Annotated in this window: 137 protein-coding genes, 1 tRNA gene and 4 pseudogenes; 73 read left to right on the top strand and 69 right to left on the bottom strand. The window is 70.4% G+C overall.

Going from position 1 to position 193,804, the window contains the following annotated elements; translation table 11 throughout:
• From K8638_RS27880 to mgtA, 9 genes are all read left to right on the top strand, one after another.
• Positions 1-875: discoidin domain-containing protein (locus tag K8638_RS27880; protein WP_223757678.1), on the top strand; the 875-nt coding region annotated here is incomplete at its 5' end.
• 108 nt (positions 876-983) lie between these two features.
• Positions 984-1,922 carry a ribose-phosphate pyrophosphokinase gene (locus K8638_RS27875; RefSeq protein WP_223757677.1) on the top strand — a complete coding sequence of 313 codons (939 nt, stop codon included), beginning with the start codon at positions 984-986 and terminating at the stop codon, positions 1,920-1,922.
• Positions 1,923-2,076: 154 nt separating this feature from the next.
• On the top strand, positions 2,077-2,661 hold the full coding sequence (locus K8638_RS27870; RefSeq protein WP_223757676.1) for a hypothetical protein: 585 nt from the start codon (positions 2,077-2,079) through the stop codon (positions 2,659-2,661).
• Between the two features lie 138 nt (positions 2,662-2,799).
• Positions 2,800-4,554: an acetate--CoA ligase gene (gene acsA / locus K8638_RS27865; RefSeq protein WP_223757675.1), complete on the top strand. Its 1,755-nt coding sequence runs from the start codon at positions 2,800-2,802 to the stop codon at positions 4,552-4,554.
• On the top strand, positions 4,551-6,581 hold the full coding sequence (gene pdhA / locus K8638_RS45320; protein WP_223757674.1) for a pyruvate dehydrogenase (acetyl-transferring) E1 component subunit alpha: 2,031 nt from the start codon (positions 4,551-4,553) through the stop codon (positions 6,579-6,581). Before acsA ends, pdhA begins: the two co-directional genes overlap by 4 nt.
• On the top strand, positions 6,574-7,779 hold the full coding sequence (locus tag K8638_RS27855) for a dihydrolipoamide acetyltransferase family protein (RefSeq protein ID WP_223757673.1): 1,206 nt from the start codon (positions 6,574-6,576) through the stop codon (positions 7,777-7,779). The genes pdhA and K8638_RS27855 overlap by 8 nt, the downstream gene beginning before the upstream one ends.
• The gene (locus K8638_RS27850; RefSeq protein WP_223757672.1) at positions 7,776-8,066 is read left to right on the top strand and encodes an acyl carrier protein; all 291 of its coding nucleotides are present in this window, start codon (positions 7,776-7,778) and stop codon (positions 8,064-8,066) included. Before K8638_RS27855 ends, K8638_RS27850 begins: the two co-directional genes overlap by 4 nt.
• The gene (locus tag K8638_RS27845; protein WP_223757671.1) at positions 8,063-9,184 is read left to right on the top strand and encodes a Glu/Leu/Phe/Val dehydrogenase; all 1,122 of its coding nucleotides are present in this window, start codon (positions 8,063-8,065) and stop codon (positions 9,182-9,184) included. Before K8638_RS27850 ends, K8638_RS27845 begins: the two co-directional genes overlap by 4 nt.
• Positions 9,168-12,734: a magnesium-translocating P-type ATPase gene (gene mgtA, locus K8638_RS27840; RefSeq protein ID WP_223757670.1), complete on the top strand. Its 3,567-nt coding sequence runs from the start codon at positions 9,168-9,170 to the stop codon at positions 12,732-12,734. Before K8638_RS27845 ends, mgtA begins: the two co-directional genes overlap by 17 nt.
• Before the next feature lie 9 nt (positions 12,735-12,743).
• Here mgtA and K8638_RS27835 read toward each other — a convergent pair whose 3' ends face one another.
• Positions 12,744-15,152, bottom strand: coding sequence for a PAS domain S-box protein (locus K8638_RS27835; RefSeq protein ID WP_223757669.1), 2,409 nt, complete (start codon positions 15,150-15,152; stop codon positions 12,744-12,746).
• 264 nt (positions 15,153-15,416) lie between these two features.
• On the opposite strand from K8638_RS27835, the gene K8638_RS27830 reads away from it, so the two are divergent.
• The 5 genes from K8638_RS27830 to K8638_RS27810 all read left to right on the top strand — a co-directional run bounded on the left by K8638_RS27830 (position 15,417) and on the right by K8638_RS27810 (position 19,818).
• The gene (locus K8638_RS27830; RefSeq protein WP_223757668.1) at positions 15,417-16,472 is read left to right on the top strand and encodes an alcohol dehydrogenase catalytic domain-containing protein; all 1,056 of its coding nucleotides are present in this window, start codon (positions 15,417-15,419) and stop codon (positions 16,470-16,472) included.
• Between the two features lie 68 nt (positions 16,473-16,540).
• The gene (locus K8638_RS27825) at positions 16,541-17,227 is read left to right on the top strand and encodes a hypothetical protein (RefSeq protein ID WP_223757667.1); all 687 of its coding nucleotides are present in this window, start codon (positions 16,541-16,543) and stop codon (positions 17,225-17,227) included.
• Between the two features lie 133 nt (positions 17,228-17,360).
• Positions 17,361-17,855 carry an Hsp20/alpha crystallin family protein gene (locus tag K8638_RS27820; RefSeq protein ID WP_223757666.1) on the top strand — a complete coding sequence of 165 codons (495 nt, stop codon included), beginning with the start codon at positions 17,361-17,363 and terminating at the stop codon, positions 17,853-17,855.
• Between the two features lie 96 nt (positions 17,856-17,951).
• A complete protein-coding gene (locus tag K8638_RS27815) occupies positions 17,952-18,128 on the top strand; it encodes an FmdB family zinc ribbon protein (RefSeq protein ID WP_223757665.1) in 177 nt (58 codons plus the stop codon).
• A gap of 244 nt (positions 18,129-18,372) precedes the next feature.
• Entirely contained in the window at positions 18,373-19,818 is a 1,446-nt protein-coding gene (locus K8638_RS27810) for an ELWxxDGT repeat protein (RefSeq protein WP_223757664.1), read from the top strand.
• Between the two features lie 23 nt (positions 19,819-19,841).
• On the opposite strand, the gene K8638_RS27805 is transcribed toward K8638_RS27810, so the two are convergent.
• On the bottom strand, positions 19,842-20,582 hold the full coding sequence (locus K8638_RS27805) for a LiaI-LiaF-like domain-containing protein (RefSeq protein WP_223757663.1): 741 nt from the start codon (positions 20,580-20,582) through the stop codon (positions 19,842-19,844).
• A 166-nt stretch (positions 20,583-20,748) separates the two neighbouring features.
• Here K8638_RS27805 and K8638_RS27800 point away from each other — a divergent pair, with 166 nt between their 5' ends.
• From K8638_RS27800 to K8638_RS27790, 3 genes are read left to right on the top strand one after another with little or no spacing between them, the layout of a single operon-like run.
• Entirely contained in the window at positions 20,749-21,480 is a 732-nt protein-coding gene (locus tag K8638_RS27800) for an ABC transporter ATP-binding protein (RefSeq protein ID WP_223757662.1), read from the top strand.
• Positions 21,477-23,840: an ABC transporter permease gene (locus K8638_RS27795; protein ID WP_223757661.1), complete on the top strand. Its 2,364-nt coding sequence runs from the start codon at positions 21,477-21,479 to the stop codon at positions 23,838-23,840. The genes K8638_RS27800 and K8638_RS27795 overlap by 4 nt, the downstream gene beginning before the upstream one ends.
• 2 nt (positions 23,841-23,842) lie before the next feature.
• On the top strand, positions 23,843-25,033 hold the full coding sequence (locus K8638_RS27790; protein WP_223757660.1) for an efflux RND transporter periplasmic adaptor subunit: 1,191 nt from the start codon (positions 23,843-23,845) through the stop codon (positions 25,031-25,033).
• Between the two features lie 12 nt (positions 25,034-25,045).
• On the opposite strand, the gene polX is transcribed toward K8638_RS27790, so the two are convergent.
• Positions 25,046-26,818 carry a DNA polymerase/3'-5' exonuclease PolX gene (gene polX / locus K8638_RS27785; RefSeq protein WP_223757659.1) on the bottom strand — a complete coding sequence of 591 codons (1,773 nt, stop codon included), beginning with the start codon at positions 26,816-26,818 and terminating at the stop codon, positions 25,046-25,048.
• A 113-nt stretch (positions 26,819-26,931) separates the two neighbouring features.
• On the bottom strand, positions 26,932-28,443 hold the full coding sequence (locus K8638_RS27780) for an ELWxxDGT repeat protein (RefSeq protein ID WP_255662938.1): 1,512 nt from the start codon (positions 28,441-28,443) through the stop codon (positions 26,932-26,934).
• 207 nt (positions 28,444-28,650) lie between these two features.
• Between K8638_RS27780 and K8638_RS27775 the strand changes: the two genes are divergently transcribed.
• The 3 genes from K8638_RS27775 to K8638_RS27765 are packed head-to-tail and all read left to right on the top strand — an operon-like array spanning position 28,651 to position 31,364.
• Positions 28,651-29,493: a hypothetical protein gene (locus tag K8638_RS27775; RefSeq protein WP_223757658.1), complete on the top strand. Its 843-nt coding sequence runs from the start codon at positions 28,651-28,653 to the stop codon at positions 29,491-29,493.
• Between the two features lie 13 nt (positions 29,494-29,506).
• Positions 29,507-30,196 carry a phosphoribosyltransferase gene (locus tag K8638_RS27770; RefSeq protein ID WP_223757657.1) on the top strand — a complete coding sequence of 230 codons (690 nt, stop codon included), beginning with the start codon at positions 29,507-29,509 and terminating at the stop codon, positions 30,194-30,196.
• Positions 30,197-30,206: 10 nt separating this feature from the next.
• Positions 30,207-31,364 (top strand): CapA family protein, encoded by a 1,158-nt coding sequence (locus tag K8638_RS27765; protein ID WP_223757656.1) that lies wholly within the window; start codon positions 30,207-30,209, stop codon positions 31,362-31,364.
• Here the strand turns inward: K8638_RS27765 and K8638_RS27760 are convergent.
• From K8638_RS27760 to K8638_RS27725, 8 genes are all read right to left on the bottom strand, one after another.
• Entirely contained in the window at positions 31,354-32,817 is a 1,464-nt protein-coding gene (locus K8638_RS27760; protein ID WP_223757655.1) for an RtcB family protein, read from the bottom strand. The genes K8638_RS27765 and K8638_RS27760 overlap by 11 nt on opposite strands.
• 9 nt (positions 32,818-32,826) lie before the next feature.
• Positions 32,827-33,246: an archease gene (locus K8638_RS27755; RefSeq protein WP_223757654.1), complete on the bottom strand. Its 420-nt coding sequence runs from the start codon at positions 33,244-33,246 to the stop codon at positions 32,827-32,829.
• Between the two features lie 57 nt (positions 33,247-33,303).
• Positions 33,304-34,740: a rhodanese-like domain-containing protein gene (locus tag K8638_RS27750; protein WP_223757653.1), complete on the bottom strand. Its 1,437-nt coding sequence runs from the start codon at positions 34,738-34,740 to the stop codon at positions 33,304-33,306.
• A gap of 191 nt (positions 34,741-34,931) precedes the next feature.
• The gene (locus K8638_RS27745) at positions 34,932-37,739 is read right to left on the bottom strand and encodes a hypothetical protein (protein WP_223757652.1); all 2,808 of its coding nucleotides are present in this window, start codon (positions 37,737-37,739) and stop codon (positions 34,932-34,934) included.
• A gap of 6 nt (positions 37,740-37,745) precedes the next feature.
• Complete coding sequence (locus K8638_RS27740; RefSeq protein WP_223757651.1) at positions 37,746-40,535, bottom strand: hypothetical protein; 2,790 nt, start codon at positions 40,533-40,535, stop codon at positions 37,746-37,748.
• Positions 40,536-40,688: 153 nt separating this feature from the next.
• Positions 40,689-41,147 (bottom strand): hypothetical protein, encoded by a 459-nt coding sequence (locus K8638_RS27735; RefSeq protein ID WP_223757650.1) that lies wholly within the window; start codon positions 41,145-41,147, stop codon positions 40,689-40,691.
• A 9-nt stretch (positions 41,148-41,156) separates the two neighbouring features.
• Positions 41,157-41,912 carry a hypothetical protein gene (locus tag K8638_RS27730; protein WP_223757649.1) on the bottom strand — a complete coding sequence of 252 codons (756 nt, stop codon included), beginning with the start codon at positions 41,910-41,912 and terminating at the stop codon, positions 41,157-41,159.
• Between the two features lie 34 nt (positions 41,913-41,946).
• Positions 41,947-42,462 (bottom strand): hypothetical protein, encoded by a 516-nt coding sequence (locus tag K8638_RS27725; protein ID WP_223757648.1) that lies wholly within the window; start codon positions 42,460-42,462, stop codon positions 41,947-41,949.
• A gap of 225 nt (positions 42,463-42,687) precedes the next feature.
• Between K8638_RS27725 and K8638_RS27720 the strand changes: the two genes are divergently transcribed.
• Complete coding sequence (locus tag K8638_RS27720; protein ID WP_223757647.1) at positions 42,688-43,857, top strand: glutaredoxin domain-containing protein; 1,170 nt, start codon at positions 42,688-42,690, stop codon at positions 43,855-43,857.
• Here K8638_RS27720 and K8638_RS27715 read toward each other — a convergent pair.
• The 7 genes from K8638_RS27715 to K8638_RS27685 all read right to left on the bottom strand — a co-directional run bounded on the left by K8638_RS27715 (position 43,790) and on the right by K8638_RS27685 (position 53,784).
• Positions 43,790-46,576, bottom strand: a complete 2,787-nt coding sequence (locus K8638_RS27715; protein WP_223757646.1) for a cation-transporting P-type ATPase — start codon at positions 46,574-46,576, stop codon at positions 43,790-43,792. The two genes, K8638_RS27720 and K8638_RS27715, sit on opposite strands and share 68 nt — an antisense overlap.
• A 158-nt stretch (positions 46,577-46,734) precedes the next feature.
• Positions 46,735-48,615 (bottom strand): bifunctional acetyl-CoA hydrolase/transferase family protein/GNAT family N-acetyltransferase, encoded by a 1,881-nt coding sequence (locus K8638_RS27710; RefSeq protein WP_223757645.1) that lies wholly within the window; start codon positions 48,613-48,615, stop codon positions 46,735-46,737.
• Positions 48,616-48,751: 136 nt separating this feature from the next.
• Positions 48,752-51,301: a cation-transporting P-type ATPase gene (locus K8638_RS27705; RefSeq protein ID WP_223757644.1), complete on the bottom strand. Its 2,550-nt coding sequence runs from the start codon at positions 51,299-51,301 to the stop codon at positions 48,752-48,754.
• Positions 51,302-51,422: 121 nt separating this feature from the next.
• A complete protein-coding gene (locus K8638_RS27700; RefSeq protein ID WP_223757643.1) occupies positions 51,423-52,466 on the bottom strand; it encodes a YeiH family protein in 1,044 nt (347 codons plus the stop codon).
• 20 nt (positions 52,467-52,486) lie between these two features.
• The gene (locus tag K8638_RS27695) at positions 52,487-52,825 is read right to left on the bottom strand and encodes a rhodanese-like domain-containing protein (RefSeq protein WP_223757642.1); all 339 of its coding nucleotides are present in this window, start codon (positions 52,823-52,825) and stop codon (positions 52,487-52,489) included.
• 60 nt (positions 52,826-52,885) lie between these two features.
• Entirely contained in the window at positions 52,886-53,347 is a 462-nt protein-coding gene (locus tag K8638_RS27690; protein ID WP_223757641.1) for a DUF6691 family protein, read from the bottom strand.
• Between the two features lie 11 nt (positions 53,348-53,358).
• Positions 53,359-53,784, bottom strand: a complete 426-nt coding sequence (locus K8638_RS27685; RefSeq protein ID WP_223757640.1) for a YeeE/YedE family protein — start codon at positions 53,782-53,784, stop codon at positions 53,359-53,361.
• A 165-nt stretch (positions 53,785-53,949) separates the two neighbouring features.
• Between K8638_RS27685 and K8638_RS27680 the strand changes: the two genes are divergently transcribed.
• From K8638_RS27680 to K8638_RS27670, 3 genes are read left to right on the top strand one after another with little or no spacing between them, the layout of a single operon-like run.
• Entirely contained in the window at positions 53,950-54,651 is a 702-nt protein-coding gene (locus K8638_RS27680) for an MBL fold metallo-hydrolase (protein WP_223757639.1), read from the top strand.
• A 30-nt stretch (positions 54,652-54,681) separates the two neighbouring features.
• Positions 54,682-55,008, top strand: a complete 327-nt coding sequence (locus K8638_RS27675; protein WP_223757638.1) for a rhodanese-like domain-containing protein — start codon at positions 54,682-54,684, stop codon at positions 55,006-55,008.
• A gap of 30 nt (positions 55,009-55,038) precedes the next feature.
• Complete coding sequence (locus K8638_RS27670; protein ID WP_223757637.1) at positions 55,039-55,869, top strand: sulfite exporter TauE/SafE family protein; 831 nt, start codon at positions 55,039-55,041, stop codon at positions 55,867-55,869.
• 21 nt (positions 55,870-55,890) lie between these two features.
• Here K8638_RS27670 and K8638_RS27665 read toward each other — a convergent pair whose 3' ends face one another.
• Positions 55,891-57,714, bottom strand: coding sequence for a long-chain fatty acid--CoA ligase (locus K8638_RS27665; protein WP_223757636.1), 1,824 nt, complete (start codon positions 57,712-57,714; stop codon positions 55,891-55,893).
• Between the two features lie 128 nt (positions 57,715-57,842).
• Complete coding sequence (locus K8638_RS27660) at positions 57,843-60,035, bottom strand: site-specific recombinase (protein ID WP_223757635.1); 2,193 nt, start codon at positions 60,033-60,035, stop codon at positions 57,843-57,845.
• 264 nt (positions 60,036-60,299) lie between these two features.
• On the opposite strand from K8638_RS27660, the gene K8638_RS27655 reads away from it, so the two are divergent.
• A complete protein-coding gene (locus K8638_RS27655; protein WP_223757634.1) occupies positions 60,300-61,268 on the top strand; it encodes a deoxyhypusine synthase family protein in 969 nt (322 codons plus the stop codon).
• A 55-nt stretch (positions 61,269-61,323) separates the two neighbouring features.
• Here the strand turns inward: K8638_RS27655 and K8638_RS27650 are convergent, their stop codons facing one another.
• The 3 genes from K8638_RS27650 to K8638_RS27640 form a co-directional block, all read right to left on the bottom strand.
• On the bottom strand, positions 61,324-61,473 hold the full coding sequence (locus tag K8638_RS27650; RefSeq protein WP_223757633.1) for a hypothetical protein: 150 nt from the start codon (positions 61,471-61,473) through the stop codon (positions 61,324-61,326).
• A 70-nt stretch (positions 61,474-61,543) separates the two neighbouring features.
• Positions 61,544-63,013, bottom strand: coding sequence for a multicopper oxidase family protein (locus K8638_RS27645; protein WP_223757632.1), 1,470 nt, complete (start codon positions 63,011-63,013; stop codon positions 61,544-61,546).
• Between the two features lie 203 nt (positions 63,014-63,216).
• Positions 63,217-63,618 (bottom strand): hypothetical protein, encoded by a 402-nt coding sequence (locus K8638_RS27640; RefSeq protein ID WP_223757631.1) that lies wholly within the window; start codon positions 63,616-63,618, stop codon positions 63,217-63,219.
• A 178-nt stretch (positions 63,619-63,796) separates the two neighbouring features.
• On the opposite strand from K8638_RS27640, the gene K8638_RS27635 reads away from it, so the two are divergent.
• The 4 genes from K8638_RS27635 to K8638_RS27620 are packed head-to-tail and all read left to right on the top strand — an operon-like array spanning position 63,797 to position 66,530.
• Positions 63,797-64,723: a protoglobin domain-containing protein gene (locus K8638_RS27635; protein ID WP_223757630.1), complete on the top strand. Its 927-nt coding sequence runs from the start codon at positions 63,797-63,799 to the stop codon at positions 64,721-64,723.
• 2 nt (positions 64,724-64,725) lie between these two features.
• On the top strand, positions 64,726-65,103 hold the full coding sequence (locus tag K8638_RS27630; RefSeq protein WP_223757629.1) for an STAS domain-containing protein: 378 nt from the start codon (positions 64,726-64,728) through the stop codon (positions 65,101-65,103).
• A gap of 9 nt (positions 65,104-65,112) precedes the next feature.
• Positions 65,113-65,529 carry an anti-sigma regulatory factor gene (locus K8638_RS27625; RefSeq protein WP_223757628.1) on the top strand — a complete coding sequence of 139 codons (417 nt, stop codon included), beginning with the start codon at positions 65,113-65,115 and terminating at the stop codon, positions 65,527-65,529.
• A complete protein-coding gene (locus K8638_RS27620) occupies positions 65,514-66,530 on the top strand; it encodes an ATP-binding protein (RefSeq protein WP_223757627.1) in 1,017 nt (338 codons plus the stop codon). The genes K8638_RS27625 and K8638_RS27620 overlap by 16 nt, the downstream gene beginning before the upstream one ends.
• A 15-nt stretch (positions 66,531-66,545) precedes the next feature.
• On the opposite strand, the gene K8638_RS27615 is transcribed toward K8638_RS27620, so the two are convergent.
• Positions 66,546-68,621: a PAS domain S-box protein gene (locus tag K8638_RS27615; protein WP_223757626.1), complete on the bottom strand. Its 2,076-nt coding sequence runs from the start codon at positions 68,619-68,621 to the stop codon at positions 66,546-66,548.
• Positions 68,622-68,842: 221 nt separating this feature from the next.
• On the opposite strand from K8638_RS27615, the gene K8638_RS27610 reads away from it, so the two are divergent.
• Positions 68,843-69,811 (top strand): class I SAM-dependent methyltransferase, encoded by a 969-nt coding sequence (locus tag K8638_RS27610; protein ID WP_223757625.1) that lies wholly within the window; start codon positions 68,843-68,845, stop codon positions 69,809-69,811.
• Positions 69,812-69,819: 8 nt separating this feature from the next.
• Here K8638_RS27610 and K8638_RS27605 read toward each other — a convergent pair whose 3' ends face one another.
• Both K8638_RS27605 and K8638_RS27600 read right to left on the bottom strand, forming a co-directional pair.
• Positions 69,820-80,121: a non-ribosomal peptide synthetase gene (locus K8638_RS27605; RefSeq protein WP_223757624.1), complete on the bottom strand. Its 10,302-nt coding sequence runs from the start codon at positions 80,119-80,121 to the stop codon at positions 69,820-69,822.
• Between the two features lie 165 nt (positions 80,122-80,286).
• Entirely contained in the window at positions 80,287-81,366 is a 1,080-nt protein-coding gene (locus K8638_RS27600) for an ornithine cyclodeaminase family protein (protein WP_223757623.1), read from the bottom strand.
• A gap of 147 nt (positions 81,367-81,513) precedes the next feature.
• Here K8638_RS27600 and K8638_RS27595 point away from each other — a divergent pair, with 147 nt between their 5' ends.
• Positions 81,514-82,548 carry a hypothetical protein gene (locus K8638_RS27595; protein WP_223757622.1) on the top strand — a complete coding sequence of 345 codons (1,035 nt, stop codon included), beginning with the start codon at positions 81,514-81,516 and terminating at the stop codon, positions 82,546-82,548.
• A gap of 7 nt (positions 82,549-82,555) precedes the next feature.
• On the opposite strand, the gene K8638_RS27590 is transcribed toward K8638_RS27595, so the two are convergent.
• Positions 82,556-83,818, bottom strand: a complete 1,263-nt coding sequence (locus K8638_RS27590) for an FAD/NAD(P)-binding oxidoreductase (RefSeq protein ID WP_223757621.1) — start codon at positions 83,816-83,818, stop codon at positions 82,556-82,558.
• Between the two features lie 241 nt (positions 83,819-84,059).
• Between K8638_RS27590 and K8638_RS27585 the strand changes: the two genes are divergently transcribed.
• Together K8638_RS27585 and K8638_RS27580 are read left to right on the top strand one after the other, a co-directional pair.
• The gene (locus tag K8638_RS27585) at positions 84,060-84,776 is read left to right on the top strand and encodes an outer membrane beta-barrel protein (protein ID WP_223757620.1); all 717 of its coding nucleotides are present in this window, start codon (positions 84,060-84,062) and stop codon (positions 84,774-84,776) included.
• A gap of 154 nt (positions 84,777-84,930) precedes the next feature.
• Complete coding sequence (locus K8638_RS27580; RefSeq protein ID WP_223757619.1) at positions 84,931-85,509, top strand: DUF4136 domain-containing protein; 579 nt, start codon at positions 84,931-84,933, stop codon at positions 85,507-85,509.
• A 19-nt stretch (positions 85,510-85,528) separates the two neighbouring features.
• Here the strand turns inward: K8638_RS27580 and K8638_RS27575 are convergent, their stop codons facing one another.
• The 3 genes from K8638_RS27575 to K8638_RS27565 are packed head-to-tail and all read right to left on the bottom strand — an operon-like array spanning position 85,529 to position 91,130.
• Positions 85,529-88,705 carry an efflux RND transporter permease subunit gene (locus tag K8638_RS27575; RefSeq protein ID WP_370644127.1) on the bottom strand — a complete coding sequence of 1,059 codons (3,177 nt, stop codon included), beginning with the start codon at positions 88,703-88,705 and terminating at the stop codon, positions 85,529-85,531.
• A gap of 44 nt (positions 88,706-88,749) precedes the next feature.
• On the bottom strand, positions 88,750-89,895 hold the full coding sequence (locus K8638_RS27570; protein WP_223757617.1) for an efflux RND transporter periplasmic adaptor subunit: 1,146 nt from the start codon (positions 89,893-89,895) through the stop codon (positions 88,750-88,752).
• A complete protein-coding gene (locus K8638_RS27565; RefSeq protein WP_223757616.1) occupies positions 89,892-91,130 on the bottom strand; it encodes a TolC family protein in 1,239 nt (412 codons plus the stop codon). Before K8638_RS27565 ends, K8638_RS27570 begins: the two co-directional genes overlap by 4 nt.
• Before the next feature lie 364 nt (positions 91,131-91,494).
• Here K8638_RS27565 and K8638_RS27560 point away from each other — a divergent pair, with 364 nt between their 5' ends.
• The gene (locus K8638_RS27560; RefSeq protein WP_223757615.1) at positions 91,495-91,641 is read left to right on the top strand and encodes a hypothetical protein; all 147 of its coding nucleotides are present in this window, start codon (positions 91,495-91,497) and stop codon (positions 91,639-91,641) included.
• A gap of 55 nt (positions 91,642-91,696) precedes the next feature.
• A complete protein-coding gene (locus K8638_RS27555; RefSeq protein WP_223757614.1) occupies positions 91,697-95,599 on the top strand; it encodes a hypothetical protein in 3,903 nt (1,300 codons plus the stop codon).
• Between the two features lie 78 nt (positions 95,600-95,677).
• Here the strand turns inward: K8638_RS27555 and K8638_RS27550 are convergent, their stop codons facing one another.
• Together K8638_RS27550 and K8638_RS27545 are read right to left on the bottom strand one after the other, a co-directional pair.
• Positions 95,678-96,949 (bottom strand): DUF2254 domain-containing protein, encoded by a 1,272-nt coding sequence (locus K8638_RS27550; RefSeq protein WP_370644122.1) that lies wholly within the window; start codon positions 96,947-96,949, stop codon positions 95,678-95,680.
• Between the two features lie 389 nt (positions 96,950-97,338).
• On the bottom strand, positions 97,339-98,577 hold the full coding sequence (locus K8638_RS27545; RefSeq protein WP_223757613.1) for a clostripain-related cysteine peptidase: 1,239 nt from the start codon (positions 98,575-98,577) through the stop codon (positions 97,339-97,341).
• Between the two features lie 192 nt (positions 98,578-98,769).
• Between K8638_RS27545 and K8638_RS27540 the strand changes: the two genes are divergently transcribed.
• The 15 genes and pseudogenes from K8638_RS27540 (at position 98,770) to K8638_RS27470 (ending at position 117,095) form a co-directional block, all read left to right on the top strand.
• A complete protein-coding gene (locus tag K8638_RS27540; protein WP_223757612.1) occupies positions 98,770-99,144 on the top strand; it encodes a DUF202 domain-containing protein in 375 nt (124 codons plus the stop codon).
• Between the two features lie 232 nt (positions 99,145-99,376).
• Complete coding sequence (locus K8638_RS27535) at positions 99,377-100,399, top strand: 2-hydroxyacid dehydrogenase (protein WP_223757611.1); 1,023 nt, start codon at positions 99,377-99,379, stop codon at positions 100,397-100,399.
• Positions 100,400-100,446: 47 nt separating this feature from the next.
• Entirely contained in the window at positions 100,447-101,907 is a 1,461-nt protein-coding gene (pyk, locus tag K8638_RS27530; protein WP_223757610.1) for a pyruvate kinase, read from the top strand.
• Between the two features lie 86 nt (positions 101,908-101,993).
• Positions 101,994-103,073 (top strand): zinc-binding dehydrogenase, encoded by a 1,080-nt coding sequence (locus K8638_RS27525; RefSeq protein ID WP_223757609.1) that lies wholly within the window; start codon positions 101,994-101,996, stop codon positions 103,071-103,073.
• Positions 103,074-103,094: 21 nt separating this feature from the next.
• Positions 103,095-104,072, top strand: a complete 978-nt coding sequence (locus K8638_RS27520; protein ID WP_223757608.1) for a glucokinase — start codon at positions 103,095-103,097, stop codon at positions 104,070-104,072.
• 81 nt (positions 104,073-104,153) lie between these two features.
• A complete protein-coding gene (locus K8638_RS27515) occupies positions 104,154-105,251 on the top strand; it encodes a 6-phosphofructokinase (RefSeq protein ID WP_223757607.1) in 1,098 nt (365 codons plus the stop codon).
• A gap of 59 nt (positions 105,252-105,310) precedes the next feature.
• Positions 105,311-105,622 (top strand): annotated as a pseudogene (locus K8638_RS44640) (hypothetical protein); the annotation flags it as partial.
• Positions 105,623-105,707: 85 nt separating this feature from the next.
• The gene (locus tag K8638_RS27505) at positions 105,708-107,606 is read left to right on the top strand and encodes an amylo-alpha-1,6-glucosidase (protein ID WP_255662942.1); all 1,899 of its coding nucleotides are present in this window, start codon (positions 105,708-105,710) and stop codon (positions 107,604-107,606) included.
• A gap of 179 nt (positions 107,607-107,785) precedes the next feature.
• A complete protein-coding gene (locus K8638_RS27500) occupies positions 107,786-109,378 on the top strand; it encodes an efflux transporter outer membrane subunit (protein WP_223757606.1) in 1,593 nt (530 codons plus the stop codon).
• A 10-nt stretch (positions 109,379-109,388) separates the two neighbouring features.
• Positions 109,389-110,390, top strand: coding sequence for an HlyD family secretion protein (locus K8638_RS27495; protein WP_223757605.1), 1,002 nt, complete (start codon positions 109,389-109,391; stop codon positions 110,388-110,390).
• Between the two features lie 25 nt (positions 110,391-110,415).
• Complete coding sequence (gene rbbA / locus K8638_RS27490) at positions 110,416-113,214, top strand: ribosome-associated ATPase/putative transporter RbbA (RefSeq protein ID WP_223757604.1); 2,799 nt, start codon at positions 110,416-110,418, stop codon at positions 113,212-113,214.
• Positions 113,215-113,216: 2 nt separating this feature from the next.
• On the top strand, positions 113,217-114,341 hold the full coding sequence (locus K8638_RS27485; protein ID WP_223757603.1) for an ABC transporter permease: 1,125 nt from the start codon (positions 113,217-113,219) through the stop codon (positions 114,339-114,341).
• 74 nt (positions 114,342-114,415) lie between these two features.
• A complete protein-coding gene (locus tag K8638_RS27480) occupies positions 114,416-115,324 on the top strand; it encodes a LysR family transcriptional regulator (protein WP_223757602.1) in 909 nt (302 codons plus the stop codon).
• Positions 115,325-115,457: 133 nt separating this feature from the next.
• The gene (locus K8638_RS27475) at positions 115,458-116,153 is read left to right on the top strand and encodes a pirin family protein (RefSeq protein WP_223757601.1); all 696 of its coding nucleotides are present in this window, start codon (positions 115,458-115,460) and stop codon (positions 116,151-116,153) included.
• 21 nt (positions 116,154-116,174) lie between these two features.
• Positions 116,175-117,095, top strand: a complete 921-nt coding sequence (locus K8638_RS27470) for a pirin family protein (protein WP_223757600.1) — start codon at positions 116,175-116,177, stop codon at positions 117,093-117,095.
• A 558-nt stretch (positions 117,096-117,653) separates the two neighbouring features.
• Here K8638_RS27470 and K8638_RS27465 read toward each other — a convergent pair.
• The 18 genes from K8638_RS27465 to K8638_RS27380 form a co-directional block, all read right to left on the bottom strand.
• On the bottom strand, positions 117,654-120,503 hold the full coding sequence (locus K8638_RS27465; protein WP_223757599.1) for a DUF6519 domain-containing protein: 2,850 nt from the start codon (positions 120,501-120,503) through the stop codon (positions 117,654-117,656).
• Positions 120,503-122,749, bottom strand: coding sequence for a hypothetical protein (locus K8638_RS27460; RefSeq protein WP_223757598.1), 2,247 nt, complete (start codon positions 122,747-122,749; stop codon positions 120,503-120,505). The genes K8638_RS27465 and K8638_RS27460 overlap by 1 nt, the downstream gene beginning before the upstream one ends.
• Positions 122,742-125,048 carry a hypothetical protein gene (locus tag K8638_RS27455; RefSeq protein ID WP_223757597.1) on the bottom strand — a complete coding sequence of 769 codons (2,307 nt, stop codon included), beginning with the start codon at positions 125,046-125,048 and terminating at the stop codon, positions 122,742-122,744. Before K8638_RS27455 ends, K8638_RS27460 begins: the two co-directional genes overlap by 8 nt.
• Positions 125,045-127,480 (bottom strand): hypothetical protein, encoded by a 2,436-nt coding sequence (locus K8638_RS27450; protein ID WP_223757596.1) that lies wholly within the window; start codon positions 127,478-127,480, stop codon positions 125,045-125,047. The genes K8638_RS27455 and K8638_RS27450 overlap by 4 nt, the downstream gene beginning before the upstream one ends.
• Positions 127,480-127,857 carry a GPW/gp25 family protein gene (locus K8638_RS27445; RefSeq protein WP_223757595.1) on the bottom strand — a complete coding sequence of 126 codons (378 nt, stop codon included), beginning with the start codon at positions 127,855-127,857 and terminating at the stop codon, positions 127,480-127,482. The genes K8638_RS27450 and K8638_RS27445 overlap by 1 nt, the downstream gene beginning before the upstream one ends.
• A gap of 13 nt (positions 127,858-127,870) precedes the next feature.
• The gene (locus tag K8638_RS27440; protein WP_223757594.1) at positions 127,871-128,203 is read right to left on the bottom strand and encodes a hypothetical protein; all 333 of its coding nucleotides are present in this window, start codon (positions 128,201-128,203) and stop codon (positions 127,871-127,873) included.
• Entirely contained in the window at positions 128,203-128,757 is a 555-nt protein-coding gene (locus tag K8638_RS27435; RefSeq protein WP_223757593.1) for a phage baseplate assembly protein V, read from the bottom strand. The genes K8638_RS27440 and K8638_RS27435 overlap by 1 nt, the downstream gene beginning before the upstream one ends.
• Position 128,758: 1 nt before the next feature.
• Complete coding sequence (locus tag K8638_RS44960) at positions 128,759-129,817, bottom strand: phage late control D family protein (protein WP_305071197.1); 1,059 nt, start codon at positions 129,815-129,817, stop codon at positions 128,759-128,761.
• Positions 129,817-130,092: a hypothetical protein gene (locus tag K8638_RS27425; protein ID WP_223757592.1), complete on the bottom strand. Its 276-nt coding sequence runs from the start codon at positions 130,090-130,092 to the stop codon at positions 129,817-129,819. The genes K8638_RS44960 and K8638_RS27425 overlap by 1 nt, the downstream gene beginning before the upstream one ends.
• A gap of 9 nt (positions 130,093-130,101) precedes the next feature.
• Positions 130,102-130,848 (bottom strand): hypothetical protein, encoded by a 747-nt coding sequence (locus tag K8638_RS27420; RefSeq protein ID WP_223757591.1) that lies wholly within the window; start codon positions 130,846-130,848, stop codon positions 130,102-130,104.
• 3 nt (positions 130,849-130,851) lie between these two features.
• Entirely contained in the window at positions 130,852-131,883 is a 1,032-nt protein-coding gene (locus K8638_RS27415) for a hypothetical protein (protein WP_223757590.1), read from the bottom strand.
• 28 nt (positions 131,884-131,911) lie between these two features.
• Complete coding sequence (locus K8638_RS27410; RefSeq protein WP_223757589.1) at positions 131,912-135,805, bottom strand: hypothetical protein; 3,894 nt, start codon at positions 135,803-135,805, stop codon at positions 131,912-131,914.
• Positions 135,802-136,041 (bottom strand): hypothetical protein, encoded by a 240-nt coding sequence (locus K8638_RS27405; protein ID WP_223757588.1) that lies wholly within the window; start codon positions 136,039-136,041, stop codon positions 135,802-135,804. Before K8638_RS27405 ends, K8638_RS27410 begins: the two co-directional genes overlap by 4 nt.
• On the bottom strand, positions 136,031-138,127 hold the full coding sequence (locus K8638_RS27400; RefSeq protein ID WP_223757587.1) for an ATP-binding protein: 2,097 nt from the start codon (positions 138,125-138,127) through the stop codon (positions 136,031-136,033). Before K8638_RS27400 ends, K8638_RS27405 begins: the two co-directional genes overlap by 11 nt.
• Positions 138,124-139,401 carry a Pvc16 family protein gene (locus tag K8638_RS27395; RefSeq protein ID WP_223757586.1) on the bottom strand — a complete coding sequence of 426 codons (1,278 nt, stop codon included), beginning with the start codon at positions 139,399-139,401 and terminating at the stop codon, positions 138,124-138,126. Before K8638_RS27395 ends, K8638_RS27400 begins: the two co-directional genes overlap by 4 nt.
• A 991-nt stretch (positions 139,402-140,392) precedes the next feature.
• Positions 140,393-141,217 carry a hypothetical protein gene (locus K8638_RS27390; protein ID WP_223757585.1) on the bottom strand — a complete coding sequence of 275 codons (825 nt, stop codon included), beginning with the start codon at positions 141,215-141,217 and terminating at the stop codon, positions 140,393-140,395.
• Positions 141,218-141,234: 17 nt separating this feature from the next.
• A complete protein-coding gene (locus tag K8638_RS27385; protein WP_223757584.1) occupies positions 141,235-141,735 on the bottom strand; it encodes a phage tail protein in 501 nt (166 codons plus the stop codon).
• Positions 141,736-141,745: 10 nt separating this feature from the next.
• Positions 141,746-144,106, bottom strand: a complete 2,361-nt coding sequence (locus K8638_RS27380; protein WP_223757583.1) for a phage tail sheath C-terminal domain-containing protein — start codon at positions 144,104-144,106, stop codon at positions 141,746-141,748.
• 477 nt (positions 144,107-144,583) lie between these two features.
• Here K8638_RS27380 and K8638_RS27375 point away from each other — a divergent pair, with 477 nt between their 5' ends.
• A complete protein-coding gene (locus K8638_RS27375) occupies positions 144,584-144,913 on the top strand; it encodes a hypothetical protein (protein ID WP_223757582.1) in 330 nt (109 codons plus the stop codon).
• On the opposite strand, the pseudogene K8638_RS27370 reads toward K8638_RS27375, so the two are convergent.
• From K8638_RS27370 to K8638_RS27355, 4 genes and pseudogenes are all read right to left on the bottom strand, one after another.
• A pseudogene (locus K8638_RS27370) lies at positions 144,873-145,211 on the bottom strand (transposase); the annotation flags it as partial. The gene K8638_RS27375 and the pseudogene K8638_RS27370 sit on opposite strands and share 41 nt — an antisense overlap.
• 59 nt (positions 145,212-145,270) lie before the next feature.
• Positions 145,271-145,363, bottom strand: a pseudogene (locus K8638_RS45315) (hypothetical protein); the annotation flags it as partial.
• A gap of 125 nt (positions 145,364-145,488) precedes the next feature.
• Positions 145,489-145,674, bottom strand: a complete 186-nt coding sequence (locus K8638_RS27360) for a hypothetical protein (RefSeq protein WP_223757581.1) — start codon at positions 145,672-145,674, stop codon at positions 145,489-145,491.
• Between the two features lie 216 nt (positions 145,675-145,890).
• Positions 145,891-146,313 carry a hypothetical protein gene (locus tag K8638_RS27355; protein WP_223757580.1) on the bottom strand — a complete coding sequence of 141 codons (423 nt, stop codon included), beginning with the start codon at positions 146,311-146,313 and terminating at the stop codon, positions 145,891-145,893.
• 242 nt (positions 146,314-146,555) lie between these two features.
• Between K8638_RS27355 and K8638_RS27350 the strand changes: the two genes are divergently transcribed.
• Complete coding sequence (locus K8638_RS27350) at positions 146,556-147,548, top strand: hypothetical protein (protein WP_223757579.1); 993 nt, start codon at positions 146,556-146,558, stop codon at positions 147,546-147,548.
• 354 nt (positions 147,549-147,902) lie between these two features.
• Here the strand turns inward: K8638_RS27350 and K8638_RS27345 are convergent.
• Together K8638_RS27345 and K8638_RS27340 are read right to left on the bottom strand one after the other, a co-directional pair.
• Positions 147,903-149,003, bottom strand: a pseudogene (locus K8638_RS27345) (AHH domain-containing protein); the annotation flags it as partial.
• A 135-nt stretch (positions 149,004-149,138) separates the two neighbouring features.
• A tRNA-Thr gene (locus K8638_RS27340) sits at positions 149,139-149,214 on the bottom strand.
• Positions 149,215-149,539: 325 nt separating this feature from the next.
• Here K8638_RS27340 and K8638_RS27335 point away from each other — a divergent pair.
• Complete coding sequence (locus K8638_RS27335; RefSeq protein ID WP_370644121.1) at positions 149,540-151,090, top strand: Glu/Leu/Phe/Val dehydrogenase; 1,551 nt, start codon at positions 149,540-149,542, stop codon at positions 151,088-151,090.
• A gap of 153 nt (positions 151,091-151,243) precedes the next feature.
• On the opposite strand, the gene K8638_RS27330 is transcribed toward K8638_RS27335, so the two are convergent.
• Positions 151,244-151,603 (bottom strand): PilZ domain-containing protein, encoded by a 360-nt coding sequence (locus K8638_RS27330; RefSeq protein WP_223757577.1) that lies wholly within the window; start codon positions 151,601-151,603, stop codon positions 151,244-151,246.
• A gap of 180 nt (positions 151,604-151,783) precedes the next feature.
• Between K8638_RS27330 and K8638_RS27325 the strand changes: the two genes are divergently transcribed.
• On the top strand, positions 151,784-152,419 hold the full coding sequence (locus K8638_RS27325) for a DUF6066 family protein (RefSeq protein ID WP_223757576.1): 636 nt from the start codon (positions 151,784-151,786) through the stop codon (positions 152,417-152,419).
• A gap of 9 nt (positions 152,420-152,428) precedes the next feature.
• Here the strand turns inward: K8638_RS27325 and K8638_RS27320 are convergent, their stop codons facing one another.
• From K8638_RS27320 to K8638_RS27295, 6 genes are all read right to left on the bottom strand, one after another.
• A complete protein-coding gene (locus K8638_RS27320) occupies positions 152,429-153,889 on the bottom strand; it encodes a trypsin-like peptidase domain-containing protein (RefSeq protein WP_223757575.1) in 1,461 nt (486 codons plus the stop codon).
• A gap of 61 nt (positions 153,890-153,950) precedes the next feature.
• A complete protein-coding gene (locus K8638_RS27315) occupies positions 153,951-154,577 on the bottom strand; it encodes a nucleotide exchange factor GrpE (protein ID WP_223757574.1) in 627 nt (208 codons plus the stop codon).
• A 97-nt stretch (positions 154,578-154,674) separates the two neighbouring features.
• A complete protein-coding gene (locus tag K8638_RS27310) occupies positions 154,675-154,920 on the bottom strand; it encodes an RNA polymerase sigma factor region1.1 domain-containing protein (RefSeq protein WP_223757573.1) in 246 nt (81 codons plus the stop codon).
• Positions 154,921-155,028: 108 nt separating this feature from the next.
• Positions 155,029-157,089, bottom strand: a complete 2,061-nt coding sequence (ftsH, locus tag K8638_RS27305) for an ATP-dependent zinc metalloprotease FtsH (protein WP_370644126.1) — start codon at positions 157,087-157,089, stop codon at positions 155,029-155,031.
• A gap of 147 nt (positions 157,090-157,236) precedes the next feature.
• Positions 157,237-158,178: a hypothetical protein gene (locus K8638_RS27300; RefSeq protein WP_223757572.1), complete on the bottom strand. Its 942-nt coding sequence runs from the start codon at positions 158,176-158,178 to the stop codon at positions 157,237-157,239.
• Position 158,179: 1 nt separating this feature from the next.
• On the bottom strand, positions 158,180-158,587 hold the full coding sequence (locus K8638_RS27295; protein ID WP_223757571.1) for a (deoxy)nucleoside triphosphate pyrophosphohydrolase: 408 nt from the start codon (positions 158,585-158,587) through the stop codon (positions 158,180-158,182).
• A 272-nt stretch (positions 158,588-158,859) separates the two neighbouring features.
• Here K8638_RS27295 and K8638_RS27290 point away from each other — a divergent pair, with 272 nt between their 5' ends.
• From K8638_RS27290 to K8638_RS27280, 3 genes are all read left to right on the top strand, one after another.
• Positions 158,860-159,096, top strand: coding sequence for a helix-turn-helix domain-containing protein (locus tag K8638_RS27290; protein WP_169343734.1), 237 nt, complete (start codon positions 158,860-158,862; stop codon positions 159,094-159,096).
• Positions 159,097-159,241: 145 nt separating this feature from the next.
• Positions 159,242-163,120, top strand: a complete 3,879-nt coding sequence (locus K8638_RS27285) for a serine/threonine-protein kinase (RefSeq protein ID WP_225937637.1) — start codon at positions 159,242-159,244, stop codon at positions 163,118-163,120.
• 21 nt (positions 163,121-163,141) lie between these two features.
• Complete coding sequence (locus K8638_RS27280) at positions 163,142-164,488, top strand: serine/threonine-protein kinase (protein ID WP_223757569.1); 1,347 nt, start codon at positions 163,142-163,144, stop codon at positions 164,486-164,488.
• A gap of 13 nt (positions 164,489-164,501) precedes the next feature.
• Here the strand turns inward: K8638_RS27280 and K8638_RS27275 are convergent, their stop codons facing one another.
• Positions 164,502-165,395: a LysR substrate-binding domain-containing protein gene (locus K8638_RS27275; RefSeq protein ID WP_223757568.1), complete on the bottom strand. Its 894-nt coding sequence runs from the start codon at positions 165,393-165,395 to the stop codon at positions 164,502-164,504.
• A gap of 107 nt (positions 165,396-165,502) precedes the next feature.
• Between K8638_RS27275 and K8638_RS27270 the strand changes: the two genes are divergently transcribed.
• The 6 genes from K8638_RS27270 to K8638_RS27245 all read left to right on the top strand — a co-directional run bounded on the left by K8638_RS27270 (position 165,503) and on the right by K8638_RS27245 (position 171,546).
• A complete protein-coding gene (locus K8638_RS27270) occupies positions 165,503-166,513 on the top strand; it encodes a zinc-binding alcohol dehydrogenase family protein (RefSeq protein ID WP_223757567.1) in 1,011 nt (336 codons plus the stop codon).
• 231 nt (positions 166,514-166,744) lie between these two features.
• Complete coding sequence (locus K8638_RS27265; protein WP_223757566.1) at positions 166,745-167,494, top strand: TenA family transcriptional regulator; 750 nt, start codon at positions 166,745-166,747, stop codon at positions 167,492-167,494.
• Positions 167,491-168,075, top strand: coding sequence for a GNAT family N-acetyltransferase (locus K8638_RS27260; protein WP_223757565.1), 585 nt, complete (start codon positions 167,491-167,493; stop codon positions 168,073-168,075). The genes K8638_RS27265 and K8638_RS27260 overlap by 4 nt, the downstream gene beginning before the upstream one ends.
• A 33-nt stretch (positions 168,076-168,108) precedes the next feature.
• Complete coding sequence (locus K8638_RS27255) at positions 168,109-169,092, top strand: PLP-dependent cysteine synthase family protein (RefSeq protein ID WP_223757564.1); 984 nt, start codon at positions 168,109-168,111, stop codon at positions 169,090-169,092.
• Positions 169,093-169,234: 142 nt separating this feature from the next.
• Positions 169,235-170,800, top strand: coding sequence for a CotH kinase family protein (locus tag K8638_RS27250; protein WP_223757563.1), 1,566 nt, complete (start codon positions 169,235-169,237; stop codon positions 170,798-170,800).
• A 29-nt stretch (positions 170,801-170,829) separates the two neighbouring features.
• A complete protein-coding gene (locus K8638_RS27245) occupies positions 170,830-171,546 on the top strand; it encodes a VTC domain-containing protein (RefSeq protein WP_223757562.1) in 717 nt (238 codons plus the stop codon).
• A 12-nt stretch (positions 171,547-171,558) separates the two neighbouring features.
• Here the strand turns inward: K8638_RS27245 and K8638_RS27240 are convergent, their stop codons facing one another.
• Positions 171,559-172,938 carry a sigma 54-interacting transcriptional regulator gene (locus K8638_RS27240; protein WP_223757561.1) on the bottom strand — a complete coding sequence of 460 codons (1,380 nt, stop codon included), beginning with the start codon at positions 172,936-172,938 and terminating at the stop codon, positions 171,559-171,561.
• A gap of 35 nt (positions 172,939-172,973) precedes the next feature.
• On the opposite strand from K8638_RS27240, the gene K8638_RS27235 reads away from it, so the two are divergent.
• The 3 genes from K8638_RS27235 (at position 172,974) to K8638_RS27225 (ending at position 179,134) form a co-directional block, all read left to right on the top strand.
• Entirely contained in the window at positions 172,974-174,359 is a 1,386-nt protein-coding gene (locus K8638_RS27235; RefSeq protein ID WP_223757560.1) for an MBL fold metallo-hydrolase RNA specificity domain-containing protein, read from the top strand.
• A gap of 36 nt (positions 174,360-174,395) precedes the next feature.
• Positions 174,396-178,130: an isoleucine--tRNA ligase gene (ileS, locus tag K8638_RS27230; protein ID WP_223757559.1), complete on the top strand. Its 3,735-nt coding sequence runs from the start codon at positions 174,396-174,398 to the stop codon at positions 178,128-178,130.
• 95 nt (positions 178,131-178,225) lie between these two features.
• On the top strand, positions 178,226-179,134 hold the full coding sequence (locus K8638_RS27225) for a peptidoglycan-binding protein (RefSeq protein ID WP_223757558.1): 909 nt from the start codon (positions 178,226-178,228) through the stop codon (positions 179,132-179,134).
• A gap of 6 nt (positions 179,135-179,140) precedes the next feature.
• On the opposite strand, the gene K8638_RS27220 is transcribed toward K8638_RS27225, so the two are convergent.
• The 3 genes from K8638_RS27220 to K8638_RS27210 all read right to left on the bottom strand — a co-directional run bounded on the left by K8638_RS27220 (position 179,141) and on the right by K8638_RS27210 (position 184,665).
• A complete protein-coding gene (locus tag K8638_RS27220) occupies positions 179,141-179,761 on the bottom strand; it encodes a polymorphic toxin type 30 domain-containing protein (RefSeq protein WP_223757557.1) in 621 nt (206 codons plus the stop codon).
• A gap of 92 nt (positions 179,762-179,853) precedes the next feature.
• Positions 179,854-182,280, bottom strand: coding sequence for a hypothetical protein (locus K8638_RS27215; RefSeq protein WP_223757556.1), 2,427 nt, complete (start codon positions 182,278-182,280; stop codon positions 179,854-179,856).
• Between the two features lie 6 nt (positions 182,281-182,286).
• Positions 182,287-184,665: an FdhF/YdeP family oxidoreductase gene (locus K8638_RS27210; RefSeq protein WP_223757555.1), complete on the bottom strand. Its 2,379-nt coding sequence runs from the start codon at positions 184,663-184,665 to the stop codon at positions 182,287-182,289.
• Positions 184,666-185,026: 361 nt separating this feature from the next.
• On the opposite strand from K8638_RS27210, the gene K8638_RS27205 reads away from it, so the two are divergent.
• From K8638_RS27205 to K8638_RS27175, 7 genes are all read left to right on the top strand, one after another.
• Complete coding sequence (locus K8638_RS27205) at positions 185,027-186,385, top strand: BON domain-containing protein (RefSeq protein ID WP_223757554.1); 1,359 nt, start codon at positions 185,027-185,029, stop codon at positions 186,383-186,385.
• A gap of 18 nt (positions 186,386-186,403) precedes the next feature.
• Positions 186,404-186,928: a BON domain-containing protein gene (locus tag K8638_RS27200; RefSeq protein ID WP_223757553.1), complete on the top strand. Its 525-nt coding sequence runs from the start codon at positions 186,404-186,406 to the stop codon at positions 186,926-186,928.
• Positions 186,929-187,111: 183 nt separating this feature from the next.
• Positions 187,112-188,767 carry a urocanate hydratase gene (hutU, locus tag K8638_RS27195; protein WP_223757552.1) on the top strand — a complete coding sequence of 552 codons (1,656 nt, stop codon included), beginning with the start codon at positions 187,112-187,114 and terminating at the stop codon, positions 188,765-188,767.
• 14 nt (positions 188,768-188,781) lie between these two features.
• The gene (locus K8638_RS27190) at positions 188,782-189,519 is read left to right on the top strand and encodes a hypothetical protein (RefSeq protein WP_223757551.1); all 738 of its coding nucleotides are present in this window, start codon (positions 188,782-188,784) and stop codon (positions 189,517-189,519) included.
• A 3-nt stretch (positions 189,520-189,522) separates the two neighbouring features.
• Positions 189,523-190,788: an imidazolonepropionase gene (hutI, locus tag K8638_RS27185; protein ID WP_223757550.1), complete on the top strand. Its 1,266-nt coding sequence runs from the start codon at positions 189,523-189,525 to the stop codon at positions 190,786-190,788.
• Between the two features lie 87 nt (positions 190,789-190,875).
• Positions 190,876-191,745, top strand: coding sequence for a class II glutamine amidotransferase (locus K8638_RS27180; RefSeq protein ID WP_223757549.1), 870 nt, complete (start codon positions 190,876-190,878; stop codon positions 191,743-191,745).
• A 101-nt stretch (positions 191,746-191,846) separates the two neighbouring features.
• Positions 191,847-193,025: a pentapeptide repeat-containing protein gene (locus tag K8638_RS27175; RefSeq protein ID WP_223757679.1), complete on the top strand. Its 1,179-nt coding sequence runs from the start codon at positions 191,847-191,849 to the stop codon at positions 193,023-193,025.
• Positions 193,026-193,804 lie beyond the last annotated feature (779 nt).

Raw genomic sequence — 193,804 nt, 5'->3', positions numbered from 1 at the left:
ACGGCCCGCCTGCTCCTGACGGATGCCCATCAACCAGCCGGCTTGCTCGCCCATCAGCAGACGTGCGCGTCAACAGCTACAACGCCGCCAACAGCACCCTCGTCAACCTGGCTGGTGTCACCGCGACGTATTCGGACCTGCGCACCAGTAGCACCCGCTCGCTGAAGTGGGGCACGCAGGTCCGCATCACCAACCGCCATCCAGGCCACGCGGGCTACGGCCGCAGCGTGCTCGCCACGCTCCAGGACTCCGGGCCCGCGGACAGCATCCTCAGTGACGCCGCGCTCGGAGGCCGCGCGGCCTCCCCCTACAAGCCGCTGGGCTGCTGGATTGACGTCACCCCCGGCGTGAAGCAGGCGCTGGGCAGCACGAAGCCGGAGACGGAGAACCTCATCGTCGACTTCGAAATCGTGAACGACTTGAGCAGCTCGCTCGACCTGGACTCCAACCCCAACCTCGCCTTCGGCAAGGAGGCCAACGCGAGCGACTCGGAGAACACCGGCATCAGCGCGCCCGCCGCCGCGGTGGATGGCAATGGCGCCTACCACCTGGAGGACTATCGCAGCGCCTGGCGCTCGGCGTACCACACCAGCACCGCGGACACGGTGTGGCTCAACGTCAACCTGGGCCAGGCGGAGGCCGTTCGCCGCGTCGTCGTGAAGTGGGGCAGCTACGTGCCCTCCAGTTACACGCTGATGGGGTGGACGCCCGGCATGAGCTCCTGGGTGGCGCTCTCCTCCCGCACGGGGGCCGGTGGCGGCACACACGTCCACTCCTTCACGTCGGACCAGACGTACCAGTACTTCGGCCTGAGCATGAGCGGAGCGAACCGCTACGACGTGAAGGAACTGGAGGTGTACCGCTGGGACTACTGACGGCCAGGCCCGCTCGCTCCCAGGGCGGAGCGCCCGTGGCCGGTAGCGTGAGCCGTCCCCAGCTTCATGGGGACGCGCGAACCGCGCGCCGTGGCCCAGGAGGGGACCATGGACATCGCCCTGGTGGTGGGAACCGCCTGTCCGGCGCTCGGCCGCGCGGTGGCCGATGCACTCGGCGTGACGCCGGCCTCGTGCTCGGTACGGCCCTTCCCGGACGGAGAGCTCGAAGTGGAGCTGCGCTCATCCGTGCGAGGCGCCAACGCCTACGTGGTGCAGTCCACCTGCGCGCCCGTGGGCGAGCGCCTGCTCGAACTGCTCCTGCTCTGTGATGCCTGCTGGCGGGCCGGCGCCCGGGCCGTCTCGGCCGTCGTGCCGTACTTCGGCTACGCGCGGCAGGACCGGCGCCAGCGCGAGGGACAGCCCCTGGGCGCCCGCGTCGTCGCCGAGGCGCTGGGCACCGGCCGGCTCACGCGCATGCTCGCGGTGGACCTGCACAGCCGGGCCATCGAGGGCAGCTTCGCGGCGCCGCTGGAGCACCTCACGGCCGTGTCCCTCCTGACGGAGGCGGTGCGTCCCCGGGTGCGGCCGGAGTCCATCCTCATCGCCCCGGACCTCGGCGCGGTGAAGCTCGCGGAGGCGTTCGGCACCCGTCTCGGGTTGTCGATGGCCGTGGTGCACAAGAGCCGGCTGAGCGGCTCGGAGGTGGCGGTGCGCGCGGTGATTGGCGACGTGCGCGGGCGCAGTCCCATCGTGGTGGACGACATGATTTCCACGGGCGGCACGGTGGTGGCCGCCGTGCGCGCGCTCCGCGAGGCGGGCAGCGGACCGGAGGTGACGGTGGTGGCGTCACACGGGCTGCTCGTCGGCGAGGCACTCCCACGGCTCGCGGAGATCGGGGTACGGATGCTTGTCACCACCGATAGCGTGCCTCCCCCCGCGCAGGTGCCCTTCTCCCACCAGGTGGTGAGCCTCGCACCGCTGCTGGCGGATGCCATCCGGCGGCTGGAGGAGCACCGTCCCCTCGCCGAGCTGCTCGCGAGCCGCTGACGCGGGCGGCGGCAGGCGCGCTCGCTCGAGGAATGCCCCGCATCGGACCGCCTCCTTCCGGGCCATGCCACGCGACCTGGACGTGGGCCTGAGGGCTCCCCACCTTGAAGGTCGCGGGGGCGTCATGCGTGAAGCCCCCGGGAGGTGCGGACCGATGATGGACGACCAGATTGACCAGCGTGCGAAGCGCGCGTGGGAGTTCTTCCAATCGAACGCCGGAGGGCTGCTGCTCGGCGGCCTGCTCGTGGTCGTCGGAGGCGCCCTCGTCATTCCCGGGCCCTGGTTCGCGCTCAACCTGCTCCAGGAGACGCTGGAGTGCGCGCGCACGGGCCGGACGGTGCGCTGGCAGGCGACCTATGACCGGCCGGGCAACTTCGCGAGGAGCTGGGGGCTGGCCCTGGCCATGGGGATTCCCATCCTCATCGGCTACGCGCTGCTCATCATCCCCGGGGTGCTCCTGTCGCTCTACTGGTTCCATGCGCCGATGCTCGCGGCCGATGGACGCAAGGTGAGCGACGCGCTGGAGCAGAGCGGCCGCCTCTTCCGGCAGCGGCATGATTGGGTGGCCTACCTCCTCAACTGGCTCGTCATCGTGCTGCTCGCTTCCGTGGGCGGCGTGACGGCCGTGCTGCTCGTCCTCACCGTCCCCTTCGCGCTCGTCTACCTCGTGCTCTGCTACACGGATGAGACGGGACCGGTGCGCATCGAGGCGCCGGACAGGGCCCGGCTGCCCGCATGAGGTGCGCGCGTCCCAGTCCAGGGAGTCCGCCTTGAGGGCAGGAATCTGGCCCCGGGTGAACGCCGCCCCTGCCTTCCCGGCCGGGGTGCCCGCCCAACCCCCGCGCGCTACCTCAGTTCGCTACCCGGAGGTTGCACCGTGGACGCACAGGTACTCGTGAAATCCCCCGCGGCGTGGCGCGTCGCGCCCAACCTCCGGGACTACGAGGATGCACGTGCCCGCTTCTCCTGGGAAGCCGCCGAGCGCGAGCTGGCGGGCCTGCCGGGCGGACGCGGCCTCAACATCGCCCACGAAGCGGTGGACCGGCACGTGCTGGAAGGCCGGGGCGCGAAGACGGCGCTGCGCTGGCGGGGCAAGCGGGGCGAGCGCAAGGACCTCACCTACGCCGAGCTCTCCGCCGCCACCCATCGCTTCGCCCACGCGCTCGCGGGCCTGGGCGTCCACGCGGGCGAGCGCGTCTTCTCCCTGCTCGGACGCATCCCCGAGCTGTACGTCACCGCGCTCGGCACGCTGAAGCACCGCGCCGTCTACTGCCCGCTCTTCTCCGCCTTCGGCCCCGAGCCCATCCGCGCCCGCCTCCAGCTCGGCGATGCCCGGGTGCTGGTGACGACGTCGGCCCTCTACCGCAAGAAGGTGGCCCCGCTGCGCGCCTCGCTGCCGGGCCTGACCTTCGTGCTGCTGGTGGACGGCGGCGGCGAGTCCGACACGCTGGACTTCCACGCCCTGCTGGCGCGCGCCAGCGAGCGCTACGAGATTCAGACCACGTCCCCCGAGGACATGGCGTTGCTGCACTTCACCAGCGGCACCACCGGCAGACCCAAGGGCGCCATCCACGTCCACCGCGCGGTGCTGGCCCACCACGTCACCGGAGCGCTCGCGCTGGATTTGCACCCGGAGGACATCTTCTGGTGCACGGCGGACCCCGGCTGGGTGACGGGCACCTCCTACGGCATCATCTCCCCACTGACGCACGGCCTCTCCAGCGTGGTGGACGAGGCAGACTTCGATGCCGAGCGCTGGTACGGACTGCTCGCGGAGGAGCGCGTCACCGTCTGGTACACCGCGCCCACCGCGGTGCGGATGCTGATGAAGGCGGGCGACGCCCTGCCCCGCCGCTTCGACCTGTCCGCGCTGCGCTTCATCGCCAGCGTGGGCGAACCCCTCAACCCCGAGGCCGTCCTCTGGGGGCAGCGCGCACTGGGCCTGCCCATCCATGACAACTGGTGGCAGACGGAGACGGGCGGCATCATGGTCTCCAACTACGCCGCCATGGACGTGAAGCCGGGCTCCATGGGACGGCCCCTGCCGGGCGTGGAGGCGGCCATCGTCCGGCGCCTGCCCGACGGTGGCGTGGAGGAAGTCTCCCGGCCCGGCGTCGAGGGAGAGCTGGCGCTGCGGCCCGGCTGGCCCTCCATGTTCCGCGGCTACCTCCACGAGGACGAGCGCTACCGCAAGTGCTTCGCCTCTGGCTGGTACCTCAGCGGAGACCTGGCGCGCCGGGATGCGGACGGCTACTTCTGGTTCGTCGGCCGCGCGGACGACGTCATCAAGTCCATGGGCCACCTCATCGGCCCCTTCGAGGTGGAGAGCGTGCTGCTGGAGCACCCCGCCGTGGCCGAGGCGGGCGTCATCGGCCGGCCCGAGCCCACCATCGGTGAGGTGGTGAAGGCCTTCGTCTCCCTCAAGGACGGCTTCACCCCTGGCGAGGCGCTGCGCCGCGAGCTGCTCGCCCATGCGCGCACCCGGCTGGGCGCCGTGGTGGCCCCCAAGGAGCTGGACTTCCTTCCCACGCTGCCGCGCACGCGCTCGGGGAAGATCATGCGCCGGCTCCTCAAGGCCCGCGAGCTGGGTCTGCCCGAGGGTGACACCTCCACGCTGGAGGCCCCGGCGTGAGCACCGCCGTTCCCGCTTCGTCCTTCCCGCTCGCCCGCGAGGAGGCGCTCTCCTGGTTGCGGCAGATGCAGCTCATCCGCCGCTTCGAGGAGGCGAGCGCCCAGGCCTACAGCGCGGGGAAGATTCGCGGCTTCCTGCACCTCTACATCGGCGAGGAGGCGTGCGCGGTGGGAGCGCTGCGCGCGCTGGAGCCGGACGACTCCATCGTCTCGCACTACCGCGAGCACGGGCACGCGCTCGCACGTGGCGTTCCGGCGCGCGCCATCATGGCGGAGATGTACGGGCGGCGGGAGGGCTGCAGCGGAGGGCGCGGCGGCTCCATGCACCTCTTCGACGCGTCCCGGCGCTTCTTCGGCGGCAACGCGATTGTCGCCGGAGGGCTGCCGCTCGCGGTGGGGCTCGCGCTCGCGGAGCAGCTCCAGCACAGCTCCCGGGTGACGGCCGCCATCTTCGGGGACGGCGCGGTGGCGGAGGGCGAGTTCCACGAGTCGCTCAACCTGGCCACCTTGTGGAAGCTGCCGGTGCTCTTCGTCTGCGAGAACAACCTCTACGCCATGGGCACCGCGCTGTCCCGGCACGAGGCGCAGCCGGACCTCTCGGCGAAGGCGGCGGCCTACGGGTTGCCCTCCGAGGCCGTGGACGGCATGAACGCGCTGGCGGTGGCGGACGCGGTGCGGCGCGCGGCCCGGCGGGCGCGCGAAGGGAAAGGCCCTTCCTTCATCGAGCTGCGCACGTACCGCTTCCGCGCCCACTCCATGTACGACGCGGAGCTGTACCGCGACCGGCGCGAGGTGGAGCAGTGGAAGCAGCGCGACCCCATCCTCGGCTTCATCTCGCGCATGCGGGATGCGGGGCTGCTGCTCCCGGGAGACCTCGAGCGCCTGGAGCGCGAAGTGGAGGCCGAGGTGGAAGACGCGCTCGCCTTCGCCGAGGCCGGCACGCTGGAGCCGCTGGAGTCCCTCACGCGTGACGTGTACACCGCCCCGCCCGGGACGCCCCGGCCCGTGCCTCCCTCGCCCGCGCCGGGCGAGCGCGGGGGCCGGGTGAAGCTGACGTACCGGGAGGCCGCCCGCGCCGCCGTGCGCGAGGCGCTCCAGCACGATGCGCGCGCCTTCCTCATGGGCGAGGACGTGGGCGCCTACGGCGGGTGCTACGCGGTGAGCAAGGGCTGCCTCGCCGAGTTCGGCCCCGAGCGCGTGCGCGACACGCCCCTGTCCGAGTCCGCCTTCGTGGGCGCGGGCATCGGCGCGGCGCTCGGAGGGATGAAGCCCATCGTCGAAATCATGACGGTGAACTTCGGGCTGCTCGCGCTGGACCAGTTGGTGAACAACGCGGCCACGCTGCGGCACATGTCCGGCGGGCAGCTCAGCGTGCCGCTCGTCGTGCGGTTGGCCACGGGCGCGGGGCGGCAGGTGGCCGCACAGCACTCACACAGCTTCGAGGGCTGGTTCGCGCACATTCCGGGCCTGCGCATCCTCGCCCCGGCCACGCTGGAGGACGTGCGCGGCATGTTGTGGAGCGCGCTCCAGGAACCGGACCCGGTCCTCATCTTCGAGCACGCGCTCCTGTACGCCATGGAGGGCGAGCTGCCCGGGGACGCGGGCCCGGTGGACATCGAGCACGCGGCCATCCGGCGGCCGGGCCGGGACGTGTCGCTCATCACCTATGGGGGCAGCCTCTTCAAGACGCTCGCGGCGGCCGAGGCGCTGGCGCGCGAGGGCGTGGAGGCGGAGGTGGTGGACCTGCGCTCGCTGCGGCCGCTGGACGACGACACGGTGCTGGGCTCGGTGGCGCGCACCCGGCACGCCGTCATCGTCGACGAGGGCTGGCGCACCGGCAGCCTGTCCGCCGAAATCTCCGCCCGGATTACCGAGAACGTCTTCTACGAGCTGGACGCGCCCGTGCTGCGCGTGTGCACGGAGGAGGTGCCCATTCCCTACCCCAAGCACCTGGAGGACGCGGCGCTGCCTCAGCCGGACCGCATCATCGAGGCGGTGCGGCGCGTCCTGGGAGGCGGCCGTGGGTGAGTTCCGCATGCCCTCGCTGGGGGCGGACATGGAGGACGGGACGCTGGTGGAGTGGAAGGTGAAGCCCGGCGACGTGGTGAAGCGGGGCGACATCGTCGCGGTGGTGGAGACGCAGAAGGGCACCATCGAGGTGGAGATCTTCGAGGACGGCACCGTCGAGGCGCTGCTCGTGGAGCCCGGACGGAAGGTGCCGGTGGGCGCGGTGCTCGCGCGCGTGCGGGGCGTGGGCCAGGCTCCGGCGCCCTCCGTGGCAGCCCCCACGGCCGCGACCGTCCAGCCTCCCACCGCCGCTCCTCTGACGGCCGGCGCACCCGCGAGGCGCGTGGAAGCCCCCCCGCCAGGAGCGCACCGGCCCCGTGCCTCGCCCGCCGCGAGGGCCGCGGCAACCCGGCTCGGTGTAGACCTGTCGGTCCTCACCGGTACGGGCCCCGGGGGCGCGCTCACCTTGGCGGACGTGGAGCGCGCCGCCCAGGCACGGGCTCCACGAGCACCCGAAGCTCCCACGCCCCCGCCCGCCCCCACGCCCGAGGCCCGCCAGCAGGCGATGCGGCAGGCCATCGCCGCGGCCATGTCCCGCTCGAAGCGGGAGATTCCCCACTACTACCTGGACACGCGCGTGGACGTGGGCCGGGCCATGGACTGGCTGCGCGAGCAGAACGCGGCCCGTCCGGTCACGGAGCGGCTGCTGCCCGCGGTGCTCTACCTCAAGGCGGTGGGGCTCTCGGCGCGGGAGTTCCCCGAGCTCAACGGCACCTGGGTGGACGGCGCCTTCCGGCCCGCGAAGGCGGTGCACGTGGGAATGGTGGTATCGCTACGCCAGGGTGGCATCGTGGTGCCGGCGCTGCACGACGTGCCGGACAAGCCCCTGGGCACGCTGATGCGCGAGCTGGGCGACCTCATCCAGCGCGCGCGGCGCGGCACGCTGCGCAGCTCGGAGCTGGCGGACTCGACGCTCACCGTCACCAGCCTGGGCGACCCGGGCGCGGACCGCGTGCTGGGCGTCATCTTCCCGCCGCAGGTGGCAATCGTGGGCTTCGGCTCGGTGCGCGAGGCCCCGTGGGTGGTGGAGGGCCGGTGCGTGCCGCGCCCCCTCGTCACCGTCAGCCTCGCGGCGGACCACCGCGCGAGCGATGGCCACCGGGGCGCCGCCTTCCTCTCGCACGTGGAGCGCCTCTTGCTGGAGCCGGAGAAGCTATGAACCGCGACGCGCTGAAGAAGACCGTGCTGGACGCGCTGTCCACCGTGGCCCCCGAGCTGGCCCCCTCCACCCTCCGTCCGGATGAGCCGCTGCGCGAGCAGCTCGACATCGACTCATTCGACTTCCTCCAGTGCATCGTCGAGGTGGACCGCGTCCTCGGCGTCTCCATCCCCGAGGAGGACTACGGGCGGCTCGCCACGCTCGACGGCTTCGTGGACTACCTCGCGCGGCGGCTCGCCGCGCCGGGGACACAGTCCTCCCTTCCGACGCAGGAGTCAGGCCGATGATGGAAATCACCCGCTTCGCCGATGAGCTCGGGCCGTACCAGATTCTCCACCTGCACCAACCCTCGGTGGGGCTGAAGGCCACGGTGGTGGTGGACAACGTGGCGTGCGGCCCGGCGGTGGGCGGAGTGCGGATGGCGCCGGACGTCAGCACCGAGGAGTGCTTCCGGCTGGCTCGCGCGATGACCTTCAAGAACTCCGCCGCCGGGCTGCCGCATGGGGGCGGCAAGGCGGTCATCGCCGCGGACCCGGGGATGCCTCCCGCTCAGAAGGAGCAGCTCCTCCGCGCCTTCGCCACCGCCATCCGAGGGCTGACCGACTACATCCCCGGTCCGGACATGGGCACGGACGAGCAGTGCATGGGCTGGATTCACGACGAAATCGGGCGCGTGGTGGGGCTGCCCGAGGTGCTTGGCGGAATCCCCCTCGACACGCTGGGCGCCACGGGCTTCGGGCTGGCCTCGGCCATCGACGTGGCGCGCACCTTCATCGGCCTGGAGCTGAAGGGCGCCCGGGTGGTGGTGCAAGGGTTCGGCGCGGTGGGTAGACACGCGGCGCGGGTGCTGGCGGAGAAGGGCGCGGTGCTGGTGGGGGCCTGCGACCTGGGCGGCACGGTGGTGGACCCGGAGGGACTGGACGTGGCCACACTGCTCGCGCTCAAGGAGGAGGGCCGGAGCGTGTCGGAGTACCCTCGCGGGCGGAAGCTGGACCGGGACGCGGTGGTGGACGTGGAGTGCGACGTCTGGATTCCGGCGGCCCGGCCGGACGTGCTCCGCGCGGACAACGTGGGACGGCTGAAGGCGAAGCTGGTGGCCCCGGGCGCCAACATCCCCTGCACGCCCGAGGCGGAGAAGGCCCTGCACCAGCGCGGCGTGCTGCTCCTGCCGGACTTCATCGCCAACGCCGGCGGCGTCATCTGCGCCGTCACCGAGTACCACGGCGGCTCCCGCCGCGCGGCCTTCGAGGCCATCGACGAGAAGATCCGCCACAACACCCGTGTGGTGGTGGAGGAGTCGCGGCGCACCGGCACCCTCCCCCGGCAGGCCGCGGTGGCAATCGCCGAGCGGCGCGTGCGCGAGGCCATGCGCTCGCGGCGCTGGAGCCGTGCCGCTGGCCGTTGACGACCGCGCCCGGCACCTGCCGGGCAGCGCTCCGGAAGGAGGTGCGAAAGCGGTGGGCTTGCCCGGCGTGCCGGCTCGGCTGAACTGGCGGAGGTGGGGCTTCGGACTGGCCCTGCTGGCGGCGGTCATCCTGGTCGCGGCGCGCTGGTCGGAACAACGTGAGTTCGCGCTCCTGCTGAAGCGCTCGGAACCCGCCTGGCTGTTGCTCGCCGCGCTGCTCCAGGCGGCCACCTACCTGTCCCAGTCCGCGGTGTGGCACTCCGTGCTGACGAGGGCCCGCGTCCACGTCCCCCTGGGCGCCCTCTACTCGCTGAGCGTCGCGAAGCTCTTCATCGACCAGGCACTCCCTACCGCCGGCATCAGTGGCGCGGCGCTCATCGTCCACGGCCTGGAACGGCGCGGCGTCGGCAGGGGCCCGACGATGGCCTGCGTCGTCGTGGAGACCATGACCAACTACACCGCGCAGATCCTCGCGCTCCTGCTCGCCCTCGGCTTGGCGAGCTGGCTCGGGGATGCGCGGGTGCTGGTGTGGCTCGCCACGGCGGTGCTCATCGTGCTCAGCGCCGCGCTCATCGCCTTCCTCCTGCGCCTGTCCCGGGGAGACGGGCCCGGCCATCCGCCGCGAGCCTTCACCCGGGTTCCCGGCGCGAGGACGCTCCTCAAGGCCCTCTCCGAGGCCCCGCCCGGGCTCGCGCACCACCCGCGCGTGCTGACCGAGGCGACGGGCTTCAACTTCATCATCCACCTGCTCGACGCGGGGACGCTCTGGGCCCTCCTGCGCTCGGTGGGCGTGGACGCGCCGCCCACGGGAGTCTTCACCGCCTTCATGCTGTCCACCCTGGCCCGGACGCTGGGCGTCATCCCCGGAGGGCTCGGGACATTCGAGGCCGCCTCCATCGGCCTGCTGAATCTCATGGGCGTCTCCCTGGAAGCGGCGCTCTCGTCGACCATCCTGTTCCGGGGCTTCAGCTTCTATCTCCCCCTCGTGCCGGGCCTGCTGCTCTCCCGGAACGAGCTCCGGGAGCAACGGGCGGCGGCCCGGACTCCGGTCCTCGAAGCGTACTGGGCCCTTCCTCCCCAGGCCCTTCTCGACGCCCTGCACACGACGCCTGACGGGCTCTCGGAGGAAGAAGCCGCACAGCGGCTGGAGCGGTACGGCTCGAACGAGCTGGAGGAGTCCCGGCGGCTGTCCCGCCTCGGTGTCATCTGGCAGCAGATGAAGAGCCCCCTGGTCCTCCTCCTGCTCGTCGCGGCGGTCATCTCCGCGTTCACCGGGGACTGGACCGATGCGGTCATCGTCGTGGCCATCGTCCTTGGCAGCGTGGTGCTCGGCTATTCACGCGAGTACAAGGCCCAGGCCGCTGTCGCGAAGCTGCGGGAGCGCATCACCACCATGGTGAGGGTCCTCCGGGGCGGGCGGGAATGCTCCATGCCGCTGCCGGACATCGTCCCGGGTGATGTCGTGCTGCTGTCGGCCGGGAGCGTGGTGCCCGCGGACGCGCGGGTGCTGGAGGCGACGGACCTGTTCGTCAGCCAGGCGGTGCTGACGGGCGAGAGCTTCCCCGTGGAGAAGCGGCCGGGGAGCGCCACGCCCGAGGCGGCGCTGGCCCAGCGCGGCAACTGTGTCTTCCGCGGCACCCACGTGCGCAGCGGCACCGGCAGGTGTCTCGTTGCCACGACCGGGCGCGACACGGCCTTCGGCGCCATCGCCGGGCGGCTGTCCCTGCGCGCACCCGAGACGGAGTTCGACCGGGGCATCCGGCGATTCGGCTACGTCCTCCTCACCACGATGGTGGTGATGGTGCTGGTCGTCGTCGCCGCCAACGTCCTGCTGGAGCGGCCTCCCGTGGAGACGCTCCTCTTCTCCCTGGCCCTCGCGGTGGGGCTCAGCCCGGAGCTGCTGCCGGCCATCCTCAACGTGAATCTCGCCGTCGGCTCGCAGACCATGGCCGCGCGGGGCGTCCTCGTGCGCAGGCTCAGCGCCATCGAGAACCTGGGCAGCATGGACGTGTTGTGCACCGACAAGACAGGGACGCTGACGGAGGGCGTCGTCAACCTCGAAGGCGCCCATGACGCCGAGGGCCGGCGGTCCGAGGACGTGCTCGCGCTGGCGGCCCTCAACGCCGCGCTCCAGTCCGGCCTGTCGAATCCGCTGGACGAGGCCATCCTCCGGGCACGGCGGCCCGCGCCGGAGTCCGCCGAGAAGCTCGGTGAGATTCCCTACGACTTCGTCCGCAAGCGCCTGTCGGTCATCGCCCGCCAGGGCGAGGACGTCCGGCTCATCACCAAGGGGGCCTTCGCGCAGGTGCTGGAGTCCTGTACCCGGGTCGCCGGTGGGGCTCCCCTGGATGCGCCGCTCCGGGAAGGGCTCCAGCGCCGCTTCGAGGCGTGGAGCCGGGAGGGCATCCGCGTCCTGGCCCTCGCCACCCGCTCCATCGAGCCCCGGGAGCGCTACGCGCGCGAGGAGGAGCGTGAGCTCACCTTCATGGGGTTCCTGGCCTTCACGGACCGGCCCAAGGAGGGCGTGCGCGAGGCCATCCTCGAGCTGTCCCGGATGGGGGTGGACATCAAGCTCATCACCGGCGACAGCCGGCAGGTGGCGGAGCACGTGGCCCGCCAGGTGGGCCTGGGCACCTCACGGGTGCTCACGGGCGCGCAGCTCCACCAACTGACGGACGAGGCGCTGTGGCACCAGGCCGAGCTGGCGGAGCTCTTCGTCGAGGTGGACCCCACCCAGAAGGAGCGCATCATCCTCGCCCTGAAGAAGAAGGGGCACGTGGTGGGCTTCCTGGGGGACGGGGTGAACGACGCCCCGGCCATGCACGCGGCCGATGCGAGCATCTCCGTCGACCAGGCCGCGGACGTGGCCCGGGAGGCCGCGGACTTCGTCCTCCTCCATCGCCACCTGGACGTCGTCCGGCGCGGCATCGACGCGGGGCGCAGGACGTTCGCCAACACGCTCAAGTACATCCTCACCACGATGAGCGCCAACCTCGGCAACATGGTCAGCATGGCGGTCGCCTCGCTGTTCCTGCCCTTCCTCCCGCTCCTCGCGGGGCAGATCCTCCTCAACAACTTCCTCTCCGACATCCCCGCCGTGGGGCTGGCCGGCGACAGCGTCGACCCCGAGCTGATGGACAGGCCCCGGCGCTGGAACATGCGCTTCATCGGGAAGTTCATGGTGGCCTTCGGCCTGCTCAGCTCCGTCTTCGACTTCCTCACCTTCGGCGCGCTCCTGAAGCTCTTCCAGGCCGGCCCCGAGCTGTTCCGCACGGGCTGGTTCATCGAGTCGCTGCTGACGGAGCTGGTCATCGCGCTGGTGGTGCGCACGCGCCGGCCCCTCCATCGCAGCCGCCCTGGCACCTTCCTGCTCGTCTCCACCGTCGCCGTCGCCGTGCTCACGTTCCTCGTGCCCTTCCTCCCGCTCTCGGGCGCGCTCGGCTTCGTCCATCCTCCCGGCACGCTGCTCCTGGTGGTCCTCGCCATCACCGGCCTCTACGTCGTGGCCGCGGAGCAGGCGAAGAAGCGCTTCTTCCGGGAACAGGCGTGAGGAGGCGGCCTACCACGTGTCGCCCACCCCGGCCTCGGCCGGGCGCGCGGCCGGTATCGTGAAGAAGAACGTCGAGCCGACCCCGACCTGGCTCTCGACCCAGACACGCCCCCCATGTGACTCGACGATGCCCTTGACGATGGCGAGCCCGAGCCCCGCTCCACGCTTGTCCGTCCGGCTGGCCTGCCAGAACCGGTCGAAGAGGCGGGGAAGGTGCTCGGCCGGAATGCCAGGGCCGTCGTCGGCCACCCAGAAGAGGACCTCGCCGGCCCTGGCCGCGGCACCGACCCGGATGTGTCCTCCCGGCCGGCTGAACTTGACCGCGTTGCCGATGAGGTTCTCCAGCACCTGGACGAGCCGCTCCCTGTCGCCCCACGGCTCCGGCGGCTCTCCCCGGATGTCGAGCTGAAGGTCCACGGCTTCCGCCGAGGCGATGGCCTGCTGGCTCTCGCAGACCTCGGAGACGAGCTGCTTCGTGGCGACACGCTCCCGCTGGATGGAGAACGCCCCCGCCTCCAGCCGCGCGATGTCCAGCAGGTCCTGGATGAGCCGGCTCATCCGCTTCGCGTTGCGTTCGACGGCCTCGACGGCCTGCTGCCGCCGGGGCTCGAGCGGCCCGCCCATCCGGAGAAGGAACTGGATGTGCAGGAGGATTGCGTTCAGCGGGTTCCGGAGGTCGTGGGCGACGATGCCCAGGATGTCGTCCCGTAGGCGCACGGCGCGGATCAGCGCCTCCTCGGCCTCCTTCAGCTTCGTGATGTCCGCATCGAGCTCACCCAGCAGCCGCTCCCGCTCCGTCTCCACCGCCTTGCGGTGGGAGATGTCGCGGATGAACATGCTCGCCCACTCCGCCCCCTGCTCGTCGCGGAAGAGCGCCGACGAGACCTCCACCGGGAAGCGAGTGCCGTCCTTGCGCTTCATCGTGAGCTCACCACGGAACCGCCCGCTCCGGCAGCGCTCCTCGATGGCCGCCTGGAGCCGCGGGTCGGAAGGGTCGGTCAGGTCCTCCCGCGCCAATCCCCGCAGCTCCTCCTCGGTGTAGCCCAGCATCTCCGTGCAGGCGCGGTTCGCCTTGACGATGCGCCCATCCGGTGCCGTCAGGAGGATGCCATCCATGCTGTTGTCGAAGAGGGCCCGGTAGCGGCGCTCGCTCTCGCGGAGCTTCCGCTCGGACGCTTCCGCCTGGGTGCGCGCGGCCTCCTCACGGGCGAGGCGGAGCGCGGTCGCCTCGGCTGCCTTGCGCTCGGTCATGTCGCGCTGCACGGCGGCCCAGTGCGCCAGCGAGCCCTCCGCGTCCATCACGGGGACGATGCTGACATCCACCCAGAAGGGGGTTCCGTCCTTCTTGTAGTTGAGGAGCTCGACCCGGACAGGCTCCCAGCGCTCCAGCGCGGCGCGGATCCGGGCCGTCGCCGTGCGGTCCGTGTCCGGCCCCTGCATCGTGCGCGGTGTCCGGCCGAGGATCTCCTCCGCCGTGTACCCCGTCATCCGGGTGAAGCCCTCGTTGACATAGACGACTCGCGGGCCCGGCTCATCCAGCGGGCCCGGCTCGGTGATGACGATGGCATCGTTGGCGGTGGTCACCACCGACTCGAGCGTCCGCAGCCGCCTCTCGGCGCGCCGTCTCTCCGTCACGTCCCGGAAGAAGATGGAGAGCCCGTCCGGCGAAGGGTAGGCGTGGACCGCGAACCAGGCATCGGTGGGTGGATAGCGCTCCTCGAAGTGGACGGCCTGTTGCTCCAGCCGGGCCCGGAGGTATTCGTGCTCGAAGCGCGTGCCCTTCAGCGCCGGGAGCACATCCCAGATGGACCTGCCGAGCACGGGCCCCTTGCTTCCCTGCGAGGAGATGAGCCGCATCGCGCCCGCATTCACGTAGGTGAAGCGCCAGTCCGTGTCCAGGGAGCAGAACGCGTCGGTGATGCGCTCGAGGATCCGGGTGACACGCTCCTCGGCGACCTCGGCCCGGGCGCGCAGCTCGTCCCGCTCCCGCTGCTGGAGGCGGACGAGCCGCGTCACGTCCTCGGTGCAGTGGATGATGCAGGTGACCTCACCGTGTGGCCCCAGCACCGGTGCATTCACCGGGCTCCAGTAACGCTCCTCGAACCCGCCCTCCGCGCTGGGAATGTCGTACTTCTGCGTGTCCAGGGCATCCGGCGCGCGGTCGCGAAGCACCCGTTCGAGCGAGGCCCGGAGGTTGCGCACGCCGGTGGCTCCCGGCTCGGTGGGATTGTCCGGGAAGACCTCGAACAGCCCGCGGCCCATGATTTCGTGACGGCGCGTCATCGTCACCCGGAGGTACGCATCGTTCACCGCGATGATGGTGAAGCGCGGCGGGTCGGGAGCGAGGACGAGGAAGGGCTCCGGGGCGGACTCGAAGATGGCCCCAAAGTCGGGATTGCGGCCACCAGGCTCGGACATCGCGGAGTTCCCCCGACGGTTCCTTCAAATCATGTGTGCTCCGCGTTTTTTGTGGAGGGGGCGTTCGGGCCTCCGGATGGCATGCGAAGCGCGGGGCCCGGGCATCCCTGCCCGGCGACCCGAAGCTCACGCCATGACGCGAGCGGGCAGCCGGAGGCTCCGAGGCAGGGCCGTACTCGCACCGGGGCCTCCGGGACCCACGGCCACGGGTCTGGTTGCACGCGGCGGCGGGCCACCCGAGCTTGAGATGTTGGGAGGAAGCCCATGCGAGCGACGGTGTTCCGCGGCGTCAACCAGTTCGGGCTCGAGGACGTCGAGCAGCCCCACGCGGGTGCGGGGGAGGCGGTCGTCCGCGTCACCCTGACGACCATCTGCGGGACGGACCTGCACATCGTCCGCGGGGAATATCCCGTGAAGCCGGGGCTCATCATCGGCCACGAGATGGTGGGCGTCATCGAGGAGCTCGGCCCCGGTGTCACCGGCTACCGGAAGGGCGAGCGTGTGCTGGTGGGCGCCATCACCCCGTGCGGCCAATGCCAGGCGTGCCTCTCCGGCCACCTGTCCCAGTGCGGGCATGGCGGCGGGTACGAGGCCCTGGGCGGATGGCGGCTGGGCAACACCCTGCACGGCGCGCAGGCCGAGTACGTGCGCATCCCGGATGCGCAGGCCAACCTGGCGCTCATTCCCGACGGCCTCACCGACGAACAGACGGTGCTGCTGGCGGACATCGCCTCCACGGGCTTCAGCGGCGCGGAGTCGGGCGGTGTGCGCATCGGCGACACGGTGGTCGTCTTCGCCCAGGGCCCCATCGGACTGTGCGCGTCCATTGGCGCCAGGCTGATGGGCGCCGCGCGTGTCATCGGCGTCGACGGAGACGACGCACGGCTGGCCATGGCGCGCAGGATGGGAGTGGACGTGGCGCTCGACTTCCGGGGCCGGGACGTGGTGGCCGAGGTGAAGCGGCTCACCGGAGGCGGCGCCGACGTGGCCATCGAGGCGCTGGGGACGCAGCAGACCTTCGAGAGCGCGCTCCGGTGCCTGCGGCCCGGGGGCACGCTCTCCAGCCTGGGCGTGTACTCCGGCAAGCTGCAGCTCCCCTATGACGCCTTCGCGGCGGGGCTGGGGGACCAGCGCATCGTCACCACCCTGTGCCCGGGTGGCAAGGAGCGCATGCGGCGGCTCATGGCCATGGTCCAGACCGGACGCGTGGACCTCACACCCCTGCTGACCCACCGCTTCGCGCTGAAGGACATCCGCGAGGCGTACGAGCTCTTCGGCCAGCGCCGGGACGGCGTCATCAAGGTCGCCATCCATCCGTGAGGACTCCGGGGCCCCTTGCGCCCCTCCGGCGCGCGCCCAACCTCCACACCCATGCGGAGGAGCACGACATGAGACGCACCCGCGGCATCGGCGCACTCGCCCCCCTGGCCACCCTGGGGACCGGGGCACTGGCGGGCTACTACCTCGTCGCGAAGCCCTGGCACATGCGGTGGGGCGCGAGCGACGAGGAGCTCGCCCGCCCCATGCCCGGCGACGAGCTGGTAGCGCGGCCCACCTACGTCTCCAACCGCGCCATCACCATCCACGCCCGGCCCGACGCCATCTGGCCCTGGCTGGTGCAGCTCGGCATGGGGCGCGGCGGCTTCTACAGCTACGAGTGGTTCGAGCGGCTCACCGGGCTGAGCACCACCACGGTGGAGCACCTGCTGCCCGAGTTCCAGGGCCTGGAGGCCGGGGAGTCCATCCCCGCGGGCCGGGGCCGCCACCTGCCGGTGCGCGCGGTAGAGCCCTTCGCCTCGCTCGTCATCGGCGAGCGTCCGGAGGCGCCCGTGGGCGAGGCCCAGGTGAGCTGGTCTCTCGGGCTCTACCCCACCAACGGGTCCACCCGCCTCGTCTCCCGCGTCCGTTCGTCGTTCCGTTGGAGGCCGGGCAGTCCGCTCCTCGCCTTCTTCCTGGGGCCCGCGCACTTCGTCCTGGAGCGGAAGATGCTGCTCGGCATCAAGGGCCGCGCGGAGTCCTTCGCCGCCCGGAGCGCTCAACGGCCGGGGCTTCGCGCTCCGAGCGCCACCGTGTGAGCAGCCCGGGAGCCGGGCCCCGGGCCCCGCGCCTGGGCTTGCCTTGCTCCCGGGACCCGCCTCCCCATCCTTCCTCGTGCCGGTGTCATGCCGTACATGCCGTGCGGCAACCGGGCCGGCAAGGAGACGAATCATGGCTCGCTTTCCCATCCAACGTTCGCGTGACCTGTCGCGGGGTGAAGTGACGTGGGACCCCTTCGAGCGGATGCGTGAGTGGATGCAGATGGAGCCGCTGGCACGCCTTCGTGCCATGGCGCCCGGAGGCGAGGAGTGGACGCTCGCCCCGGACTTCGACGTCAAGGAGACGAAGGACGGCTACATCTTCAAGGCTGACGTGCCGGGGGTGAAGGAGGAGGACGTGGAAATCTCCCTCACCGGCAACCAGCTCACGGTGAGCGGCAAGCGCGAGGAGGAGAAGCGCGAGGAGGGCGAGCGCTACTACACCTATGAGCGCAGGCACGGCAGCTTCAGCCGCTCCTTCTCCCTGCCCGAGGGCGTGGACAGCGACCACATCCAGGCGGAGCTGAAGGACGGTGTCCTCTCCCTGATGCTCCCCAAACGGCCCGAGGTGCAGGCGAAGCGCATCACCCTGGGCGGCGAGAAGAAACAGGGCAAGGTCAAGGCTTGAGCGAGGGGACGGGCCCGGCCGCCAGCGGCCTGGCATGTGCCGCCGGCGAGCCGCACCGTATTCCAGGAAGATCACTCGAGCTTCAGGGGGAACGTCATGCCCGTCTACGAATACTTCTGCCGCAAGTGCAAGGAGCCCTTCACCGAAATCATGAGCGTCAAGCAGCATGACGAGCAGGTACCGAAGTGCCCGCGCTGCCAGCAGGCGAAGGAAGTGGAGAAGCGCATCGCCGCCGTGCACACCGTCACGACCAAGAAGTGGCTGACCTACTGAGACACCGTGCGAGGGAGCCGTAGCGCTCCGGCTTCTCCGAGGCCGTGAGCGCCATCTCGCCGGCATCGCCAACGCTCCCGCTTTCGCGTCTCGAGGACGTGCCCGCGAGGATGGCCCGAACGTCCTCCCGCGCCCGCGCCGCTGCGACCCGAGCGCATCTGTTCGCGGGCGGCGCGCTTCCCAGATTGCGTCTCCACCGGGTGGAAAGGGCATCCGTCGCGTCCGCCCGCCAAGGAGCAACGCAATGCGTACCTGGAAGCGGCTTCCCTTGTCGCTGGCACTCCTCGCCGGCTGTGGTCCCATGTCCACCGAGCTGGAGATGCCACCGGGTGACGGTACGGCGGGCACCGTGTCCGAGCAGCGAGAGTCCCCCCTGCGCCCCTGCGGCGCCCGTTCGTATCTGCTGAGAGACATCTGGCGCGGGCCGACGGGTTCGGACCCGATGGAGCTGACGCGGGGGGACCGGCTCCTCTTCTTCACCGCGGATGACGGAATCCGCGGCCGCGAGCTGTGGGCGAGCACCGGCACCGGCGGCGAGGGCACCTACCGGGTCCGCGACATCTTCCCGGGCGCGGCCAGCTCGGCGCCCTCGGACCTCACCCGGCTGCACGACGAGGTTTTCTTCGCGGCGGATGACGGCAGGTTCGGGCGCGAGCTCTGGAAGAGCGACGGCACCCGCGACGGCACCCGTCGCGTGAAGGACATCCGCCCGGGCGCCGAGGGCTCCGGCCCCAGGGCCCTGCTCGCCTTCGACGGCCGCCTCTACTTCGCCGCCAATGACGGGGTACACGGGGACGAGCTGTGGCGCAGTGATGGGACGACGGGCGGCACCCGGCTGCTGGTGGACCTCACTCCAGGCACGCACTCCTCGGGCGAGCCCATCGACACCAACCCTCGCAACCTGACGGCTCTGAGCGACGACCTGTTCTTCTTCACCGCCGACGAGGACGAGGACGACTTCATCGCGCTGTGGCGGAGCGACGGCACGCCGGGAGGCACCTTCAGCCTGGACAGCGGCCCCGACAACATCCGGGAGCTGACGCCCGTGGGAGATGACGTGCTCTTCTACATCGGCAGCGACGAGGGCGAGGACTCGCTGCGCAGGACGGACGGAACGCGCGAGGGCACCGTCACCCTCACGGAGGAGTCCACGCGGGACCTCGCCGAGCTGACGGCGGTGGGGCGCGGCATCTTCTTTCGCTACCGCTCGGGGACCGAGCTGCTGAAGAGCGATGGAACGGTGGCGGGGACGGTGCTGGTGAAGGACCTCGGCTCGCAGCCCCTGGAGCTGACGGCCTTCAAGGGCCGCCTCTTCTTCACGGCGGAGGACGCCACACACGGGCGCGAGCTGTGGGTGAGCGACGGCACGGACGCGGGCACCGTCCTCTTCAAGGACCTGGCACCCGGCGTGCTCAGCTCCGCGCCGGAGGCGCTGACCGTCGTCGACGGCTACCTCTTCTTCAGCGCGGAGACGCGGGGGCGCGGCCGAGAGCCCTGGGTGAGTGACGGCACACCCGAGGGCACCGTGCCGCTGCGCGAAATCGCGCCGGGCACCCTCTCCTCTTCCCCCCGGGGCTTCATCCAGTCCGGCTGGGATGTCTTCTTCACCGCGGACGACGGCAGCCGCGGCCGCGAGCTGTACGCCCTGCCCTTCCGGCCCTCGGACGAATGCGACGAGGACCTCCACTGAGATGCCCCTGGAAGCGGCGGCGCTCACTCGTCCTTGATTTCGATGCCGCCCAGGACGGCCGTCGCGTCGATGGTGAGCCTGGGACGCGGCTGGCCGGCCTGGGGCACTTCCGGGTGGCGGCTGTCCTCGATGCCGCCGAGCAGCGGCGTGCCATGGAGGGCGACCTCCCAGTGGCGCGGCACGAAGATGTCGATGCCGCCCAGGACGGCGGTGGCCCGGAGGTGGGCCCCCTCCTCCACGGGGGCCGCGTCGGACAGGTGGAGCTCCGCGGCCCCCATGACGGCGGTGACCTCACCGCCGGTCCAGGACTTCGACACGACGCGCTCGTCGCGGCCCGCCATGACACTGGCGAGCGAGAGCCGATCCCCCGCCACGGTGGACCTCGCGAGGGATGACACGTGGACGCTCGTCGGTCTCGGGCGCCCGCGCGGCTCGGCGAGCAGGCGGATTCCGATGACGAGGATGAGGAGCGGCCAGGCGAGCGACCAGACGTCCACGCCGAACCAGTCGAGCTGGTCGACCTGCAGCGCCACGCCGATGACGAGCAGGATGAGTGCGCCGAAGCTCCTGCCGCCGCTCGACACGAGGTTGCCGATGGCGATGACGACGAGGACCATGGGCCACCAGGTGCCGATGAGCCAGCCCAGGTCGCCGATGCCGAGCTGGGAGAGCAGGAACAGCACCCCGAGCGCGATGAAGCCGAGTCCGACGACGACACGGCCACCGAAGTGGTGTGGCGCGGGAGAGGGAGCGGCGGTGGTCATGGTGGGCTCCTCCTGAGACCGAGGCCCTACCGGAGAACCTGTGCACGGGCCCCCTGGCCTCCATCTCCCGGATGCCCGCCACCGCCGGGCACGGGAGCCCCCGCCTGCCACCCTGGCGACACCGGCCTGCCCTGGAGGGAGGACGCGGGTGCCTGCCCGAGTGGACATGTTTCCCCGCATGGGCTCCGGCTCCGACAAGGCCGTGCTCGTGGCGCGTGGCCTCACCAAGGTCTACCGCACGGGCGAGGTGGAGGTGCACGCACTGCGGGGCGTGGACCTGGACCTCGCCGACGGCGAGCTTGTCGTGCTGCTGGGCCCTTCGGGCAGCGGCAAGTCCACGCTGGTCAACATCCTGGGCGGGCTGGACGTGCCCACGTCGGGGGAGCTCACCTACCGCGACCATGACCTGGGCCGCGCCGACGAGCGCGAGCTGACGCGCTACCGCCGCGAGCACGTGGGCTTCGTCTTCCAGTTCTACAACCTCATCCCCAGCCTCACCGCGCGCGAGAACGTGGCGCTGGTGACGGAAATCTCCGAGCACCCCCTCACCCCGGAGGAGGCGCTGGCGCGGGTGGGGCTGGAGCAGCGGATGGACCACTTCCCCTCGCAGCTCTCGGGCGGAGAGCAGCAACGGGTGGCCATTGCCCGCGCGGTGGCGAAGCGGCCGGACCTGCTCCTGTGTGACGAGCCCACCGGCGCCCTCGACTACACCACGGGCAAGCGGGTGCTGGAGACGCTCTCACGCGTCAACACGGAGCTGGGCACCACCACCGTCATCATCACCCACAACGCAGCCATTGGCGGCATGGCGGACCGGGTGCTCCGCATGGCGGACGGACGGCTGGTGTCCGAGGAGCGGCCGGCGCGGCGGCTCGGCCCGGAGGAGCTGAGCTGGTGAGGGCCCTGGAGCGGAAGCTGCTGAGGGACCTCGACCGCCTGCGGGGGCAGGCCCTCAGCATCGGGCTGGTGGTGGCGAGCGGGGTGGCCATCTTCGTCGCCGCCCTCAGCACCCACGACTCGCTGTCGGAGAACCGCCACGCGTACTATGCGCGCCTGCGCTTCGCGGACGTGTTCGCCTCGCTGACGCGCGCCCCCGAACCGCTGGTGGAGCGGCTGGCGCGAATCCCCGGCGTGGCCGCGGTGGAGGCGCGCATCGTCGAGGACGTCTCGCTGGACGTGGAGGGAGCGCGTGAGCCGGCCGAGGGGCGCTTCGTGTCGCTGCCCCGCGAAGGCGCACCGGGCCTCAACGGCCTCTCGCTCCGCCAGGGACGGCTTCCCGCCCCGGGCCGCTCCGACGAGGTGGTGGTGGGCGAGCCCTTCGCCACCGCGCACCGGCTCGTGCTCGGGGACACGCTCGTCGCGCTGCTCAACGGCAGGCGCCAGCGGCTGCGGGTGGTGGGGCTGGGCATGTCCCCCGAATACATCGCCGCCATGCGCCCGGGGGCCGTCCTCCCCGACGACCTGCACTTCGGCGTGCTGTGGATGGAACGTGACGCCCTGGCCGCCGCGCTGGACATGAAGGGCGGCTTCAACGACGTGGCGGTGGCGCTCGCGCCAGGGGCCTCGCGAGCGGCGGTGCTGGAGCGGCTGGACGTACTGCTGGCGCCCTACGGCGGACGGGGCGCGTACGGGCGCGACGAGCAGCCCTCGCACCGCTTCGTCAGCGACGAATTGGAGGAACTTCGCACCGAGGCCACCCTGCTGCCCGCCATCTTCCTGGGCGTCGCCGCCTTCCTCCTCAACGTGGTGGTGAGCCGGCTCGTGCAGACGGAGCGCACGCGCATCGGCACGCTGAAGGCGCTTGGCTACGGCGACACGCGGCTGGCGCTGCACTACCTGGAGTGGGTGGGCGCCACCACCCTCGCGGGCGTGCTCCTGGGCATCGCCCTCGGCGCGTGGCTGGGGAAGGCCTGGGCGGAGATGTACGCGGGCTTCTTCCGCTTCCCGGAGACGCTCTACCGGCTGCGGCCCTGGATTCCCCTCGCGGCGGCGGCCGTGGCGCTGGTGGCGGCGGCGCTGGGGACACTCACCTCGGTGCGGCGGGTGGCGCGGCTGGCCCCCGCCGAGGCCATGCGGCCCGAGGCGCCTCCCTCCTTCCGTCCCTCGGCGCTCGAGCACGCGGCCGTCAGCCGGCTGGCCTCGGCGCAGGCGCGCATGGTGGCGCGAAGCCTGGCGCGGCGGCCGCTGCGCTCGGCGCTCTCCGTGGTGGGCGTGGCGGCGGCCACCGGCATCGTCCTGGCCGGCGCTTTCTGGCGGGACGCGCTGGGCCACCTCGTGGACGTGCAGTTCTCCGAAGTGCAGCGGGAGGACGCCACCGTCACCTTCAACCGGCCCGTCTCGGAGCGCGCCGCGAGGGAGCTGCGGCACCTGCCAGGAGTGCGCACCGTGGAGGGCATGCGCGCGGTGCCCGTCGCGCTGCGCGCCGGGAGCCGCTCCCGCCGGGTGGAGTTGCTCGGGCTGCCGCGCGACTCGCGGCTGCACCCGCTGTTGGACGCCCGACTGCGCCGCGTGCCGCTGCCTTCCGAAGGCGTGCTGTTGTCGGAGCGGCTGGCCACACGGCTCGGCGCACGCGCGGGGGACGTGCTGCGGGTGGAGGTGCTGGAGGGCAACCGCCGCGAGCGCTCCGTACGGGTGGCCGGTGTAGTGGACGAGCCGCTGGGGTTCGCGGCGTACATGGACACGGGTGCCCTGCACCGGCTGCTGGGTGAGGGCCCCGCCCTCTCCGTGGCGCTGCTCACGGTGGATCCGCGCCACGAGCGGACGTTGTACGCCCGGCTGGAGGAGCTGCCCACCGTGGCGGGGGTGACGCTCAAGCGCGCGTTGGTGGACACCCTTCACGAGACGTTCTTCCGCGTGCTGCTCGTCTTCAGCGGCATCCTCACCGCCTTCGGCTCGGTCATCGTCGTGGGTGTCGTCTACAACGGAGCGCGCCTGCTGGTGGCGGAGAAGGAGCGGGAGTTGGCCAGCCTGCGAGTGCTCGGCTTCACTCGGCGGGAAATCTCGACGGTGCTGCTGGGCGAGCTGGCGGTGGTGCTCGTAGCCGGAATCCCCCTGGGACTCGCCTTCGGCTACGGGCTGGCCGCCCTCGCCCTCACCGTCATGGGGCCGGAGACAATGCGTATCCCCCTGGTCATCGCTCCGGGCACCTACGCCTTCACCGGGGTGGCGGTGGCGGTGGCGGGCGGGCTGAGCGCGCTGCTCGTACGGCGGCGGCTGGACCGGCTGGACCTGGTCGCGGTGCTCAAGACGCGGGAGTGAACATGCGGCCCTGGAATCGACGCGTGGGGTTCGGGCTGCTGGCACTGGGCGTACTGGCGCTGGCGCTGCTGCTGCGCCCGTCCCCGGCGCGAGTGGAGGTGGCCGAGGTGACGCGGGGGGAGTTCGTGCGGGCGGTGGAAGAGGATGGCAGGACGCGCGTGCGTGAGCGCTACGCCGTCAACGCGCCCCTCACGGGCATGCTGGACCGCAGCCGGGTGAAGGCGGGTGACGCGGTGGAGCCGGGCACGCTGCTGGCCATCATCCATCCCCTCGTCCCTCCCTTGCAGGACGTGCGCACGCGGACGGCGCTGGAGGCCCGCGTGGGCGCGGCGGAAGCGGCTCGGGAGCAGGCACGGGCCGCGCTGTCCCGGGCGGAGGCGGGGCATCGCTTCGCGCTGTCGGAGGTGAGTCGCGCGCGGGTGCTGGAGCGCCAGGGGGCGGTGACTGCCCGCGAGTTGGAGCGCGCGGAGCTGAAGCTGCGGGAGGCGGCGCGGGAGCTGGAAGCGGCACGGGCCGGGGAGCACCAGGCGGCACACGAGCTGGAGCAGGCTCGCGCGATGCTCGGCGGAGGCCCGGGGGTGGGGGGCAGCGGGAGTGGAGGCTGGGAGCTGCGCTCGCCCATCCGGGGCGCGGTGCTGCGGGTCTTCAAGGAGAGCGCGGGCTTCGTCGCCTCGGGCGAGCCCCTCTTCGAGCTGGGCAACCCGGAGGCGCTGGAGGTGGTGGTGGACCTGCTCACCACGGAGGCGGTGCACGTGCGGCCGGGGCAGGAGGTGGAGCTGCTTGACTGGGGGGGCCGGACGGAGCTTCGGGGCCGGGTGCGGCGGGTAGAGCCCTCGGCCGTGACGAAGGTGTCCGCGCTGGGCGTGGAGGAGCAGCGCGTGGACGTGCTCATCGACTTCACCTCTCCGCCGGAAACCTGGCGCACGCTGGGAGACGGCTACCGCGTGGAGGCGCGCATCGGAGTCCAGCGCACCGCGGACGTGGTGAAGGTTCCCGAGGGCGCCCTCTTCCGCCAGGGGGACACCTGGGCCGTGTTCGTCGTGGAGGACGGCCGCGCCCGCGCGCGCACCGTGCGCGTGGGAGAGGACAATGGCCTGGAGGTCATCGTGGAGGAAGGGCTGCGCCCCGGCGAGCGCGTCATCCTCCACCCAGGGGACACCGTGCGAGAGGGCGCTCGTGTCGCCCCGAGGTAGGTCCTCCGCGCGTCACGGGTGGGCGTCCGTGGGCGGATAGGAAATCGGTGCGGCCGCCCGGCCCACACCGCGCGGATGGAGCCACGCGTGGCGGAGCTGCTGGAGCGTCCGGGTGTTGAGGACCTCCGAGGCCTCCAGCCAGCCTCGCCGCGCCGTCCACACGCCATAGCGGAGGTTGGACAGGTGGCTGACGTGGTGGCTGTCCGAGGAGATGACGACGGGCACGCCCGCGGCCTTCGCCACCCGGCACGCCCGGTCCGTCAAATCCAGCCGGTCCGGCATCGCGTTCACCTCCAGCGCCACGCCGTGCTCACGGGCGGCCTCCAGCACCCGCTCCAGGTCGAAGTCATACGCATCCCGCGTCCCCAGCAGCCTGCCGCTCGGGTGGCCCAGGACGTGGACCACTCCCGAGCGGAGCGCCCGGCAGATGCGCTCCGTCATCTCCTCGCGGCCCTGGTGGAAGGCCGAGTGGACGCTGGCCACGACACAGTCGAGCGCGGCGAGCAGCTCCAGCGGCAGGTCCAGCGTGCCGTCGGGGAGGATGTCCACCTCCACGCCGGCGAGCAGGTGCGGGCGCCCGCGCAGCGTCTTGTCCTTGCGGCGCAGCTCCGCGGCGTGGAGCGCCAGCGGACCCGCGGCGAGCCCGCGCGGCCGCGAGCGGGAGTGGTCGGTGATGGCCAGGTAGCGGCGTCCCAGCCGGCGGGCCTCGTGGACCAGCGCGTCCACGTCCGAGCGCGCGTCCGTGGACGCATCGCTGTGTACGTGCAGGTCCCCGAGGAGGTCCTCCACCGTCACCAGGTCCGGAAGCGTGCCCGCCTCCGCGGCCTCCAGCTCCCCCTCCCCCTCGCGCAGCTCGGGAGGAATCCACGGCAGTCCCACGGCGCGGAAGACCTCTTCCTCCGTCGCCCCGCCCAGCCGCCGGCCCTTGCGGTCGAAGACACCGTACTCGTTCAGCTTGAGGCCCCGGTGCACCGCGCGCGTGCGCAGCGCGATGTTGTGGGCCTTGCCACCAGTGAAGTAGTGGAGCGCCGCGCCAAATGACACCGGGGCCACCACGCGCAGGTCCGCCTGCAGGCCTCCGTGGAGCCGCACGGTGCACTTCGTGGGACCCGACGCGAGCACCTGCCCCACCTCCGGCGCCCCCGTGAAGGCGCGGCTCACCGGACCGGGCTCCAGCGTCGCGACCAGCAGGTCGATGTCCCCCACGGTGTCCCTGCGGCGGCGGAGGCTGCCGGCCACCTCCACCCGCGCCACCTTCGGAACGCGGCGCAGCCGCTCCACCAGCGCCTCCGCCTGTGGCAGGGCATGGTGGAGCGGTGTGCGCCCCCGCCGCGCCTCGTACCGCTGGATGGCATGGAGGATGCCCTCCGCCCGGCGGCGCCCCAGGTGCGGCAGCGCGGCGAGCCGCCCGTCGTGGCAGGCCGCCTCCAGGCCCGCGACGTCCTGGATGCCCAGCTCCTTCCAGGCGAGCGCCACCGTCTTCGGGCCCACTCCCTCCAGCCGGAGCATCTCCAGGACACCGGGGGGCACGCGCTCCGCGAGCTGGTCATGCTCCGCATAGTGCCCCGTGACGAGCATCTCCTGGATGTGGTCCGCCAGGCGGGCGCCCACGGAGGGCAGCTCCGTCAGCCGGCCCTGCCTCCACAGCTCGGACAGGGGCTCGGGCAACATCTCGATGAACTGTGCCGCCTGCCGGTACGCGCGGACCTTGAACGGGTTGCCCCCGGTCAGCTCCAGCAGGTCCGCCATCTCGGCGAAGACCCGTGCGACGTCCGCGTTCTCCACGGCCTGCCTCCGAGGGGCCCGTGCGCCCCGCCTGCCCACTCACGAACATGGGCAGGCGCGCACGCCGGAGCAACGGCCGGCCCCCCCGGCGAGCGTACCGGTGGGCCCCCGGCTCAGTGGTCGTCCCCGTTGCACTCCCCTTCGGGCCGGAAGGGCAGCGCGTACAGCTCGCGGCCCTTGCGCGCGTTCTCCGCGGAGAAGAAGACGTCCCAGCCGGAGCGCACGAAGTCCCGCGGGTTGGACGAGGCGGCGCCGGGGGCAATCTCCTCGAGCGGCACCGTGCCCGCCGTCGTGCCGTTGCTCACCCAGGGCTCCCGCCCGTGGCCGGACGTCTCCGCGCTGAAGAAGAGCCAGCCGTAGATGGCCGTCAGCTCCTCCGGCGAGGAGCCCGTGGCACCGGGCTCGACGTCCTTCAGCAGCACCGTGCCCGCCGTCGTGCCGTCGCTGCGCCACGGCTCCCGGCCGTGCACGCCGTCATCCGCGGAGAAGTAGAGGTAGCCATTCGACGCCACCAGCCCGCGCGGCGACGAGTCTTCCGCGCCCGGACGGATGTCCTTCACCATCACCGTGCCCGCGAGGGTGCCGTCGCTCTTCCACAGCTCATCCCCCCGGTAGTCGGGGGGCGCGGTGTCGAAGTCGTGCCCGGACGCGAAGTAGAGCTTCCCCTTGAACTCGGTCAGGCCGTTCAGCGGCCCCGGGAACCGCCGGATGGAGACCGTGCCCGCGGCCGTGCCGTCCGACACGTAGAGGTACTCGTCCGGCTCGTCGATGTTGCGGCTGAAGAACAGCCGGCCGCCCACCTCCGTCATCTCGTCGATGGTGTTGTCCTCCCCCGTGCGAATCAGCTCCTCGAAGCCCGCGGCGGTGCCGTCGGTGCTCCAGAACACCAGGTCGGCGATGGACAGGTCCGGGGTCGCCACGTAGTACTGGATGTAGAGGTAGTCGCCCGCGACGGCCATCTCGAACGACCGGTTCTCGGCACCCGGCTCGGTGGTGAGGTCCCGGACCATGAACGTGCCGCCGGGAGTGCCGTCGCTGCGCCATACCTCCCGGCCGTGCACGCCATCATCCGCGGCGAAGTAGAGCAGCCCGTTGAACTCAATCAGGCTCTCCGGCTCCGAGCCGGCCGGGCCCGGGTAGATGTCCTTCACCCGCTTCGTGCCGGAGCGCGTGCCGTCCGTCTTCCACAGCTCGCGGCCCGTCGTTCCGTCGTCCGCGGTGAAGAAGACGGTGTCCCCCACGCGGGTCAACAGCTCCGGGTCCGAGCCGGCCGGGCCCGGGCGGATGTCCTTCACCTTCTTCGTGCCGGGCCCCTGCGTGCCGCTGCTCTTCCACAGCTCGCGGCCGTGCGCCCCGTCATCCGCGGCGAACAGGAGCGTGCCGTCGGCGTGGGTCAGCTCCGTCGGGTTGCTGCTCGCCGCCCCCCGGTAGATGTCCTTCACGCGCTCGGGCTCCAGGGAGCAGGGCTCCCACCGCCGCTCCTCCGCCGCCTCGGTCTCACCGGCCTCCGTGTCGGCCAACCCCTCCCCCTCCGACGCCACCTCCAGGCCTCCTCCGCAGCCGGCGAGCGCCATCGCCGACACCGTGGACACCAGAATGGAGACCGTCCCCCCACGCCTCTTCATATCCCGACCCCCTCGTAACTCGCCGGCTCCCATGAGCGCGGACCGGGCAGCAACCTGCGGAGCGCCCGCCTGGGAACCCATCGTTCGCGGGTCGCACGCGAGCGTTCGCGGACGTCGCGCCGGAGCGCCCCTACCTTGAAGAAGGCACGAGGCACAGCGCCTGTCGTGGCGAGGCCCGGGCCGTGGAAGGAAGAGAGGTGCCGGAACATGGAGACGACGACGCAGTCTCGCGAAGTGCCTCGGACACCCCGCCCTCCGCTGGAGCGGCCGACCTCCTTCCTGGGGCCGGCGCTTGGCATGGGGGTGACCCTGGGCCCCTCGCTGGTGCTCGACCTGATGTGGGCTTCGGCGGTGACCGCGACGCTCCTCGGTGGGCGTCCGAGGAGCCGGGCGTTCCGGGTGGCCACCTCCGTGGCGTCGCTCATGCCGTGGGGCTGGCTGCTCCTCCGCCCGCGAATGTTGTACTGGGGAGCGAACCCGGCGGAAGTCACCCGCGCCCTCCCCGGAGACGGAATCGTTCCCAACCCGGTGGGAGGGAGCACGCGTGCCATCACCATCGACGCACGTCCCGAGGACGTCTGGCCGTGGCTGGTGCAGATCGGCTTCCGCCGTGCGGGCTGGTACAGCTACGACCTGCTGGAGCAGGCAGCGGGTGCCGGGCAGTTCGTCGAGGGGCACTCCGCGGAGCACATCCTTCCGCGGTTCCAGGACCTGAAGGTCGGGGACATCATCCCCATGAGCCGCTGGACGGGGATGCAGGTGGCGGAGTTGGTGCCGGCGCGCGCGCTCGTCCTCCGGTCGGTGATTGAGGAAGAGGCTCCGCCCTGGGGCGTGTCGAGCTGGGCGTTCGTGCTCGAACCCATCGGAGGGAGGAAGACGCGCCTGCTGGTGCGCGGCCGGTCGGGGGGAGATCCGCGAAGGTGGGGGATGCGGGCACTGGGCCAGCTCATCGAGTTCCCTCACTTCGTCATGGAGCGGAAGATGATGCTGGGTCTGAAGAAACGGGCCGAGAAGGCGGCGCACGCGCTGGGTGCCGCCACCTGGGCCTGAAGAGGGGGCCGACATGTACTTCGAGGACCGAATCGATGCGGGCCGCAGGCTCGCGGAGCTGCTGCTGGAGCGGGGCTATACGGGTGAGAACACCATCGTCCTGGGGTTGCCCCGGGGCGGCGTCCCGGTGGCCTACGAGGTGGCGGCGGCGCTGGGCGCGCCCCTGGACGTGTGCGTGGTGCGGAAGGTGGGCGCGCCGGGCTTCGAGGAGCTGGGGATGGGCGCGGTGGCGGAAGGCGGCATCGCCTTCCTCAACCCGCGGCTGATGGAGGAGGTGGGCGTCACGGAGGACGAGCTGAAGGAGACCATCCGGCGAAAGAGCGCCGAGGTGGAGGAGCGCGTGGCGCGCTTCCGCGGGGGCGCCGAGCCGCCCGCGCTCGAGGGGAAGACGGTCATCCTCGTCGATGACGGAATCGCGACGGGAGGCACCGTGCGGGCGGCCATCCAGGCGCTCCAGGTGCGGCGGCCGGGACGCCTCGTCCTCGCCGTCCCCGTGGCGGCGACCCAGACGTTGGAGGAGCTCCAGCCCCGGGTGGACGACGTGGTGTGCGTGTTCCCGACACCGGAGCTGTATGCCATTGGCCAGTGGTACTCCGACTTCCGCCAGGTGCCGGATGAGGACGTGGTGGAACTGCTGGAGCGGGCCCGGAGCACCCTGCCCCGGGGACGGCCCTCCCCGTCCACCGAGCCCGCCCACGTCTAGGAGCCGGGAGATGACTCCGTCCCAGGGGGCACTCACCCTCTTCCTGTGCGGCGACGTGATGACCGGGCGAGGCGTCGACCAGGTGCTGCCCCACCCCGTCCCTCCGAACCTCTACGAGTCCTACGTGCGGGATGCCCGGGTCTACGTCGAGCTGGCGGAGGCACGGAACGGCCCCATCCGCGCGCCCCTCGGCTTCGACGCCATCTGGGGCGACGCGCTCGCCGCGCTGAAGCAGGCCGCGCCGGACGTGCGGTTGATCAACCTGGAGACGAGCATCACCACCAGCGAGGCCTGGTGGCGGGCCAAGGGCATCCACTACCGGATGCACCCGGCGAACGCCCCGTGCCTCACGGCGGCCCGCATCAACTGCTGCGCGCTGGCGAACAACCACGTGCTGGACTGGGGATACGCGGGGCTGCGCGAGACGCTGGCCACCCTCCGCCGCCTGGGCATCGCCACCGCCGGAGCGGGCGAGGACGTGGATACAGCGCTGCGGCCCGCCGTGCTGGACCTGGGCTCCAGGGGCCGCGTCATCGTGTTCTCCTTCGGAGAGGACGGCAGCGGCGTTCCACCGGACTGGGCCGCGACGGCGGACACGCCCGGTGTGGACTACCTGCCGGACCTGTCCCCCTCCACCGCGCGGCGCATCGGCGAGCGGGTGGCGTCCGTCAAGCGCGCCGGGGACGTCGTCATCGCCTCCATCCACTGGGGGGGCAACTGGGGCTACAGGGCGCTCCCCGAGCATCGGGCCTTCGCCCATGCCCTCATCGAGAAGGCCGGAGTGGACCTCATCCACGGCCACTCCTCCCACCACCCCCGCGGCATCGAGGTGCACCAGGGCCACCTCATCCTCTACGGCTGCGGTGACTTCCTGAACGACTACGAGGGCATCTCCGGCTACGAGGACTTCCGCGGCGACCTGACGTTGATGTACTTCGCGTCGGTGGACCCGGCGACGGGCCGGCTCGTCGGCCTGCGCATGCTCCCCATGCAACTGCGCCAGCTCAAGCTCCATCGGGCCTCGAGCGCCGACGCCGGGTGGCTGTGCGGCGTGCTGGACCGGGAGGGGCGCTTCCTGGGGACCGGGACACGCCTGGACGAAACCGGCGCGCTCGTCCTCCAATGGGAGCAGGCCTCGTGGCCGGCGGCGCCCCCGCTCAGCCCTTGAGCACCGCCAGCGGCACCAACCGCGCCACCTTCCGGGCGATGCCCGCCGTCTCCACCGCGTCCACCACCCGGTCCACGTCCTTGTAGGCCGTGGGGGCTTCCTCCGCGAGCTCCGCGTTCGACGGGCACTCCACGATGATGCCCCGCGCGTTCAGCGCCTTGCGCAGCTCCGCGCCCACCACCTGCCGCTTCGCGGCGGCCCGGCTGAGCTGCCGCCCCGCCCCGTGGCAGGCACTGCCGAGCGAGATGGACCGGGACTCGCCCTGCCCCGCCAGCACGAAGGACGCCGTGCCCATGCTGCCGGGGATGAATACCGGCTGGCCGGCCTCCGCGTAGGCCGAGGGCAGCTCCGGGTCCCCCGGGCCGAACGCCCGCGTCGCGCCCTTGCGGTGCACGCACAGCTGCTGCCCGCCGTACGTCTCCACCTTGGCGATGTTGTGGGCCACGTCATAGACGACTCGCGGCCACGCCTCGGCGCGCTCACCGAGCCTTCGGCCGAACACCTCGCGCACGCGGTGCGTGAGCACCTGCCGGTTGGACCACGCGAAGTTGGCCGCGGCGCACATGGCCGCGAAGTAGTCCTGGCCCTCGGGCGAGGAGAATGGCGCGCAGGCGAGCTGCCGGTCCACCAGCCGGATGCCCTCCCGCGCCAGGACCTGGTCCATCTTCCGCACGGCATCCGTGCAGACCTGATGTCCCAGCCCGCGCGAGCCCGTGTGGATGAGGACGGTGAGCTGCCCCTCGAACAGTCCGAAGGCCGTGGCGGCCTCCGCGTCGTGGATGTGCTCCACGCGCTGCACCTCGATGAAGTGATTGCCGCCGCCCAGGGTGCCGAGCTGGTCATGCCCCCGCTCCCGGGCCCGCACGGTGACCCGCCCCGCATCCGCGCCGGGCAGGTGCCCCCCCGCCTCGATGTGCGCGAGGTCCTCCCGGCTCCCCAGCCCCAGCACCTCCACCACGTACGGAACGCCTTCGTCGAGGACCCGGTCCAGCTCCGCCGCGCTCAGCGACAGCCGCCCGTGGCGGCCGAAGCCCGTGGGAATACTCCGGGCCAGGTCATGGGCCAGGGCCGGCAGGACCTCCTTCAGGTCCTCGTGGCGCAGCCCGGTGGAGAGCAGCCGCACGCCGCAGTTGATGTCGAAGCCGATTCCCCCGGGAGAGATGACGCCGTCGGGCAGCAACGTGCCCGCCACGCCGCCCACGGGGAAGCCATAGCCCTCGTGCATGTCCGGCATGCCGATGGCGAAGCCCTGGATGCCCGGCAGCGTCGTCACGTTGACCAGCTGGACGATGCTGCGGTCCTGGGTCATCCGTTGAAGCAGCTCCTCGTCGGCGACGATGCGGGCCGGCACGCGCATGTCCGCGCGGAAGCTCATGTCCAGCTCATGGAGCGCCGGGCCAATCTGGCGAAGAAGCGGCGTGGGCTGCTGTGGGACTTCGACGGTGGGTTCCATGCTCGCCTCTCACACGTCGAGCACGACGGTGGCGTTGAAGCCTTCTTCGTGCTCGCGAATCTCCAGCCCATGGAAGGTGGCGGCCTTCACCGCGGTCTTCAGCACCTCGGGCGTGAAGCCGCGGATGCGCGCGCGAAGCTTCCGCTCGGAGACGTCGTCCACCACGATGTGCGTGTAGACCCGCTTCTTCGTGTCCGCGCGGGAGATGAGCTCGTTGAGCCAGTCGACGAGCAGCGCCTCGGTGTCCGCCGACTCGAGCGTGACCTGCTCTTCCTCCGCGTCGCGCGGCGGCTCCGGCGGCGACTCACCGAGCATGAGCTCGGCCAGCGCATACCCCGACTCCTCGAAGAGCTCCGGCAGGCTGGTGCCCTCGACGCGGAACTGGACCTCGGCGGTGTGAGGTTCGAACTGGTAGGTCCCCGGCTGCACGGCCACCTCCCCGGTTGGTGGGCTCACTGCTCAAGGTGGAGGCCCCCACGCTCCGGTTCAGTACGGCGGCGAGGAAGCGGTGCGGGCCTCCTCCGCGGAGGAGGGAGCCGGCTGGGCCCTCCTCACGCCCTCCTCCACGGGCAGGTCCTGCATCTTCCACGCGGTCATCCCGCCGAGCACGTTGGCCACCCGCCGGAACCCGTTGCGCAGGAGCAGGCTGGTGGCCAGCCCCGCGCGGTGGCCCACGCTGCACACCACCGCGACCGGGTCCTCCGTCCTCAGCCCCAGCTCCGGCAGCCGTGCTTCCAGCCCGCCCACGTAGGCATGGCGCGCGCCCCGGATGTGGCCCTCCTCGAACTCGCCCACCTCCCGCACGTCGAGCACCTGGTAGCTCGCGGCATTCACATGAAGCTCGAGAGGGGTGAGCGTCCCGCTCCGCTCGATGGGCTGCCCCGCCCTGCGCCAGGCGCCGAAGCCACCGGAGAGGAGGCCTTCCACCCGGTCCAGGCCGATGCGCGCCAGCGCCAGCACCGCCTCGGCCGGGTCCGCCGCTTCCGGCAGCACCAGGAAGAGAGGCATGTCCTCGCGGGCCACCCAGCCGCCGAACAGGGGCAGGCCCCCCAGCCAGACGCTCACCGAGCCGGGAATGTGGCCACCGGCGAACGCCTCGGGCTCGCGCGTGTCGATGACGAGCCCGCCCAGCGCGGACCTCGCGAAGTCTCGCGGGGACAGCATCGGGACGTCGTGTGGGTTCCAGGCCAGCGGGTGGCCTCCCGTCAGATTGAGCTCCTCCATGCGCGTGAAGTAGGGCGGCCGCGGCAGGCGCTCGTGCAGCTTGTGCTGGATGAAGTCCTCGCGCCCCAGGACGAACACGGGATTCTTGTGGCGCTCGACGCCCAGCGTCGTCAGGTCGCGGTCGGCGATGGCGCTCCCGCACACCGAGCCCGCCCCGTGCGCGGGGAAGACGAGCGCCTGGTCTCCCAGGGGCAGCACCTTGCGGTGGAGCGAGTCGTAGAGGTGCCCGGCGTTCTCCCCGGTGTGCTCGACGCCGGGCAGGTCCGTGCGTCCTGTCTCCCCGGCGAAGAGCGCGTCACCGGTGAAGACACCCCAGGCCACCGAGCGGTGGGGGTCCAGGTAGACGGACCAGCTCGTGCTCTCCGGGGTGTGGCCGGGCGTGTGGAGGGCCTCCAGGGTGAGGCTCCCGAGGTGGAGCCGCTCGTGCTCGCCGAGCCGCATGTCGGCATACCCGGTGATGGGGTGCTTGCCCGCGACCACCGGGGCACCGGTGCGCCGGGCCAGCTCGGCCGTGCCCATCACGAAGTCCTCCTGGCGGTGCGTCTGGAGGATGTAGCGGAGGCGCAGGCCCTGGGCCTGGAGCACCTCGAGGTACACGTCGACGTCGCGCCGCGGGTCGACCACGAGCGCGTCGCCGTCGCTGCCGAGCAGGTAGGCCACATGGGCGATGCCGGGCGTCTTCAGGGCCTGGAAGAACATGGCTGGAGTCCCCCCCTTCTGAACGAGGCTGTGCGCGGCGGGCCCGGATGGCCAACCCGCCGAATCCCGTCTCCATGGAGGGCGGCCGGGCAGGCCGGCAGCGGGCGCCGCGGCCGGCCCCCGGGTAGGGGTGGACTGTTGTCCAGTCACCCACTCCCCGGACCCGGTCCCCTGACCTCGGGGCGGCCGGGTCAGTTACTCGGATGAAGGGGCCTCCCCGGTGACCGCCGGGGGCGCCTGGAGTCCGGGAGCAGGAGGTAGCGTTCGAGCTCGCGCAGCAGGGCGTCCGCCCGCTTCCGGGCCGTCGGCAGCCAGGCCACGGTAAAGCGGGCATCCATGCCCATCTTCTGGATGTTCTCCAGCCACGAGTGCACCACCCGCTCCGGATAGCCCGCGGTGAGGGCCGCCTCGAACAGCAGCGAGTATTCGTGCAGCAGCCAGGTGCTGAACGTCATCGGGTCGTCCGAGCCCACCGCGATGGGCACCGGCGGAGGTTCCTTCTCCTGACGCTCCGGTGGGAAGAGCCGCAGGATGGGATGGTTGCGCAGGTCCAGCATGTCTCCCGTCAACAGGTTGCTGGACGGGTTCACCTCGACGACGATGTTGCGCAGGCCCACTCCCCGGCGCAGCGCGTTCTGCGCGGCGTAGAGCGCGGCTATCTCCGAGGCATCCAGGGTGATGTCCACCAACTCCTGCCCACGCTTGAAGGTCTGTTCATCCTCCCGGTAGGCCCGGATGATTTCACGGACCTCCATCGGGTAGCGCACGTGGCGCGGATCCAGGGTGTGCAGCGCGCGGGTGAGGGACTCCAGCCCTCCCTCCTGGCTGCCAATCCTCGACTCGGGCCGGCTCAGGAGCCGGTGCAGGATGTGGTGGGCCTCGGCCATCACCTGTGGTTCGTAGCACCTGCCGAAGATGTTGCTCGAGAGCTCGCGGATGAGGTTCTCCACGTGCTCCGGGCGCCCGGGGGGCGCCTCCGCCAGGAAGTGGGGCGCGATGCGGTAGCCGCTGTACAGCCGCCACTCGAAGACGAGGTCCCACATCCGCTCCTCGGCGGGCGTCATCACCGAGCCCGCCGACTCCGCCCACAGGCGCGGCTCCACGCCCAGCGCCGTGGCGTGCCCCAGCCGCCCCCCGAAGCGCTCCAGCAGGTACTGGATGCACTCGAAGACGCGCCGCAGTCCCTCCATGAGGTGGCGGTAGTCCTCACCTACGTGCGCCGTCAGCCGCAGCGGCGGGGCTCCGTCCGCCGCGGGTGACATGGAGGCCAGGGTCGCCTGCCGGTGGATGTAGCGGTAGAGGGGCACCAGCACCCACGTGGGCACGCTCAGCTCGTCCGCCGCCACGTCCAGCCCCCGCACCAGCCAGAGCGCCTGCGGCACGGCACCCAGCAGCGCCGCGATGGACCGGGCCCTGACGGACTGGTCCGAGAAGAAGCTCGCGAACCGGCCTCCCAGCCGCAGTCCCCGCTGGGCGCGGGGCTCGGCATGCGTGCCCAGCTCGGCCGCCGGCGGAGCTCCGGTGGCCCAGCGCTGCTCCGGGTCTCTCTCCTTGACGAAGTGGAGGATGACCCCGAACTCGGGAGCCCGCGCGCCATACCGCGGGCCGTGGCTCTTCTCCAGCACCCGCGTCCACGAGCGGGTGAGCTCATGGAGGTCCTCGGCCAGCGAGAAGGAGTTGGCGTGGGGCGTGATGCGAACCTCCAGCGAGGAGAGCGGCCTGCCCCGTCCCGCCACCTGGTAGGACACCTCGGCGCGCGCGGCGCGCAGGGGCTCGCGGGCCCACCAGAGCCGGTCATAGAAGCGGACGAACCACTGCAGGCCGGACGTCAGCGGACGCTGCACCACGGTGCGGTAGTAGATGCACCGCACCCGCTGCACCTGCCAGAAGAGCTGGTTGAAGTAGTGGTAGCTCGGGTCATTCCGGGCGCGCGCCCGCTCGCGCTCCAGCCACTCCAGTCCGTGGCGTATCAGCCAGCGCTCGCCGCCATTGGGGTTGCTCAGGCCCAGGCGCACGGCGATGGGGTCGCACCTGCGCCACACCTCGTCCACCGTCTCGGGCCGCTTCGAGGCGAGCCAGGACGCCGCCGGGTGGAGGCTCCCGTAGAGGTCCTGCAGCGCGTAGTACTCGGGCAGCTCCGAGACCTGTCCCCGCGAGAGGGCCTGGAGCGTCTCGTTCAACAGCCGGGCACGGGCCTGGGGCCAGGAGGGTGAGCGGTAGAGGCGCTCGAGGAAGTCCTTCAACCCGGCGCCGGTACCGGAGCATTGGAGGAGGAACTCGGCGAGCACACAGCGGGCCACGGCGGCGGCCACCAGCCAGCGCAACAGCCGCTCCCCCAGGTCGAAGGGAAGGTCCGGGCTGTTCGCCGCGCGGGGGGAGAGCGTCGAGTCCGTCAGCTTCGCCAGGAGCGAGGCCCACAGCAGCGGGAAGTCCATGCCCGCGCCCACGTGGTGGTGCACCTCCGGCGCCCCGCGGTCCACCAGGTGTTGCAGCAGCAGGGGGTACTCCACGTTCACCTGCGTGGGAGGCACCTCCGTGGGCGCGGCCGCGAGCAGCAGGTCCTCCGGCAGGGCGAAGGTGAGCCAGCGGTAGTGGATGTACGCGTCGAAGGCATTGGCGTCGTGCCGCTGGCTGAGCACGGTGATGCCCGGGTAGGCGTCGAGGAAGTCGCGCGACAGGTCGCGCAGGTAGCGGGTCATGGAGACGGGGCCGGTGGCCACGTTGCGAGGGGCGTTCGGCCCGCAGCCGAACCAGAAGAAGTCCCGCGTCATGATGAGCCGGTCCAGGGACCAGCCGCCGGCATGCTGCGCGAGTTCCTTCTCGCAGGCGCTCCACAGGTCGCGGGTCTTCCCCTCGAGCGTGGGGTCCAGCTCCACCATGGAACTGCGGAAGGCCTCGACGCGGCCCAAGGGAAAGCTGGCGATCTCCGCCCGGAGATAGGCCTCGGGGACGCGCCGGGGCGCCAGGGGGATGCCCGGAGGCGTGACGACGTCACCCATGGCCGCTCACTCCCAGGTGTCGCGCCAGGTCTTCCAGGCGCCGTCGGCCCATGCCGGCTTGGAGAGCTCCCCGGCCGTGTCAGGGCTGTAGGCCGCCTGCGCTGCCGCGCGGACCATGGCGTACCGGCGCTGGGTAAGCAGCGTCGCGTTGTGCTTCCAGGCGGCCGACAAGGGGTGGACGGCCTGGGAGGCGCTGAGGGCCTGCTCCAGCCCCAGGGCGTTACGGAAGGAGTTGCCGCTGTCACCGGGCATGAGCTCGGGTTCCACCATCAGGGGCAGGAACAGCTCGAGCCAGTCGCGCGCAATCCGGGGCCTGCCGTAGCGAACTCGCTTCGACTGGGTCTCTGCGTGGAGCGTTTGGACACCTTGGACAACCGCTTTCTCGTAGCCGTCCGTTGTCTCCAGCAGCTTCTTTTCATCGAGAGGAGGCGATTTCCCAGCCTGGTCGCAAAGTTCGTGGAGCCTGCTCCAGTTCCATTCACCGCGGCCGCTGCCCGCCACCGCGCGGACGTTGTCCACCCATGCGGCCAGGATGAGCCGGAAGAGACAGCGCTCCACACTGTCGGACCAGCTCTTCGAGTTCTGGAGGAGACAGTCGATGCGCTGGGTGAACGCCTTCCACTGCATGGTGAAGATGAAGGAGTCGAAGTAGGTATCCCATTGGGGAAGCAACCACTGGAAGTTGAGCTCGACGATCGAGTCGGCATGCAACAGCGCCTCGTGCCTCGTCACGACGAGCTCGGGCGTCACGTCGAGTGGCGCCAGCTTGCGGTTGAGCACCCGCGACTGATTGGAAATCACCAGCAGGTCGTGCAACAGCATGAACCAGCCAGACACCTGCGGGGGAATGGGGACGCTGCGGTTGGGATGCTCCAGGTCGTGCAGTTCGAGGATGATGTCCTTGAAGTAGCGCAGGTGCAGCTCGCTGCGGAGCATCACGTCGCCGTGCTTCTCCCGCTTGCTGTTCACTCCCAGCTTGCCGCGCCACTCCAGTGCATCGGACAGCGCAGACAGTTTGATGCGTTGTATGGGCTCGCCGGTCAGGTCCAGCGTGACGCGTCCCGCCGGATCGCGACGAATGACTCGATGGAGGAGTTGCTCGCTGCCCCAGCTCGGCAGGTCACTCTCATCAATGGCCATCAGCAGCATCCGATGGGCGATATCAATGGCCAGCGTCTCGAAACCGCGCTGGGCTCTGCCTGCCGCCGTGTCGCGCTGATCACATGCATCTTGAAGCTGGCACGCATGGCGAGCCTCCTGCCAGAGATCCAGCGCGGTTCGCGCGGACATGGACAGGGCGAGCTTCGCCGCGTACGTGAAGACGGGGAGTCTATCCGGCTCCTTCCGCGCGTGCGCCTCCTGCTGCTTGCGGAACTCCTCCAGGGGCTGCTGGCCGCCGTCCGAATCGACGTAGAGTGCACCCTGCTCATCGACGCTCAGGAGGTGTTTCCGCTTCTCTCTGGGGCCACCCAACTCCTCCTCTTTCTCCTCCTTTTCCCTCTCCATGGCATCGAGGAGGTGCTTCAGCAGCAGCCCATTGTCCGCCTCGACGAGAAGCCGCTCACGGACGTCGAAGAGGTCGGCGAAGCGGTACGGATCCTGGTCGCGGGCCCCGGACTCTTCCTGGTGGGGGGCCTTCAGGCGGAGCGCCTCCAGATACTCCCAGAGTGGCTTTCTTCCCGAGGCCGTACCTGCGATGGAGGCAGGAGCGTAGAAATCCCAGACCGCCTGTGGAGACAGGGGCTCGATTTCGATGCGGTGCACCAGGGGCAGCACCCTGCGCATCGCGGCGGCGGCCTGCCGCCGGGCAATGGACCGTGTCTCGTCCTGCTCCTTCGGGCTGGGGGCGGCCTTGCCGGACTCGGCCAGTTCCGCCTGGAAGGTCCGCTCGAGGAAGAGTTGGAACTCCTGGCGCCCGGAGGCGAGGACGAACCAGAGCCTCCGGCTGGCCACCATCCGCGTCAGCTTCAGGATGAGGTGGAGGTGCTGGATGCTCCGGTCCACGTTGTCGATGGGCAGGACGAGGATGACTCCCTCGCTCGATTCACTTCCGTACCTGCGCCGCGCGAGGTGTCTGGACACAGCGTCAATGGCCCCGAAGAGACGGCTCCGGAAGTCGGCGTAGATTTCGGCTGCCTTGAGCTGGTACTCGGCGCGCTGGCGGGCGTCCTGCCCCTGCACCGGCTTGTCGTCCCACATGAACGTGGCATCCCGGACAAGCGTGTCGACCTTCCCCCACGGGTCGTCGGCCCCCTCTTCGGGAAGGACGGCGGGGATGAGCTTCTGGCTCTTGTTCCCGGAGAGGTCGAGCTCCAGCGCGTCGCGCACACGCACCAGCAGGGTGGCCAGCAGGTTGGCCTCCGCCGGCAGGGGCTCCATGTCCAGGGGCTCCAACCAGACCATGTGCCGCGTGAACTCCTTGAGCTGGCTGCGCAACTCACGCGCCTGGGTGGACGTTTCGATTTCCGGGAGGAAGTCATCGGGCTGCCGGAAGGCGTAGGCGGCGGACAGCAGGACCGTCGTCTTCCCAAAGCCCCTGTCGCCAGCGACGAGCACGCTGGTCGCGAGCTGCTCCCGGGTGGCCCGGGAGGTATCCGAGGCGTCTGGCTCTCTCGACGCCCCGGCGTCTCTCGTGGGGAGTGAGCGGACGGCCGAACACAGCCATTGGATGAGGTCCCTGGTGGCCTTCTGGGTCGTCGGCAGGAGCTCGTTCCACTTGAGCGGCAGTGCCTCCGGCCTGGGACTGCGGTCGGAGCTGGAGCGTGGAGTCGAGGCACTTCCCGCGTCGTTGGCCATGTCGTCCCCTCCTCCGGGCCGATAGTCGGCCTCGTGTAGGTGGGACATATGGAGCCCGGTGGTCATGCACGACAACGGCCGGAGGGAGGGACGACCGTCAATAATTGCCACGCTGTGCGCGTGTGGATGTTCCCCCTGCCCCGGGGGGCGTGCTCACCGGCGAGAAGCGCCTCCCATGTGCTCGATGGCCCGGCGCACCGCCTCCTCCAGCGAGTCGCAGCGCTCCAGGTGTGGATGGTGGTACTTCACCGCCGCCCAGATGTAGTTGCGGCCCTGCACGTCGGGTTCGACGTGGACGAAGGCCTTCACGCCCCGGCCGGCGAGCACGCCCAGCTCGAAACGAGCCGCCAGCGAGGGCCTGCTGCCCGCGAAGTGGACGACGGCGCATCCCGCCCTGAGCAAGGCGTCCTGCTCCTCTGTCACCAGTTGGTCGATGAGCGCCTGGTGCGCGTCTCCGTTCTCGTGGGTGATGCCCTCCCAGCGCGCATCGCTGGGGTCGTGCCAGGGGACGTTCGCCGCGTCGAGCAGCACCTTGGCGCGGCGGCGCCACTCCGCGCCGTGACTGCCGTAGAGCGCGACATATGTGCCGCGCGGATGGATGGGAGGCGTCATGGTTTCCTACTACTTGTCCTGGGAGGTGAGCGTTGGATCCTCATCCGGCCGGAGGAGCCGGCGCGTGATCCGCGCTGTCGGCATGGCCAGGAAGTTCACATAGAGCCGCAGGGCCCGGGCCCGATATTGGGAAAGGGCCGCCTCCCTCCCCCACCAGTAGAACAAGACGGCCAGCAACAACAGGGGCGCGACCCACGTGCCGAGCTCCTCGAAGTAGACCAGGACATGGCCCAATAACACCAGGATGACCGAGACGCAGACAATCCCTGTCGCCTTCGCCGCGTCGACGAAGCGGTACGTGTCCGTTGGATCGATGCCTCCGAGGATTTCGTAGAGCACGTAGTCCGAGGCCTCCTGAAGGTTCCTCAGGTCCCCGACCGCCTCTTCCTCGACGAGCCGCTGCTTCACCTTGGCACGGAGCTCCGTGAGGGCCCGAGCCTCGCTCACCACGGAGCGGCTGAAGCGGGTGGTGGGGTCGAAGTTCCGCTTCAGCATGTCGTCGAAGAGGAGCTGCTGGATGGCGCCGAGTGCGTAGCTGAGCCCGATGGCCAGCAGGATGAAGAGGGTGATGAAGACCGACGGCTTGCCCTCCCCCTCCAGATAGCCGCGGAAGTCCTTGAACCAGGCCCCCGCAGGTTCCCCGGTCAGCGCGGCCCGGATGAACTCCCCCAGGACCACGATGGCGAAGAACGTCATGGAGGGCGCGAACTGTCTGCGGATCAGCCCCTCGAAGGTCTGGAAGATGCTCTGGATGGTCTGCTCCATTACGTGCGTGGCTCCTCTGCCTGAGGGGGAAGGCTCACGGAGCCTGGGTTCCCGCGTCGGCGCCCGCGTCCTTCGGAGGCGGAGCTCTCTCTGCCCATGTCTTGTCCTCGGTCCTGGCTGGCTCCTTGGGCGGGTTCAGCAGGCGGGCCGCGTTTCGAGGGGCGAGGAGGACGACCAGTGCGGCGATGACAACGAGAATCAGTCCCACGGTCCCGGGACCGAGCGCGGGCTGCTCATCAGTGACCCACGTGACGCGCGTGGAAGCGGACGCCGCGGAGTACAGGAGAATCCCCAGCCCGGCGGATGCGCAGACGAGGGCGAAGGCGAGGGCTGCATGACTCGACCGTGTCGCCTCCCGTGTGGTCATCACCTGCTGGAGCCGTACGCACTCGTCGGGGGACAACGGCTTCACCGCGCCCGTCGTGTTCGGACTGTCTCCCTGGATGCCACGCTCGGGTCCGCCGGTGCAGGCACTGCTCAGGCCAAAAGCCAGGGCCAGGACCGCGGCCACGGCCCCGGAGTAGAGGGCTATCTTCGCGCCTTCTGGCATCACCGGGCTCCCCGCCTCGTTGGTCCGATTATCCCTGTCACGGCTCTCGCCGGCTCACGCCCTGGAACGCCACGGAAGGTACGCCAGCCGACAGAACGCCCGTGGGCGTCCGGGCCCATGGAAGGGGCCGCGTGAAGGGCGCCACAGGCGGGCCGCCACGGGCTCCCCTGCTCGACCGGGAGCATCCCTGCGCCCCTGCCCATCTTGGACGGTGGGAGCGCTGTCATGAGACTCCTCCACCTCCTCGCCCTGGCGCTCCTGTTCTTCTCCACCGCGGAAGCCGCGGCGCCCTCCCCCGTCGAGCTCGAGGTCTTCGTCCGGGAGAGCTGCCCCCGGTGCGAGGACGCCAAGGCCTTCCTCGCGGAGCTGCGAGTCACGCACCCGGAGGTCCAGGTGCGCTACCTCGACGTGGGAAGGGACACCGCCGCAAGGGAACGGCTCGCGGCGCTGGCGGCGGAGCACTCGCTCCCCGTCGTGGGCGTTCCAGCCTTCCATGCGCGGGGGCAGCTCCTCGTCGGCTTCAGCGGAAGGGAGACCTCCGGGCGCCAGCTCCTGACGCTCCTGGAGGGCGGTGGTGGCCCGGGCGGCGCGGAAGGAGTGTGCCCCCTCGAGGACACGAGCTGCCCTCCTCCGGCCTCCACACTCCCCCGTGACACCGTCGAGCTTCCCTGGGTGGGACGGGTGAGCGTGGGCGAGCTGGGGCTGCCCGCCTTCACGGTGGTCCTCGGACTCATCGACGGCTTCAACCCGTGCGCGATGTGGGTCCTGCTGTTCCTGCTGTCACTGCTCATCCGCCTGGGGGACCGCCGGAAGATGTTCGTGGTCGGCGGCACCTTCGTGCTCACCAGCGGCCTCGTCTACTTCGCCTTCATGGCGGCCTGGCTCAACGTCTTCCTGCTCGTGGGCTTCTCGCGCCTGACGCAGGTGCTCCTGGGCGTCGTCGCGCTCGGCATCGGCCTGCTCAACGTGAAGGACTTCTTCGCCTTCCACCGCGGCCCGACGCTGTCCATCCCCGAGCGGGCGAAGCCGGGGCTGTATGCCCGGACGCGGCGGCTGCTCGAACAACAACCACTGCTGTCGGCGATGGGCGGCGTGGTGGTGCTCGCCCTGCTCGTCAACCTCGTCGAGCTGGCCTGCACGGCGGGGCTCCCCGCGGTCTACACACAGGTGCTCGCCCTGCGGCGGCTGCCGGGCTGGCAGTACTACGCGTACCTGGCGCTCTACAACGCGGCCTACATCCTCGACGACTCGGTGATGCTGGTCATCGCCGTGGTGACGCTCAGCCAGCGCAAGCTCCAGCAGAAGGCGGGCCGGTGGCTCAAGCTGCTCAGCGGCGCGGTGATGCTCCTCCTCGGACTGCTGCTGCTCGTCTGGCCTCGCGCGCTCCTGTTCTGAACGGGCGCGCTCGCTGGGGGATGCGAGCACGGAGCGTCTCCTCGTGCCCGGCCACGCGGCGGACCCACGCCTTGCGAGCCTCCTCCAGCGCCAGCATCCCGGCGGCGAACGGAAGCACGAAGAGCCACAGCGCCGCCGGCGGGGGTGCCGTGGTGAAGATTCGATTGCCCCACGGCGTGTAGAGGATGAACGCGAGGAGCAACAACTCCACGGCCACGCCCAGCAGCAGCAGCGGGTTGTCACGCAGCCGCGCGGAGAAGGTGGGGGCGCGCTCCGTCCGGCACAGGAGGACGTTCACCACCTGCATCACGACGATGGCGCCCAGGCAGGCGCCCATCGCCTGGAGGTGCAGCGGGGCGTTCCACGGCAGCGCGTCGCCGTAGCGCCAGCCACCGCGCTCCAGCACGAAGAAGAAGGCGGCCATGGCGGCGGTGGCCTCCATCACCCCGAGGAAGAGGTAGGCGCGCAGGAGGAGCCGCGCGTCCAGCAGCCTCCGCCGGAAGTCCGAGGGCGGCTGATGCATCACCCGGGCGTGGGGCGGCTCGGCGCCCAGCGCCAGCGCCGGGAGGATGTCCGTGCCCAGGTCCACCGCGAGAATCTGCAGGATGCTCAGCGGCAGCGGGATTCGCAGCAGCACGCAGGCCAGGTAGGGGACGATTTCCGGGACGTTGGACGTGAGGATGTACGTGAGGAACTTGCGGATGTTGGAGTAGACGGCGCGCCCCTCCTCCACCGCCGCGACGATGCTGGCGAAGTTGTCGTCCGCGAGCACCACATCCGCGGCCTCGCGTGCCACGTCCGTGCCCGCCAGCCCCATGGCCACGCCGATGTGCGCCTCCTTCAACGCGGGCGCGTCATTCACTCCGTCACCGGTGACGGCCACCACCTCCCGCTTGCGCTTGAGGGCCATCACCACGCGCCGCTTGTCCACCGGCGCCACACGGGCGAACAGCACCTCCGGTGCATCCAGGGCAATCTGGAGCTGGGCATCCGACAGCCGCCGCACCTCCGCGCTGGTGAACACCACCGGCCGCTCCGTGCGCACCAGGCCCGCCTGCCGCGCCACCGCTTCCGCCGTACGGGGGTGGTCCCCGGTGACGAGGATGACGCGGATGCCCGCCTCGCGGCAGCGCTGGATGGCCGCCGGCACCTCCGGGCGGATGGGGTCCTCCAGGCCCACCAGCCCCGCGAGCACCAGTCCCTCCTCCCACTGGGAGCGCTCCACGCCATCCGGGAGCCGCCGGTACGCGAAGGCGAGCACCCGCAGCCCCTCGCGCGCCAGTGCCTCGCCCTCGCGCTGGAAGCGCTCGGCCACCCCGGGCGTCAGTGGGCGCACGCCCTCCTCCGCCTCCACCTCCCGGCACAGGGGCAGCACCGCCTCCAGCGCGCCCTTGGTGTGCAGGACGCGGCTTCCGGCGATGCGGTGGAGGGTGGAGAGGCGCTTGCGCTCGGGGTCGAAGGGCAGCTCGTCCTCGCGCGGCGCCTCCAGCGGCCCTGGCAGCGCGCGGGTGCCCAGGTGCAGGAGCGCCACCTCCATCGGCTCGCCGGCCAGCGACAGCTCGCCATTCCTGCGCACCTCCTGGAGGGTGTTGCACAGCCGCGCTCCTTCGAAGAGGCGCCGGTGGGGACCGGCCAGCCCGCGCAGCGCCTCGGACGAGGCGGTGTGGCGGCCGCTGGCGACGAAGAGGACGCGCGCCTCCATCCGGTTCTCGGTGAGGGTGCCCGTCTTGTCGGTACAGATGACGGTGGCGGAGCCCAGCGTCTCCACGGAGATGAGGTTGCGCACCACCACGTTGCGCCGGGCCATGCGCTGCGAGGCCAGGGCCAGGGCCAGCGTGACAGTGGGCAGCAGCCCCTCGGGTACGTTGGCCACGATGATGCCGATGGCGAACAGGAGGTTCGCCCAGAGCGGCAGCCCCAGCGACTGGCCGATGAGGAAGAAGGCCACACCGAGCGCGGTGGCCAGCACCGCCACGATGCGGCCCAGCCGGACGATTTCCAGCTGGAGCGGTGACAGCCCCGCCCGTGTCGCCTGCGTGAGGTGGGCAATCCGCCCGAACTCCGACTGCATGCCGGTGGCGAAGACGAGCGCCCGCAGCCGGCCGGTGGTGAGAAAGGTGCCCGCCAGCACCACGTTGGGGCTGTGCACCAGGTCCTCTTCCTGGACGGGCCCGGCCTCACGAGGCTCCGGCGTGGACTCGCCGGTGATGGTGGCGTTGTTCACCCGCGCGGCATGCGCCTCCAGTACGCGCGCGTCCGCGGGCACGGAGTCGCCCTCCTCCAGGAGGAGCACGTCCCCGGGCACCAGTGTCTCGGCGGGCAGCAGGGAGACCTCTCCGTCGCGCAGCACCTTCACCTCGCCCGGCAGCAGCCGCCGCAGCGACGCGAGCGCCCGCTCCGCGCGGTACTCCTGGACGAAGGAGAACAGCCCGTTGACGAGGATGACGCCCAGGATGGCGAAGCCCAGCGTCTCCATGCCCTGCCCGGGCTCCCGCCACGCCGACACGAAGGCCAGGGCCGCCGCCGCCCAGAGCACGAGCGCGAAGAAGTGGGTGAACTGCCGCGACAGCCGGTGCGCCAGCGACTCCCGCCGGGCATGGGAGACCTGGTTGGGGCCGAACTCTTGCAGGCGGCGCTCCGCCTCGGCGCTGGTGAGCCCGTCGGCCCGGCTGCCCAGGCTGCGCAGGCTCTCCTCCACCGTGAGGTGATGAATCTTCATGGCTCCGCCTTCCGGGGAACCTGCTCAGTGCCGGGCGGAGGGCGGGAGGCCCGGGGAAGGAAGCGCCGGAGCCCCCCATCCCGGGCAGCGGGACGGCCGTGCCTCCGTTGGTCCGGACGCCCGTCTCCCTTCCGCCGTGGCACGCCGCCCGGCGGGGCTCAGCCCGGGGGATGCGGCTCCGCCGGCGGGCCCGCCGGGAAGTGAAGCTCCAGGTGGTACACGCCACCCTCGCGGTGCGTGCGGATGGGCAGGCCGCTCTCCTGGAAGACGTCGAGCATGGGCTTGTTCGTCACCAGCACGTCCGCCTGGAAGCCGGGGATGCCCCGCGCGGCGGCCGCCTCGCGGATGCGCCGCATCAGCACCGTGCCCACACCCCGGCCCTGCCAGTCGTCGCGCACCACGAAGGCCACGTCCGCCAGCCGCGTGGCCGGGTCCACGTCGTAGCGCACCACGCCCACCACCTCGTCCGTCCCCGGCGGGCAGGCCACCAGCGCCATGTTGTGCTCGTAATCGAGGTCCACGAGCTGCTGCATCTCCTCGTGCGGGTGCACCTTCTTGTACTCGAGGAAGCGCCGGTAGCAGCTGTCGCCGCTGAGCCGGTACATCAGCTCCTGCAACGCGCGTTCGTCGGTGATGCGCGCCGGGCGGATGATGAGCTCGTCCCCGGACAGCGTGCGCTCCAGCCGCGCCTCGGTCCACGGGTAGCGCGCGCGGGGCACCACCTGGTCCGGCAGCACCCACTTGCGCCCCTTGGCCGCCGCCATCAGCTCGCCTCGGAAGTCCGGGTGGGCGATGTCGATGAGGGCCAGCGCGCGCTCGCGGATGTTCTTCCCCCACAGGTCCGCCACGCCGTACTCCGTCACCACGTAGTGCACGTCGCCCCGGCTGGTGACGACGCCCGTCCCCGCTTCCAGCGCCACCTGGATGCGGCTCACCGTGCCGTCCTTCGCCGTCGAGGGCAGCGCGATGATGGGCTTGCCGCCCCGGCTGCGGCGCGCCCCGCGCATGAAGTCCACCTGCCCGCCGATGCCGGAGAAGAAGCGCCCGCCCAGCGTGTCCGCCGCCACCTGCCCGGTGAGGTCCACCGCCAGCGCGCCGTTGATGGCAATCATGTTGTCGTTACGCGCCACCGTCAGCGGGTCGTTGGTGAAGTCACTCGGCCGCATCTCGATGGCCGGATTCTCATGCGCCCAGGCGTAGAGCTCGCGGCTGCCCATGATGAAGGACGTCACCAGCTTGCCCGGCAGGAGCGTCTTCCGGCGCCCGGTGATGACACCCGCCTCCACCAGACGCATGACGCCGTCGGACAGCATCTCCGTGTGGACGCCCAGCTCTTTGTGGCCATCGAGCTGTGCCAGCACCGAGTCGGGAATCTTCCCAATCCCCGTCTGCAGCGTGGCCCCGTCCGGGATGAGCGCTGCGATGTGCGCGCCAATCTGCCGGGACACCTCGTCCGCCGGCTCGGAGTGGGCCTCCAGCAGGGGCACGTCCACCGGCACGAGGTGGTGGATGCGGCGCACGTCGAGGAACGAGTCGCCATGCGTGCGCGGCATGTTCGGATTCACCTCGGCGATGAGCAGCGAGGCCGAGTCCACCGCGCTGCGCACCACGTCCACGGACACGCCGAGGCTGACGTAGCCGTGGGCGTCCGGAGGGCTCACCTGGAGCAGCGCCACGTCGATGCGCACGCGCCGGCTGCGGATGAGCTCCGGAATCTCCGAGAGGAACACCGGCATGAAGTCCGCCCGGCCCTCCTGCACGGCCTGGCGCACGTTGGGCCCGATGAAGAAGGCGGTGTGGCGGAAACGCCTCGCGTGCTCGGGCTCGACGTAGGGCGCCGGGCCGAGCGTCAGCAGGTGCACCACCTCGTTGTCGGCCAGGTGCCTGCCCTGCTCCACCATGGCCCGTACCAGCGTCACCGGCTCCGCGGCACCCGAGCCGATGAGGATGCGCCTTCCCGGAAGAATGCCGCGAATCGCCTCCTCGGCGGTGACGACCTTGTCCGCGTACCGCTGACGCCAATCTCGTTGCGCATGCATACCGCTCCGTTAAGCACTCCGCGTTCCAGCGGCGCGCACGCCGGGACGGTCCCCTCCGAACGCAGCCCTTGCGCGGACAGCCAGGCAGGCGCGCAGCCCTTGCGCTGCTTGTCCCCCTCCCCCCTTCGAGCGGCTGTCACCCCACCCCGCTCCGGGCCTCCCCTCGAGTCCACGGGGCCGCGCCACCTGCTCGCGGAGTGGCGGTGGCGCCCCGTGAGCGAGGGCGCAGCCGTGAGAGCATCAGCGGGAGCGAGGCCACCGCCACGCCCACGACGACGCGCGCCCAGTCATCCTCGTGCAGCGGAAATAGCCCCAGCAGGTCCGCCAGGGGACGCACCTGGATGAGCAGCACCGACACGCCCAGCGTCACCCCGCAGACCCAGCGGGCCGTGCGCGTCCGCAGTCCGGTGAGCACCGTGGTGAACACGGCGCTCGCGAGCGTCAGGGACGCCAGCGCCACCGCGCGCCCGTGCTCCACGTCGCGCCACGCCCCCAGGCTCCGGTCGTAGCCCCACACCAGGCCCACCGTCATCAGCCCGCCCACCAGCACGACGGTGCCCCACTCCCATGCCGAGAAGAAGCGCGCGGGGCCCTCGTGCCGCCGCATCGGAGCCAGGCGTTCCGGGCGCGCCGCCGCCTGGAAGGCCAGCATCGCGGTGGGGTGGATGATGAGCTCCAGCCAGACGATGTGGATGGGCAGGTACAGCAGCGGATAGCCCGCCAGGGGCAGCAGCGCCGCCGTCGCCACGAGAGGAATGTGGATGAGCAGCAGGTAGAGGAAACAGCCCTGGAGGTTGCGGAAGAGCTGGCGGCCCTCGGCGATGGCCCGCACCAGCGTGCCGAAGTCGTCGTCCAGCAGGACGATGGAGGCCACCTCTCGCGCGCTCCGGGTTCCCCGCTCTCCCATGGCGATGCCCACGTCGGCGGCCTGGAGCGCGGGCACGTCGTTCACGCCGTCGCCCGTGGCCGCCACGATTTCTCCCTGCCGCCGCAGCGCGGAGATCAGCGCGTGCTTCTGCGCCGGCACCGCGCGGGCCACCACGTCCACGTGCGGCACCGCACCGTCCTCGCGCAGCCGGGCCTCCAGCTCGTCACCGGTGAGCACCACGGGCCGCTCCCCACCGAGGCCCAGCCGCCGCGCCACCTCCAGGGCCGTGGCGGGATGGTCCCCCGTCACCATCACCGTGCGCAGGCCGGCCTCGCGGCACTCCCGCACCGCTTCCGGCACCCCCGGACGCACCGGGTCCTCGAAGGCCACCAGCCCCAGGAAGCGGAAGCCCCGGTCCGGCTCACCGCCCCGCCACGACGCGGCCTCCAGCGGCTGGCGCGCACAGGCAATGACCTTGCGCCCCTCGCTCGCGAGCGCCGACACCCGCCGGGCCCACTCCGCGCGCTCGTCGGCGTCCAGCGTGCAGAGGTCCAGCACCCGCTCGGGCGCGCCCTTCACGGCGGCGAGCAGCCTCCCGTCCGCGGTCTCCACCACAGCCGTCTCCCGCTGGCGCTCCTCGGTGAAGGGGAAGGTGGCCTCGCGCTTCGGAGGGAGCGCGCCGGGCGTCGCGCGCGCGGCTTCCTCCAGCAGCGCGGCATCGAGCGGGTCCCTCCCCTCCTCGCGGGACGCGAGCGCCGCCGCTCCGAGCAGCGAGTCCATCGGGATATCCGGCGCGGGCAGCACGCGTGCCACACGAAGGCGCCCCTCCGTCAGCGTGCCCGTCTTGTCCGAGCAGATGCAGGTGATTCGGCCGATGTTCTCCACGGAGACCGCGCGCCGCACCAGGGCCTGCCGCCGCGCCAGCCGGTACACGCCGGCGCCGAGGAAGAAGGTGAAGGCCACCGGGAACTCCTCGGGCAGTGCCGCCACGCCCAGCGTGGCCGCGCTCAGCAGCGCATCCATCCACCCGAAGCCCTGGCGCCAGCGCACGAACGCGAGCACCGCGCACATCACCAGGGCCACGCCCATCAGCACCGTCACCAGGTGGGCCACGGCCTGCTGGAGCGGCGTGCGCGCGTGTTCGCCCTGCGTGGCGGAGCGGACGATGCTCCCGTAGAGCGTGTGCTGCCCGGTGAAGACGATGCGCACCCAGGCCGTCCCGGTCAGCAGCCGCGTTCCGGCCAGTCCCCAGTGTGCCCCCTCCACCGCCGGCTCATCCCCCGGAGGCAGGCGGGCCAGCGGGCGCTTGCGCACGGGCAGCGACTCTCCGGTGAGCGAGGACTCCTCGGCCTGCAGGCCCTCGCCGCGCACGATGATTCCATCCGCGGGGAAGTGCTCGCCGGCCTCGACGCGTGCCAGGTCGCCCACGACCACCTCGTCCGCGGGCACCTCCTGCTCGCGCCCGTCGCGCAGCACCGTGGCGCGCGCGGCCAGCCGGCTCTGGAGGCCCGCCATGGAGGCGCGCGTCCGGCGGTGGAGGAAGGCGTCCATGCCGAGCAGGGGGACGATGGCCAGCAGCAGCACCACTCCCTCCGTCCGCTCGCCGAGGACGAGGTAGAGCACGCTCGCTCCCACGAGGAACCAGAGCATCGGGTCCCCGGCCGTCTCCCACAGCACCTGGAGCGCCGAGCGGCGCGGCCGCGCCAGCACGTCATTGGCCCCGTGGCGCGCGCGCCGCGCTCGCACCTCGTTCGCGCCGAGGCCCTGCACGTCATCGAGCGGCCCCGGAAGGCGGCGGGCGGGAACGGGGATTCGCATGGCCGGAGTACCAGGGGGAAGCTGGAGTACCGGGCGGAGCCTGACAACCGGCGCCAGGGAGGGGGGCGGCCTGCCCTCCGCCCGCTCCCCCGCTTCCCAGGCCCCAGGCGGGCGCTGAGGGTCAGCGGATGGCCAGCAACTGGATGAGGCCCCAGGCGCACAGCGCCAGGCCCGCGAAGCCGACGAGGCCCGCGTAGACGACGCGCATGCCGGCGCGGCGAATCATGCTCACGTGGGTGCCCAGCCCCATCGCCGCCATGGCCATCACCATGAGGAAGACGCTGGCCGTGGAGAGCTCGGCCTTCACGGCGGCGGGCAGCACCCCCGCCGAGCCGAGGCTGCCCACCGCGAGGAAGCCCAGCACGAACCAGGGGATGGGCGGCTCCTTCCACGAGTAACGCACCTTCCCACCCGCGCCGGAGACGAGGCCCAGCACGACGAGCGTGGGGGCCAGCAGCACCACGCGGGTGAGCTTCACCAGCGTGCCCAGGTCACCCGCGGCGGTGCCCCAGGTGAAGGCGGCGGCCATCACCTGCGCCACCTCGTGCAGCGTGGCGCCCGAGAGGATGGCGAGCTGCGCCGTGCTCAACCCCAGCAGCGGTCCGGCGAAGACGTAGAAGAGGACACCCGTGGTACCGAGGATGCCGCACAGGCCCACCGCCAGCGTGGTGTCCTCCTCCTCGGCGCGGGTGACGGAGCTGGCGGCCACCACCGCGCTGGCGCCGCAGATGGAGGTGCCCACGGCCAGCAGCGTGCCCAGCTTCTCCGGTACGCCGAAGCGCCGGGTCACCCAGCGGATGCCCGTGATTCCGCCGACGATGACGGCCAGCGCGAGCAACAGCACGCGCGGGCCCACCTTCGCCACGAGCGCGAAGTCCAGCCGGGCTCCCATCAGCACGATGCCCAGCCGCAGCACCGTGCGCGCGGAGTAGCGCGTGCCTTCCACGAGCGCGCCGGGCAGCCCCAGGGCCGTGCGCAGCGCGATGCCGATGAGCAGGGCCACCGTGAGGGGCCCTACCACCTTGAGGCCCGGGAGCGTGGCGAGCCAGTAGCTGACCACCGCCAGCACGGCGGCGAGCGAGAGCCCCGGCAGACGGCGGCGCCAGACGCTTCCGGGCGAAGAGGCAACAGGGGCTGGTTCGGATGCGGCGAGCGGGGATGTCATGTCGGGTTCCCGGTGCACTGCTACCAGGCCCACATGGGGCCGAGATTGAGGACCTGCTGGAAGCCACGCTCCTTCAACAGCTGCTCGGCCCGGGTGCTGCGCGCGCCACTGCGGCAGTAGACGACCAGGGGCTTCTCCGGCGAGCCGAGCTCTCCGAGCCGCCGCGACAGCTCATCCACCGGGATGTTCAGCGCACCGGGCAGATGCCCGGAGGCGAACTCCTCCGGAGTGCGGACGTCCACCAGCGTGGCACCCGCCTCCACCCGCCGGTGGGCCTCGGCCCCGACCCGCCGCTGGCGCACACGGACGAAGAGGAACAGAACGACGAGCACGGCGGCAACGACGAGAACGGCCTTCATGACGCGACTCCAACGAAGGATTCGGCGAACGTCGAACAGCACCCGGCCGGGCGCCGGGGGTCAGCGTGAAGGCGTCGCGTTCAGGCGCGGAGCCGGCGCGCTCGCGCCACTCCGGTTCTGGAGCACCTGGGCCAGGTACATGCCGGCGAACATGGAGGCCACGAAGATGAGGACCGCCGGCGCGCCGGTGGCCAGCGAGGTGAGCGCGGGGCCGGGGCAGAAACCGCCGAGTCCCCAGCCCACGCCGAAGAGGCCCGCGCCCACCAGGAGCTTCCGGTCCACCTGGGTGATGGAGAAGGAGGGGAAGCTGGTGGCGTAGAACGGCCGCTTCCGCTTGAGGATGAGGGGACGGAGCGCCGCATGGACGGCGATACCGCCCACCATCACGAAGGCGAGCCGGTAGTCCCAGCTCCCGGCGAAGTCCAGGAAGTTGGTGACGTTGGCCGGGTCCGTCATGCCGCTGATGCCCAGGCCGATGGCGAAGATGAGACCGCTGAGGAACGCGCTGATCAAGGGACGCATGGGGACTCCCATCAGAAGACGTGGCGGGCCACGAAGACGGTGATGGCACCGGTGGCCATGAACGTGAGGGTGGCGGCGATGGAGCGGACCGCGCCGCGGCTGATGCCGCAGATGCCGTGACCGCTGGTGCAGCCGTTGCCAATCCGCGTGCCGAGCCCCACCAGCAGCCCCGCCGCCACCAGCACGGCGACGCCGCCCGGGTTCAGCGACGCCGGGGATGGGAAGGACTGGGGGCGCAGCAAGACGAGCAGCAATCCGCCGCCGAGCAGCCCCGCGAAGAACAGGATGCGCCAGGCGACGTCACCGCGGATGGGGTTCAGCAGCGAACCCACCACGCCGCTGATGCCGGCGACCCGGCCGTTGGCCAGGAGCAGGAGCGAAGCGCTCAATCCGATGAGCGCTCCGCCCAGCAGGGGAAGGAGGATGGAGGAGATCATGTCCGGTTTGAGTCGGATCCGCCGGAAAAGGATTCACCCGGGAGGATTCACCGGTCGCCCAGGGGGAATCCGGTCCGGAGGGCGCCTGTCTCCCTACCTGCCCCCACCCTGACTCCCCGAATCCTTTTCCGGCCCCCCAGACTCTGACGATACGGAGGCTTCACCATGATTTTCCGACAGCTCTTCGACTCAGAATCCTCGACCTACACCTATCTGCTTGGTGATGAGACGACGCGCCAGGCTGTCCTCATCGACCCCGTGCTGGAGCAGGTCGACCGTGACCTGCAGCTCGTACAGGAGCTCGGCCTCACCCTCACCCACGTCTTCGACACCCACGTCCACGCCGACCACGTCACCGCGTCGGGCGTGCTGCGCGAGCGCACGCAGGCCACCGTGGTGGGAGGCGTGGGCGGGGCCGCGTGCGCCAACCTCCAGGTGCGTCATGGAGACGAGGTGCGCGTGGGGAAGCTCGTCTTCCAGGTGCTCGCCACGCCGGGGCACACGGACGACAGCGTCAGCTACCTCGTCGGTGACCGCGTCTTCACCGGGGACGCGCTCCTCATCCGGGGCAACGGCCGCACCGACTTCCAGAATGGGAACGCGGGCCAGCTCCACGACTCCATCACCCGCGTCCTCTTCAGTCTTCCGGACGAGACGCTCGTGTACCCCGCCCACGACTACAAGGGCCGCACGGTGACGAGCATCGCCGAGGAGAAGCGGCACAACCCCCGCGTGGCCGGCAAGAGCCGTGAGGAGTTCATCCACATCATGGAGAACCTCAACCTGCCCAAGCCCAAGAAGATCGACATCGCCGTCCCGGCCAACCGCGCCTGCGGACACACGGCGCCCTCACCGCAGGGAGCCTGAGCCCCCTGCCCTCACCCTGGAGAACCCATCATGACCTCACAGCCCTACCAGGACATTCCTCCCGTCCACCTCGACAGGCTCGGCCCCGACGTGCGGCGCATCGACGTGCGCGAGCCGGACGAGTACACCGGTCCGTTGGGCCACCTGCCCGGGGCGGAGCTCGTCCCGCTGGGCACGCTGGAGGCGGCTTCCGCCTCGTGGCCGCGCGAGCAGCCGCTGCTGCTCATCTGCCGCTCGGGCGCACGCTCCGCGCGGGCCGCGCAGGCGCTCGCCCAGCGTGGCTTCAGACACCTCTACAACCTTGCCGGCGGCATGCTCGCGGTCCGCGAGACGCCCGCCGCCCCTCCCCAGGGCTGAACAGGCCCGGAACGGAAGGACACCATGGCCATGCCAATCATCGGATTCTCGCTCGCGGCGCTCATCGGCCTGTCACTGGGCCTTCTTGGTGGTGGTGGCTCCATCCTCACCGTTCCCATCCTCGTGTACGTCCTGGGCTTCGGAGCCAAGGAGTCCATCGCCATGGGCCTGGCGGTGGTGGGCGTCACCAGCCTCTTCGGCGCCGCGGGCCACTGGCGCCGGGGCAACCTCCAGTTCCGCGCCGCCCTGGTCTTCGGCGCGGTGGCCATGGTGGGCACGTACGCGGGAGCGCGCCTGTCCGCCCTCGTCTCGGGCGCCGTGCAGTTGTTGCTCTTCGCCACGGTGATGCTCGTGGCCGCCTTCTTCATGTTCCGCAACGGCCGCAAGGAGGCCGCCCTGGCGGCGCGTAGGGAGACGGCGCACGTGCCCGAGCCCCACAAGGCGCCCTTCCCGGTGATGGCCCTGGCCGCGCTGGGCGTGGGCGGCCTCACGGGACTCGTGGGCGTGGGCGGCGGCTTCCTCATCGTCCCCGCGCTGGTGCTCCTGGTGGGCCTGCCCATGAAGCAGGCGGTGGGCACCAGCCTGCTCGTCATCGCCGTCAACTCCTTCGTGGGCTTCGCCGGTTACCTCGGCCACGTCGACGTGCCCTGGGGGTACCTGGGCATCTTCACGGCCATCGCGGTGGCGGGGATTCTCGCCGGCACGTGGGCGTCGCACTACGTGTCGCAGGCGGCGCTCAAGCGGGCCTTCTCGGCCTTCCTCGTGGTGATGGGCGTCTTCATCCTCTACAAGAACCGGGATGCCCTGACACACGCGGGCGCGGAGCACGCCGCGGCCGCGGCCGTCCCGGCGCCTCGCTGAAGGGCCTCGCCGCCCGGCCGTTCAGCCCTCGCCACCGCCGTGGCGGTACAGGCCCTCGATGAGCTCGGCGTAGTGCTTGCTGACGATGTGGCGGCGAACCTTGAGCGAGGGGGTTATCTCGTCCCGGTCGATGGTGAAGTCGTTCGCGAGGATGGCGAACTTGCGGATGGACTCCGCGCGCGACACGGTGTGGTTGGCCGTTTCGATGGCGTGGCCCACCTCGGCGCGCAGCGCGGCGTCGTTCACCAGGGACTCCAGCGGCTGGCCCTCCTTGCCGTGCTTCCGGGCCCAGCGGCCGAAGGCCTCGGCATCGAGCGTGACGAGCGCCGCCACGAAGGGCTTGCCCTCGCCCACCACCATCGCCTGGCTGACGAGCGGGTGCTCCCGGATGTGGTCCTCCAGGGGGCCCGGCGCCACGTTCTTTCCGGCCGCGGTGACGAGGATCTCCTTCTTGCGGCCGGTGATGCGCAGGAAGCCCGCGTCGTCCAGGCCGCCGAGGTCTCCCGTCAGCAGCCACCCGTCCGGGGTGAAGGTGCGCCGCGTGGCCTCCTCGTTGCGCCAGTAGCCGCGGAAGACCTGCGGCCCCTTCACGAGGATTTCCCCGTCGTCCGCGATGCGCAGGGTGGTGCCCGGCAGCGGCCGGCCCACCGTTCCAATCCGGTTCACCCTGTCGGTGTTGAGGGTCTGCACCGGGCTCGTCTCCGTCATGCCGTAGCCCTCGAGCGCCAGCACGCCGATGCCGTTGTAGAAGTGGTTCAGCCGCTCCGGCAGGGGCCCGCCGCCCGACACCACGAAGCGGAGCTGTCCGCCGAAGGCCTGGCGGAACTTGCGGTACACGAGCCGCTCGAACACCGCGTGCCGCAGCCGCGTGGCGAGGCCGCGCGCACCCGCCGCGCGGTCCCGCGAGAACTGGACGGCCGTCTCCGCCGCGAGCTCGAACACCTTCGCCCGGCCCGCGTTCTCCGCCTTCTGCTGCGCCGCCTGGAAGATCTTCTCCAGGACCCGGGGCACCGTGCCGAACCAGTGGGGCCGCACCAGGCGCAGCTCCTCGCTCACCTTCGCCGCGCTGGTGGCGAAGGCCACGCTGACGCCCTGCTCCACCGCCGCCAGGAAGAGAATCTTGGCCAGCGAGTGGGCGAGCGGCAGGAAGAGAATCGTCCGGTCCTGCCCGGTAATCATGCTGCCCGCGTAGGTGAGCACCTGCGCGATGTTCATCCGCAGGTTGCCGTGCGTGAGCTCGCAGCCCCGGGGCCTGCCCGTGGTACCCGACGTGTAGATGAGCGTGGCCAGCTGGTCGGCCCGCAGGCCGGCCAGCCGTTCGTTCAGCCGGGCCTCGTCGACCTCGTCCCCACGCTGCTGGAGGTGCTCGAGCGCGGCCAGGTCGATGACGAAGGTATGGCGGCACGCGGGGAGCCGCTCGGCGGACCGGCGGTAGAGGGCATGCAGGGCGTCCGTCTCGAAGAAGGCCACCACCGCCTCGCTGTCCTGGAGGATCCACTCCACCTGGGAGGCGGAGGAGGTCTCGTAGAGGGGCACCGTGACGGCCCCGGTGGCCATGATGGCGTAGTCGAGCAGCGCCCACTCGACACGTGTCCTGGACATCAGCGCCACGCGCTGGCCCGGCTCGACGCCCAGCGCCATCAGCCCGCGGGCGAGCCGCCGCACCGTCTGGACGATGTCCCCCGCTGACAGGGGTTCGAACCGCGCCCCGACGCGACGGGTGAACAGGGGCTTGTCCGGTGTCCTGCTTGCGTGCTCCAGCAGGGGTTGGAGCAGGTGGGCCTCCGGGGCGAGCGAGACCTGTCCCTCGCCCGCCATCTCCTTCTTCAGTGCGCTGCCGCTCATGAGGGGATTCTGGGTCCCCTCTCGAGCCGCGACAGGCTGACGGTTGCCAGACGTCAGCCAGTTGCCACGCGGGCTGCCCCCGGGCGCCACCTCCGGCCGAAGCCGGACACCAGGGAGCCCCGCGAGGCTCAGTGGTGGACGGTGCCTCCCTGCCCCGGGCGGTGGGCGGCGCGCGGACGGGCGGCGGACCGCACGCCATAGGGAGAGGTGGGGCGGCGGGCGGGCAGGAGGTGCTGGGGTGGGAGCACGAAGTCGGAGAGGGAACGGATGCCGCCGGCGAGCACCACGCGCGCCAGCCGCAGGAAGCCCACCGGCTCCAGGCCTCGCGCCCGCACCGCGGCGGACAGGCCCAGCGAGAAGCTGACGCCCAGGTTGACGACGCCCACCAGGAAGAGCCCCACCACCGCCCAGAGGAAGTCCGGCGTCAGCAGCCGCTCCGGCCCCAGCGCCGCTCCCGCGAAGGTGAGCGTGCCGGCGCTGAGGGTGACGTGCCGCACGTCCAGGGGCAGCCCGAAGAAGCTGCCCACCGCGGGCGTCATGCCCAGCAGCACCCCCAGGCTGACGTTGGCGCCCAGGCCACAGGCGTGGCGCGCGAGCGCGGAGCCCAGCTTCCGGGCCCGCGTCTCCCCCAGCAGGTGGATGACGCCGGGATGGCGCGCGAGCGCCTCCGGAATCCGCCGGTAATGCACCCAGTTCTCCAGCCAGCCACCGAAGACGCTGGAGCACCAGAGCAGCACGCCGGTGAGCGCGGCGAAGGGCAGCGTGCCACTCCGGAAGGGATGCATCGAACGCACCACGTACTCCGCCTCATGCCGCTCCAACAGCGACTGGCCCCACAGCGCCTGGAGGGCGATTCCCACGAAGGTGACCGCCGTCACCACGGCGCCCAGGTTGCCGAAGACCGACGCGAGCTGGGAGCGGGTGATGCAGGCCAGGTGCTCCACGAGGCTGCGCATCCCCTTGTCGCCGGCCTCCACGTCCAGCGAGGCCGCCAGGGCCGCGGCCGTCATGGAGGGCTGCTTGGTGGACAGCGTGAAGCCGAGGAGCTGGATGAGCAGGAAGCTGATTGCATAGTTCGCGGAGGCCGCCAGCCCCTGGAAGAAGAGCGGCAGCGCCGCGAAGCCGATGAGCAGCTTGAAGGCCGCGGTGCCCGTGGTGATGAGCCCGCCTCCGGCCGCCGCGCTCACCATCCGGTGATAGTCGTCCGGCCCCTGGGTGATGTAGTGGCGGCCCACTTCACCGGTGTGCTCGAAGATGCGGCGCGAGATGCAGCGCACGCTGCCGCGGAACAGCCCGGCGAGGCTGCGCCCCTGCGCGTGGGCCCGCACCAGCGATGCCAGCATCCGGACCGCGGCACACGGCGGGGAGTGGGAGCCGTCCGGCGCGAGCAGCCACAGCAGCGCCTCCAGCCGGTCCAGCACGTGGCCGAGCAGCTCCATCCGGTAGACGAGGTCCGTATCCACCGCGTGCGCATGCAGGTGGTGCAGCACCGTCCGCGCGGCGGCGCGGCAGCCGGCGATGACCTCGGCACAGGCGGCCCGCTCCGGGCCGAGGTCCTGCTCACTGGCGCCCGCCCGCACCGCGGCGCACAGGGCCTCGCAGGCGCGCGGCAACTGGACGAAGGCGGAGTCCGTGAGAGGCGCCGGAGGCAGCCGCGCCAGCACGTCCCCCCCGAGGCCGAGGGCGCTGGCGCGCGAGGCGAGCACGGCCACCGTGTCCTCCACCGCCGCCGTCAGCGGGGCGAAGCACGCGGGGCCCAGCAGCTCGCGGAGGGCGGACACGTGCTCGTCGGCCAGCTCCTCCAGCCACGCGGCTCCGGCGGCGTCCGGGAACAACCGCCACAGCCACGATGCCAGGTCCCGCTCGTCGGCCACCGCCGGCACCAGCCGCTGGCCGAGCCGGGCGGCGAAATCACCCAGCAGGCCTCGGCCGGTGGGCAGCCCCGGCTCGGAGAGCAGCCTCAGCGCGGACGTCTCGGTGAGCACCGTGCGGAGGACGTCACTCACGGCCTCACGCCACACGGGGACCTGCGACAGCACCTCCACCAGCAGCCGCAGACGCGCGGAGCCCGGGGACTCCACCGGGGTCAGCATCCCGCGCCGGGACGGTACCGCCCCACCCGCCCGGAGCCAGCGCACCATCCGCTCCAGCCAGGCCAGGCGCTCCGGGAGCGGCGCCAGCGCGGAGGCCGAGGCCAGCAGCGCGTGCAGCTCGCTCAGCAGCGCCTTTCTCTCGGGGGCCTCCGGAAAGAGCGAGAGCAGGGGTTCGGGAGTCGCGAAGATGGGCGTGAGGTCCGGCTCGGGAGTGATACTTGCGGCCATGTCTCAAATTTTGTCTTCAAACAAACAGAATGGGAAATGGGTGCGCTGACGCACGCCTGCCCCACGAGCGTCGATTTCACACACGGGATGTCCACCCGCCTGGGACACGCCGCTTGCGACGCACAAGGCGTGTAGTTACAACGGAGCCTGCTTCAGCCACCCGGCGCTTCGATGGCGGCCCTTCTCGGGGCCGTAGAGCGTTCGGCGTGGTGCGCCCTGGCGACAGCCCCCACGCCGGCCTCTCGTCGCCGGGAGCTGCACCACTTGAACATCAGGGACTTCTGCCGGACCCACTTCAAACACTTCAACGCGGCGGCGCTCGTCGACACGGCTGACGGCTACGTCCGGCACGTGGAGGCCGGAGGAAAGATGCTCGTCACGCTCGCGGGCGCGATGAGCACGGCGGAGCTGGGCATCTCGCTGGCGGAGTTGATACGGCGGGACAAGGTCCACGCCATCTGCTGCACGGGCGCGAACCTGGAGGAGGACGTCTTCAACCTCGTCGCGCACCAGTTCTACGAGCGGGTGCCCCACTACCGCGACCTCACGCCGAGGGACGAGCAGGCGCTGCTCGAGCGCCACATGAACCGGGTGACGGACACCTGCATCCCGGAGATGGAGGCCATGCGCCGCATCGAAGCCGCCATCCTGGAGGAGTGGACCGCGGCGGACCGGGACGGACGCCGGCACTTCCCCCATGAGTTCCTCTACCGCGTGCTGCGCGGAGGCAAGCTGGCCGGCAGCTACCAGATAGACCCGCGGAACAGCTGGCTGCTCGCGGCGTGCGAGAAGGACCTGCCCATCTGGGTGCCGGGCTGGGAGGACTCCACGCTGGGCAACATGTACGCGGGGCACTGCATCGCCGGAGACGTGAAGAACGTGCACACCGTGCGCACCGGCATCGAGTACATGACCACGCTGGCGGCCTGGTACACGGAGACCGCGCCCCGCTCTCCCATCGGCTTCTTCCAGATTGGCGGCGGCATCGCCGGGGACTTCCCCATCTGCGTGGTGCCCATGCTGCACCAGGACCTCCGGCGCGAGGGCGTCCCGCTGTGGGCGTACTTCTGCCAGATCAGCGACTCGACGACGAGCTACGGCTCGTACTCCGGCGCGGTGCCCAATGAGAAGATTACCTGGGGCAAGCTCGGCGTCGACACGCCGAAGTACGTCGTGGAGAGCGATGCGTCCATCGTCGCACCGCTCATCTTCGCCTACGTGCTCGGCCAGTGAGGTCCGCCGTTCACTGATGCTCCGCTGATGCGGAGCCGCACCGCGAGGAGGCGCCTCAGGTATCCGACCTGGGGCGCTTCCTGCTCTGCTCCTCCCACTGCTTCTGCTCCTCGGTGATGCTGAGCCGGGAGCTCCACAATGCGGGCCCGAGCACCACGATGAGGGCCGTCATCAACACGACGCCGATGAGAAGTTCCACGAGCATGTCCAGCCTGCGCTTTCTGATTGAGTGTGGAATCGAGACTGTTTGATGGCTTGACTGTCTGAGCCGCGAGCTACCCGGAGGTGACCTCCAGCAGGGTCATCATTCCGGCCTCGGCGTGCTCGAGGATGTGGCAGTGCATCATCCAGGAGCCCACGTCCGTGGGGACGAGCGCGATGTCCACCGACTCGCGTCCATGGACGAGCACGGTGTCGCGGAAGAACGGCTCGTCCACCGGCACCCCGTCACGCGCGAGCAGCCGGAAGAACATCCCGTGCAGGTGGATGGGGTGCAGCCGCGCTGACTCGTTCACGAAGCGCAGCCGGTAGAACCGGCCCTGCTTCAGCGTGAGCAGGGGCTCATGGTGGTGCGAGTGTCCCGCGAAGGCCTTGTCGTCGATGGTCCACTCGATGCCGAAGGGCCCGCCCCGGCGCGCGTTCAGCCGGAAGCCGTGGTGCTCCGGAACCTGGAGCCCTTCCTTCCAGGCGGGCACGTGCGCCCGTGCCGGAGAGGCGAAGCCGGCGGGGATGACGGGCTCGCCTTCGACGACGATGTCCGCCAGGCGGTTCGGGCGGCGCGAGGAGAACCGGTCGAAGATGGGCAGCGGCGCGGCCATGTTCTGATTGAAGGTGATGTCGAGGTCGATGCGGTTGCCCGGCGCGAGCTCGAAGCCCGCGGGGTCGATGGGCTCCCGCAGGTACATCCCATCCACCGCGATGAGCTTCGCCTCCAAGGCGGAGAAGTCCGGCATCACCACGCGTCCATTCGCGGAGTTGAGCAGCCGCAGCCGGATGCGCTCCCCGGGGCGGACGCGCAGCACCTCGTCGGTGCGCCCGTTCACCGTGAGGACGTTGCCCCACCGCCCGTCATGCGCGAGGTCATGCCGCGTGTTGAAGCGCGGGAGAACCTGCCCCGTCTCGTCGAGCAGCCAGTCGTCGATGACCCACATCGCGTCGCGGCTGTAGGGCGGCGGCTCGGCGTCCTCGACGATGAGCACGCCGTAGAGTCCACGCTCCACCTGCTCGCTGCTGCGCACGTGGGGATGGAACCAGAAGGTGCCGGCGTCCTTGGGGGTGAACTCGTAGACGAACGTCTCACCCGGCTGCACCGGGGGCTGGGTGGCATGCGGGACTCCATCCATGGCATTGGGCAGCCTCACGCCATGCCAGTGGATGGTCGTCTCCTGCGGCAGCCGGTTGGTGAAGCGGACCCGCAGCGTCTCGCCCAGACGGATGCGCAACTGGGGCCCCGGCACCTGGCCGTTGTAGGCCCAGACGCGCAGCCGGTGGCCGTTGACGAGTGCCACCTCGGTGGGCTCGGCCACGATGTCGAAGGCGCGCACCGTACCGTTGGGACGGGCCTCCAGCGGGTAGGCCCCCTCGAACTCGCGCAGCGCCCGCGCGACCTGGGGCGGCGCCTTCTCGCGCGGCTTGCAGGCGCCCGCCGTGAGGGCCACCGCGAGCACCAGCGGCATGAGGGAGGTGAAGGGAAGACGGCCCGCGCCGGCCACGAGGGCTCGCGGGTAACGGAAGAGTGTCGGCACGTGAGTCGTGCTCCAGGGCAGGGGAAAACGGCTGGCCGGAGCAGCGATGCGTGCCCGGCTCCTCGATGCGTCCAGGAGGTCGAGGGGACGTGACGGTGATGCGTCACGCCGCGCCTCTCCCCTTCGGCACAGCGTCCTGGCCCTCGGGCTCCCCTCGCGACATCACGGAGGGAGACAGAGGCCCGGGCGTGCGCCGGGAGCACTCAGATGAGGAGCGAGCGGATGCGGAGGAAGACGGGTGGCCCTTGAGCGGGAGGCGTTTCCCAGCGCGCGAGCATTGGGAGACGGCCACCCTCGGGAGGACGAATGCTCAGCCACCTGGGGAGCAGGGCTGGCGGGGGCGCAACCAGGTGGGAGTGGCTGGAGACATCCGCGAAGGCCGGCGGGGGCATCTCCCAGCCCGGCTCCTCACAGCAGTCCATCCGCAGCGCCGGCTGACCGTGTGGAGCCTTCTCCGCCTTCATCTCACCGTGGGGACAGTGACATTCGGCGGAGCGTGTCTCGACCTGCTTCTGGCAGAAATGCGCGGGGCCGCCCGCGCCGGCGGCGACAGCCTGCCAGCCGAGCAGAAGCGCGAGCGTGAAGATGCGCAGGGCCTGGGACACGGTGCCCTCGCATATACGCGGGCACGGATGTGGCCGCAACCCCACGCGGATGGGGGTTGCCGCCTGCCCGCGGCGATGGCTCCTTGCGTCAACCAGTCATCACGGCGGGGAACTCGACACACGCGTCCCTTGTCGGCCTGCCCCCGCCGCCCCACCATCCGCGAGGGGAGGACCGCGGATGCCGAACTCACGGGATTACATGGCCAGGCTGGGGTTCGACGCGCAGGAGCTCTCCAGCCGCCGTCACTTCTTTCAACTGACCGACGAGGACCTCGCGCGCCTGGCCGCGCTCCGGCCGTTCGCCGAGCGGCACAACGACGCCATCATCGACGCCTTCTACAACGAGCTGCTCCTTCAGCACCCGGAGAGCCGCCTCTTCTTCACCGACCAGGCCGTCTTCCGGCGGGCCGTCACCGCGCAGAAGCGCTACTTCCTCCAGCTCTTCTCCGGCGTCTGTGATTTGGACTACATGGAGGACCGGCTGCGCGTGGGCACCACCCATCAGCGCATCGGCGTGGCCCCCAAGTGGTACCTCGGCGCCTACGCCCACTATCTGCGGCTCATCTCCAGTCACCTCTTCCGCGAGCAGGGCTCCTCGCCCGACTCCGAGCTGTCCAATCGGAGCATCCAGAAGATCGTCTTCTTCGACATGTCCATCGCCATCGAGACGTACATCGCGGCGGGCGTGGAGGCGATCCAACGGCACCAGTCCGCCATCCGCGAGCTGTCCACGCCCGTCATCCAGATTTCCGAGCGCGTGCTGCTGCTGCCGCTCATCGGCACCATCGACACCGTCCGGGCCCAGCAGGTGATGGAGAAGATGCTGGCGCGCGTGGTGGAAGCGCAGGCCCGGGTCATCATCCTGGACATCGCGGGTGTACCGGTGGTGGACACGCGCGTGGCCAACCACCTGCTCCAGACGACCGAGGCGGTCCGGCTGCTGGGCGCCACCACCATCCTCACCGGCATTCGCGCCCAGGTGGCGCAGACGCTGGTGCAGCTCGGGGTGGACCTGTCGACCATGCACACCTGCTCCAGCCTTCAGGAGGGACTGGAGATGGCACTGAGCATGACGGGACGGGCCATCACCACCCGGGGGGCGTGACGGTGCGCGGGCAGATTCCCATCCTGCGCATCGGCTCCACGCTGCTGGCATCCATCCAGGTCGAGCTGAAGGACACCACCGCCCAGGCCTTGCAGGCCGACATGCTCAGCGTCCTCGAGAAGGAGGGAGCCCGGGGGCTCGTGCTCGACATCACCGGCCTGGACACCGTGGACACCTTCGTCGCGCGCGTCCTCACCGACACCGGGCGCATGGCCCGGCTGATGGGCACGCACACGGTCCTGGTGGGCATGCGGCCGGAGGTGGCCGCCACGCTGGCGCGCATGGGCTTCAGCATGCAGGGGGTGCACACGGCGCTGAACGTCGAGGAAGGCCTTGCCCTGCTGGCCCGGCTCGTCGGCGCCCGTCCGATGCCCACCTGAGGCGGCCCCATGACGGTCCGCGTGCTCTCCCACCAGGAGATGAACATCGACAACGAGGACGACGTGGTGCTCGTGCGCCGCGCCGTGCGGACGCTGGCGGAGGCCCGGGGGTTCGACTCGTTCGCCGTCTCGGCCCTCACCACCGCCGCCACCGAGCTGAGCCGCAACGTCTGGGTACACGCCCGCAAGGGCAAGGCCTTCATCGAGGAGGTGACGGATGGGGACCGGACCGGCATCCAGGTGGAGTTCGTCGACCAGGGGCCCGGCATCCCCGACATCGAGTGGTCCATGGCCGGCGGCCACAGCACCGCGAAGTCGCTGGGCCTGGGGCTGAGCGGCAGCAAGCGCCTGGTGGACGCCTTCCACATCGAGTCCGAGCCCGGCAAGGGCACCCGGGTACGAATCACCAAATGGAAACGCTTCTGACACAGTGGTTGGACGGTGGCGAGGCCACCTCGGTCCTGGACGTGGCCTCGGTCTCGGAGGTGCGCGAGCGGGTGCGCGCGGTGGGTCGGGCGCAGGGGCTTCCCGAGACGAGCGTGGAGCGGATGACGCTGGTGGTGAGCGAGCTCGCGAACAACCAGCTCTCCCACGGCCGGGGAGGCGCGGTGGTGGTGCGCCCGCTGTGGCGCGGAGGCGTGCCGGGCCTGGAGGTCATCGCCGCGGACCGGGGCCCCGGCATCGCGGACCCCACGGCGGCCCTCCGCGGCCTGCCCAGGAGCACCGGCTCGCTGGGCGCGGGGCTCGCCGGCGTGCTGCACCAGGCGGACGAGGTGGACTTCGACGTGCGCTGGGACGAGGGCACCTGCGTGCGCGCGCGCAAGTTCGCCACACCGCCCCTCGTGCGCCGCGAGCTGGGAGTGCTCGGCAGGCCCTACCAGGGCGAGTCAGTCAGCGGAGACCATGCGTCGTGGGAATGGAGAGACGACACGCTGGTGCTGGGCGTGGTGGACGGGCTCGGCCACGGGCCCGAGGCGCGCGTGGCCGCGGACCACGCCGTGGCGGAGCTGCGCGCCTGTCCCGGCCTCGCACCCGAGGAGGTGCTCAATCGCTGTGCCACCCGCCTGCACGGTACACGTGGCGCGGCCGTGGGCGTGGTGTCCCTGGAGCTCGGCAGCGGGCTCGTGCGGCAGTCCTGCGTCGGCAACGTGCACACCCTGCTGTGTGCACCCGGACACATGGAAGCCATGACCTGCATGTCCGGAGCGCTGGGCGTGCCCCAGCGCACGCCCAGGCCGCGGGGACAGAGCGCGCGGCTGCCCCCCGGCGGCCTGCTCGTCATGCACACCGACGGGCTGGCCACTCGCACCACGGTGGACGACCCGGTGCTGCTGCGGCGCCCCCCCATCGAGGTGGCCCACGCGCTCCTCCTGCGCTTCGGCAAGCAGCACGACGACGCGCTGGTGGTGGTGGCCCGCGGCGGCTGAGCCGGCGCTCCACGCTCAATGCGCCGGGTGGGCCTCCGGGGCCGTACCGCAGGGCACTGGCACGGTGAACACGAAGGTCGTCCCCTGCCCCAGCCTGCTCTCCACCCAGATGCGGCCGCCGTGCGCCTCGACGATGCCCTTGACGATGGCCAGGCCCAGCCCGGCCCCCTCGGTGTGCCGGGCCTGCCAGAAGGGCTCGAAGAGGTGGGGAAGGAACTCCTCGGCGATGCCCGGCCCTGTGTCCGTCACCGACATGTACACCACCGGCCCCACCTGCCAGGCACGCAGGGAGATGCGCCCGCCTTCGGGGGTGAAGCGGAGGGCATTGCCCATCAGGTTCTGCAGCACCTGCAGCAGGCGCTCCCGGTCCACCTCCACCGTGGGCAGGGACTCCGCCACGGACGCCTCGAGCTGGATGCCCTTCTCCTCGGCCAGCATGCGCTGCAGCTCCAGCGCGTCGTGCACCAGCGGCGCCACCTCCTCGCGCCGCCGCTCCACCGACAGGCGCCCGGCCTCCATGCGCGCCACGTCGAGGAGGTCCTGGATGAGGCGGTTCATCCGCCCCGCGGAACGCTGGATGACCTCGAGCTGCCTTCGCTCGCGCGTGCGCTCCGGGGGCGTCTTCTCCAGCAGCAGCCTGCCGCTCATGGAGATGGTGTTGAGGGGATTGCGCAGGTCATGGGAGACGATGGCCAGCACCTCGTCGCGGGCGCGAGTGGCGCGCTGGGACTCCTGGTAGAGGCGGGCCCCCTCGATGGCCAGTCCCGCGCGGCTCGCGAGCTCCTCCGCGAGCGCGAGGTCCGCCGGACCGTAGCGCCGCTCCGGCCGCTCCGAGGCGAGGAACAGCGCGCCGAGGTCGTGCTCCCTGAAGGACATCGGGACGATCATCACCGAGGTGGGGGCGAGTTCACGCAGGAGGAGGAAGTGCTCCTCGCTCCCGCTGATGGCCCGCAGCCAGGCCAGGGTGACCTCGCTCACCCGCTGCGGCACGCCCCCCCGTGCCACCCGGCAGATGCCCGACATCCGGTCTCCCTCCGGGGGGAGGCCGCGCAGCCGCTCGAGCAGCTCCTGTCCGTCCTTCCTCCGGTGGGCCGCCGCCACGGGCCGCACCCCGCAGTCCTTCTCCACGAAGTAGACGATGCAGCAGTCCGCCAGGCGAGGCACCACCAGCCGGGTCAGCCTGTTGAAGATGGCCTGATGCTCGAGCGTGCCGGCGAAGGTCCGGCTGGCCTCGGAGAGGAAGTGCTGCGCCTCCTCGAGCTGCTTGCGCTCCTCGATGTCGCGCACGATGGTGGAGAGGTACGCCACCGCGCCGTCCGGCTGCCGGTGGGCGATGATGACCTGCGAGGTGGGCAGTTCCTTGCCGCTCCTGCACACCACCGCCGTCTCCCCGCTCCAGGTGCCCTCGCGCATGGCACCGGGGATGCCCTCGCGGTGGAGCAGCGACACCGCCCACTCCGGGTGGATGCCGGCGAGCGTCCACCGGGTGAGCGGCTCATCGCCCATGCCGAGCATCCGCCGCCCCGCGCTGTTGAGGTAGAGCAGCCGCCCCCCCGTATCGAAGGTGCCCACCAGGTCGGGGGTGGCCTCGAGGATGGCGGTGAGGCGCCGCTGCTCCGCCTCCGCTCCGAGCACATCGGCGGCGAGCTTCTTCTCGGTGAGGTCCCGCCCGACTCTGGCGAAGCCGAGGAGCCGGCCCTCGCCATCCCGGAGCGCCTTGGTGCTTCCGCTGCCCCAGAAACGGCTGCCGTCCTTGCGCACGAGCCACCGCTCGTCCGTGGCCTTCCCCTCCTTGAGGGCCGTCTCCAGCTCGTGCTCGGGCGTGTGCCGCTCGCGGTCCTCCCGTGTGAACAGGAGGGAGGCGGGCTTGCCCAGGGCCTCTTCCTTCCGGTAACCGAAGATCCGCTCCGCCCCCGTGTTCCAGCCGGTGATGAGCCCCTGAGGGTCCGTGGTGATGACGGCGAAGTCCTCGATGCTCTCGACGGCCTGACGGCAGAGCTCCTCACTCCGGGCAAGCGCGTCCTGGCCATTCCTCCCATCGGGCCGGAGCGCCAGGGCGGAGTCGGAATTTCCAAGTGGGGGCTTGGACAAGGGCCTCTCCTGGGCGCGAGCTGGATGCTCCCTGGTCTGGTTCCAAGGTGCTCATCACCCGCGGTACGTGCAGGACGCGCCGCGTGCCCGTCCAATCGTCAGAAGCTGAAAACTACGCCGCCCGCCGCTTCGCTGCCCTCGCATTCAAACGCGCATACCGTGCGATACCTGAAATCCGAGATTGGTGGCTCTGCGCGCCGCTGGAGTCAAGGAGGCCCGGGATGTTCGACGTCGTGAAGGTGGCAAGGCAGCTCAAGAGCGCGGTCCTCGCGGATCCGGAGCGCTTCTACACGAACGAGACGGGGGCCTGGGTTACCGGCCTTCCCACGCCCCAGGAGATCCGCGTCAGCACGGGGCGCGAGCCGTACTGGATCAACCTCGGCTACTGGCGCGACGTGGAGCGGGTGGACGAGAACAACTTCGAGCGCGTGGGTGAGCTGTTCAGGTCCGCCCAGGCGGGGATGGCGCACCTGCTGGCGAAGACGGCGCGCCTGGGCGCGGGCGACGCGGTGTTGGACTGTGGCTTCGGCTACGCGGACCAGGACATCCTCTGGGCCGAGGAGTACCGCCCGGCGCGCATCGTCGGGCTGAACATCACTCCGAACCAGGTCCGCGTGGGCCGGGAGCGCGTGCGGCTCACGGGGCTCGACGAGGTGGTTCGCCTGCTGCAGGGCTCCGCGACGGACATGCCCTTCCGGGCCGGCGAGTTCGACGTCGTCTTCGCGCTCGAGTCCGCCATGCACTTCCGGACGCGCGACGCCTTCCTGCGTGAGGCGTTCCGGGTGCTGCGGCCCGGGGGACGGCTCGTCATGGCGGACATGTGCCAGAAGACGGACCGGGAGTCCGGCGCCGGGCTGCGCCGCCGCCTGCGCCACCGCTACTGGCGCGGCCGGATTGCCTTCCCGGAGGCCAACGTCTGGACGGCGCAGCGATACCTCGCGGAGCTGGCGCGGGCGGGATTCCAGAAGGCGCGGCTGGAGTCCATCTCGGCGGACGTCTACCCCGCGGTCAACACCGCGCTCGTGGCGCTGCGCGGGATGACGGCCGCGGCGCGCCAGCCCGGGGCCACGTCGCTCGCCCGGGTGCGCGAGGACGTGCTGCGTGCCCGGCAGACGCCCGCCGAGCAGCTGCAGTGGAGCACCCTCTTCAACTGCGACGAGTACGCGGTGGTGTACGCCGAGAAGCCCTGAGGCCCGCTTCAGGCGGAGGCGCTCCGCTGCGCCCGCGCGCCGCTCGCGTGGGCCCGGGCCAGGGCTTCACGCAGCAGCGCGGCCAGGGCCTTGACGCCCGGGCCGCGCAAGAGGGCGTAGTGGTCTCCCTCCAGCGTGTGCACCTCCACCCCGCCCAGGGCCAGCCCCACCCAGCCGTGCGGCCGGGAGGCCGCGCTCGCCTCGATGGAGAGCAGAGCCCCCGCATACGGCCGGGGCACGTAGCTCCACGCCGCGCGGAGGTTGGACTCGAATACCTGGCGCAGCGTGCGCAGGGACTGCATTCCGGACTCGGGGAGCGCCGCCGCCGCCCGGCCCGCCTCTTCCAGCACGCGCAGCGCCTCGTCCGGCGCCAGCCGTGAGAGCGCCTCTTCCGAGCACGGGAGGTCCGCCCCCGTCGCGCGGAGCAGGTCGCGGTAGAAGAGTGCGCCCAGCCTCGCGGGCTCGAGCCACTCCGGCGACACGGTGCCACCCGGGAATGCGCTCGCGAAGGTGTCGATGAGCGCCAGCAGCCCCACCTCCTCCCCCCGCGCATGGAGCTGGCGGGCCATCTCGAAGGCGATGCTCCCTCCCATGGACCAGCCGCCCAGCAGGTACGGCCCTCGCGGCTGCACGGCGCGCACGGCGTCCAGGTAGAGGGCCGCCAGGTCCTCGAGCCTGTCGCACGGTGGCGCCTCCCCTTCCAGTCCGGGGGACTGCAAGCCATAGAAGGGCTGGCCGGGCCCGAGCAGGTGCGCCAGCTCCGCGTATGCCAGCACCGTGCCGCCCACCGGGTGGATGCAGAAGAAGGGCCGCCTCTGCGTGCCGCCCCTCAACAACACCAGCGGTGAGGCGGGGCCCTGCTCGCGGCGCAGCAGCTCCGCGACGCGCTCCACCGTCGCCCCCTGGAAGAGGGCCGCCACGGGCAGGGAGTGGCCCGTCAGCTCGCGGACGCGGGCCAGCAGGCGCACGGCCAGCAGCGAGTGGCCTCCCAGCTCGAAGAAGTCATCCCGGATGCCCAGGGGATGCAGGCCCAGCACCTCTTCCCAGACGCGGACGAGCTGCAGCTCCAGGGAGGTGCGCGGCGCGACCCGGGCGCGCGTGGACTCGTGTGATGCCCCCTCGGGCGCCGGCAGCGCGCGCCGGTTCACCTTGCCGCTGGGGGTGAGCGGGAAGGCGTCCATGGGCACGAAGTGGACGGGCACCATGTATTCGGGGAGCCGCTCCTTGAGGAACGCACGGAGCTCCGTGACGGGGGGCGGCGGCCCTCCCGCGCCGACGACGTAGCCCACCAGACGCTTGTGGCCCGAGCCCGCCTCGCGCGCCTCCACCACGCAGTCCTTCAGTGCCGGATGGTGCGCCAGCGCCGCCTCCACCTCGGCCAGCTCGATACGGTAGCCGCGCACCTTCACCTGCGAGTCCCTGCGCCCGAGGAACGCGATGGACCCGTCCGGCAGGTAGCGCGCGAAGTCCCCCGTCCGGTACAGCCGCGCTCCCGGCCGGGAGCTGAACGGGTCGGGCACGAAGCGCTCCTGCGTCAGCTCCGGACGGTGCAGGTAGCCACGCGCCAGCACCTCGCCGCCGATGAACACCTCGCCCGGTACACCGATGGGCACCGGGGACAGGTGCTCGTCCAGCAGGTGGATGCGGGCGTTGGCGATGGGACGGCCGATGGAGGGCAGGTCCGGCCACGCCTCGGGGGCCCCAGAGAGGGTGAGGGCCGTGGTGACATGGCTCTCCACCGGACCGTACTGGTTGTGCAGGACGCAGCCCTCCAGCCGGCGCGCGAGCCGCCGCAGCGCCGGCGTCACCCGGAGCTGCTCGCCCGCGGTGATGATTTCCCTCAGCCGCCGGGGCACGCGTTCCTCGCGGTCCGCCACCTCCGCCAGGTTCTGGAGCGCGACGAAGGGCAGGAAGAGCCGCTCCACCTCCTGTTGGTCCATCAGGTCCAGCAGCGCGTGGGCGTCCCGGCGCTGCTCCTCGGAGACGAGCACCAGCTCGCCGCCGGCCGCCCACGTGGAGAACAGCTCCTGGAAGCACACGTCGAAGCTCAGCGCGGAGAACTGGAGCGTCCGGCCCCTGGGAAGGACGGAGGACTCCAACTGCCAGTGCACGAGGTTGAGCAGCGGCCCATGCGGCATGGCCACGCCCTTGGGCGTGCCCGTGGAGCCCGAGGTGTAGATGACGTACGCGAGCGACTCCGGCCCGGCCAACGGCGGGAGATTCGCGTCGCTCGCGCCCGCGAAGATGGAGCCGCCGGTGTCCAGGCACAGCCGGTGCACCTCGCCCTCGGGCAGCACGGCTGGGAGCGTGGACAGGGTGAGGAGCAGCGGCGCACGTGAGGCACGCAGCATCATGCCCAGGCGCTCCGGTGGATATGCGGGGTCCAGCGGGACGTAGGCGCCCCCCGCCTTGAGGATGCCGAGCACGCCCACTGCCAGCTCCAGCGAGCGCGGGACACACAGGCCCACCGGCACGTCGGGTCCCACTCCACGGCCGCGCAGGACGTGCGCGAGCTGATTGGCCCTGCGATTCAGCTCGCCATAGGAGAGCCGCGCGTCTCCCATGCGGACGGCCACCGCATCCGGCGTGCGCAGGGCCCACGCCTCGAAGAGCATCTGCACGCCGGGCTCGGCGGGCCGTGGTGCCTCGGTGGCGTTCCATTCCACCAGCAGGCGACGGCGCTCGGCCTCGCCCAGCAGCGGAAGTGCCTCCACACGCTGGTTGGGCTGGGACACGGCGGCCTGCAGCAGCCGCGTGTAGTGCCCCGCCATGCGCGCCACCGTTTCTGCATCGAAGAGGTCGGTGTTGTACTCCCAGTACGCCACCAGTCCCTGGGGCAGCTCGCGCACGAAGAGGGTGAGGTCGAACTTCGCCATGCCCGGCTCGAAGGAGACCTCCTCCGACACGAGGCCCGACAGCGTCATGGGCACCGTGGCGCCGGGCATGACGAACATGACCTGGAAGAGCGGGGAGCGGCTCAGGTCTCGGCCAGGCTGGAGGGCGTCGACGAGCTGCTCGAAGGGCAGGTCCTGATGGGCGAAGGCGCCCAGGCAGGCCTTGCGCACCCGGCCCAGCAGCTCGCGGAAGGAGACGCCGCCCCCCGTGTCGATGCGCAGGGCGAGCGTGTTGACGAAGAAGCCCAGCAGCGGCTCCACCTCACGCCAGTTGCGGCCGGAGATGGGCGAGCCCACGACGAGGTCGGACTGGCCGCTGTAGCGCGCCAGCAGCGCCTGGAAACCCGCCAGCAGCGTCATGAAGAGCGTCACGCCCTCCTTGCGGCTCAGCTCCCGCAGCGCTCCCGCCAGCTCAGGCGGCAGCCGCATCGGCAGGTGGACACCGTTGAAGGACTGCACGGGAGGATGCGGCCTGTCGGTGGGCAACTCCAGCACGGGCGGCGCCCCGGCGAGCTGCTCCTTCCACCACGACAACTGCCGCTCCAGCACCTCGCCCTGAAGCCACTCGCGCTGCCAGCGCGCGTAGTCCGCGTACTGCACCGGCAGGGCTTCCAGCCGCGGCTCCTCTCCCCTCACCCGCGCGCCGTACATCGCGGCCACCTCCCGCTCCAGCACCCCCATGGACCAGCCGTCGAAGACGATGTGGTGCACGCACCAGAGCAGCACGTGCTCCTCGGGGGACACCCGCAGCAGGCGCACCCGCAGCAGCGGGCCCCGCTCCAGGTCGAAGGGCCGGCGTGCCTCCTGCTCCGCGCGGGCAATCACCTCCTCCTCCGCCACCTCCTCCACTTCCAGCTTCAGCTCCACCCGCGCGTGGATGCGCTGCACGGGGAGGCCATCCACCTCGGCGAAGGTGGTGCGCAGCGACTCGTGCCGGCGCACCACCTCCTGGAAGCCCGCCTCCAGTGCCCCCACGTCCAGCGGCCCCTTCAGGCGCAGGGCATTGGGCATGTTGTAGGAGAAGCCGCCCGCGTCGAGCTGCGAGAGGAACCACAGCCGCTGCTGGGCGAAGGACTGCACCGCCTCGCCTCCGTGCGGCTGATGCACGAGCGGCGGTGGCGGCGCACTCCCCTCCTCTTCCAGCACCTCCTCCAAGCGCCGCGCGAGCTGAGCCACCGTGGGTGCCTCGAAGAGGGCTCGCACCGGCAGCTCCCGGCCCACCACCTCGCGCAGCCGTGAGACGGCCTGGGTGGCGAGCAGTGAGTGTCCACCGAGCTCGAAGAAGTGACCGTCGGAACCCACCCGCTCCATCCCCAGCAGGGGCCCGAACACTCCGGCCACCACCTGCTCCATCGCGGTGCGGGGCGCGACATGGCCCGCCTGTGTCCCCTCCACCCTGGGCGCGGGCAGCGCCTTGCGGTCCACCTTGCCGGTCGGCGCGAGCGGAAGCGTGGCGAGCGGCACGAAGGCCGAGGGGACCATGTACTCGGGCAGCTTCGCTTGCAGATGCTCGCGAAGCCCGGCGAGCTCCACCGGCTGTCCCTCCTGAGGCACCACGTAGCCCACCAGCCGCCGGTCTCCGGGCACGTCCTCGCGGACGATGGCCACGGCGTCACGCACGCCGGGAAAGGAGCGCAGCACCACCTCCACCTCGCCCAGCTCGATGCGGAAGCCGCGCAGCTTCACCTGCCCGTCCAGGCGGCCGAGGAACTCCAGGTTCCCATCCGCCAGCCACCGTGCCCGGTCGCCCGTGCGGTAGGTCCGCGCGCCGGGCGGGCCCCCCAGGGTGTCCGGAATGAAGCGGTCCGCCGTCAGGTCCGGGCGCCCATGGTAGCCATGCGCGAGGCTCGCCCCGGCGACGTACACCTCGCCAGGCACGCCAATGGGACAGGGCTCTCCCCGCGAGTCCACCACCTGGAGCCGCACGTTGGGGATGGGCCTGCCCACCGGCGGCAGCGCGGGCCAGGACGCCGGGGGGCCGGACGCGCGCCAGGCGGCGACGACGTGCGCCTCCGAGGGCCCGTACTGGTTCTCCAGCACGCAGCCGGGGAGCCGCTCGAAGAAGGCCACCAGCGCCGGTGTCACCTGGAGCTGCTCCCCCGCCGTGACCACCTCCGTGAGTGGCGGCAGCTCCTCCTCGCCGAGCGCGGCGTCACAGAGCGCCTGCAAGGCGACGAAGGGCAGGTACAGCCGCTCCACGCGGTGCCGCACCATGTAGCGCAGCATGGCGGTGGGGTCCTGGCGCAGCGGTGGCGTCATGAGCAGCACACGGCCACCCAGGCACCACGTGCCAAACATCTCCTGGAAGGAGACGTCGAAGTTGAGCGAGGCGAACTGGAGCGTGGTGGCGTCCGGCTTCACCGAGCGCTGGAGCAGCCACCACAGCATGTTGCCCACCGCGCGGTGGGACATGACGATGCCCTTGGGCCGGCCGGTGCTGCCCGAGGTGTAGACGAAGTAGCAGTGCGTCTCCGGCGACACCTCCACCGGCGGCACGTACGTGGGGCAGGCGGAGATGGCGTCCGCCGCTTCGTCCAGGCGCAGCAGCCGCGCGCCCGAGCCGCGAGGCACCGCCGCGACGAGATGGCCGTGCGCCACCACCACCGGCGCGCCGGTGTCCTCCAGCATGAGCGCCAGCCGCTCGGAGGGCCAGGTGGGGTCCAGCGGAAGGAAGGCCGCGCCCGCCTTGAGCGTGGCCAGCACCGCCACGGGCATGTCCAGGCTGCCGCGGTCCAGGCACAGGCCCACGGTGCCATTGGGCGGAACGCCGAGGGCCAGCAGATGATGCGCGAGCTGGTTGGCGCGCGCCTCCAGCTCCGCATAGGTCAGCGAGCGGGTTCCGTCCGTCACCGCCTCGGCCTCCGGCGTGCGCGCCACCTGGGCCTCCACCCAGCGGTGCATGAGCCCCGGAGCGTAGGTGACGTCCTCGCGCGAGCCCCACTCCACCAGCAGGCGGCGGCGCTCGGCCTCGCCCAGCAGCGGAAGTGCCTCCACGCGCTGGTCGGGCTGGGACACGGCGGCCTGCAACAGCCGCGTGTAGTGCTCCGCCATGCGCACCACCGTCTCTTCATCGAAGAGGTCGGTGTTGTATTCCCAGTACGTCTCCAGCCCGCGAGGCGTGTCCCACGCGAAGAGGGTGAGGTCGAACTTCGCCACCCCGGGCTCGAAGTCGACATCCTCGGCCGTGATTCCGCTCAGGGCCAGTGGCCTCGGCGTCCCGGGCATGACGAACATGACCTGGAAGAGCGGGGAGCGGCTCAGGTCTCGGCCAGGCTGGAGGGCGTCGACGAGCTGCTCGAAGGGCAGGTCCTGATGGGCGAAGGCGCCCAGGCAGGCCTTGCGCACCCGGCCCAGCAGCTCGCGGAAGGAGACGCCGCCCCCCGTGTCGATGCGCAGGGCGAGCGTGTTGACGAAGAAGCCCAGCAGCGGCTCCACCTCACGCCAGTTGCGGCCGGAGATGGGCGAGCCCACGACGAGGTCGGACTGGCCGCTGTAGCGCGCCAGCAGCGCCTGGAAACCCGCCAGCAGCGTCATGAAGAGTGTTGCGCCCTCGCGCCGGGTGAACGGGTGCAGCGCCACCGCCAGCTCGTCCGGCAGGGGCACTCGCAGCAGCGCGCCCCGGAAGGACTGCACGGGAGGACGCGGCCTGTCGGTGGGCAGCTCCAGCGCGAGAGGCGCGCCGGCAAGCTGCTCCTTCCACCACGACAACTGCCGCTCCAGCACCTCTCCCTTCAACCACTCGCGCTGCCAGCGCGCGTAATCCGCGTACTGCACCGGCAGCGCCTCCAGCCGCTGCTCCGCCTCCCCGACGCGGGCAGAGTAGGACTCCGACAGTTCCCGGTGCAGCACTCCGACGGACCAGCCGTCGAAGACGATGTGGTGCACGCACCAGAGCAGCACGTGCTCCTCGGGCCCTACCCGCAGCAGGCGCACCCGCAACAGCGGGCCCCGCTCCAGGTCGAAGGGCCGGCGTGCCTCCTGCTCCGCACTGGCAATCACCTCCTCCTCCGCCACCTCCTCCACTTCCACCTTCAGCTCCACCCGCGAATGGATGCGCTGCACGGGGAGGCCATCCACCTCGGCGAAGGTGGTGCGCAGCGACTCGTGCCGGTGCACCACCTCCCGGAAGCTCGCTTCCAGTGCCTCCACGTCCAGCGGCCCCTTCAACCGGGTGGCGAAGGGGATGTTGTAGGAGAAGCCACCCGCGTCGAGCTGAGAGGTGAACCACAACCGCTGCTGGGCGAAGGACTGCACTGCCTCGCCCCCGTGCGGTTGATGCACCAGCGGCGCTGGCACCTTCCCGCCCTCCTCGAGCCGCCGCGCCAATTGCATCACGGTGGGGGCCTCGAAGAGAGCACGCACCGGCAGCTCCCGGCCCACCGCCTCGCGCAGCCGCGAAATGGCCTGGGTGGCCAGCAGCGAGTGACCTCCGAGCTCGAAGAAGTGGCCTTCCGCTCCCACCCGCTCCATTCCCAGCACGGCTCCGAACACGCCGGCCACCACCTGCTCCATCGCGGTGCGGGGCTGCACGTACTCCCCCGCGGCGGCCTCCAGGTCCGGGGCGGGCAGCGCCTTGCGATCCACCTTGCCGTTGGGCGTGAGGGGCAGTGCCGGCAGCTCCACGAAGGCCGAGGGCACCATGTACTCGGGCAGCAGGGCTTGCATGTCCGCCCGGAGCTCCGCCGTCGCGGGCGCGGCCTCCCGGGGAACGAAGTACGCGACGAGCCGCTTGCCACCGGGGCCATCCTCACGCGCCACCACCACCGCCTCGCGCACGCCGGGGTGTCGCAGCAGGGCGGACTCCACCTCGCCGGGCTCGATGCGAAAGCCGCGCAGCTTCACCTGCCCGTCCAGGCGGCCCGCGAACTCGATGCGCCCGTCCGGCAGCCAGCGGGCCCTGTCTCCGGTGCGGTAGAGCCGGGCCCCGGGCTCCTGGCTGAACGGGTTCGGGACGAACCGCTCCGCCGTCAACTCCGGGAGGTGGAGGTAGCCCCAGGCCAGCCCGTCCCCGCCCGTACACAGCTCGCCCCAGACGCCCACGGGAACCGGCTCCAGGGCGTCATCGAGCAGGTACACCTGCGTGTTGGCGATGGGCCGGCCAATGGACACGGTGTGCCCCACCTGCTCCGGCCCCGTCATCGGATGGCAGCAGGTGAAGGTGGTGTTCTCCGTCGGGCCATACCCGTTGACGAGCAACCCGCCCTGGGAAAGCCGTGCCCTCGCCGCCGAGGGAGACAGCACGTCGCCGCCCGCGAGTACCTGACGCACGCCCGCCAGCGCCTCCGGACGTGAGGCCATCATCTGCTCGAAGAGCGCCGAGGTGAGCCACAGCGTGGTGATGCCGTGCCTCACCAACGCGCGGCCGAGCTCCTCCGGCGTGGGCGCGTGCTCCGAAAAGACCACCAGCCGCGCACCGTTGAGCAGTGCGCCCCATAGCTCCAGCGTCGCGGCGTCGAACGAGATGGGCGCGAGCTGGAGGAAGACCTCGCGCTCCCCCAGCTCCACGAAGCGGGCGCCCTTCACCAGTCGCACCACGCCCCGGTGGGGAATGCACACGCCCTTGGGCCGCCCCGTCGAGCCCGACGTGAACATGACGTACGCGAGCGCTCCGGCTGGCATCGGCTCGCCAAGGTCCTCCGGACTCTCGCGCGAGAAGGGCTCCCACGAGGGCTCCAGCGGCACGACCGCGGCGCACACCGGTGGCAGCCGGGAGATGAGCGAGGGCTGCGCCAGCAGTACCTGGAGGCCCGTGTCCTCCACCATGAAGGCCAGGCGCTCACCCGGGTACGAGGCGTCGAGCGGCACGTACGCGCCCCCCGCCTTGAGGATGGCGAGCGTGGCCACCACCATCTCCAGCGAGCGCCCCGCGCACAGGCCGACGCGCGAGCCCGCCACCACACCGCTCCGCCGCAGGTGCCGAGCGAGCTGGTTGGCCCGCCGGTTGAGCTCGGAATACGTCAGCCGCGCGCCGTCGTACTCCACCGCCACGGCGTCCGGCGTGCGCGCCACCTGCGCCTCGACGAGGGTGTGGATGCACACATCGCGGGGGTACTCCGTCCGGGGGCCGCTCCACTCCTCCAGCAACCTGTGACGCTCGGCACTGGAGAGCAGCGGCAACTCCGACACCCGCCGCTCCGGCGTCTTCACCGCCGCCCACAGCAGTCGCGCGTAGTGCTCCGCCATGCGGGCCACCGTCGCCTCATCGAAGAGGCCGGTGCTGTACTCCCAGAGGCAGGCGAGGCCCTGGGGCGTGTCCCGCACGAAGAGCGTCAGGTCGAACTTCGACACCCCGGGCTCGAAGCCGACGTCCGAGGCGCTCACCCCCGAGAGCCTCAGCTCGGAGGCAGGCTCGCCCTGGAGCACGAAGGCGGCCTGGAAGATGGGGGAGCGGCTCGGGTCGCGAGTGGACTGGAGCGCGTCCACGAGCTGCTCGAAGGGCAGGTCCTGGTGGGCGAAAGCGCCCAGGCAGGCCTTGCGCACGCGGCCCAGCAGCTCGCGGAAGGACGCCCCGCCACCAGTGTCCACGCGCAAGGCGAGGGTGTTGGCGAAGAAGCCGACCAATCCTTCCATGTCACGCAGAGCGCGCCCCGCGAAGGGCGAGCCCACGACGACGTCGGACTGGCCGCTGTAGCGCGCCAGCAGCGCCTGGAACCCCGCCAGCAGCGTCATGAAGAGCGTCACGCCCTCCTTGCGGCTCAGCTCCCGCAGCGCTCCCGCCAGCGCGTCCGGCAGGGGCACTCGCAGCAGCGCGCCATGGAAGGACTGCACGGGAGGACGCGGCCTGTCGGTGGGCAGCTCCAGCACGGGCGGCGCTCCGGCGAGCTGCTCCTTCCACCACGACAACTGCCGCTCCAGCACCTCTCCCTTCAACCACTCGCGCTGCCAGCGCGCGTAATCCGCGTACTGCACCGGCAGCGCCTCCAGCCGTGGCTCCTCTCCCCTCACCCGCGCGCCGTACACCGCGGCCACCTCCCGCTCCAGCACCCCCATGGACCAGCCGTCGAAGACGATGTGGTGCACGCACCAGAGCAGCACGTGCTCCTCGGGGGACACCCGCAGCAGGCGCACCCGCAGCAGCGGGCCCCGCTCCAGGTCGAAGGGCCGGCGTGCCTCCTGCTCCGCACGGGCAATCACCTCCTCCTCCGCCACCTCCTCCACTTCCAGCTTCAGCTCCACCCGCGAATGGATGCGCTGCACGGGGAGGCCATCCACCTCGGCGAAGGTGGTGCGCAGCGACTCGTGCCGGAGCACCACCTCCCGGAAGCCCGCTTCCAGTGCTCCCACGTCCAGCGGCCCCTTCAGCCTCGCGGCGAACGGGGCGTTGTAGGAGAAGCCGCCCGCGTCGAGCTGCGAGAGGAACCACAGCCGCTGCTGGGCGAAGGACTGCACCGCCTCGCCCCCGTGCGGCTGGTGCATCAGTGGAGGCCTGCGTCCCGGCCCTCCCACCCGCCGTCGCATGCCATCGTCCGTCGGAGGAGGTATCTGCTTCATGGCGCTGACCTCGAGGAAGCCCGCCGGGCGCGCTCCGCGTGCCCGGAACTCCAGGTGAGTGGAATGAGACGAAGATGCGGGCGGGGTGCGTCAGTCTCCGCGGACCGTGCGCAGGGGAACCTGGGCGCCGCGCGCCGGCAGGAGCTCGTCGTACGGGTTCATCGCGTCCCCCGCCAGGCTCTCCAGCTCCACCTCCGTGCCCAGCCCGAGCTCCCGCGCGCGCCGGGTGAGGGCCCGGGTCACCACCTGGTCCTCCAGCGCGAAGCCCGTGGAGTCGAAGACGGTGGAGCGCTTGCGCCAGTCCGCGAAGCGCTCCGGATGCTGGACGAGCTCGATGATGCCGGGGCCAATCTGCTCCGGCCGGAGCTGCTGGCACTCGCCCTCGACGAGCGCCTGGGCGAGGAAGTCCGGGCACACGAGGCTGCGCTCCAGCAGGGACAGCGGCAGCTCCGTCTTGCCCGGCAGGTCCGAGCCCACCGCGTTGACGTGCACCGAGGGCTTGAGGCGGCCGTCCGAGATGACGGGGCCCTCGCCCACGCCCACGGACGTCACGGTGCAGATGATGTCCGACTCCGCCTCCAGCTCCTCCAGTGAGGCGGGGTGCACGTCCAGCCCGAGAAAGCCCACGCGCCGCAAGTACGTCCGCAGCACCCCCAGGTCCACGTCGTATGCAAGCACGCGCTCGATATGGAAGAGGCGCGAGAGCGCATGGAGCTGGGTGACGGCCTGGGCGCCGCAGCCCACCATCCCCACCACGCGGCTGTCCGGGTCCGCCAGGTACCTGCTGGCAATGGCCGAGGCAGCCCCCGTGCGCAACGCCGTGGGCAGCACCCCGTCCACCAACTCCAGCAGCCGCCCGGTGGCGCAGTCATACACGCTGTTGGTGGCGATGATGGTGGGAACCCCATAGCGGTGCGGATTGCCAGGGTTGTAACCCACCACCTTGATTGTAATTGACTCGCCGCGCTGCATGACGGGCATCCACTCCAGCACGCCCGTGCGCTCGTTGCGGAGCGTGAAACCGTCGCGCTTGCGAGGCTCGGTGCGTTCCTCGTCGAAGGAGCGGAACGCCTCTTCGAGCGACTCGATGACCGTGTCCATCAAGGCGTCGATTCCCTCTGTGTGCACGAGCTTCCGAAGGTCGGCCTGGGTCACGAGAAGTGTCTTCACGTGCACTCTCCTGAGGGCGGGAGGTCGAAAGGACGAGGGGGGGAAGGCTCCACTACTCTGCCATCACCGAGCGCAAACTGTTAAGCCTGAGATTCAATATAAACAGGATCTAACAGAAAGCCTTGGGCTCGATATGCTTCCCGCACCATGAGCGCTCGGGCAGACACCGTGGGTGTGACGTGGGGGTGGGTACGCAACCCCCGGTTCGATCTCTTCTTCATCCTGGGGACAGCGGGGCTGGGGTGTGTCTTTGCCCTCGCGGCGCTGGTGCAGCCCCGGCTGTTCCCGGTGCTGCTGGCCATCGACGTGTGGCTGCTGGGCTACCACCACGTGGTGTCGACCTACACGCGGCTGGGCTTCGACCGGGAGAGCTTCCAGCAGCACCGCTTCCTCGTGGGGGTGCTGCCGCTGCTCATCTTCGGCGCCACGTACGCGCTGTACCGGGCGGGTGGCGTCTGGCCGCTCATGTCCCTCTACTTCTACTGGCAGGGCTGGCACTACCTGCGGCAGAGCTACGGCGTCAGCCGCATCCTGGACCGCGCCTCGCGCCGCCCACCGGCCGCCAACCCGGCCACGGCCTGGGTGCTCTACCTGCTGCCCCTCGCGGGACTGGCGCACCGCTCGGCACAGGGGGCCACCACGTTCCTGGGGCTCGAGTTGCGGCTGCTACCGGTGCCGCAGTGGGTGGACCTGGTGGCCACGGCGGCGGTGGCGGCGCTCGCCGTGTGGGGCTGGCTGCAGGCCCGGGCGCTGCGCTCCGGCGCCGGGAGCCCCGCGCAGACGCTCTACGTGGCCACGCATGCCGGAATGTTCGCGCTGGGCTACTACCTCATTCCCAGGCTGGAGACGGGCTGGCTGGGGCTGAATGTGTGGCACAACGCGCAGTACATCCTGGTTGTATGGCTTTACAACAACCGCCGCTTCGGCGGCCGGGTGAGTGAGCAGCACCGCTTCCTGTCCACGCTGAGCCAGGGCCGGCGCGTGCTCCCCTATATGGCGGTGTGCCTGGGGCTGTCGGCCGTCCTCTACCTCTTCCTCCTCCGAGGATTGGGATGGCTGCCATTGGAGGCCGCGAGCCTCCTGCTGGTCCAGACGCTCAACTTCCACCACTACATCGTCGACAGCCTCATCTGGAAGGTGCGCCAGCCCACGGTGCGCCGGAATCTGGGGCTCGCGGCATGAGCCGGTGCTAGGCGCGCCCGCGCAGCATCAGGTTCCAGTACATGGCCGGCAGCCCGTACTTCTTGAGCAGCCACATGTCGTACCGCTCCTCCAGGGTGTTGATGAGGGGGATGCTCGGCGCGGGCTTGCCCTCGTAGTCGAACTCGGCGAGCAGCAGCTTCCCGTAGCCGGTCGCCACCGGACAGGAGGCGTAGCCGTTGTATCGGGCGGTGGGAGCCTTGCCCTCCATGACGGCGCAGAGGTTCTCGACGAGCACCGGGGCCTGGGCACGCACGGCCGCCCCGGTGCGGGAGGTGGGCAGGTCGCTCGCGTCCCCGAGCGCGAAGACGTTCGGGTAGTCGGGGTGCTGCAACGTGTACTTGTGGGCCTTCACCCAGCCCGCGTTCGGGCCCTCGTGATGCGCGAGCGGGCTCGCCTTGATGAAGTCAGGCGCGCTCTGCGGGGGCGTGACGTGCATCATGTCGTAGCCAAGGGTCACCCGTTCCTGCTGTCCCTCCCCTGTCACGGCGAAGACCGCTTCGCGCTGCCCGGGGCGTACCTCGACGAGGTTGTGGCCAAAGCGCGTCTCGATGCCGTAGCGCTTCACCACGCCCTCGAGTATCTGCGCGAAGGGTTGCACCCCGAAGATGGCCTTGCCGGCCGAGACGAAGACCACGTGTGAGCGCGCCGCGAGCCCGGTGCGGCGCAGGTGGTCCGCCGCCAGATACATGATCTTCTGCGGAGCCCCCGCGCACTTCACCGGCGTGCCCGGGTTGGTGAAGAGGGCCGTGCCGCCCCGGAAGGCGCGGATCATCTCCCAGGTCTTCGGCGCGAGGTTGAATCCGTAGTTGCTTGACACGTAGGGCGTCTCCAGCGCCTCGCGCAGGCCCGCCACCTTGTCCCAGTCCAGCTGGATTCCGGGGGCGACCACCAGGAAGTCATAGGCCACGCGCAAGCCGCCGCGCGTACGCACCTGCTGGCCTACCGGGTCAATCTCCTCCGCCCAGTCCTGTATCCACCGCGTCCCCTTCGGGATGTAGTCGGCCTCGGGACGCACGGTGCGCGCGATGTCCGCGGCGCCGGCGCCCACGAGCGTCCACAGGGGCTGGTAGTAGTGTTGAGCCGAGGGCTCGATGATGGCGACGCCGTGCACGCCCTTGCGCCTCAGCCGCGCTGCGACGGTGATTCCCGCCGTGCCTCCGCCGATGATGAGGACCCGATGCCGTTCGGGCGTGGGGACGTGCGTGACAGGGGGTGACTCCACCCGGGGAGAATCCTGAGAGCTGGACACGTTCGACCTCCATACGGTTGATATGGAAGTGGGAGCCCGCGAAGGGAGCAGAGGACTCTCCTCCGCGTGTGTGATTGCCCGCATGGCACGCGGCCCCGCGAGGGCTGGGGCCTTTCAGCGAGGTGGCGGGGGAGCGGGCTCACGCATCCCAGGCCGACCTTCCCCCGAGGGGCAGTGTGCGGACAGGCGTGCTGTCTCCACCCTCCCGGCACACGCAGTCCGCGTCCACGAGGAGGTTGTCATGCGGTTACCCATCCTGGTTCCTCTCGCCCTGCTGGCGCTCACCGTGCCGCCGGGCGCACGTGCCCAGTCCACGTCTGAGTTCGATACCGCCACGGTCGCCTACGGGGAGGATGTCAGCCCCGAGCGGCACTTCATGTTCAACGTGGGCGGCGGCATCTCCTTCCCCCTCTCCGACGCGGGAGACCGCTTCGAGATGGGCGGCGGCTTCCAGGTGGGCGTCGGCTTCCAGTTCATGCGGCGGCTCGGCGTCACGGCCGAGTACCTCTACACCGCCTATGACGTGAAGAGTGACGTGCTGGATGCCACCAGCGTCGAGGGTGACCACTACATGCAGTACGGCACCCTCAACGCCGTGGTGAACCTGCTGCCGAGGAGCCCCCTCGGCATCTACCTCATCGGCGGGCCGGGCCTGTACTACCGCAAGGTGGAGGTCTCCCAGTTCGCGGGCACGGCCGTCGTCCCGTACTGCGACCCCTGGCTGTACTACTGCACGACGAGCGTGGTGCCCGTGTCGGAAGTCCTCGGCTCGCGGAGCTCCACGGACTTCGGGCTCAACGCGGGTGCGGGCATCACGTTCAGCCTCTACGGAGACCTGCGCTTCTACCTGGAGGGGCGCTACCACTACATCTTCGGCCCGGAGTTCACCGGGGCGGACGGCAACTCGCGCAACGCCAACGGCCAGTACGTCCCCCTCATGTTCGGCCTGCGCTACTGAGCGGATACGGAGCCCGGGAAGCGGAGGCCCGCGGGCTTCCCTTCCCGGGACTTCCGTCGGGGGCTGCCGGGCGAGCGAGGCTCGCCACCCGCGCGCGGCACACGCAATGTCAGGAGGCCGACGACGTGCGCCGATGCCGAACCAAGGAGCCCCCATGCGACTGCTGTCCCGTGCCGTTCCGGTCCTGTTGGGCCTGATGTTTGCCGCCTGTGCAACCATCGATGTCAACACCAACTACGACCCCAATGCCGTACAGCAGCTCAACAGCTATCGCAGCTACGCCTGGCTGCCCACGAAAGAGGGCAAGGACCCGCGCGTCTACAACGACATCATCGATGGGCACCTGCGGCGGGCCGTGGACCAGCAGCTACAAGGACGCGGCTACCGGCTGGTGGACCCGAGCGCCTCCCCGGACTTCCTCATCGGGTGGCAGGGCGCCATCGACTCGAAGGTGTCGGCCGAGACGGTGGGGGCCTACTACGGCTACTACGGCTATGGATGGGGCCCGTACTGGGACCCCTTCTACGGGCCGACGGGAGCGACCTACCTGCGCGAGTACGAGATGGGTACGCTCATCCTCGATGTCGTGGACGCGAAGGCGAAGAAGCTCGTCTGGCGCGGCACGGCCCAGGCGGAGTTGCAGGAGAATCCGTCCGCGTCGAGCACGCAGGAGCGCATTGGCGATGCCGTGGAGGAGATGCTGTCGCGCTTCCCTCCCAAGGCCGCGAAGTGACGGCGGTGCACGGCGGCCGCTACGGTGTTGAAGGAGCTCGGGGGGCGGGGCCCGTGCTCCCGGGCCGCCGGAGCCCCCAGGCGCGCAGGCTGACGTACGCCACCGGGACGATGACGAGCGTCAGCAGCGTGAGAGAGACGAGTCCGCCCACCATGGGAGCGGCGATGCGCCGCATCACGTCCGCACCGGTGCCGCGGGAGAGCATCACCGGAGCCAGTCCCACGAGGTTCATCCCCACCGTCATCAGCAGGGGGCGCACCCGCAACACCGCGCCGTCCAGCGCGCACGGCACCAGGTCCGCGGGGCCGTGGATGCGCCCCTCCCGCGTCCAGCGCCGCCAGGCCTCCTCCAGGTAGATGACCATGACGGAGGCCGTCTCCGCCGCGATGCCGATGAGGGCAATCATCCCCACCCACACCGCCACGCTGGTGTTGAAGCCCAGCGCGTACAGCAGCCAGAGGCTCCCCACCATGGCGAAGGGCACCGACAGCATCACCAGCAGCGTGAGGGACAGCCGGCCGAACTCGAAGTACAGCAGGCCCACCACCAGCAGCAGCGTCAGCGGGATGAGGTACGCCATCCGCGCGCGGATGCGTTCGAGGAACTCGTACTGGCCCGTCCACTGGAGCCGGTAGCCGGCCGGCAGCTTCAGGTCGGCCACCGCCGCCCTGGCCCGCTCCACGTATCCGCCGAGGTCCGGGTCGCTCGTGTCCACGTACACGTAGCTCACCAGTGACGCGTTCTCGTCCTTGATCATCGGCGGGCCGCTGCGCACCTCGAAGCGCCCGAGCTGCGCGAGTGGCACCTGGGTGGCCGTCTGCCCCGCCGCGCTCCCAACCGGGGGACCGCCCATCCCCGCCATGCCTCCGCCCTGCCCCTGCCCCGCACCCGCCCGGACCGGCACCAGCACGCGCTCCAGGGCCGCGAGGTCGGTGCGCAGCTCCCGGGGATAGCGCACGTTGACGGTGAAGCGCTGGCGCCCCTCGATGGTCTGGTCCACCACCATGCCGCCAATGGCCGTCTCCACCTGGTTCATGACGTCCATCACCTGGAGCCCGTAGCGGGCCAGGGCCCTGCGGTCGGGGATGAAGTCGATGTACGCGCCCAGCGTTTCGCGGTCGGCGAAGACGCTGCGCGTTCCCGGCACATCGCGCAACCGGGCCTCGATTTCCCGGCCCACCTCCTCGTTGCGCGCCAGGTCGTCGCCGAAGATCTTCACGCCCACCGGAGTGCGGATGCCGGTGGTGAGCATGTCCACCCGGGCGCGTATCGGCATGGTGAGCGCGTTCTGGAGGCCGGGCAGCTCCAGCGCCTTCATCAGCTCGGCCTCCAGCTTCTCGCGCGTCATCCCCTCGCGCCACTGCGAGCGCGGCTTGAGGACGATGACCGTCTCGAACATGGAGAGCGGCGCCGGGTCTGTCGCCGTCTCCGCGCGGCCGGCCTTGCCCAGCACCGTCTCCACCTCCGGAAAGGACTTGATGATGCGGTCCTGGAGCTGGAGGACCTGCTTGGACTCCTCGATGGAGATGTTGGGCAGCGTCACGGGCATGAAGAGGAAGGAGCCCTCGTCCAGTGGCGGCATGAACTCCGAGCCGAGCCGGAAGAAGGGCCACGCGGTGGCCAGCACCACGAGCGCCGCGATGCCCAGCACCGCCCCCCGGTGCTTCAACACGTAGCCGAGCACCGGCCGATAGGCGGCGATGGCGGCACGGTTGATGGGATTGGACGCCTCCGGGCGGATGCGGCCCCGGATGAACAACACCATGAGCGCCGGGCCCAGGGTGACGCTCAGCACCGCCGCCGCCGTCATGGCGAACGTCTTCGTGTACGCGAGCGGGTGGAACAGCCGGCCCTCCTGGGCCTGCAAGGCGAAGACGGGCAGGAAGCTCACCGCGATGACCAGCAGCGAGCTGAAGACGGGCCGCGCCAGCTCCTTCGCCGCGTCGATGATGATGTCCTCCCGCGGCCGGCGATGGCCCTCCTCCTCCAGCTTGCGGTGCGCGTTCTCCACCATCACCACCGTGGCGTCCACCATGTCTCCGATGGCGATGATGATGCCGCCCAGCGACATGATGTTGAGCGTCACGCCCGTCAGATACGTGGCGATGAAGGACGTGAGCACCGCCACCGGCAGCGTGATGATGGCCACCAGCGCGCTGCGGAAGTGCATCAGGAACAGCGCGATGAACAGGAGCACCACCACCATCTCCTGGGTGAGCGCCTGGCGCAGGGTGGCCACGGCCTCGCGGATGAGCTCCGAGCGGTCATAGCCGATGCGAATCTTGACGCCCTCGGGCAGGGAGGGCTCCAGTTCCTTCAGCCGGGCCTTCACGCCGTCGATGACGTCCAGCGCGTTCTGCCCGGTGCGCATCACCACGATGCCGCCCACCGCCTCCCCTTCCCCGTTCCATTCCAGGAGGCCCCGCCGGATGTCGGCGCCAATCTCCACCCTGCCCAGCTCCTGGATGCGGACGGGCGTCCCCGACGGACTCTCCTTCACCACCACCTGCTCGAGGTCCTCCTTCGACGTCACGTAGCCGAGGCCCCGGAAGACGTACTCACGGCCGCCCCACTCGATGACGCGCCCGCCCACGTCGCGGTTGCTCGCCTGGACCGCCTGTGTCACCTCCGGAAGGCTGACGCCATAGGCGGCCAGGCGCACCGGGTCCACCACCACCTGGTATTGCTTCTCATAGCCCCCGACCGACGCCACCTCGGCCACGCCCGGCACCTGGGCCAGTGCATAGCGCAGGTTGAAGTCCTGGAAGGCGCGCAGCTCTTGCAGGTCATGCTTCCCGCTGCGGTCCTCCAGCGTGTACATGAAGACCCAGCCGCTGCCGGTGGCATCGGGGCCCAGCGTGGGCGTCACGCCGGTGGGAAGCTGGCCGGACACCTTGGCCAGGTACTCCAGGACGCGGCTGCGGGCCCAGTACGGGTCGGTGCCGTCCTCGAAGATGACGTACACGAAGCTCATCCCGAACATGGAGAAGCCGCGCACCGCCTTTACCCGCGGCGCCGAGACGAAGCTCGTCACCAGCGGGTACGTCACCTGGTCCTCCACCAACTGGGGCGAGCGCCCCATCCACTCGGTGAAGACGATGACCTGCGGGTCGGTCAGGTCGGGAATCGCATCCAGCGGGCTCGCCCTGAGCGCCAGCCCGCCCAGGATGGCCAGCAGCAGGGCCAACGCCACCATCAGCCCGCGCTTGCGTGCGCACCACTCGACGAACCTCTCGAACATCAGTGGCCCCCGTGCCCCGAGGGCTGGGACGTGCCGCGCAGCCGGCTCTCGCTGTCGATGAGGAACTGGGCACTGACCACCACCGCCGCCCCCTCGGCGAGTCCTTCGCGGAGCTCCACGCGGTCGCCGGCGCGCCGGCCCACCTTCACCAGGGTGGGCCGGAAGCGGCCCTCACCGAGCGCCACATAGACGACCTGCCGCGTGCCGGTGTCCACCACCGCTTCCTCGGGGACCCACAGTGCGTCGGTGGCCTGGGCGGGCAGCTCCACGGTGGCGAAGCTCCCGGGGCGCAGGGTTCCCTGGGGATTGGGCACCACGAGGCGCACCTTCACGGTGCGGCTCACCGGGTCCACCGTGGGGTAGACGTAGTCCACCCGGGCCTGCACCGGCTCGGCCACGCCCTGCACCTCGACGCGTGCGAGCCCGTTGCGGTCCAGCCGGTTCACCTCGAACTCGTACACGTCCGCCAGCACCCAGACGCGGGAGAGGTCCGCGATACGGTAGAGGAGCATCTCCGGCTCGACGTAGTGCCCGGCCAGCACCTGCTTGTCGATGACGGTGCCGTCGATGGGCGAGCGGAAGATGACGGCCTTCTGCGGTCCATTCCGCTCGATCCGCGTCACCTGGTCGGCTGGGACATCCCACAGTCGCAGCCGGGCCCGCGCGGCGGCCGCGAGCTCGGCGTTGCTGGCCTTCGCGCGCAGGTACTCCTGCTGGGCGGCGAACAGCTCCTGCGAATACAGCGAGTACAGCGGCTGGCCCTTCTTCACCGGCTGCCCCACCGCGTTGACGAACAGCTCCTGCACCCAGCCCATCAGCTTGGAGTGCACGTGGGCCTCGCGAGTCTCGTCCGGCTGCACGATGGCGGAGGCGCGCACCGTCCCTGTCAGCCGCCCACGCTCGGCCTTCGCCACCTTGAGCCCGATGAGTTGCTGGCGCTCTGGCGCCACCCGCACCTCCGCGTAGCCTTCCGGCATCCCCCCGGGAGCCTCGCGCCCGCGGGTGCCGCCCGGTGGCTGACCGTGGCCCTCATGTCCCGCCGAGGGCGGAGGCTGCGCTGGCGCGCCATGCCCGGCATGGCCACCCTGGGCCATCGCGGTGCTCCCCAGCAAGAAGAGGAGGAGCGCCATCGCACGCGCCTTCATGGCTTCTCCTCCGGGGCGATGGACGCCCCCAGCAGCCGCTCCAGTTCGTAGCGGGCGACTTCCCGCCGGACCACCGCCTGCAAACGGTCGGCTTCGAGCCGCAGGCGGGCCATGGTGGCCTCCAGCAGCGACAGGAAGTCCGCCGAGCCGCTGACATAGGCGGACTCGCTCGCGGCCACCGTCTCGCGCATGCGCGGCAGCGCCGTGTCCTCCAGGGCCTGGAGGGTCAGGTCCGCCGCGCGTGCCCGGCTCCACGCCATGCGCAGGTCCGTTCGCGTCATCACCTCCATGGCTTCCAGGTCCCGCTGCGCGCGCTGCACCATGGCCTCGGCCATGCGCACCTCGTTGCGCTGCCGGTCGAACCACCACAGCGGAACGGTGAGGCCCACGATGCCGCCCACCGAGTCCGGCATCCCGCCCGTGCGCTGCTCGTAGAAGCCGGACACCATCGGCATGGGCAGGTACATCCGCTGAGCGAGCGTGCGGCGGGTCTCCATCTCCGCGCGCATCCACCGCATCGCCTCCAGCTCCGGACGCTCCTCAGCGCGCGCGAGCAGCGCCTCCACATCCGGCAGTGGCCCGCGCCCCGGCAGGACGATCTCCCCCACGGGCTCACCGAGGGGGCGTCCGCGCAGCGCGTTGAGCATGGCGGCCATGGCCTCCCGCTCGCTATCCAGGGAGGCCTTCTCGGCTTCCATCGCCGCGAGCTCCGCCTGGGCCCGCAGGAAGTCGTGGTGCCCCATCATCATCCCGGCGACGTAGCGGGCCTTGGCGGCGTCCTTCATCCGCTCCAGGGTGGCGATCTGCCGGTCCAGCAGGGCGCGCATCTCCTGGTTCATCCACAGTTCAAGGAAGACCGCTACTGCCTGGGTGCGGACATCCCAGCCCACCCGGCGTGTCCGGGCCTGCTCGGCCTGGAGCTGGGCCCGCGCCGCCTCCTTCGCCAGCCCCCTTCGGCCGAAGACGTTGAGCGGCTGGGTGAAGCGCCACGTGAGCATCGGCATCGGTGCGTCCTCGCCGCCGCGCAGGGGGATGCTCTCGGCCATCAGCTCCACCGTGGGGTCTTCCCAGGCGCCCTCCACGCCGATGCGGGAGCGCGCCACCTCGGCCGCGGCCTGCTGGGCCTGGATTTGCGGCGCACGCGTGGAGACCTCGGCCAGCAGCGCCTCCAGCTCCAGGGGCGGAGGCGCATCCGGGGTGGCGGCAACCAGCGAGATGAGCAGGAACGGAAGCATGGCCTCTTCAAAGGGTGGGAACCGGCACCTGCCGGAGGAAGCGGCACGCGAGCTTGGACCGTTCAATCGCGGTGACGGAAAGGAGCCCGGCAGCATCGCCGGCAAGGGGGCCACGCGCAGGAGCCTCTGCCTGACCGGGAAGCAGTGGAGGGCGGCCTGTCGTCTCCATGACACCTCTCCTCCGCGGCCCCAATCACCCCATGTGACGGGCACCCCATGTAACAACTCCAATTCCACGGCCGAGCGCCTCATTCAGGAGTCGGAGACGTTCGTTTGTTTGAGGACTGTGAGAATGGAACGGGTTGCGGCAGCCAATCCGAAAGCCGGACACTGCCGCCCCAGTCGCAGCGCAGGGAGGGATTGCATGGATTTCATTGAGCGCATCTTCGGGGTCGCACCCGATGGTGGGAACGGCATGTTGGAATTCCTGCTGTTCGCCATTCCCGTCGCAGGAAGTCTCCTGTTGATCACGCTCAGGCGTAATCAGACCGGCAGACGCGACAAGCGCTGACGGTTCGTAACGGCGAATCAGGGCAGTAGAGGCAATGACTCAGCCGAGGACTCTCATGGCGAAGAAGAAGCCCTCCCCTCCCAAGTCCAGACGTCCGGCGAAGCCCAAGCAGGAGCCGAAGCACCCAGCCGAACCGGAAGGAGGTCCCTTCGCCCGGCGGCGCGCGTTCATCGAGGAGAGAACCACCCCACTGGGGCCCAAGAGTGCCGACGACACCATGGCGCCCGCCCCCGGTGTCCGTGGCCGCGAGGGTCTCGAGGCGGTGGCTCCTCCAGAGCCCAACTTCCGCAAGAGCGCCATCAGCGCGTACCGCAAACGGCAGATGGAGCAGCTCGAGCGCCAGCCGCGGGTTCCGCTCGAAAGGGCACGGGGAGTACGGGGCCCGGACGAGGAGCTCGCCGCGCGTACCCCTGACGAAGTAGCCGAGGACGACCTCCTGGGCCCGGAGCCGCCCGAAGACGATGAGGAGACAGGCCCGGCGCGGCGCACGCTCGCCGGACCGCCCATGCCTCCCGTGAGCCCGCCCGCGAACAACTGGGTTCCGCTCGGGCCCTCGGTGTTGCGAAAGGGGCAAGGGGGAACCCTGCCTTCGACCAGCGGCCGCTGCAATGGAATCGCGGTCGCGAACGGCGGCATGCGCGTCTACGCCGCGGCCGCCAACGGTGGCGTCTGGCGCTCCGACGACGAAGGCAGGACCTGGCGCTCGCTCATGGATGCCTGGGACCTGAATCCCACGACCCTCAGCTCCGATTCGCTCGCCTGCGGGTCCATCGCCATCGATCCCACCAATCCCGACCGGGTCTTCGTTGGCACCGGCGACGGGAACGAAGCCATGTTCTTCGGTGTCGGCCCCGTGGTGTCGACCGATGGTGGCGCGAACTGGGCGACGGAGCCGGTCGCCCCGGGAAGTCCGATGCTCGGCGGGCAGTCCATGAACGCCGTCGCTGTCGACCCCAACAACCCCGACCGCGTCGTCGCCGGTACCTTCCTGGGCGTCTACCGCCGGGAGCCCAATCCCATGGGAGGGTTTCATTGGGCCCGCAAGTCGGGGCCGGCGAACGCCATTTCCAGCGTGGTCGTCGCACGTTCAGGCGCGACGACCACCTTCTTCGCCGCGCCATTCAACGGTCCCGTCTTCTCCTCGAACGATGGCGACACGTGGGCCGCGCTGGGGACCGGATTTCCAAGCGCCGACGTCGGGCGTGTCGGCCTCGCCGTGCGGCCGGACGACCCGAGCGTCGTCTACGCGCTGGTGGCGAAGGCTTCAGACAACCTCATTCTCGGTGTCTACCGGCTCCACGGCACGCAGTGGAAGCAGGTCAGCGGTGCTCCCGCGGACCTGTTCGGTCTGGCCGGCGTCATTCCGGGGCAAGGCACCTACGACCTGGCGATCGCGGTCGATCCAAACAACATCAACCGCCTCTACCTGGGCGGATCGACGAAGGAGTCCAGCGGAGAATGGTCGGGAGCGGTCTACCGGTCCGTGGTGAGCAGCAGCGGCTCGGGTTCGTCCACCACGTTCTCGATGACGAATACGTTCATTGGCAACTCGGTCCACGCGGACATCCACGCGCTGGCCTTCGCGCCTGGTGACTCCAACAAGCTGTGGCTGGGCTGCGATGGCGGCGTCTACTACTCGACGAACCCCACCGGTGCTGGAGACATCTTCGAGGCTCGCAACAGTGGCCTGCAGACCATGACGATGAATCGGGTGGATCATCACCCCACCGAGGATGCGGTGGTCTTCGCGGGAACGCAGGACAATGGCGGGGCCCGCTTCACCGGTGAAGAAGCCTGGTACCACTCCGTCTGGGGAGATTGCGGCGAGTTCGTCATCAACTGGGCCGACCCCTACAAGGTTCTCGCGACGTACGTTCGCAAGAGCATCAATCGCGCCACGGACGGCGGCACCCGTTACAACTACATGCCGGTCAATGTCCCGGGCGCCGCGGGAGACCAGACCCTGTTCTATGCCCCGCTCGCGGGGACGCCCCCCAGCGGGACGGCGGCGGAAGCGGAGCGCGTGGCCTTCGGCTCCCGGCGCGTCTGGATCAGCGAAGCGTTTGGTGGGGGCTGGCAGTCGATTCCGGCCAACAACAACACCGATGACCTGGGCGCCCCCGTCCGGTCGCTGAAGTTCGCGTCCTTCTCGAAGCTCTACGCAGGCACCACCAGCGGACGCGTGTTCCGATTCACCTCCAGCGGCGGGAGCTGGACCCGCACGCGCATCGACAACGTCGCCTCCGGGGCGCTGCCCCTCGGCGGTGTGATTACCAGCATCGCCATTGACCCCGCGGATGGAACCGGCAACTCCATCTACATCTGTTTCGGCGGCAATGGCGATTTCCGTCACGTCTGGCACTTCGATGGTACCTCGTGGTCGGCTCGCAGCGGGCCGGCCGCCGGAGACGCGGCGGCCCTGCTGGACGTGCAACACAACGCCATCGTTTGCGACCCGGCCAACCCGGGAACCGTGTTCGTGGGGGCGGACATTGGCGTGTGGCGCTCGGCCGATGGAGGACTCCACTGGGCGCCGTTTTCATCCGGCCTGCCTGATGCCGCCGTGTTCGACCTGGACCTGCACAACGCGCGGCGGCTGCTACGCGCGTCCACCTACGGGCGCGGCGTCTGGGAGTACCGGCTGGACGCTGCAGCCGTCGCGGGTGTCGAGCTCTACGTGCGCGATACGCAGCTCGACCAGGGCCGCTTCACCACGGTGAACTTCCTGAACGACCCGACAGACCAGGGAGAAACCGTCCGTCACTGGAGCGGACCGGATATCAAGATCGATACACCGGACATGGCGGGCAACTACCAGTTCCCCATCACTCCGGGCACCACCATCGATTTCGAACAGTTCACCAACGTCCTCTCCGACGACGCGCGACAGGTGGCGACACACGCCTCGGCGGAAATCATCTCGCGTGTCTACGTCCAGGTTCACAACCGCGGCGTGACGCCGGCGAACAACGTCCGCGTGATGTGCCTCCTGGCGAATGCCTCGGCGGGACTTCCCTCGCTGCCCGTGGGATTCACCACCGACGTCCAGCTGGGCAACCCGATCAATACAGCGGACTGGAAGACCATCGGGGTCACCACGTTGAATGACGTGCGGGTCGGATTCCCCAAGATCGCCTCCTTCGAGCTGAACTCGAAGATGCTTCCCCCTCCGGCAAATCTCGCGGGGAACGACCACCATTGCGTGCTCGCCCTGGTCCATCACGCCGCCGACCCGTTCTCCGCGGCCCAGACCGTGACCGACCTGCTCAGCCGGGGTGAACGCAAGGCGGCGCACAAGAATCTGAAGGTGATGGAGTTCTCGGGGACGCTGCCTCCCGAGGCTCCATTGATGATGGCGGTTCGGATTCACAATCCCAGCCACCGCCGCGCGCTGCTCACTTCAGTCGTCTTGCGCTTGAACGGCTACAAGGGGAAGGTCGGGGTCTACCTGCCGAGGATCCGGACGCTGGGCGAGCTGCGGAAGAACCTGAGTGGCGCAAGGCTCGGACAGGACTTCGATGCCCTGGTGGAATGGGGCGCCGAGCACATCAGGATGATCAAGAAGAACCAGCAGAGCCGGCACCCCTACAACGCGGAGTGGTCGAAGCAGCGCATCGATGACGTGAACCAGGCCATCGCGGCGCGGCTGATGCTCAACGCGACCAGCTCGAAGGAAGTGAAGATCGGCAACATCCGCCTCGCTCCCGGCGAGCGGCACACCCTCTTCGTGAGGTTCGACCGCCCCAGGAACATGAAGCCCGGCCAGTCCTTCCCACTCGAAGTTCTTCAGCTCGACGCCCGAAACGAGAAGATCATTGGAGGAATGATGGCTCGCATCGACATCCCGCCGGGGGTGAAGCGGGAGGCGCTGCGCTCGCCGCTCGCGCAGCCCCCAGGCCCGCGCAGGCGAGCAGGGGCGAGGGCCGTCGAGCAACCGGCCCGACGTTCCGCGAGGTAGGAGACCCGGGGAGGCGCGGGCCTTCGCTCCCGCGCGGCGCCCTGCCCCATGTCCAGACGCGGGCAGCGTCCCCGGGGCTCAGAAGCCGGGCGCGGGCAGTGGCGGCAGGGGCTCCTTGCGTTCCACGGCCCGCTCCACCTCCTCCGCGTAGCGCCGCAGCAGGGGCAGGTGCGAGGAGCCGGGCTGGGCCTCCTCGGTGTCCGCCCACACCTGGTGGAGCACCTCGCGGACGGCGCGCCGGTCCGGCTCCTCCGAGACGCGCAAGCCCAGCTCGCCGGCCAGCCGGAACAGCCGCAGCACCACGACTGTCTCCCTGGCGCCGTAACGGCTGATCTGCTCGGTGGCCAGCACGAGGTAGTCCCGCAGCTCCAGCGCGCGCAGGAAGACGCGCGGGCGGCCCCGGGCATCGGCCAGGACGCGCGGGCCCTGCCGCAGCCGGGACAGCTCGCAGAGGAGGATGGTGAGCTGGTCCACGGACTCCACCGCCGTGGCGGGGTCGTTGATGCCCGGCGAGAGCGCCTTGGTCGCCACGTCCACGAGCTGCTGCACACCCAGCGCCAGGTCCCTGCCCGGCTCCCGCCACGGGCCGATGAGGAGTGTCGTTTCCACCGTGCGGGCGACGCGCTCCACCTCCTCCGGTGACGCTCCCTCCGAGACCACCCGGCCCAGCGAGTCCCCCTGAACCACCGGCTCGCCGATGGCGGCGCTCACGTGGATGGAGACTCCGTGCGCCACGGCCAACGCGAGCAGCGCCCCCGCCTCGATGTCCAGCACGAAGCCGGAGGCGGGCGCGGAGATGCTCCGCCACGTGCCGGAAGGCCCGGCCTCCGGGGCGGGGGCCGTCGAGTCCCCACGGCGCAGCCGGTCCAGCTCGTGTGCGACCTCCAGGGAGGAGGCCCGCACCCGGCGGACGATCTGCTCGGCGCGTACCATCTTGAGCGTGTACGTCATCTGGAAGACGAGGGCAGCGCCGCAGCAGACGAGCAGCAGCATGGCCAGGGTGAGCGCGGGTCTGGGCGCCACGCCCGTGTCCTCCACGAAGCCGAACGCGTACACCCCCACCAGGCAGTAGACGCTGGTGGCCACGAACACGGGGACGAGAATCCGGGAGCCCAGGTCCCCCATGAAGAGGCGCAGCAGGCGGGGGGAGTACTGGCCGGCGGTGTTCTGCAGCACCAGCACGGACAGGGACAGGGCGATGCTCAGGGTGGTGAGCACGATGCCCAGCACCGAGGAGAGGATGGTCCGGGATTCCCTCACGGAGGTATGCCAGGCCAGGCCGCGCAGCACTCCATGGTGGGTGCCGAAGGGCTCGGCCACGAAGAGAATGGCCAGTCCGGCCCCGACCACGGCCCCCACCGCGGCCAGAAGCCACGAGCTGTTGTGAGCCCTGAGCATCGCCCGGTGGAGCCCGCTCCGGGCCCTGCCCGGCCGCGGCTCCACGTGCGGCACCCGTGGAGCTCCAACAACGTTCGCGCCCATGCTGACTCAATCTCCCAGGCCGTGCCGCGGCCTCGTGCCCCGACTTCCCGGCCACGCGGCCACGGCAAAGTTGCGGCGCGGCGTGGAGGCTCACAAGTGCTCGGGGCATGCGGCGCGCCGAGGGCCGGCGCGGCCTCCTCCATTCGCGCTCTGCTCCCCGGCCCTCCCGAGCCTCACCTCACCGGGCACTGGCGGCTGGCCAGGCCCGGGGGGAGGCGGCGTGAAGCCTGCGGCCTGATGAGGGCCCGCCAGGTGGCTCAGCTCGCGTGGTAGTGCTTGCGCAGGTAGTCGACCCAGCGCACCGTCTCGTCGAACCGCAGCCCGGTGTAGGTCGACGCGACCGACTCGAAGGAATGCCTCGTGGTCGGGAACCAGAACGCCAGGCCATGGGAGTCCCGCACCGCATTCCCGAGGGCGACGGACTCCACCCGCGCCTCGTCGATGGCGGCGATCAGGCTCGTGCAGGCCGTCTTGACGGCGGCGGCCGACACCGTCTTCTGGAGGTGGAGCGCGAAGTCCCGGATGTCGAACGTGTCATGCCGGGCGAAGGACTGAGCGGAGGCCGTCGCATTCCTCATCCAGTGGAAGCCCTCGCGCGGGTTCGCATCCACGGCGCGGATGAGCTCGCGGAAGCCGTCCACGATCCGGTTGTCCGCCTTGAAGGCCGCCAGGGTGCAGGGGTGCTGGTCGGGGCGATGCGCGTAGCCGGCCCCGAAGGCCTGCACCGCCTGACGGCCCCACGTGAGGCCATCCGTGGGAGGCTGCTCGGACATCCGCTGGAACCACTCGGTGTAGTCCCACCCGTCGCCCGGCTCCAGGTCCTCGGAGGCGACGATGACGTGCGCGAACTCGCGGAACTGCTCCAGGACCTCGACCATGCCGTTGAGGCACGTGTCGGAGAAGATGAGCTCGACCTTGCTGTTCACTCCCGCGCGGGAGAAGGCCGCCTTGAGGACGTGGTAGGCCTCGCGGTTGGTGAGCACACCCCCGTTGGTATCGTCATGCAGCATGGCGCGCAGGTTCGAGTTCGCGAGCAGCGCGGAGCGCGGGATGAAGAGCCGCCTTGCGGGAACCGAGCGGCCCCGGCGCCAGCGCGGAGGCGCATCCAGCAGCCTCTTCACGAAGGTCTCGTTCGGGTCGTGCTCGTCGAAGACGCCCGAGCCGTGGTCCCAGAACCCGATGGCCTTCTTCGCATTCGGGTAGCTGACCAGCGCCCGGGCCAGGAACTGGGCGAGCACCTCGGGGTCACCGGTATCGATTTCGCCCAGGGACTCGATCACCCTCTCCCCGGTCCGGGGCGACAGCTCGAGGACCTGCCCTCCTTCCCGCGCCGTGTCGACCAGCGCGAGCAGCGCGAAGTTCCCACGATTGCCCGCCATCATCTCCTGGAGATCTTCACGGACGTAGCCCGTGAGGTTGTTGTCCCCGCCGAAAATCTCGATGACGACATGCGTGACGCTCGTGTCGCGAATCGGGAACGGTGCGACTTTGGCCATGACTTCCCCCGCCGTGTCTGGTGGTCCGGCGCGGCGCAGACTGGGCCAGGGCGTCATGACAGACCAACGTCCCGCGGTCGCAGGCAACGTCCTCCACCGAACCGGGGACCTGCTCATTCCGAATCAAGCTGGAAACCGAGGCAGGATTCGTCATTTCCCCTGGGCTGTGCGCGTGCAACGCCGGGCTCTCGCATGAACACCTCCTCTCCGCCTTCGACCGAAAAACCCTCCCACCTCACGCTCGAAAACACCCACATGGCGGCGACACGGACCCTGCTCGCGCTGGTGAGGACAGGAGCGGCGATTGCGGGCGGTGGCGCGCTCGTCACCGATCTGCTCGTCAAGGGGTGGCCACGCTGGGTGGTGGTCACGCTCTCCTCCGCCTTCGTCGTCCTGGGTTACACGCTGATGTGGTCGGCGTTGAAGAAGGGCCGGAAGCTGCGTGCGCGGCTCGAGCGCGAGCGGCCCGGAGAGGAGTTTCTCTTCCCGCTCCGGGAGGTCACGGTCGGAACGGTGACCTTGCAACTCCTGATTGCGGCGGTGTTGGTGCTCTACATCCTCGGCTGACGAGGCAATCCGGCCAGCTCGTAGGCGGTCGCCGCCCCGGCCGGCGGCAAACCGCGTCTCGCATGGACAGCCGTCCGGCGCTGCGTGTCCCGGGCCGGCAGCCCCCCCAGGGCTGCCATCGGCGCGGGCGTCATCTACCTTCAGTGATGCACCGGCTCATCATCGAGGACACGAACGCCAGCGTGAACCTCGAACGGCGCCAGGCCGCCGGGCGCCGGGCCTGAATGGAGGCATGGAGATGCTCACCGCCGTCTACGACACGAAGCCCTATGACCGTGAGCAACTCCTCGCGGCGGCTCCTCGGGAGACGCTCCAGTGGCAGTTCTGGGACTTCCGGCTGAGCACCGACACCGCGCGGACCGCGCGTGGAGCGCAGGCCGTCTGCGTCTTCGTGAACGACGCGGTGGACCGGCCATGCCTGCAAACGCTCGGCGAACTGGGCGTGAAACTGCTGGCCCTCCGTTGCACGGGGCACAACAACGTCGACCTCCCCGCCGCGGCGGAGGCGGGCATCACCGTCACGCGCGTGCCTGCGTACTCCCCCTATGCCGTGGCTGAGCACGCCGTGGCCCTGCTGATGACGCTCAATCGGAAGATCCACCGCGCATTCAACCGCGTACGCGAACAGAACTTCTCGCTGAGCGGCCTGGTCGGCACCGACCTGCACGGCAAGACCGCCGGGATATTCGGCACCGGCAAGATCGGCCGTGCCACCGCCCAGATCCTGCACGGCTTTGGCATGCGCATCCTGGCCTTTGACACGTTCCCCGCTTCCGAGTGGGCGCGGCAGCTCGGCGTGGAGTACGTCGACGCCCGGACCCTCGCGCGCGAGAGCGACGTCATCTCGCTTCACATCCCGCTGACGCCCGAGACCCGGCACATCATTCGCGGCGAAACGCTGGAGCTGATGAAGCCGGGGGTATTCCTGATCAACGTGAGCCGTGGCCGCCTGATCGACACCACCGCGCTGATCGCGGCCTTGAAGGCCGACAAGCTGGGCGGCGTGGCGCTGGACGTCTACGAGGAGGAGGAAGGCGTCTTCTTCGAGGACCTGTCCGGCCAGGTGCTCCACGACGATGAGCTGGCGCGGCTCCTGACGTTCCCCAAGGTCCTGGTCACTGCCCACCAGGCGTTCCTGACCCGGGAGGCGCTGGGGGACATCGCCCGGACGACGGTGGCGAACCTGGAGGCGCTGGCCGCGGCGCGTCCCTTCGTCGACGGCTCCGTGCTGACCGCGGGGCCTGCTGCCCGCTAACGGAACGAAGTACCGGGAAGCTCTTCCAGCTTCAACACGGAGGTCCCATGTCACTGCCTGGCCAGAAGACCAAGATCGTCGCGACCATCGGGCCGGCTTCCGACTCGCCCGAGGTGCTCGAGCGGATGCTCGCCGCCGGGTTGAACGTCGCCCGGCTGAACTTCTCACACGGCGAATTCAAGGCGCACGCCGAGACGATTGCCCGCCTCCGGGCGGCCGAGAAGGCCGTGAGGCGCCCGGTCACCATCATGGCCGACCTGCCCGGCCCCAAGATGCGGCTCGGCAAGATCGACCCGGAGCCGATCAACCTCGTGGCAAACGACCACTTCACCTTGACCACCGAGCACATCACCGGCAACGCGAAACGCGTCTCGATGAGCTTCGAGGCGCTGCCGAAGGTGGTCAGCCCCGGCGACCGCCTGTTCCTCAACGACGGGCTCGTCCAGCTCGTCGTCGAGCGCGTGACGGGCAACGACGTGGAGTGCGTGGTCGCGGTGGGCGGCGAGCTTCGCTCCCGCAAGGGGCTGAACCTCCCGGGAATCCACCTGGGAATCAGCGCATTCACCGCCCGGGACCTCGCCTGCCTCGACTTCGCCCTGGAGCACGGCGTGGACGCGGTCAGCCAATCCTTCGTGGAGACGGCGGCGGACATCCGGGGGGTACGCGAGGCGGCCGCCGCGCGCGGGAAGCAGCCCTTCATCATCGCCAAGATCGAGCGTGCCGGCGCCATCCAGCACATCGAGGAGATCCTGGCCGCCGCGGACGGAATCATGGTGGCACGCGGGGACCTGGGCGTAGAGGTGCCCATCCAGGAGATTGCCTTGCTCCAGAAGAGGTTGATCGCCCTGGCCAACCAGGCGGGCAAGCCGGTCATCACCGCCACGCAGATGCTCGAGTCCATGGTGTCCAGCCGCCTCCCCACGCGCGCGGAGGCCACGGATGTGGCGAACGCGATCCTCGACGGCACCGACTGCGTCATGCTGTCCGGCGAGTCCGCGATGGGCCGCTATCCGGTGGAGGCCGTCGCGATGCTGGCGAGCATCGCCGCCGCGACCGAGGCGAAGCGCCCGGCGAGGCGGTTTGCCAGCCCGTGGGCGGACAGCCCCGCAGACAAGGCGACGACGGCGGCGGAGGCCATTGCCTCGGTCGTGGAACACGCGCTGGAGACCGCCCCGTGCGCGGCCGTGGTGGTGCCAACGCGGAGCGGGACGACCGCCCGGATGCTCTCCCGTTTCAAGCCAGCGGTGTGGACTGTCGCGGCGAGCAGCGACCCGGAGGTCTGCCGTGGCCTGGCATTCTCGTATGGGGTGTTGGCGGTCCAACTGCCAGACGAGCCGACGGACTGGCGAGGGTTCTCGGTGGACTGGGTCCGCCGGCAGCAGGCCGCCGGGCCGTTGGTCATGCTCGTCTCGGGGCCCACGAAGAGCGACCCGCGGGCGAACTACCGCCTCGAGTTCATCAGCACGGGCGAGCGAGACCGCGCCTCCGGAGTGGAAGCTCCGCGATGACAGGGGGCGCGCTCACGAGTTCGTCCCACTCGTCAACGCGGTGGGCCGTCCTTAGGTTCGTTGAGAACGCTTCGGGGGCATGAGTCATGGCACAAGCAGCCACCACACCACACGAAGGGATGATGCGGGGCGTGATCCTGCCTGGAAACAGGACGGTGGAGTTCAGGGAGATCCCCATCCCCCAGCCGCAGCACGGGCAGGTGTTGGTCAAGATGAAGGCCTCGGCCATTTGCGGCAGCGACATCCGCGCCATCTATCGGGCACACATCGGCGAAGGGGCCGAGCGTTACCTTCCCGGCCTCATCGCCGGACACGAGCCGTGCGGGGAGGTCGCGGCGGTCGGCCCCGGGTGCCAGGCGTTGCGGGTCGGTGACCGCGTGTCCGTCTATCACATCAGCGGCTGTGGGGTCTGCGACGACTGCCGCCACGGCTATCAGATCAGTTGCACCAGCCCGTCGCGGGCGGCGTATGGCTGGCAAAGGCACGGCGGCCATGCGCCGTGGATGCTGGCGGACGAGCGCGACTGCATCCCACTGCCCGCGAGCCTGTCCTACATTGACGGCGCCCTGTGCGCTTGCGGTGTCGGTACCGCCTGGGAAGCCCTGACGCGGATAGGCGTCAGCGGCGGAGACGCCCTGCTGGTGACGGGGCTGGGGCCGGTCGGCATGGGCGTGGCGATGCTGGGCAAGGCACTGGGTGCGAACAAGGTCATCGGGACGGAGGTGTCGCCGGTGCGGCGAAAGCTGGCCACGGACCTCGGCCTGGTCGACGAGGCCCTGGAAGCGGATGACAAGGCGCTGGCCCGGATAAAGGACCTCACCCGCGGCCGGGGATGCGAGGCCAGCGTCGATTGCTCGGGGACGGCACCGGGGAGAGTGCTGGCCCTGCGAGGCACGCGGCAGTGGGGGCGATGCGCGTTCGTCGGTGAAGGCGGCACCATCGAGTTCGACGTCTCGCCATTGCTGATTCATCCGCAAATCACGCTGTTCGGGTCCTGGGTGACTTCGCTCAAACACATGAGCGATCTCCTGGAACACCTCGACCGGTGGGGGCTGCACCCGGAGAAGATCTGCACGACCCGCCTGCCGCTGGCCGAGGCGGCGCGCGGCTACGAGATGGCCGACAAGGGCGAGGCCGCCAAGGTGTGCTTCGTTTTCGACGGTTGAGCGCACGAGGAGTGACGCAGCATGATGGTGCTTGCCGGAGATGTGGGCGGAACGAAGACAGCGCTCGCGTTGGTGCAAGGCGGCACCATCATCGAGCGGAAGGTCTATCCGAGCGCCGCTTTCACGAGCCTCGAGGCGCTGGTGCGCGAGTTCCTGGGCCAACGGGGCAAGGAAATCTCGCGGGCGTGCTTTGGCATCGCCGGCCCGGTGAGCGAGGACAGCTGCCGGACCACCAACCTGCGCTGGGTCGTCGAGGCGAGGAACCTCGAACGCTTCCTCGGGGTGCCGCGCGTCACCCTGGTCAATGACTTTCATGCGCTGGCCGTTGGCATCTCCGTTCTGCCAGCGTCCGACCTCGCCGTCCTGAACGACTCGCCGTCGGACCCCAATGGGCCGTGGGTGTTGATCGGCGCCGGGACCGGGCTGGGAGAGGCGGTGGTGGTCCGTACGGGGAGCGGCTACGACGTGGTCGCCTCCGAGGGCGGCCACGCGGACTTCGCGCCGCGAAACGAGCTGGAGATCGACCTGTTGAGGTTCCTGCTGAAGAGGCACGCGCGCGTCTCCTACGAGCGGGTCGTCTGCGGGCGCGGACTGGCGGCGCTCTACGAGTTCGTGCGTGGCCGCTCGCCCGAGGCCGAGTCCCCCGTGGTGAGGGAGGAGGTCGCCAGCTCGTCCGGCGACATCGCTCCGATCATCTCGCGCCACGCGCTCGCCGGCGATGACACGCTCTGCGCTCAGGCGCTGTCGCTGTTCGTCTCCATCTACGGCGCGGAAGCGGGGAATCTCGCGCTCAAGGTCGTCTCGCGCGGAGGGGTCTTCGTCGCGGGAGGAATCGCCCCGAAGATCCTGCCCAAGCTCCTCGACGGAACCTTCCGCTCCGCCTTCGTCGCCAAGGGCCGGCTCAGTCCCCTGCTCGAGGCGACGCCCGTGAAGGTCGTGCTCAACAGCGACGCCGGCCTGCTCGGCGCCGCGGAGCTGGCGTCCCGCCTCGCTCTCTAACCCGCCGGCAAGCCCCTTCCTTGTTCGCGGTGGGGGCAATGGCCAGCATGAACAATGCCAACATGAAGGGGAGGCGCGGACATGCTCGACCCCAGGAAGATCAAACGAATCGCCATCAACACCGGAGGCGGCGACGCGCCGGGGCTCAACGCCGTCATCCGGGCGGCCACCCTGGCGGCAATCGAACGGGGCTGGGAGGTCTACGGCATTCGCCACGGCTACCGCGGCCTCATCGACACCAACGAACTCGTCCCGCTGACCCGCGAGTCCGTGCGCGGCATCACGCACCTGGGCGGCACCATCCTGGGCACCGCCAGCAAGGACAACCCCTTCGAGTACCCCATCCAGACACCGGAGGGTGTCCGGCGCATCGACATCTCCGACAAGGTGGTCGAGAACTTCCGCGCCAGGCAGCTCGACGCCCTCATCTGCATCGGCGGCGACGGCTCGATGCGGCTCGCGCAGAAGTTCATCCAGAAGGGCATCCCCATCGTCGGAGTGCCGAAGACCATCGACAATGACCTCTCGGGTACGGTGGCGACGTTCGGCTTCGACACCGCGGTGAGCACGGCAACCGACGCCATCGACAAGCTGCACTCCACCGCCGAGTCGCACGAGCGGGTGATGGTCGTCGAGGTGATGGGCCGGTACGCGGGGTGGATCGCACTGAGCTCCGGGGTCGCCGGGACCGCCGATATCATCCTGATGCCGGAGATCCCGTTCGATTTCGAGAGGGTCTGCGAGAAGGTCATGGAGCGCGAGCGCGCCGGCCGCCACTTCTCCATCGCGGTGGTCGCCGAGGGCGCCAAACCCAAGGGGGGGCAGATGATGGTGCGCGGCCCCAAGGAGGCCGGCCGTGAGGTCCTGCTCGGCGGCGTCGGCCAGTACGTGGCCGAGGAAATCACGCGCAGGACGGGCAAGGAAACGCGTTACCTGGTGCTCGGGCACCTGCAGCGCGGCGGCGGCCCCACGACCTTCGATCGTCTGATCGGCTTGCGCTTCGGCGCCGCGGCGGTGCGCACCCTCGCGGAGGGGCAGGTCAACGTGATGATCGCACTCGACCCTCCGACGGTGAAGACCATCCCACTCACCTCGGCCATCGAACGGATGAAGTCCGTGCCGCTCGACAGCGACACCGTGCTCACCGCGCGTGCGTTGGGAATCTGCCTGGGCGACTGAACGAGCCCTCGCCGCTTCGACACCAGGCGAACGATCCTGGCAGCTCACGCTTCCCCCGGATGCTGTCCCCGGAGCGCCGCGCCCCAACACTTCTTGAGCCACGCGTGGGAGGAATCGTGAGTCGTCGAAACCAACGTACGGTGAGTGGACGCCGGCGTGCCCCCGGTCCTTCGGCACGGGTCACACGGAAGGGCACGGGCCCGCATGCACAAGAACAGCCGTCCCTACCACGGCGCCGGGGCGCCCCCGCCCCCTCCGGTGGGGATGGGTTGGTCGTGCAGCGCGTGCCCTGGAGCGGGACCGCCGAGTCGTCTCTCGAGGTCCTGCTCGGGCGCGAGTGGATTGTGACCAATGGGCTGGGCGGCTACGCGTCCGGGACTGTCGCCGGCGTTCCAACCCGCAGGGTTTCACGCCCTCCTTGTCGCCGCCCTCCCCGCCCCGCTCGGACGGGTCGTGATGCTCAACCAGCTCACCGAGCGCATCATCCTGCCGGATGGCCGGATGGGCGTGATCGGTGGAAGCGAGCAGGCGCCCGGAAGGCTGGACGTCCATGGGCTCGCCGCGCTCAAGGAGTTCCGGCTCGAGCAGGGGCTGCCCGTCTGGCGGTACGAGGCGGCCGGCTACGCGCTCGAGAAGCGGATTCTCATGCTGCACCAGCAGAACACGGTGCACGTCCACTACGCGCTGGTCAGCGGCAAGGGACAGGTGACATTGGAGGTGAGCCCTTCGCTGCAGTTCAGACGACACGAGGACCGGCTCGACACCCCCGTGGCCGAGGACTACCCCCTCACGCGGCTGGGAGATCGCTACGAGCTGCGAGCGCCGGAGCCGTTTCCGCCGCTCCGGATGCGGTTCGTGGGGCATGCGTCGACGTTCTTGAGCGACCCGCGCATGCTCGAGAACATGTACTACCGCATCGAGGAGCGGCGTGGGTATGACTCGGGAGGGCGCCTGTGGAGCCCGGGGAGCTTCCGGGTGGAGCTCTCCTTCGAGCGGCCAGCGAGCCTCGTCGCATCCACCGAGGACTGGGAGATCATCGACGCGCTGAGCCCGGCGCAGGCCCTGAACTTCGAGTGGGTGCGGCGCGAGCGGCTGCTGCGGGCCGCGCACCCGGCGGCGCGTAGCGGTCTCGGTCCGCCACTGGTGTTCGCCGCGGATCAATTCATCATCACCCCCGCGGGCCGCGTCGCGGACGCCGCGCGCGTTCACGCGTCGGGGGACGAGCTGCGCAGTGTCATCGCGGGCTACCACTGGTTCACGGACTGGGGCCGCGACACGATGATCAGCCTGGAGGGCCTGACGCTCGTCACCGGCCGGCCCAACGAGGCCCGCGACATCCTGCGGACGTTCGCCTTCTACTTGAGGGACGGCCTCATCCCGAACCTGTTTCCCGAAGGTGGGAACGAAGGCCTCTACCACACCGCGGATGCGACGCTGTGGTTCTTCAACGCGTTCGCCCGGTACTACGAGGCGACCGGCGATCGCGAGAGCTTGCGGCGAATCCTGCCGCTCTTGCGCGACATCGTGGCGCATCACGTGCGCGGAACCCGATTCAACATCGGGGTCGATCCCGCGGACGGGCTCATCCGCCAGGGCCAGAGCGGATATCAGCTCTCTTGGATGGACGCGAAGGTCGGCGATTGGGTGGTGACGCCTCGGAGGGGGAAGACTGTCGAGATCAACGCGCTCTGGTACAACGCACTCATGCTGCTCGCGGGCTGGGTGCGGGAGCTCGTGGGAGAGCAGGAGGCTCGTGAGTACGCCGAGCTCGCCGCGCGCGTGCGGGCCTCATTCAACGCGCGGTTCTGGATCGAGCGGAGGGGCTATCTGTACGACCTCGTGGATGGTGAGCGCGGGGACGACGCGGCCTTCCGGCCCAACCAGCTCCTCTCCCTGTCCTTGACGCACCCGGTGCTGGACGAGGACCGCTGGGCGCCGGTGCTCGAGAACGTCATGGAGCAGCTCTTCACCCCGGTGGGGCTCCGGTCGCTCGCACCGGGTCACCCCGACTACAAGCCCCGGTACGATGGCGACCTGCGCTCGCGAGACGCGGCCTATCACCAGGGGACCGTCTGGGCCTGGCTCGCCGGGCCGCTCGTCGATGCGTGGCTCCGGGTCCATCCCGGCGACCGCGCGGGGGCGCGGGCGCTGCTGAAGGGCTTCGAGTCGGAGCTGGGCGAGGCGGGGCTGGGCACGATCGCGGAGATCTTCGACGCGGACCCGCCGTTCACGCCGCGCGGGTGCGTCGCCCAGGCCTGGAGCGTGGCCGAGGTGTTGCGCGCCTGGGTCAAGACCGCGCCTGACGACGGGCACGAGGGGACGGACCGGGGCCGCCGACACCGCGCTGGACGTTGACCTGCTCACTGCTCGAGACGCCAGCCATGTACGGCGGACAATACCCATCTCGCCCGCCAGACGGAGTTCCCTATACCAGACCAGACATCTCGGACTGGATTGTGGTGTTGTTCGGTAAGTTGTACTTCCTCCCCCACTCCGGAAAGCACAGATTACCCACCTGCACCGAGGTGTTCCGAATGCGGGGGACGAACAGCACCAAGCAATGGACGCGCGGAGGGCTTCCGCCCCTGGGCAGTGCACTGCCGCTGCTCGGCGTTCTGTCGGCGCTCTCCGGGTGCGCTGTAGGCCCCGATTTCACGAAACCCGAAGTCACGGTGCCCCGGGAGTGGCGCACCTACGACGACCCGAAAATCTCGACGCAGGCCGCGGTCGACGCCGAGTGGTGGAAGGCGTTCGGCGATCCAACGCTGGATCGCCTGGTCGAGCTCGCCTACCGGCAGAACCTGCCGCTGCAGATCGCGGGGCTGAGAATCGTGGAGGCCCGCGCCCAGCTGGGCATCGTCACCGGCCAGCAGTATCCGCAACTCCAGGTGGCCGCCGGCCGCGCAACCGCGGTGGGGCTCAGTGAGAACGCGGCCAACGTAGCCACTCTCGACCGCCACTACCTGGATTATCAGGTGGGTTTCGATGCGATATGGGAGCTGGACTTCTGGGGCAAGTACCGGCGGGGCGTGGAGGCGGGTACCGCAGGCCTGCTCGCGTCGGTGGCTGACTACCAGTCCGCTCTCGTCTTGCTCACCGCGGAAGTCGCGCGAACCTATGTCGTGATTCGCACGTTCGAGGTGCTCATCGAGCTGGCCCGGGAGAACGTCAGACTTCAGGAGGAGGGGCTCCAGATCGCCGAGTCGCGCTTCCGCAATGGAGCCACCTCGGAGCTCGATGTGGCCCAGGCGGCGACCCTGCTGGAGAGCACCCGGGCCACCATCCCCCAGCTGGAAACCGGGCTGGAGCAGGCTCGCAACGCCTTGAGCACGCTCCTGGGGCAGCCCACGGGAGCCGTCGAAGCCTTGCTGATGGGGCCCAAGCAGATTCCGCAGGCGCCCACGACGGTGGCCGTCGGCGTGCCCGCCGAGGTGCTACGGCGGCGTCCGGACGTCCGCAGCGCCGAGCTCTATGCCGCGGCGCAGTGTGCCCGCATTGGCATTGCCGAGGCGGAGCTCTATCCGAGCTTCTCGCTCTTCGGAACAATCGGGCTCCAGGCGAGCAGCAGCGGCTCTCCCTCCGCCAATCTCTTCTCCCTCAGCAGCCTGGCCTATTCCATTGGTCCTCGGATTGTCTGGCCCTTCCTGAACTACGGCCGCCTGGAGAACGGCGTGCGTGTCGAGGATGCGCGGTTCCAGCAACTGCTTGTCGACTACCGCAACACGGTGCTCAGGGCAGCCCAGGAGGTAGCGGACGCGCTGACGGGCTTTGTCAACGCACAGAAGGCCATGGCGTTCGAGCAAGCCGCCGTGAAGGCCGCCCAGAGGTCGGTGGAGATCTCCGTGGTGCAGTACAGAGAAGGCGCCGTGGATTACCAGCGCGTGCTGGATGCGCAACGTTCGCTCCTCCAGCAGCAGAACAACCTGGCCCAGACAAGCTCGTCCATCGCCACGTACCTGGTCGCCCTCTACAAGGCGCTGGGCGGGGGCTGGGAGGTGCGCCAGGGGCAGCCAGTCGTACCGGAACAGATGCAGAGCGAGATGGAAGCCCGGACCGACTGGGGCGACATGTTGTCCCAGCCGCGGGAACCGGAGCCCCCGAAGAGCTCGCCACCGGAGAAACACTAGAGAGTCCGCCATGGCCAAGAAGGCGCTCAAGTGGATCATTGGGGCGGTCGCCGTTGCGATCGTCGCGTTCATCGGTTTCCGGTACTGGAAATCGAAGCAAGCCGAGCTGCCGGAGGGGATCATCTCGGGCAACGGCCGTCTCGAGGCGAAGCTCGTCGATGTCGCCGCCAAGGAACCCCTGAGGGTGAAGCAGGTTCTCGTGAACGAAGGCGACCTCGTCAAGCCGGACCAGATACTGGTGCAGCTGGACACCGCCACGCTGGAGGCCAGCCTGGCCGAAGCCAACGCGAGCGTCGCGGCCGCCGAGGAACGCCTGGCGCTGTCCAAGGCGTCGATCGTCAAGCAGAAGAGTGAGATCGACCTCGCCACCGTCGAGCTCGAACGCGCCCGGAAGCTGGTCGCGGAGGGCGCCGGCTCGCAGCGGGAACTGGACGTTCGAAAGAGCAAGCTGGAGACCACCAAGGCCACCCTGGCGGAGGTGGAAGCGCTGCTGAAGACCTCCATGGAGCAGGTCGAGGTCGCGAGAGCCAACGCCGCGACCATCCAGACGCGCATCACCGACGCGACGCTCAAGTCACCCGTGACCGGACGGGTTCTCTATCGCCTCGCCGAGCCCGGCGAGGTTCTCCAGCCCGGTGGAGGAGCGCTGACGCTCGTGAACCTGGAGGACGTCTACATGGAGATATTCCTCCCCTCCAACGAGGCCGCCAACGTGAAGATCGGCGCCGAGGCACGCATCACCGTCGACTACGAGCCCGACCGCGCTGTCGCCGGATTCGTCAGCTTCGTGTCCCCGGAAGCGCAGTTCACCCCCAAGCAGGTCGAGACGAAGAGCGAGCGGGAGAAGCTGATGTTCCGGGTGAAGATCCAGGTACCCAGGGAGCTGGCCAGCCACTACGTCGAGCGAATCAAGACGGGCATCCGCGGCGTCGGTTACGTCAAGGTGAATCCATCCGCAGTCTGGCCGCCCCCACTGCAGAACGTCATCTCTCCCAAACCTGAACCCCAATAGTTTGGTGACCCGGGAGGGCTCGTCCATGGTCTCATCCGCGGCTCCAGAATCTCCGGCCGGGCCCGGCGGCAAGCCCGTCGTTTCCATCCAGGACGTCACACACCGCTACGGCGGCGTCGTCGCGCTCGACGGCATCTCGCTCGACATTCCCAGCGGCATCATGGTGGGCATCGTGGGGCCCGATGGCGTCGGCAAGTCGACGCTGATGGCCCTGGCCGCCGGCTCCAAGAAGCTGCAGCAGGGACGGGTCATCGTCCTGGATGGGGATATCGCCGACGTCCGGCACCGGCGCGCGGTGGGCCCGCGGGTCGCGTACATGCCCCAGGGGCTGGGCAAGAACCTCTATTTGGAGCTCAGCGTTCACGACAATGTCGACTTCATGGCCCGGCTCTTCGGGCTGTCGGCCGAGGAGCGCAAGGTCCGGGTCAAGGAGCTGCTCCAGGCCACGGGACTGGCCAGGTTCGCGGATCGTCCCGCCGGCAAGCTCTCGGGGGGAATGAAGCAGAAGGTGGGGCTGTGCGGCGCGTTGGTCCACGATCCGGACCTCCTCATCCTCGATGAGCCGACCACGGGGGTCGACCCGCTCTCCAGGCGGCAGTTCTGGACCCTCATCGACGAGATTCGCGCGGGGCGCCCCGGGATGAGCGTCATCATCTCCACGGCCTACATGGACGAGGCACAGCAGTGGGACTGGATCGTGGCCATGGACGCGGGGCGCGTGCTGGCGACCGGGACACCGGCGGCGCTGATGGAGCGCACGGGCACGAAGGACCTGGAGCAGTGCTTCATCACGCTGCTGCCCGAGGAGAAGCGCAGGGGCCACAAGGTGCTCACCATCCCGCCCCGTGCCCCGGGCAAGGCCGAGATGGCCATCGAAGCCCACGGCCTGACGCGCCGCTTCGGCACCTTCACGGCCGTCGACCATGTCACGCTGTCCATCGAGCGCGGTGAAATCTTCGGCTTTCTGGGCTCCAACGGCTGCGGCAAGTCCACGACCATGAAGATGCTGACCGGACTTCTGCCCGCCACGGAAGGGACGGCGAAGCTCTTCGGCAGCTCCGTCGAGGCCGGAAGCATGGAGGTGCGCAAGAACCTGGGTTACATGACGCAGGCGTTCTCGCTCTATGGCGAGCTGAGCGTCCACCAGAACCTGGTACTGCATGCCCGGCTCTATCATCTCCCTCCCGAGCAGGCGAAGGCGCGCATCGAGGAGCTGGTCGAGCGATTCGGGCTGGGCGCGCACCTGGAGGCCCTGGCCGAGGACCTGCCGATGGGGTTGCGCCAGCGGCTCTCGCTGGCCGTCGCTGTCCTGCACGGGCCGCAGATCCTCATCCTGGACGAGCCCACGTCGGGAGTCGATCCGGTCGCCCGGGACAGCTTCTGGGAGCTGCTGATAGACCTCTCGCGGAAGCAGGGCGTCACCATCTTCGTGACGACACACTTCATGAACGAGGGGATGCGCTGCGACCGGATCTCCCTCATGAACGCGGGAAAGGTGCTGGCGTGTGATGCCCCCCAGAAGCTGATCGAGGCGCGGAGGGCCGACAGCCTGGAGACCGCCTTCATCGCCTACATGGAAGACTCCGCGGCCAGCACCGCGCCACCCGTCGAGAGCAAGGCCACGGCTCCCGCCCACGTGCCCGCGGCCGAAGAGCCCGCGCCCCAGCCAGCGCGAACGGAGCAGAGCCCTCTCCGGCTGGGGCTCGGACGGATGCTCGCGTACACCCACAACGAGGCCATGCAGATCCTCCGCGACCCGATTCGACTGGCCTTTGCCTTTGTCGGTTCGGCGCTACTGATGCTCGTCTTCGGCTTCGGAATCACGACTGACGTCGAGCACATCCGATATGCCTCGCTCGACCTCGACCAGTCGCCCGAGAGTCGCGCGTATCTCGAGCAGTTCGCCGCGGCGGGACGCTTTTTCGAGGCGACTCCACCGGCCCGCTCCGCCGACGAGGCCCTCCGCCGGCTGCAGTCGGACGATGTTTCGGTGGTGCTGGAGATGCCGCCTCGTTTCGGTCTGGATTTCCGCCGGGGCTCCGGGCCCGAGGTGCTGGCGCAGGTGGATGGCGCCATGACCTTCCGTGGCGATACCGTCGAGCAATATGTCCAGGGGGTGCACAGCGGGTTGTTGCGGGATCCCGCGAGCGGTCTTCGGACGGCCGTCCCTCAAGAATATGCGGCCAATATCGAAGAACGATACATGTACAACCCGACGTTCGAGAGCATCTACTCCATCGTGCCGAGTGTCCCGGCGCTGCTGCTGCTGCTGATACCGGCGATTCTCATGACGGTCAGCATCGTGCGCGAGAAGGAGTTGGGGTCGATCATCAACTTCTATGTCACGCCCACGGGAAGGCTGGAATACCTGGTTGGAAAGCAGCTGCCCTACATCGCAATCGGCATGGTCAACTTCGTCATCCTGACCGTCCTGGCGCTGATCGTATTCCGCGTCCCGATCAAGGGGAGCTTCCTGACGTTGCTGCTCTGCACGCTGTTCTACGTCGCGGCGACGACAGGTATCGGGATGGTGACCTCGACGTTCACGGGCAGCCAGGTCGCGGCCGTCTTCGTCACGGCGATTCTGACCATCGTGCCGACCATCCAGTTCTCCGGCTTGTTGCAGCCCGTCTCCACGCTGCAGGGGGGCGCCGGCTTCGTCGGTTCCATCTGGCCGGCCTCCTACTACATGCATGCCAGTCTGGGCGCATATACGAAGGGCCTTGGAGCGGGCCTCATCATGCGGGACGTCCTCTTTCTGGCCGCGTGCATCCCCATCCTCCTGGCCATCAGCTTCATGGGTTTGAGAAAGCAGGAGAAATAGGGGTGAAACCGCTGCTGAACATCCTGTGGCTGGGGCTCAAGGAGATTCGCAGCCTGCTGAGCGACGTGGTGATGGTCGTGTTCGTCATCTATGCGTTCACCCTGGCCATCTACGTTCAGGCGACGGGGACCTCGAGCGAAGTGAACAACGCGTCAATCGCCTTCGTGGACGAGGACGGGTCGGCGTTGTCCAAGGAGCTGCTCAACGCCTTCTATCCGCCCCGCTTCATGTTGCCCGAAATCATCACCGCCGCGGACGCCCAGGCGGACATGGACAGAGGCAGGTTCATGTTCGTCGTCGTGATTCCGCCCCGCTTCGAGCACGACCTCCGCGCGGGGCGCAACCCGGATATCCAGGTGAACATCGACGCGACCGCCATGCAGCAGGCGGGCATTGGCGCCGGCTACATCCGGAACATCATCAACGACCGGATCGAGTCCTTTCTCAAGCGCACTGAGGAGTCGGGGCCGAAGCCGGTCCAGTTGGTGATTCGCAAGCTGTTCAACCCCAACGGGATCTCCTCCTGGTTCAAGAGCGTGGTGGCCATCATCAATCAGATAACGCTGCTGACGGTCGTCCTGACGGGGGCCGCGGTCATCCGCGAGCGCGAACACGGGACGCTGGAGCACCTGCTCGTGATGCCGCTGAGTTCGTTCGAGATCGCGATGGCGAAGGTATGGGCCAACAGCCTCGTGATTCTCATCGCGACCGGGGTCTCGCTCCTCGTGGTCGTGGATATGGTGCTGAAGGTGCCGTTCGCGGGCTCGGTGTTGCTGTGGTTTGCCGGCGTGGTGCTCTACCTGTTCTTCGCCACGGCGCTCGGGATCTTCCTGGGGACGATTTCACGGTCGATGGCGCAGTTCGCGCTGTTGATCATCCTCGTGGTCCTCGTGCTGATGCTTCTCTCGGGCGGGAGCACGCCCGTCGAGAGCCAGCCGAAATGGCTGCAGTACCTCACGTATCTCCTGCCTGCCCGGCACTTCGTCAGCTTCTCGCAGATCATCATCTACCGCGGCGGCGGGCTGGAGGCGGTCTGGCGTCAGTTCCTGATGGTGGCCGCGGTGGGCGTCGGGTTCTTCGCCTACAGTCTGGCGCTCTTCCGGAAGTCCATCGCGGTGACCCAATAGGGGATGAGTCCACTGGACGGAACGGGCTGGAAGAATTGTTCCGACCATGGAACAGTCCTCCACCGGGAACGGACATGGACCTCAACGAACTCCTCGTCTTCGCCAGGGTGGTGCAGGCCGGCAGCTTCACGGCGGCGGCGCGTGAGCTCCGGATGCCCAAGTCCACGGTCAGCCGGAAGGTGTCCGAGCTGGAGGAGCGGATTGGCGCGCAGCTCCTGCAGCGTACGACGCGCAAGCTGCGGCTCACGGACGCGGGGCAGACCTACTACGAGCACTGCGCCCGCATCGTGGCCGAGGCGGAGGAGGCCGAGCTGGCCGTCACGCGCATGCAGTCCGCTCCGCACGGGCTGCTCCGCGTGACGACGCCGCTCTCCTTCAGCTTCCTCGGGCCACTCGTCGCGGAGTTCATGAAACGCTACCCCGACGTGCAGCTGGAGCTGGTGTGCACGGACCGCACGGTGGACCTGATGAGGGAGGGCTTCGGCCTGGCCGTGCGCGCGGGCCGGCTGGCGGACTCGTCGCTCACCGCGCGCAAGCTCGGCAACATCGAGCGCATCGTCGTGGCGGCCCCGAGCTACCTCAAGGCCCACGGGACGCCCAGGTCCCCCAGGGACCTGGAGAAGCACGACTGCATCCTCTTCGGCACGCAGCTGGAGCGGAGCGCCTGGACCCTGCACTCCGGGGGCAAATCCGTCGAGGTTCCAATCCGAGCGCGCATGGCCGTGAACGAGCCCGACATGCTGTGCTCGCTGACGCGGGCCGGCTCCGGCATCTCGCTCCTCCCGGCCCTCTACTACGCCGCGGACCTCACCGCCGGGCGGCTGCAACACCTCCTGCCCGACTGGAGCTCGTCCGGGACGCCCGTCCATGCCGTCTACCCCAGCACCCGCCACCACTCGCCCAAGGTGGCGGCCTTCGTGGACTTCCTGCGGGAGCACTGGCCGGCCCTCCCCGCCGGAACCGAGCGCTCCCCCGCTCGCTGAGGGAGCGGATCGGCATGCCGGGAAGGTGGCTCCTTTGTTCCATGGATGGAACGGTCCTTCCTGGATTCGCATCTGGCGGAGCACCAGTCTCGCGGTCATCTTGGAGTGGCCCCATGAAGAAAAGGAGCACCCCATGATGATCGTTCGACCTTCTGAAGCGCGCGGCCATGCCAACCACGGCTGGCTGGACTCCCACCATACCTTCTCGTTCGCGGACTATTACGCCCCGGACTTCATGGGCTTCCGCGCCCTGCGTGTCATCAACGAGGACCGCATCACGGCGGGCGAGGGCTTCGGCATGCACCCGCACCGGGACATGGAAATCATTACCTACCCACTGTCGGGCGCCGTCGCGCACCGGGACAGCACGGGCGGCGAGGGGCTGCTACGCGCCGGCGAGGTACAGCGCATGACGGCGGGCACCGGCGTCCTGCACAGCGAGATGAACGGCGCCGACGAGGAGCTGCACCTTCTGCAGATCTGGCTCCTTCCCAGCCGCCGCGGTCTGAAGCCCGGCTATGAGCAGAAGTCCTTTCCCGAGTCCGAGCGCCAGGGCCGCTGGCGCGTGGTGGCCAGCCCCGACGCCCGCGACGGCAGCCTCACGGTGAACCAGGACGTGTTGCTGCACAGCACGCTGCTGGGCAAGGGCGAGCAGGCCGAGTACACGCTGGCACCGGACCGCCATGCCTGGCTTCAGCTGGCACGCGGCAGGGGCACGCTCGACGGCGTGGAGCTGAAGGCGGGAGACGGCGTGGCCGTGTCCCAGGAGTCGCGGCTGGTGCTCACGGCCTCCGAGCCTGTCGAGGCGCTGCTCTTCGACCTCGCCTGACCGACGTGGAAGGAGCGAGACATGAGCTGGGATGAGACGACCGAGACGCGGCAGCACCCGGAGCTGGAGACCCTCATCGTCTCCCGCACGCGGGACCTCGGCGATGGGTTCGAGGTGCGGCGGGCGCTGCCCTCGGCCCGGCGCCGGATGGTCGGGCCCTTCATCTTCCTCGACCAGATGGGGCCCGCGGTGTTCCGCTCGGGCCAGGGGCTCGACGTGCGGCCCCACCCGCACATTGGCCTGGCCACCGTCACCTACCTCTTCGAGGGTGAAATCCTCCACCGCGACAGCCTCGGGGTGGTGCAGCCCATCCGGCCCGGCGAGGTGAACTGGATGACCGCGGGGCAAGGCATCGTCCACTCCGAGCGCACGGCTCCCGAGACGCGGGCCGCAGGCGGGCGGCTCTTCGGCCTCCAGGCCTGGGTGGCGCTCCCGAAGAAGCACGAGGAGACCCGGCCCACCTTCGTCCACCACGCCGCGGACACGATGCCCTTCCTCGAGGGCGAGGGCGTGCGCATGCACCTCATCGCGGGAGCGCTCCATGGGAAGCGCTCGCCCGTGCAGACGTTCTCGGACATGTTCTACGCGGACACGGCCCTGGAGGCGGGCGCGGGCCTGGTGCTTCCGGCCGAATACGAGGAGCGCGCGCTCTTTCTCTCGGAAGGCTCGGTGGAGATCGACGGCGTCGGGTTCAAGCCGGGGGAGCTCCTCGTCTTCCGGCCGGGGAGCGAGATTGACATCCGGGCCTCCACCGCGGCGCGGATGATGCTCCTCGGCGGCGAGCCCATGGACGGTCCGCGCTACATCTTTTGGAACTTCGTCTCGAGCTCGAAGGAGCGGTTGGAAGAGGCGAAGGCGGACTGGAGGGCCGGGCGCTTCGCCCGGGTACCGCAGGAGACGGAGTTCATCCCGCTGCCCGAGGAGCCCGCTCCCGTAAGGTGATACCGACTACTTCCGGTTCTGGTAACCACCGAAGTTCGCAACCGGCCTTCTTTTGTTCTGGAGCCGACACCCAGATTTGAACCGGGGACCTACTGATTACGAATGAGTGGGGCCTTCTCGGGCTGCCATCGGAACCAGCCGGAACTACTGTGGAACATGGTCACTTTGGGCCCTGCTTGGCCGCCGGGGGCTGCTCGAATTACCCAACACGAGCCCCCTCTCAGCTACCTCATTACCCACAAGGGCGGTGGTCGCACGCCTCACCAAGTACTCGCATTCTGGCCGAGGGGAGCGGCGCACACCAGCGGCCTCCTACCCCGGCCCGTCACAGCGCAAGCCCCCTCCCCCCGCGCCAATGAAGGGCCCGCCCGCTTCAACGGCACGGCCCCATGTCTGGCGAGCCGACCCGGGAAAGAAGAAGCGAGGCCCTCTCGTAAGAGAACCTCGCCCTGCCCTCTTGGGGACTCGAACCCCTATCACCATATAGCTGAGGTGCTCCTCCGAAAGTTCTTCTCGTGGCCGACCTTGTCAAGCCGGCCCGGGCCCGGCCCCGGGGTCTCAATCGAGCCCCCGGTTGTCCACTTGAATCATCCCGTTCGCCCATTCGAAGGGGGTGTTGTCGAATTTCTCCGCGAGGTTCTCCGACGCCTTCCAGACGCCAAACTCCGAATCCTCTGGGTCATTGTTGAGGGCTGTCACCGCGATTCCCACCGAGCCCCCCTCCACATGGTTGCGCTGGATGAGCGCCAGGCGGCCGAGCGTGCCCTTCACCAGGATGGCCTGGGTTTTCAAGTCGGACGCCTCCAGCGCCACGTCGACGTGGTTGTCCAGGATGGCCAGGTTGTTGCACGATCCGACGAAGATGCCGTGCCGCTGGTGCACTGCATCCACCGGAACCCGCACCTCCACGTTGTTTCCCTGGATGAAGACCCGGCCGACGTCGATCCGGGTCATCCCCTGCTGCCTGCGGCTGAGCCCGACGTGGATGCCCTGCTGGACGTCCCGTAGCGTGTTGCCGACGATGCGGACATCCTCCGCCACCTGGCCACCGACGACGATGCCCTGCAAGGCCACCGGCGTGAGGCGCCCCAGCGCATGGGTCCGCCAGTTCTTGAACGCCGGAATCTCACTGACCCGGCCTCCCCGCACCGCGTCCTCGGCCAGGGACAACAGCATCCGCCGAACCCAAGGCACGCCCAGCTCTTCCTCCCGCGGCGGGGGCAACAGCTCCTTGGCCTCCTTCCACGCCGCGCCCTCCTGCTCCGCCAGCCCCTGAGGCGTCTGGAAGAACACATTGAATTGCTTGTGCCGCGGATGATCATATTCGAGGACCAGCTTCACGGTGCCGAGGGACATGTCCGGAGAGCTCTCGGGATTGATGAGCAGGCTGCGCATGAGCACCTGCCGCAGCCTCTTGACGTACGAGCGGAACTTCAGGAGCTCCTCCCCACGGAGTGGCTTGCCGTCGAGGAGCGCCGGAGCCATCGCCAGGGTGTTGCCCTCGATGTGCGTGCGCTTCGCGTTGATCACGAGGATGCCCACCTGTTGCGCACCGATGCGCAGATCGCAGCCTCGGATGCGCACCGGCACGTCGACCAGGGGGTGGTCTGGCGAGTTCACCACCGACACGCAGGACGCGGCGCGCTCCTCACCCATGCCGCACTGGAGCGTGACGCCCTCCATCGTCACCGGGCCACAGTCCGAGAAGGACAGCACCCCGTTGAGGTGCTGCTGGCCCGAGCTGGCCAGCCCCGCCTCGGCGTACAGGTCACGAACGGTGACGCTCTTGCAGCCCTCGAACCGGAACACCGACTCCTGGTCGGGCGCCAGCAGCCGCGTGCCCGAGCCGGCCCCTGAAATCTTCACCTGCCCTCCGGAGACCTTGAGTACCCGGGGCACCCGATAGGTGCCGGGCCCGAAGCAGAGGTGGAGGTCCTTGCCGGCGGGCAGGTGCTCGAAGAGATGCTCCCAGCCCGCGCGTGGCGAGACCGTCAGGGCGCAGCTGCCGCCCAGCAGGGTGAGCGGCAGGAAGCGGGCCCGGCAGTCGATGACCTCCGCCGTGTCGTCCTTCCACACCAGGAGGGCCAGCGGTGCGTAGAAGCGGCGCGGACCCTCGGGGGGACGCTTCCCCGGGGCGATGAGCTGCCAGGGCACCACGGTGCTCGCGCTCCGGGGCCGCACGGCAATCACCCAGTGGTCTCCGGCTTGCTGCTGGGCCCCGCTGACGGTGACCAGGAGGCCGGTATTGCCCAGCATCACCGGGACGTTGGGCGTATAGCTCGTGGGCAGCGCGGATTCATCGGAGCCGCGGTGCCACACCCGCATGAACACGTAGGCCCTGTCCTCCCCCCTGTCCTCGAGCACCGCGCTCACGTCCGGGGGGTAGCGGCGCGTCCAATCCCCCTCGTTGAAGCGCTGGGGCAGGGGCTTGTCCACCCGCAGCTCGCCCGTCTCGGGGTCGTAGCTGCTCGTCACCGTGGCGAAGTAGGACGGGCCCACATCAGGCGGGAGCGGCCCGCGCGCCTCGGCCACCTTCTCGCCATTGGGAAGGATGGCGGACCAGGGGATGATCTCCACCGTCTGCCCGGTGCGAGGCCAGTGCACCTCGTCCCGGGGAGGTGTGCGCAGCGTCACCTTGTCGCCGCTCACGTTCACCCGGTACAGCGGCCCCCCGTTGTCATAACCCCAGACGAGCTTGCTGCCCCCCACCAGCTCCACCCGGATGGCCTGGTTGTCCGCGCCGAGGTAGCCGCCCTCCACCCCCGGAGTACACAGGTCCTCCGGGAGGCCGCTCTGCTCGAAGCCCACGGTGAGCCGCGCCTCCGAGCGCCGCTCGCCTTCGTCGCTCAGGCCCAGCTTGTCCCTGAGCTTGTCCCAGGCCACGAGCGCATCTTCCGTCCGCACGTCCTGGAACAGCCGCACCCGCCGCATCGTGCGCAGGCGCGCCGTGGTGTCCACCCCGCCCAGCGCCTCCTCCAGCAGTTCGCCGTCCTCCGTGGCGGTTACCGGCTGCTGCCAGGCCTCGACATAGACCAGATCCACCCTGGAGGCCCTGCCGATGGCCGTCCGGTCCTTCCGCGTCTGCTGCAGCCAGTCCCTCTGCCCGGAGAAGCGCTCGCCGCCAGGCTCCAGCTCCAGCCGCAGCCCCCCCACGTACAGGGTGCCCGGCCGGATGTCGAAGTCGATCAGCGTCCCCCCATCGAACTCCGTCAGGCTCGGGTTGGCGATGGAGAAGCCGTCGTCCGGACTGCCGTGCGGTCCAATCACGTGGACCCGCTCGGCGCGGCGCTCCTCCTTGGCGAGGATGTCGGAGACGTTGAGGTCGTCGTCCGTCAACATGCGACCCTGCAGGGCGCGCATGGCGTCGTAGTGCTTGCGTGAATCATGTGAGGATCGGGTGATGTCCATTAGCTCTCCAGGATGATGGCGGGGATGAGGGCGAACGGCATGTACTCGGCGACCTTGGCGCGCAGGTCGTCCAGGCGGATGGGGCCGTTCCGTCCGCAAAAGGCGCCCAGCTCCGAGCGGTTCTCTGCGCCCCGCCGGAGGGACTCCGGCGCCGCCTCGCGGAGCTGCCCGTAGCCGGGGTGCCCGAAGACGTCGGACGTGAAGAGCTGGCGGTCGTCCGGGAGAGAGACCGACGCGTAGGGACGAGGCAGGATGCTGCCCTCGAGCGCGGCGCTGAAGCGGAAGCAGCCACGCTGGGTGTCCACCACCCGCACGAGGCCGGTGATGAGCGCCTCCGAGGCCTCAAGCCGGTGCACCCGCAGCCCTCCGAGCACCGTCACCCGCCGCAGCTCCAGCGCTCCCGAGGGCTGCGACACGGCCGGTCCTGTCGCCGGGTCGAGCACGTGGAGGATGGAGTCGCGGACGTGGAGGACCTCCACGTCTCCCATGCCCTGGACCCGTGCGGAAGCAGTGATGGAGGACTCGATGCGCAGCTGCTCCACGTGGCCCTCCACGAGGAGGCGGACCGGGCGGATGGCGCCGCCCAGGACGTCGGTGCCTCCCGGGTCCAGGGTGCAGCCTCGCAGCGTCACCTGCTGGAAGGTGCCCCGGAGCACCAGGTCTCCAGTCCCTCCCAGCCAGAGGCCATCCAGCACCAGCGAGGCCTGCCGGCCGGCGCCGGTGAGCACCCAGTCACGCTCCAGGCGCACGTAGGGCCGCTGGCCGCTCGCCGCCTGGAAGGTGAGCCTCGTGAGGTCCGGCACGTCCGTCAGCGGCCCGTAGGTGTCGCTGTCCTCCAGCTGCGTCGTCGCGTCCGGCGCCAGCGCCAGCGCGGCCGGCTGGGGACCTCCCCTGGAGAGCCTGAAGTCCGGCGGCGCCAGCCGCTCGCTCCGGCCATACGTTCCGGCCCCAAGCTCCCCGGAGAAGCCGTAGTGGTAGGAGACGCGCAGCAGCTCGGGCGCCGCCGGGTCCACATCCAGGAACTGGAACCGACCGCGCTCCGGATCAATGGCCAGGTGCCTGGGAGCGCTGGCCAGCAGCGCGTCGATGCGCGGGGTGGAGAGCCACTCCCGCAGGCTGGCCGCGGCGGCCAGCTCCGGGAACATCGGCAGTCCGCCCCCCTCGTCCACGAGCACCGAGTGCGCAAGCAGCGCCCGCTTGCCGCACTCCTCCACCAGCGCCCCGCGCAGCAGTAGCCGGTACAGGGGCCGCGGGGAAGGCGGGGGCGGCGCCAACTCCGCCTGGAGCGTGGGCATTGCCCGGAGCTGGTCGCGCAGGCTCCGCTCGTCCGGGAAGGCGATGCCGATGAGCGTGCGCAGCTCCGCCGCGGCCGCCGCTCCCAGTCCCGCATCGAGAAGCACGCGCACCTGCTGCTCGTCCACCTGGTAGCGGGCATCACCGAGCACGTGGCAGCGCATGGGCGCCGGCAGCTCCCACTCCCGCGCCCGGCGCCAGTGCTCCCCCGTCTCCCGGAGGGAGAGGCGCCGGCTGGCGCGCATGAAGAGGGGCACCTCCCGTCCCGAGGGGTCGAAGACGAAGCGCCGCGCGTCCACCCGGAAGGGCCTCACGCCCCGCACCTCGTACGCGCCCAGCCGGTAGAGGTGGAAGGCGAGCTTGGGGAGGTTGTAGCGCCCTTCCATCCCCCCCTGGTGCCGCCGCACATCCAGCGTGTGGTGGAGCTCGTCGAAGGGCCCCCCCGTCCGCTCGACCCCGTGAGGCCGGCGCAGGTCGGGCAGCCCTCCCGGCAGCGTCGCCGTGAAGCTCCCCACCCCGGCGGCCGGCTCCGGGTCCAGCAGGTGCGGCGTGCGCAGCATCCTGCGGAACAGCTCCCCCACCGAGCCCTCCCAGCCGGTGATGTCGGCGATGAGCTCCTCCAGCACCGCCGGTGTCCCGCTGCGGCGGCGGTAGTAGAGGGTCTTGGCCACGTCCGCCCGCTGGCCCCGCCGGTTGACGGAGGACAGCAGCCGCGTGCCCACCAGGTCCCCCAGGTACGGCACGGCCCAGTCGTCGCAGAGCTCGATGAACTGGTCCTCCCACAGCCGGTCATGGCTGCGCCGCACCCGGGCCGCCTGCTGCGCCAGCAGCTCCACCAGGGCCCGCAGCCCCCCGGGCCGAGCGCCCTGGCCGTCCTCGTGCCGGTAGACGGCGGGGAGCAGCTCCCAGAGCTTCTCGGCGAAGTAGCGCTCGAAGCCGTCGCGCTCAGCCATGGTGGCCCCTCCCGTTGAGCACCAGGTCCCCCTGCTCCTCCAGGTCGAAGTAGCTGCCCGTCCCCGGGGACAGCGCGAACTGGCTGAAGGGCTTGTCGTTCCAGGTCACCGCGGTCACCTTGGAGACGCCCTCCACCGCCACCACCGCCGCCAGGAGGCGGCTTCGGTAGAGCGGCACGCCAATGCCGATGCGCTCCGGCGACAGCAGCCCCTCGACGGGCTCCGCCAGCACCCGGCGCACCTCCGCCAGCACGGGGGCCACCTGGTAGCGGGGAGCCACCTCCAGCTCGAGCGCGAGGACGGCCTTCCTCGCAGTCGCCGGCACCGCGTCCACGGGCGTGGAGGGCTCGCACATGCCACGCACCCGGGCGCGTACCGCGTCCCGCAGGGACTCCGGGCCGATATAGCGGATGAGCACCACGGCCCGCTGCATGCCCGGGCTCCAGTCCCAGTCGGCGCGCACCGCCCGCACACCGGGGCTGTCCGCGGCCACCGCCTCCATGTCCGCGATGGAGACGGCGCGCCCCAGCACCAGCGCCGAGCGGGGCCCATACTGGCGGATGAGGGCGGCCGGGAGGGCATCGGCGCCGCCTGCTGCCGCCACCGGGTTCTTCACCGCCAGCACTCCCGGCACCGGCTGGACGAGCTGATGGATGGACCCGGCCGGCGGGCTGGCGGCCCCCGCCCCGAACCGGTAGCTGGCGACGACGTTGTCCACCCCGGTGGGCAGCCGCGCCCCGTGCTGGCCGTCACCGAAGGTGACGAACGTCTGCTCCTCGTCGTCCGTCCGCAGCACGTAGACGCGCGCGTCCGGCCCCTGGCCGAAGAAGCTGGGCACCTCCTGCCAGAGGATGCCGCCCACCCACACCTGCAGGGTGCTCACCAGCTTCCCGTCCTTCGTGACACGCCAGGTGAGCGGCTTCTTCTGCAGCTTGAAGGAGGGGTGTGGCACCGAGGCATTCCCGCTCCCCAGCACCTCGAGGGGCACCGTCTCTCCCCGGCTGGCGTCCACCACGTTGCCATAGACCTCCACCGGCACCCGCAGGGGGGGGCGCTCCCCCTCCGGGAGGAAGGTGGAGATGCGGCGCTGGCGGAAATCGAAGGACGCCCTGGCCGCCAGCCCTCGTCCGTCCGCGTCCCGCACCAGCACCCGCGAGGGCTCCACCCCGGGCTTCTCCACCGGGGGCTGCAGCACGAGCGGGTCCGTCACTCCCACCGTGGAGCGCAGGGGTGACGCCTCGTGCGCCACCTCGCTGAAGCCGAAGTGCACCCCTACCTTTCCCGGGAGCACGCTGCCAAAGGGCCAGGTGCCGCTCAGCTTGAGCACCGTCACCGGCACCTCGGCCGTGTGGAACACGGTCTTGCCGTCGCTGTTCGTGCTGCTGCCCACGCTGATCGACTTGCTGGACTCGGTGACGGAGGACACCTGGAAGGCCGCGGTCTGGACCCCGACGGTGACGAAGACGTCATCCCCGGGCTGGAGCTGCCGGTAGACGGTGTTGAGGGTGAGGGTGGTGGAGGTGACGTGCGTGTCGGTCTGCAACGTCCACAGCCCGGCCGCCTGCTCCGGGCGCAGCAGGCGCAAGGGGCCGGCATCGCTGGCCGGGTGGGACTTCGCTCCACCGGGGGTGGGGTCCGTCAGGGTGACGCGCAGGTACTGCCCGCCGTCCTCGCCCTGCTCCGGGGTGACGGCCTGCACCCGCCGCGCGACCCGGGGGCCACCAGCGCCAAGGCACAGCACCCGCTCTCCGGACACGAGCCGTACCCCCTGCCGGGCCAGGAAGCTCTGGCGGTCGGCCGAGTGCGAGGAGGCCGGCTGCGACTCGAGCCTCCAGCGGCTGGCCAGCGGCTCCACCCGGGAGTCCTCGTCCAGCTCGAACACCTGCGGCGGCTGACCGTCGAAGCCCCCCGAGCGGAACGCCATCCCCCGGGGCAGCACGAGGGGCTGGCGCCCGTCGGCCAGGATGGCCAGCCGCACCGAGGCCGCCACCGCCGGCCGAGGCCGGTAGCCGAGCAGCCCCACCAGCTTGCGCAGCGAGGAGCGCTGGCGCGCGGTGCGCAGGTACGTCTCGTGGGCGATGACCTCGTCGTAGAAGGCCAGCACGTCGAAGACGTAGGCCCCCATCTCCAGGAGCATCAGTCCCAGGTCCTCGCCCTCGCGGGCCCGCCAGCCGACGAGCGCGCCCATCCCTGGGCCGGCCAGCGCCTCCAGCATCGCCTGGCGGAAGCCGGCGAAGGTGGCGAGCTGCCGGGGGATGGACTCCTGCCCGGCGGCAGGGGTGAAGCCCTCCTCGCTCATCGCCCCCCCCGTGTCTTGACGCGGATCGTCCCGCGCGCCGGGTGCAGCGGGTCATTCACCACGCGCACCACCTCGTCCGCCCCCACCCAGAAGATGACCCCCGAGAGGAACTTCCAGTCGAAGAAGCCGCGCCGCCGCAGCCGCAGCCCCTCCACCGCGCGCACCCCGGGCTCGCGCTGCACCTGCGCCTCCAGTTCCGCCAGCTCCAGCGGGGTGCCGAAGGTGAAGCGCTCCGGCGAGAAGAATGCGTCCGGGCCGCCCACCAGCACCCTCAGCACGCGCCCCTCCACGTCCCCCGCGGAGGCGGACGGCTCCACGCAGACGGAGAGCTCCAGGTCCAGGTCCACGTAGGTCGGCTCCAGCACGCACACCTGCCGGCCCGCCTGGCGGAAGCGCTCCAGGTGCTGCTCCAGCTCGCGACGCCGGGCGGGAGCGAGGGCCACCTGCTGGTGCGGGTCCGCCGTGACGAAGGTGGTGAGCCAGCTGCCCGTCCAGCGCTGGGTGGCACCCGCTCGCTGGACCCAGGGCAGCCGCTCGGCGGCCTCTGCATGGTCCTCCGGCCGCACCGCCCGATACGTCACCGCGCGGAAGGCCTCGGGCGCGAGCTGCCGCACCTCCTCGGCGCTCTCTGGCGCCAGGGCGTCGGTGATGGGCAGCGGGTTGGTGATGGACTCCACGAAGGTCAGCCCCGAGAAGCGCGTGAGGGCCCCCGCCGGGAGGTTGGCCCGGATGCCGTCCCCCAGCCGGTAGTGGACGCGGAAGAGCGTGCCGGGCTCCGGGATGCGCCCGAACTCCCCATCGCCAAAGCGCACCGTCCAGCCCTCGTTGCCCGCGTAGTCCACGTGGACCACCTCGCCTCCCGGGCGCTGGAAGCCCACCAGCCGCCGCCAGGTTCCGTCATCGAGCGTGTAGTGCGCGCTGTCGGGCAGCGAACTCCCCGCAGCCCCCATGAAGGCGGGCCGCCACTCCCAGACGCGGCGCGGCGCCAGGGGCGAGGCCGGCTCCACCTCCTCCAGCCACACCTCCGGCAGGGCCTCGCGAGGCTCCTCCCCCAGCCACACCAGCTCGCGGCGCTCCGAGCCGGGCAGCGAGCAGAGGAAGGTGGTCACGCGGAAGGGCTTGGGCTCTGCCTCCCGCAGCACCCCGTCCCGCTCCACCGCGAGCACCGTGCCCTCCGGACTTCCCACGGGCACCTCGCGGATGGCGAAGAAGAACGGCCCCTCGGTGCTGCCCGCGGTGGCGGGCACCAGGTTGCAGCGCACCTCCAGCGTGGCCAGGTCCAGCTCGTACGGAAGCGCCTGCTCCGGCTCCCAGGTGATGTGGGTGATGTCCTGCGCCGGCGGGAGGGGATCCACGCCCTCTTCCACCGATACCAGCCGCACCCGCCAGGACCGGATGGGCTCCGAGGGATTGCGCGGCGTGGTCCGCAGCAGCACCTGGCGGCTCCAGGGCTCACCCGGGGGCGGACTGTTGCTCGTGAGGAGCGCCTGGTGCTTCCCGTCGAGCGTCAGCTCGGTGGCGCCCACCGGCAGGCTCCGCACGTCGGCGTCCCAGAAGTACGCCTTCAGCCCGTTGAGCTCCGCGTCCACCGGCCACACCAGAGGCGTCCGGGAGAAGCGCTCGGCCAGTCCCTGGCCCACCTCGAAGACGATCTCCTGCCCGTCCCGGAGGGCCGACACGCGGTCGCCGGCCTTCAGCGTCCCGCGCTCTCCGGCCTTCACTGTCACGTCCAGCCAGGTGGTGGCGCCCCGCCCGTCATGAACCCGGTAGTCCACCAGCCCCACGTGCCGGCGGAGCGAGCGGCGCTGGGTGGCTGTCTCCAGGTACGCCTCCCGGGCGAGCCGGTCCTGGTAGTAGGACAGCTCGTCCCCGAGGGCGCTGAGCAGCTCGGCCACCATCACCCCGGCATCCGCCTCCAGCCGGTCTGCCCAGCGGGGGTGGCGCTGCGAGGCGAAGTCCAGCAGGGCCCGGCGCAGGCTCTGGAAGTCCCGCGCCTCGTAGTCCACCGGGAAGTCCACCTCCGGCCCGGGCGCCTCGGGCAGCTCCGGTGGCCGGCAGTCCTGGCGGGTCGGGCAGACCACCTTGAAGCTGAAGGCCTGCTCCCGGAAGAAGGGGTCGATCCGCTCGTGCTCCAGCCTCAGCACATACGAGGCGAAGCCTCCGGGCCCATCGGTCTCCAGGTGCAGCACCCCGCCCTCCAGCCTCCGGCGCACCACCCGCATGGGAGGGACATCGGCGGCAGCGCTCTGGGCGCGGAGGGACACCCTCACCGTGTCCACGTCCAGCGGCGGAGCGGGCGTGACGAGCAGGTGGACCTGCAGCTTCGCCGGAGTGCCCGGCGCCTGCCGCGGAGTCTCGTCCACGAGGATGAAGTCTATGCCCGTGAAGTGCGTCTGCTCCCGCAGTCGCTCGCGCCGGTCCTGGGCAGCCATCAGAGCGTGACCTCCAGGTTGAGGTAGCGGCGCTCGCCGCGGGCCTGGAGCCAGTAGGAGATGCCCACCTCCAGGGACTCGGTGAGCGCCCGCACCTGCACCTCCTCCACGCGCAGGACGCTGCCCAGCCACCGGTCCAGCGCCTGCAGCACCATCACCCGCGTGAGCTGGGCGGTGGCGTCGGTGAGAGGCGCGAACACCAGGCGGCGCAGGCCGCAGCCGAAGTCGGGGCGGTGCGCGCGCTCGCCGGGGGTGGTGAGCAGCACCTGGCGGATGAGCTGCTCCACGTGCGCCTCGTAGGAGGGCTCCTCGGCCAGCCGGCCGCTCGACTCGTCCACGGCGAAGGGGAAGCGGATGCTCTGGATGCGCTCGGCCATGTCACTCCTCCTCTCAGCGGCTGCTCACCTTCGCCTGCGTGTTGGCCACCACCACCGGCCCCTGTGGCACCTGGGCCCCGCTGAGACACAGCCCCACGCTGCCCTTGCTGAGCGAGACCTCTCCGCCCGCCTTCACCTTCATGTCGGCGACCATCCACTTCACGCTCACGCAGGGGCTGGGGCCCGAGGGCAGCGCGAAGGAGCAGCCCGAGATGCTGAAGGTGTCGCTCTTGGTGACGATGGCCGAGCCGCCCGCCTTGGCACTGGAGTTGGACGAGGAGATCTTCACCTGTCCGCCGTGCGGGCACTGCAGGGTGGACGCCGTGGTGAGGGTGGAGCCGGCCATCACGTCACCTCCAGGGCGCCGCCGTTCACGCTGAAGGAGGAGCTGCTCAGCTCCGTCTTCTTGCCGCCCACCTCGCTGGTCACCGTGCTGGCGGTGAGGGCCAGGCGGGCCTTGTCGCGCTCGGCCGAGATCTCCTCCCCCACCGTCAGCTTGCCGCCGTCCACCATCTCCAGGGTGAGCAGCTTCTGCTCGTCGTCGATGCTCAGGGTGAGCGAGGCGGTGCGCAGCGTCTTGAGGGAAGCCTGGTCCTCGCCGGGCAGCTCCTGGTCCGCCCAGAAGCAGCCGGTCCACACCGGGTAGGAGGCGTCTCCCGCCTCGAACTCCACCCAGACGCCGGTGTCCTTCTCGGGCAGGAAGAAGAAGCCCACCTCCTTGCCGGCGTAGGGGACACAGGGCATGGCCCACACGTCCAGGTCCCCGAGCACCGCGGGGACCCGCACGAGGAGGCGTCCCCGGTGGGTGGGGTCCGCGTTGTCGGTGACGGTGCCGCGGTACTTGCCGAAGTAGTGTCCGCGCACCCACTCCAGCAGCTGTGCCAGCAGGTCCTGCTCCATGTCATGCCTCCCAGCCGTTGCGGGCCAGCTCCAGCTCCATGCGGTGCAGCGACGCGTCGAGCGTGTGGCGCACCGCCGCCACCAGGTACCGGCCGCTGTGGCGGCGGCCCGCACCCAGCAGCTCCACCACCGTGTGCGCGCGCACCAGCGTGCCCACCGTGTCCAGCCGCACCTCGCAGCGGGCGCGGATGAACCAGAGCGCCTCCTGGAGCGCGCCCTCGGCGCGGGCCCGAAGGCCCCCCGCGTCGTCCGCGGGCGCGGACAGGAAGAGGGAGCGCTCCTCTCCGGTGACGGAGCCCAGGTCCTTCGCGCCCAGCTGGGACAGCGGCGAGCGCTCCGCCCCACCGTCGATGGCCTCCTTGGTGTTCAGGTCGAGCTGCCGGGCCTCGATGCGGGTGGGCCGCTCCACGTCCCACTGGAGGTCCAGCGCCCGCACCTGGGGCGAGGGCGAGTTGATGCTCAGGCTCACGGCCGGGGTGCCGCCCAGGGGCGGGCGCTTGAAGTGGGCCGTCTTCACCCCCATGGCGTTGGCGGTGACCCAGAAGAGATAGCCATTGCGCCGGGCCAGGCGGCGGACGAGGCGCAGGTCGCTCTCGCGCTGCACCAGGGTGTGCTGGCGCTCCGAGTGCCGGGCGCTCGTGGACTCCACGTCCGGGACGAGGCCGTGGCGCTGGGCGAGGGTGGCCACCACCTCGCTGTCGGAGACGTCGGCCCAGATGGCGGAGCGGTCCTCGCGGTCCATCGGTGAGGACGCGTCCGCGCCGTGCACCTCCAGCCAGGAGCCGGGGCCGCCGTGCACCAGGTGGATGCGCTGGCCCTGGACCGGTCCCATCACCAGGCAGTGGGAGGTGCCCTTCACCGGCACCAGCACCGAGAGCATGGAGCCGGGCCCCAGGCGCTCGTCCGCGAGCCGCGGCAGGTCTCCTTTGCCGATGTCCACGTCGTAGCGGATGCGGAAGGTGGTGGTCTCGCCCAGGCGCTCGTACACCTCCACCTGGCTGGCGCCCGCGAGCTCGGCGTCCACCCTTCCGTCCACGGCGATGTGGGCCCCGAGCCCCATTACCGGCCCTTCCCCGGGATGGCCACCTCGCGCGCCTCGGTGAGCCACTCCGCCTGCAGGGCGTCGTTCGCGTCGGCGATGCGCCAGAAGCCATCGGCGTCATCCAGGTACTGGTGCGCCAGGTGGTCCAGGCGCTGGCCCTGCTTGAGGAGGTGGTAGCCCGCGAGCGACTGCACGGGGGGCGCGGGCACCTCCACCACGGTGACGGTGCGGCCCCGGCGGTCGCACACGGTGTAGCGGGGAGCGTTGGCGTAGCGGCTGCTCTCATCGAACACGCGGACCTCCTAGAAGAGGGGGAGCATCCCCAGGGCGGACTCCACCGAGTTGGCGATGTTGAGGCTGGCCAGGCGGGCCTTCATCCGGCGGGACTCCTCGTAGGCCTTCTCGGCCAGGGCCTCGCTGCTGGAGAGCGTCCCCAGGGCCTTGCGGCGCTGCTCGAAGAAGGCCGGCCCGAGCACCTGCATCCCCACCGTCACCTTGGCGCGCAGCGGCGAGAGGTTGGGCAGGAAGGCCTGCTCCTCGACGCTGAAGCTGGTGAGCCGCACCGGCAGCATGCGGCCGGGGCCCCAGATGAAGAGGATGATGGGCACCTCGGAGCGAGGGACCTCCGGGGTGCTGGTGCTCACGCCCAGGGCTCCAGCCAGCGAGGCCACCGCGCTCGAGAGCAGCCCCTCCCCCGGGGCCGGCCGGGGGTAGAGCAGCATCTCCAGCGCATAGACGCGGTCGGACACGCCGGAGAGCACCGCCACCGGGTGGGTGTCGGGCTCCTCGAGCGCGTCGGTGGCGTCCAGCTCCAGCGAGAGGCTGAGGGTCTCCCCCGGGTCCTGGGGCTGGGCGGTGTCGGCGCTGCCGGCCTTCTGGGCGTCGCTGGCCTGGTCGCCCGGGGGCGTCCACGGCTCCAGCGTCCGCGAGAGCAGCTCCGGGTTGTACTGGAAGAGGATGACCTCGGGCACGGGGACCAGGGCGGCCTCGCCCAGCTTCACGAAGACGCCCTTGAGGAGCTTGGGGCGGAGGGGGTTCGAAGAGGGCATGGCTCAAGCTCCCAGGTGGAAGACTTCGCCAGCGTGCCGGGCGAGCTGGGCCGACAGGCCCCCCGGCTCCACGCGCTCGGCCTGCTCGGCGAGGCGCTCGCACCACACGCGTGTCAGCCCGCTGCCGTGCGCACCCGCCACCGCCGCGCCGTTGCGGAGCTGGTTCAGGGCCTGGCGCTCGTCACCGCGGGCCCGCCAGGCTTCCGCCACCTCGCGCAGCCGCTCCGCCGTCTCCCCCTGGCGGTACGAGGACTCGCGCAGCAGCGCCAGCGGGTGTTCGTCCTCCAGCCCCGCGAGGGCGAGAGGTCTCAGGGCTTCCAGCACCTCCGGACCGGAGTCGCTGGGAGGGATGAGCCACTTGACTGCATGCATGAAACCCCAGGCCACCTCGCGCGAGAGCACTTCCCGGGCAGGGCCCGTGGCGTCCCCCTGTTTCCGCTTCGCGCGGGCCATTGCCACTGCGAAGAGCCGGTAGGTGTCCTCCGGCGCTTCCCGCCAGACCTGCTCCGCGCGTTCCGCAGCCTCCTCCCAGGAGCCACAGGCCCCCAGTTCCACCGCGCTCCGGGCGGCGCCATTGCCAGGGTCCACTCCGGACAACAACCGGGCCCGCTTCGCGCGAGGCTGCAGGAAAGGCTCCAGGTCGGGGGAAACAGCCCCAGCCAGTGCCTCGGCAAGGGCCTGCACCTGCGGCCATATCTCGGCGACAAAGTTGGGGAACGCCTGCGGTGGGACGACCAGTGCGGCCGGCAGATACTGCACGGCCGTGGCCACCAACACCGGTGCAGCGGCGTCGTGCGGGAGCTCCACCCAGGCGCTCGCCCGCCAGGGTCTACCAGGAACGAGATGAACGGCGTAGAGGTTGGCGTCGCGCTCGAAGATGGGCAGGAAGACAGGCGGAAAGACGGTGGAGGCCCGGGCCAGCATCTCATCGAGGTGCTCGGCCCCTACCCGCTCCAGCCGCATCCGCTCCGTCACCTCGGCGGGAAACCGGGCTTGGATCTCTTCGATGTGTCGCAGAATGGATTCGCTGCTCATTTCGGTCCTCTCGCTGCCCTCTCCCCGCTCAGAAGCGGGTGACTCGCGTCATCTGGGGGTGGATGGCCAGCCACGTGGCCTTCGCCTTCTCATCAAGGGTCATCAGGGCCGCGGCATGTGTATCGGGAGGCCCGTCCTTCCCGATGCTGTGGGCGAGAGCCACCTTCACCGCTGAACGCGACTGGTAGTAGGCCCGGCAGAAGACGTTGGCCACCGAAGCGAGAAATGCATCCACGTGGCCTTCCTGTTCCACCTTGACCTGGGTGCGCGCGGCATCCAGTTCCTTGAGATAGAACTGGGTGGAAACAGTCCCCACCGCGGTGATGTCCTCGCCCCCTTCCTCGACTTCGGCCTTCTGCCTGGCGATGTCTTCCGGGTCGGTGAGCAGTTCCCCACCTTTGATGATGGGGATGAGCCCCTTCTCCTTCATTGCCGCCGCTACCAGTTCAGCGGTCTTCAGCCCGTGGTGCGCGCGGTAGGCATCCAGCCCTGCCTCTCCCGTCTTGGAGATGTGCGTGTTAGCGTGGAGCAGGATGCTGGAGAGATTGAGACCTTTGGAGTCGTGCTCGTCCTTCGCTTCTGTGGCCGCTTCAACCACGGGATTCACTTGGGCGAGATCCCGGATCCCCTTTGGAATGGACATCACCTGTTGGTAGATCCAGTTGGCCAGGCCCTTGGGAGGCACATGGTGAGGGGTGTAGTCCTTGACTCCGCTCAACTTGCTGTAGGTGCCCACAGCGGGAGCGTCTGACTTGTATTCCTTGAGCTCGTCGAGAATCCACGCCAGGTGAACCACCAACTCCTGGACCTCCCTGCGGGCCTCCTCCTTCTTTTCCGAAGGCGGTGACGTGTGCTGGGCGAGCGCCTTGAGGACCACCTCGGTATCGAAATCAGCCTCCTGAAGAAGCTTGCGTGCCGCCTTCACGTGGCCTTGCGTATCGACGTCCTTCTCCAGCGCCTTGATGTCCTTGCGGTTGAGGAAGCTCTCCAGGTGTGACGGTTCGCTGGCAAACATCAGCACCGCGGACTGGCCTTGCACCTCCACCCAGAGCCGGTGCTCCTTCTCGCCTGCTTTGAAGGTGACGGGCTTCTCGAGCTCCGCTTCGAGGTCCGCTGTCGCCGGCGGCCCCTCCTCCACTCCAGCGGGCTGTTCCTTCCCTTTCGCGGGCTTGAAGAGCCCGACCACCTTGAGGACGAGCTTGTCGATGGCCTGGTCGACGGTGGTCTGGGCCCGGGTGATGACCTCCTGGATCTTCTCGCCGATGCCGCCCAGCCCAAGGATGTTGGCCAGCAGGTGGATGGCCACGGGCACCAGCTTCGCGAGCGCCTGCTCTATCCAGTTGGCGGCCTTGCCAATGGCCCCCGTGGCGATCTCCGCCATGGACTCCACCACCGCCACCACCAGGTCCCCGATGCGCTTCGCATTGTCCCGCAGCCAGAGGTAGACATCCCATGCCGTGAGGAGCAGCTGGAGGATGGCTCCCGCCGGGTTGAACAGCGAGACCAGCTTGAGGACGGCCTTCTTCACCAGCGTGACGACCAGCCAGTCCTGGGCCGCGCCCACCACCATGTCCCAGAGGTTGCCCAGGAACTCCTGCGCACGCTCCCAGAGCCCGCCCAGCCCGCCCGCCACGGCCTCGGAGAGAAACTCCCAGATGTACTCGATGCGCTCGACGTTCTTCTCGCCAATGAGCTTGACCGCCTTGGCGCGCAGCCGGGACAGCGTCAGTCCCAGCACCTGCATCACCAGGTCGAACACCCCTGCCAGGTCGAACTGCTTGGGCAGGGTGATGCCCGCCTCCGCCACGACGCCGAAGAGCCACTGCAGCAGGCCGCTCTTGAGGTGCTCCAGGATCCTGTCGGCGAACTGGCCGAAGCCCTTCATCACCGCGCCCACGAGGTTGCCCACGAAGGCGCCTGGGTCGTCGACGATGAGCCCCAGCGAGGAGCGGATCTTCCCGATGAAGGCGTAGAACTCGCCCGGGTCGATGCCCAGCACCTTCAGCAGCCCCGCCAGCAGCAGCTCCGCCACCGCCGACCAGTCCCCGCTCACCAGCGCCTTGGCGAGCGTCGCGAGCGCCTTCACCCCCTGGCGGTAGCCCTCGATGAGCGCGTTGAGCGCCCCGCGCAGCCCCTCCACCAGCGCGGAGACCTTCTGCTTGAGCGCGTCGGCGAGCGCGTTCACCGCATTCTTGGCCGCCTCGATTCGCTGATCGATGAAGGCGTTGAGCTTCCGCGTCAGCTCGGGGAAGAGGTCCCCCAGCACGGCGGTGACGGCCTGCTTCAGCCATGCGCCGAACTGGTCCAGCCGCTCGTTGATCCACTGCCGGGACTGCTCGATGAGCGCCAGGGCCCCCTGCTTCACCTTGTCCAGGAGGGCGCCCACCGCCTTCTGGACTTCACTGAGGATGTCGTCGATGGCCTTGGCGAGCGCGTCGATGGCCTCCGTGACGAATTCGACGGCCTGCTCCCACCAGTTGCTGTCCTGGGCGGCCTCCCGCTCCGTCTCCTCCTTCCTGGCGCGCGCTCTCTCCTCCCCCTGGCGCTGCTCCACCTGCGCGTCCTGCTCCGCCTGCTGGTAGTCGCTGGCGATCTTCTGCTCGTCCGCGGTCACCCGCTCGTCGACCGTCGCCAGCACCTGCTCGCGCTGGGCGCCGGCATCCCGGGTGAGGCCGTCCACCGCCTCCTTCTGCTGGCGAAGGGTCTCGCGCTGCTCGCCGAGGATGCTGTCACGCGTCTCGCCCACCGTCTGGGCCTGCTTCGCGTCGGCCTCGGCGTTGGCCGAGTCCACCTGCCGCCGGGTATCGGCCACGGCGCGCTCGCGCTCGACGGTGCGTTGCGTCTCCTGGTCCTCGAGCTGGCCCCGCGCCTGCGCCAGGTGCTCGGCCATGCGGGGGCGGGCCTCGTCATCGAAGGCCGCCGAGGCCTCGGCATCCAGGTTCCAGGCAGCCACCTTCGCCATCTCCGGTACGGGCTCCAGGCCGGGAAGGGTCTCCGGTTGGGAGGGAGGCACCCGGTTCGGCACCTCCAGCACCTCGGGCTGGACCTGCGCCGGCCCCGGGCCCTGGACGATGGCGAGGCTCGCGGCCAGCCGGGCCTGCTCGGCGGCCTCGCTCCCCTGCTGCTCCGCCTCCACGGCGCGCAGGGGGTCGGCGCCCCCGGTGAGCGGCACCTCGGGCGGCGCGCCCGGGCTCGTCTCCAGGTCTGGGACCTGGGTCTTCAGGCCCTTCAGCACCCCCTGCCCGCCTTCCTTCAGGGCCTGGGAGTCCTGCCCCACCTCGCGCACCAGCTTCTGGCTGGCGGAGGTGTTGTCGGAGACGCGCGGCGCGGGCGTGGGTGGCGGCGCGGTCAGCGGGGCGGGTTTCAGCCCCGAAGGAACCTCCACCGGCGGGGCCTGAAGCGTCGGCTTCTCCGGCGTGGCCGTCACCACCGCCTTGACGCCCGCGCCGTCCAGCCGGGCGGTGAAGTCCGGCAGCTCCGCGTCCCGGGCCTTCTGCTCCCGCGCGAGCGCCGCCGAGGCCTGGTCCCCGGAGGCGCTCCACGCGGCGGCCATGCGGGAGGGCGGCGCCTCGAGCGCGGCCAGATAGGCGTCACCGGGTGCCGGCAGCGCCCCGCCCACGGCCCCTGCCCCGCCCGGGCCCTGCTCCCTGGCAACCGGCGGCTCCAGGGCGAGCCCCGCGCCCGGCTCCGGCGCTCCCGCCTGGGGGCCGACCCGTCCCGCCTCGGGAGCCGCTCCTCTCTTCGCCTGCGCCAGGGCCGGAGCCTCTTCCGGCTGGAGCCCGGGACCGGCGCGGGTGTGGTTGCCCGGCTGGCCCCGGGCCGGCTGGCGCTGCCGCCGGGGCAGAGCGGACGTGGCGGGGCGTGCCGGCTCGAGCGCGGGCGCTTGCTGCCGGGTGGCCAGGGCTCGCGAGGACGTGCTCATCCGGACACCCCCCGGAGGATGGCGCCCGCCAGGTGCTCGGCGAGGCGCGCGCGGTCCATTCCCCGCGGCACGCTCACCTTCAGCTCAAGCGCCCCCAACGAGCGGCTGGGAGGCGCGGAGGCCAGGCCACGGCCGACGCGCTCGGCGACGTCGGCGGCCAGCAGCCGGGCCTCGTCGGCGCCGAGGCCTGGGACTCGGAGGACGAGCTCCTCGATGACCACGCGCTCATCCGCCACGGCCCACCCACCTCTCCCGGGTGCGGGAGCTGAGCGCGCGCCCCTCCTTGAGCAGCTCGCGCTCCACGCCGCGCAGCAGGTGCCGCAGCTCCACCTGTGTGCCCTCCCGCCGGGCGGCGAACAGCGCGCTGAGCACGCCGAGCTTGATCTGCGCCCCCGACAGCTCCAGGGCCTCGGCCAGCGAGGGCAGCTCCGCCTCCAGCGCGGCCAGCCGCTGTGGCCCGGCCAGCTCGCCCACCATCCGGCGCCAGAGGGTGGTGCGCTGGGCCACGTCCGGCGCGGGGAATTCCAGCATGTAGCGCAGCCGCCGCGTGAAGGCCCGGTCGATGTCGCCGCGCCGGTTGCTCGCCAGCAGCGCCACCCCCCGGTAGGACTCGATGGCCTGGAGCAGGTGGCTGGTGTCCGTGTTGGCGAACCGGTCGTGCGCGTCACGGATCTCCGTGCGCTGGCCGAAGAGGGCATCCGCCTCGTCGAAGAGCAGCACCAGGTCCAGGTCCGCGGCGCGTGAGAGGATGCGCTGCAGGTTGCGCGAGGTCTCCCCCACGTACTTGCTCACCACGGTGGACAGGTCGATGCGGAACAGGTCCACGCCCAGGCTGGCGGCCACCACCTGGGCGGCCATCGTCTTGCCCGTGCCTGGCGGCCCGGAGAAGAGCGCGAGCAGTCCTCGCCCCTGGGGGAAGAGCCGGCGCGCCGCGTGCTCCTCCCAGAAGGCCGCGCGCTCCCGGGCCTCGAAGACGAGGTCCCTCAGGCCCTCGCGCAGGACCTCCGGCAGGAGGAGGTCCTCCCAGGTGAAGGGGCACTCCAGCCGCTGGGCCAGGTCTCCGAGCTGCGCGCGAGAGGCCTCGCGCACCAGGGCCTCGGCCTCCTCGGGACCGGTGACGCGGTGGCGGGCCACGGCGGCAATGCGCCCCACCGGAGTGCGGTGGCCGGTGGCCAGCCGCTCCAGCCCGCCGTCCGTCCAGCCGGCGCACTCCGGCAGGAGCCGGCGCCACAGGGCCCGCCGCTCCTCCACGGCCGGCAGGGGCACCTCGATGCGGCGGTCCACCACGTCCTCCCCGGCGGGGATGGGCGGGGAGCCTTCGCCAATGACGAACTGCACGGGGAACCAGGGCAGGCTCCGGGGCCAGGGCCGCCGCGACGCCGCCTCGCCCACCCAGGCCAGCGCGCAGCGCTCCAGCCAGGCCTTGCGCTGCGCCCGGAGGAAGACGTGGGGCCAGGCGGCCTCCTCCACGGCATCGGTGTCGATGGCCAGCAGCGCCAGGCCCAGGCGCGAGGCGACGGTGGCCGCCAGCGTCCGCCGGCCACTGCCCGGGGGCCCTTCCACCCGCAGGCGCACCCGCGCGGGCTGCCCCGCCTCCACCAGCCGGTGCACGAGCGAGGTGGCCTCCTCCACGGGCCAGCCCAAGAGAGGCTCGCGCGGCTCCACCCGCCGGGCCACCCCCACCAGCGCCGCGTCCAGCGCATCCTCGCCCAGCAGCCACGCCCGCAGCCCGGGCTCGCACTCCCACAGCCGCGGCTCGCCGGGAGCCACCTCCCGCTCCACCACCAGCTCCCAACGGCGCACCGCGGCCTCGACGCCGAGCGCGCTGCAGCGCCCGTGGGCGAACAGGCGCGCCACCAGCTCCTCGGTGACGTACCCCCTCCCGCTGTGGTCCTGCAGGTAGGCATAGACCCGGGCCAGCGCGGGGTCCACGGCCAGCGCCAGGCAGGCGTGCAGCAGGTCCCGCTCCCGCGCCTCCAGGCCGAACAACCGGCTCATCCGGCCCAGGCGTGAGTGCTCGTCCGCCGCGAGCGCCGCCTCCACCTGCCGCAGCGCCTCGACGAGGTCGCGGGGGCCGTGGGCCGTCCACCAGGCCGCCTCGGCCTCGGGCGCATCGCGATCCTCCAGGAGCTGGTCGACCTCGGCATGCGCGACCACGTTCGGAAGCGAGCGGGGCTCCCCGGCCCACAGGTGGCGCAGCCAGGCCGCGCGCCGCCGGGCCCGCAGGCGCACCCGGGTCAGCACCCACCGGAGCGGCTCCTCCAGCGGCGCCCCCCCCTCGGGTCCATCCATGGGCCGCGCAGCGGCGGAAGGAGCGCTCATGGGAGGGCGACCCAGAGAGGAAGGGACTCGGCGCCGCGCACCAGCACCCGGAGGGGCACCGGGCCGGAGGGCAGGCCGGCCGGAGGCCGGAGCTGGAGCGTGCCCGGCGCGCTCACCCTGAACGTCCCTGCGACGGGCGCCGTGGACACCCGGGTGAGCTGCGAGTCTCCCAGGTGGACCTGCAGGGCGTCCTCCGGGAGGTCCGGGTCGCTGAAGAGGTAGCCGGACACGGTGTAGACGCCGTCGGCGAGGGTGACGGAGTCGATGCGCGGCGAGACGACGAAGGGCGCCGCGTTGGAGGTCCGGAGGACCTCGCGGAAAGAGCCGTCCGGGAACGCCTGCCGCCGGCTCACGGCGAGCCGCGCGGAGTAGATGCCGGGCACCACCCGCCGGCCGCCGGCCGTCTCCTGCACGACGGCCACCACCTTCTCGGGAGAAGGATCGAGGGGCCAGCCCGTCTCCACCTCATCCGTCCACTGGAGCCCGCGCAGCAGCAGCGTGGTGCGGTCGCCGGACAGCCCCTGGCCGAGAAAGGCCACCCGTCCCTGGACGGGGTCTCCGGCTGGCACCTGGGCCGGCTGCAGCTCCACGGTGCGCGGGGGCTCACCGGGCAGGGCATAGGTGAGCACGCTGCGCGTGGTGTCGATGCCTGGCCCGGCGCCGGGCGACAGCTGGACACCGAAGCCGAGCACGCGCCGGGGCTGCACCTGCTTGCGCTCCGGCTCCATCATCACCACCTGCACCTCGTAGTAGGCGGACAGCCGCGGCGCCCCAGCCTGTCCGGTCCAGAGGCTCATCGCCTCTGCGTGAGGGATGGGCAGCAGCGAGACGCGCAGCGTGTTGCCATGGCCCTGGAGTTCGGCCGGGAAGATGTCGAGGGGGGTGCCGTCCCGGGCCACCAGCTGCGTGTGGTCGTCGATGACCGGGTAGTCGTGCAGCGCCTTCATCCCCAGGCCGAACAGGAGCTGCGAGGTGTAGAGGCCCGGAGCCGAGTCCTGCCCGAGGTGCGGCGTGAGCTGGTAGATGAGGCTCAGCGCCAGGGGGCTGAAGCGCACCGGCGGCGAGCCGAGCCCCGTGGGGGGTGGGTTCTTGAAGTGGGGGTCCTCGATGACGTGGATGAGGTAGAGGCCGAGCGTGTCCTCGCTGAGCCTGTCATGAGGCAGCGGCGAGACCTTCGGCTCGGTGTTCTGGCTCCACGCAGGCGAGGCCCGGATGTGCTCCTTGAGGAGCCGGACCAGGGCCTGGGTGACCAGGGAAAGATCGAGGAGCGCCATGGCTATAGCTGCCCCAGGCCGAAGCGCAGCCGGGTCAGGCCTCCCACTTCACGAGACTGTGGAGCTCGTTCCCCACCAGGAGCAGGCCGTGCCGGAGCCATGGGGGCCGTGCGGGCCACGGGGGCGTCAACCACCTGGACGGTGATGCGGCCGATGACGATGCGCGGAGGCGACTGGGACGCCGCCGCAGCCGCCTGAGCCGGGGCTGGAAGCAGCTGGGGCGCGGCGGGCGGCGGGGCCACGAGCTCCCGGGGGCGCTCGGGCGGGCGGAGCAGCGGAACGGTGGGTACCCTTTCCGGGACCTTCCTCTCGGGTGAGAGGCCCTGCTCGTCAGCGGGAAGGGCCAGGACCGGGGGCCGGGGCACGCTTCTGGGAGGAGGGGCGAGCGCGGCCGTGCGTCTCACCTCTTCGGGCACCGGGGGCCGCGGCGGTGACATGGCACGCCGAGGCTCGAAGGCCGCCATCTCCGAGCCCCTCTCCCCCAAAGGATGGCTGCGCGCATCCTCCGCCGGCACTGGAGCCCGAGGCCGGCGCGGCACGGACTCCTCGGTCCTCCCCCGCTCCGAGGGACCGGAGGCGGCGTGCTCCAGTTCCCGAGCACGCGGCGCCTCCGTCACGGGAGGCGGGCGTGGAAGCCGGGCGGGCAGCCGGGAGGCGGGCGGCGGCGGCGCGGGGAGTTCCCCGTCCGTCCGCGCGAACAGCGGGGCAGCCCGGGGCGCCATGGGCTCGGGTGGAGGGGGCCGCGCCTCGGCGGGCATGGCACGCGGGTTCCCGGGCCCGCGCTGCTCCCGGGCGGGTCCTTCAGCCCGGGGGGGACCTTCGCCCCGGGCGGGCACGGCCTCTCCCTCTTCGACTCCGGGGACGGCCTCCGCCTCGGCGAAGGGGTCCTCCGGCGGGCCGCGAGGACGGCCCGGCGCGGGGAGGAGCGGCACCCCGGCGGCCCCGGCCCGTGGAGGCCGCGAGCGCGCCACCAGCCTCCGCAGGTAGTCGCTCATGGCCTCCCCCGCGCGCCAAGGGACGCGTCACCCGCGACCAGGGCGGCGTAGGCCTGGCGGCGGCGCCGGCTCAGGGAGAGGATCTCCCCCAGGCTCCAGCCATAGGCGAGCGCCAGCCGGTGCACCTCGTACACCCGCGACTCCGCCTCCCGTGCCAGCGCGCCGAGCAGGTACGCCTGCATGTCGAAGTGGAGCGCTTGCGAGTGCCCGCACTCGGGGCAGGATGCGGTCAGCTCCAGATTCAGCATCGGCCCCACTTGCTGGAGCGCTTCGAGCAGGGCGGGCTCGTCGTCCGCCGCCAGCTCACCTTCGACACAGCAGCGCCGCAGGAGGGCGTGTGCGGCCTCCTCGGGAGGAAGGGTGAGCACCGCGCACTCGTCATCCCCGGTGGGCAGCCGGAAGCGTCGTCCGTCGGGCAGCGAGTAGAGCCCCTCGCACGCCTCGATGCCTGGGGCCTCGGGGGCATCCAGGGTCTGGGCCACCAGCGTGTCCAGGTCGAAGTCCAGGTCGAAGGACGCCGCACAGGCGGCGCAGCGCAGCGTCCCCTCGATGCGGGGACCGAAGGTGGCCCGGTAGACGGCAGCCAGGAGCCGGTCGCGCTCGGACACAGGAAGCGTGCCCGACTCACCGGGCCGGACGCTTGCCCCTGGCCCGTCCACCAGGAGCCGGTCCAGCAGCCGGAGGGCCTCGGGCGTCCCACCCCCTTCGAGGGACTCCTCGTCCAGGCCACACAGCTCTCGCAGCCAGGCCCGGCGGAGCCCGGAGCCTCCGAGCACCACGCATTGGACCGCGCCCCCTGCGGCTCGCCTCGGGCTCGCCACGTGCGCTCCTCCTCGGCTCAGCTCTCGGTCGGCTCAGCCGCGCTCAGGTCCCGCGTCCAGCCCTCGTTCTGCAGGACGAGCCGCTCGATGGCCATCGCCTTGCCGTTGGCGTCCAGCTCCGGGAGCGCCTGGTACTCGGACACCCAGCAGCGGAACAGGTTGTAGGCCTTGGCCACCTTGCCCTGCTCGTTGAGCAGCTCGATGGTGATGTCCTTGCGGAAGTTCTTGAGCGAGATGGCGGCGTCCCCGTCGGTGTGGAACACGAGGTTCGCCCAGCCCTCGAACTCGACATCGTGCGTCACCCCGCGCTCGAGCGTCACCGGCTCGAACTTCCACAGGGAGGGCGAAGCCCGGGAGGAGCTCGGGTCCCCGCCCTCGCGGTGGGCGACCACGTCGGTGCTGCGCTTGAGCGCGCTCACCTTGCTCACCCCAGCCACATACCGGCCGTCCCACTTCACCCGGAACTTGAAGTTCTTGTAGGGGTCGAAGCGCTGGGTATTGACGTTGAATTGAGCCACGGCTTGCTCCTCAGACCTGGATCTGTCCGGCCATCTGCTGCAGGTAGAGGACGACGAATTCGGCGGGCTTCAAGGGAGCGAAGCCCACCCAGATGTTGACGATGCCCCGGTTGCGGTCGTCCTGCGTCGTGGTCTCCGCGTCACAGCGCACGAAGTACGCGTCCGCCGGCCGGGCCCCCTGGAATGCGCCCTGGCGGAACAGGCCATTCATGAACGAGCCCACATTGAGGCGGATCTGCGCCCAGAGCGGCTCGTCGTTGGGCTCGAAGACCACCCACTTCAGGCCGCGGTAGAGGCTCTCCTCGATGAAGAGGGCCACGCGGCGGATGGGAATGTACTTGTACTCGCTCTGGGAATCGTCGCTCCCGTCCATGGTGCGCGCGCCCCAGTTGACGATGCCCGTGGGGAAGACACGCAGGGTGTTGATGGCCTGGGGGTTGAGCGCGCCGTTCTCCGGATCGGAGAAGCGGCGCTCCAGCCCCACCACGCCGCGCAGGTCCGCCTCGGTGCCCGCGGGAGCCTTCCACACCCCGCGGGTGCCATCGATGCGCGCCATCAACCCGGCGATGGCACCGGCGGGGTTCACCGGCACCTTGCGGCCCTTCTCGTCCACCAGCAGGCGCGGGAAGAAGAGCGCCGCGTGGTCCTTCACCACGCCCACACGCGCGTTGGCCACTCCCTTCTGGGCTGATTGCGCGTCCGTCCACCCCACGGGAGCGTCCACCAGCAGCAGGGCCCGCCGCTTCAGGCAGAAGACGCTCGCGGGCCCCCAGAAGCTGGACATGTCGGTGCTGGCCGTGTCCGGCGGCAGGCACATCAAGTTGAAGATGTCCACCTCGCGATCCACGGCAATGAAGGCCTCGTCGTACTCCTTCTGCGTCGGGGCGCTACCGTCGTTTCCCGACGTGCCACCATCCTGGAAGGAGCCGGCGCCACCGGCGCCGAGCTGATAGAGGCCGACGTTCTGGGTGAGGCCGCCATCCAGCGCGGCGTTGGAGGTGGAGAGGTTCACCACCTCGTTGGTGCTACTGCCCGTGGGGAGGAGCGCCAGCCGGTAGCCCCACAGCTCCGCGCGCCAGGGAATGGAGGTGCCTGGGGGAGGTGCCGCCACAAGCGTGTTGAAGGCGTCCACCGCGCCCTGGAGCCGCTCGCGGAGGCCGTTGTTTCCTCCGCCCGAGTCCTGGAAGAGCGGCTCCGCCCCAGCGACGGGCAGCGGCAGCGGCACCTCCACCGAGCCAATCGTCAGCTTCGCCAGGTCCGAGTGCTCGAGGCCGTAGGCCGCCTTGAAGTGCTCCGCCGGGCTGGCCGGATTGACGCCCGGGCTGAGGGTGTTGCCACTGGGGGCGGGGCGGTAGGCGGCGAACGGGGAGATCTCCAGTCCTCCCTGCGCGGTCCCCAGCCCCAGCGTCACCGCCGCATCTTCCTCCAATGCCGCACGGACCAGCACCTCCTGCTGGATGCCGGTGAGCTGCAGCAGCGAGGCCGTGGTGCCGGCTTCACTCGAGGGAGCCTCGAAGAAGGCCACCTGGAGTTCGGCGTCACCGAGCAGGATGCCTGCCCGGGTATGGGCCTCCACGATTCGCTTGTGGAGCTCCGCCGCCAGCGCCGCGGCACTGGCCTGTGCGACGACATCCAGGTCGGACAGGTCCACCGTCACGTAGCTGCGGCCACCCACGCTGATCTGGAACTTCCTGGCAGGGGCGTTCTTGCCGATGACGCCATTCCACGCGCCGGGAAGGGTGGTCGCCCCCGAGAAGGTGACAGGCCGGCCCGACAAGGAGATACCGTTGTTGGGGGTCGGGCTCCCGACCAGCTCGGCCGTCACCAGCTTCGAGCCCTGCTTGAGCACGTCGACGACATAGAGCGGTGAGGAGCTGTCCATCGACAGGTTCTTCCAGAGCTCAGCGTCCTGCTTCACCTGGGCGCCGGAGGAATCCGTGGTCTGGCGGAAGACCTCCAGGTTGAAGGTCGATTCCGGCAACGAGGTGTTGTAGTCCACCCTGGCGCGGAGCATGTCCCCGCGCTGGCCCGCGTTGCGGGCCTCAAGCTTGAGCGCCACCGCCCCCGCGACCTCGGGCTTGAGCTGAATGGACGATGCCTGGGCGCCGCTGGCCACCCGCACCACCCAGCACAACGAGCCGCCATTGAGGAAGAACAGCCGCACGTAGCGCCCCAGTTGATGCTCGCTGGTGATGTCGTCCGAGAACACCCGGGCGAAGTCCGTGTAGTTGAAGCACTGCACTGGCTGGTTCAACGGGCCGTCCGGGCTGCTGCCGATGAACAGCGCCGTCGAGGTGCTGACCCCGACGATGGTCCGGACTCCGCTCGGGACTTCCACGGTGTAGACACCGGGATACGTCAACGCCACCATTCGGATGGCCTCGCTTCCTACGCAGAGACGGATCATCTGCGGGCGAATACCTATACACTGACTGTTCCGGCTGGAGACGTGTCCGGCGGGGGGGCCTGCATGTCAGCCATCCCCCAACGCATGGCCCCGGAGGCGTGCCCGGCCAGTTGGCCTGAGATGCTGGCTGCGGCGCGTGTGCCGGGCGTGGGGCGGCGCCCCGCGGCCGGAGCGCCGGCCGAACCCACGCCTCACGCTTCTGGCGATGCCCGTCCTCTACTCGCTGCTGGAGCCAGACTACGGGCAGTGGCGCTGCGCCAGGTGGCAAGCGCAAGGGGAACGGGCGCTCGGCGCCGGACTCCCGCCCGGCCTGAAGCGCCTGGTTTCCCAGTCGTAGGAACCGAGGCTCATCCCATCCCATCCGCGCCCGTCGGCGCGCTCGCCCAAGCGCGCCACGCGGGCTCTTCTGCCCTCCGTGCGCGCGCACACTCGGAGGACACCGTGAAGCGCATCCTCACCATTCTGCGTAGCTACCGCCTCGTCCGGCCGATGACGGAAGAAGAGGCGAAGTCCATCAGCATCGAGCTGCTGCGGCCGCTTGCCCTCGAACACGAACGGGCCTTGAAGGCCGGGCTCGACGACGAGGACCTCCTTGCCGCCTTCCGTCACCTCGCGCGCATGAGCATCCACACCATCAGGAGCAGCCTGACGAAGGGGAGCCTGCTGCTGAACCGGTCAAGTCCCGAGTCGTGTGTAGGAGGGGGGAGCGGGGGGAGGGCCTCGGCGTGCTTCACGCGGACTGCTGAACGGGCTGCTGTTGGGAGGGGTTGAGGAGGGCCATGTCGAGGTAGCGGCGGTCGCTCCAGATGCTGGAGACCTCCAAGGCGACGGTGGTGACCCGACGCAAGGCACTGGCCCTGTCGGGGAAGGCGCCGACGGAGCGGGTGCGGCGCTTCACCTCGCCGTGGAGGCGCTCCAAGCCGTTGGTGGAGCGCAGGCGGAGCCAGTGCGCGGAGGGGAAGTCGTAGAAGACGGTGGCCGCGGCGAAGCCCTTCTCCAGACAGGCAACGGCCTCGGGCAGCTGAGCGCCCAGGCCGGTCTTGAAGGCCTCCAGGCGGGCCTTGGCCTCCTTATGAAGCTGCTGCCGACTAGCGGCACGCTGGTGCCGCCGGTGCTGGTCTTGCTGGCCTGCCGATCGCCGGCCAGCGCGGCGATCTCGAGCGTGCCCATGCCCGGGATCGTGTGGCTCGGTGTTGTGTAATTGCAGCCGGGAACCGCCACGCTCGCCTCGTCTCCGACGATGCACAGCTTCTTGCCGCCGGCCGTGGCTGCACGACCACAGTCGCTGCGCCGAAGCTCGGCTGGAAGATCGCCAGGTCGCCATCAACGAGCACGTAGTCCATCGCTCATAGCCCCGGCGTGGCCGCCTCGTTGAGGTAGAAGGGAAAGACCATCTGGTCGCCGTCGTCGAAGACGACTTTGTCCCCGCTCGGATCGTCCTGCCCTCCCCCCAGTTCGGTCCGCGGGTGAGCATCGAGGTGCTTTCGCAGGAGGGTGAGGACAGCACCAATCATTGCTCGCACCGCGCGCATGATGAGCTCCCCCTCGCGTGTGACTGGCCTGTTGATCAGGAGGATGGCTATCCATCCGAGAGCAGGCACACAAGGACAGCACGGCATGGTCTGTGGCGTTGTTGATCTTGTTCACCACGCGAGGCAGCTCTCCGTGCCGAGCCGCTGATCACGTTCCGCTCCTGCAGGCGCATCGATGTGTCGAGCATCAAGCCGTATGGCCAGCGCGGCTGGTGCTCACGGCCAGTTCGCCCAAGTGTGGCGCCGAGCTGTCCCAAGGGCTTCTTCTGTGCGGATGCCGTCCCCGAGCCCGTGTGCCTGTCCACGCGACTGGCCGGGCAGCGCCGCTCCTCGGAAGCCTCGCAGGGACTTGAGTCGTTTCTGGCTGGCCGCCAGGTGGTTTCCATCCAGCTCCCGCACCCAGTAGCCCGCCGCCCAGGGCCGCTGCTGGGACTTCAACTGCTCCAGCACGGGCGTCAGCCGCTCCCCGCAGCCCTGCACCACCTGCCGCGCCACCCACGGCTCGGTGTGGTTCACCTTCTCGTCGAGCGCCTGCATCGACACCTTCAGCTCGTCGCGGGCCACCAGCGCCATCAGGTCCACCTCGGTGGAGAAGAGCAGCTCGCGGGTGTACTGCAGCTGGCGGTGCTGCTCGAACAAGCGCCCCTGCCCGCAGCGACCGCTAGTTCTCCTGACACCCCGCCCACCAGGGAGCCTCCTCCATCACCTTGAAAGGGGTGGGACTCAGCCCACCAACGCAGGCGGAGGCGTGCCCACGGACGGAGGCTGGCGATTGCCCCATGGAGAGCAGAACCCCATATTGCCCAAGACATCTGGTTCAGGGAGCTCGGCAACCCGGTTCGAGGCGTGGCATCTCAGGGCAGTGAGACGGGAGACCCCACATGGCGGTCACGCAAGACCCGATGCGGCGCAACATGGCCGCAGGCCTTCTGGTTTCCGTGGCCGCGGTAGCCTTGGCCCTGACTCATGCGGCATTGCCGACGGTGCCGATTGATTGGGTCACCGTCGCCTTGGTTGTGATTGCACTGCTTCCATGGGTGGCCCCGCTGTTCAAGACCATTGAGCTGGGGCCCGGTGGAGTGAAGCTCGAGACGCGGCTGCGAGAAGTCCAGGAGAATCTGCACCGCGAGTCGCAACGGGTGGAGGAACTCGTCAATCGCGTCGAGCACGTCGAAGGCGTGGTGTTCTCCGGGCTGGTGACGCCCCAGCTCGAGAGTGAGCTCTCGAAGGCGCTGAAATCCTTCCAGGACTTCCTCGCCTCGTTGGGCTTCGACGTCGGCCCCTTCCCGCGGATCCATGTGGGCGACAGCGCCGTGGACGCGGCGGAGTATGACGCGCGGAACAATCGGGTGACAGTCGGTGTGGCGGTGGCGGGCGACCCCGATGTCGTCTGCAAGTCCTACATCCATCAGGTGCTGTTCGACGCGGTCCCCGGGAGCAACTTCGACAGCGAGCGGTTGCGGGCGCTCGAGTCGGGGCTCGGCGACTATCTCGTGTGCAGCCATGGCGGCGACCCGCGGCTTGGGCATCGGAGCGGAGCGGTGTGGTCGGCCCGACAAGGACCTGACCATCCATACATCCGGGCCCTGGACCACCACCGTGGCTTCAACGAGCTGGCGTCGGACGCGACCCATTGGGACATTGGCGAAGTCTGGGGGGCTGCGTTCTGGGAGCTGCGTGCATTGTTGGGGAAGAGCACCGCGGATCGGGCCCTCGCCGCGCCCTGGCGGGGGCTCCGCGACGTGGCCCCGCGAGACCCCATCGACCGATTCGTCGCGCGGCTGGAGCAGCTCACGGGTGCCGGAGCGGTGACTGTGAAGGAGGTGCTCCGGCGCCGTGGCGCCGAACAGACAACTCCTGGTCCTCCTGCCTGAACACCGGAGGCCATATCAGCAGCCCGCATGGCGCAACCCACCCCGCCCGGGGAACTGCGCATCATCCAGTGCGCCTCATTCGACGCTCTTCTGCATCATCCTGGGCGCGCGGTAACACCGCCTGCTACATCAGCGGGCGCGGCGCTCCAGTTTCTCGCCGATAATGGGCAGTCCTCCCTACCCCATCACACAGTCGGCTCGAAATCGGGCCTCGCTCCCTCAACCAGGGTGCGCGTCAACAGTATGGACTCGTGCGTACTCACCCTGTGGGTAGAGCACCCCGAACCCTACCTCTTATGCTGCCTCCTCCCTTGCATGCTCCCCTCATCCGGCTCTCACCCCGGTGAACGGTTACGCAGCATCTTCGAGCGACATCCCGGCCTTCTTGAAAATCCTTTCGCACTCTGGCGTCCAAGGGCCGCCAGTGGCAGCGGAGATAGCGTTCTTGTTCGTGCAGATGTGATGAACCGGGCCTTCAGCGTCACCCGGAATACCGTTCGAGTACATCGCGACGGCAGCAGTAGCTCCCGGAGCCAGCGCCACGTTGAGCACCCCGGCAGCAGGCAGCCAGATCGAGCCCACCCCACCATTCAGAGCAGCAGTGAGCAGGAAACCGCCCTCGGCCTGCGCGCGGATTGCAGCCTGGGAGAAGCCGGGCAGCTTCGGGCCCTGGGCCGCCATCGCACTCTTCCCGCCAAGGGCCGCAGTGACGAGGAGCACCAGGACGCGCGTGCCGTTCGTTCCCAGCACGCGCCCGAACCGGTGCCCGATATCCTGCAACTCGATGATGCTCGTCGCCTTCTCGGAGTCTTCCCACAGCCGGACGAACCCCCGGCCCATCTCCCAGACCGGAATCACCCCGAGGTAGGCCACCATGGTCGCCGTCAACGCGACCGCGATGACCTTGGTAACGGGCTCGGGCAAGGTCATCGTGAGCAGCACGGCCAGCGCGACCGAGGTCAACATCGCCTTGAGCGCTACCGGGTTCAGCATCTTGCCGACCTCCAACTCGACGCTCTCCCAGACGGTATCGAGCGCGAAGGAGAGGGCCATCAGCGTCCGGTCCTTCCGACCGAACGGCAACCCCATCCCGCCTACCAGGGGCAGACAGTCGTCCGCGTCGGGGCAGATGCGCGCGTACAGCGACTCGGGGGAACTCGCCGCCCCCGAAGCAGCGATGCCCTACGAGGATGCGAGGAGAGTCCTGGACCGAACCCACCCCCGTTGGTCCTCCTCGTCGGTCTCCCGGAACGCCACGTCCAGCCGCATGTCGAGGACAAGCTGCGTAAGGGCCTCCTTGAACTCCTCCTCACTTACCTCAACAGGTTCAATCTCGACCGACTCGTGGGTGACTCGCTGACCGTTCCCAACGTCGGTATGGACGACGCGGTTGGTCGCGCACCCCGCAAGCAGCAGCAGACAGATTGCTCCAGCGAGCCTCAAAAAAGCCCCCATGGCCAGATTCCAGGAGTAGCGGGCCGCCTTCGAGACCCTTCCGTGGGCCCTCCCCGTCCGAAAAGCGGCAGGCCACACAGCGGCAACAAAGAAAAAGGGCCTGGGAGCGAAGCGCATCCCAAGCCCTTGATTTTCTGGAGCCGACACCCGGATTTGAACCGGGGACCTACTGATTACGAATCAGTTGCTCTACCAACTGAGCTATGTCGGCGAAAGGTGGGCGCGAAGTACCATGGGGTTTCGGGTGGGGCAAGGACAAATGATCAGCGCTGCTCTTTTGCTCCCCTGCCCGCCCGGCCAGTCCTTGGCCCACCAACCGCTCTCCGGGATTCCACCCTGACATCCATGACACACCGCGTCTGCCTCGGGTGACACGGTGCGTTGACATAAGTGCCCGTCATCCCTCCATTTTTTGAAGGATGACACCTGCCTCCCGGCGGTTGAACTCTCTGGGCGGCTATGCACATAAGGGCCGCCATTCCCGCGTGCCTCGCCACCACACACCCCGGCGGGGCCGACAAGGAGCGTTTCCCGTCATGGCCAGCGAAGAGACTTTCATGCGCGCCCCGGCCCCCACGCCCAAGCGCACCGTCTACACGGAGGCGATGGAGATCTTCCATCGCGCCGCGGACCTCATCAAGCTGGACAAGCGCGTCCGCCTGGAGCTGGAGGAGCCGGACTACGAGCACATCTTCTACGTCACGGCCAAGCTGAAGGACCGCCTCGTTCCGCTGTCCGCCGACAAGGCGAAGTCCTTCTCCGACCTGCCCGAGACGCAGGTGCGCAACAAGGAAGGCCTGGAGCTGCTGGCCAACGGCAGCATCATCCTCAACGGCCGCGCCCTCCTGGGCTCCGACGTCGCCATCCGCCAGGGGCACCTGCGCCTGCCGGACGGCAAGGTGTACCAGCTCGTCCCCGGTGAGTCGCAGCGCTTCAAGGCCTACCGCGTCCAGCACAACCAGGCCCGCGGCCCCTACAAGGGCGGCCTCCGCTATCACCGCGAGGTGTCCCTGGACCTCTTCAAGGCGCTCGCCGCGGAGATGACCTGGAAGACGGCCATCGCCGAGGTTCCGTTCGGCGGCGGCAAGGGCGGCATCCAGATCGACCCGCGCGAGTACGGCAAGGAGGAGCTGGAGGCCATCACCCTGCGCTTCATGTACCGGCTCAAGAGCCTCATCGGGCCGAACATCGACATCCCCGCCCCGGACGTGGGCACCAACCCGGAGATCATGGCGCTGCTCTACCGCCAGTTCTCCGACGGTGAGCGCGAGCGCCACAACCTGCGCGGCATCGTCACCGGCAAGGACGTGCGCATCGGCGGCTCCGAGGGCCGCGGCAAGGCCACCGGCCAGGGCGTCGCCTTCTGCATCGAGGACTACTACGCCGACCGCGGCGAGTCCGTGAAGGGCAAGACGTTCACCCTCCAGGGCTTCGGCAACGTGGGCAGCCACGCCGCCCTCATCCTCGCCAACATGGGCGCCCGCCTCCTGGCGGTCAACGACGCCGACGGCACCATCTACAACGGTGACGGCATCGACGTGCACGCCCTGGCCGCCTACGTCCAGGACCCCAAGAATCTCAAGCGCAGCGTGCTCGGCTTCCCCGGCGCCCAGAAGATCGAGAAGAAGGACCTCTGGGACGTCCAGGCCGACATCCTCATCCCCGCCGCGCTGGGCGGTGAAATCACGGCCGACATCGCCGAGCGCCTCAAGGTGAAGCTCATCGCCGAGGGCGCCAACGGCCCCACCACCCCGGAGGCCGACCGCGTCCTCCAGAAGCGCAACATCGAGCTCATCCCGGACATCATCGCCAACGCCGGCGGCGTGACGGTGAGCTACTACGAGTGGATCCAGAACAAGCGCATGGAGCGCTGGAGCGAGGCCGAGGTCGACCAGCGCCTCGAGCGCGCCATGAAGCGCAACTACCGCATCATCCGCGACATCTCGCGCAACCAGGCGCGCAAGACGGAGATGCACGACAGCCGCCAGTACTGCATCGGCGAGCCCGTGGACACCCGCTGCGCCGCCATGATTCTCGCGCTCAAGCGCATCGAGGCCCACTACCTCCTCGAGGGCTTCTCGCAGTAACCCCGAAGCCTCCGCTGTAACGACGAAGGGCACGGCCTCCCTCGTGGAGGACGTGCCCTTCTTGTTTCCGGTGCCCAGAAGGCGGCTCTCGCGGGCCCCCGCGGTTCCGGGAGCGGCGGGCCGGAAAAGCCCCTCACGGGCCCCGGCGCGGCTTCAGTGCATCACCCGCTCGCGGTCCACCAGGAGCAGCGGCGCGTCGTCCTGCGTCTCGTAGGCGACGATGCGCAGCCCCACCCCGCGGCTGCTGCCCTCGCGCCCGTCCTTGCGCCCGAAGGACAGGGCCACCTGGTAGCGGACCTCGCACAGGCACGTCATCTCCGTGCCGTCCTCACCCGCGAACGTCACCTTCAGCTTCTCGCCCAGGCCCACCGAGTCGCGAACCTCCACGAACATGCCCCGCGCGCTGATGTTGCGGCCCACCCCCCGCATCATCCCGTCCTGGGTGGTGAGGTACACGGTGAAGACCTTGTCGAAACGAAGGTGGCTGCGACGCTCCTGCGGACGCTCGAACACTGGGGGGCTACCTCCCGGAACAGGTGGTGACAGGCACACCCTACATGGTAGCCACATGTAGGCAAGTTATTCACCTGTCTCTACCTGTATCCACCCGCACACACCCACGAGACGGGTGCCGAGGGCGCGGCGCGGTGGCACAGTCCGTTCCTGAACCCCCGTTCCCTGGAGTCCCCTCACGTGAGCCGCTTCCTCGCCGCCGCCGTCACCCTCCTCCTGCCCGCACTCGCCCTGGCCGACGTGGACTCGCGCTTCGCGAAGCTGCGCGACGAGTCCGAAGCGCTTGGTGGACTGGGGGCCTTCCTGGAGAAGTACGCGGGCGCGTGCGAGGGCGCCTTCGTGGATCCGCAGTGCAAGTCGCAGGCGGAGGCCTTCCGGAAGAAGTACCAGGGCAAGCGGCTGTACATGATCGTCACCGAGGACGACGCCACCATGCTGGCCCCGGGGCCGTACTCGCCCGCCACGGGGGAGTACACCATCAACATCACCCCCTTCTTCCCGGGGGGCCGCTACGCCCTCACCCACGGCGCGCCGAAGAAGGCGGACGCCGCCGGCAACCCCATCCTCCCCTTCCTCACCGTCACCGGCACCCTGCCGGAGGGGTGGAACGCACAGATGTTCGCCCGCCTCTTCTCCATGCGCGGCGTGCGCGCGCAGGTGGTCTTCACCCCGCAGGGCGTGTGGAGCCTCCCCAAGAAGGGCGGCGGGAAGAACTTCGGCGTCACCGCGCGCGTGGAGGGCATCCTCGTCACGGAGGGGCGCACCGGCCAGCAGCTCGGCCTGTGGCTCAACGGCAAGGACGCCAACAAGCAGTAGCGCTTCGCGCTACCGGGCGATGGCGACGTACTGGAGCGCGTCGCCCCGCTTCACCCGCAGGAGGATGCTGGCCCCGGCGCTCCCCTTCGCGAGCGCCGCGCGCGCCCCGGCCGCGTCCTTCACCCGGCGGCGGTTCACCTCCGTCACCACGTCCCCCACGCGCACGCCGGCCTGGAACGCGGGACTGCCCGGAGTGATGCCGGACACCAGCGCCCCGGCCCAGGCCTCCTCGCCCAGCGGCGCGGCTACCTCCGGCGTCAGGTCCACCAGCGACAGCCCCACGTCCTGGTCCGTGGAGGTCCGCTGGATGAGGCCCAGCGCCTGCTGGGCCTCCGGCGCGGGGCGCACCGTCAGCCGCACCGTCACCTCCATGGTGGCCCCGTCGCGCAGCAGCGACAGCCGCGCCTCGGTGCCTGGCGCCAGCAGCGCCACCTTGCGCAGGAGCTGGAGGTAGGAGCCGATGGCCCGCCCATTCACCGCCACCAACCGGTCTCCCGGGCGGATGCCGGCGGCGGCGGCCGGGCTGTCCTTGTAGACGTCCTTCACGAGGGGCGCGCGCCGCTCGCCGCCCTGGCCGTCGTCGTTGATGACCACGCCCAGCCAGCCGCGCTCCAGCTTCCCGTTCTCCCGCAGGTTGGGGAGCAGGTCCTTCACCAGGTTGATGGGCACCGCGAAGCCGATGCCCTGCCCCTGGCTGATGATGGCCGTGTTCACCCCCACCACCTCGCCCTTCATGTTGAAGAGCGGACCGCCGGAGTTGCCGGGGTTGATGAGGGCGTCCGTCTGGATGAAGTCGTCGAACTGGCCCACGCCCAGCACGCGCTCCTTGGCGGAAATCATCCCGTGCGCCACCGAGTGGTCCAGGCCGAAGGGGTTGCCGATGGCCACCACCCAGTCCCCCACCTCCAGCCGGTCCGAGTTCCCCAGGTAGAGGGCCGGAAGGTCCTCCGCCTCGGCGCCGTTCAGCCGCAGCAGGGCCACGTCGGTGGAGGCGTCGCGGCCCACCACCCCGGCGGAGAACTCGCGCCCGTCCGACAGCCGCACGGCAATCTGCCGCGCCCCGGCCACCACGTGGTTGTTGGTGAGCACCAGGCCGTCCGGCGTCAGCACGAAGCCGGAGCCGGTGGCCTTCTTCATCCCCGACAGCCCGCTGTCGCGCGGGGCCACGGTGGTGATGTTGACCACGCCCGCCTCCACCGCGCGAATCAGCGGTGCCAGCGACGTGGGGGGCACGAAGCCGGGGATGCCCGGATCATCCCCGGTGCGCTCCCGCCACAGCCCCGGGCCGGCGGCGGAGCGGCCATCGCCCCCTGTCTGAGAGGCGAACCAGGCGGCATGCTCGCGCACCCGCGCCTTGAGCCATGAGTCGAGCGGACCCTCGTCGGCGCCCGCCACGGGGGCGAGCGCCAGCACGAGCAGGACGGAAAGCAGACGGGAGGACACGGGGCGGCAGCTTACACGGCGGGCCATGGCGTCCGGTGGCAACAGCCGCCCCGGCTGCCCCCTTCCCGAGCCGGAGCGGCCAGGCCCGTCAGGCCTGGGCCGGGGCGATGTACTTGGCAACCTTCACCCGCGCGGGCCGGATGATGCGCTCCTTCAGCCGGTAGCCCGCGCGCACCTCGGCGACCACCTTCTGGTCGTCATCCGGGGTGGTGGTGATTTCCATGTCCGTGGCCTCGGCCACGTTGGGGTCGAAGGGCCGGCCCACCACCTGGAGGCGCTCGATGCCGGTGCCCTGCACCTTGGCCAGCAGCGCGTCGCGAATCATCCGCACGCCCTGGGCCAGCGGAGAGGTGTCCTGGGCGCTCGCGGCGAGGCACCGGTCCAGCTCGTCGATGGCCTCCAGCAGCGTGGTGGCCACGTTGCCACGCTCCACGTCCATCATCCGGTCGCGCTCGCGGGTGAGCCGCTGCTTGAACTCCTCGCGGTCCCGGTTCACGTCCTGGTAGGCGCGGGCGAGCTGGTCATACTTCTTCCGGGTGGCGTCCAGGTCCGCCCGCAGCTGCTCCTTCTCGGCGTCGACCGGGGGAGCGGCGGCCTCCGCGCCCTGGGACTGCTGCGGGGAAGGCTCACCAGCGCCCGAGGCGGGTCCTGGGCCGTTGGCGGTCTGGGCCTGCTGGGTTTCCGGAGCTGCGTCGGTGCGGGGGTTGCCGGCCATGTCGAACCTGAGGCGGTGGTGGGTGCGCGGTGCGCGGTAATGGGTGGTTGGTGCCCCGAACGTAACCGCGGCGGCCCACCTGTCAACGCGGGAGGCGCTAATGCTGCTGCGGGGCGGAAGGGGGTTCGGCCATGAAGCCGTGGTCCACCTGGCCGGTCACCTCGTCGATGATTTCCACCTGCGCGGCGCGCAGCGAGTAGTAGAGGAGCCAGCGCTCCGCCGCCGTCAGGGTGCCCGCGGGCAGGGCCTCTTCAATCTCCTGCACCGTGAGCCGCCCTTCCTTCAGCCCCTTGGCGAAGAGGGCCTTCCGGGCCATGTAGCTCTTGCCGATCCTGTTCTCCACGGCGACGCCTCCTTTCGCGCACAAGATAATTTCGCCCACCGCACACCGCAGGCAGTCGCGGCGCCGGTGGGCGAAGGCACGCCCGCGCGGCAGGCGGCCGGGCGTGACTCAGGAGTCCAGGGACGCCTTGGTGCTGTGCTGCGTGGGGGGCGCCGGCTCCTCTCCGCCTCCCACATCCACGGGGTGCGCGGAGACGACCTGACGCGCCTCCGGGTGCAGCAGGCCACGCTGGGCCACCACCTTGGGGCCGAGAATGGCGGACATCGTGTCCTCCTCGATGACCTCCGTGGCCAGCAGCCGGGCCGCCAGGGCCTGCACCTTGTCCTTGTGGGTAATAAGCACGTTACGGGCCCTGTCCAGCGCCTCGCTGACGAGCTTGCGGACCTCCTCGTCAATCATCCGCGCTGTCTGCTCGGAGTAGCTGCGGGACTCCGGCACGCCCGCGGAGCGCAAGAAGGCCGGCCCGTGGTCGGCGCTCAGGGCCACCGGGCCCAGGGTGCTCATGCCGTAGTCGCGCACCATCAGCCGGGCCATCTCCGTGGCCTGGCGGATGTCGTTGGCGGCACCGGTGGAAATCTCCCCGATGAAGATTTCCTCCGCGGCGCGGCCGCCCATCATCCCCGCCATCTTGTCGCGCAGCTCGTCCAGCGACATGAGGTAGCGGTCCTCCAGCGGCAGCGACATGGTGTAGCCCAGCGCCGCGAGGCCGCGGGGGATGATGGACACCTTCGTCACCCGCTCCGCGTGCGGCATCATCCAGCCCACCACCGCGTGGCCCGCCTCGTGGTGCGCGACGATTTCCTTCTCGCGCTCGTTCATGCGACGGTTCTTCTTCTCGAGGCCCGCCACCACGCGTTCAATCGCCTCCTCGAAGTCCGCGCGCATCACCGCGTCGCGGTTGCGGCGCGCGGCCAGCAGCGCCGCCTCGTTCACCACGTTGGCCAGGTCCGCGCCGGCGAAGCCCGGCGTGCGCGAGGCAATGGACTTCAGGTCCACGTCCGGGCCCAGCTTCACGCCCTTCGAGTGGATCTCCAAGACGCGCTCGCGGCCCCGCTTGTCCGGCCGGTCCACCAGCACCTGCCGGTCGAAGCGGCCCGGGCGCAGGAGCGCGCTGTCCAGGATTTCGGGCCGGTTGGTGGCCGCGAGGATGATGAGGCCCGCGCGGCTGTCGAAGCCGTCCATCTCCGCCAGGAGCTGGTTGAGCGTCTGCTCGCGCTCGTCATGGCCGCCGGCGACGCCCGCGTTGCGGCTCTTGCCGATGGCGTCCAGCTCGTCGATGAAGATGATGCACGGCGCCTTGGCGGTGGCCTGCGCGAACAAGTCCCTCACGCGGGCCGCGCCCACGCCCACGAACATCTCCACGAACTCGGAGCCGGAGAGGCTGAAGAAGGGCACGCCCGCCTCGCCCGCCACCGCGCGCGCCAGCAGCGTCTTGCCGGTGCCCGGCGGGCCCACCAGCAGCACGCCCTTGGGAATGCGGCCGCCCAGGCGGCGGAACTTCTCCGGCGTCTTGAGGAACTCGACGATTTCGCGCAGCTCCTCCACGGCCTCGTCCACGCCGGCCACGTCCTTGAAGCCCACGCCGGTGTCGGCCTCGGCCTGCACCTTCGCGCGCGTCTTGCCGAAGCTCATGACGCTCTGCGGGCCCTGGCCAATGCCGCCGGCCACCCTGCGCATCATGAAGGACCAGAAGAGGAAGAAGAGGCCCAGCGGCAGCAGCCATATCCATAGCGCCTCGCCCAGGCCGGACTGGGGCACCGCCTCGAACTGGATGCCCTTCTCCTGCAGCAGCGGGACGAGCGTCTCGTCACCGGGGACGCGGTACGCCATCCACGGCAGGGCGCTGGGCTCGCTGCGCAGCGCGCGGTCCCCCGACGGGGACGGCGGCGGCTGCTGCGCCGTGTCCTTGAGGAAGCCCTTCACCCACTCGTTGGAAATCTGGACCCGGCTGAAGTTGCCGGCCTCCACGGCGTCGCTGAACTGGCTGTAGCTCACCCGCCGCACGCCCGCGTCCTGGAACACGTTTCGGAAGAGCAGGAAGCCCAGGACCAGCAGCAAGATGTAGCCCAGCGGCGAGCCGAGCTTGAAGCCCTTCCCCGGTGTCGGGGAGGGCTTGTCCGTCTTCTTCCCGCGCGGGCCCATACCCGGCGGCAAATCCTGTGGCTTCATCGTCGGCACGCTCGCCCTCCCCCTCCCCCACACATGGACACCCTGCCCACGTGGTGGCACCCCTGGCTGTGGCCAAAGATGTTCACCGTCGCCATACCGTCAACCCGGCAGGCGGGCTTCACCCGAGGTGGAGGCCTTTGCGCCGGATCAGCGACAGCGCGTGAGATACAGCGGTTGGCTGGTGAACTCCGAGCCCAGCAGGTAGCCGTTTCCGTCCTGTAGAAAGGTAATGGCCTCGGCCTGCGCCTGGCTCGCGCCCGGCACCTCGACGACCTGCCCCTTCAAGAGGTCTTCCAGTCGGGTGGCGTCCGGCTGGCGCACCTCCCACACGCGTGTGTAGGTGCGCAGCAGCAGACGCTGGCCGGAGGGGTGGAGCGAGGCGGCGGTGGTGGCCCGGTCCAGTCCCTCGGGCACCTCCAGCGTGCCCAGCTTCGACGCCTGGACGGACGCGCCCGGCCGCAGTCCGTCCAGCGCGTAGACGTTGCCCAGCGAGGCGCGCGTCTTGGTGATGACGGCCAGCCGCCCCGAGCGCGCGTCCGCGACCAGCGACTCGGCGTCGTGCGCGCCATCCGGGTACGTGAAGGACAGCACCTCCACCGTCACGGTGGCGTCGGTGAGCGACTCGGGCTCGGGCAGCCGGTAGAGGCGCACCACGTCCCGGCGCTCGAAGTTGTCGCCGATGTCCGCCAGGAAGACGCACGGGCGCGAGTCGCCGGGGGCGCAGGGGCCCACCGTCACGTCCTCGATGTCCCGGGGCTGCGCGCCGGTGAGCGTCAGCCGGGCGCGCACGGCGCCCGCCTCGTCCAGGGCGAAGAGCATGAAGCCGTTGCCGGAGTCGTTGTGCGCCCAGAAGACCCCCGGGTGGCGCTGGCTGGCGGCCAGGCCGGACAGCTCCGGCAGCACGTCCGGCACGGTGCCCGTCTCGCGAGGCTCGCCATACAGGGTGCAGCCGGGCACACCCACCGCGGCCACCTGCGCGCCGGCGTCGGGGGCGGCGTCCGCGGCCGGCACGGGCTTGGAGCGCGAGCAGGCGGCGAGCACGGCCAGCGCCCAGGCGCAGACGCAAGCCAGGACCTGGCGGGTCGGCACGTCAGGAGTCCAGGTCGAGCAGCTTCGCCAGCGTCTTCGCGTCCGCGTCCGGGAAGCGGTAGTTGGCCATCTCCTCCAGCGTCACCCAGCGGTGGTCATGCACGCGCAGGTGGCGGATGTGGGACTCGGGCTCCGCCAGCCGGCAGTGGAAGACGCGGAAGTCGATGTCGTAGGTCGGGTACTCGTGATGGGTGTGCATGGCCTGCTCGAGCACATGCACGGCCACGCCCATCTCCTCGCGAATCTCCCGGGCGAGCGCGGCCGCGTCGTCCTCACCCTCCTCCACGCGGCCGCCCGGGAACTCCCACAGCAGGGGCAGGGACGCGGTGGGGGGGCGCTGGGTGATGAGGTAGCACCCCCGCTCGTTCTGGAGCATTGCGCCGACGACGCGGATGTGACGGCGGGCCATTCGCTTCTCCTGTCTCCTGGGCAGGGGGCTGGGGAGGGGCGACGTAACACAGCCCCCGCCCCGCGCCAATGCCACTGCACCCCGCTGGCCACCGTGCACATGACCTGGCGGGGTGGCCACCCCTGGTCCCCCGGCCGTCCCCTTCCCGGGGGCGGGTGGGGCTCACAAACCGGGTCCGGGCGTCCCATGCCACTGTTCGAGGCCGTGCGTCGGGCGCTGGCCATGTGGTGAATTGGATGACGGACGGGCCGGATGGAGTCATGCTCGGGGCCATGACGACGAGTCGGAGGGAAAAGGCCGAGGTGCTCGGCGCGGCACTGAAGGCCGCCCGCCAGCAGGCGGGGCTCGGCATGGAGGAGGTCGCCGAGCGGCTGGAGATTCCCGTGGAGGTCCTCGCCCGGGTGGAGCGGGGGGTCATGGTGCCCACCATCTCCACGCTGACGCGGCTGTGCGTGATCCTGAAACTCGACCCGGACACGCTGCCCGAGCTTCCGGAGATGACGGACTGATAGCTCCCGGTAGCGCCCCCCTCCTCCCCCAGGCGACGCCTCGCCCTGGTGACGTGGGGCCTCCTTCCGTCCGCCCGGCGGAACGGCGATGATTTTCGGGTTCTGAACGGACGACGGATTTGTCCCGACTCCGTTCCCTCCTTCGATGCGTTGTCCCACCTGTCACCGTCGTGTGGCGGAGCGCTGTCCCCTCCATCCCACGGCCGAGCCACGTCCTCCGGTAGCCCCGGCCCGGGCTCCGGAGGTGCCGGGCTTCGCCGTGGCGGGCGCCCTGGGGCGTGGCGGCTTCGGGCGCGTCTTCTCCGCGAGGCGTGAGGTGGACGGGCGCGAGGTGGCCCTGAAGGTGCTGGAGCCCCTGGCCAGCGAGCGCCTGGGGCGGGAGCTGGAGGCGCTGCGCCGCATCGGTCCGCCCGCCGCGCCGGAGCTGCTGGGCGAGGCCACGGCCCTGACGGGCGAGCCCGTGGTGGTGATGGAGCGCATCGACGGGCTCACGCTCGCGCGCAGGCTGGCCGAGCTGTCCGGTGCGGGCGCGCTGCCGTGGACGGAGGCCGCGCCCCTCATGCGCTCGCTGGCGGAGGCCGTGGGCCATGTGCACGCGGCGGCCGTCGTCCACCGGGACTTGAAGCCGGAGAACGTGATGCTCGCTGGCGCGCGGCTCGTGCTCCTGGACTTCGGCCTGGCGCGGCTGGGTGCGGCGGATGATGTGGAGGCGCCCGCCCCCACCCTCACCCGGACCGGCCAGCGCCTGGGCACCCATGAGTACATGGCGCCCGAGCAGTGCCGGGATGCGCGGACCCTGGATGGGCGGGCGGACCTGTACAGCCTGGGCGTCGTCTTCTTCGAGCTGCTGTGTGGCCGGCCGCCCTTCGTGGGTGACACGGCCGCGGTGCTGCAAGGCCACGTCTCGCGCCGGCCGCCTTCGCTGAAGGAGCTGGCGCCGTGGCCGGTGCCCGTGCAGGTGGAGGCGCTCGTGCAGCGGCTCCTGGCGAAGGACCCGGAGGCGCGTTTCCCGAGCGCGGCGGCGCTGGTGGATGCGCTGACTCGGATGCCGGACGCTGGCGCGGAGACGCTGGGAGCGGTGGACACGCGCTCCGCTCCCGTGAGGGCAGGAGCCGCGCCCCCGGAACCTTCGGGCGAGGCGAAGGGGCCGCGTCAGGTGGCGCTGCTCGGCGTGAAGACGCCGATGGATGTGCCCGCCATGCTCGAGCAGGTCGCCGCGTCCGGAGCGGCGCTGGCTCGGGTGGAGGCGGGGCTCGCCATCTTCGCCTTTCCTCATGCTCCGGATGTGGAGGCAGGGCTTCGCGCCGCTCTCGAGGCCTCGGAGATGCTGGGACCGGTGCTGCCATCCGGCTCACTGCGCGCCATCCACTGCGCGTCCCTTCGCGTCCGCGAGCGCGGCGGCCGGATGACGGTGGGGGGCGCCGCGCTGGAGCGTCCTGAGAAGTGGTGGCCTGCTCCCACGTTGGCTGACTCCCCTGCCCTCACGTCCGAGGCCCGCGCCTGCCTGGGTGATGCTCCCACCGGACGCACTCCGGCGCCGGAGGTGGTGCTGCCCTCCATCGATGACCTCCTGGGCCGCGAGGCGGAGCTGTCCTGGCTGCGCGAAGGGCTCGCACGTGTGCGGGACAGCGGAGCGCCGGCCCTGCGGACCCTGCTGGGCGAGGAGGGACTCGGCAAGACGCGCCTGCTGGCCGCATGGCACCGCGAGCTGCGGAGCACTCCGGGTGTGTCCGCCCTCTTCGTGGAGGCCCTTCCGGACGAGGGCAGCGCGAGCGAGAGCGGCCTGCGCAACCTCATCACCATCCTCCTCGGGCTGCCGCCGTCGACACCTCCTGACGAGGCGGTGCGATGCCTCCTCGCCGACGCGGGGGACGCGGCCACGGCACACCCCGCCGCGCGCAGGCAGCACATCGCCCGCGCGCTGGCCTCGCGGCTGTGGCGGCTCGCGGCGGAGCGTCCGCTCGTGCTGCTCGTGGACGACGCCCACACGCTGGACCCCACCGCGCTGGACGCGCTGGAGCTGGCCACGCTGGCGGGTGTGCACGCTCCGCTGTACGTGCTGCTCGCCGGGCGGCACCGGCTGCTGGGGCTGCGGCCCTACCTGGGCGAGCGCGCCAGGGACTCCGCGCAGCGGGACCTGCCCCCGCTCGATGAAGGTGCCGCCCGCGAGCTGCTGCGCCAGTTGCTGCGCCCCGTGGACCTCATCGCCGAGGGCGTGCTGCGCGAGCTGGTGGACCGGTGCGAGGGCTCCCCCCTGCGCATGATGGAGACGGTGCGCGTGCTGCGGACGGCCGGAGCCATTCGCGCGCAGGCGGGCGGAGGCGCCTGCCTGGCGGCGGATGCGCTGCATTCGCTGGCCCTGGACAGCCCGCGTCCGGACGAGCTGCTGGCGGAGCGGAGCCTGGCGGCCCTGCCCTCGGGGCTGCGCTCCGTGCTCCAGGTGGCGGCGCTGCTCGGGGACGAGGTACGGCTGGAGGAGCTCTCCACCACCCTCGCGAACCTGGACGCCGAGACGGCGCTGGACCTGTCGCTGGACCCCGGCGTGGCCCTGGAGCGGCTGGCGCGAGCCGGCCTGGTGGAGCCTCGCGGCCCCCGGCGCTGGCGCTTCGAGCACGCCACCCTGCGCGAGGCCTTCGGCGCCCAGCTCCCCACGGCGCTCAGGCGGCGCATCTGCGCGGTGGCGCTGAAGGCCCTGCCCCAAGCGGCCGCGGCGAGAAGGGCCCGGCTGGCGGAGGCCGCGGGAGACGTGGCGCAGGCGCTCGCGCTCCACCGGATGCTGGCTGAGTCCGCTCGCCGTGCGCACCGGCTGCTGGAGGCGGAGCGTCACTACTCCTCGGCCCTGGAGCTGCTGCCGCGCGGAGACGGCACGGTCCGCCTGGACCTGCTCTCCGGCCGGGGCCGGGTGCGCTACCGGCTGCAGCGCATCGACGACGCGCTGGCGGACCTGCGCGCCGCGCGTGCGCTGGCGGAGTCCCACGGTGACGTGGTGCGCGAGGCGGACCTGCTGCTGGAGGAGGCCACCGCGCTGGACTGGCAGGATGACCCGGAGGGCTCCACGGCCCTGCTGGAGCAGGTCCTGCGCCGGCTGGAGGACGCGGTGCCTCCGGAGCTGGCGGCGCGCCATGCGCTGGCCCAGGCGCGCGTCGTCGTGCGGAGGGAGGACATCACCGGCGCGGTGCCGCCGCTCGAACGTGCCGTGGAGGCGGCGCGGGCCGGCGGTGACGCGGAGACGGAGGCCATCGCCCTGGCGATGCTCGGCGCGATGCTGGCGTGGACGGGCCGCCTGGAGGAGTCGGCGCGGCGCTTCGACGAGGCGATTGCGCTCTGCGAGGCCACGGGCGACACGCTGCACCTGGGCGTGGCGCTCAACAACCGGATGGTGCTGCGCGTGCAGCACCGGGACGTGGAGGGAGCCCGCGCGGACCTGGAGCGCGCGGTGTCCCTGGGGCGCGAGCTGGGCAACGTGCAGATTGAGCGGACCTCGGCCTTCAACCTGGCGTTGCTGCTCGGCTACCAGGGACGGGCGGCGGAGGCCCTGCCCCTGGCACGGCGGGCCGGCGTGCTCAGCCAGCGCTTCTTCCCGGGCTCCATGGCGCAAGACGCACTGCTGGTGGCGCGCCTGTGCTGCGAGCTGGGTGACATGGCGGAGGCGGCGCGCCAGCTCACGTGGATGGAGGAGCCCTCCACCCAGGCACGATTGCTTCCAGGGGACGGGCTCATGTTGTCGGTGGTCCGCCGCGTCGTGGCCGAGGCACGGGGCGCACTGCCCTACGGCGCGGCGGAGTGGGCCGGACTGGTGGAGGCCGCACGGCAGCAGGCCACGCCGGACGAGCGGCTGGAGGTCCTCGTCTGGGCGGCGCGCGCGGCCCGGGCGGCCGGTGACGAAGCAACGGTGCGGGCCCGGGCGGAGGAGGTCGAACAGACCGTGCACGAGGCGCCCCTCTGGACGGAGCGCGTGCGTGCGTTGGTGACGGAGGCCCGCGGAACGTCCCAGGCGGCCCCGGCCGTGCTAGCAGGCGTGTGACGACGCGGAGACGGAGGGTCCATGGCCGGAACGCCCCCACGTGACGATGCAGCTCCCGGGGCGGAGGTGTCCCTGTACGGCGATGAGCTGGAGCCCGGAGCGCTGGTGGGGACCTGGGTGGTGGAAGGCCGCGTCCATGCCGGAGTCACCGCGTGGCTCTATCGCGCCAGCCACATCTCCACGCGGTCCCCCGCCGCACTGAAGGTGCTGCGCGCCGAGTACAACCACGTGAGCGAGGTGCTGCGCCGCTTCAAGCAGGAGGCGGACACACTCCAGGCACTGCGCCACCCGAACATCGTGGAGGTGCTGGAGTACGGCGAGCTTCGCGATGGCCGTCCCTGGCTTGCCATGGAGTGGCTGCCAGGAGAGAGCATCGACCGGTGGCTCGCGCATCGCGGCCCCTTCTCCACCGCGGAGGCGCTCACGGTGATGGAGGAGCTGGGCGGGGCGCTGCACCTCGCGCACCTCCAGGGCGTGCTGCACCGCGACCTCAAGGCGCAGAACGTGATGGTCATCCCGCGCGCGGAGGGCTTCACGGTGAAGCTGGTGGACTTCGGCATCGCCCGGGTCCAGGTGCCCGAGGGACTCTCCGGCCTGACGAGCGCGGGCGCGGTGCTGGGCACTCCGGTGGCGATGGCGCCGGAGCAGATCCGCGGGCAGGCCGTGGACGCGCGCACGGACCTGTATGCCCTGGGCGTGCTGCTCTACCAGCTCCTCACGGGGCGGCTCCCGTTCGAGGGCGCGAGCGCGGTGGAGGTGGAGGAGCAACACCTGCATGCCCCACCTCCGCGGCTGGGCGAGCGCGTCCACGCGCCCCCCGCGCTGGAGGCCGTGGTGCAGCGCTGCCTCGCGAAGCGCCCCGAGGAGCGCTGGCCTGACGTGCCCACGTTCCTCGACGCCCTGCGCGAGGCGCTCGCCCCGGCCGCGTCCACTCCATGGGCCGCCGGCATCTACGTGGACGTGCGGTTCCCGGAGTCACACGAGGAGCCCTCGGACGAGGACCTGGACGCGAGAGACGCGGCCCTGGACGCGGCCCGAGACACGCTGGACGCCGCGGGCTGGAGATTCGCGCTGGAGGGAGGCAACGCCCTCCTCGCCTGGCACGCGCTGCCCGAGGGACACGAAGCCCGGGCCCATGCGCTGGCGGACACCCGAGCGCTCGCGGAGCAGGCCCTCACCCAGGCCCGTGACGCGGCCAGCTCCGCCGTCCAGGTGTGGCTCTACGCGCATGCAGCCCCGAGCGAAGTCACACCGGATGCCCGGGGCCGGCCCAGGCTCGCGGGGGGTGAGCTGCTACGGCTGGAGCGCTGGGCCACCGGCGGCACGCCGGGCACGGTGACGTGGGCCGGAGGCGGTCTTCCGGGCTGAAGCCCCTCCCCGCTCAACCCACGAGGCGGGGCGCCTCGAACGGACGCAGGCTCTCCTCGATGAAGCGCACGAGCGTGGACGTCAGCCGCTTCCGCTCCGCGCGCTCCCCGAAGAAAACCGCCAGCTCGATCTCCTCCAGCTCCGGGAAGCCGTCCTCGACGGACAGGTGGGTCAGCCCTCCCGTCACGGCGCTCTCCGGCAGGATGGCGACACCCAGGCCCGCCTGCGCCGCCGCGATGACACCCATCACGCTCTCGCTCGTGTAGAGGACGCGCCACGGGCGCCCGATGGAGTCCAGCGCCGCGAGCCCCCGTGAGCGGAAGATGCAGGGCGGCGGCAACGAGCAGAGGGGGACCACGGACGTGGCGTCGACGCGGAAGTCCTGCGCGGCCGCCCAGCGCAGCCGCTCCCGGCGGACGATGCGCCCTCCATGGCGGGGAGCGTTGGGCCGGCAGATCACCAGGTCGAGCTCCCCCCGCCGGAGCAGCTCGAGCAGGTTGTCGTTCAGCCCGACCTTCACCTGGATGTGGACCCGGGGGTACGCCTGCGTGAAGCGGGAGAGCACCACCGGCAGGTGCTGCGGCACGAAGTACTCCGCGACGCCGAGCCGCACCTCCCCCTCGTTGCTCGGCTCGGCGAAGCGCTGCACCGTCTCGTCGTTCAACCGGAGAATCTGCCGCGCGTAGCTCAGCAACAGCTCTCCGTCGCGCGTCAGCAGCGGCGAACGGCTGCTCCGGTCGAACACCTGCCGCTCCAGCAGGTCCTCGAGCCGCTTGATGCGGATGCTCATCGCCGCCTGCGTGCGGCCGAGCCTCGCCCCCGCGGCCGTGAACCCACCCACGTCGACGATGGTCACGAAGGTCCGCAGCAGGTCCATGTCCAGATCGGTGTAGCCCACGCGCCGCATATGCAGGGCTTATTTCGATGATGTCAACTATCAATGATGAATATCGCGAGAGGACCGCATGCTCTCCTCCGCACGGTGCACCCCACCGATTCCCCACGAGGAAAGCCATGAAGGCCGTCGCCTACCGTCAGTCGCTGCCCATCGACCATCCGCAGAGCCTCATCGACGTCGAGCTGCCCGACCCGAAGCCCACGGGCCGTGACCTCCTGGTCCGCGTCGAAGCCATCTCCGTCAACCCGGTGGACTTCAAGATTCGCGTCCGTGCCGACCCCAAGGGAGAGAACAAGGTCCTCGGCTGGGACGCCGCGGGAACGGTGGTCGCGGTGGGCCCGGAGGCCACGCTGTTCAAGCCGGGCGACGCGGTCTACTACGCCGGCGCGCTGGAGCGGCCCGGCGCCAACTCCGAGCTGCACCTGGTGGACGAGCGCATCGTCGGGCGCAAGCCGAAGTCGCTGAGCATGGCCGAGGCCGCCGCGCTCCCGCTCACCACCATCACCGCCTGGGAGCTCCTGTTCGACCGGCTGCGCGTGCCCAGGAGCACGCCCGCTGGCACGGGCTCGGTGCTCGTCATCGGTGGCGCCGGAGGCGTGGGCTCCATGGCCATCCAGCTCGCCCGGAAGCTCACGGGGCTGACGGTGATTGCCACCGCCTCGCGGCCGGAGTCCCAGGCCTGGGCCCGTGAGATGGGCGCGCACCACGTCGTCGACCACTCCAAGCCCTGGGCGGAGGAAGTGAAGCGCATTGCCCCGAACGGCGTGGAGTACGTGCTCGGGCTCACCAACACCGACGACCACTACGCGAGCATCGTCGAGGTCATCGCGCCCCAGGGCGCGCTCGGGGTCATCGACGAGCCCACGAAGATGAACCTCCTCGACCTGAAGGCCAAGAGCGCCTCCTTCCACTGGGAGCTCATGTTCACCCGGCACCGGTTCAAGACGCCGGACATGATTGCCCAGCACCAGCTCCTGAACGAGACGGCGGACCTGGTGGACGCCGGAGCCCTTCGCACCCCGGTCAAGGTCAACCTGGGCACCATCAACGCGGCGAACCTCAAGAAGGCCCACGCACTGCTGGAGACCGGCCGCACCATCGGCAAGGTCGTCCTCAGCGGCTTCTGAGCCAGCGTCCTCTTACCGTGGGAGCTCTCCTGCTTGACCGCGTCTTGCAGGCAAGTTACGTTTTTAACACTGTAACGGAAAATCAGCTTTCCACCAGCCCTCGTGTGTACCGGTCCCCTCGCCGGGCCATTGGCGCCTGGCGGGACCCATGACGGATGGGACGGTGGCAGCCCGGGACTCCAGGCCCCCTTGGAAGCCCTCCCCCACACCTGAAGGACGCAGGAGAGCCGCATGCTCAGCGAGACGCTTTTCCGAAAAGAGCTTGGCAAGGCCCTGAAGTCGAAGTCGACGCTGGCCCACCCCATCATGATGCAGCTCCTCCAGCCGAAGAAGGATCCGCGGCTGCTGCGGCTCTTCGCCATCCACACGTACCCGCTGACCCGCATGTTCGAGCGCTACGTCGCGGCGCTCTTCTACAACTGCCCCGTGCCCTCCTTCCGTCGCGACCTGGCGACGAACCTCTATGAGGAGGTGACGGGGGCGCTGTCGAAGACGGACGGCCATCTGGAGCTGATGCAGAAGTTCCTGCGCGCCGTCGGCATTTCCGACGAGGAGATGGCGCGCATCGAACCGGTGCGCGAGACGCGGGAGTTGATCGAGTTCCGCCGCAAGCTGGTGGAGGACCCCAGCCGGTACCACATGGGCGCCGCGGCCGTCATGATCGCCAGCGAGGGGCAGACCATCCAAAAGGAAAGCGGCATCGCCCCACACAAGGCACTGGCGGCGCTCTACGGCCTGTCCGACGACGACATCCAGTTCTTCACTGTGCATGCGGAGGAGGACGTGGATCACGTGCGAGAGGGATTCGACCTCGTCTGCGCCGTGTGCACGACGGAGCAGATGCAGCTGGAGGCCATCGACACGGTGCGGGAGACCCTCGAGCGGTTCTGGCGGCACTACGATGGCCTCCAGCGCGAGTACGAGCGTGGAGGTGGGGTTCTGGACGTGCGGCCCGCGGCCGGCGCCGGTGGCCTCGCATGAAGGCGCCCGAGGAGGGGGCGCCCGGAGCGCCGCCGTATCAACTCCGCTGGCTGGACCGGTTGGAGCCGGAGCACGCGAAGCGCTACCTCGAGCTCTATCTCCGCGTCCTGGAACGCGACAGCACGGTGGGCTTTGCCGGCCCGTTCGACGAGGCCACGGGGCAGAACATCGTGCGGCATCTGGACGCCGAGTTGCGCGCGCGGCGGGCCCACCTGCTGGTCGCCGAGGCCGGCGAGCGCTTCCTCTTCCAGGCCACGTGCATCCAGAGCGGCGCGCCCAACAACCGCCACATGGCCACCGTCTACCGGGCCATGGTGGATCCGTCCGAGCGAGGCCAGGGGTTGATGTGGCGGACCCTGCCCGCCTTCATCTCCAAGTTCCGGGAGCTGGGTGTGGACGTCGTGACGCTCGACGTGCGCGAGGGCTCTCCCGCGGAGCAGGTGTGGAGGCACATGGGCTTCAAGCCCTATGGCGTCCTCCCCGACTACGCACGCGTCCACGGCAAGAGCTACGCGGGCGTCTACATGTACATGACGACGCCGGAGTTGGTGGAGATCGTGCGCAAGCGCAACCTGCTGTGAGGCGGAGCCCCACCCATTGAGAGCCACGTGTCCATGAAGAACAACCTCCTCACGCCGCGACATTCTCCCGATGAGTGGGACTGGAGCCTTCCGCAAGGCGTCCACTGGCCCCGGAATACGGGGACGCTCATGGACATGGTGGGCAACACCCCCCTGCACCGCATCAGCCGTCTGGCTCCGGACCTGGAGCCGGGCACGGAGCTGCTCGCCAAGCTGGAGATGTACAACCCGGGTGGCTCCATCAAGGACCGGCCCGCCACGATGATGCTCTACGAAGGGCTGCGCACCCAGAAGCTGCGGCCCGGGATGACCATCCTCGAGTCCACGTCGGGCAATACGGGAGTGTCCCTGGCCATGCTCGGCGCGGCCCTGGGCTTTCCCGTCAAGCTCTGCCTGTCCGCCGGCGTGAGCGACGAGCGCAAGCGCCTGCTGCGGGCCCTGGGCGCAGAGCAGGTGCACACAGACCCGGCACTGGGCTCGGACGGCGCCATCCACAAGGCCCTGGAACTCTACGAGGAGGCTCCGGAGCGCTACTTCAAACCGGACCAGTACAACAACCCGGCCAACGTCTGGGCCCACTATCTCTCCACGGCTCCGGAAGTCTGGGAGCAGACCCAGGGACGCGTCACTCACGTCGTGGCCGCCATTGGCACGTCCGGCACGGTCATGGGAACGGGCTGGGGGCTGCGGGTCCGCAATCCACGCATCCAGGTGGTCGCGGTGGAGCCTGACCGGAAGGACCACGCTCTGTCCGGAATGAGGCACCTGCCCTCCACGATGCGCCCGGGAATCTACCGGGAACAGGGCTTCGACCGGCTGATTCGCGTCTCCACGCAACGAGGCATTGAAACGGCGCGGGCGCTGGCCCAGCGGGAAGGCCTCGTCGTGGGCGCGACGTCGGGCGCGGTCCTCGCGGCGGCGATGGACGTGGCACGCGAAGAAGCGGCCGCATGCGTCGTGTGCTTTCTCAATGACAGTGGGGAGCGCTATCTGAGCGACCCGCGCTGGAACACGTAGCCCCACGAGGAGCCTGTAACAGTTCGCAACGAATCAATAACGAACACGTCACAACGCCCGCCCAGAGTGCCACCTCGCCGCTTCGATGCCGCGACGGGAGCTGGCCCAGGCCGAGGCCCCGCCCCGTCACAAGGAGAGTCCTATGCAGGGAGTCCCGAGATGGGGCGCGCTCGCCGCGCTCGTGTTCCTCACCACCGCCTGCGGAGCCAGCAGGCCGGAAGGCTGGAGTGACGAGACGCACGGCAAGAGCGCCCAGGCCGCGTATGACGTCGTCTTCCCATCCGACAAGGTCCAGCGGTTCGACATCGTCATCTCGCCCGAGAACTGGCAGGCGATGCAGGACGACATGACGGACATGCTGGGCGCCTTCGGCTCGGGCGGAGGGCCGGGCGGTACTCCCCCGGGAGGAGGCCCCGGCGGCGGGATGACTCCGCCCCCGGAGCTCACCGCGGCCTGCCAGGACAAGACCGCGGGCGCCGAGTGCAGTGCCACCCTCAATGGCACCACCTTCACGTCCACGTGCGCCAAGGGCCCGGATGGGGCGACGCTGCTCTGCGTCCCCCAGGGCGGACCCGGCGGAGGCATGCCGGGTGGAGGAGGCATTCCGGGGGGCGGTAACGCGGACCTCATCCCGCGCACCCCGGTGTACGTGGAGTCGACGGTCCACTTCGAGGGCAAGACGTGGTGGAACGTGGGCATCCGCCTCAAGGGCAACTCCACCCTGTCGCAGACGTGGCGCTCGGGCGTGGGCAAGCTGCCCTTCCGGCTCAACTTCGACAAGTTCGAGGACGAGCACCCGGGAATCGAGGGCCAGCACTTCTACGGCTTCAGCAAGCTCTCCTTCTCCAACAACCAGGGGGATGCCTCACTCATCCGGGACAAGGTGGCCTCGGACACCTTCCTCGCGGCCGGGATTCCGGCGCCCCACACGGCGTTCGCGGCCGTGTACGTGGACCACGGTGACGGGCCCGAGTACTTCGGCCTCTACACGCTGGCCGAGGACCCGCAGAAGTCCCTGCTCAGGACCCATTTCGGCAACGACACCGGCGCGCTCTACGAGGCGGACGGCACGGGCGCGAAGTGGGTGACGTTCGACCAGGAGTCCTTCGGGGCGGAGTCCGACGCCGCCGAGCAGGGCTGGGAGAGCGTGGAGGCCGCCATCACCGCGCTCAACTCCAGCCGGAGCGATGCCGAGGCCTGGCGCACGCGTCTGGAGGCGCGGCTCGACGTGGAGGGCTTCCTCCAGTGGCTCGCCGTCAACACGGTGATGGTGAACTGGGACAGCTACGGAAGGATGTCTCACAACTACTACCTCTATGCCGACCCGAGCGACGGCGACCGGCTGCACTGGATTACGTGGGACCACAACCTGTCCATGACGTCCACCCAGGCGCTCTCGCTGACGTTGTCCGAGGTCACCGCGGACTGGCCTCTCATCCGCTTCCTCATGGATGACCCCGTGTACCGGGCGAAGTACGAGCAGTACGCCCGGGAGACGATTGAAGGCCCGCTCGCCGCGGCCACGATGCAGGCGCGCATGCGGCAGGCGCACGACCTCATCGCGCCCTGGGTGGTGGGTGAGAACGCCGAGAGGGAGGGCTTCACCTTCACCAGCGCGCAGCAGTTCGAGGACGCCCTCACCGGCGCCTCGGGCCTGCTCAAGCACGCCGAGCAGCGTGAGGCGGCGGTCCGGGCCACCTTCCCATGAGCCCGCCGGCCTGCACGGACACTTCCGCGATGAGGCACGCCTCCCTCGAATCAGACAACGAGCGGCGCTTCCAACCCGTGCACGTGATGGTGGAGGGCTTCCTGCGAGCCGTGCAGTCCTTCACCCAGCCCCTCGTCTACGCCGTCGAGCACCCGTATGCCTACACACGTACGACGTACTTCGACACGGAGGCGCTGGACCTGCTGGGCACCCGGGGCACGGGCTCCGCGCAGCGCCTGCGGCTGCGTGAGTACGCGGGGGCGGCGGCCCCCGGCCAGCCTCCCGTCCTGACCGGACCCAGGTTCCTCGAAATCAAGGTGACCTCCGGGGGGCGGCGCACCAAGTGCCGCTGCCCGGTGTCGGGGGACGAGGCGGACGCACTGCTGACCTGCGCACCGCTGCCCCACCTGAGCCCGGCGAGCGCCCTGCTCCGGCAGTCCACGCTCGACGCGGTGAAACCGTGGGTGACGGCCTGGTACCAGCGCACCACGTACGTGGCGCGTCACGAGGAGGTCCGCATCACCCTCGACGAGGGGCTCACCTACGCGCATCCGCCCCAGCCGGGCGGGGCCGTGGCTCCCGCGCGCCTGCTGCGGCGCGAGCCCAGGCCCCTGCTCGAAGTGAAGTGGAAGGGAGACGCACCCTCGTGGCTGGAGCAGGCCCTCCGTCCCCTCGCGCACTCGGAGACCCAGGCCTCGAAGTTCGAGGAGGGGATGCGTGCCCTCTTCGGCGGCACCCTGCCCTGAGCTGCCCCCGTCTCAGGTCCGCAGCCCGTGCCGGCGCAGCAGCCGGTACAGGTACACGCGGTCCATGTCCGCCGCGGTGGCGGCCTGGGAGACCTTGCCGCCGTGCAGCCTGAGGAGCGCGTCCAGGTACTCGCGCTCGAAGGCCTCCAGGGCGCGGCGGCGGGCCTCGGCATAGGGCAGCTTCGGGTCCACCGCGCTATGCAGGACGCCCTGGGGGCTCACCTCCTCCGAGATGGGCGGCATCGCGTCCTGGAAGACGAGGCAGCGCTCCAGGTGGTTGCGCAGCTCACGCACGTTGCCGGGCCAGGCCGCGTGCTGGAGCTGGGTGATGAACTCGGGCGTGCTCAGCGACGCCACCTGCTCGGGCGCGGCGCCGAGGAACGCGAGGATGCGCTCGGCGATGAGGGGAATGTCCTCGGGGCGCTCGCGCAGGGCGGGGATGACGATGCGCACCACCGCGAGCCGGAAGAAGAGGTCGGGCCGGAAGCGCCCCGCGTTCACCTCGGCGCGCAAATCCCGGTGCGTGGCGGCGATGACGCGCACGTTGACGGGCTGGTACGTGTTGGCGCCCAGGCGGCGGATCTCCCGGTCCTCCAGCACACGCAGCAGCTTGGGCTGGAGCTCGGCGGGCAATTCTCCAATCTCGTCCAGGAAGATGGTGCCGCCGTCGGCCTCCTCGAAGGCGCCCACGCGGCGCTGGAGCGCGCCGGTGAAGGCGCCCTTCTCGTGGCCGAACAGCTCGCTCTCCAGGAGGTTGCCGGGGATGGCGCCGCAGTCCACCGTGAGGAACGGACCCGCGGCGCGGGCGCTGGCGCGGTGGATGGCCAGGGCGGCGCGGCTCTTGCCCGTCCCCGTCTCGCCCTCCAGCAGCACGGTGGCGTCGCTGGCCGCGGCGCGCTCCATCAGCGCGAAGCTGCCACGCGTCACCGCCGCGGTGCCCACCAGGTCACCGAAGGTGCTTCGCTCGGAGATGAGGAGCCGGTTGCTCTCCGCGCTGAAGTCGAAGCGGAGGCTCACCCGGCCCAGGCGGAGCACGCTGCCGCCGCGCAGCCAGGCCTCGCGCACGTGGACGCCGTCCAGCACCGTGCCGTTGCGGCTGTCCAGGTCGCGCACGCGGGCGCCGTCCCGGTCGATCTTCACCTCGCAGTGGAAGCGCGACACGGTGGGCTCGTCGAGGACGAGGTCATTGAGCGCATGCGAGCCGATGGAGAAGGTGTCCGCGTTGGAGTCCTTGACGAGACCGGGCTGCGGCCCCTCCAGCACGGTGATGCGGAAGCGGCGGACGGCGCCGGCGAAGCCGGGTCTCCCCGTACCGGTGGGCCGGGTCTGCTGGACGTCCTCGGAGCCCTCGGGTGGACGGCCCGCTCCCGGGTGACGCTCGGAGTTGCTCATGGGCGGCACACGTTATCACGCTAGACTGTGGGCCCATGGCCTCCATCCACTTTCTCGGTGCCGCCGGCACGGTGACCGGCTCCAAATTCCTCCTCGAACACGACGGCCGGAAGGTGCTCGTCGACTGCGGTCTGTTCCAGGGTCAGAAGGAGCTGCGCCAGCGGAACTGGCAACCGCTCCCCCTCTCGCCCTCCAGCCTGGACGCCATCGTCCTGACCCACGCTCACATCGACCACACGGGCGACCTGCCCAGGGTGGTGCGCGACGGCTACGACGGCCCCGTGTACTCCACGCCCGGGACGAGAGACCTGGCCGCGCTGCTGCTGCCGGACTCGGCGCACCTGCACGAGGAGGAGGCGCGCTACGCGAACAAGGAGGGCTTCTCCAAGCACCACCCGGCGCTGCCGCTGTACACGGTGCCGGACGCGGAGCGGGCCGTGGGGCTCTTCGAGACGTTCGGCTACGAGCGGCCGAAGGAAATCCTCCCGGGCATCACCCTCACCTTCTACCGGGCGGGCCACATCCTGGGCTCGGCGGTGTGCATCTTCGACCTGAAGAGCACCCGGCAGCGGGTGGTGTTCAGCGGCGACCTGGGGCGCTACCACGCGCCCATCCTGAGAGACCCGCAGAGCGTGGCCTCGGCGACGACGCTGGTGGTGGAGAGCACCTACGGAGACCGCCAGCACAAGGAGACGAAGCCGATTGAATCGCTCCGCGAAGCGGTGATGGGCGCGTTCGAGCGCGGCGGCGTGGTGCTGATTCCCGCGTTCGCGGTGGGCCGGACGCAGGAGCTGCTCTACCACCTGCGCCAGCTGGAGGACGAGAAGCGGATACCCGTGGTGGACGTGTTCGTGGACTCGCCCATGGCGTGTGACGCGACGCCCATCTACCTGGCGCACCCGGAGGAGCACGACCTGGTGATGAAGTCGCGGATGGAGCGTGGGTCCTCCCCGCTGGCCACGCGGCGGACGAAGTTCGTCACCTCACCCCAGGAGAGTCAGCGGCTGAACCTGCACGAGGGCCCGGCCATCATCATCTCAGCGTCCGGCATGGCCACGGGCGGACGGGTGCTGCACCACCTGAAGCACCGGCTGCCGGATGCTCGCAACACGGTGCTGTTCGTGGGTTATCAGTCCGTGGGCTCGCGCGGGCGGCGGATGCTGGATGGGGAGAAGGAGGTCCGCATCCACGGGCAGATGGTGCCGGTGGCCGCGGACATCCAGTCGGTGAGCGGCTTCTCCGCGCACGCGGACTGGACGGAGACGATGCGCTGGATGGAGGGCTTCGAGTCGCCACCCCGGCAGACGCTGCTCGTCCACGGCGAGCCCGAGGCGCTGGCGGCCCTCCAGCAGCGGGTGCAGGCAAAAGGTTGGAAGACCCACGTCCCGAACTACCTGGAGAAGGTGGAGTTGGTTGGGTAATTCCCCGGCGAGCCCTGGTGCTATCTTCCCCGCGCCATGGCTCAGCCCCTCTTTTCCACGGTTTCCAACGAACTCGACTTCCCCGCGGACGAGCGCCGCATCCTGTCCTTCTGGAAGGAGCGCCGCATCTTCGAGCGCACGCTCGAGGGCCGCGAGGGAGCCCCCAGCTTCGTCTTCTACGAGGGCCCGCCCACGGCGAACGGCCTGCCCCACAACGGCCACGTCCTCACGCGCGTCATCAAGGACCTGTTCCCCCGCTACCAGACGATGCGGGGGCACTACGTCCCCCGCAAGGCCGGCTGGGACACCCACGGCCTGCCCGTGGAGGTGGAGGTCGAGAAGGAGCTGCGCATCCACGGCAAGGCGGAGATTGAACGCTACGGCGTGGAGCCCTTCACCGAGCGCTGCATCGAGTCCGTCTTCCGGTACACCACCGAGTGGGAGCGGCTCACCGAGCGCATCGGCTTCTGGGTGGACCTGAAGACGGCGTATGTCACCTATCACCGCAGCTTCGTGGAGAGCGTGTGGTGGGCGCTGTCCGAGCTGTACCGCAAGGGCCTGCTGTACCAGGGCCACAAGGTGGTGTGGTGGTGGCCGCAGGGCGGCACCGCGCTGAGCGCCGCCGAGGTGGGCCTCGGCTACAAGACGGTGGACGACCCGAGCGTCTACGTCGCCTTCCCGCTGCGTGACACGCCGGACACCGCGCTGCTCATCTGGACCACCACGCCCTGGACGCTGCCGTCCAACATGTACGCGGCCATCAACCCGTCCGTGGACTACGTCACCGTGGACGCGGGGGACCGCAAGCTCATCCTCGCCGCGGCGCTGCGGGAGGAGCTGGCGAAGAAGCTCAAGAAGGACCTGCCCGTGCTGGCCACGCAGAAGGGCAGCGAGCTGGTGGGCCGGCGCTACACCCCGCCCTTCGACCTCTACTTCAAGCGCGCCGGCAACGTGGAGCTGCCCCTCAAGGACGGCGGCACGGACGCGCAGGCGTGGCGCGTGGTGGGCGCGGACTTCGTCACGCTCGACAGTGGCACGGGCATCGTCCACACGGCGCCAGCCTTCGGTGAGGACGACTACGAGACGTTCCGCCGTGACAGGCCGCGCTTCGCCAACCCGGACGCGCTCGAAATCTTCTGCGCGGTGAAGCCGGACGGCACCTTCGTGGAGGACGTGCCCCTGGTTGCGGGCCGCTTCGTGAAGGAGGCGGACAAGGACATCCAGCGCGACCTGAAGGAGCGCGGCCTGCTGCTGCTCACCGAGCAGTACAAGCACGAGTACCCCTTCTGCTGGCGCGCGGACAACGACCCGCTCATCCAGTACGCCCGGCCCGCCTGGTACATCCGCACCACCTCGGTGAAGGACCAGGCCATCGCCAACAACCGCGCCGTCAACTGGGTGCCCGAGCACATCAAGGAAGGCCGCTTCGGCGACTTCCTCGCCAACAACGTGGACTGGGCCCTCTCGCGCGAGCGCTACTGGGGCACGCCGCTGCCCTTGTGGGTGCACTCGGAGACGGGAGAGGTGGAGGCCATCCCCTCTCTCCAGGCCCTGCGTGAGAAGCCGGGCAACAACCTGGCCGAGGTGGAGGCGGAGCTGCGCGCCTTCCTCGCAGGCAAGCCGCACGAGGCCAACACCGAGCACCTCATCGTCCACAAGCCGTGGATTGACAAGGTGACGTACGAGAAGCCCGGCACCCCGGGGCGCTTCCAGCGCGTGCCCGAGGTGGTGGACGTGTGGTTCGACTCGGGCTGCATGCCCTTCGCGCAGTGGGGCTTCCCGCACGCGCCGGGCTCGCGCGAGGTCTTCAACCGCACCTTCCCCGCGGACTTCATCTCCGAGGCCATCGACCAGACGCGCGGCTGGTTCTACTCGCTGCTGATGGTGAGCACGCTCGTCTTCGACGAGGAGACGCAGCAGCGCATGGGGCTCACGCCCCCGCGAGGCTGGCCGCAGCCGTACAAGAACTGCATCGTGCTCGGCCACGTCTCGGACAAGGACGGCAAGAAGGAGTCCAAGTCCAAGGGCAACTACACCCCGCCGGAGATCATCCTCGACGAGGTGCGCATGGACTTCGCGGTGCTGACCGCCGCGGAGGCCGGCGCGCCGGGCGAGGCCGGCGTGGTGCTCATCGCCCGCGAGGACCTGGAGGGCCTGGACCTCCAGGAGGGCGCCAAGGTGCAGCTCTTCCGTCCGGACCGGCCGGACACCGTCGTCACCGTCACGGTGAAGGCGCACAAGAAGCTCAAGCGCCGCGTGGCCCTGCTCGCCCCCGGTGCGCTTCAGGCGCTCGGCGTGGCGCCCTCCGCGCGCGGAGCGGACGTGATGCCGGTGGAGGTGCCCCGGCTGGCGGCCTCCGAGCGCGTGGTGCTGAGAGACCCGTCCACCCGCGCTCCCGGCGCGGACGCGTTCCGCTGGTTCTTCTTCGCGGCGAGCCCGTCCTGGTCCAACACGCGCCACTCGCTGGCGAACGTGCGGCTCCTGCAGAAGGACTTCCAGGTCAAGCTGCGCAACGTCTACTCGTTCTTCACCATCTACGCGAACATCGACGGCTTCAATCCGGCCGCGGGCAACGCGGACGCTTCCGAGGCGCCGTGGCTGGCCGTGCGGCGCAGCGAGGGCTGGCGCGAGGTGAAGGAGCGGCCGGTGCTGGACCGGTGGATTCTCTCGGAGGTGCAGTTCGCCCTCCGCGAGGTGTCCAAGGCCCTGGACACCTACCAGGTGTACGACGCCGCCCAGCGGCTGGTGGCGCTCGTGGACGCGCTCTCCAACTGGTACGTGCGCCGCGGCCGTCCGCGCTACTGGGCGCCCGGCTTCGAGCAGGACAAGCGGGACGCGTACTACACGCTGTACGAGTGCCTCACCACCATCGCCGCGATGTCCGCGCCCTTCATCCCCTTCTTCGCGGAAGAGCTGTGGAGCAACCTGGTGCGCAAGCCGTGGCCGGTGTCCCAGCCGGAGAGCGTGCACCTCGCGCGCTTCCCGGAGGTGGACGAGCGCCTCATGGACGAGGGGCTCGCGGCGGAGATGGGCGCGGTGCGCGAGCTGGTGTCGCTGGGCCTGAAGGTGCGCACGGACAACCGGCTCAAGGTGCGCCAGCCGCTGTCGCGCGCGGACGTCATCCTCGCGCGCAAGGAGCTGACGGAGCGCGTGGCGGTGTACCGCGACCTCATCGCGGACGAGCTGAACGTCCACGAGGTGCGCTTCCTGGAGCCGGGCAGCAAGGAGGCGGACGTGGTGCGCTACCGCGTGCGTCCCAACCTGCGCGCGGTGGGCAGCCGGCTCGGGCCCAAGCTGGCGCCGGTGCGCAAGGCGTTCGACTCGGCGGACGGCCGCGCGCTGCACGGTGAGCTGCTCCGGACGGGCCGCGTGGCGATGAACGTGGCCGGCGAGGACATGGTGTTCCCCGCGGAGGAGCTGGAGACGCTGGTGGAGGCGACTCCGGGCTACGCGGCGGCGGGCGCGGGCGTGGGCGTGGTGGTGCTGCACACCGAGCTGACGGAGGCGCTGGTGGACGAGGGCCTCGTGCGCGAGCTGCTCGCCCGCGTGCAGGGCGCGCGCAAGGACATGGAGCTGGGCTACACGGACCGCATCCGCCTCTGGGTGGACGGCGACGCCCGCGTGAAGCGGGTGACGGACGAGGCCCGCGAGCTCATCTCCCGCGAGACGCTGGCCTCCGAAATCCACGTCGGCCCCGAGGGTCTCACCGGCAGTGAGGAAGAGGTCAGCCTCAACGGACTGCCCGCGCGCATTCGGGTGGATCGGGGCTGAAATCGACGGGGGTGACGCGCCGCGAGGCAACTTTCTCGCGGCGCGTCGGAAAATAGGGGCGATTCTCGATTTCAGGGAAAGGACCATCGCCCCCCATGGTCGCCATCGCCCGAGCCTCCGCCCCCGCCCTCCGCCAGACGACCGCCGCCGCTTCGCCCACGCTCCGTGAGGGCTCGAAGGGCGCCGCCGTGGTGACGCTGCAAAACAAGCTCAAGGCCGCCGGCTTCAACCCGGGCGCCGCGGATGGCTCCTTCGGCCCCAAGACGGAGGCCGCGGTGAAGGCCTTCCAGCGGGCCCGGGGGCTCGCCGCCGACGGCATCGTCGGGCCCAAGACGTGGAGCGCGCTTAATGCCACGGCGTCTGCGGGTGGCTCGGGGCCCACGCTGCGCCTCGGAGCGAAGGGCGAGCCGGTGCGTGCGCTGCAGCAGCGCCTCAACGTGCTGGGCTTCAATTCCGGTACGGCCGACGGTTCCTTCGGCCCCAAGACGGAAGCCGCGGTGAAGGCGTTCCAGCAGTCCCGGGGCCTGGCGGCCGACGGTGTGGTGGGGCCCAAGACGTGGGACAAGCTCGGCATCAAGGTGCAGGGCAACGTGTCCACCGGCAACACGGGCAGCGGCGGACGGGTCGTCACCGGCTATGTGAATGGCTCGCCCCGGAAGATCTCCCTCGCGGCCATCCCGAACGGGAAGGAGATGCGCTCGGACGCGGCGGCCGCCTTCAACCGGATGTACGCGGCGGCGAAGTCCGCGGGCATCACGCTGAAGGTCAACAGCGGCTTCCGCTCCATGGCGGAACAGCAGGCCCTATACCGGGCGTACCAGAACGGCACGGGCAACCTCGCCGCGAAGCCGGGCTACTCCAACCACCAGGGCGGCATCGCCGTGGACATCAACGTGGGCGGCACCGGGACTGCCACGTACCGCTGGCTCGCCAACAACGCGAAGAACTTCGGCTTCGTGCGCACCGTCCCCTCGGAGCCGTGGCACTGGGAGTTCCGGCCCTGAGGGCCGCTACTGATTGGGGTCGAACGGGATGTGGGCCAGCGCCGCGGCGCCGCCGGCGGCCGACCAGTCCGTTGGGGCCATCCCCGCGGGGTGCGCGGGAGCCCAGGGCGCGGCGAGCAGCCACACGTTGTTGCGCCTGATGCGGACGACCCAGCCCGCGCCGCCAGCGCCCCCGATGGGCGCTCCGGCGTCCGGTTCGTGTCCATGGACGTGGTAGCGCGTGGGGCCGGGCTCCACCCACTCGAACTTGAAGCCGCGGGGGGCTCGCGGGCCGAACTCGTAGGTGTTCGGCGTTCCAGCCGGAATGAGTTGCCGCAGCTCGCTCCACCAGATCGTCCCGTTCGGCGCATGACGCAGGTTCTCGAAGTTGGCCGCGGTGGCGGGGACGCCGCCCGTGGGCACCCAGTCGTTCCCGCCAAACAGGTCCGCGAGACCAATGAAGGGCTGCGCCACGGCCGCCGTGCCACCCCGCGTGCGCGGTGCGCTCCCCGTGCCATGGGCGCGCGCGGGGGACTCGCGCCGCGACGGATGCGAGGTGCGTCTCTCCGAGGAGAGACCGCCACGTGCCTTGAAGTAGGTTCCCGAAGCGCCCGTGCTCTGGGCGGCACGCATGGTGGGGAGGGGCATGAGTCATTCCTTCCTTGGCTCAGGTGGGCTGGATTGCACCTGTTGCCAAAGAGGGACGGGGCACCTCCCTGAATGTGAAAAGGGCCAGGAACTCAGTGCCTGGAGCTCTGCCCCAGGAGGCTGAGCTCCACGACGAAGTCCGGCGCATCTCGCGGTGTGCCCTCCCACGCCAGGGCTTCAGGGCGCTCGTCTCCCGTCCACAGGCCCACGAGGTCCCCGACCAGCCACCAGGCCAGCGAGCGGGCCACGCGCCGCACCCCTTCGCGGCCAACCCCCGACAACGAGCGCTGGGCCTCCATCAATCCGCGCACCGTGCGCGCTGGTACCATCCAGCACTCGGCGCGCGGAATCGGAGGAGCCAGGAACAGGCAGAACGCGGCATCGGTCCGGCACAGCAGCGCATCCAGGTGCTCCCGCCCGAGCCGGAACGTGGGCATCCACTGCCCTTCCCCACGCTGCTCCAGCTTCATCACCTGCACGACCGCGACGCGCTCGGTGCGGACGAAGCCGTCCACGTCGGCCTTGAGGACGAAGGCCACTTCCACGCCGGCTGACCGAGGAAGAGACGGTGCGGATGGAGCGAGCTCCTCGTCTGGAGACGTGGCGCGAATGGCCTCCACCGCGGGTTCCGCCAGGGCCGTGCTGCCCAGATTCGCCTCTACGCCTGGCCCCAGCGGAACAGTGTCCTGCCGCGCCCCTTCCTCTCCGTCCGGCTCAGGCGGACGCAGGCCACGCCGCACCGTGAAGCCGATCTCCAGCGGCGCCGGCTGTCCCTGCGTCAGCAACGCGGACAGGTCCGCCCTCACGCGCTCCAGCTCGGTGCGCAGTCCCTCCAGCAGTCCCGCGACCAGCTCCGCCGTGTCCTCGCGAAACCGCTCCGGGTAGCGCGTGGCGAACTCCGCCTCCACCCGCCCCACGGCCCCGAGCAACAGCTCCTCCAGGTCCCTGTCCCGCAGCCAGGTCCGCCCGCCCAGCGGTACGGCGCGCGTCACATGCAGGTGGCGCAGCGCCTCTGTCACCGTGGACGGCCCCGAGCCTCCCGCCGGCTCCACGGGAGGCGCCGCCTCACTCTTCCCGCTCCCTTGCAGCCACGACTGCAACGTGCGCACGCGGAACCGGACCCGTGAGGACGGATGCTCCTTCAGCTTTCGCACCTGCCGCCGGTCCGTCGCCGTGCGCACCAGCGCCAGCACCGCGAGCTCCGCCTCGGACGACGCCGCATCCGGTGCGCACCAGAGGAAGAACTCGATGGCGGCCTTGCGAAGCATGGGCTTGCGCCCCATCCGCGTGGCCACCTCCTGCCGCCACGCCGCCAGCTCATCCATCCCCGGCCGCACTCCGCCCGCCGCGAAGCGAGGCCACAGCTCCGCGCACTCCTCCGCCAGCCAGCACAGCGTGGCGAGCTCCGACGCCGAGGGCTTCAGCTTCGCGCGCACCCGGCCGCGCCGCTCGAACGCGTCCGGCAGGCCCTTCTTCACCGCCGCGCGGAACAGCCGTTCCTCCAACCACAGCAGCGTCAGCACCAGCCCGGGCTCGCCCTTGCGCAGCGTGGCCTGGCAGTGGTCCAGCACGAAGCGCACCGGCCCCAGGTCCGCCGTGGCCTCGAAGTCGCCGCCCACCAGCGCGCCCAGGGCTCCACGCAAGCCATCCACCGGCGGCGCATCGAAGCGAGCCAGCAGCTCGCACAGGTTCTCCACCACCTCCGCCGGGCCACCCACCTCCAGCGTTCGCGACAGCAACATCCCCGCCCGCGCGCACCAGTCCGGCTCCCGGCGCCCGGCCGGGTAGCACGCGAGGAAGCCACTCATCCCGCTGCGGCCCTCGGGGGACGTGGCGAGCGAGAACAGCCGCTCCGCCAGCACCTCCGACGCCTCACGCCACGGAATCCGCGCCGCCCGCGAGCGGATGAACTCCGCCAGCTTGTCCCGTCCCTCCGCGGGCGTCGTGGGCAGCAGCGCCCGCAACTGCTCCAGCAGGCCAATCGACTTCGCCCCCGGCCCCAGCACCTGCTTGAGGTCCACCTCCACCGAGCCCTGGAAGCGCAGCGCCCGCCCGTCGAACGTGCACGGCGTATCCTCCACCAGCGTCAGCAGCGACTCCGGGTGCCGCTTCAGGTAGCGCGTGAGCACCGTGGACATCACCGCGTCCGTCTCACGCCGCAGCCGCGTCACGCCCTCGGAGTCCCCCGTGTCTTGCAGCGCGCCCAGCATGGACTCCTGCCGCCACAGCAACCGCCGCAGCAGTCCGGAATGCGGAGCCGCGTACGGCCACAGCAGCTCGCCGCACGACGACAGCAGGAACAGCAGCTCCCCGGGGGTCCGCTCACCGGAGTCCAGCCGCGCCCATGCGGCGAGCTCCGCCACGGTGCGCTCCTCCAGCGAGGCCCCACGCACCCACTGCGCGAAGGACTCGCGCCAGTGCGCGGATGCGGCCACCGCCTCCGCCGCCGGAGTTCCCGTCACCCCTTCGTAGAGCGGCCGGAGCGACTCCGGCCACGCGGCCTCACCGGTCGGAAGCATGGGCTCTCACGTGACCGCCCCCGAAGGCAGCGTCGGCGCCTCCGCGGACGGGGACAAGGTGATGACCACGGACTTCGACGCGGGCGTGCGGCTCTTCTCCGCGAAGCTGTCCACGGGGACCAGCACGTTGGCCTCCGGGAAGTACGTGGCCGCGCACCGGCGCGGGATGTTGTACGGCACCACCCGGAACCGCCGCGCCACGCGCGTCTCGCCCTGGAAGTGGCTCGTCAGGTCCACCATCTGCCCTTCCTTGAGCCCCAGCTCCTTCATGTCCACCGGGTGCAGCAGCACCACCCGCCGCCCGTTGCGGATGCCCCGGTAGCGGTCATCCAGTCCATACACGGTGGTGTTGAACTGGTCATGGGTTCGAATGGTCATCATCAGCAACTGCCCGGGCGCCAGCTCCAGCCGGGGCAGTGCGTGCACCGTGAAGTGCGCCTTGCCGCTCTCCGTGGTGAACCGTCCCTCGCGTGGACCGTTGGGCAGGTAGAAGCCTCCGGGCTCCCTCACGCGCCGGTTGAAGTCCTCGAACCCGGGGATGACGCGGGAGATGAGCTCGCGGACGCGGTCGTAGTCCTCTACCAGCCATGTCCACGGCACCCTCGAGCGCTCGCCCAGCACCGCCACCGCCAGCCTCGCGACGATGGCCGGCTCGCTGAGCAGGTGCTCCGACGCCGGGTCCACCGCGCCGCGTGACGCGCTGACGACGCCCATCGAGTTCTCCACCGTGACGAACTGCGCCCCACCGGCCTGCACGTCGCGCTCGGTGCGGCCCAGGCACGGGAGGATGAGCGCCCGCCGCCCGTGGACCAGGTGCGCGCGGTTGAGCTTGGTGGATACGTGCGCGGTGAGCCGCGTGCGGCGCAGCGCCTCGGCGGTGAGCTCCGTGTCCGGCGTGGCGGAGAGGAAGTTGCCTCCCAGCGCGAAGAACACCTTCACGCGCCCGTCGTGCATGGCGCGAATCGTGTCCACGGTGTCCATGCCGTGGTGGCGCGGAGGCTCGAAGCCGAACTCGCGGGACAGCGCGTCCAGGAACCCGGGCTTCGGCCGCTCCCAGATGCCCATGGTGCGGTCGCCCTGCACGTTGCTGTGCCCGCGCACCGGACACAGCCCCGCGCCCGGCTTGCCGATGCTCCCGCGCAGCAACGCCAGGTTGACGATCTCCTGGATGTTGGCCACCGCGTTCCGGTGCTGGGTGAGCCCCATGGCCCAGCAGAAGATGGTGCGCTCGGAGCGCGCGAGGATCTCCGCTCCGGCGACAATCTGCTCGCGCGGAACCCCGGAGCCCTCCACCACGTCCTCCCAGCGCGCCGCGCGAATCCCAGCCGCCCAGGCGTCGAACCCGAGCGTCTTCTCCTCGATGAACGCCCGCGCCACCACCGTGCCCGGCCGCGCGTCCTCCATCTCCAGCAGCGCCTTGGCCAGCCCTTGCAGCAGGGCCACGTCGCCATTGATGCGCACCTGGAGGAACAGCGTGTTGAGCGCCGTGCCCGGGCCGATGAGCCGCAGCACCTCCTGCGGGTGCTTGAAGCGGTTGAGCCCCGTCTCCGGCAGGGGGTTGATGCTGACGATTTCGCAGCCCCGGCGCGCGGCGGCCTGGAGCGACGTGAGCATGCGCGGGTGGTTGGTGCCCGGGTTCTGGCCGATGACGAAGATGGCGTCGGCCTTGTCGAAGTCCTCCAGCGTGACGGTGCCCTTGCCGATGCCGATGGTCTCGGAGAGCGCCGTGCCGCTGGACTCGTGGCACATGTTGGAGCAGTCCGGCAGGTTGTTGGTGCCGAACTGCCGAACGAAGAGCTGGTAGAGGAACGCGGCCTCGTTGCTCGCGCGCCCGGAGGTGTAGAAACACGCGTCGTCCGGAGCAGCGAGCGCGTTCAGCTCCTCGGCCACCAGCGCGAAGGCTTCATCCCAGGAGATGGGCGTGTAGTGCGTGGCCCCCTCGCGCAGCACCATGGGGTGCGTGAGGCGGCCCTGCTTGCCGAGCCAGTGGTCTGTCTGGCGGGACAGCTCGGCCACGCTCCACTTCCGGAAGAAGTCCGGCGTCACGCGCGCCGTGGTCCCCTCCTCCGCCACGGCCTTGGCGCCGTTCTCGCAGAACTCGGCCACCGAGCGGTGTCCCGGGTCCGGCCACGCGCAGCCCGGACAGTCGAAGCCGTGTTTCTGGTTCACCTGGAGCAGCAGCCGGGTGCCGCGCACCGGGCCCATCTCGCCCCAGGCGTGCTTCATCGTGGACACCACCGCGGGAATGCCGCCGGCCACCTCGCCCATCGGGCCCACGCGGGGAGGCCGGGGCTCCTCGGGTGGCTGGGCACTCGGCGGCACGGGCGCGCGCGCCGCCGCCAGGGTGTCCCGTGCCTGCTGCTCGTCCCCATGTCCGTCAGCCATGACACGCCCTCCAGGGGCCATGCGGCCGGCTGCCCGGCCGTGGCGAGCGCGAGTCTACCCGTCCCGGGCCGCGTGCGAACGCGGGAGCCGCCTGCCCAGGCCCGCTCCCCGGGCCTACACCCCGGGTTGGGGCCACTGCCCCTCCCAGCGGGGCCCGCCGATGTCCATGAGGAGGAAGACGGAGCCGGCCGCGGCCGGGCCCATCCCGCGCATGACACACGGCATCAACGGGCTGCATTCCGGGCCCCTGCCATGCCTGTCGGGGCTGCGGGCATGGCAGGGGCGCGTTGCCGGGACCACTCGGGGTCAAAAACGTCTGGAGTCGAAGCCAAGGCGAACGTGACACATAGGAGGCGACGCGATGAACGGCAGGCGCGACGACGACCGCGGGCGGCGGTCCGGGGATGCAGAGCTGCGGAGGGGGGAGCAGGTGGAGTATCAGGCGGGCAGGCGCGGGGATTACGCAAGGGACTGGGACGAGCACGGCTATGAGCGCGGCCCCGAGCGGCGCGCCTGGGGCGGCCGCGACGAACGGGGCGCGGACGAGAACCTGCGCAGGGGCCAGGGCCGGGAGCTCACCGACTACGGACGTGGGTACAGCGTTGGGCGCGGGGAGCAGGACGAGGACCGGGGCTATGAACGCCCCTCCCGAGACTTCGACCGCGACCGGAGCTACCGCACGCTGACGGGCGACCGGGACACGCGCGACTACGAGATGGACCGGGACTTCGGCCGCGCGGCCAGGGACCTGGACCGTGCGCGGGAGTATGGCCGGGACTTCGACCGCGACCGCGAGCTGGACCGCCGTGGCCGGGAGCTCGACCCGGAGCGCATCTCCCGTCAGCCCGGCTATAGCCCGAGCGGCTCCTTCCGTTCCTTCCAGGAAGAGCTTCGCGAGGAGCGCGAGCGACCTCGCCGCTATGGAGACCGGACGCGGCCCACGAGCCTGCCCTACGACACGGACCGCTGGGGCCAGGGCCAATACGGGCTGGGCGCGGGAGCGTCGTATGAGACGGGAGGCGGCCGCGACTACGAACGCTATGGCGGCGACGTGGGCCGCGGCGGACCGGAGCGCGGACGCTACGGCTTCGGCACGCGAGGCCCCAGTGCGCTGGAAGCGAGGGACCTCCGGCGCCCCGTCGGACGCGACTTCGACTTCAGCGAGCGGGGCGTGCGCGGCGGCACGGGCCGCGTGCCCGAGGAGGACACGCGCTACGGCGGCACGGAGCCTGGGGGCCATGGCCCGGGCGTGGAGAACATGGCGCCACCCAGCGTGGGCTACGGCACCAGCCCCACGCGCCGGGAGGACCACGAGCTGGGCCACGGCGGCTACCTGGGGGGCACGTACCGCTCCGCCACGCCGAGCCGGCTGGAGGTGCCCACGTGGCCCGTGTCACCCGGCCGTGGCCCCAGGAGCTACCAGCGCGGGGACGACCGCATCCGCGCGGACATCTGTGACCGGCTGATGCAGGGGTGGATGAACGCCGAGGACGTGGACGTGAGGGTGAAGGACGGCGACGTGACGCTGTCCGGAACGGTGCGCAGCCGCGACGAGAAACGCGCCATCGAGGACCTGGCCGAGGAGGTGCTGGGTGTGAGGGAAGTCACCAACAACATCCGCATCAACCGGGCCGAGGGCATCATGCACCGTCAGGCCTCGCAGGAGCCCGTGCAGCAGCCCGGAGCGGACACTGGCGACGACCGCGGGCTGCACTCGTGACGGGGAGGAGGACACGACATGGCGAACCGTCGATATGAAGACTCGTCCGAGACGTGGAACCCCGAGGGCCGCCAGGGCCGCCGGCCCGGTGGCGGCTATGGGCTGGGAGGCGCCCAGCGGGGCTACAACCAGGGCGGCTGGGGTCCTTCGAGCTACGAGGAGGGCTATCAGCACCGCAGCTATGACCGGTTGCTCGACGCGACCGGACGCGCCCCGCGCGAGCGTGGCGAGGGCCTGGACGTGGGCGCCCGGCGCTTCGGCATGGAGCGGCCCCATGCCCTGGGCAAGGCCCCCCGCGGGTACGTGCGCCCGGACGAGCGCATCCGCGAGGACATCTGCGAGCGGCTCATCGACAGCCCCTATGACGCCAGCGACGTGGACGTCCAGGTGAAGCAGGGCGAGGTGACGCTGTCCGGCACGGTGAAGAGCCGCCAGGAGCGCCGCGACATCGAGGACCTCGTGGTGGCGGTGCGTGGCGTACACGACGTGTTCAACCGCATCCGCGTCGCGGAGGGGGACACGGGGCGCAGGCTGCACTCATGAAGTGAATCGCCCACACCGGAGGTGACGTCCCGGCCCATCCCCGGGGCGTACCTCCCCCTGGGACGGTTCCAGGAGTGCGGGGTTGACGACGCGGTGTGACAGGCTCATCACGCTGTCCCTCCGCCGCGCGGGTTCGGGTAGTGTGCCGGGCCTTTCCGTCAGCCACACCCCAGGAGTCCGTTCATGTCCCGCGTCATCCGCGCCGCCCGTGGTTCCACCCTTTCCTGCAAGGGTTGGGTCCAGGAAGCCGCGCTCCGGATGTTGATGAACAACCTCGACCCGGAGGTCGCCGAGGCCCCCCAGGACCTCGTCGTCTACGGCGGCACCGGCAAGGCCGCCCGCGACTGGCCCTCCTTCGACCGCATCGTCTCCAGCCTCCAGAGCCTCACCGATGAGGAGACGCTGCTCGTCCAGTCCGGCAAGCCGGTGGGCATCTTCCGTACGCACCCGGACGCGCCCCGCGTGCTCATCGCCAACTCCAACCTCGTGGGCCGGTGGGCCAACTGGGAGCACTTCCACGAGCTGGAGAAGAAGGGCCTGATGATGTACGGCCAGATGACCGCGGGCTCGTGGATCTACATCGGCACGCAGGGCATCCTCCAGGGCACCTACGAGACGTTCGCCGCCGCCGGCCGCTTCCACTTCGGCAGCGAGGACCTGGCCGGCCGTCTCGTCCTCTCCGGCGGTCTGGGCGGCATGGGCGGCGCGCAGCCGCTGGCCGCCACCATGAACAACGCCGTGTTCCTCGGCGTGGAGATCGACCCCGCCCGCGCCCAGCGCCGCGTGGAGACGCGCTACCTGGACGTCATCGCGAGGGATTTGGACGAGGCGCTCGCGCTGGCGAAGGACGCCCAGCAGAAGCGCGTGGGCCGCTCCATCGCCATCATCGGCAACGCGGCCTCGGTGTTCCGCGAGCTGTACCGCCGCGGCATCAAGCCGGACCTCGTCACGGACCAGACGAGCGCGCATGACCCGCTCAACGGCTACATCCCCACGGACCTGTCGCTGGAGGCCGCCGCCGAGCTGCGCCGCCGCGACCCGGAGGGCTACGTGCGCCGCGCCCGCGAGTCGATGATCATGCACGTGCAGGCGATGAACGACTTCCAGCGCGCCGGCAGCCACGTGTTCGACTACGGCAACAACCTGCGCGGCCAGGCGCAGCTGGGCGGCATGGAGAACGCCTTCGAGTTCCCCGGCTTCGTGCCCGCGTACATCCGCCCGCTGTTCTGCGAGGGCATGGGCCCGTTCCGCTGGGTGGCGCTGTCCGGAGACCCGGAGGACATCCGCCGCACGGACCGCGCGGTGCGCGAGCTGTTCCCCCAGAAGGCGTCGCTGCAGCGCTGGCTGAACATGGCGGGGGACCGCATCGCGTTCCAGGGCCTGCCGGCGCGCATCTGCTGGCTGGGTTACGGCGAGCGCGCGAAGGCGGGCCTCGCCTTCAACGAACTGGTGCGCAAGGGCGAGGTGAAGGCGCCCATCGTCATCGGCCGTGACCACCTGGACTGCGGCTCGGTGGCGTCGCCCAACCGCGAGACGGAGGCGATGAAGGACGGCACGGACGCGGTGGCGGACTGGCCCATCCTCAACGCGCTGGTGAACGCGGTGAACGGCGCCTCGTGGGTGTCCTTCCACCACGGTGGTGGCGTGGGCATGGGCTACTCGCTGCACGCCGGACAGGTCATCGTCGCGGACGGCACGCCCGAGGCCGCGCGCCGGATTGAACGCGTCCTCACCAGCGACCCGGGCATGGGTGTGATTCGTCACGCTGACGCGGGCTACCCCGAGGCCATCGAGGTGGCGAAGGAGCGCGGCGTGAAGATTCCCGGCATCACCGTCTGAGTCTGGAGGCCGCCATGCACCGCGCCTGCTCGAGGTCCTTCCTGGGATTGGCCGCCGCGCTCGCGGTGCTGGCGGGGTGCGCCCCCACCGCCATGGGCCCCATGGTGATGCGGCTGGGGCCGGGGGACCCGAGCCAGCGGCTCGGCCAGATTGGCGTGAGGACGGGGCCGCGGCTCTCCGCGCCCCTCGCCGGCTCACGGCCCAATCTGGCCGAGGGCGAGCGGTTCCGCGGGGACGACGCCAGCTTCTCCACGCAGCAGTGGGGCATGGCGTTCGACGCGGCCGTGACGTGGCCCCTCACCGAGCGGCTGCACCTGCACACCGGCCTGCAAGGGGAGTTCTTCCTGCCGCTGCCCATCCCCGGCTACGGGCTGTACGCGGGCGCGTCGTACTACGTGGGCTCGGAGCGGTTGGGCCTGGCCCCCGCGGTGGCGATGCGCGGGGCGTCGGACTTCGGCATCGACTCGCGCGGCGGGCCCGGCAACATGTTCGGCGCGGAGGCGTCCTGCGCCTTCACGTTCCAGCCGGAGAAGGACGTGTCGCTGGGCGTCGTCCCCTTCTTCGCGTGGCACACCCTCGGCTCGTCCGGGGCGAGCGACACGTCGGTGTACTACGGCGGTGTGCTGGCGGCGCGGTTCAACTGGGGGCAGCTGCTGGAGAAGGCGGAGCTGTCCGGCGGCTTCGGCCGGGTGAAGATGGGCAACGGGGCGAGCTGGAACGTCCCCATCATGGGCGTGCGCGGAGGTCGCTGACACATGGACGCGCTGGATTTGCTGGTCCGCAACACCTCCGAGGTCCTCACGGTGGAGGGAACGCACCGCGAGAAGGCGGAGACCGCGCTCACCCCGCGCCCTGGTGCCTGCGTGGGCCTGCGCGCGGGACGCGTGGCGTACGTGGGCCTGGAGAGGGAGTTGCCCGTGGGAGCGGTGGGCCCCGGCACCGAGGTGGTGGACGCGGAGGGCGGCTTCGTGGGCCCCGGCTTCGTGGATCCGCACACGCACCTCGTCTTCGCGGGCGAGCGCTCCGCGGAGTTCGACCTGCGCAACCAGGGCGCCACCTATCTGGAGATTGCGAAGGCGGGCGGCGGAATCATCAGCACGGTGCGCGCCACGCGGGCCGCGAGCGAGGACGAGCTGGTGCGGCTCGCCCTGCCCCGCATCCACCGGCTGCTGGCGCACGGCGTGACGGTGGCGGAGGTGAAGAGCGGCTACGGGTTGGATTTGGAGAACGAGCTGAAGATGCTGCGCGTGGTGCGCCGGCTGGGCGCGCTGACGCCCATGGAGTTGGTGCCCACGCTGCTGTGCGCGCACGCGGTGCCGGAGGAGTACCGCGGCCGGCGTGAGGACTACGTCCGGCTCTGCATCGACGAAATCATCCCCGCCGTGGCGCGCGAGGGGCTGGCGCGCTTCTGCGACGTCTTCGCGGAGGAGAGCGCCTTCACCGTGGAAGAGGCCCGCCGCATCCTCACCGCGGCCCGCGCGCTGGGCATGGTGCCCCGGCTGCATGCGGACCAGCTCACCGCGTGTGGAGCCTCGGAACTCGCGGCGGAGCTTGGAGCCGCAACGGCCGACCACCTGGAGCAGGTGACGGATTCGGGGCTTCGGGCGCTCGCGGCGGCCAATGTCACCGCGGTGCTGGTGCCTACCTCCACCCTCTTCCTGCGCATGCGTCCCTATGCCCCCGGGCGCAGGTTGCGCGACGCGGGCGTCAACATTGCTTTGGGTTCAAACGTCAATCCTGGCTCGGCCATGAGTGAAAACGTGGCCTTGGTGCTGGGACTGGCGTGTCTGGAAAACGGGCTGAGCGCGGCGGAGGCGTACTGGGCGGCCACTCGAGGCGCCGCGTTGTCGTTGGGGCTGCAATCGCATGGACGGCTGGCCGTGGGAGATGCAGGTGACCTGGTGGTCTTCGGCTGTGCTTCGTACCGGCATCTGCCCTACCATCTAGGGGTAGGTCACGCGCGCGTGGTGGTGAAGGCCGGGCGTGTCGTCGTCCGGCAGGAGATGAATTCCTGCGCGTGAACTGGCGTCGCTGTGACAGGTGGCGCCAACCCGGCGGGCGTGAGAACTTCTCGTCGGGGCCGGGCGTTATAAATACCTGCCGCAGCCATGTGCCGACTCTTTGGATTTCGTTCAGCGATGCCCGCCGCCGTTCACCCCGCGCTGGTGACGGAGAAGAACTCGCTTCTCATCCAGTCGCGCGAGCACAAGGACGGATGGGGAATCGCCGCCTACGGTGCGGAGCCGCTGCCGCTGGTGGCTCACGGTGTGGGCCCCGCGCACAGCGACCCTGACTTCGAGCGAGTGAGCAGCCGTGTGTCCTCGCACACGGTGGTGGCGCACATCCGGCTCGCGTCGGTGGGCGCGGTGGAATTGCGCAACTCGCACCCCTTCCACCACGGCCGGTGGACCTTCGGTCACAACGGCACGGTGCGCGACTTCGCGAAGCACCGGCCGGCCGTGGAAGCGCTCATCAGCCCGAGCTTCCGGGCCCACATCCAGGGCACCACGGACAGCGAGCGGTGCTTCTACCTGTTCCTGACCCGGCTGGCGGCCCGGCACCCGCTCGAGCACTCGGTCCCTGTCGAGTCCGTGGCCCGCGCGGTGGCGGAGACGATGTCGCTGGTGGCGGCCATCACGGACCAGCCCGGGATGGAGGGTCCCCGTTCGGCGATGAACTTCCTGGTGACGAATGGCGAGGTGATGGTGGCCTCGCGGCGGAACCGTACCCTCTTCGTGTCCACGGGGCCGACGACGCGGAACACGGTGACGGAGCTGCCGGCGGTGGGCACGCAGGTGCAGCGGCTCATCGTGGCCAGCGAGTCGCTGTGCGGTGGGCCGTACTGGGCCACGGTGGAGGAGGAGGACGTCATCGCCGTGGACGCGCGCCTCGTCTTCCACCGGTGGCGCGTGCACGAGCTGGCCGGTGGGGACTTGTTTCCCCCCGTGAATCCGGGCGCTCCGCGTAACGCGGCCTGAGCTCGGGAGTCGCTTCCCAGAGGTGCACGGTGGTGACAGCGTGATGGGACCTCGGTCCCTGATACGCGCCGCCCATCCGCGCGTTGGAGGCAACTCTCTTGATGCACGCGGATGAGCTTGTCGCACGCTGGAACACCGCTGACGGTCAGCGCCGGCGCGAGCAGCTCATCTCCATGGGCCTGCAAGGTCCCTGGCGCGAAGTCCTGGCCGGGTTCCCGGGTACGGAGGTGCTCGGTGACAACCTCGGCGACCTCCGCGGCATCGACCTGACCCAGCAGGAACTGCCCGGCGCGGACCTCATCAGAGCGCGGTTGGACGGCGCGCGGCTGGGGGACTGTGGGCTGCAGGAGGCTCGGTTCGAGATGGCGACGCTGACCGACACCGCGCTCACCTGGGCGCGCCTGGGCCGCGCGAACCTGACGGCGTGCGTGGCGCTGGGGGCGTGCTGGGATGATGCCTGCATGGAGGGCGCGGTGCTCACGGCCTCCAACCTGGCGCGAGGCTCCTTCCGCCGCGCGCGGCTGCGCGATGCCCGGTTCGACAGGGCCACGCTGTTCAAGGCAGACCTGCGCAACGCGGACCTGCGAGACACGAGCCTGTTCCTATGCGACCTGGAGGGCGCGCTGCTCACCTGTGTCCGGCTCGACCCGCCGAGAGTGTATCCGCCTGCGAATCGAGGGTTCGTGCGCGAAGCGCGGCGGGCCGGATATTCCTCCTTCATCGAGCCGATCCTGAGGGTCCCGGGTCTGTCGGGGCTCCTCCACCTCCTGGAACCGGAGTACCTCCTGCACATGGAGGCGGGGGTGGAAGCCAGCGCCGACCTGGATGCGGAGGTCGTCGCGCTGCTGAAGGAGAAGAACTGGCGCCTGCACCTGGTGGCTGCCACCGCCGTGGTGCTCGGGGGCGCGAGCGAGCGCGCCCTGTCAGCCGTCTGGGAGCGCCTGGCGGTTGGGAGTTGGGTCCACCCACAGCTCACGGTGGCTGCGCTCCTGAGGGACCCTGACTTCGAGTCCCGGGCACGAGCGCGGTTGGAGGCGGGACGCCCCGGTTCGGCGAGGCTGGAGCCCGGCCCCAGCACGCGCGAACTGGACGTTCGCACGTGCCTGGAGTGGGCCCTCCTGCTGCGAGCAGCTCTCGTCGGCGCCCCGGTTGCAACGGTGGGCCCTCCAGCGGAGCACGCCTGTCGCTGGTTGCAGCGCCTGCGGGAACAGGTGGACGCCCGAATCCAGGCGCAGTGGTGTTACACGCCGCCGTCGGTACCTAGCCCGCCAGCTCGCTGACGGCGCAATCGCCAGGTCCCTGATTCAGGACGTGGATGAGTCCTGCCGCGAAGCCACTTCGGCCGCGCAGTCGCAGGAACGGCATCTCCGACATGTTCGGAGTGCCCGGAGCCTGAGGGCGTGCGAGGCCCCAGCCTCCGCTTTCCCGCCATGTCGTCCCCCGGCCGCGCAGGTCTGGAATGGAGCGTCCGTTTCGAACGGCCTTCCGGGCGCTCTCCATTCATCGGACCCGCCTCCCCGGCCTGCCCCCTGCGCCGCTCGGGCCCGTAATGGAACTTCTATTTCCGCGTGGCCGGTCATGCGCTCACCGCTCATGGGCCCTGCCCCCCGCCCAGACTGTCAGCCCTCCCTTGAGCCGTGCAGGTCCGGAATGGAAGTTCCATTCCGCGTGGCCCGCCACGCGCTCGCTACTCATGGGCCTGGCCTCTCCATCTTGTCAGCTCCCCCTTCTCGGGCTGCCCTGCGCGGAATGGAGCCGAGGGTTGCTGGCGATAAGGGCGATTAAGGGGTGGGTACAGCCTGGGTGCCGACCTGCGTCTTCGTCCCCTTCGGAGCCCCTGCTCCGCTCCCCACCTGGCGGACAGGCTTCAACGCTATTCCCAGCAACCCTCAGCCTCCGTTCCGAGTGGCCCGCCACGCGCTCGCCACTCATGAGCCTGGCCTCTCCACCTTGTCAGCTCCCCCGCCCGGGTCGCCCAGGTCCGGAATGGAACTGCCATTCCGAGTGGCCCGCCACGCGCTCACCGCTTCTCGGCCTTACCTCCCCGCCTTGTCACCTG

The sequence above is a fragment of the Myxococcus sp. RHSTA-1-4 genome, from assembly GCF_020037125.1.
Taxonomy (GTDB): Bacteria; Myxococcota; Myxococcia; order Myxococcales; family Myxococcaceae; genus Myxococcus.
This window is presented reverse-complemented; position numbering and strand designations above follow the sequence as displayed.

Coding starts and splice junctions, on each gene's coding strand:
- K8638_RS27580 (WP_223757619.1), top strand. CDS start 84,931: ATGCGACTGCTGTCCCGTGCCGTTCCGGTCCTGTTGGGCCTGATGTTT.
- K8638_RS27455 (WP_223757597.1), bottom strand. CDS start 125,048: ATGAGCGAGGAGGGCTTCACCCCTGCCGCCGGGCAGGAGTCCATCCCC.
- K8638_RS27470 (WP_223757600.1), top strand. CDS start 116,175: ATGAGCTGGGATGAGACGACCGAGACGCGGCAGCACCCGGAGCTGGAG.
- K8638_RS27225 (WP_223757558.1), top strand. CDS start 178,226: ATGGTCGCCATCGCCCGAGCCTCCGCCCCCGCCCTCCGCCAGACGACC.
- K8638_RS27685 (WP_223757640.1), bottom strand. CDS start 53,784: ATGATCTCCTCCATCCTCCTTCCCCTGCTGGGCGGAGCGCTCATCGGA.
- K8638_RS27675 (WP_223757638.1), top strand. CDS start 54,682: ATGACCTCACAGCCCTACCAGGACATTCCTCCCGTCCACCTCGACAGG.
- K8638_RS27790 (WP_223757660.1), top strand. CDS start 23,843: ATGCGGCCCTGGAATCGACGCGTGGGGTTCGGGCTGCTGGCACTGGGC.
- K8638_RS27635 (WP_223757630.1), top strand. CDS start 63,797: ATGCCGAACTCACGGGATTACATGGCCAGGCTGGGGTTCGACGCGCAG.
- K8638_RS27180 (WP_223757549.1), top strand. CDS start 190,876: ATGTGCCGACTCTTTGGATTTCGTTCAGCGATGCCCGCCGCCGTTCAC.
- K8638_RS27560 (WP_223757615.1), top strand. CDS start 91,495: ATGGATTTCATTGAGCGCATCTTCGGGGTCGCACCCGATGGTGGGAAC.
- K8638_RS27420 (WP_223757591.1), bottom strand. CDS start 130,848: ATGCCCTCTTCGAACCCCCTCCGCCCCAAGCTCCTCAAGGGCGTCTTC.
- K8638_RS27695 (WP_223757642.1), bottom strand. CDS start 52,825: ATGAAGGCCGTTCTCGTCGTTGCCGCCGTGCTCGTCGTTCTGTTCCTC.
- K8638_RS27360 (WP_223757581.1), bottom strand. CDS start 145,674: ATGCGCGCGGTGCGAGCAATGATTGGTGCTGTCCTCACCCTCCTGCGA.
- K8638_RS27730 (WP_223757649.1), bottom strand. CDS start 41,912: ATGGAGCAGACCATCCAGAGCATCTTCCAGACCTTCGAGGGGCTGATC.
- K8638_RS27700 (WP_223757643.1), bottom strand. CDS start 52,466: ATGACATCCCCGCTCGCCGCATCCGAACCAGCCCCTGTTGCCTCTTCG.
- K8638_RS27250 (WP_223757563.1), top strand. CDS start 169,235: ATGCAGGGAGTCCCGAGATGGGGCGCGCTCGCCGCGCTCGTGTTCCTC.
- K8638_RS27200 (WP_223757553.1), top strand. CDS start 186,404: ATGGCGAACCGTCGATATGAAGACTCGTCCGAGACGTGGAACCCCGAG.
- K8638_RS27435 (WP_223757593.1), bottom strand. CDS start 128,757: ATGGAGCAGGACCTGCTGGCACAGCTGCTGGAGTGGGTGCGCGGACAC.
- K8638_RS27605 (WP_223757624.1), bottom strand. CDS start 80,121: ATGCACCAGCCGCACGGGGGCGAGGCGGTGCAGTCCTTCGCCCAGCAG.
- K8638_RS27410 (WP_223757589.1), bottom strand. CDS start 135,805: ATGAGCACGTCCTCGCGAGCCCTGGCCACCCGGCAGCAAGCGCCCGCG.
- K8638_RS27500 (WP_223757606.1), top strand. CDS start 107,786: ATGCGGGGGACGAACAGCACCAAGCAATGGACGCGCGGAGGGCTTCCG.
- K8638_RS27830 (WP_223757668.1), top strand. CDS start 15,417: ATGCGAGCGACGGTGTTCCGCGGCGTCAACCAGTTCGGGCTCGAGGAC.
- K8638_RS27845 (WP_223757671.1), top strand. CDS start 8,063: ATGATGGAAATCACCCGCTTCGCCGATGAGCTCGGGCCGTACCAGATT.
- K8638_RS27400 (WP_223757587.1), bottom strand. CDS start 138,127: ATGAGCGCTCCTTCCGCCGCTGCGCGGCCCATGGATGGACCCGAGGGG.
- K8638_RS27445 (WP_223757595.1), bottom strand. CDS start 127,857: ATGGCCGAGCGCATCCAGAGCATCCGCTTCCCCTTCGCCGTGGACGAG.
- K8638_RS27835 (WP_223757669.1), bottom strand. CDS start 15,152: ATGTCCGAGCCTGGTGGCCGCAATCCCGACTTTGGGGCCATCTTCGAG.
- K8638_RS27810 (WP_223757664.1), top strand. CDS start 18,373: ATGCGTACCTGGAAGCGGCTTCCCTTGTCGCTGGCACTCCTCGCCGGC.
- K8638_RS27515 (WP_223757607.1), top strand. CDS start 104,154: ATGCTCGACCCCAGGAAGATCAAACGAATCGCCATCAACACCGGAGGC.
- K8638_RS27750 (WP_223757653.1), bottom strand. CDS start 34,740: ATGTTCTTCCAGGCCCTGAAGACGCCCGGCATCGCCCATGTGGCCTAC.
- K8638_RS27720 (WP_223757647.1), top strand. CDS start 42,688: ATGAGACTCCTCCACCTCCTCGCCCTGGCGCTCCTGTTCTTCTCCACC.
- K8638_RS27570 (WP_223757617.1), bottom strand. CDS start 89,895: ATGAAGGCGCGTGCGATGGCGCTCCTCCTCTTCTTGCTGGGGAGCACC.
- K8638_RS27320 (WP_223757575.1), bottom strand. CDS start 153,889: ATGGCCCGCCGTGTAAGCTGCCGCCCCGTGTCCTCCCGTCTGCTTTCC.
- K8638_RS27680 (WP_223757639.1), top strand. CDS start 53,950: ATGATTTTCCGACAGCTCTTCGACTCAGAATCCTCGACCTACACCTAT.
- K8638_RS27335 (WP_370644121.1), top strand. CDS start 149,540: ATGGCCAGCGAAGAGACTTTCATGCGCGCCCCGGCCCCCACGCCCAAG.
- K8638_RS27240 (WP_223757561.1), bottom strand. CDS start 172,938: ATGAGCAACTCCGAGCGTCACCCGGGAGCGGGCCGTCCACCCGAGGGC.
- K8638_RS27175 (WP_223757679.1), top strand. CDS start 191,847: ATGCACGCGGATGAGCTTGTCGCACGCTGGAACACCGCTGACGGTCAG.
- K8638_RS27545 (WP_223757613.1), bottom strand. CDS start 98,577: ATGGCCAAAGTCGCACCGTTCCCGATTCGCGACACGAGCGTCACGCAT.
- K8638_RS27715 (WP_223757646.1), bottom strand. CDS start 46,576: ATGAAGATTCATCACCTCACGGTGGAGGAGAGCCTGCGCAGCCTGGGC.
- K8638_RS27270 (WP_223757567.1), top strand. CDS start 165,503: ATGAAGGCCGTCGCCTACCGTCAGTCGCTGCCCATCGACCATCCGCAG.
- K8638_RS27480 (WP_223757602.1), top strand. CDS start 114,416: ATGGACCTCAACGAACTCCTCGTCTTCGCCAGGGTGGTGCAGGCCGGC.
- K8638_RS27660 (WP_223757635.1), bottom strand. CDS start 60,035: ATGGCCGCAAGTATCACTCCCGAGCCGGACCTCACGCCCATCTTCGCG.
- K8638_RS27850 (WP_223757672.1), top strand. CDS start 7,776: ATGAACCGCGACGCGCTGAAGAAGACCGTGCTGGACGCGCTGTCCACC.
- K8638_RS27350 (WP_223757579.1), top strand. CDS start 146,556: ATGGCGGTCACGCAAGACCCGATGCGGCGCAACATGGCCGCAGGCCTT.
- pyk (WP_223757610.1), top strand. CDS start 100,447: ATGTCACTGCCTGGCCAGAAGACCAAGATCGTCGCGACCATCGGGCCG.
- K8638_RS27575 (WP_370644127.1), bottom strand. CDS start 88,705: ATGGTGGCGTTGGCCCTGCTGCTGGCCATCCTGGGCGGGCTGGCGCTC.
- K8638_RS27295 (WP_223757571.1), bottom strand. CDS start 158,587: ATGGCCCGCCGTCACATCCGCGTCGTCGGCGCAATGCTCCAGAACGAG.
- hutI (WP_223757550.1), top strand. CDS start 189,523: ATGGACGCGCTGGATTTGCTGGTCCGCAACACCTCCGAGGTCCTCACG.
- K8638_RS27625 (WP_223757628.1), top strand. CDS start 65,113: ATGACGGTCCGCGTGCTCTCCCACCAGGAGATGAACATCGACAACGAG.
- K8638_RS27555 (WP_223757614.1), top strand. CDS start 91,697: ATGGCGAAGAAGAAGCCCTCCCCTCCCAAGTCCAGACGTCCGGCGAAG.
- K8638_RS27505 (WP_255662942.1), top strand. CDS start 105,708: ATGCTCAACCAGCTCACCGAGCGCATCATCCTGCCGGATGGCCGGATG.
- K8638_RS27265 (WP_223757566.1), top strand. CDS start 166,745: ATGCTCAGCGAGACGCTTTTCCGAAAAGAGCTTGGCAAGGCCCTGAAG.
- K8638_RS27595 (WP_223757622.1), top strand. CDS start 81,514: ATGAGCGCTCGGGCAGACACCGTGGGTGTGACGTGGGGGTGGGTACGC.
- ftsH (WP_370644126.1), bottom strand. CDS start 157,089: ATGAAGCCACAGGATTTGCCGCCGGGTATGGGCCCGCGCGGGAAGAAG.
- K8638_RS44960 (WP_305071197.1), bottom strand. CDS start 129,817: ATGGGGCTCGGGGCCCACATCGCCGTGGACGGAAGGGTGGACGCCGAG.
- K8638_RS27475 (WP_223757601.1), top strand. CDS start 115,458: ATGATGATCGTTCGACCTTCTGAAGCGCGCGGCCATGCCAACCACGGC.
- K8638_RS27725 (WP_223757648.1), bottom strand. CDS start 42,462: ATGCCAGAAGGCGCGAAGATAGCCCTCTACTCCGGGGCCGTGGCCGCG.
- K8638_RS27415 (WP_223757590.1), bottom strand. CDS start 131,883: ATGAGCAGCGAATCCATTCTGCGACACATCGAAGAGATCCAAGCCCGG.
- K8638_RS27585 (WP_223757620.1), top strand. CDS start 84,060: ATGCGGTTACCCATCCTGGTTCCTCTCGCCCTGCTGGCGCTCACCGTG.
- K8638_RS27870 (WP_223757676.1), top strand. CDS start 2,077: ATGATGGACGACCAGATTGACCAGCGTGCGAAGCGCGCGTGGGAGTTC.
- K8638_RS27800 (WP_223757662.1), top strand. CDS start 20,749: ATGTTTCCCCGCATGGGCTCCGGCTCCGACAAGGCCGTGCTCGTGGCG.
- K8638_RS27745 (WP_223757652.1), bottom strand. CDS start 37,739: ATGGGTGACGTCGTCACGCCTCCGGGCATCCCCCTGGCGCCCCGGCGC.
- K8638_RS27665 (WP_223757636.1), bottom strand. CDS start 57,714: ATGAGCGGCAGCGCACTGAAGAAGGAGATGGCGGGCGAGGGACAGGTC.
- K8638_RS27315 (WP_223757574.1), bottom strand. CDS start 154,577: ATGGCCGGCAACCCCCGCACCGACGCAGCTCCGGAAACCCAGCAGGCC.
- rbbA (WP_223757604.1), top strand. CDS start 110,416: ATGGTCTCATCCGCGGCTCCAGAATCTCCGGCCGGGCCCGGCGGCAAG.
- K8638_RS27770 (WP_223757657.1), top strand. CDS start 29,507: ATGTACTTCGAGGACCGAATCGATGCGGGCCGCAGGCTCGCGGAGCTG.
- K8638_RS27775 (WP_223757658.1), top strand. CDS start 28,651: ATGGAGACGACGACGCAGTCTCGCGAAGTGCCTCGGACACCCCGCCCT.
- K8638_RS27740 (WP_223757651.1), bottom strand. CDS start 40,535: ATGGCCAACGACGCGGGAAGTGCCTCGACTCCACGCTCCAGCTCCGAC.
- K8638_RS27805 (WP_223757663.1), bottom strand. CDS start 20,582: ATGACCACCGCCGCTCCCTCTCCCGCGCCACACCACTTCGGTGGCCGT.
- K8638_RS27670 (WP_223757637.1), top strand. CDS start 55,039: ATGCCAATCATCGGATTCTCGCTCGCGGCGCTCATCGGCCTGTCACTG.
- K8638_RS27255 (WP_223757564.1), top strand. CDS start 168,109: ATGAAGAACAACCTCCTCACGCCGCGACATTCTCCCGATGAGTGGGAC.
- K8638_RS27650 (WP_223757633.1), bottom strand. CDS start 61,473: ATGCTCGTGGAACTTCTCATCGGCGTCGTGTTGATGACGGCCCTCATC.
- K8638_RS27875 (WP_223757677.1), top strand. CDS start 984: ATGGACATCGCCCTGGTGGTGGGAACCGCCTGTCCGGCGCTCGGCCGC.
- K8638_RS27765 (WP_223757656.1), top strand. CDS start 30,207: ATGACTCCGTCCCAGGGGGCACTCACCCTCTTCCTGTGCGGCGACGTG.
- K8638_RS27620 (WP_223757627.1), top strand. CDS start 65,514: ATGGAAACGCTTCTGACACAGTGGTTGGACGGTGGCGAGGCCACCTCG.
- K8638_RS27245 (WP_223757562.1), top strand. CDS start 170,830: ATGAGGCACGCCTCCCTCGAATCAGACAACGAGCGGCGCTTCCAACCC.
- K8638_RS27205 (WP_223757554.1), top strand. CDS start 185,027: ATGAACGGCAGGCGCGACGACGACCGCGGGCGGCGGTCCGGGGATGCA.
- K8638_RS27275 (WP_223757568.1), bottom strand. CDS start 165,395: ATGCGGCGCGTGGGCTACACCGATCTGGACATGGACCTGCTGCGGACC.
- K8638_RS27395 (WP_223757586.1), bottom strand. CDS start 139,401: ATGGCGCTCCTCGATCTTTCCCTGGTCACCCAGGCCCTGGTCCGGCTC.
- K8638_RS27540 (WP_223757612.1), top strand. CDS start 98,770: ATGAACACCTCCTCTCCGCCTTCGACCGAAAAACCCTCCCACCTCACG.
- K8638_RS27215 (WP_223757556.1), bottom strand. CDS start 182,280: ATGCTTCCGACCGGTGAGGCCGCGTGGCCGGAGTCGCTCCGGCCGCTC.
- K8638_RS27280 (WP_223757569.1), top strand. CDS start 163,142: ATGGCCGGAACGCCCCCACGTGACGATGCAGCTCCCGGGGCGGAGGTG.
- K8638_RS27735 (WP_223757650.1), bottom strand. CDS start 41,147: ATGACGCCTCCCATCCATCCGCGCGGCACATATGTCGCGCTCTACGGC.
- K8638_RS27825 (WP_223757667.1), top strand. CDS start 16,541: ATGAGACGCACCCGCGGCATCGGCGCACTCGCCCCCCTGGCCACCCTG.
- K8638_RS27525 (WP_223757609.1), top strand. CDS start 101,994: ATGGCACAAGCAGCCACCACACCACACGAAGGGATGATGCGGGGCGTG.
- K8638_RS27535 (WP_223757611.1), top strand. CDS start 99,377: ATGGAGATGCTCACCGCCGTCTACGACACGAAGCCCTATGACCGTGAG.
- K8638_RS27460 (WP_223757598.1), bottom strand. CDS start 122,749: ATGGCTGAGCGCGACGGCTTCGAGCGCTACTTCGCCGAGAAGCTCTGG.
- K8638_RS27690 (WP_223757641.1), bottom strand. CDS start 53,347: ATGCGTCCCTTGATCAGCGCGTTCCTCAGCGGTCTCATCTTCGCCATC.
- K8638_RS27220 (WP_223757557.1), bottom strand. CDS start 179,761: ATGCCCCTCCCCACCATGCGTGCCGCCCAGAGCACGGGCGCTTCGGGA.
- K8638_RS27495 (WP_223757605.1), top strand. CDS start 109,389: ATGGCCAAGAAGGCGCTCAAGTGGATCATTGGGGCGGTCGCCGTTGCG.
- K8638_RS27290 (WP_169343734.1), top strand. CDS start 158,860: ATGACGACGAGTCGGAGGGAAAAGGCCGAGGTGCTCGGCGCGGCACTG.
- K8638_RS27210 (WP_223757555.1), bottom strand. CDS start 184,665: ATGGCTGACGGACATGGGGACGAGCAGCAGGCACGGGACACCCTGGCG.
- K8638_RS27610 (WP_223757625.1), top strand. CDS start 68,843: ATGTTCGACGTCGTGAAGGTGGCAAGGCAGCTCAAGAGCGCGGTCCTC.
- K8638_RS27565 (WP_223757616.1), bottom strand. CDS start 91,130: ATGCTTCCGTTCCTGCTCATCTCGCTGGTTGCCGCCACCCCGGATGCG.
- K8638_RS27465 (WP_223757599.1), bottom strand. CDS start 120,503: ATGGACATCACCCGATCCTCACATGATTCACGCAAGCACTACGACGCC.
- K8638_RS27820 (WP_223757666.1), top strand. CDS start 17,361: ATGGCTCGCTTTCCCATCCAACGTTCGCGTGACCTGTCGCGGGGTGAA.
- K8638_RS27705 (WP_223757644.1), bottom strand. CDS start 51,301: ATGCGAATCCCCGTTCCCGCCCGCCGCCTTCCGGGGCCGCTCGATGAC.
- K8638_RS27285 (WP_225937637.1), top strand. CDS start 159,242: ATGCGTTGTCCCACCTGTCACCGTCGTGTGGCGGAGCGCTGTCCCCTC.
- K8638_RS27520 (WP_223757608.1), top strand. CDS start 103,095: ATGATGGTGCTTGCCGGAGATGTGGGCGGAACGAAGACAGCGCTCGCG.
- K8638_RS27440 (WP_223757594.1), bottom strand. CDS start 128,203: ATGGCCGGCTCCACCCTCACCACGGCGTCCACCCTGCAGTGCCCGCAC.
- K8638_RS27450 (WP_223757596.1), bottom strand. CDS start 127,480: ATGGCTGCCCAGGACCGGCGCGAGCGACTGCGGGAGCAGACGCACTTC.
- hutU (WP_223757552.1), top strand. CDS start 187,112: ATGTCCCGCGTCATCCGCGCCGCCCGTGGTTCCACCCTTTCCTGCAAG.
- K8638_RS27260 (WP_223757565.1), top strand. CDS start 167,491: ATGAAGGCGCCCGAGGAGGGGGCGCCCGGAGCGCCGCCGTATCAACTC.
- K8638_RS27380 (WP_223757583.1), bottom strand. CDS start 144,106: ATGGTGGCGTTGACGTATCCCGGTGTCTACACCGTGGAAGTCCCGAGC.
- K8638_RS27190 (WP_223757551.1), top strand. CDS start 188,782: ATGCACCGCGCCTGCTCGAGGTCCTTCCTGGGATTGGCCGCCGCGCTC.
- K8638_RS27710 (WP_223757645.1), bottom strand. CDS start 48,615: ATGCATGCGCAACGAGATTGGCGTCAGCGGTACGCGGACAAGGTCGTC.
- ileS (WP_223757559.1), top strand. CDS start 174,396: ATGGCTCAGCCCCTCTTTTCCACGGTTTCCAACGAACTCGACTTCCCC.
- K8638_RS27760 (WP_223757655.1), bottom strand. CDS start 32,817: ATGGAACCCACCGTCGAAGTCCCACAGCAGCCCACGCCGCTTCTTCGC.
- K8638_RS27235 (WP_223757560.1), top strand. CDS start 172,974: ATGGCCTCCATCCACTTTCTCGGTGCCGCCGGCACGGTGACCGGCTCC.
- K8638_RS27815 (WP_223757665.1), top strand. CDS start 17,952: ATGCCCGTCTACGAATACTTCTGCCGCAAGTGCAAGGAGCCCTTCACC.
- K8638_RS27780 (WP_255662938.1), bottom strand. CDS start 28,443: ATGAAGAGGCGTGGGGGGACGGTCTCCATTCTGGTGTCCACGGTGTCG.